This is a genomic window from Koromonas humicola (assembly GCF_059726255.1).
Window position 1 is genome coordinate 1,786,848 of record NZ_AP040873.1, and the last position, 230,686, is coordinate 2,017,533.

210 protein-coding genes, 4 tRNA genes, 1 other RNA gene and 1 riboswitch (2 of these 216 only partly in view) are annotated in these 230,686 nt (G+C 55.0%); of the genes, 142 read left to right on the forward strand and 73 right to left on the reverse strand.

Going from position 1 to position 230,686, the window contains the following annotated elements; genetic code table 11:
* From AC6IZD_RS07680 to AC6IZD_RS07690, 3 genes are all read left to right on the forward strand, one after another.
* Nucleotides 1–99 carry the end of a response regulator transcription factor gene (locus AC6IZD_RS07680; protein WP_497787103.1) on the forward strand. It extends 606 nt beyond the left edge of the window, so 99 of the gene's 705 nt are visible here — the last part of the coding sequence; its start codon lies beyond the left edge, outside the window; it ends in the stop codon at nt 97–99.
* Nucleotides 100–155: 56 nt separating this feature from the next.
* Nucleotides 156–1,514 carry a sensor histidine kinase gene (locus tag AC6IZD_RS07685; protein ID WP_497787104.1) on the forward strand — a complete coding sequence of 453 codons (1,359 nt, stop codon included), beginning with the start codon at nt 156–158 and terminating at the stop codon, nt 1,512–1,514.
* Between the two features lie 189 nt (nt 1,515–1,703).
* On the forward strand, nt 1,704–2,591 hold the full coding sequence (locus AC6IZD_RS07690) for a dimethylarginine dimethylaminohydrolase family protein (RefSeq protein ID WP_497787105.1): 888 nt from the start codon (nt 1,704–1,706) through the stop codon (nt 2,589–2,591).
* Between the two features lie 68 nt (nt 2,592–2,659).
* On the opposite strand, the gene nagZ is transcribed toward AC6IZD_RS07690, so the two are convergent.
* Nucleotides 2,660–3,763, reverse strand: a complete 1,104-nt coding sequence (gene nagZ / locus AC6IZD_RS07695) for a beta-N-acetylhexosaminidase (RefSeq protein WP_497787106.1) — start codon at nt 3,761–3,763, stop codon at nt 2,660–2,662.
* Between the two features lie 20 nt (nt 3,764–3,783).
* Between nagZ and AC6IZD_RS07700 the strand changes: the two genes are divergently transcribed.
* Together AC6IZD_RS07700 and AC6IZD_RS07705 are read left to right on the forward strand one after the other, a co-directional pair.
* Nucleotides 3,784–5,088: a magnesium transporter MgtE N-terminal domain-containing protein gene (locus tag AC6IZD_RS07700; protein ID WP_497787107.1), complete on the forward strand. Its 1,305-nt coding sequence runs from the start codon at nt 3,784–3,786 to the stop codon at nt 5,086–5,088.
* Nucleotides 5,089–5,214: 126 nt separating this feature from the next.
* Entirely contained in the window at nt 5,215–6,465 is a 1,251-nt protein-coding gene (locus AC6IZD_RS07705) for an Nramp family divalent metal transporter (protein WP_497787108.1), read from the forward strand.
* Between the two features lie 16 nt (nt 6,466–6,481).
* Here the strand turns inward: AC6IZD_RS07705 and AC6IZD_RS07710 are convergent, their stop codons facing one another.
* Genes AC6IZD_RS07710 through AC6IZD_RS07725 form a run of 4 tightly spaced genes read right to left on the reverse strand, consistent with a single transcriptional unit; the run spans nt 6,482 to nt 9,076 of the window.
* Complete coding sequence (locus tag AC6IZD_RS07710; protein ID WP_497787109.1) at nt 6,482–6,892, reverse strand: (deoxy)nucleoside triphosphate pyrophosphohydrolase; 411 nt, start codon at nt 6,890–6,892, stop codon at nt 6,482–6,484.
* Entirely contained in the window at nt 6,885–7,688 is an 804-nt protein-coding gene (locus AC6IZD_RS07715; RefSeq protein WP_497787110.1) for an ABC transporter substrate-binding protein, read from the reverse strand. Before AC6IZD_RS07715 ends, AC6IZD_RS07710 begins: the two co-directional genes overlap by 8 nt.
* A 27-nt stretch (nt 7,689–7,715) precedes the next feature.
* Complete coding sequence (locus AC6IZD_RS07720) at nt 7,716–8,426, reverse strand: HAD family hydrolase (RefSeq protein ID WP_497787111.1); 711 nt, start codon at nt 8,424–8,426, stop codon at nt 7,716–7,718.
* A 44-nt stretch (nt 8,427–8,470) separates the two neighbouring features.
* A complete protein-coding gene (locus tag AC6IZD_RS07725; RefSeq protein ID WP_497787112.1) occupies nt 8,471–9,076 on the reverse strand; it encodes a hypothetical protein in 606 nt (201 codons plus the stop codon).
* A gap of 73 nt (nt 9,077–9,149) precedes the next feature.
* Between AC6IZD_RS07725 and AC6IZD_RS07730 the strand changes: the two genes are divergently transcribed.
* The 7 genes from AC6IZD_RS07730 (at nt 9,150) to AC6IZD_RS07760 (ending at nt 14,584) form a co-directional block, all read left to right on the forward strand.
* A complete protein-coding gene (locus AC6IZD_RS07730; RefSeq protein ID WP_497787113.1) occupies nt 9,150–9,728 on the forward strand; it encodes an NADH-quinone oxidoreductase subunit B in 579 nt (192 codons plus the stop codon).
* A gap of 74 nt (nt 9,729–9,802) precedes the next feature.
* Nucleotides 9,803–10,594 (forward strand): ATP-binding cassette domain-containing protein, encoded by a 792-nt coding sequence (locus AC6IZD_RS07735; protein WP_497787114.1) that lies wholly within the window; start codon nt 9,803–9,805, stop codon nt 10,592–10,594.
* Between the two features lie 47 nt (nt 10,595–10,641).
* Nucleotides 10,642–11,232, forward strand: a complete 591-nt coding sequence (locus AC6IZD_RS07740) for an ABC transporter permease (RefSeq protein WP_497787115.1) — start codon at nt 10,642–10,644, stop codon at nt 11,230–11,232.
* A 56-nt stretch (nt 11,233–11,288) separates the two neighbouring features.
* Complete coding sequence (locus AC6IZD_RS07745) at nt 11,289–12,122, forward strand: glycine betaine ABC transporter substrate-binding protein (protein WP_497787116.1); 834 nt, start codon at nt 11,289–11,291, stop codon at nt 12,120–12,122.
* A 178-nt stretch (nt 12,123–12,300) separates the two neighbouring features.
* Nucleotides 12,301–12,876 carry an elongation factor P gene (efp, locus tag AC6IZD_RS07750; RefSeq protein WP_497787117.1) on the forward strand — a complete coding sequence of 192 codons (576 nt, stop codon included), beginning with the start codon at nt 12,301–12,303 and terminating at the stop codon, nt 12,874–12,876.
* Nucleotides 12,877–12,924: 48 nt separating this feature from the next.
* Entirely contained in the window at nt 12,925–13,905 is a 981-nt protein-coding gene (locus AC6IZD_RS07755; protein ID WP_497787118.1) for a CPBP family intramembrane glutamic endopeptidase, read from the forward strand.
* A 31-nt stretch (nt 13,906–13,936) separates the two neighbouring features.
* Nucleotides 13,937–14,584: a UdgX family uracil-DNA binding protein gene (locus AC6IZD_RS07760; RefSeq protein ID WP_497787119.1), complete on the forward strand. Its 648-nt coding sequence runs from the start codon at nt 13,937–13,939 to the stop codon at nt 14,582–14,584.
* A gap of 40 nt (nt 14,585–14,624) precedes the next feature.
* Here AC6IZD_RS07760 and AC6IZD_RS07765 read toward each other — a convergent pair whose 3' ends face one another.
* The 5 genes from AC6IZD_RS07765 to AC6IZD_RS07785 all read right to left on the reverse strand — a co-directional run bounded on the left by AC6IZD_RS07765 (nt 14,625) and on the right by AC6IZD_RS07785 (nt 21,835).
* Nucleotides 14,625–15,620 (reverse strand): SDR family oxidoreductase, encoded by a 996-nt coding sequence (locus AC6IZD_RS07765; RefSeq protein ID WP_497787120.1) that lies wholly within the window; start codon nt 15,618–15,620, stop codon nt 14,625–14,627.
* 85 nt (nt 15,621–15,705) lie between these two features.
* Nucleotides 15,706–16,473, reverse strand: coding sequence for a DUF72 domain-containing protein (locus AC6IZD_RS07770; protein ID WP_497787121.1), 768 nt, complete (start codon nt 16,471–16,473; stop codon nt 15,706–15,708).
* Nucleotides 16,474–16,611: 138 nt separating this feature from the next.
* The gene (locus tag AC6IZD_RS07775; protein ID WP_497787122.1) at nt 16,612–17,754 is read right to left on the reverse strand and encodes an aspartate--ammonia ligase; all 1,143 of its coding nucleotides are present in this window, start codon (nt 17,752–17,754) and stop codon (nt 16,612–16,614) included.
* Between the two features lie 150 nt (nt 17,755–17,904).
* Nucleotides 17,905–18,105 (reverse strand): hypothetical protein, encoded by a 201-nt coding sequence (locus AC6IZD_RS07780; RefSeq protein ID WP_497787123.1) that lies wholly within the window; start codon nt 18,103–18,105, stop codon nt 17,905–17,907.
* Nucleotides 18,106–18,187: 82 nt separating this feature from the next.
* Complete coding sequence (locus tag AC6IZD_RS07785) at nt 18,188–21,835, reverse strand: DUF3683 domain-containing protein (RefSeq protein WP_497787124.1); 3,648 nt, start codon at nt 21,833–21,835, stop codon at nt 18,188–18,190.
* Nucleotides 21,836–22,027: 192 nt separating this feature from the next.
* Between AC6IZD_RS07785 and AC6IZD_RS07790 the strand changes: the two genes are divergently transcribed.
* Nucleotides 22,028–22,999, forward strand: a complete 972-nt coding sequence (locus tag AC6IZD_RS07790) for an NmrA/HSCARG family protein (RefSeq protein WP_497787125.1) — start codon at nt 22,028–22,030, stop codon at nt 22,997–22,999.
* 48 nt (nt 23,000–23,047) lie between these two features.
* On the opposite strand, the gene AC6IZD_RS07795 is transcribed toward AC6IZD_RS07790, so the two are convergent.
* The 4 genes from AC6IZD_RS07795 to AC6IZD_RS07810 all read right to left on the reverse strand — a co-directional run bounded on the left by AC6IZD_RS07795 (nt 23,048) and on the right by AC6IZD_RS07810 (nt 26,913).
* Complete coding sequence (locus AC6IZD_RS07795; RefSeq protein ID WP_497777928.1) at nt 23,048–23,248, reverse strand: cold-shock protein; 201 nt, start codon at nt 23,246–23,248, stop codon at nt 23,048–23,050.
* Nucleotides 23,249–23,506: 258 nt separating this feature from the next.
* Nucleotides 23,507–24,256: a succinate dehydrogenase iron-sulfur subunit gene (gene sdhB / locus AC6IZD_RS07800; protein WP_497787126.1), complete on the reverse strand. Its 750-nt coding sequence runs from the start codon at nt 24,254–24,256 to the stop codon at nt 23,507–23,509.
* 53 nt (nt 24,257–24,309) lie between these two features.
* Entirely contained in the window at nt 24,310–26,094 is a 1,785-nt protein-coding gene (sdhA, locus tag AC6IZD_RS07805; RefSeq protein ID WP_497787127.1) for a succinate dehydrogenase flavoprotein subunit, read from the reverse strand.
* A gap of 21 nt (nt 26,095–26,115) precedes the next feature.
* On the reverse strand, nt 26,116–26,913 hold the full coding sequence (locus tag AC6IZD_RS07810; protein ID WP_497787128.1) for a succinate dehydrogenase/fumarate reductase transmembrane subunit: 798 nt from the start codon (nt 26,911–26,913) through the stop codon (nt 26,116–26,118).
* Nucleotides 26,914–27,231: 318 nt separating this feature from the next.
* Between AC6IZD_RS07810 and pdxS the strand changes: the two genes are divergently transcribed.
* The 10 genes from pdxS to AC6IZD_RS07860 all read left to right on the forward strand — a co-directional run bounded on the left by pdxS (nt 27,232) and on the right by AC6IZD_RS07860 (nt 38,478).
* The gene (gene pdxS / locus AC6IZD_RS07815) at nt 27,232–28,161 is read left to right on the forward strand and encodes a pyridoxal 5'-phosphate synthase lyase subunit PdxS (RefSeq protein ID WP_497787129.1); all 930 of its coding nucleotides are present in this window, start codon (nt 27,232–27,234) and stop codon (nt 28,159–28,161) included.
* 93 nt (nt 28,162–28,254) lie between these two features.
* Nucleotides 28,255–28,845: a pyridoxal 5'-phosphate synthase glutaminase subunit PdxT gene (gene pdxT / locus AC6IZD_RS07820; protein ID WP_497787130.1), complete on the forward strand. Its 591-nt coding sequence runs from the start codon at nt 28,255–28,257 to the stop codon at nt 28,843–28,845.
* 142 nt (nt 28,846–28,987) lie between these two features.
* Entirely contained in the window at nt 28,988–29,254 is a 267-nt protein-coding gene (rpsO, locus tag AC6IZD_RS07825) for a 30S ribosomal protein S15 (protein ID WP_497787131.1), read from the forward strand.
* Nucleotides 29,255–29,504: 250 nt separating this feature from the next.
* A complete protein-coding gene (gene pnp, locus AC6IZD_RS07830) occupies nt 29,505–31,865 on the forward strand; it encodes a polyribonucleotide nucleotidyltransferase (protein ID WP_497787132.1) in 2,361 nt (786 codons plus the stop codon).
* An 88-nt stretch (nt 31,866–31,953) separates the two neighbouring features.
* Entirely contained in the window at nt 31,954–32,661 is a 708-nt protein-coding gene (locus tag AC6IZD_RS07835) for an MgtC/SapB family protein (protein WP_497787133.1), read from the forward strand.
* A gap of 3 nt (nt 32,662–32,664) precedes the next feature.
* Nucleotides 32,665–33,465 carry a diaminopimelate epimerase gene (gene dapF / locus AC6IZD_RS07840; RefSeq protein ID WP_497787134.1) on the forward strand — a complete coding sequence of 267 codons (801 nt, stop codon included), beginning with the start codon at nt 32,665–32,667 and terminating at the stop codon, nt 33,463–33,465.
* Nucleotides 33,466–33,488: 23 nt separating this feature from the next.
* Nucleotides 33,489–34,451: a S66 peptidase family protein gene (locus AC6IZD_RS07845; protein ID WP_497787135.1), complete on the forward strand. Its 963-nt coding sequence runs from the start codon at nt 33,489–33,491 to the stop codon at nt 34,449–34,451.
* A gap of 18 nt (nt 34,452–34,469) precedes the next feature.
* A complete protein-coding gene (mpl, locus tag AC6IZD_RS07850) occupies nt 34,470–35,885 on the forward strand; it encodes a UDP-N-acetylmuramate:L-alanyl-gamma-D-glutamyl-meso-diaminopimelate ligase (protein ID WP_497787136.1) in 1,416 nt (471 codons plus the stop codon).
* The gene (locus AC6IZD_RS07855; protein WP_497787137.1) at nt 35,882–37,750 is read left to right on the forward strand and encodes a M61 family metallopeptidase; all 1,869 of its coding nucleotides are present in this window, start codon (nt 35,882–35,884) and stop codon (nt 37,748–37,750) included. Before mpl ends, AC6IZD_RS07855 begins: the two co-directional genes overlap by 4 nt.
* The gene (locus AC6IZD_RS07860; protein ID WP_497787138.1) at nt 37,747–38,478 is read left to right on the forward strand and encodes a lysophospholipid acyltransferase family protein; all 732 of its coding nucleotides are present in this window, start codon (nt 37,747–37,749) and stop codon (nt 38,476–38,478) included. Before AC6IZD_RS07855 ends, AC6IZD_RS07860 begins: the two co-directional genes overlap by 4 nt.
* On the opposite strand, the gene AC6IZD_RS07865 is transcribed toward AC6IZD_RS07860, so the two are convergent.
* The 4 genes from AC6IZD_RS07865 to AC6IZD_RS07880 all read right to left on the reverse strand — a co-directional run bounded on the left by AC6IZD_RS07865 (nt 38,453) and on the right by AC6IZD_RS07880 (nt 41,273).
* Nucleotides 38,453–38,818, reverse strand: a complete 366-nt coding sequence (locus AC6IZD_RS07865; protein ID WP_497787139.1) for a hypothetical protein — start codon at nt 38,816–38,818, stop codon at nt 38,453–38,455. The two genes, AC6IZD_RS07860 and AC6IZD_RS07865, sit on opposite strands and share 26 nt — an antisense overlap.
* Nucleotides 38,819–38,859: 41 nt before the next feature.
* Nucleotides 38,860–39,657: a response regulator gene (locus tag AC6IZD_RS07870; RefSeq protein ID WP_497787140.1), complete on the reverse strand. Its 798-nt coding sequence runs from the start codon at nt 39,655–39,657 to the stop codon at nt 38,860–38,862.
* 64 nt (nt 39,658–39,721) lie between these two features.
* Nucleotides 39,722–40,729 carry a UDP-3-O-(3-hydroxymyristoyl)glucosamine N-acyltransferase gene (lpxD, locus tag AC6IZD_RS07875; protein ID WP_497787141.1) on the reverse strand — a complete coding sequence of 336 codons (1,008 nt, stop codon included), beginning with the start codon at nt 40,727–40,729 and terminating at the stop codon, nt 39,722–39,724.
* A 55-nt stretch (nt 40,730–40,784) separates the two neighbouring features.
* Nucleotides 40,785–41,273, reverse strand: coding sequence for a DUF6982 domain-containing protein (locus AC6IZD_RS07880; protein WP_497787142.1), 489 nt, complete (start codon nt 41,271–41,273; stop codon nt 40,785–40,787).
* A 336-nt stretch (nt 41,274–41,609) separates the two neighbouring features.
* Between AC6IZD_RS07880 and AC6IZD_RS07885 the strand changes: the two genes are divergently transcribed.
* Entirely contained in the window at nt 41,610–43,427 is a 1,818-nt protein-coding gene (locus tag AC6IZD_RS07885) for a CCA tRNA nucleotidyltransferase (RefSeq protein WP_497787143.1), read from the forward strand.
* A gap of 65 nt (nt 43,428–43,492) precedes the next feature.
* Here the strand turns inward: AC6IZD_RS07885 and AC6IZD_RS07890 are convergent, their stop codons facing one another.
* Both AC6IZD_RS07890 and AC6IZD_RS07895 read right to left on the reverse strand, forming a co-directional pair.
* Nucleotides 43,493–43,774, reverse strand: coding sequence for an anti-sigma factor family protein (locus AC6IZD_RS07890; RefSeq protein WP_497787144.1), 282 nt, complete (start codon nt 43,772–43,774; stop codon nt 43,493–43,495).
* Nucleotides 43,771–44,397, reverse strand: coding sequence for an RNA polymerase sigma factor (locus AC6IZD_RS07895; RefSeq protein WP_497787145.1), 627 nt, complete (start codon nt 44,395–44,397; stop codon nt 43,771–43,773). The genes AC6IZD_RS07890 and AC6IZD_RS07895 overlap by 4 nt, the downstream gene beginning before the upstream one ends.
* A 233-nt stretch (nt 44,398–44,630) precedes the next feature.
* Between AC6IZD_RS07895 and AC6IZD_RS07900 the strand changes: the two genes are divergently transcribed.
* Together AC6IZD_RS07900 and AC6IZD_RS07905 are read left to right on the forward strand one after the other, a co-directional pair.
* Entirely contained in the window at nt 44,631–45,722 is a 1,092-nt protein-coding gene (locus AC6IZD_RS07900; protein WP_497787146.1) for a hypothetical protein, read from the forward strand.
* Between the two features lie 16 nt (nt 45,723–45,738).
* Nucleotides 45,739–48,126 carry a lytic transglycosylase domain-containing protein gene (locus tag AC6IZD_RS07905; RefSeq protein ID WP_497787147.1) on the forward strand — a complete coding sequence of 796 codons (2,388 nt, stop codon included), beginning with the start codon at nt 45,739–45,741 and terminating at the stop codon, nt 48,124–48,126.
* Between the two features lie 267 nt (nt 48,127–48,393).
* On the opposite strand, the gene AC6IZD_RS07910 is transcribed toward AC6IZD_RS07905, so the two are convergent.
* Genes AC6IZD_RS07910 through ileS form a run of 3 tightly spaced genes read right to left on the reverse strand, consistent with a single transcriptional unit; the run spans nt 48,394 to nt 52,671 of the window.
* Nucleotides 48,394–49,311, reverse strand: a complete 918-nt coding sequence (locus AC6IZD_RS07910) for an ROK family protein (protein ID WP_497787148.1) — start codon at nt 49,309–49,311, stop codon at nt 48,394–48,396.
* Nucleotides 49,295–49,810, reverse strand: a complete 516-nt coding sequence (gene lspA, locus AC6IZD_RS07915; protein ID WP_497787149.1) for a signal peptidase II — start codon at nt 49,808–49,810, stop codon at nt 49,295–49,297. The genes AC6IZD_RS07910 and lspA overlap by 17 nt, the downstream gene beginning before the upstream one ends.
* Nucleotides 49,810–52,671, reverse strand: a complete 2,862-nt coding sequence (gene ileS / locus AC6IZD_RS07920; protein WP_497787150.1) for an isoleucine--tRNA ligase — start codon at nt 52,669–52,671, stop codon at nt 49,810–49,812. The genes lspA and ileS overlap by 1 nt, the downstream gene beginning before the upstream one ends.
* Nucleotides 52,672–53,150: 479 nt before the next feature.
* On the opposite strand from ileS, the gene AC6IZD_RS07925 reads away from it, so the two are divergent.
* The 5 genes from AC6IZD_RS07925 (at nt 53,151) to AC6IZD_RS07945 (ending at nt 58,704) form a co-directional block, all read left to right on the forward strand.
* A complete protein-coding gene (locus AC6IZD_RS07925) occupies nt 53,151–54,140 on the forward strand; it encodes an energy transducer TonB (protein ID WP_497787151.1) in 990 nt (329 codons plus the stop codon).
* Nucleotides 54,141–54,324: 184 nt separating this feature from the next.
* Complete coding sequence (locus AC6IZD_RS07930; RefSeq protein WP_497787152.1) at nt 54,325–55,560, forward strand: tetratricopeptide repeat protein; 1,236 nt, start codon at nt 54,325–54,327, stop codon at nt 55,558–55,560.
* Nucleotides 55,557–57,353: a chloride channel protein gene (locus AC6IZD_RS07935; protein ID WP_497787153.1), complete on the forward strand. Its 1,797-nt coding sequence runs from the start codon at nt 55,557–55,559 to the stop codon at nt 57,351–57,353. Before AC6IZD_RS07930 ends, AC6IZD_RS07935 begins: the two co-directional genes overlap by 4 nt.
* A gap of 59 nt (nt 57,354–57,412) precedes the next feature.
* A complete protein-coding gene (locus AC6IZD_RS07940; RefSeq protein ID WP_497787154.1) occupies nt 57,413–58,378 on the forward strand; it encodes a GNAT family N-acetyltransferase in 966 nt (321 codons plus the stop codon).
* Nucleotides 58,379–58,389: 11 nt separating this feature from the next.
* A complete protein-coding gene (locus AC6IZD_RS07945) occupies nt 58,390–58,704 on the forward strand; it encodes a hypothetical protein (RefSeq protein WP_497787155.1) in 315 nt (104 codons plus the stop codon).
* Nucleotides 58,705–58,754: 50 nt separating this feature from the next.
* Here the strand turns inward: AC6IZD_RS07945 and AC6IZD_RS07950 are convergent, their stop codons facing one another.
* Nucleotides 58,755–59,324 (reverse strand): hypothetical protein, encoded by a 570-nt coding sequence (locus AC6IZD_RS07950; protein WP_497787156.1) that lies wholly within the window; start codon nt 59,322–59,324, stop codon nt 58,755–58,757.
* Nucleotides 59,325–59,527: 203 nt separating this feature from the next.
* Between AC6IZD_RS07950 and truB the strand changes: the two genes are divergently transcribed.
* The 3 genes from truB to AC6IZD_RS07965 all read left to right on the forward strand — a co-directional run bounded on the left by truB (nt 59,528) and on the right by AC6IZD_RS07965 (nt 61,647).
* Complete coding sequence (truB, locus tag AC6IZD_RS07955; RefSeq protein ID WP_497787157.1) at nt 59,528–60,415, forward strand: tRNA pseudouridine(55) synthase TruB; 888 nt, start codon at nt 59,528–59,530, stop codon at nt 60,413–60,415.
* Nucleotides 60,416–60,694: 279 nt separating this feature from the next.
* Nucleotides 60,695–61,414, forward strand: a complete 720-nt coding sequence (locus tag AC6IZD_RS07960; RefSeq protein ID WP_497787158.1) for a rhomboid family intramembrane serine protease — start codon at nt 60,695–60,697, stop codon at nt 61,412–61,414.
* 80 nt (nt 61,415–61,494) lie between these two features.
* Nucleotides 61,495–61,647 carry a hypothetical protein gene (locus AC6IZD_RS07965; RefSeq protein WP_497787159.1) on the forward strand — a complete coding sequence of 51 codons (153 nt, stop codon included), beginning with the start codon at nt 61,495–61,497 and terminating at the stop codon, nt 61,645–61,647.
* Nucleotides 61,648–61,729: 82 nt separating this feature from the next.
* On the opposite strand, the gene folE is transcribed toward AC6IZD_RS07965, so the two are convergent.
* From folE to AC6IZD_RS07985, 4 genes are read right to left on the reverse strand one after another with little or no spacing between them, the layout of a single operon-like run.
* Nucleotides 61,730–62,332, reverse strand: coding sequence for a GTP cyclohydrolase I FolE (gene folE / locus AC6IZD_RS07970; protein ID WP_497787160.1), 603 nt, complete (start codon nt 62,330–62,332; stop codon nt 61,730–61,732).
* 53 nt (nt 62,333–62,385) lie between these two features.
* A complete protein-coding gene (locus tag AC6IZD_RS07975; RefSeq protein ID WP_497787161.1) occupies nt 62,386–62,796 on the reverse strand; it encodes a 6-carboxytetrahydropterin synthase in 411 nt (136 codons plus the stop codon).
* A 2-nt stretch (nt 62,797–62,798) separates the two neighbouring features.
* Nucleotides 62,799–63,206, reverse strand: a complete 408-nt coding sequence (locus AC6IZD_RS07980; RefSeq protein ID WP_497787162.1) for a 6-pyruvoyl trahydropterin synthase family protein — start codon at nt 63,204–63,206, stop codon at nt 62,799–62,801.
* Between the two features lie 35 nt (nt 63,207–63,241).
* Nucleotides 63,242–64,384, reverse strand: a complete 1,143-nt coding sequence (locus AC6IZD_RS07985) for a glycosyltransferase family 2 protein (RefSeq protein WP_497787163.1) — start codon at nt 64,382–64,384, stop codon at nt 63,242–63,244.
* A gap of 128 nt (nt 64,385–64,512) precedes the next feature.
* Between AC6IZD_RS07985 and AC6IZD_RS07990 the strand changes: the two genes are divergently transcribed.
* A complete protein-coding gene (locus AC6IZD_RS07990) occupies nt 64,513–64,911 on the forward strand; it encodes a TlpA family protein disulfide reductase (RefSeq protein WP_497787164.1) in 399 nt (132 codons plus the stop codon).
* A 53-nt stretch (nt 64,912–64,964) separates the two neighbouring features.
* Here AC6IZD_RS07990 and AC6IZD_RS07995 read toward each other — a convergent pair whose 3' ends face one another.
* The 3 genes from AC6IZD_RS07995 to AC6IZD_RS08005 all read right to left on the reverse strand — a co-directional run bounded on the left by AC6IZD_RS07995 (nt 64,965) and on the right by AC6IZD_RS08005 (nt 69,514).
* The gene (locus tag AC6IZD_RS07995) at nt 64,965–65,624 is read right to left on the reverse strand and encodes a nuclear transport factor 2 family protein (RefSeq protein WP_497787165.1); all 660 of its coding nucleotides are present in this window, start codon (nt 65,622–65,624) and stop codon (nt 64,965–64,967) included.
* A gap of 15 nt (nt 65,625–65,639) precedes the next feature.
* Nucleotides 65,640–66,479 carry a TraB/GumN family protein gene (locus AC6IZD_RS08000; RefSeq protein ID WP_497787566.1) on the reverse strand — a complete coding sequence of 280 codons (840 nt, stop codon included), beginning with the start codon at nt 66,477–66,479 and terminating at the stop codon, nt 65,640–65,642.
* A 248-nt stretch (nt 66,480–66,727) separates the two neighbouring features.
* Complete coding sequence (locus tag AC6IZD_RS08005) at nt 66,728–69,514, reverse strand: heavy metal translocating P-type ATPase (RefSeq protein WP_497787166.1); 2,787 nt, start codon at nt 69,512–69,514, stop codon at nt 66,728–66,730.
* A 132-nt stretch (nt 69,515–69,646) separates the two neighbouring features.
* Between AC6IZD_RS08005 and AC6IZD_RS08010 the strand changes: the two genes are divergently transcribed.
* The 3 genes from AC6IZD_RS08010 to rdgB all read left to right on the forward strand — a co-directional run bounded on the left by AC6IZD_RS08010 (nt 69,647) and on the right by rdgB (nt 71,095).
* A complete protein-coding gene (locus AC6IZD_RS08010) occupies nt 69,647–69,865 on the forward strand; it encodes a hypothetical protein (RefSeq protein ID WP_497787167.1) in 219 nt (72 codons plus the stop codon).
* A 311-nt stretch (nt 69,866–70,176) separates the two neighbouring features.
* Nucleotides 70,177–70,253 (forward strand) — tRNA-Arg (locus tag AC6IZD_RS08015).
* 218 nt (nt 70,254–70,471) lie between these two features.
* A complete protein-coding gene (gene rdgB / locus AC6IZD_RS08020) occupies nt 70,472–71,095 on the forward strand; it encodes an RdgB/HAM1 family non-canonical purine NTP pyrophosphatase (protein ID WP_497787168.1) in 624 nt (207 codons plus the stop codon).
* Nucleotides 71,096–71,099: 4 nt separating this feature from the next.
* Here the strand turns inward: rdgB and AC6IZD_RS08025 are convergent, their stop codons facing one another.
* Entirely contained in the window at nt 71,100–71,591 is a 492-nt protein-coding gene (locus AC6IZD_RS08025; RefSeq protein WP_497787169.1) for a PaaI family thioesterase, read from the reverse strand.
* 147 nt (nt 71,592–71,738) lie between these two features.
* Between AC6IZD_RS08025 and AC6IZD_RS08030 the strand changes: the two genes are divergently transcribed.
* From AC6IZD_RS08030 to AC6IZD_RS08055, 6 genes are all read left to right on the forward strand, one after another.
* The gene (locus AC6IZD_RS08030; RefSeq protein ID WP_497787170.1) at nt 71,739–72,485 is read left to right on the forward strand and encodes a cytochrome c oxidase subunit 3; all 747 of its coding nucleotides are present in this window, start codon (nt 71,739–71,741) and stop codon (nt 72,483–72,485) included.
* 118 nt (nt 72,486–72,603) lie between these two features.
* Complete coding sequence (gene uvrA / locus AC6IZD_RS08035) at nt 72,604–75,510, forward strand: excinuclease ABC subunit UvrA (RefSeq protein ID WP_497787171.1); 2,907 nt, start codon at nt 72,604–72,606, stop codon at nt 75,508–75,510.
* Complete coding sequence (locus AC6IZD_RS08040) at nt 75,507–76,805, forward strand: tetratricopeptide repeat protein (protein WP_497787172.1); 1,299 nt, start codon at nt 75,507–75,509, stop codon at nt 76,803–76,805. The genes uvrA and AC6IZD_RS08040 overlap by 4 nt, the downstream gene beginning before the upstream one ends.
* Nucleotides 76,802–77,281 (forward strand): hypothetical protein, encoded by a 480-nt coding sequence (locus tag AC6IZD_RS08045; RefSeq protein ID WP_497787173.1) that lies wholly within the window; start codon nt 76,802–76,804, stop codon nt 77,279–77,281. Before AC6IZD_RS08040 ends, AC6IZD_RS08045 begins: the two co-directional genes overlap by 4 nt.
* Nucleotides 77,278–77,916, forward strand: a complete 639-nt coding sequence (locus AC6IZD_RS08050; protein WP_497787174.1) for a hypothetical protein — start codon at nt 77,278–77,280, stop codon at nt 77,914–77,916. The genes AC6IZD_RS08045 and AC6IZD_RS08050 overlap by 4 nt, the downstream gene beginning before the upstream one ends.
* A 32-nt stretch (nt 77,917–77,948) precedes the next feature.
* A complete protein-coding gene (locus AC6IZD_RS08055; RefSeq protein ID WP_497787175.1) occupies nt 77,949–78,635 on the forward strand; it encodes a SprT-like domain-containing protein in 687 nt (228 codons plus the stop codon).
* Nucleotides 78,636–78,638: 3 nt separating this feature from the next.
* Here AC6IZD_RS08055 and AC6IZD_RS08060 read toward each other — a convergent pair whose 3' ends face one another.
* Both AC6IZD_RS08060 and miaB read right to left on the reverse strand, forming a co-directional pair.
* Complete coding sequence (locus tag AC6IZD_RS08060) at nt 78,639–79,112, reverse strand: bifunctional nuclease family protein (RefSeq protein ID WP_497787176.1); 474 nt, start codon at nt 79,110–79,112, stop codon at nt 78,639–78,641.
* A 39-nt stretch (nt 79,113–79,151) separates the two neighbouring features.
* Nucleotides 79,152–80,525 carry a tRNA (N6-isopentenyl adenosine(37)-C2)-methylthiotransferase MiaB gene (gene miaB / locus AC6IZD_RS08065; RefSeq protein ID WP_497787177.1) on the reverse strand — a complete coding sequence of 458 codons (1,374 nt, stop codon included), beginning with the start codon at nt 80,523–80,525 and terminating at the stop codon, nt 79,152–79,154.
* Between the two features lie 187 nt (nt 80,526–80,712).
* Here miaB and AC6IZD_RS08070 point away from each other — a divergent pair.
* A tRNA-Gln gene (locus AC6IZD_RS08070) sits at nt 80,713–80,786 on the forward strand.
* 351 nt (nt 80,787–81,137) lie between these two features.
* Here AC6IZD_RS08070 and AC6IZD_RS08075 read toward each other — a convergent pair.
* A complete protein-coding gene (locus tag AC6IZD_RS08075; protein WP_497787178.1) occupies nt 81,138–82,571 on the reverse strand; it encodes a methyl-accepting chemotaxis protein in 1,434 nt (477 codons plus the stop codon).
* 508 nt (nt 82,572–83,079) lie between these two features.
* On the opposite strand from AC6IZD_RS08075, the gene AC6IZD_RS08080 reads away from it, so the two are divergent.
* From AC6IZD_RS08080 to AC6IZD_RS08110, 7 genes are all read left to right on the forward strand, one after another.
* A complete protein-coding gene (locus tag AC6IZD_RS08080) occupies nt 83,080–85,290 on the forward strand; it encodes an acyl-CoA dehydrogenase family protein (RefSeq protein ID WP_497787179.1) in 2,211 nt (736 codons plus the stop codon).
* Nucleotides 85,287–87,164 carry a hypothetical protein gene (locus AC6IZD_RS08085; protein ID WP_497787180.1) on the forward strand — a complete coding sequence of 626 codons (1,878 nt, stop codon included), beginning with the start codon at nt 85,287–85,289 and terminating at the stop codon, nt 87,162–87,164. Before AC6IZD_RS08080 ends, AC6IZD_RS08085 begins: the two co-directional genes overlap by 4 nt.
* A 152-nt stretch (nt 87,165–87,316) precedes the next feature.
* On the forward strand, nt 87,317–88,021 hold the full coding sequence (locus tag AC6IZD_RS08090) for an electron transfer flavoprotein subunit beta/FixA family protein (protein WP_497787181.1): 705 nt from the start codon (nt 87,317–87,319) through the stop codon (nt 88,019–88,021).
* A gap of 2 nt (nt 88,022–88,023) precedes the next feature.
* Nucleotides 88,024–89,049 carry an electron transfer flavoprotein subunit alpha/FixB family protein gene (locus tag AC6IZD_RS08095; RefSeq protein ID WP_497787182.1) on the forward strand — a complete coding sequence of 342 codons (1,026 nt, stop codon included), beginning with the start codon at nt 88,024–88,026 and terminating at the stop codon, nt 89,047–89,049.
* A gap of 122 nt (nt 89,050–89,171) precedes the next feature.
* The gene (locus AC6IZD_RS08100; protein WP_497787183.1) at nt 89,172–89,480 is read left to right on the forward strand and encodes an MTH1187 family thiamine-binding protein; all 309 of its coding nucleotides are present in this window, start codon (nt 89,172–89,174) and stop codon (nt 89,478–89,480) included.
* 150 nt (nt 89,481–89,630) lie between these two features.
* On the forward strand, nt 89,631–90,524 hold the full coding sequence (locus tag AC6IZD_RS08105; protein ID WP_497787184.1) for a hypothetical protein: 894 nt from the start codon (nt 89,631–89,633) through the stop codon (nt 90,522–90,524).
* Entirely contained in the window at nt 90,521–90,907 is a 387-nt protein-coding gene (locus AC6IZD_RS08110; RefSeq protein WP_497787185.1) for a c-type cytochrome, read from the forward strand. The genes AC6IZD_RS08105 and AC6IZD_RS08110 overlap by 4 nt, the downstream gene beginning before the upstream one ends.
* A gap of 149 nt (nt 90,908–91,056) precedes the next feature.
* On the opposite strand, the gene AC6IZD_RS08115 is transcribed toward AC6IZD_RS08110, so the two are convergent.
* Nucleotides 91,057–91,133: transfer RNA gene (locus AC6IZD_RS08115), tRNA-Asp, on the reverse strand.
* Between the two features lie 63 nt (nt 91,134–91,196).
* Nucleotides 91,197–91,273 (reverse strand) — tRNA-Val (locus tag AC6IZD_RS08120).
* A gap of 218 nt (nt 91,274–91,491) precedes the next feature.
* On the opposite strand from AC6IZD_RS08120, the gene AC6IZD_RS08125 reads away from it, so the two are divergent.
* From AC6IZD_RS08125 to bshA, 3 genes are all read left to right on the forward strand, one after another.
* Nucleotides 91,492–91,866, forward strand: a complete 375-nt coding sequence (locus AC6IZD_RS08125) for a response regulator (RefSeq protein ID WP_497787186.1) — start codon at nt 91,492–91,494, stop codon at nt 91,864–91,866.
* Nucleotides 91,867–91,941: 75 nt separating this feature from the next.
* The gene (locus tag AC6IZD_RS08130) at nt 91,942–92,856 is read left to right on the forward strand and encodes a ChbG/HpnK family deacetylase (protein ID WP_497787187.1); all 915 of its coding nucleotides are present in this window, start codon (nt 91,942–91,944) and stop codon (nt 92,854–92,856) included.
* 7 nt (nt 92,857–92,863) lie between these two features.
* Nucleotides 92,864–94,009, forward strand: a complete 1,146-nt coding sequence (gene bshA / locus AC6IZD_RS08135; RefSeq protein WP_497787188.1) for an N-acetyl-alpha-D-glucosaminyl L-malate synthase BshA — start codon at nt 92,864–92,866, stop codon at nt 94,007–94,009.
* Nucleotides 94,010–94,019: 10 nt separating this feature from the next.
* On the opposite strand, the gene AC6IZD_RS08140 is transcribed toward bshA, so the two are convergent.
* Genes AC6IZD_RS08140 through AC6IZD_RS08150 form a run of 3 tightly spaced genes read right to left on the reverse strand, consistent with a single transcriptional unit; the run spans nt 94,020 to nt 97,443 of the window.
* A complete protein-coding gene (locus tag AC6IZD_RS08140) occupies nt 94,020–95,375 on the reverse strand; it encodes a sensor histidine kinase (RefSeq protein WP_497787189.1) in 1,356 nt (451 codons plus the stop codon).
* A gap of 4 nt (nt 95,376–95,379) precedes the next feature.
* Nucleotides 95,380–96,666 (reverse strand): alanyl-tRNA editing protein, encoded by a 1,287-nt coding sequence (locus AC6IZD_RS08145; RefSeq protein WP_497787190.1) that lies wholly within the window; start codon nt 96,664–96,666, stop codon nt 95,380–95,382.
* Nucleotides 96,667–96,714: 48 nt separating this feature from the next.
* Nucleotides 96,715–97,443: a tetratricopeptide repeat protein gene (locus tag AC6IZD_RS08150; RefSeq protein ID WP_497787191.1), complete on the reverse strand. Its 729-nt coding sequence runs from the start codon at nt 97,441–97,443 to the stop codon at nt 96,715–96,717.
* 54 nt (nt 97,444–97,497) lie between these two features.
* Between AC6IZD_RS08150 and AC6IZD_RS08155 the strand changes: the two genes are divergently transcribed.
* From AC6IZD_RS08155 to AC6IZD_RS08200, 10 genes are all read left to right on the forward strand, one after another.
* Complete coding sequence (locus AC6IZD_RS08155) at nt 97,498–98,340, forward strand: Cof-type HAD-IIB family hydrolase (RefSeq protein WP_497787192.1); 843 nt, start codon at nt 97,498–97,500, stop codon at nt 98,338–98,340.
* Nucleotides 98,341–98,343: 3 nt separating this feature from the next.
* Entirely contained in the window at nt 98,344–99,045 is a 702-nt protein-coding gene (locus AC6IZD_RS08160; protein WP_497787193.1) for a lytic transglycosylase domain-containing protein, read from the forward strand.
* Between the two features lie 185 nt (nt 99,046–99,230).
* Nucleotides 99,231–100,343, forward strand: a complete 1,113-nt coding sequence (locus AC6IZD_RS08165; RefSeq protein ID WP_497787194.1) for a lysylphosphatidylglycerol synthase transmembrane domain-containing protein — start codon at nt 99,231–99,233, stop codon at nt 100,341–100,343.
* Nucleotides 100,344–100,439: 96 nt separating this feature from the next.
* On the forward strand, nt 100,440–100,949 hold the full coding sequence (gene nrdR, locus AC6IZD_RS08170; protein ID WP_497787195.1) for a transcriptional regulator NrdR: 510 nt from the start codon (nt 100,440–100,442) through the stop codon (nt 100,947–100,949).
* A 35-nt stretch (nt 100,950–100,984) separates the two neighbouring features.
* Nucleotides 100,985–102,031 carry an isocitrate/isopropylmalate dehydrogenase family protein gene (locus AC6IZD_RS08175; RefSeq protein WP_497787196.1) on the forward strand — a complete coding sequence of 349 codons (1,047 nt, stop codon included), beginning with the start codon at nt 100,985–100,987 and terminating at the stop codon, nt 102,029–102,031.
* Nucleotides 102,032–102,200: 169 nt separating this feature from the next.
* The gene (locus AC6IZD_RS08180; RefSeq protein ID WP_497787197.1) at nt 102,201–103,142 is read left to right on the forward strand and encodes a COX15/CtaA family protein; all 942 of its coding nucleotides are present in this window, start codon (nt 102,201–102,203) and stop codon (nt 103,140–103,142) included.
* Nucleotide 103,143: 1 nt separating this feature from the next.
* Nucleotides 103,144–104,079, forward strand: a complete 936-nt coding sequence (gene cyoE, locus AC6IZD_RS08185) for a heme o synthase (protein WP_497787198.1) — start codon at nt 103,144–103,146, stop codon at nt 104,077–104,079.
* A gap of 29 nt (nt 104,080–104,108) precedes the next feature.
* On the forward strand, nt 104,109–105,137 hold the full coding sequence (locus tag AC6IZD_RS08190; protein WP_497787199.1) for an ATP-binding cassette domain-containing protein: 1,029 nt from the start codon (nt 104,109–104,111) through the stop codon (nt 105,135–105,137).
* Nucleotides 105,138–105,232: 95 nt separating this feature from the next.
* A complete protein-coding gene (locus AC6IZD_RS08195) occupies nt 105,233–106,003 on the forward strand; it encodes an ABC transporter permease (RefSeq protein ID WP_497787200.1) in 771 nt (256 codons plus the stop codon).
* An 8-nt stretch (nt 106,004–106,011) separates the two neighbouring features.
* Complete coding sequence (locus AC6IZD_RS08200; RefSeq protein WP_497787201.1) at nt 106,012–106,443, forward strand: DUF420 domain-containing protein; 432 nt, start codon at nt 106,012–106,014, stop codon at nt 106,441–106,443.
* A 12-nt stretch (nt 106,444–106,455) separates the two neighbouring features.
* Here the strand turns inward: AC6IZD_RS08200 and AC6IZD_RS08205 are convergent, their stop codons facing one another.
* A complete protein-coding gene (locus tag AC6IZD_RS08205; protein WP_497787202.1) occupies nt 106,456–107,775 on the reverse strand; it encodes a flavin monoamine oxidase family protein in 1,320 nt (439 codons plus the stop codon).
* A gap of 36 nt (nt 107,776–107,811) precedes the next feature.
* Nucleotides 107,812–108,474 carry an HAD family hydrolase gene (locus AC6IZD_RS08210; protein ID WP_497787203.1) on the reverse strand — a complete coding sequence of 221 codons (663 nt, stop codon included), beginning with the start codon at nt 108,472–108,474 and terminating at the stop codon, nt 107,812–107,814.
* A 131-nt stretch (nt 108,475–108,605) separates the two neighbouring features.
* On the opposite strand from AC6IZD_RS08210, the gene AC6IZD_RS08215 reads away from it, so the two are divergent.
* Both AC6IZD_RS08215 and AC6IZD_RS08220 read left to right on the forward strand, forming a co-directional pair.
* Nucleotides 108,606–108,902 (forward strand): GlsB/YeaQ/YmgE family stress response membrane protein, encoded by a 297-nt coding sequence (locus AC6IZD_RS08215; RefSeq protein ID WP_497787204.1) that lies wholly within the window; start codon nt 108,606–108,608, stop codon nt 108,900–108,902.
* Nucleotides 108,899–109,426 carry a ComEA family DNA-binding protein gene (locus AC6IZD_RS08220; RefSeq protein WP_497787205.1) on the forward strand — a complete coding sequence of 176 codons (528 nt, stop codon included), beginning with the start codon at nt 108,899–108,901 and terminating at the stop codon, nt 109,424–109,426. Before AC6IZD_RS08215 ends, AC6IZD_RS08220 begins: the two co-directional genes overlap by 4 nt.
* 296 nt (nt 109,427–109,722) lie before the next feature.
* On the opposite strand, the gene AC6IZD_RS08225 is transcribed toward AC6IZD_RS08220, so the two are convergent.
* Nucleotides 109,723–110,010 carry a hypothetical protein gene (locus AC6IZD_RS08225; RefSeq protein WP_497787206.1) on the reverse strand — a complete coding sequence of 96 codons (288 nt, stop codon included), beginning with the start codon at nt 110,008–110,010 and terminating at the stop codon, nt 109,723–109,725.
* A 138-nt stretch (nt 110,011–110,148) separates the two neighbouring features.
* Entirely contained in the window at nt 110,149–110,430 is a 282-nt protein-coding gene (locus AC6IZD_RS08230) for a VOC family protein (protein WP_497787207.1), read from the reverse strand.
* A gap of 513 nt (nt 110,431–110,943) precedes the next feature.
* On the opposite strand from AC6IZD_RS08230, the gene AC6IZD_RS08235 reads away from it, so the two are divergent.
* Genes AC6IZD_RS08235 through AC6IZD_RS08250 form a run of 4 tightly spaced genes read left to right on the forward strand, consistent with a single transcriptional unit; the run spans nt 110,944 to nt 117,857 of the window.
* Nucleotides 110,944–112,587, forward strand: coding sequence for a hypothetical protein (locus AC6IZD_RS08235; RefSeq protein WP_497787208.1), 1,644 nt, complete (start codon nt 110,944–110,946; stop codon nt 112,585–112,587).
* 2 nt (nt 112,588–112,589) lie between these two features.
* The gene (locus AC6IZD_RS08240; protein WP_497787209.1) at nt 112,590–113,144 is read left to right on the forward strand and encodes a DUF2760 domain-containing protein; all 555 of its coding nucleotides are present in this window, start codon (nt 112,590–112,592) and stop codon (nt 113,142–113,144) included.
* Nucleotides 113,145–113,180: 36 nt separating this feature from the next.
* On the forward strand, nt 113,181–115,022 hold the full coding sequence (locus tag AC6IZD_RS08245; protein WP_497787210.1) for an Hsp70 family protein: 1,842 nt from the start codon (nt 113,181–113,183) through the stop codon (nt 115,020–115,022).
* A 6-nt stretch (nt 115,023–115,028) separates the two neighbouring features.
* Nucleotides 115,029–117,857, forward strand: a complete 2,829-nt coding sequence (locus AC6IZD_RS08250) for a hsp70 family protein (protein WP_497787211.1) — start codon at nt 115,029–115,031, stop codon at nt 117,855–117,857.
* 6 nt (nt 117,858–117,863) lie between these two features.
* Here AC6IZD_RS08250 and AC6IZD_RS08255 read toward each other — a convergent pair whose 3' ends face one another.
* Nucleotides 117,864–119,621, reverse strand: a complete 1,758-nt coding sequence (locus AC6IZD_RS08255) for a RecQ family ATP-dependent DNA helicase (RefSeq protein ID WP_497787212.1) — start codon at nt 119,619–119,621, stop codon at nt 117,864–117,866.
* A 55-nt stretch (nt 119,622–119,676) separates the two neighbouring features.
* Between AC6IZD_RS08255 and AC6IZD_RS08260 the strand changes: the two genes are divergently transcribed.
* Complete coding sequence (locus AC6IZD_RS08260; protein ID WP_497787213.1) at nt 119,677–120,801, forward strand: ATP-dependent DNA ligase; 1,125 nt, start codon at nt 119,677–119,679, stop codon at nt 120,799–120,801.
* Nucleotides 120,802–120,814: 13 nt separating this feature from the next.
* Here AC6IZD_RS08260 and AC6IZD_RS08265 read toward each other — a convergent pair whose 3' ends face one another.
* The gene (locus AC6IZD_RS08265) at nt 120,815–121,162 is read right to left on the reverse strand and encodes a hypothetical protein (protein ID WP_497787214.1); all 348 of its coding nucleotides are present in this window, start codon (nt 121,160–121,162) and stop codon (nt 120,815–120,817) included.
* A 200-nt stretch (nt 121,163–121,362) separates the two neighbouring features.
* On the opposite strand from AC6IZD_RS08265, the gene AC6IZD_RS08270 reads away from it, so the two are divergent.
* Nucleotides 121,363–121,596 carry a hypothetical protein gene (locus AC6IZD_RS08270; RefSeq protein ID WP_497787215.1) on the forward strand — a complete coding sequence of 78 codons (234 nt, stop codon included), beginning with the start codon at nt 121,363–121,365 and terminating at the stop codon, nt 121,594–121,596.
* Between the two features lie 35 nt (nt 121,597–121,631).
* On the opposite strand, the gene AC6IZD_RS08275 is transcribed toward AC6IZD_RS08270, so the two are convergent.
* Complete coding sequence (locus AC6IZD_RS08275) at nt 121,632–122,402, reverse strand: aldo/keto reductase (RefSeq protein ID WP_497787567.1); 771 nt, start codon at nt 122,400–122,402, stop codon at nt 121,632–121,634.
* Nucleotides 122,403–122,488: 86 nt separating this feature from the next.
* Here AC6IZD_RS08275 and bglX point away from each other — a divergent pair, with 86 nt between their 5' ends.
* From bglX to AC6IZD_RS08305, 6 genes are all read left to right on the forward strand, one after another.
* Nucleotides 122,489–124,789, forward strand: a complete 2,301-nt coding sequence (bglX, locus tag AC6IZD_RS08280; RefSeq protein ID WP_497787216.1) for a beta-glucosidase BglX — start codon at nt 122,489–122,491, stop codon at nt 124,787–124,789.
* A gap of 206 nt (nt 124,790–124,995) precedes the next feature.
* Nucleotides 124,996–125,199 (forward strand): DUF3079 domain-containing protein, encoded by a 204-nt coding sequence (locus AC6IZD_RS08285; protein ID WP_497787217.1) that lies wholly within the window; start codon nt 124,996–124,998, stop codon nt 125,197–125,199.
* A 225-nt stretch (nt 125,200–125,424) separates the two neighbouring features.
* Nucleotides 125,425–126,534: an enolase C-terminal domain-like protein gene (locus tag AC6IZD_RS08290; protein WP_497787218.1), complete on the forward strand. Its 1,110-nt coding sequence runs from the start codon at nt 125,425–125,427 to the stop codon at nt 126,532–126,534.
* A 23-nt stretch (nt 126,535–126,557) separates the two neighbouring features.
* A complete protein-coding gene (locus AC6IZD_RS08295) occupies nt 126,558–129,683 on the forward strand; it encodes an FAD-binding and (Fe-S)-binding domain-containing protein (protein ID WP_497787219.1) in 3,126 nt (1,041 codons plus the stop codon).
* 4 nt (nt 129,684–129,687) lie between these two features.
* Nucleotides 129,688–130,068, forward strand: a complete 381-nt coding sequence (locus AC6IZD_RS08300) for a sensory rhodopsin transducer (RefSeq protein WP_497787220.1) — start codon at nt 129,688–129,690, stop codon at nt 130,066–130,068.
* Between the two features lie 57 nt (nt 130,069–130,125).
* The gene (locus AC6IZD_RS08305) at nt 130,126–131,877 is read left to right on the forward strand and encodes a thiamine pyrophosphate-dependent enzyme (RefSeq protein WP_497787221.1); all 1,752 of its coding nucleotides are present in this window, start codon (nt 130,126–130,128) and stop codon (nt 131,875–131,877) included.
* A gap of 243 nt (nt 131,878–132,120) precedes the next feature.
* On the opposite strand, the gene AC6IZD_RS08310 is transcribed toward AC6IZD_RS08305, so the two are convergent.
* Both AC6IZD_RS08310 and AC6IZD_RS08315 read right to left on the reverse strand, forming a co-directional pair.
* A complete protein-coding gene (locus AC6IZD_RS08310) occupies nt 132,121–132,948 on the reverse strand; it encodes a response regulator (protein WP_497787222.1) in 828 nt (275 codons plus the stop codon).
* A 192-nt stretch (nt 132,949–133,140) separates the two neighbouring features.
* A complete protein-coding gene (locus AC6IZD_RS08315; protein WP_497787223.1) occupies nt 133,141–134,055 on the reverse strand; it encodes an NAD-dependent epimerase/dehydratase family protein in 915 nt (304 codons plus the stop codon).
* 11 nt (nt 134,056–134,066) lie between these two features.
* Between AC6IZD_RS08315 and AC6IZD_RS08320 the strand changes: the two genes are divergently transcribed.
* From AC6IZD_RS08320 to AC6IZD_RS08335, 4 genes are all read left to right on the forward strand, one after another.
* Complete coding sequence (locus tag AC6IZD_RS08320; RefSeq protein ID WP_497787224.1) at nt 134,067–135,035, forward strand: RluA family pseudouridine synthase; 969 nt, start codon at nt 134,067–134,069, stop codon at nt 135,033–135,035.
* 289 nt (nt 135,036–135,324) lie between these two features.
* Nucleotides 135,325–135,786, forward strand: coding sequence for a single-stranded DNA-binding protein (locus tag AC6IZD_RS08325; RefSeq protein ID WP_497787225.1), 462 nt, complete (start codon nt 135,325–135,327; stop codon nt 135,784–135,786).
* Between the two features lie 299 nt (nt 135,787–136,085).
* Nucleotides 136,086–138,677 (forward strand): protease pro-enzyme activation domain-containing protein, encoded by a 2,592-nt coding sequence (locus AC6IZD_RS08330; RefSeq protein ID WP_497787226.1) that lies wholly within the window; start codon nt 136,086–136,088, stop codon nt 138,675–138,677.
* A 94-nt stretch (nt 138,678–138,771) separates the two neighbouring features.
* Nucleotides 138,772–139,410 carry an HAD family hydrolase gene (locus tag AC6IZD_RS08335; RefSeq protein ID WP_497787227.1) on the forward strand — a complete coding sequence of 213 codons (639 nt, stop codon included), beginning with the start codon at nt 138,772–138,774 and terminating at the stop codon, nt 139,408–139,410.
* A gap of 3 nt (nt 139,411–139,413) precedes the next feature.
* Here the strand turns inward: AC6IZD_RS08335 and AC6IZD_RS08340 are convergent, their stop codons facing one another.
* Both AC6IZD_RS08340 and crcB read right to left on the reverse strand, forming a co-directional pair.
* The gene (locus AC6IZD_RS08340) at nt 139,414–139,731 is read right to left on the reverse strand and encodes a DUF190 domain-containing protein (protein WP_497787228.1); all 318 of its coding nucleotides are present in this window, start codon (nt 139,729–139,731) and stop codon (nt 139,414–139,416) included.
* 47 nt (nt 139,732–139,778) lie between these two features.
* Nucleotides 139,779–140,201 (reverse strand): fluoride efflux transporter CrcB, encoded by a 423-nt coding sequence (crcB, locus tag AC6IZD_RS08345; RefSeq protein WP_497787229.1) that lies wholly within the window; start codon nt 140,199–140,201, stop codon nt 139,779–139,781.
* Nucleotides 140,176–140,251: riboswitch (Fluoride riboswitch) on the reverse strand. Its footprint overlaps the gene before it by 26 nt.
* A gap of 144 nt (nt 140,252–140,395) precedes the next feature.
* On the opposite strand from crcB, the gene AC6IZD_RS08350 reads away from it, so the two are divergent.
* Nucleotides 140,396–141,520 (forward strand): hypothetical protein, encoded by a 1,125-nt coding sequence (locus tag AC6IZD_RS08350; RefSeq protein WP_497787230.1) that lies wholly within the window; start codon nt 140,396–140,398, stop codon nt 141,518–141,520.
* Nucleotides 141,521–141,558: 38 nt separating this feature from the next.
* Here AC6IZD_RS08350 and AC6IZD_RS08355 read toward each other — a convergent pair whose 3' ends face one another.
* Nucleotides 141,559–142,608, reverse strand: a complete 1,050-nt coding sequence (locus AC6IZD_RS08355; RefSeq protein ID WP_497787231.1) for a hypothetical protein — start codon at nt 142,606–142,608, stop codon at nt 141,559–141,561.
* 125 nt (nt 142,609–142,733) lie between these two features.
* Here AC6IZD_RS08355 and AC6IZD_RS08360 point away from each other — a divergent pair, with 125 nt between their 5' ends.
* The 4 genes from AC6IZD_RS08360 (at nt 142,734) to pyrF (ending at nt 146,671) form a co-directional block, all read left to right on the forward strand.
* Nucleotides 142,734–144,173, forward strand: a complete 1,440-nt coding sequence (locus tag AC6IZD_RS08360) for a tetratricopeptide repeat protein (RefSeq protein WP_497787232.1) — start codon at nt 142,734–142,736, stop codon at nt 144,171–144,173.
* Nucleotides 144,174–144,223: 50 nt separating this feature from the next.
* Complete coding sequence (thiD, locus tag AC6IZD_RS08365; RefSeq protein WP_497787233.1) at nt 144,224–145,045, forward strand: bifunctional hydroxymethylpyrimidine kinase/phosphomethylpyrimidine kinase; 822 nt, start codon at nt 144,224–144,226, stop codon at nt 145,043–145,045.
* A gap of 310 nt (nt 145,046–145,355) precedes the next feature.
* Nucleotides 145,356–145,850 carry a septal ring lytic transglycosylase RlpA family protein gene (locus AC6IZD_RS08370; RefSeq protein ID WP_497787234.1) on the forward strand — a complete coding sequence of 165 codons (495 nt, stop codon included), beginning with the start codon at nt 145,356–145,358 and terminating at the stop codon, nt 145,848–145,850.
* 107 nt (nt 145,851–145,957) lie between these two features.
* Nucleotides 145,958–146,671: an orotidine-5'-phosphate decarboxylase gene (gene pyrF / locus AC6IZD_RS08375; RefSeq protein ID WP_497787235.1), complete on the forward strand. Its 714-nt coding sequence runs from the start codon at nt 145,958–145,960 to the stop codon at nt 146,669–146,671.
* A gap of 48 nt (nt 146,672–146,719) precedes the next feature.
* Here pyrF and AC6IZD_RS08380 read toward each other — a convergent pair whose 3' ends face one another.
* On the reverse strand, nt 146,720–147,283 hold the full coding sequence (locus tag AC6IZD_RS08380; RefSeq protein WP_497787236.1) for a hypothetical protein: 564 nt from the start codon (nt 147,281–147,283) through the stop codon (nt 146,720–146,722).
* 151 nt (nt 147,284–147,434) lie between these two features.
* Here AC6IZD_RS08380 and AC6IZD_RS08385 point away from each other — a divergent pair, with 151 nt between their 5' ends.
* Together AC6IZD_RS08385 and AC6IZD_RS08390 are read left to right on the forward strand one after the other, a co-directional pair.
* On the forward strand, nt 147,435–149,063 hold the full coding sequence (locus tag AC6IZD_RS08385; RefSeq protein WP_497787237.1) for a tetratricopeptide repeat protein: 1,629 nt from the start codon (nt 147,435–147,437) through the stop codon (nt 149,061–149,063).
* A 149-nt stretch (nt 149,064–149,212) separates the two neighbouring features.
* Nucleotides 149,213–150,490 carry an NfeD family protein gene (locus tag AC6IZD_RS08390; protein ID WP_497787238.1) on the forward strand — a complete coding sequence of 426 codons (1,278 nt, stop codon included), beginning with the start codon at nt 149,213–149,215 and terminating at the stop codon, nt 150,488–150,490.
* Between the two features lie 67 nt (nt 150,491–150,557).
* Here AC6IZD_RS08390 and AC6IZD_RS08395 read toward each other — a convergent pair whose 3' ends face one another.
* The gene (locus AC6IZD_RS08395) at nt 150,558–151,892 is read right to left on the reverse strand and encodes an inositol-3-phosphate synthase (RefSeq protein WP_497787239.1); all 1,335 of its coding nucleotides are present in this window, start codon (nt 151,890–151,892) and stop codon (nt 150,558–150,560) included.
* A gap of 275 nt (nt 151,893–152,167) precedes the next feature.
* Between AC6IZD_RS08395 and AC6IZD_RS08400 the strand changes: the two genes are divergently transcribed.
* Nucleotides 152,168–153,403, forward strand: coding sequence for a M48 family metallopeptidase (locus AC6IZD_RS08400; protein WP_497787240.1), 1,236 nt, complete (start codon nt 152,168–152,170; stop codon nt 153,401–153,403).
* Between the two features lie 120 nt (nt 153,404–153,523).
* On the opposite strand, the gene AC6IZD_RS08405 is transcribed toward AC6IZD_RS08400, so the two are convergent.
* Nucleotides 153,524–154,525 (reverse strand): beta-ketoacyl-ACP synthase III, encoded by a 1,002-nt coding sequence (locus tag AC6IZD_RS08405; RefSeq protein WP_497787241.1) that lies wholly within the window; start codon nt 154,523–154,525, stop codon nt 153,524–153,526.
* 266 nt (nt 154,526–154,791) lie between these two features.
* On the opposite strand from AC6IZD_RS08405, the gene AC6IZD_RS08410 reads away from it, so the two are divergent.
* The gene (locus tag AC6IZD_RS08410) at nt 154,792–156,096 is read left to right on the forward strand and encodes an acetyl-CoA hydrolase/transferase family protein (protein ID WP_497787242.1); all 1,305 of its coding nucleotides are present in this window, start codon (nt 154,792–154,794) and stop codon (nt 156,094–156,096) included.
* 416 nt (nt 156,097–156,512) lie between these two features.
* On the opposite strand, the gene ffs is transcribed toward AC6IZD_RS08410, so the two are convergent.
* An RNA gene (ffs, locus tag AC6IZD_RS08415) (signal recognition particle sRNA small type) lies at nt 156,513–156,610 on the reverse strand.
* A 99-nt stretch (nt 156,611–156,709) separates the two neighbouring features.
* Here ffs and AC6IZD_RS08420 point away from each other — a divergent pair.
* Nucleotides 156,710–158,929, forward strand: coding sequence for a transglutaminase TgpA family protein (locus tag AC6IZD_RS08420; protein WP_497787243.1), 2,220 nt, complete (start codon nt 156,710–156,712; stop codon nt 158,927–158,929).
* Nucleotides 158,930–159,133: 204 nt separating this feature from the next.
* On the opposite strand, the gene AC6IZD_RS08425 is transcribed toward AC6IZD_RS08420, so the two are convergent.
* Both AC6IZD_RS08425 and AC6IZD_RS08430 read right to left on the reverse strand, forming a co-directional pair.
* The gene (locus AC6IZD_RS08425) at nt 159,134–159,652 is read right to left on the reverse strand and encodes a DUF421 domain-containing protein (protein ID WP_497787244.1); all 519 of its coding nucleotides are present in this window, start codon (nt 159,650–159,652) and stop codon (nt 159,134–159,136) included.
* Nucleotides 159,653–159,710: 58 nt separating this feature from the next.
* Nucleotides 159,711–160,520 carry a hypothetical protein gene (locus AC6IZD_RS08430; RefSeq protein WP_497787245.1) on the reverse strand — a complete coding sequence of 270 codons (810 nt, stop codon included), beginning with the start codon at nt 160,518–160,520 and terminating at the stop codon, nt 159,711–159,713.
* 337 nt (nt 160,521–160,857) lie between these two features.
* Here AC6IZD_RS08430 and AC6IZD_RS08435 point away from each other — a divergent pair, with 337 nt between their 5' ends.
* From AC6IZD_RS08435 to AC6IZD_RS08470, 8 genes are all read left to right on the forward strand, one after another.
* Entirely contained in the window at nt 160,858–161,487 is a 630-nt protein-coding gene (locus AC6IZD_RS08435) for a hypothetical protein (protein ID WP_497787246.1), read from the forward strand.
* Nucleotides 161,488–161,638: 151 nt separating this feature from the next.
* Complete coding sequence (locus AC6IZD_RS08440) at nt 161,639–162,319, forward strand: class D sortase (protein ID WP_497787247.1); 681 nt, start codon at nt 161,639–161,641, stop codon at nt 162,317–162,319.
* Between the two features lie 48 nt (nt 162,320–162,367).
* Entirely contained in the window at nt 162,368–163,465 is a 1,098-nt protein-coding gene (gene thiO / locus AC6IZD_RS08445) for a glycine oxidase ThiO (RefSeq protein ID WP_497787248.1), read from the forward strand.
* A 100-nt stretch (nt 163,466–163,565) separates the two neighbouring features.
* Entirely contained in the window at nt 163,566–164,939 is a 1,374-nt protein-coding gene (locus AC6IZD_RS08450) for a dipeptidase (RefSeq protein WP_497787249.1), read from the forward strand.
* Nucleotides 164,940–165,505: 566 nt separating this feature from the next.
* A complete protein-coding gene (gene smc / locus AC6IZD_RS08455) occupies nt 165,506–169,468 on the forward strand; it encodes a chromosome segregation protein SMC (protein WP_497787250.1) in 3,963 nt (1,320 codons plus the stop codon).
* 288 nt (nt 169,469–169,756) lie between these two features.
* A complete protein-coding gene (locus AC6IZD_RS08460) occupies nt 169,757–170,671 on the forward strand; it encodes a phosphoribosylaminoimidazolesuccinocarboxamide synthase (RefSeq protein ID WP_497787251.1) in 915 nt (304 codons plus the stop codon).
* Nucleotides 170,672–170,676: 5 nt separating this feature from the next.
* Entirely contained in the window at nt 170,677–171,231 is a 555-nt protein-coding gene (locus tag AC6IZD_RS08465; protein ID WP_497787252.1) for a CvpA family protein, read from the forward strand.
* Between the two features lie 86 nt (nt 171,232–171,317).
* A complete protein-coding gene (locus AC6IZD_RS08470; RefSeq protein WP_497787253.1) occupies nt 171,318–171,596 on the forward strand; it encodes a helix-turn-helix domain-containing protein in 279 nt (92 codons plus the stop codon).
* Nucleotides 171,597–171,732: 136 nt separating this feature from the next.
* Here AC6IZD_RS08470 and AC6IZD_RS08475 read toward each other — a convergent pair whose 3' ends face one another.
* Nucleotides 171,733–173,037, reverse strand: coding sequence for a tetratricopeptide repeat protein (locus tag AC6IZD_RS08475; RefSeq protein WP_497787254.1), 1,305 nt, complete (start codon nt 173,035–173,037; stop codon nt 171,733–171,735).
* 299 nt (nt 173,038–173,336) lie between these two features.
* Between AC6IZD_RS08475 and AC6IZD_RS08480 the strand changes: the two genes are divergently transcribed.
* Nucleotides 173,337–174,053 carry an SDR family oxidoreductase gene (locus AC6IZD_RS08480; protein WP_497787255.1) on the forward strand — a complete coding sequence of 239 codons (717 nt, stop codon included), beginning with the start codon at nt 173,337–173,339 and terminating at the stop codon, nt 174,051–174,053.
* A 63-nt stretch (nt 174,054–174,116) separates the two neighbouring features.
* Here AC6IZD_RS08480 and cydB read toward each other — a convergent pair whose 3' ends face one another.
* The 3 genes from cydB to AC6IZD_RS08495 are packed head-to-tail and all read right to left on the reverse strand — an operon-like array spanning nt 174,117 to nt 177,123.
* Entirely contained in the window at nt 174,117–175,163 is a 1,047-nt protein-coding gene (gene cydB, locus AC6IZD_RS08485) for a cytochrome d ubiquinol oxidase subunit II (RefSeq protein WP_497787256.1), read from the reverse strand.
* Nucleotide 175,164: 1 nt separating this feature from the next.
* On the reverse strand, nt 175,165–176,553 hold the full coding sequence (locus tag AC6IZD_RS08490; RefSeq protein ID WP_497787257.1) for a cytochrome ubiquinol oxidase subunit I: 1,389 nt from the start codon (nt 176,551–176,553) through the stop codon (nt 175,165–175,167).
* Complete coding sequence (locus AC6IZD_RS08495; RefSeq protein ID WP_497787258.1) at nt 176,554–177,123, reverse strand: RrF2 family transcriptional regulator; 570 nt, start codon at nt 177,121–177,123, stop codon at nt 176,554–176,556. It lies immediately after the preceding gene.
* Nucleotides 177,124–177,427: 304 nt separating this feature from the next.
* Here AC6IZD_RS08495 and AC6IZD_RS08500 point away from each other — a divergent pair, with 304 nt between their 5' ends.
* From AC6IZD_RS08500 to AC6IZD_RS08535, 8 genes are all read left to right on the forward strand, one after another.
* A complete protein-coding gene (locus tag AC6IZD_RS08500) occupies nt 177,428–179,212 on the forward strand; it encodes an FG-GAP repeat domain-containing protein (RefSeq protein ID WP_497787259.1) in 1,785 nt (594 codons plus the stop codon).
* Nucleotides 179,213–179,291: 79 nt separating this feature from the next.
* The gene (locus AC6IZD_RS08505) at nt 179,292–180,536 is read left to right on the forward strand and encodes a competence/damage-inducible protein A (protein WP_497787260.1); all 1,245 of its coding nucleotides are present in this window, start codon (nt 179,292–179,294) and stop codon (nt 180,534–180,536) included.
* A gap of 2 nt (nt 180,537–180,538) precedes the next feature.
* Entirely contained in the window at nt 180,539–181,111 is a 573-nt protein-coding gene (thpR, locus tag AC6IZD_RS08510) for an RNA 2',3'-cyclic phosphodiesterase (protein ID WP_497787261.1), read from the forward strand.
* Nucleotides 181,112–181,132: 21 nt separating this feature from the next.
* Nucleotides 181,133–181,765 carry a glycerol-3-phosphate 1-O-acyltransferase PlsY gene (gene plsY, locus AC6IZD_RS08515; protein WP_497787262.1) on the forward strand — a complete coding sequence of 211 codons (633 nt, stop codon included), beginning with the start codon at nt 181,133–181,135 and terminating at the stop codon, nt 181,763–181,765.
* Between the two features lie 6 nt (nt 181,766–181,771).
* On the forward strand, nt 181,772–182,803 hold the full coding sequence (locus AC6IZD_RS08520) for an NAD(P)H-dependent glycerol-3-phosphate dehydrogenase (RefSeq protein ID WP_497787263.1): 1,032 nt from the start codon (nt 181,772–181,774) through the stop codon (nt 182,801–182,803).
* A gap of 44 nt (nt 182,804–182,847) precedes the next feature.
* Entirely contained in the window at nt 182,848–183,813 is a 966-nt protein-coding gene (ftsY, locus tag AC6IZD_RS08525; protein WP_497787264.1) for a signal recognition particle-docking protein FtsY, read from the forward strand.
* A gap of 3 nt (nt 183,814–183,816) precedes the next feature.
* A complete protein-coding gene (ribD, locus tag AC6IZD_RS08530; RefSeq protein WP_497787265.1) occupies nt 183,817–185,010 on the forward strand; it encodes a bifunctional diaminohydroxyphosphoribosylaminopyrimidine deaminase/5-amino-6-(5-phosphoribosylamino)uracil reductase RibD in 1,194 nt (397 codons plus the stop codon).
* 14 nt (nt 185,011–185,024) lie between these two features.
* Nucleotides 185,025–185,666 carry a riboflavin synthase gene (locus tag AC6IZD_RS08535; protein ID WP_497787266.1) on the forward strand — a complete coding sequence of 214 codons (642 nt, stop codon included), beginning with the start codon at nt 185,025–185,027 and terminating at the stop codon, nt 185,664–185,666.
* A 1-nt stretch (nt 185,667) separates the two neighbouring features.
* On the opposite strand, the gene AC6IZD_RS08540 is transcribed toward AC6IZD_RS08535, so the two are convergent.
* Entirely contained in the window at nt 185,668–186,477 is an 810-nt protein-coding gene (locus AC6IZD_RS08540; RefSeq protein ID WP_497787267.1) for an ABC transporter ATP-binding protein, read from the reverse strand.
* Nucleotides 186,478–186,700: 223 nt separating this feature from the next.
* Here AC6IZD_RS08540 and AC6IZD_RS08545 point away from each other — a divergent pair, with 223 nt between their 5' ends.
* The 4 genes from AC6IZD_RS08545 to AC6IZD_RS08560 all read left to right on the forward strand — a co-directional run bounded on the left by AC6IZD_RS08545 (nt 186,701) and on the right by AC6IZD_RS08560 (nt 190,088).
* The gene (locus AC6IZD_RS08545; RefSeq protein WP_497787268.1) at nt 186,701–187,831 is read left to right on the forward strand and encodes a BON domain-containing protein; all 1,131 of its coding nucleotides are present in this window, start codon (nt 186,701–186,703) and stop codon (nt 187,829–187,831) included.
* An 88-nt stretch (nt 187,832–187,919) separates the two neighbouring features.
* Nucleotides 187,920–188,369: a hypothetical protein gene (locus tag AC6IZD_RS08550; protein ID WP_497787269.1), complete on the forward strand. Its 450-nt coding sequence runs from the start codon at nt 187,920–187,922 to the stop codon at nt 188,367–188,369.
* A gap of 81 nt (nt 188,370–188,450) precedes the next feature.
* Entirely contained in the window at nt 188,451–189,377 is a 927-nt protein-coding gene (locus AC6IZD_RS08555; RefSeq protein ID WP_497787270.1) for a prepilin peptidase, read from the forward strand.
* Nucleotides 189,378–189,593: 216 nt separating this feature from the next.
* Nucleotides 189,594–190,088, forward strand: a complete 495-nt coding sequence (locus AC6IZD_RS08560; protein ID WP_497787271.1) for a hypothetical protein — start codon at nt 189,594–189,596, stop codon at nt 190,086–190,088.
* On the opposite strand, the gene AC6IZD_RS08565 is transcribed toward AC6IZD_RS08560, so the two are convergent.
* Nucleotides 190,078–190,599: a DUF1569 domain-containing protein gene (locus tag AC6IZD_RS08565; RefSeq protein ID WP_497787272.1), complete on the reverse strand. Its 522-nt coding sequence runs from the start codon at nt 190,597–190,599 to the stop codon at nt 190,078–190,080. The genes AC6IZD_RS08560 and AC6IZD_RS08565 overlap by 11 nt on opposite strands.
* An 84-nt stretch (nt 190,600–190,683) precedes the next feature.
* On the opposite strand from AC6IZD_RS08565, the gene AC6IZD_RS08570 reads away from it, so the two are divergent.
* The gene (locus AC6IZD_RS08570; protein WP_497787273.1) at nt 190,684–191,307 is read left to right on the forward strand and encodes a hypothetical protein; all 624 of its coding nucleotides are present in this window, start codon (nt 190,684–190,686) and stop codon (nt 191,305–191,307) included.
* 3 nt (nt 191,308–191,310) lie between these two features.
* On the opposite strand, the gene AC6IZD_RS08575 is transcribed toward AC6IZD_RS08570, so the two are convergent.
* Both AC6IZD_RS08575 and AC6IZD_RS08580 read right to left on the reverse strand, forming a co-directional pair.
* Complete coding sequence (locus tag AC6IZD_RS08575) at nt 191,311–191,874, reverse strand: tetratricopeptide repeat protein (protein WP_497787274.1); 564 nt, start codon at nt 191,872–191,874, stop codon at nt 191,311–191,313.
* Nucleotides 191,875–191,901: 27 nt separating this feature from the next.
* Complete coding sequence (locus tag AC6IZD_RS08580) at nt 191,902–192,444, reverse strand: hypothetical protein (protein WP_497787275.1); 543 nt, start codon at nt 192,442–192,444, stop codon at nt 191,902–191,904.
* Nucleotides 192,445–192,683: 239 nt separating this feature from the next.
* Between AC6IZD_RS08580 and AC6IZD_RS08585 the strand changes: the two genes are divergently transcribed.
* From AC6IZD_RS08585 to AC6IZD_RS08645, 13 genes are all read left to right on the forward strand, one after another.
* A complete protein-coding gene (locus AC6IZD_RS08585) occupies nt 192,684–193,076 on the forward strand; it encodes an NADH-quinone oxidoreductase subunit A (protein ID WP_497787276.1) in 393 nt (130 codons plus the stop codon).
* Nucleotides 193,077–193,081: 5 nt separating this feature from the next.
* Complete coding sequence (locus AC6IZD_RS08590; RefSeq protein WP_497787277.1) at nt 193,082–193,579, forward strand: NADH-quinone oxidoreductase subunit C; 498 nt, start codon at nt 193,082–193,084, stop codon at nt 193,577–193,579.
* Nucleotides 193,579–194,799: an NADH dehydrogenase (quinone) subunit D gene (gene nuoD / locus AC6IZD_RS08595; protein WP_497787278.1), complete on the forward strand. Its 1,221-nt coding sequence runs from the start codon at nt 193,579–193,581 to the stop codon at nt 194,797–194,799. Before AC6IZD_RS08590 ends, nuoD begins: the two co-directional genes overlap by 1 nt.
* A 19-nt stretch (nt 194,800–194,818) precedes the next feature.
* The gene (locus tag AC6IZD_RS08600; protein WP_497787279.1) at nt 194,819–195,208 is read left to right on the forward strand and encodes a hypothetical protein; all 390 of its coding nucleotides are present in this window, start codon (nt 194,819–194,821) and stop codon (nt 195,206–195,208) included.
* 76 nt (nt 195,209–195,284) lie between these two features.
* Nucleotides 195,285–195,773 carry an NADH-quinone oxidoreductase subunit NuoE family protein gene (locus AC6IZD_RS08605; protein WP_497787280.1) on the forward strand — a complete coding sequence of 163 codons (489 nt, stop codon included), beginning with the start codon at nt 195,285–195,287 and terminating at the stop codon, nt 195,771–195,773.
* A 2-nt stretch (nt 195,774–195,775) separates the two neighbouring features.
* Complete coding sequence (gene nuoF, locus AC6IZD_RS08610; RefSeq protein ID WP_497787281.1) at nt 195,776–197,098, forward strand: NADH-quinone oxidoreductase subunit NuoF; 1,323 nt, start codon at nt 195,776–195,778, stop codon at nt 197,096–197,098.
* A gap of 20 nt (nt 197,099–197,118) precedes the next feature.
* A complete protein-coding gene (nuoG, locus tag AC6IZD_RS08615; RefSeq protein ID WP_497787282.1) occupies nt 197,119–199,491 on the forward strand; it encodes an NADH-quinone oxidoreductase subunit NuoG in 2,373 nt (790 codons plus the stop codon).
* Between the two features lie 95 nt (nt 199,492–199,586).
* Nucleotides 199,587–200,660: an NADH-quinone oxidoreductase subunit NuoH gene (gene nuoH / locus AC6IZD_RS08620; RefSeq protein WP_497787283.1), complete on the forward strand. Its 1,074-nt coding sequence runs from the start codon at nt 199,587–199,589 to the stop codon at nt 200,658–200,660.
* 22 nt (nt 200,661–200,682) lie between these two features.
* The gene (locus AC6IZD_RS08625) at nt 200,683–201,183 is read left to right on the forward strand and encodes an NADH-quinone oxidoreductase subunit J family protein (RefSeq protein ID WP_497787284.1); all 501 of its coding nucleotides are present in this window, start codon (nt 200,683–200,685) and stop codon (nt 201,181–201,183) included.
* Nucleotides 201,180–201,488, forward strand: coding sequence for an NADH-quinone oxidoreductase subunit NuoK (gene nuoK, locus AC6IZD_RS08630; RefSeq protein ID WP_497787285.1), 309 nt, complete (start codon nt 201,180–201,182; stop codon nt 201,486–201,488). Before AC6IZD_RS08625 ends, nuoK begins: the two co-directional genes overlap by 4 nt.
* A complete protein-coding gene (gene nuoL, locus AC6IZD_RS08635) occupies nt 201,485–203,503 on the forward strand; it encodes an NADH-quinone oxidoreductase subunit L (protein ID WP_497787286.1) in 2,019 nt (672 codons plus the stop codon). The genes nuoK and nuoL overlap by 4 nt, the downstream gene beginning before the upstream one ends.
* Nucleotides 203,500–205,056, forward strand: a complete 1,557-nt coding sequence (locus tag AC6IZD_RS08640; RefSeq protein ID WP_497787287.1) for an NADH-quinone oxidoreductase subunit M — start codon at nt 203,500–203,502, stop codon at nt 205,054–205,056. The genes nuoL and AC6IZD_RS08640 overlap by 4 nt, the downstream gene beginning before the upstream one ends.
* A gap of 2 nt (nt 205,057–205,058) precedes the next feature.
* Nucleotides 205,059–206,513: an NADH-quinone oxidoreductase subunit N gene (locus tag AC6IZD_RS08645; RefSeq protein ID WP_497787288.1), complete on the forward strand. Its 1,455-nt coding sequence runs from the start codon at nt 205,059–205,061 to the stop codon at nt 206,511–206,513.
* A gap of 57 nt (nt 206,514–206,570) precedes the next feature.
* Here the strand turns inward: AC6IZD_RS08645 and AC6IZD_RS08650 are convergent, their stop codons facing one another.
* The 5 genes from AC6IZD_RS08650 to AC6IZD_RS08670 form a co-directional block, all read right to left on the reverse strand.
* The gene (locus AC6IZD_RS08650) at nt 206,571–207,740 is read right to left on the reverse strand and encodes a hypothetical protein (RefSeq protein ID WP_497787289.1); all 1,170 of its coding nucleotides are present in this window, start codon (nt 207,738–207,740) and stop codon (nt 206,571–206,573) included.
* Between the two features lie 191 nt (nt 207,741–207,931).
* Nucleotides 207,932–208,255 (reverse strand): ATP synthase F0 subunit C, encoded by a 324-nt coding sequence (locus AC6IZD_RS08655; protein WP_497787290.1) that lies wholly within the window; start codon nt 208,253–208,255, stop codon nt 207,932–207,934.
* Between the two features lie 128 nt (nt 208,256–208,383).
* Entirely contained in the window at nt 208,384–209,112 is a 729-nt protein-coding gene (gene atpB, locus AC6IZD_RS08660) for a F0F1 ATP synthase subunit A (protein ID WP_497787291.1), read from the reverse strand.
* 24 nt (nt 209,113–209,136) lie between these two features.
* Nucleotides 209,137–209,664, reverse strand: a complete 528-nt coding sequence (locus tag AC6IZD_RS08665; RefSeq protein WP_497787292.1) for an ATP synthase subunit I — start codon at nt 209,662–209,664, stop codon at nt 209,137–209,139.
* Nucleotides 209,651–209,917 (reverse strand): AtpZ/AtpI family protein, encoded by a 267-nt coding sequence (locus tag AC6IZD_RS08670; RefSeq protein ID WP_497787293.1) that lies wholly within the window; start codon nt 209,915–209,917, stop codon nt 209,651–209,653. Before AC6IZD_RS08670 ends, AC6IZD_RS08665 begins: the two co-directional genes overlap by 14 nt.
* Nucleotides 209,918–210,006: 89 nt before the next feature.
* On the opposite strand from AC6IZD_RS08670, the gene lysS reads away from it, so the two are divergent.
* The 3 genes from lysS (at nt 210,007) to AC6IZD_RS08685 (ending at nt 214,322) form a co-directional block, all read left to right on the forward strand.
* Nucleotides 210,007–211,557: a lysine--tRNA ligase gene (gene lysS, locus AC6IZD_RS08675; protein WP_497787294.1), complete on the forward strand. Its 1,551-nt coding sequence runs from the start codon at nt 210,007–210,009 to the stop codon at nt 211,555–211,557.
* Between the two features lie 262 nt (nt 211,558–211,819).
* On the forward strand, nt 211,820–213,289 hold the full coding sequence (locus tag AC6IZD_RS08680) for a pyridoxal phosphate-dependent decarboxylase family protein (RefSeq protein ID WP_497787295.1): 1,470 nt from the start codon (nt 211,820–211,822) through the stop codon (nt 213,287–213,289).
* Between the two features lie 28 nt (nt 213,290–213,317).
* Complete coding sequence (locus tag AC6IZD_RS08685; protein ID WP_497787296.1) at nt 213,318–214,322, forward strand: glycosyltransferase family 2 protein; 1,005 nt, start codon at nt 213,318–213,320, stop codon at nt 214,320–214,322.
* Here AC6IZD_RS08685 and AC6IZD_RS08690 read toward each other — a convergent pair.
* A complete protein-coding gene (locus AC6IZD_RS08690; RefSeq protein WP_497787568.1) occupies nt 214,288–215,256 on the reverse strand; it encodes a glycosyltransferase family 2 protein in 969 nt (322 codons plus the stop codon). The two genes, AC6IZD_RS08685 and AC6IZD_RS08690, sit on opposite strands and share 35 nt — an antisense overlap.
* A gap of 165 nt (nt 215,257–215,421) precedes the next feature.
* On the opposite strand from AC6IZD_RS08690, the gene AC6IZD_RS08695 reads away from it, so the two are divergent.
* The 6 genes from AC6IZD_RS08695 to AC6IZD_RS08720 all read left to right on the forward strand — a co-directional run bounded on the left by AC6IZD_RS08695 (nt 215,422) and on the right by AC6IZD_RS08720 (nt 223,748).
* Nucleotides 215,422–216,987 carry an O-antigen translocase gene (locus AC6IZD_RS08695; RefSeq protein ID WP_497787297.1) on the forward strand — a complete coding sequence of 522 codons (1,566 nt, stop codon included), beginning with the start codon at nt 215,422–215,424 and terminating at the stop codon, nt 216,985–216,987.
* The gene (locus AC6IZD_RS08700; protein ID WP_497787298.1) at nt 216,984–217,964 is read left to right on the forward strand and encodes a glycosyltransferase family 2 protein; all 981 of its coding nucleotides are present in this window, start codon (nt 216,984–216,986) and stop codon (nt 217,962–217,964) included. Before AC6IZD_RS08695 ends, AC6IZD_RS08700 begins: the two co-directional genes overlap by 4 nt.
* A gap of 158 nt (nt 217,965–218,122) precedes the next feature.
* Complete coding sequence (locus AC6IZD_RS08705; RefSeq protein ID WP_497787299.1) at nt 218,123–218,719, forward strand: class I SAM-dependent methyltransferase; 597 nt, start codon at nt 218,123–218,125, stop codon at nt 218,717–218,719.
* On the forward strand, nt 218,716–220,482 hold the full coding sequence (locus AC6IZD_RS08710) for a glycosyltransferase (protein ID WP_497787300.1): 1,767 nt from the start codon (nt 218,716–218,718) through the stop codon (nt 220,480–220,482). The genes AC6IZD_RS08705 and AC6IZD_RS08710 overlap by 4 nt, the downstream gene beginning before the upstream one ends.
* A 76-nt stretch (nt 220,483–220,558) precedes the next feature.
* On the forward strand, nt 220,559–222,598 hold the full coding sequence (locus tag AC6IZD_RS08715) for an acyl CoA:acetate/3-ketoacid CoA transferase (protein WP_497787301.1): 2,040 nt from the start codon (nt 220,559–220,561) through the stop codon (nt 222,596–222,598).
* Between the two features lie 82 nt (nt 222,599–222,680).
* A complete protein-coding gene (locus tag AC6IZD_RS08720; protein ID WP_497787302.1) occupies nt 222,681–223,748 on the forward strand; it encodes an alpha/beta fold hydrolase in 1,068 nt (355 codons plus the stop codon).
* A gap of 65 nt (nt 223,749–223,813) precedes the next feature.
* Here the strand turns inward: AC6IZD_RS08720 and AC6IZD_RS08725 are convergent, their stop codons facing one another.
* Nucleotides 223,814–224,374: a hypothetical protein gene (locus AC6IZD_RS08725; RefSeq protein WP_497787303.1), complete on the reverse strand. Its 561-nt coding sequence runs from the start codon at nt 224,372–224,374 to the stop codon at nt 223,814–223,816.
* A 60-nt stretch (nt 224,375–224,434) separates the two neighbouring features.
* On the opposite strand from AC6IZD_RS08725, the gene AC6IZD_RS08730 reads away from it, so the two are divergent.
* From AC6IZD_RS08730 to glcF, 5 genes are all read left to right on the forward strand, one after another.
* The gene (locus AC6IZD_RS08730) at nt 224,435–225,073 is read left to right on the forward strand and encodes a polyhydroxyalkanoate synthesis regulator DNA-binding domain-containing protein (RefSeq protein WP_497787304.1); all 639 of its coding nucleotides are present in this window, start codon (nt 224,435–224,437) and stop codon (nt 225,071–225,073) included.
* Between the two features lie 224 nt (nt 225,074–225,297).
* Nucleotides 225,298–227,178 (forward strand): L-lactate permease, encoded by a 1,881-nt coding sequence (locus tag AC6IZD_RS08735; RefSeq protein ID WP_497787305.1) that lies wholly within the window; start codon nt 225,298–225,300, stop codon nt 227,176–227,178.
* Nucleotides 227,179–227,196: 18 nt separating this feature from the next.
* A complete protein-coding gene (locus AC6IZD_RS08740) occupies nt 227,197–228,642 on the forward strand; it encodes an FAD-linked oxidase C-terminal domain-containing protein (RefSeq protein ID WP_497787306.1) in 1,446 nt (481 codons plus the stop codon).
* Nucleotides 228,643–228,645: 3 nt separating this feature from the next.
* On the forward strand, nt 228,646–229,923 hold the full coding sequence (locus AC6IZD_RS08745) for an FAD-binding oxidoreductase (protein WP_497787307.1): 1,278 nt from the start codon (nt 228,646–228,648) through the stop codon (nt 229,921–229,923).
* Nucleotides 229,923–230,686: the 5' portion of a glycolate oxidase subunit GlcF gene (gene glcF / locus AC6IZD_RS08750; protein WP_497787308.1), read on the forward strand. 676 nt of this gene lie beyond the right edge of the window; 764 of the gene's 1,440 nt are visible here — the first part of the coding sequence; it begins with the start codon at nt 229,923–229,925; the stop codon falls past the right edge of the window. The genes AC6IZD_RS08745 and glcF overlap by 1 nt, the downstream gene beginning before the upstream one ends.

Below are 230,686 nucleotides of genomic sequence, written 5' to 3' on the forward strand. Positions count from 1 at the left end.
CGCAAGAAGTTGGGCTGCGTGCCCGACGGCGAAGAGCGAATTCGCCCTGTGCGCGGTATCGGGTACTTCTACGCTCTCTCGGCTAAGGTGGCGTTGTGAAAAGTCGCCTCTTCTGGAAGATATTTCTCCCTTTCTGGGTTCTCCAAACATGCATCATGCTGTTTCTTGCATATCGTGTTCATGCCAGCTTCGGTCCGGATAGGCCGTGGTGGATTCAACCGGAACGCCGTGCCGTTCCGGTGTTGGCGCGCTACGCCACATGGCGCTACGCCACGCGGGGCCAGGAAGGATTGCGAGAACTCCTGCAGGGAATCGCGCTTGAGAAACGATCGGCATATTGGCTTTATGACGAGAACCTGAACGAACTGAGCGGACTTTGGCAGCCATCAGACGCTCACGACATAATTCAACGCGCCCTGCAGAACCAAGGGATCGCACGAGGCCGCAATGGCACATTCATCGTCGAGAAGTTGAAAGATCCCAAGGGGAAGGTCTTCGTCTTTGCCGGCGAATTCTTTTTTCCACCGTTGCTCCATTCATTACCGGGCAGCGTTTTGGTGGTCATCCTTCTGACGTCTCTACTGACATCTTTGCTGTGTGCAGAGCTGGCGCAGTACATTACAAAGCCGATAGTGCGCCTGCGGGATGCCGCACATGCTATTGCTCGAGGGAACCTTGAGGCTAGAGCGGGCCTTTCGGGAAGCAGAAGACGGGACGAAATTGCCGACCTAGTCGTGGATTTTGACACGATGGCGACCGAGATCCGCAATTTGGTCGAGAGCAACCGTCGAATGCTGATGGGCGCCTCGCATGATCTCCGATCGCCAATTGCGAGGATACGTGTGGCGCTATCGCTTGCAGCCATGGCTCCAGATAACGAGCGCAAGGAGTTGCTCGATCGCATCGAGGTCGAACTACTTCGACTGAACGAAATGATTGAGCAGATTCTCACGGTGGCTCGACTCGAGAGTGGCCAACTAAAGCCTGCGGCGGATGCGGTTTCCCTGAACATGGTAATTGGGGAGGCGGTGGAGGATGCCCGTTTTGAAGCCAGCCAATCGCGCGTAGAGATTATTTACGACGACAATTGGCACGAGGTAACTGTTGTCGGAGAAGAGAACATGTTGCGCAGCGCCATCGAGAACGTCCTGCGCAATGCCATTTTCTACTCCGGGGTGGATGGACGTGTGCAGATTATCGCCACAGTGGATGGCGGACATGCTCGGATTTCGGTTTGCGACAACGGGCCGGGAGTTCCGGAAGAGGCTCTTCCCAAACTGTTCAATCCTTTTTACCGAGTTGATGACGCACGTGGAGCAAGCACCGGGGGCAGTGGACTGGGCCTCTCGATCGTGAGCGGAGCAGTGAAAGCTCATAACGGGACGGTTTGTGCCAGAAACCTGAAGCCTCACGGCTTAGAGATTCTTATTCAGCTTCCCATCGCAAACACCGCGCCGATGAATCCCAAGGACTCGAATTCGACGCGCAACAAAACTCTGTCAGACGTGCGCTAGATTAAGCGCTGGGATTACGGAACAGAACGTCTCGTTTCGCTCTGTAAAGATTTGTGAATCACACAGGCCAGTGTGACTCCGCTCACGGAGTTCAGTTTCCTAAACAGCTACTATCCTCACGCAACCGGACATGCCCATTAGTTTCACTTGTGTTGAGAGCGTGTCTTGTGTAGTGCCTAGGAGCTGCTGGTGCTGCAAAAGAGAGGGGCGTCCGAGGGCGCACGCTTCCAAGGGTTGACCATGACTCGTCAACTCGGCCAAGTGCTCATGACGCGGCCGGATTCCTTCTCGATTGTCGAAGCCAAGAATGCTTTTTCTCGGACCAATTGCACAGTAAACACCAAGGTCGCGCAGGAGCAGTGGGAGGACCTGAGAAGAGCGTTCCGCCATGCGAATCTTGAGGTTCTGTTAGTTGATTCGCAACCCGGTTTTGAGGACATGTGTTTCACCGCCACCCAGGCATTCGTTGGGCTTGATCGCGAGGATCGCTCGTTCGTGGTTCCGTCTCGTTTGTTGCACAGTTCCCGGCGCGACGAGGTCGACGTCTTCTCACGCTGGTACGCCGCGCACGGTTACCGAATCATTGATCTAGAGCTAAGTAGCGAGGAGTTCCTGGAGGGTGCTGCGGATCTCATTTGGAACACCGACTGGGAACTGATATGGGCAGGGTACGGGCATCGCTCCACGGCGGGAGCAATTGACCAGTTTGCGAAGTTGATGGATTCAATCGGCTTTGGAGTTCGCAAACTCGAACTAGTGGATCCGTACTTTTATCACCTGAATCTGTGCCTCGCGCCACTCACACCGGAATCCATCCTGATCTATCCGGGCGCATTTGCCCCTGAAACGCTGGCTAACATTCGAAGCTGTACCCAAGTTTTCGAAGTCACTCGCGATGAAGCGTTGAAGTTTGCGTGCAGCGGTGTTTCCGTGAATGGCTACTACATAACGACGTGGATCAATAATCGTCTGCAAAGGATATTGGAGAAGCTAGGACTTGAGCCGATGGTGGTACCACTTTCAGAGTTTCAAAAGGCGGGGAGTGCTGTCGCCCATCTGAAGATGCTTCTCCCGTAGGTTTTCTTAACTGCACTACTGCCTGACCGGGCGGCCGACAAAGCCGCCCGATTTTTAGCTTTCAATGCCTACACGGCGTTTGAGGTCAGGCGAATCTCTTCGCTGAATTTCCAGAGACCCTGTCGCAAACGATTAACCTTGATTTCGCTTGGGGGCGCAGCCATGCGTTTCGTTAACGCGGGCCAGCGCTTTTTGGCGGTAAGAATGCGTTTAGCGGCGGTCTCCACCTTGGCACGGAAGCGTGAACTGCGCTCCGCATTCTTAAGAATGGCTTCATACGCGCGCTGCACAAGCTCTATGTTATGGCATACCAAGTACATATCTGCGCCAGCGTCGATTGTCTCAATGGCTGCATCTTCGATGGTTGCGACGTTAAGCACTCCCCCCATCTCCAAATCGTCTGAAACCACCAACCCCGTATAGCCGATTTTCTTCCGCAATACGTCGGTGATCCATTTCTTGGAAATCGAGGCCGGGACAGCCTCGCCTGTGACTTCTGGAAACGCGCAATGAGCAACCATGACGAACGGCAACTGGCGCGCCAGCGCTCGATACGGAACAAGGTCTTCCTCCCACAGTGCCTTCCAATTCTTGTGCACCACCGGAAGTCCCTTGTGAGAGTCGAGATTGCCTTCTCCAAGGCCGGGGAAGTGCTTCCCGCAGCCGACCACGTCTGCATCCTTTAGTCCGCGCAGAAATTCACGCGCATATGTGATCGTTTGTGCCGGGTCTTTGGAGACAGTACGCGACCCCATGACCTCGAGCGACACGTCGAAGCGAAGGTCAAGCACGGGAGCAAAATCAACATTGAAACCCATTGCACTGACCTCAGCACCAATGAGTTGGCCATGTTCGCGGAAATAAGGTTTCAGCTTTGCCTGCCACACGTCCTGAACGCTAGGGGCAGGACCGACGACGTTCCTTAGGCGATCGACTGTGCCTCCCTCCATATCAACACAGCGAAACAACGGAAACTCAGATTCCTTCTGCACCGCCTTAAGAAGAGCGTGAGTCTGTCGAGGGGACTCGATGTTTCGGGCGAACAGGATGATTCCACCCGGTTGGTACGTTTTCATCGCGGTGCGGAGGGCGGGAGAGACTTCTGTTCCATCGAACCCAAAGGTCAGCAACTGTCCAGTAAGAGAGCGTAGATCCGTACGTGTGCGTGTCATACAGAAGGATTGTAGCCTGAGTGCGCAGGTTTGGGTTGGTTGTCGAAGCGATCCCGGGTTATGCTGGAGCAATGCCGGCGCTCGCACTATCGGATCTGTTAGGCCTCCCCGTCTACGACTCGGACGCGGGGCGGGTGGGACGCGTGCGCGAAGTCGCTCTTTTGCCCCAAGAGGATGCTACTCGTATCTCTGCCCTGATCGTGCATACCTCGCAGGGGGACCGCCTTCTTGGTACCGACCTACTGAGAACCGTGAACGGCGGAGTGCACACGGCTGCTCACACCGATGATCTTCCAAAGTACTCGAGCGGCGAGGGGATGTTGCTTCTCGAACGAGATTTGCTGGATCAGCAGATCATTGATGTACACGGTCGCAAGGTCGTTCGGGTTAACGATATCGAGTTGTCCATTGACCGTGAACCTTTGAATTCGCAACTTGGACTGCATCTGCGTATTGCGTTTGTGGACGCAGGCGCACGGGGCGCGATTCGACGGCTGCTGAAGGGGGTCGTCCCGCGGTATGCACTCTCCTCGTGGTTGCAGCGGATTCCTGCCCGAAACATCCCTTGGGAATTCGTCAACTTAATCGAGACCGACCCGGCTCGTCGTGTGCGATTAAAGATCTCCTCTGATCGTGTCGCGAAGCTGCATCCGGCTGATATCGCCGACATCATTGAGGAACTGTCGCCTGCAGAACGCGATGCCGTGTTCCAGACGTTGGACGAGGACGTTGCGGCGCAGGCTCTTGAGGAAATCGATCCGAAACTCCAGGTTTCCATTCTTAACTCTATGGAGTCGGAAAGGGCTGCGGACATCGTTGAGGAGATGGACCCCGACGCCGCTGCCGACCTTTTGGCCGACCTGACGGAGGAGCGCTCCGACGCCATCTTGCAGGAGATGGAACCCGAAGAGCGCCAGGACGTCGAAGAGCTTCTGGAGTTTGAAGAAGATACCGCTGCTGGGCGGATGACGACGGACTACATGGCACTGGCGCCAACCGCACGGGTTCAAGATGCCGTGGAAATGCTCAAGAATTTCGATGGTGGCCTCGAAAGTATGAGCACGATCTTCCTCGTGGGTGAAAACGAGAAGCTTCTCGGCGCTGTGTCGCTTGCAAACCTGATTGTTTCGCCGCCGGACAAGCCGCTTTCGGAGTTGACGATCGATCCTCTCATATCGTGCTCGCCGGAAGCCGATGAGCGAGAGGTTGCAGAGATCTTCGACAAATACAACCTGCTGACCTTGCCTGTTGTAGACGAAAACGGTGCGCTCACGGGTGTAATCACTGCCGACGACGTCATATCGATGCTTCGACAACAACTGTAAAGCGGGCTGCGTTGGCAATTTGTCCGTGAATTTGGAACAAATTCACCCCGTTGCCTTGAGCTTTCCTGTCCGTGCAATTTATTCTGGCAATTCCGATGTAAATTCCAATCCAAACCGGTTGCGTGAATGTCGAAGATGAAGCTGTGGAGAGTCCGCCTAATGATGTTCTTGGCCGTCGTCGGTCCAGGATTCATCACTGCAAACGTCGACAACGACGCTGGCGGCATTTGGACATATTCGCAGGCCGGTGCGGGATCGGGTTACGGACTTCTCTGGGTCATGATCCCCATGACCCTGGCCCTGATAGTCGTGCAGGAAATGACCGCCCGCATGGGCGCGGTGACCGGCAAAGGTCTCAGCGACCTCATCCGTGAAGAGTTTGGCTTCCGCATCACTTTCTTCTTGATGGTCGGCTTGATCATCACAAATTTCGGAAATGTCATGGCCGAATTTGCTGGCATTGCGAGCAGCCTCGCGCTGTTTGGCGTCCCGGTTTGGGTCAGTGTGCCGCTGTGCGCGGCGCTCGTATGGGGCATGGTGGTGATGGGTAGTTACAAGGCCATGGAGAAGGTTTTCCTGGTCGCGTCATTCATCTATCTTGCATACATTGTTGCTGGCGTTCTGGCCCATCCAGATTGGAAGGCCGCAGGTATCGCGACCCTCGTGCCGCCGTCGCCCCATGTGTTTCGGGATAAAGACTATCTGTACATGATCATCGCGGTCGTTGGAACTACGATCGCACCGTGGATGCAGTTCTACCTGCAGTCTTCTATCGTGGAGAAGGGAGTTACCGAGAAGCAGTACAGCGCCTCTCGTCTGGATGTAGTGGTGGGCTGTATTTTCACGGATGTGGTGGCTTGGTTCATCGTGGTCGCTTGTGCCGCGACGCTGTTCGTGCACGGGCATTACAAGATCAATGATGCTTCAGAAGCGGCGCAGTCATTGCGGCCGTTGGCAGGGAACTACGCATACATCCTGTTTTCGGTAGGGCTGTTCAACGCCTCATTGTTCGCAGCATCGATTCTGCCAATCTCCACGGCATATGCGGTCTGCGAAGGCTTGGGATTTGAATCGGGACTGGACAAGAAGTTCAGCGAAGCACCGTTCTTCTACTGGCTCTACACCGGCTTGATTGTGGCGGGAGCAGCCGTGATTCTTTGGCCCAACCTGCCACTGGTAAAGATCACGATCTTGTCGCAAGCCGTCAATGGCGCCGTCCTACCATTCGTGCTTGTTGCGATGTTGTTGCTTATAAATAAGCGCGAACTGATGGGGCGCTATACCAATTCGCGCTTCTTCAACGTGGTGGCGTGGGTAACGACCATCATCATGATTGTGTTGACTGCTGTGACTCTATTCAGCGGGAACAACGGTTAGGGATGAGAACGAGAGCCTACGCTAATGTGCCCGCTTTGATCTTCTCGACGATTGCCCTGTCCGCTTCGAGAAAGCTCGCTGCATGAAGCGCCATACGTTCTTCCCATCGTATGGTGCGGAAAATCACGTTCTTCATTTCGCCCGTGAAATGCTCGACCACAAAGAAGTGCAACTCTACGCCTAACCCTTCAGCGTACTGATGGCGAACGGTTGCGATTTCTGGGCCAACTACTGCATCGATCGCGAGTTCTTCGCGCAGTTCGCGGGCAAGAGCGACATGGAGTTGTTCACCCGCCTCCACTTTCCCTCCGGGAAACTCCCATTGCAACGCAAAGGGCTGATCCTCCCGGCGCTGGCAAACTAACACCTTGTCCTCTCGCACGATTACAGCTGCTACTACCTGCTTTAAGGTCAATATTTCAGGCAACTTTCACTCCATCATCCAAGCCGTGAATCCCCATCGGACGGCGATAAAGGTCGGGGTGCAACGCCCATCGGATTGCTCGCAATCCTCCGACCAGAGTGTGGGATGGCGTGTTGAACAACTCATCCGCTACGCAGTAAACGCGCCTGCGCTTGACTGCCGGAGTTCCAATCCATCCATCGCGAAGCGCCAGCTTCTGTAGAGGCACTCGATCACCAGCACCGCACCACGCTGCCAGCACGACGTCGGGGTTTTGAGCCGCCACAGCGGCCGCCGTTGTCTGCTCGCCTGGCGCTCCTATCGTGCAACCGCCTGCCGCTTCTACCAATTCGGCAACCCATCTTTGCGAGGGAATCAGTGGCTTGCCCCACTCCTCGCAAAAAACCCGCTGGATCGGACGGCCCCCAACCGTCTCGCGTGTCTGCTGAATCTCGTCTTGGAACCAGCTAACGATCTTTTCACCTGCGACGTATTGATCCACGAGCGCAGCAAGCACACGAATGTCCGCGTAGATATCCGCCAGCGATTTTGGTGCCAATGCAATGACTCGAACTCCAGCCCTCAGGATAGATGCGAGCGATTCAAGGCGATACGGGACCGAGGCAATCACGATATCCGGACGCACGGCCAAGATCTGCTCAGTATTGGCAGTCCAAGAATCTTCAATGACTTCCTGCTTACCTTTGGCTACCTCGGGGCACAGCTCTTTGCAGTAACGGGTACAGGCGACAATCTGATTGATCGCTCCTAAGCCTGCGAGTGTCACCGTAACGCTGGGTTGCAACGAAACAATGCGCATATTCAAAGCCGTCTCCGTGCGGCCAGTCTATTGCGGCATCTGTGGCCGATAAATAGTCCAGCCCAATTCCGAGGCTTTCAGTTCGAGGTCAGGATTGGGATTGATGGCGTAAGCGGCTTTTGCTTTCTCCAGCATGGCAAAGTCGTGCATCGAGTTTCCGAACACTGCGTCAACAGGACGGGCAATTACTTCCGCGATAGCCGATTGTTTTAGCTCGTCTGTAGGAACGCGGAGGATGCGGTCCGTAATCAACCCATCTTCTACAGCCAAGGTGGCGGCAAGCACGCGTTCTGGACGGATGCCGAATACCTTTGCACCTGCTTCAACTACCCAGTTATTTGTACTGGACACGGCCCAGAGTTCGCATCCTTGTGCTGCCAGTTCTCGAGTTAACTCCAGCATCTCCGGGAAAATCCGAGGCTCAACGATCTTGGCAAAGAACTCTCTCGCCCCCTGGCGGAGCTTTTCCAGCAGAACGCCTTTATTGATTTGGATCATTTCACCGCAGATTGAGAGCTCATCGACTCGTCCGGCGAGGTACTCGTTGTAGCGATGCCGAATCATGGACATGATCTCAGGTGAGATGTAACCATTCTCCATTTCCCAGTAGAAGAAATCCGCACCCGAGTCGCCGGCCCACAACGTACCGTCACAGTCGAAGACTGCGATACGCGGACGGGACTGGAGAACCTGCTGCAAGAACTGAACTGAACTGAGCGTGAGAGACGTCTGGCTCAAACAATCACTCCTGATAGATGAAATAAAGATGAAGGGCGCACAAGCTAGCTCGAAGCTTGGGGGACACCGGATGCTTCATCATTCGCGGATGCCATGTAGTAAAGGTGATCGCGATTGCCATCGAGAAGCTCCTCTACGGAACCCAAGTGCCCTGAGTGCAAAGCCATTTCGATCATGCCGCGGCCCATAAGCACTGGTGGCCCATTAAGCGCTTCGGAATTCAGTACGACTCCCCAGATGTCATTCTCAGCTGAGCAGTAGGTCTCGATCATCTGGTGTACGGTGTTGGAGGTCAGCCCGTGACAGCGACCCGAGATCACCAGCGCAGTATCACGTCCTCTGGTCAAAACATCCTGCAACACGGAGCGAAGTGCTTCGGCATAAGTTGCATTTGGCGGAAGCGGAAGAAAATAGGCCGCCTTAGCCCAGGCCAATGGCTCTAGCTGTTCAGACTGCTCCTTCGCGGCGATGATGACCAGCTCTGTTTCCGCGTTGAGTGCATCAACAAGGTCTGAGACAACGGCGAGGGGCGTTGGGTTCGGCAAACTGTCGGTCTGGGGACGCGGCACGTCGGCTAAGATGACACCGCAAATACCCGGGCTGTGCATAGCCCTAAGGTAGCAGGAGCCGCAGCTTCGGGCTAGTGCCACTTTGCGGGACCTCAGGGCAGAAGTGGCGCGTAACCCTGCACGTTGCTACAATTACCAGTACGGTGGGGGACTGATGGAGAAGAATACTACTGGAATTGAGCGTTTTCAGGCCCTGGCGGGCGACCCGCAAAGTCCTGCTCGCATTGCCCGTGTCACATACGGCGGGAGCCATGAGCAGGAAGGCCTGATCCTTACAACGCTTGACTCAGCCGTAAACTGGGTTCGCAAAAACTCGATTTGGCCGATGACCTTCGGCTTGGCTTGTTGCGCTATCGAAATGATGGCGATGGGGGCTTCGCGCTTCGATATTGCACGTTTTGGAGCCGAGGTATTCCGTCCTTCGCCGCGACAATCAGACCTGATGATCATTGCAGGCCGAGTCTCGCAGAAAATGGCGCCGGTAATTCGCCAGCTCTATATGCAAATGCCCGAACCTAAGTGGGTTATCTCCATGGGGGCATGTGCGACTTCTGGAGGCGTGTTCAACAACTATGCAATCGTGCAGGGCGTAAATCAGTGGATTCCCGTGGACGTCTATGTTCCTGGATGCCCACCACGCCCGGAGCAGCTAATCTACGCTATAACCTTGCTGCAGGAGAAGATCGCAAAGGAGCGTGGCTCCTTTAAGCGTGCACTGAACGTCGGCGAATAGTTCGGATTCTGAACCGCCGATTTGCGCCTTGTAGCATTGACTCGCATCTGAATCAGAGTTGGGCCGCAGTAAGGATGCGGCCCTTATCTATTTCAATGAGTGATCGCGCCGAACCGACGGTGGAATTCGAGAATGTGCACTACCGCCTGAATTCCGCACGCGAATTACTCACCTCTATAAACCTAAAGGTTCATTCAGGCGAGACGCTGATGTTACTTGGTCGCAGCGGCTCTGGAAAGACTACCTGTCTAAAGCTGATCAATCGCCTGCTGTTACCCTCATCAGGGCAGATACGGGTTGAAGGGACATCAACGACTCGGTGGAACGTCATCAGACTGCGACGTCACATAGGCTATGCAATCCAAGATGTCGGGCTGTTTCCTCACTACACGGTCGAGGAGAACGTGTCACTCGTGCCAAAGCTTGAGGGATGGGGTCGGGAGCGAATCGCCTCGCGGGTAGAGGAAGTCTTGCGCGTTGTGGGCTTGCCTGCGCAGGAGTTCGCGCGGCGCTACCCCAATCAGCTCTCGGGTGGACAGAAGCAAAGAGTAGGGTTGGCACGGGCGCTTGCGGCGGATCCGCCACTACTTCTGATGGATGAACCTTTCGGAGCGCTGGATCCGATCACGCGAGTGGAGATTCAGCGCGAGTTTAAGGGGCTACAAGAACGTCTCGCGAAAACGATTGTCTTCGTCACTCATGATGTTGGGGAAGCTCTGTTGCTAGGCTCGCGGATTGCTTTAATGGAAGCAGGAAGACTGCTCGGCATCTACTCCCCGCGTGAGTTTTTAGAGTCCACTGACCCCGCTGTGCGGCCGTTTGTCGAGGCATTTCGAGCCGGGCAGCAGATCCATGTGCAAAGGTAGCTCAAGTGCTTCAATTCTGGCGTGATCATAGTCGGGAAATCGCAACCTTGAGCGCAGAACACGTCAGTCTCGTTTTCATAGCGATGGTGTTGGCCACCATTGTTGGCGTTCCTCTCGGAATTCTGATCACTCGACGTCCACGACTCAAGAGCATTGTCCTTGCGGTGACAAATGTAGTTCAGACCGTTCCGAGCCTCGCTCTATTCGGTCTGCTGCTCCCAATACCGTGGCTCGGGGTGCGAGCGAATCGTCTTACCGTAACGGCTCTCGTTCTTTATGCATTGCTTCCAATTGTTCGCAATACATATGTGGGCATTACAGGCGTGGACGCACCAGTACGAGAAGCAGCAACGGCCATGGGCATGAAGTCGCTTGAACTGCTGTGGCATGTTGAATTGCCGCTCGCGACGCCTGTGATCCTGACTGGCATTCGTGTTGCAACCGTCATCACCATCGGCGTGGCGACGATCGCCGCTGCAATCGGCGCTGGAGGATTAGGAGAGTTCATATTCCGCGGGCTTGCAATGGTGGACATGCATGTGATTCTTGCAGGCGCCATTCCAGCCGCATTCATGGCACTCGCTGCGGATTTTGGAATCGGGTTGGTGCAGAGAGTGGTTCAACGCAGGATTCACTAAGAATGGATCGGCGCTCGTTTACGACTGGTTTACTCGCGCTCTCTCTGCAAGCATGCATGGCTCGTCGCTCGACGATCGCGGTAGGAACAAAGAACTTCACCGAACAGCTAATTCTGGGAGAGATTCTCGCGCAAATGCTGGAGGCCGCTTCCAGCGTTCCTGTTGAGCGCCGGTTCTATCTGGCTGGTACGTACATCTGTCAGCAGGCGATCCTGGCACGGCGTATCGATACGTACATCGAATACACAGGGACGGCCCTGGGAGCGATTCTGAAAGAACGCCCCGTCGCGAATCATGATGCGGCACTCACTCAGGTCAGGAAAGAGTACGCGAAACGGTTCGATCTGGTTGTCGGAGATCCACTAGGGTTCAACAATAGCTTTGCGGTGATCATGCGTGGGGACGATTCAAGGCGCCTTGACGTAGAGAACCTTTCGCAACTCGCGCACGTTGCGCCCCAACTGCGCCTTGGAGTCGGGTATGAGTTCATGGAACGACAGGATGGGTTCAAGGGACTTGCCAAGACTTATCGGTTGCAGTTTGCAGAGCCACCCCGTGTGATGGATTTGGGATTGCTCTACCGCGCGATTCAGGCGAAGCAAGTGGATGTTGTCGTTGGGTCCAATACGGATGGACTTATTGATGTGCTCGGCTTGAAAGTACTCGACGACGACCAACAATACTTTCCGCCTTATGACGCTGTACCAGTCGTGAACCGGAAGTCATTGCAAGAATTCCCGCAACTGGCGCAGGTGCTCTCCCGGTTGGCGGGAAAGATCACTGCAGAGCAGATGCGCAAAATGAACTATTTAGCCGATGGTGAAAAACATGACGTTCGCCAGGTTGCACTGGAATACCTTCGTGCCAATAGACTGACAACTCGCGGCTGATTGCGATTCGAAGATCAACAAGAAGGGAGGGCAAGGAGGGGAATTTGTCCAGTTTGTAACGGCACATCCCGTCGAGCGCCGCCGTGCTGGACACCCTGCTATCCTAGAATTGCTGAAATATTACAGATGGAGCTGAGGGGATGTACGCTCTCCGCCTTGGCCAGCGATTTGAGGGATTATGGCTGCATTGATTGACGCCGTTGATGTAAAGCGCAAGACATACTTCGAGTTTGAAAACGCACCGTACGTTTGTCTAGAAGCCGAAGTGAGCACACCGTCCGCTCGCGGGGCTCAGATGTTGGTTCGCCTTAAGATGCGGAACCTGATTACCCGTGCGGTTTTCGACAAAACGTTCAAGGCAAGTGACAAGTTCAAGGACCCTGATCTGGACACTGTCCAGGCGTCCTACCTTTACAGCGATGGCGATGGATCGCACTTCCTTGATCAAGAGAGCTATGAAACCATCACGCTATCCGGAGAGATGATGGGAGATGCTCTGGACTTCCTCATAGAAGGCGCAATGATCGAGTTGATGAAGTACAACGGCAACCCGATCGGGATGCAACTTCCCCCTCATGTGGAACTTGAAGTCACCTACACTGAACCCGGGTCCCGCGGCGACACCTCCAGCGGCGTGGTGACGAAGCCTGCGAAGCTCGAAACCGGTATTGAGATCCGCGTTCCGCCGTTTATCAAGACGGGGGAGAAAGTCAAAGTTTCCACCGAAACCCGAGAATTCGCCGGACGAGCGTAACAGTTCCGACATCCTACTCCGAAGCATTCTGTGCTGCCGGAGAGGAGTGTGAACACAGTCCTACCCATCTCTTTTCGACGTACGCTGATCCCCACGGCTTTTGCTTTGCTGCTTGCTGCATTCTGGCTGGAACTGCAAACTTTGCCGTGGGCGCGTTCGCTCTCGGTCGCACTTGCCCCTGCGTTTGCAGGTTTTGCTTTGCTGCTTGCGCCACTCTGGTTCTTTGCATTTGGAGCTGCGCCACGGATACGCAGAGCAATTCCGGCCGTTTGGATGCGAGTCGGCGCACCAAGCGTCTTCGCGATTCCGTACCTGCTTTATGCTCTGCCTTTGCATGAGTTTGACTCGCGCTATGTGATAGCCTTGGCTATCACGCCTGTCGGCCTCAGTGCCTTGCTCGCATTCGCTCCACGACAGCAGAAACTCCTGTGGCAAGACGTAGTAGTGTTGCTTGCGCTCGCCTTGATGCTCGAATCGAGAGTCTTCGCTGGGGCATGGGCTCATCCCGGGCTCGGTAGCCTGCCGAAGCTGTACCTCTGCGACGTCGCGCTATATGCTTTCTTAGTTGTCAGGGAACTAGAACACACCGGCTATTCGTTCATTCCGGAACCGAGTGCTCTAAAGATAGGCGTACGGGAATGGATCTTCTTTATGCCATTCGCGCTTGGCATCGGCTTTGCCTTGCACTTCATCAGTTTTCATCCGCGTGTACACTCGTTAGCGCACATCTTGGTCGCACTGCTCGTAACTTTTCTTCTGACCGCCGTACCGGAGGAAGTTTTCTTTCGCGGCGTTCTACAGAATCTCCTTGAGCCGCGCGTCGGACGCAGTGGTTCATTGATTCTAGCGAGCGTCCTGTTTGGGTTATCACACTTTAACAAGGGAGCGATCTTCAATTGGCGCTATGTCGTGCTCGCAACCATCGCTGGAGTTTTTTATGGCAGAGCGTGGCGTGAACGTCGGCAGTTGTTAGCGTCGAGCGCTACTCACACACTTGTTGATGTTGTGTGGTCTCTTTGGTTCAGATGAACCAGCGAAACACGACGTGCATCCCACAGTCATGCCACGGAAAGCACAAAGCACGGCAGAGCCTCTGATTCCGAGTAAACCCACACTGAATTCCTTACGGGACGCTGCATCCGGCTGTCGTGCCTGCGATCTATGGAAGAGCGGCACGCAAACCGTATTTGGCGAAGGCACTCGGCACGCGCATGTGATGTTTGTTGGTGAGCAACCGGGTGACAAGGAAGACTTGCAGGGCACGCCTTTCGTTGGGCCAGCCGGTGCAGTGCTGGACAGAGCATTGGAAGCGGCTGGTATCGACCGCTCTGACGTTTATGTCACGAACATGGTGAAACATTTCAAGTGGGAACCGCGTGGCAAACTGCGCATACACAAGAAGCCAAACAGCCTTGAAATCGCTGCCTGTCGTCCTTGGCTCGAGGCCGAAATGGCTGTGGTGAAGCCTCGGGTGGTCGTGCTGCTGGGCGCCACCGCCGCACAAGGTTTGCTTGGCCGTGCTTTCCGCGTTACCGAGCAACGAGGCGAATGGGTCCACTCGCCTATTGCGGCGCATACAATGGCGACGTTTCATCCTTCCGCTATCTTGCGAGCCCCTGACGAGCAGGAGCGCAGCAAGATGATGCAGATGCTCATCGCTGACTTGCAAAAGGTGTCGCAGTTGTTACACCGAGCTGAGGCTGCGTGATAAGAGGCTGGTGAACCAAACAGAACACCAGCCTATAGTTCTATGCGGCAATTGTGCCCCCGCCAAGCAATGTGATTACCTCTCCCGTGATGTAGCTCGAATCTCCTTGCGAGGCGAAGAACACATATGCAGGTGCGACTTCCTCAGGTTGAGCCGCACGCTGCATTGGAGTCTTCTGGCCATGTTCAGCGACTTTCTCCGGCGCCTTGTCGGCAACGTTCAAGGGAGTCCAGACCGGTCCAGGCGCAACGCAGTTCACCCGAATCTTCCGGTCAACAAGGAGTTGAGCAAGCGATTTTGTAAACGCATGAATTGCGCCCTTGGTGGATGCGTACGCTAGCAGTTGGCGGTTTCCCTCGAGACCCGTGATGGAACCGGTATTGATGATCGTCGCTCCCTGCTTCATATGGCGTAGTGCGGCGCGAGCCATCCGGAAATACCCATAGATATTCGTTTTGAAAGTTCTGTCCCAGACCTCGTCTGTAACTTCCTCAATCTCTTTCGCGTGTTGCTGGAAGGCCGCATTGTTTACCAGAATGTCGAGCTTTCCATATTCACTCACAACCTGCTCAACCGCACGATCGCAGAACTCCGGATCTGTGACATCTCCGGGTATAAGCAAGCAGCGGCGTCCACCAGTCTCTACTGCGTTTCTCGTCTCCTCGGCATCCGATTGTTCCTCGGGAAGATACACAATAGCTACGTCCGCTCCCTCACGGGCATAGAGCACGGCGACCGCGCGGCCGATACCTGAATCGCCACCTGTGATGAGGGCCACTCGATCTCGAAGCTTTCCCGCAGCCTTGTATGCAATGCCTTGGTATTCTGGCTTGGGTTGCATTTGGCCCTCAATCCCGGGGCGAGGTTGATGCTGCTTTGGATAAGGCGGCTGAGGCTCGTGCACTGGCTCACTGGACGTTCCGCGGCCAGGCATTTCGTGCAGGGTACTTGAGCCTTGTCGAGAGTTCTGTTGTGTACCCTCTTCAATACTGCCCGTGTTCTTCTTTGTGTTATTGCGCGCCACAGACTTTGCCATTAGGGTTCCTCATCTTTGCATGGATATTCCTCTTGAGATGAAACGGGTCGCGGGCAGGATTACCGCACCGGGGGCTCGACGAACCTCAGGCAGCGCTCGGTCTCTGCTCAAGGGCGAGCAACGCATCAACCATGCGCTTGAGTTCTAGAGCGTTGAATGGTGCATAGGCCGAATCATCGTTATCGAAATAGACGTATACAGCTTTAAGATTCTTGCTCCAATTCACAATCCGCGCGGCCCACTCGCCTAGGACATCATTCGAGTAACTTCCCTGATAGCGTCCCCCGGGGCCATGTAGGCGAATGTACACCCAGTCTGCGGTGACCTCGATTGGCGAATGATATCCGCCGAGTTCATAGACGCAATATGCTGCGTTGAATTGCCGAAGAAGACTGTAGATGTCCTCACTGTTCCAACTCGTCTCGCGAAACTCAAATGCGTAACGATGGAAGTCCGGCAGGGAAGAGAGAAACTCCTCCAGTCGTCCTGGATTGATCTGCCACTTGGGCGGAAGTTGGAACAGCACTGGCCCGAGTTTGTCTCCGAGTGCTTCAGCTCTGGGCAGAAGGTTGTTCAGAGCGTGTTCCGGATCCTTGAGCTTCTTGTTGTGAGTGATAAAGCGGCTGGCTTTCACGGCAAAGCGGAAGCTCGCCGATGTGGCTGCTTGCCATGCGCGGAAAGTCTTGAAATCCGGCAGCTTGTAGAAGCTGTTATTGATCTCAACCGTGTCGAAGTGCTGAAGATAGAAATCCAGCATTGATGCTGCCGAGCAACGCTCCGGATAGAATCGTCCTACCCAATGCTTGTAGTGCCACCCCGAAGTACCGATGCGAATCTCACATCTGCTTTTCATTTTAGGGCCGAAGTCGCTTCGATTCTGGGAGACGCCTTCACGCTATGGATGCTCAGTGGACTGCACACGAGAGAGGATGCGTGAGGGAAAAAGAAGCGGACCCAATTGGATCCGCTTCTCTGCAGGGAGGCCAGATGTCTATTCGAGCACGTAAATATTGTGGTCCTCGCAGATCTCTTTCAGAATCTTCGGCCAGACGCTTACCGTGACTTCCCCTAGGTGAGCTTTGCGAAGTAGAAGCATCATCGTGCGGCTCTGGCCAATGCCTCCTCCGATTGAGAGCGGAATCTCGTTGTTCATGATTCCCTTGTGATACGGGAAGGAAAGGAAGCTGAGCTGATTTGTAATCGTTAGTTGATGCTTCAGAGTTTCGGCATTGACTCGAATTCCCATTGACGTTAACTCGTGACGACGGTTCGTAACGGGGTTCCAGACAAGGATATCTCCATTGAGTCCGTGTGCAGGTCTGCCATCTCGCATTGTGGTGGGCGTCACCCAGTCATCGTAGTCTGCAGCGCGCATTTCATGGGGATAACCGTCCTGCAAAGGCCAGCCGATTCCGATGAGGAAAACAGCAGGGTGCTTCTGCAGGAGCAGCGTCTCACGCTGCTTGCGGGGCAGGTTCGGATACATGTCGAGCAACTCTTCCGCATGGAAGAACTCAATTTCCTCCGGCAGGTTCGGATATCCCTCTTGTACCAGCGCCGGGAAACGTTCCTGTGCGAAGCGCTGTGCGCCAACGATCACTTTCCATATAGAGCGGACTATCGCCTTGAGGAAGTCGAGATTGCGGTCCTCCGGACGGATCACCCGTTCCCAATCCCACTGATCGACATAGCAACTGTGATCGTGATCAAGGAAGTAGTCCTTTCGGACAGCGCGCATGTCGGTGCAGATGCCTTCACCAGGATGGCAGCCAAATTCTGCAAGCGCCATTCTCTTCCACTTCGTGGCAGCCTGAACGATCTGGGCGTGCACAGGATGTTCATTGTTGTCGTTCGAAACATGAAACTGGATAGGAGATCGTGAGCCATCGCGATCTAGAAAATCATTAATGCCGCTGGATGAATCGACAATGAGCGGAACGGCGCTCATGAACAGGTTAAGCTCGCGGCAGAGATTGTCCTCGATGTAGCGCTTCACTTCGAAGATGGCTTTCTGAGTGTCGCGAGGCGAGAGTAAGGGGATGTAGTCTTTGGGCAGGATGCGCTCTATGTCGGTGTAGTTTCCAATGCCGGGGCCGGCAAGGTCCGCACGCTTGTCCGCTACTAGGGTCGCCATAACCGTCTCCTTTCAGCAAATCCGCGAGACTGTGAACAACCGAGAACGGAATCGATAAAAATGCGGACAATACGAGAACACGGAGCCCGAGGGTAGGTCTGTATCAGGCATCACCAGTCACTGTGCGCTTATTTTTAGAATGCGGATTTGTTATCGAAGTGCGTTCGGAGTTACGGAAAAAGAGAAGTGCTGGTATCTATACTGCACGACAACGACCACGATCAGCACCACCAGAAATATGGCCGCCATAAGGCCGAAACGCTCCCATTTGTAAGCGTCGATCCGCGATTCGTCTTTCGTAAGGTCTACGACCTCGCTGTTGAACCCGGAATTGTTCTCGGCCTTGCCCATGCGCGCAGTTTAACAGGAACTCTGGATCTCCATAAACTCCAAAGTGGATCACTTTGGTACCCGTCCCGAGTAGTCTGTGGCCTTAGAAGGTAACCGCTGTCGCGCGCTTCGCCTGTTCAGCGAAGTGCTTCCTCCAATTTGGTCCTGAAACTATTTCCGCCAGGGCGACAGCGATGTGCAACGGTTCGACACCAACATCTCTGCTTCTCCCGAGTCCTTGCACGCAAGCAGGGCAGTTGGTCAGCACCTTGGCTTTTGTCCCTTCCGGTATCACTTCACGGAACGCTTCGCGCTTGCGGTGAAGCATTGAGTCAGTGATATCGGGCCGAGAGAGCGATAGCGTTCCGGCTTCCGAACAACAATGAGGGACAGCTTTGATATTACCAAATCCTCCAAGCGTGCCGAGGACACTGATTGCCTTCCCATCGAGCGAATCGTGGCAAGGCGAGTGATACAGATATCCAGAAGGCCCGATACCCTCGTTCACCCTCAGACCGCGCTCAGACAAATAGCCCGAAACGTCTAGCACTCGCCCGAACAGGCTTTCTATGTCTGTATTCCCGAGACCTTCTCGACACGTGCCACAGGTAACCACACATGCGTCAAAATCCAAGTAGGCGAACATATCTCGCATCTGGCTGAAGAGAATTGTGTTCCGCAACACGGTGCCGGAATGGAGATTCGACTTCGCATTCACCTGGGCTGGAAACCCACAGCAGAGAAATGGCGGCGGGAGCACAACGCGAGTGCCCGTCACCAGCAGAAGATGAATAGCCGCCATTGAGATGTCTGAATGCAGACGCTCTGAGCCGCAACCGGGGAAGTAGAAAACCGTCTTCTGGTCATCCGCATTGGGCTGAACTATCGGCTCGAATACAAGTGCTTGGTCCGCCTCACACGAGGGGAGAACATCTCGCAGAGTATGCGAAGGCACTCGAGCGACTGATGAGGTTAACAATCGCAAAGGATAGAACTGCGATGGACCTTCGGCGGGTTGGAGACGGCGGGTCAGTTTGCTACCCACTCGTTGCGCTGCACCACCGAGTTGTACGACTCCGGTCCGAAACAGCTTGTTGAACGTTGGCGAGTTGCTGTCCAGATACTTGAGTGTTAGCTGTGTAGCAATTGGCGTGTGCTTGTAGCCCCAACTCGTAAGTATTTGGCGCTCGAGCACTGAAACCTCGCCCGTGTCTATATCGACCGGGCAGGGCGCAAAACATTTGTGACAAATAGTGCAGTGGTCAGCTACTTCCTCCAGCCAGCGCAGCAGTTCGAAGTGAGTCGAGCGCTCACGCTGTGCGTCATAGAGAAGTGCTTCAATCAGCGAGCCTATCGCCAGATTCTTATTGCGCGGATGATAGAACATGCCGCGCGCTGGATGGTAGACACAGCAGTCTGCTTTGCATTTGCCGCAACGTACACAGTGTGCAATCTTGCGAGATAGCTCTTCTAACTGACCATGTTGAAGAATGCGGGCTTCTAGTTCCAATAGATTGAATGACGGCGTAAAGATGTGACCCAGAACGTCGTAGTCCTCGAGCTTGCCCGGGTTCATCAGGCCATCGGGGTCGACCACACGACGGTAGGCGGCAAGCTCCGCCACACGCTTCGGCTCGAGATATTTAAGCTTGGTGAGTCCAATCCCATGTTCGCCTGAAACAACACCGCCCAGCGATATGACCTTTTCCATAACGCGGTCGATCACTTCATCTACGCGCTCGAGCATAGGACGGTCATTGGAGAGCACCGGTACATTCACGTGTACGTTTCCATCGCCAGCATGCATGTGTGTTGCAATCACGATGCGCCGATCACGAACTTCCTGGAATGCGCAGTTCAACGCATCAAGCAACTTTGGAAAGCCCCGAGCAAGCTTGCTGAGACCATGCTGGAAATCTTGTAGTCGGCCAAGGCTACGCAGAGGCCGCGAATCAAGATGCTGCACTTCCTTGGAGAACTCGGCGCAAAGCGCGACGGCCGCGGGAGTTTTCGCCGCGATCTGGCTACCGTCATCGCTGGAATGGAATCCGGTGAAGATTTCGATAGCTCGTTGCGCGAACCGAACTTGCGTGAAGCGCTCTTCTTCGACGTTGAGGTCGTTTATGAATCGCGCAAACTCCGCAAGGGTATTCAGCGGGAGCACGACGTCCTCGTTCATCTTGAACGCATTCGTGCGGCGAGCGATGGCCCCAAGCTTCTTGCGATCAGACCAGAACCGTTTTGATTCCTGCGCATCTGCGGCCAGAAACATGAGCGTGTTGGGATGACGCTCCAGTAGCATGCGTATACGCTCGACACCTTGAGATGCCTGCTCCGGGGTATGTCCAGCGATATCGATCAGGAGTGCGGCCTTCGGAGTTTCCGCACGGGGCGCCTTTACCTTGTAGTTGATCGCGCGGATGTATTCGTCATCGAAATGCTCGAGCGCAAGCAAGGCCTCGCTTTCCTTAGTCGGAAGAGGAAACGCGCGTGAAAGCTCAAGAATGACGCGGCTGGCTTCATCAAAATCCGGCCCGAAGAACTCGAGGCAGAGTGTCTTCTTCACCGGATACTGCGGGTAGAGAATGAAAACGGCTGAAGTGATGATGCCGTCCGTTCCTTCCTTTTGTAGACCCGGGAGGCCACCTAGCGCTTTGTTAGTGATGTCCTTCCAAAGACCGTTCTTGCGAATTTCACTACCTAGAAGGGATATGCGCTTCATAGGTGTGCCGTCTGCCTTCAGAACGTCAAAGATCACCATGTCTTCAGGGAGGATTTTGCGCAACTGATGATTCGCGCGCCGGATGGTCCAACTATCTCCTGAAGGCATGGCCATGCGCCACTCGATCAGGTTGTCGATACAGGTGCCCCACCGAACTGCGAGGTTTCCTCCTGCATTTTCGGCAATATTGCCGCCGATCGTGCACGCCCATGAACTGGTAGGGTCTGTGGCGAAAACGAGGCCTTTTTCAGCAGCGTGTTCCATTGCCTTTTCGGTGATGACTCCAGCTTCAAGCTCCATTACTGAAGCCGCGGCAACGGTGCCATCTTCAAGCTGGAACTCACGCTGCGTGACGGAACGAATATGGTTGAGCTTCTCAGTGTTAACTATCACGCATCCAGGACGTAGAGGCACAGCTCCGCCTGTTAGTCCGGTTCCGGCACCGCGGGGAATCACTTTGAGCTCTAGACGAGCCAAGGCCTGCAGAAGCGGTGCGATCGTTGCCTCGTCCTCGGGCGTGATGACAGCCACTGGCAGGTGCAGTCGCCAATCTGTAGCATCGGTCGCGTGCGAGACTATCGTGAACGGATCAAACAGAACGTTCTGAGCTCCGACGATAGGAGCGAGTTCGCGCCGGATACGGTGGCGAAGCGCGGGCGTCTCGTGAAGATCAGCACGGAATGAGTCCACGAGGGAATAGCACTTTGATAGAACCGCATAAACGCGGGCATCCCCGTCAGCCTTCGACGCGATGGTGTCCAGATCTTTCGCCGCATTCTTAAAGAAGCGCTTGCGGCGTGGAGGTGATGTCAGTAACTCCTCGAAAAGATAAGGATTGCGTTTGTGAATCAGGATCTCGCCCAATAATCGCATGAGGATGCGAGCCGACCGCCCAGTGACGCGGGCGCTCCGAAGATCGTCGAGAGTGCGGACAATCTCTTCTCCGAGGAGAAACGAGACCGCTTGGCGATCGTCAGCAGAGGTGTAGTTGAAAGGAATTTCTCGCGGCCGGGGGACGGTCGGTGCCACTGTGCTCGGGGTGAACGCCATGGTTCAGAGTAGCAAAAATGACCAGAACCAGTGAAGAGCAATGCCAGAGCGAGGCGCGCAGGTCGTGTTCCTAATGCAAAAACCATGATGCCTTAAAGCGCGCACATGAGACAGCCGCTCAGAAGCATCCAGCATCTCTTAAGCTCCGTCTTCTCACACTTGGAGGTTTGGATGTCAGAAAAAGTGATTGCAGTTGTTGGGGCCACAGGCTCACAGGGCGGAGGCCTAGCTCGCGCAATCCTTAAGTCGCGAGATAAAGGTTACGCCGTGCGTGCCGTCACCAGGAATGTTTACTCAGAACAAGCGAACCAGTTGGCCGAACTCGGAGCTGAAGTTGTACTTGCCGATCTCGATAAAGAAGAGAGTCTGAAGCGCGCCTTTGACGGTGTCGACGGTGCGTTCTGTGTCACAAACTTCTGGGAACACTTTTCTCCGGAGAAAGAAATCTCACAGGCGGGAAATTTGGCACGCGCAGCGAAGAGCGCGGGAGTGCATCACGTAATCTGGTCAACCCTGGAAGACACCCGCAAATGGGTACCGCTCGATGATGATCGAATGCCGACCCTGATGGGGAAGTACAAAGTCCCTCATCTGGACACAAAAGGAGAATCAGATCACTTCTTCACGGATTCTGGTGTGCCAACAACGTTTCTGCTGACCTCCTTCTATTGGGACAACTTCATCAATCTCGGCATGGGGCCGAAACTTGGGGCAACAGGCAATCTGGAAATCACATTGCCGATAGGGAACAAGAAACTACCGGGAATAGCCGCGGAAGATATCGGCAGGTGTGCGTTCGGAATTTTCCAGCGTGGAGATGAGTTCATCGGAAAGCGCGTAGGGATTGCGGGCGAACACTTGACCGGCGAAGAGATGGCAGAAAGGTTCACGCGCGTACTGGGCGTTCCAGTTCGCTACAACGACGTCTCACCAGACGTTTACCGGAGCATGGGCTTCCCCGGAGCAGATGACCTTGGAAACATGTTCCAATTCAAACGCGACTTCAACGAAGACTACTGTCGCGTTAGGAATATCGAAGCGGCACGGGTGCTGAACCCAAAACTTCAGACATTTGAAGGATGGCTCACGGCCAACAAACGTCGAATTCCTTTGGAGACAACGCAGAGCAGGGCAGTCGCTTAAAAAGCAAAAAGCCCGGGTAGGTACCCGGGCTTTTCACGAAATTGTCCCTTACAGAACGGTTACGTTCTCAGCCTGGAAACCCTTGGGTCCCTTGACAACGTTGAACTGAACCGCCTGACCTTCCTGAAGGCTGCGGAAGCCGTTGGACTGAATAGCCGAGAAGTGAACGAAAACGTCCTCTCCGTTCTGGCGGCTGATGAAACCAAATCCCTTTGCGTCGTTAAACCACTTCACTGTGCCTTGTTCCACTTTTTGTACCTTGTACCTTTTCTATTTGATTGAAACCTGCTGAGAAGATCGGATGCTACTGAGTGGAACGCGGAAGGGTTGTTCGGCGGTACCAGCTCAAAATCGCGTCGTTCAAACTTAGCCGAGATTTCGATTGGCTTGAGTATATCCGAATCCAAGCGAAACGCAAGTCTAAAGTTTTGTCCTGAGATAATGAAGATGCGCGCGTATTATTTTTCGCGCGCATCCGGGAATGTTCGGTCTTGTGTAACTCTCGAATTACAGTCGGAAGAAGTCGAGAATTGCCTTCTTCATAACGTCCCCACCGACATCGCTGATTGATTTGGTCAAGGGGATCGCCTTTGGACAGACTTCGACACAGTTTTGCGCGTAGCCGCACTCCTGAATGCCGCCGTCTCCCATAAGCGCGTCGAGGCGCTCATCCTTGAGCACCTTCCCAGTCGGATGCATATTGAACAGGCGCGCCTGCGCGATGGTAGCGGCTCCAACGAAGTTTGTATTCTCGTTGAATTGCGGGCACGCCTCCATGCAGCAGCAGCAACTAATGCATTGAGAGAGCTGGTATGCCTGCTCCTGGACCTGCGGCATGACGCGCGGACCTTCGCCGAGTGCGTAAGTGCCATCGATCGGAACCCAAGCTTTCACCGCTTTCAGATTCTCAAACAGTACCGAGCGATCGACGACCAAGTCGCGCACCACGGGGAATTTCGAAAAAGGCTCGATCGTAATCGGCTGTTCGAGGTTATCGACAAGCGCGGAGCATGCCATGCGTGCGCGGCCGTTTATCAACATCGAACAGGAACCACAGACTTCCTCAAGGCAGTTCGAGTCGTAGTTGATTGGAGTCGTCGTTTTACCGTCGCGAGTAACGGGATTGATCGCGACGTCCATGAAGAGCGAAATCACGTTCAAGCCAGGTCGCCAGGCTGCTTCGAACTCTTCCCAATAGGGCTCGCTTGTAGAATTCATCTGGCGCTTGATCTTGAAAAGTATGTTCTTGTTCGCCATGAGTTTTGTAAACCCTCTGGCTCTCGGCAACGCGAGAGCCGTTGATCTCGTTGCTACTTGGTGTCGTAACGGCGTGGGCGCGGTTGAATAAGCGATACATCGACGGGTTCCCACTCAAAACGTGGCTCGTCAGCATCGGGGGCGAAGAACGCCTTTGTGGTCTTCAGGAAATTCGCATCATCACGCTCAGGAAAGTCCGGCTTGTAGTGCGAACCTCGAGACTCATTGCGCAAGAATGCCCCCTGCGTGATCACACGAGCCAACTGCAGCATGTTGTACAGTTGCCGCGTAAACATGAAGGACTGATTGGACCACATCGACTTGTCGCTCAGATTGACCTTGCGATAGCGTTCGAGCAACTCAACTAGGTTCGCATCAGTCGCCTGCAACTTATCGTTGTAGCGCGTCACCGTAACATTACGCGACATGACATCGCCAAGTTCACGCCAGAGCTTAAACGGGTTTTCCGTTCCTTCATTGTTGAGGAGCATGTTATTTGCCTCAACTTGCCGTTTGCGCTCGTTCTCGAAGGCCGCGACTCCATCACCAGAAGCAGCACCATTACTGGCGTACTTAACTGCGTTTGGCCCGGCGATAAATCCGGCGTAGATACAGCTCAGTAGGGAATTGGCGCCGAGGCGATTGGCGCCGTGTATCGAATAGTCGCACTCTCCAACCGCGAAAAGGCCCGGGATGTTGGTCATCTGATTGAAGTCCACCCAGAGGCCACCCATCGTGTAGTGCATGCCCGGGAAAATTTTCATCGGAATTTTGCGTGGATCATCGCCGACGAACTTTTCGTAGATTTCGAGAATGCCACCAAGCTTGCGGTCAAGAGTAGCGGCGTCTATGTGCGTGAGATCGAGATAAACCATCGGTTGGCCGTTGATGCCCAAATGGTGCTCGTGCACGACCTTGTGGATAGCGCGTGTGGCGACATCGCGAGGAACGAGGTTTCCGTACTTGGGATACCAGTCCTCAAGGAAGTACCAGCGATCGGCTTCTGGGACGTCTTGTCCGGCGCGGGTCTCATTGGGATTCTTCGGGACCCATACGCGTCCGCCCTCTCCACGCGCAGATTCGGACATAAGGCGAAGCTTGTCCTCACCGGGAATGGAAGTGGGGTGCACCTGGATCATCTCTCCGTTTGCGTAGGCTGCACCTTGCTGGTAGAGAGCTCCTTGCGCCGATCCTGTACACACAACAGAATTGGTGGACTTTCCGAAGATAGCGCCAATGCCACCCGTCGCCATGATCACGGCGTCTGCCGGAAACGTGGCTACGTCCATCGAGCGTAAGTCCATTGCGCAAATGCCTCTACATACGCCCTGACTGTCGATGACTCCAGACAGGAATTCCCAATACTCGTACTTTCTGACCTTGCCTTCGGACTCGGCGCGGCGGACCTGCTCATCGAGAGCATAGAGAAGCTGCTGTCCTGTGGTGGCTCCAGCAAAGGCCGTGCGATGGAAGAGGGTGCCGCCGAAACGGCGAAAATCGAGCAGACCTTCCGGAGTGCGGTTGAAGGGCACGCCCATGCGATCCAGCAGATCGATAATCCCCGGGCCCATCTCGCACATCGCTTTCACTGGACCTTGATTGGCAAGGAAGTCCCCGCCATACACGGTGTCGTCGAAGTGCGACCATGTTGAGTCGCCCTCACCCTTAAGATTTTTTGCGGCGTTGATACCACCCTGAGCACAGACGGAGTGCGAGCGTTTTACCGGGACCAGCGAAAATAGGTCGACGTGACCGCCCGCTTCAACAACCTTGATTGCGGCGGAAAGACCCGCTAATCCGCCACCAACGATGATGATCCTCGGAGTCGTTATTGCCATAGATTCTCTCTTCCGCCTCGCCTAACTTGCCTCTCTGCTGCTATGAACGAGTATGTTCTTCGGGAGCACGAGGCTCTGCTCCTGAGTGTTTTCGGCTGGCTGATCCCATACGGGATTACGCTGCTGAGTCGGGAATTTGGCTACGAAAGCATAGATTGTGTATAGCCCAATAACGATCAACAGCACCGAAACTCCCACTCCTGCCATCTGCGCTCGTTTTTGAGCCCGGCTTCCTGTCACTATGCCCCACTTGGCCGCGAACAGAAAGAGCCCGTAGCCAAAGTGCCAGGACGCGGCAATAACGCCCACTACATACACCGCAAGCAACAATGGATGCGATAGCTCGTTCTGCACCTTCCAGAACGAAGCATCGTAGTGATCGACCAGGTGAACTCCGGTAAAGCGCATGTACCAGATGTGGTAAGTCACATACAGGAAGACAAGAATGCCGGAATAGCGCTGAAGCGTGTACATCCAGTTTCCGGTCCACGGATAGTCAATGACGTTGTTCTCGCCGCGCCACCAGATGTAAATCCCGTATAGGGCGTGAAATGCGAGCGGAACAAAGATTCCGAAGATCTCAAGCCACAACCGGAACGGAAGGCCGGTCAGGAACTTTACCTGTGAGTTGTAGGCAGCGACACCATTGGTCGCCTCGGCGTTTGAGATGAAGTGTTCTAGCAGAAACAGTCCAACAGGTACGATCCCCGTTAGTGATTGAAGACGACGCCACAGGAAGGAGCGCCCGACGCCAGCCCTCAAAGGCTGCACGCCTCGGCGCAAGGTAGTGCTGGAAGTACTGGGAGCAGTAGAAGCCACATTATCTCCTTAGACCCCGGTAGGCAACAAGAACTAGAAACTATAGTTTCGTGCTGAAATTGAGTCAACAACGCCTCAGGTGATTGGGCACTCTGGGGCATAAAGTTTTCCGCTCACGAATCATCGTTGCGCTATCGTGAGTCCAAGCAAATACCTTTATGAAACGCTATAACTTGGGATCCAGAGAACGTGGGCAGGGTTTCTCAGAACGCGATAGAATAGCTTATTGACGTATAGGGTCTGCGTAACGCAATGCGAGCGCACCCTGTTAGTCCTGGGATCAAGATCGACAAACTACGTAATTTGCGGGAGAAACACATGGACACGAATGGCAACGGGCTGCGGTTGAAGGTCGGCCTCGCGGAAATGCTCAAGGGTGGCGTGATTATGGACGTCATGAGCGCGGAACAGGCGGAGATCGCCGAGAAAGCCGGAGCCGCCGCGGTGATGGCGCTCGAACGTGTCCCTGCCATGATTCGAGCCGAGGGCGGAGTGGCTCGCATGGCCTCGCCCAAGGTCATCAAGGAAGTGATGAATACGGTGAATATCCCCGTCATGGCTAAAGCGCGAATCGGACACTTTGCAGAAGCGCAGATACTTCAGGAGCTCGGAGTTGACTACATCGACGAGTCTGAAGTGTTAACTCCGGCCGATGAAGAGAACCATATCGACAAGCACGCGTTTAAGACTCCGTTCGTCTGCGGAGCACGCAATTTGGGCGAAGCGCTTCGCCGCATTGCCGAAGGCGCTGCAATGATTCGCACCAAGGGCGAGGCTGGTACGGGTGACGTAGTGCACGCGGTGAAGCACATGCGGCAGATCGTAAAGGAAATGAAGCAACTCACCGTGATGGACGAGCAGGAGCTTTATCTCGCAGCAAAAACGCACCAGGCTCCGTATGAGTTGGTTCGGATGGTCGCTAAGGCGGGCAAGCTGCCGGTACCGAATTTCAGCGCGGGAGGAATCGCCACCCCGGCCGACGCCTCTCTGGTTATGCAACTCGGAGCTGAAGCTGTGTTCGTTGGAAGTGGCATTTTCATGAAGCAGGGCGCGACACCGCTCGATTTGAACGATCCCAAGGAACGTGCTGAAGCCGAATCGCGAGCAAAGGCTATTGTGATCGCTACTACACATTACAAGGATCCGAAGGTACTCGCGGAAGTTAGCGAACAGATGACGGGATCCATGAAAGGCTTAGCAATTGCCGGAATTCCGGAAGCCGAGATGCTTCAGACTCGAGGCTGGTAGGTTAAGTCCACGAACTGACAAGACCTTCGATAAGCGCAGCTTCAGGGCTGCGCTTATTCTTTTCGCCTTGTGACCTGCTAGAGTAAACGAACGATGCTGAAAATAGGAATACTTGCCCTGCAGGGGGATTTTGACGCGCACAGCCGGCGTATTGCTGAATTGGGAGCCGAGCCGGTTCTGGTACGCAAGCCTGAACAACTCGACGACATCGATGGGTTGATCATCCCGGGAGGCGAATCGTCTGTGTTTCTGAATTTGCTTGGTGAGCAGGGCTTTCAGAAGCTGACGGACTTTGTCTTGAACAAGCCTGCCTTCGGCACCTGTGCAGGATGCATTCTGCTGGCAAAAGATGTTCAGAATCCGCCGCAGAAGGGAATCGGTGCACTCGACATTACAGTGCGACGTAATGCGTATGGGCGGCAGATCGACTCCACCATCATGGAAGGCCCCAGCAAACTTGAAGGCGGACCGCTTGAGCAGGTATACATCCGCGCACCTAGAATTGAGAGTATTGGAAAAGCAGTGGAAGTGCTCGCGGAACGGGATGGGTACCCAGTACTGATTAAGCAGGGGAAGCTCGTTGCTGCGACCTTTCATCCCGAACTGAGTGACGATCAACGCGTGCATGCGGAGTTCCTTAAGTTAGTTGAGCAGAACAAGAAAGGTGTTCTTGAGTGCAGGTGAGTTGTAGCAGATATTGCCGCCAGAGGGCTCTAAGGCCTAGTGGAGCGTTGAATACTGCGCTTTTTTGCACTCGCTTGGTAAACATGGTATTTTGATGTAGTTACAACAATGAATAAGTAGAAGCAGGAGCGCGTCAGTTCCAGTGTTAGCACGAGAGCAGAAAACCAACATCATCGAGAAGTACAAGACCCACAATACAGACACCGGCAGCCCCGAAGTTCAGATTGCCCTTCTCAGCGAGCGCATCGGTCAGTTGAACGATCACTTCCGTACGCACAAGAAGGACCACGCATCGCGTCGCGGCCTCCTGATGATGGTCAGCAAGCGTCGCAGCTTGCTTGATTATCTGAAGAAGTACGATACCGAGCGCTACAAGGCTGTGATTCAGAAGGTGGGTATCCGCAAGTAAACTTTCGCCTGAGACCGGCTTCAATGGCCGGTCTTTGCGTGTATTCCGCTGTGCGCTCTCCGCGCGGGCGCGCACAGCGCACTCCCAGTTTGTGGCAAAAGACGTCGCCAATTGTGCTTGGGAGTGATGGCGAATCGTTACGGCTGGAACTGTTCCTCTTCGCATTCTTACTGCGACTTGTCGCGTACTGCTCGCGCTTGTTGCGGTGGAGTGCTCCTATCGTGGACGCGCCCCTTGGCGAAAGGATTCAATGAAGCAAGAAACAAGCATCACCCTCTCCGGCAACAAAACCATTTCATTTGAGACAGGTCACTGGGCCAAGCAGGCTCACGGATCGTGCGTTGTCCGGATCGGCGAAACAGTGGTTCTCGCGACGGCCTGCGCTAATACCGAGCCTCGCGCGGGAATCGACTTCTTCCCCCTCACGGTGGACTACCGCGAATACACATATGCTGGCGGCCGCATCCCTGGCGGATTCATCAAGCGCGAAGGACGTCCAAGCGAGCGCGAAATCCTGACTAGCCGCCAAATCGACCGTCCTATCCGTCCATTGTTCCCCGAGGGCTTCCGCTGCGAGACACAGGTCATCGCTTTTGTACTTTCTGCCGATACGGAGAACGATCCGGATGTTGCGGCTATCAACGGCGCATCCGTCGCGCTAACGATTTCAGACATTCCATTTGCCGGTCCGGTCGGTGCCGTGCGCGTGGGCCTGGTCAACGATCAGTTGGTGATCAATCCCACCTACAACGAACAGCGCGAAAGCAAGCTGAATATCATGGTCGTTGGCACGTCCGAAGGCATCGTGATGATTGAAGCCGGGGCCAACGAAGTGGACGAAGATCGTGTAGTAGATGCGATCGAATTTGCGCATGCTGAGATCAAGAAAATTTGCGCAGCAATTAGCGAGTTTGCACAAAAAGTCGGCAAGCCGAAGCGGGCATTTGAGCCTCCGGTGATCGACCAGGATTACCTGAACGCAATCCGTAACAAGGTTGGCGAGGCACTGGCTGACGCGGTGAATACCGAGAAGTATCCAAAGCTTGAGAGCTACGCCAAGATTAAGGCTTTGAAGGATGGTCTCAAGGCGGAGATTCCGGAAGACCAATCCGAAGAGCGGACGAAGGCCGGCAAGTATTTCGACCTCCTGCGCGAGATGGTGTTCCGCGAGCAGGTCACAAAAGACCGCCGCCGTCCAGATGGACGAGCATTCGATCAGATCCGCCCGATCTGGACCGAAGTGGGCGTGCTATCGCGCACCCACGGCTCGGCAGTCTTTACCCGCGGCGAGACGCAGGCTCTGGTTACCACCACGCTTGGCACGAGCGATGACATGCAGAGGTTGGAACGTTTCGAAGGCGAAACTAAGAAGCGCTTCATGCTGCACTACAACTTCCCGCCCTTCTCGGTTGGTGAAGTGGGCTTTTTGCGAGGAGCTGGACGTCGCGAAATTGGTCACGGTGCCCTCGCTGAGCGCGCTTTGAATGCCGTTCTGCCGAGTGAAGATGATTTCCCATACGCAATGCGCGTGGTGAGTGACATCCTCGAATCGAACGGGTCCTCGTCCATGGCAACCGTTTGCGGAGGTTCGCTCAGTTTGATGGATGCTGGTGTGCCGCTACGGGCTCCAGTTGCAGGTGTTGCGATGGGCTTGGTGAAGGAAGGTGACGATTACGCCGTCCTGACCGACATCGCTGGCGCTGAAGATCATTACGGCGACATGGACTTTAAGGTCGCCGGCACGCGCGAGGGTATTACCGCCCTGCAGATGGATATCAAGATCATGGGTATCACCCCGCAGATCATGCGTGAAGCCCTGCAGCAAGCGAAACGAGGCCGCCTGTTCATTCTGGACAAGATGGCCGAATCGATTGCCCAAGGTCGTGAAACCGTCAGCACTCACGCTCCCCGGTTCTACACCCTGCAGATTCCCACGGACAAGATTCGCGACTTGATTGGACCAGGCGGAAAGGTTATTCGTGGCATCGTAGAGGCGACCGGAGTAAAGATCGACGTAGAAGACAGCGGACAGGTTCGTGTTGCTTCCAGCGACGCTGTGGCGGCCGAAAAGGCATTGCAGATGATCAATGACATCACGGCCGTTCCGGAAGTCGGTCGCACGTATCTGGGCACAGTCACGAGACTGGCGGAGTTCGGCGCGTTTGTCGAGATCATTCCGGGAACCGATGGGTTGCTACACATCAGTGAAGTGGCCGAGCATCGGATCAAGGACGTCAAAGACGAACTGAAAGAGGGCGACCAGGTACTTGTTAAGGTCTTGGCTGTCGAAGGTAATCGCATCAAGCTATCTCGCAAGGCCGTTCTGAAAGAGCAGCGTGCAAAGTTGGAGGCGCAGGGTGGCGGAGCTGCCGCACCCGACGCCGCAGTTGCACCTACGTCTACGCCCGTTCCGGAACGTTCGCTTGAGGGCTCAGCAGCAACCTTCGAGGGTGGTTTTGATGAGGGAGAAGAGGAAGATGATAACTTCAATCGGGAAGATACTCCGAATGAAGCCCCAGCCCAAGCAGTAACCGCCAGTGGAAGACCGCCAGCGGGCGATGCACGTCGCCGCCGTCGTCGTCCGCGCGGCCCACGTACTCCTCGTCAGTAGTTCGAATAGTGTGTTCAAAGGCCACGGTTTTATTGCCGTGGCCTTTTTACGGTGTACAATCCTGCGGACTTCTTGCTGCGAGGCATGAATGTACGATTCGATTCCACTTTTGGAGAGAACTCTCGAAGCCACACCGGCCAGCACGGTGGGGATGGTTTTGCTTCGGCTCTCTGTTGCCGCGGCTTTGGGTGGCGCTATCGGTCTCGAGCGAGAGGTAAAGCATCGTCCTGCGGGATTGCGCACGAACATGTTTATGTGCTTCGGTTCCGCGATGTTCACTATGCTCTCGTCTCTCTTAGCTGGAAGCGGGCAGGATAAAACACGAATTGCCGCCCAGATCATCGCAGGAATCGGATTTATCGGGGCAGGTTCAATCTTGCATCATCGAGCGGGTGTGCAGGGGGTTACAACCGCTGCAACCATCTTTGTGGTGGCTGCCATTGGCATGTGTGCCGGTGCCGGATTGATGTTTCCTGCCGCGATGGCAACGCTGCTCGTCATCTTTGGACTGCTGATCCTCGGCATTCTGGAAAAACGGGTGTTCGTACGACCCTATCCGACTGCATACGAGGCGGAAGCGACAGAAAATGACGAGCTGTTTGAATTGCTCGACGAGGGGGCAGGAGAGAAGGGCCGCCGTCTCGTGGACCTGAGAATGTCAAAGGGGCACGCAACGGCAAAGGTTGAGTTCACGTTGGAAGCTAATCCGCAGACCCATCATCGACTGCAGAAACAGCTGCGCGATCAGTTTGAGAAACACAAAATCATTTCATTCAGTTCGAGTGAACAGGAGTAGACATTGCAAAACGGGTCCCGGATTCCATTCGTTAAGGCAAGCGCTTATGGAAACGACTTCCTGATCGTGCATGAGGGATTTCAGGGCGACGATCCATCTGTTCTGACGCGCGCACTTTGTGATCGCCACAATGGCGTTGGCGCTGATGGAGTTGAGTGGCTCAGCGCTGAATTGGGACATGATGCGCGCATTCACCTGATCAATGCTGATGGATCTTACGCAGAGCTTTCGGGCAACGGTACCCGATGCGTGGCAGCCCACTTGGTTGCGAATGGCGGTGCGAAAGACCTCCTTATCGCGACTGATGCCGGATCAAAGCGATGCCAGCTTACCAACCAGAGCGGAAACCGATATGACTTTCTGACCGACATGGGATCTCCTGTAGTGGATAAGGGTTTCGAAGTCGATCTAGGAAACGTGCGTTATGCGGGCGTCCCGGTCTCGATGGGAAATCCACACTTTGTGATCTTTGTAAATGAGTTTCCCGCAAATTGGCAAGAGGACTCCCAAAGAATCCAATCCCGAAGCGACCTCTTTCCGCAAGGAATCAACGTTGAGTGGGTACAGATCAAGTCCGCCGAGGAGATCGCAATCCGCATCTATGAGCGCGGAGCCGGGGAAACACAGTCTTCGGGTACTGGAACGTCTGCGTCCGCTTCGGCTGCGATCGCCATGCATGGTGCGGCAGAGTATCTCACCGTCGTGGCAGTGGGCGGAACACAGAAAGTCCGATGGGTGCCAGGAGGTTCGCTCATGCTGGAGGGGGCGGCAGTGCTTGTCTGCAGGGGAGAATACTTCCTCTAACGTTTTCGTTTAACATCATGGAGATGGAATCGGAGCCTCAATCTGGCGAGCGTTTTGCCGCGCGTCGGATACTAAGAAAGATCGGGATTGTCAGTGCCGCGAGTTGCGTGGATCGCGAAGCGTTGATGAATGGTGCCGCTGCACTCGGTGCGGCCCTCGACTGTGCAGTTGAAGTCTCTCCTCTCGCGCTTGAACACGATGGAGACTTCGCCGGGGCTCCCGGAATTCGAGCAGCAGCACTGATGGACATGTGGCTTCGTGAAGACATTGACGCCATCGTGTGCTCTCGTGGGGGCTATGGCTCGAATTATCTTTTGCCACTCCTCGACTTCGAATGCCTGAAAAGGAATCCAAAGCCGTTCGCCGGCTATAGCGATAACACGTCCTTGCTCCTGGCACTGGATCGAATGGGCATCGTTTGTTTCCACGGACCGATGGTGGCAAGTGACTTCGCGTGTGGACGTGCAGATGTGGATTCTTTTTCCAAGGCACTCCGCGGCGAAATAATGGAGCTGCCTTTTCCCGCAGGCTCGGCTGTAAGTTCCATAGCGCACGGCAAGGCTGAAGGAAAGATCGTCGGTGGATGCCTGTCACTTGTTGTGGCCTCGCTAGGAACACCTTGGGAGATCGAAACAAAGGACAAGATCCTGTTTCTCGAGGATGTAAGCGAGAAGCCTTTCCGCGTAGATCGAATGCTGATGCAGCTTCTCCTCGCGGGGAAGTTTCACGATGTGCGCGGGTTCATTTTCGGCAAGATGCTGAACTGCTCAATTCCCTGTGCGGAAGATGAATCGGTACGCGCAGTGATACAGCGGATCGTTGGCAGTCTCGGAGTTCCCGTAGCGTTTGGGATTTCGTCAGGACATGTGGAGGCCGGGAATTTAACGATCCCGTTTGGCGTCCCAGCATCGCTCGAGACTTCAGACCTCGGCGTACGCTTGCTGGTGGAAGCGTCATCGTCGGCGGAAGCCACAGTTTCAAACTGATAAGGATTATTCCTGTTCATGAAAGCTCGTAGTATTCACCTGATTGGGATTTGCGGCACCGCAATGGCCTCACTCGCAGGCATGCTAAAGGATCGCGGGTTGGATGTGCGCGGATCAGATGCGGCGGCCTATCCACCAATGTCCACTTTTCTCGAATCGCTCGGGATTCCTGTGATGCAGCCATTTTCCGAGAAGAATCTGAATCCTCCTCCAGACGTCATCGTTGTCGGCAATGCAATCTCGCGAGGTAATCCGGAACTTGAATACGTGCTGGATCACAGGCTCCCGTTTGTCTCCATGCCCGAGTTGATCCATCAAGAATTCATCCGCGAGCACAATTCTCTGGTGATCGCGGGAACGCATGGAAAGACTACAACGACGAGCATGACGGCGTGGATTTTCGAATATGCAGGCCGTAATCCATCATTTCTCGTTGGAGGAATAGCAGAGAATTTCGGTTCGAGCTTTGCGGTGACGGATGGGAAAGAATTCATCATCGAGGGAGACGAGTACGACACAGCGTTCTTCGATAAGGGGCCGAAATTCCTGCACTATTTTCCCGACTCAGTCATTCTGACCTCGGTAGAGTTCGATCACGCCGACATTTATCGCGATCTAGATGCGGTGAAGTTTGCGTTCAAGAGATTGGTGAACTTGGTGCCGAGGCGAGGAAAAGTTATCGCCTGGGATGGTAGCCAGAATGTTTCAGAGTGCGTTGAGCGCGCCTTTTGTCCAGTGGAACGCTACGGATTTGGCGCTGACTCGTACTGGCGAATCAGTGGTGTGCGGTATGAGCCGACCAAAACTTGCTGGCACGTAGATCGAGGCGGCGAGCACTTTGCGGATTTTGAGTTTGTGCTAGCGGGCGAATACAACGTGCTGAATGCGACTGCCGCGACCGCATTGGCACATTCATACGGAATTCCCGCCGAGACAATTGCTGGCGCCCTGCGTGAGTTCAGGAGCGTGAAGCGACGCTTGGAAGTTCGTGCCGAGATCGATGGGATTACCGTCATTGATGACTTTGCTCACCATCCGACCGCTATTGCCTCAACGCTGAAAGCATTGCGGGAGCGTTATGCAGGCCGAAGACTATGGGCTGTTCTCGAGCCGCGTTCGAACACGCTACGGCGCAATGTTTTCCAGCATGAACTGGTTGACAGCCTTACCTTGGCTGACCAAGTCGTAGTCGCAAGCGTGTTCTTCAAAACCACAGATGTGCTCAAACCCGACGAGCGGCTTAACGTGAACACAGTGGTTGCGGATCTTGCCAAGCGTGGAGTTGCTGCTCGGCAATTGCCGGACGTGGACAGTATCGTTCGAGAGGTTGCGCCAGAGTTGAAGTCCGGAGATGTCGTCGCCATCCTATCCAATGGCGGCTTTGGCGGAATCTACGAGAAGTTGCCAGCAGCGCTACAGGTGCAGTCAAAGTGAGAGGACAAGTACGCCCTGCATTGCTGATAGCTGTTCTGATGTTGCTGGTCGCTTCTTTGCCAGCCCAGAATCCCCCTTATTGGTGTCCGGCTGAAGGCGTGGCTTATGGCGTGTCGCTCAAGCGCGCGCCAGAGCACATTGTTCACGTCGACGCAGTAGCGCATCAACCCGCCCACGAGTTCCAACTGCCTGTCTGGAACGCGCTATATCAGGTACGAGACTTCGCAGTGAACGTGAACCATGTAAAGGCTTATGAGGGCGTGCCAGAGTGGATGTGCGACCGCTGTGACACAAGGGACGCAAAGGCCGACAAACTGGATAAGACCACGTGGAAATTGATCACCACGGGCGAGTATCCGTGTGTCACGTTCAGCTACGATGTTCTGACAAATGATGATGGAGCATTTGGCGCGGCTCTGGATTCGCAGCATGGATTGTTCAACTGGGCACAGGTGCTGGTCTATCGTCCCGAAGACCGCAATGCACCAGTTTCGATTCGATTGCTGGATGTTCCGAATGGATGGAAACTGCATGACGGAGGCGTGATCGGCTCACGCGGCGCAGACGAACTCGCCTCTGAATCGGCCACAGCAGCAGAATATGACCGTCTGGTAGATTCGCCATTAATGGTCGGCAAATTGTACGAGAGCACATTCCAGCAGGATGGCGCGAAGTATGACGTGGTAGTCGATTCGCCGAAGGTGGACATGGCTGCGCTGCAAGCCATGTTGCGGAGAATCACCGCTGCGGGCGTGGACTGGATGCACGATCGTCCTTATGAGCAGTACACGTTTCTATACCAAGTCGCGCATGGATCGGGGAGCGGCGGCATGGAGCACGCGTATTCGGCCGCAATTGACGTAGCGGGCGAACGCATCACCCAGGACGTGACCACGGCGGCTGGAGTTTCGGCCCACGAGTTCTTTCACCTATGGAACGTGAAACGTATCAGGCCACAATCACTCGAACCGATTGATTACACTCACGAACAATACACGCGGGCTCTTTGGTTCAGTGAAGGCCTTACCAGTACCGTTGCGGACATTTTGCAGTTCCGGGCAGGCTTGCAGGATGAGAAGCGTTCTCTCGCGCATTTAGCTGCGGTAATCGGTGGCCTGCAGGCTCGCAGCGCACGGCTTTCCCAATCAGTCGAGGAGTCGAGCCTTGATACTTGGTTTGATGTCTATCCCAGCTATCATCGTCCAGATCGCAGCATCTCCTACTATTCCAAGGGCGAAGTTCTAGGCTTCCTAATCGATCTTGAGATGCGCAGGCTGACCAATGGCAGGCGTTGTTTGCGCGACCTATTCCAGTACATGAATGAGCGATATGCAAAACAGGGCACCTACTTCGATGATTCCGAAGGTGTCCGGCTCGCACTGGAGGTCTTGACCGGAAGCGATTTCAAGGACTTCTTTGCCCGATTCATTTCTGGCACAGATGAGCTTCCTTACCAGCAGGAATTTGCTTATATCGGACTGAATCTCGTTCATCGGCAGTCGGAGCAGGCCTATGCAGGATTCTCTACCTCACGTGGACTTGGACGGCCAACAACTGTCACGCGCGTGGACGACAATTCCTCCGCTGCACGTATGCACCTGGCTGTCGGCGATGTGATTTTAGAGGCGGATGGGAAGGAAGTTCTTGGCGACTTCAGCCAGGTACTGCAGAAGCGCGAACCGAACAAAGCCGTTCATCTCAAAGTCCGCTCGACTTCAGGAGAGGTGAGGGAACTAGAGCTGCCCGTTGGGACTCGAAAACTTGATGAATACCAGTTCGAGGACCTGCCAAATCTCACTCAAGTAATGCGAAATCGTCGGGCAGCCTTCTTGCGTGGCGAAGCAGAGGTGGGAGCCACGCAGTGATTCGATTGTTCTTCTGTGTGCTGTGTTGGACAGTACTGGCCATCCCCGCTGCTCTGATCGGGTTCCCGGCTCTGTACCTAACGGGGCGGATCGATCCGCTCTGGAACCTCGCATTATGGGCAGCCTCTACCGGCTATCGATTGGCTGGTATCCGCGTGCGCACTGAGGGATTGGAGCAATTGGACAACCGAGCGTACCTATTCATGTCCAATCACGTGTCCAATCTTGATCCACCGATCATTACTAGAGCTCTGAATCGGAGAATCTCGATCATTGCTAAGCAAGAGCTCTTCCATATCCCGCTGTTTGGACGTGGAATGCGCGCTGCAAAGTTTGTCTCAGTGGACCGTGCAAGCAGGAAATCAGCCGTTGAAGGCGTTCGCGGTGCGGCGCACATTCTTCATTCGGGTATGTCGATGCTGGTTTTTCCTGAGGGAACGCGCTCCAGCGATGGTCGGTTATTGCCATTCAAGAAGGGGGCTTTCCACTTGGCGATGGAGGCCGGTGTTCCCGTTGTGCCAATAACGATTGTTGGCGCCTATGAGGCATGGCCCAAAGGCAAAATGGTGCTACGAAAGGGCAATGTTCTGGTTAAAGTTCACAAGCCAATCGACCCGCACCAGTGTTCAAGCAAAGATGAATTGCTCGCGTCGGTTCGCGCAGCTATACACAGTGGGCTGCCGGAAGAGTATCGCGACTCGACTAAGGCCGAACCCGCCTCTCGGTGACGCCCATGCCAAGGCCAACTTCGAAAGCAACTTCAGCGGGACACTTGGCCCCGAGATCGTATGCCGTCGAAAACTTGTGCCCCGTTTCATCTTCAAAGGCGACGTTAAACTTGCAAGGCGTTCCCAGCACGAGCATATGCCGATGCGTCTGCTCATTGCGAAGCTCTGGAAGCCCGAAAATCCCACTCGGGTGCTTCACTTCCAGATTTCGCATTGGATGTCCCGAGTGATTTGAGATATCGACGTACATCACCGGCTTGGCGTAGTTGCATCCTGTCGTCAATATCAGGAAGAATGAAGTCAGGATGAAAACCAGACGAGCAGCTTTCATGGCTGACATTCTACGCTGGAAAACCGCAATTGTGTTTCAGACAGGCAGTTTTACTTTCGCTCGATGAGCCTCGCGCTGAGCACCACCCCATCGCGTCCATCGTGCAGTTTGATAGGGAACACTAGAATGTTCCATTGCCAGTGCTGCGACTCTGCCGGGAGATGTGGCATCGCACGATTGTTGCGGCGATCGATATAAGTCTCGCGAGTATCGGCTACGGTGCGAATGATTTCGCCCCATTCGTCCCGCATCTCGGGGTAGTGATCGAATATATTGCGCCCGACATACCACCCGCGCCGCTGATGCGTAAGTGCCGCGAAGTAGTCATTCACGTATTGCCAGTTGCCATTGCGATCCAGGATTTCGATCACCATGTCGTCGCCCATCGCTAGAATGATCCGCGAGTAATAGAAGTCTCGTGAGTCCACCACCACCGGACGGCCCCGTCGCTTCGCCTCGAAGCTGCGGAGAGCTTGCACAAGTTCCTCGACGGAACTGTTACCTTTCAGCAAGTGCATGTCCGCAATCCCGCCGAACTTTCGCTCGAGCGTAGCGGACAGGATGATGATTGGCACCTCTGGGCGCTTGCCGCGCAGGGAATTGGCAACTTCGGTGCCAAACTTCCCCGCGCCGAGATGATAGTCAAGAACGGCGATGTCGATGTCGTTGAGCTTGCTCTCCGCTTCTTCTATCGAGATAGCGGTAACCACCTGGTAGCCCTTTTGGCGCAGAATGGTTGAACGCAAAAGGAGGTTCTCTTCGCGATCATCGAGCAGCAACACGCAAATCGGCTTCTGATCTTCGAACTTCCCACCTTCTACCAACTCGAACTGCTTCGACTCGTCCATCCTCTGTCTCCGCTGTTTCCGACCTGTTGATGGGATGCAAACTTAAACTGTGGCGCACAAACTGCTATTCGCTACCCCGGCTAAGCTTGCGAATAGCTTTCGCAAGTTCCGGTAGCTTGTTGAACACAGCAACTGCGCGCAGCCACTGTCGATTCTCAATCGCGGGGTAGCCGCTGACCATGATTCCCGGCGCCACATCGTTCGGAATCCCCGTTTGGGCTGTAGCAATCGCACCATCGCCAATCGTGAGATGTCCCGCGACGCCGACCTGTCCGGCAAGAATCACATTGCTTCCAACATGGGACGATCCACCAAGTCCTACCTGCGAGCAGAGCATCGTATGTTCGCCAACTTTGCAGCCGTGCCCAATCTGAACGAGATTATCGACCTTGGTGTCCACTCCAACGCTGGTCACGCCTATACTTGCTCGATCCACACAGGAGTTTGCCTGAACCTCAACCCGATCTCCGAGCCGAGTAATTCCAGATTGCACAATCTTATGCCAGCCTTTTGCCCCATCGCGGGCAAACCCGAACCCGTCTGCTCCGACCACCACTCCATTTTGTAAAGTGACATCATCGCCCAGTTCACAGTATTCACGAACCTGGGAGTGCGCATGCGCAAAGAACCGACTGCCTATCCTAACGCCGCGGTAAATGACGACATGGGCCAGCAGCACGGCATTGTCGCCGATCACTACATCGCGGTCAATCACGACGTAAGGTCCAATGTGAGCCCCAGTGCCAATCTTGGCGGTGGGGTCGATGACGGCTGTGGGATGGACTCCCGATTCGTATGTGGGTGGTTGGTAGAAAAACTCTAACGCCCGTGCAAAGGCCAGGTAAGGATTCTCAATCCGCAGCACCGGATGGCCCGTGGCAGGGAAGTCGGGAGGCACCAGGATGGCGGCTGCTTTGGTCGTGCTGGCCATCGGAGTGTACTTCGGGTTCGAGATAAAGGTGATCTGTTGGGGGCCGGCTTCTTCAATGCCAGCAACTCCGGTGATCTCGAGGTCGGGCGATGCATTCTGTAGGGTTGCGCCCAGACGCTGGGCAATATCTGAGAGTTTCATCTTGAGCCTTAGCCTACAGGAGTAGCGGTCTGGAAGTCAGCAGAAACGAAAAGGGCTATTCGGATGGAGTTTCGCTGAATAACAGCGGCACCTGATCTGCGTCGGGTTGACGGCGTCTTCTTGCAGCAGAACCGATCACCGCAAGCACCGTGAGTTCCGACAGCGCAGAGCGAGGCACGAAAATGCGTTGGACATTGCCGCGAGTGTCTGGCGGGTTCAGAAAGTAGCCTTCCGCCCGGATCTGGGTCAAATCGTTGGGCATCAGGCCTTCCAAGGATTCAGAATCGCGGAACCGAAGGCGAATCCAAAGCCCCTCGACGCGAGGTCGGGTTGTGAACGTCTTCCTCTGCAGTGAGTTTGAGTCTGCAAAGTCCCGGACAAAGTACACGCCTTTGATGTCCTTCAAATCGATCAGGACAACGTTTCCGGCAGTATTCAACAGCTCGACTTTCTCACCCGCGAAGAAGTCCTCAGCAGCAACGTACCCCTGTACGCTGTCCCGATCCACTTTCCGGACGATCACTTTCTTGTGAGTCGATGCCATGGTAACTGTTCGCGTAATCGAACGCCCACTGATTGTCGCACTCCCATCGTTCTGGAGAAAACAAAATTGGTGGCTGGTGATTCATAAGTTACCGTTAATACCTTAGTCCGGGCGTTAATAGAAAGATCAACCGCCGCGCGAGGGTTTCAGAGTAGCCAAGTATATCTCGCTTGTGATATCGTCTGGAGTTTGTAGCGGGAATGTTGCACTTCGCTGTAAGTAGCTAGCTGTAAATGAGTTAATGCAGGAGTTGTTGAGCCTCAACAGTTGCTGATGTGCTTGAAGTTAATTCTATCTTTACACATCTAAGCGATTGATTGCAGAGCCTTAAACACCATGGCCGATTACATTTACACTATGGAAAGCCGGCTGACCCCCGACCAGCTTCGGACGGTCAATTCGGTTCAGCAGATAGCCCGGTCGCACGGAATGAACCTGTACCTGACCGGAGGGGCGATCCGCGACATTCTCACCGGGTTTACGATCCGCGACTTGGATCTGACGGTTCAGGGAAACCCACTAGAGTTTAAAAACGATCTGCAACAAGCTGGTGCGATCGTCGATATGGTTGACCAGACCTTCTGCGTTCTTCACGCGGTATTGGACGGGATACCCATCGAGATCGGCATGGCTCGTGCGGAGGTGTTCCACAAGCCCGGCAACCCACCTGCGGTCACCCCCGCCACGATCAACGAGGACCTGAAGCGCCGCGATTTTACTTTCAACGCCATGGCGCTATCCTTGAACGACGGATCAAAGGGGCTGCTGCTCGATCCGTTCAATGGCGCTGCCGACATCGAAGCGCGCCTGATTCGAATCCTTCATAGCTACGCTTTTCTGGAGGATCCCTCGCGATTGATCCGCGCCACGCGCTTTGCTACCCGCTTCGGGTGGGAACTGGAAGAGCGGACACAGGCCCGTTACGAATCAGCGAAGGAAGGCGAGTACATCCAATACATTCGCCCACACGCTATCGGCTACGAAATCGAGCAGATTGCGCATGAAGAGAACCCGGTCGCTGTAATGTATGCACTTGAGCGCGAGGGCTGGCTACACGTTCTATGCCCAAAGTGGACGGCAGCCAAGGCCGATGATCCGGAATTGGCCAAGCTACTCAAAACGCGTTCGACAATGACGGACTTCAATATTAGCGTGGATGCGTCTCCTGCCGTTATGCATTTCCTGACGCAAAAGATGTCTCACGATGAAGTCGCGGCCATCCAGAAACTGATTCCACATCGCGAGTTCGTCGAATCCTGGAATCAGCTCGACAGCGATGCTAAAGAGCTTTCGAAGAAATTGCTGTCAAAGGAAGCTGCGCTGAACTCTGGCGCATGGAAGATCCTATCTGAGGCGAAACCAGAGGCTCTGCTGTATCTGGACGTGACCGGACGTAACAAGACCGTTGACGAGAAGATCAAGAACTTCTTCGGAAAATGGCGTCAACTGCAAGAGAAGATTCCTGTTTCAGAGATGGCGTCTTTGCGGATTACTCCGCAATTGCCCGAATATCAGCAGATCTGCCAAGAGGCGTTCCTCCTGATTCTGGATGGCAAGCTTCGGAGCGAGCCCGAGATCATGAAATTCCTGGCTCCTTATGAACCGCCGCCACCACCACCGCCTCCGACACCTGTACGTAGAGGACGTGCTGCCGCAAAGAAGGCTGCTGCAGCCGTCGCCGCAAAGGCCCCAGTACAGCAACCGGCGGTCGTCGTGGCAGAGGTCCAGGCACAGCCAGCGGAGCCACCACAAGAGAAGCCTGCTCCAGAGAAGAAGGTTGCAGTCGCAGCCGCAGCCACCGGCGGAAGCAAGCATTCGACTCCGAAGAAAGTGGTTATCGAGGAAAAGAAAACAGCTAAGGACGTCCAAGCTAAGCCATCATTGAAGAAGGCAGCGCCTGCACCGCACAAGAAGAGTATGAACAGTGCGAAGGCGGTAGTTAAGCATCCAGCCAAGAAGGTGGCAAAAACAAAGAGCGCTCCTGTCAGCAAGAAGGCAGTAAAGTCTGTGGTTAAACACACGAAGGCAAAGCCTGTGATTAAGTCGACCAAACCCGCAACTAAAGTCGCTTCCAAACGGAGCGCAGTTAAAACAAAAGCAAGAGCTGCGGGAAAGGTAGCCAAAACCGCTGCAAAGAAAGCAAAGCGGCGCTAGCCGTTCTTTCAGAATGAGAAAAGCCCCTCAGCGGAGGGGCTTTTCTCATTCTGAAAGGGAATACGCTACTTGGATTTGTCTTCCGAAGTTGTCCCCGCGGTTTCCGCATCGGACTGATGGCATTTGCACTTCGTCATAATGGCTGAGTGAAGACGGGTACGAAGTTCGTCTGGAAGTTCGTACAGCTTAGAGTCCCTGTAGATCTCGATGGTGCTCTTGGTGGTGTTGCAAACGACGTAACAGTTGTGACACCACTGTAAATGTTCCTCGAGCTCCGCCTTGGTTTGGTTATCCATGGTGTTGTCGAGATAGTCAGTCAGCTCTCTAAGAAACTCAGAGCATTTCACGGTCGGGTGTCTCCATCGCGTCGTTTGAAGTACTTGTTGAGACGCTCTCGCAATTGCAAACGCGCGCGAAGCAATCTCGACTTTACAGCCGGGACACTCAAGTCGAGAGCTGATGCGGTCTCCTCGGTTGAGAGCCCTTCTACGTCGCGCAGGACGAACACGGTCCGGAAACTTGGTGGCAAGCCTTGAATCGTTTTGCCTAAGATGTCCTTCAGTTCTGCCTGCGTGTACTGCTGCTCCGGATTCGGAGACCAATCCGCGATTTCGCGCGGCATGGAGTCTTCTTCCGTTTTTACATCCTCGTCGATCGAAACCATGCGCTCCGGACGCCTGCGCCTGAGCCGCATGAGGGCTTCGTTGACGGCGATCCTGACCAACCAGGTATAGAACTTCGATTGCCCCTGGAACTGGCCAAGGTTCTGATACGCCTTCAGGAACGCGTCCTGAACCACATCCTCAGCATCCTCACGATTCTGAGTGATGTGCTGAGCGATGCGGAAGACGTTTCGGTCGTACCGCCTCACGAGCGATTCAAAAGCACCGATGTCGCCGGAGCGAGCCGCTTCAACAAGGGTGGTTTCTTCGCTCGGTGGTTCTCCTACTTTGTTTTCGATGGCTTCCATTCGTCCGTCGATTCAGAAATTCCGTCAAATGATTATTGCGCAGCCCATTGTATAAGCTGGCGAAGCAGAAGACAAAGGCTGAGAAGCAAGCCTAAAACATAGGGCTTATGCCTCGGAAACATCCATTCCTTTGCTCAATTGCGGGCGTTTGCGTTGACAGAGCGCAGGTGCGCCACCATAATCCCAGCAGAGCTGATCAAATACTTAGCGAGAGAGAAGCGCCGTACGACGCCATGGGAAACGAAGATCTGATCCGGGAGATAGCGACTAAAGCCTGCCGTGAGGCGTTGCAGGATTACCTTGAGGAATTGGCCGAAGACGTCGCACGACGCATGAGGTCGTCGCTGGAACGCGGATTGGCATTACCCACCCGGGATTGCACCAAGCAACTGCGGGACGGCACTATGCTGATCACTGCTGCCCACACCCAGACAGAAGTTCTGGAAGCGTTGCTTGCTGCTGGCTCGACCATCGCTGTAGGGTGCGGTCTGCTAATTTTACGGGGAGCACAGGCCGTAGGTTGGAGCAGTCGCGGTCTCGCTAATCCCGAAGACTTCCGTCAGGCAATCCTTGATCCCAGTCATGGCCCCGCAGCTAACGTCATGAACTCGGGGGCGGGCATCACGGCTAAGGCTTCAGAGTTCGATCCCGCATTCGTGCAGAGATTGGGGCTTCAGCCCAGTGCGCAACTACTGCTGCTACCTGTGTCTCTGCGCGATCGCGTCGCCGCCTTCCTTGTCGCGCTCTCAGAGAACGATACTGATCTGGCCAGTCTGGAAGTGCTTACCCAGGTAACGCAGTTGACGTTGGACCTGCAGGGGTATCGGAAAACTTCTCCACAGCCAACGACAACGGCACAGCACATCGAATCGCACCATGGACCGGTACCGGAGTCACACGTGGCAACGGCGGTTGGGCATCACGCTTCCTATGTAGCGGGAGACACGAATTCCTGCACTACAGGCGGCCCACACTTAGTCGCTGCCACTGGTACCACGCACATGCAAGCCTCTGGGATCCCGGACGCCGGTCGGATGGCGACCGCTGCAGCAGCACCCGCTTTGGACGAAGCGCACGAAAAGGCAAGACGGTTTGCCAAGTTGCTGGTAGAGGAGATTAAGCTCTACAACCAAGCGAAGGTTGTAGAGGGGCGTGAGCGTGGCGATCTCTACAGCCGACTTCACGAGGACATAGAGAAGAGCCGTTCCGCATATCAGAAGCGCTACGGTGAATTCGTGAGAGACGTGGATTTCTTCACTCAAGAACTCATAAGAATCCTCGCGGATAACAACCGCGCGGTGATGGGACCTGGGTTCCCGGGGTAAACTGAAGACAGCGGTCATGCTTACAAAGTTTGGTTTTGTTGCCATCCTGTTTTTGTCGCTTACAACCCTTGCTGCAGCTCGTCCTGCGGCAACTACGACCAAAGCTTCGGCGCATAAAGCGCACCAACAGACGAAGAGTGCTTCAAAGAAGAGCACCTCGAAGAGTTCCGGCGCCGCGAAGGCGGCAACCAAGACTTCTCCGAAGAAGAAAACTGGAAAGCGGGTTTCGGCCGCTTCAAAGTCAAAGAAGGTTGCGCCTGCAAAGGTGCGCCGTATGGCGCGCGCATTCGTTGCGTCGTCTGATTTAAAGCCGATGGCCCGCCAGCTCGTCGAGAATCGTACTCCTGCCGCTTACAATGCAGTTGAGTCATACGCACGGCGCCATGCTGCATCCGATGCAGGAGCTTTGGCTTGGCTGGCAGTTGGCTATGCGCACGTGCTCGATCAGCAATACCCGCAAGCGATTGCCGCGTTGGATAAAGCGAAGCCCCATATTGGCGAGTTGCATGACTATGTTCGCTATCTAGAGGCGATCTCCTATGGCGGCCAGGCAAATAGCGCCAAGGTTGTCGAGGTCCTTCGAAACTTCGATGACGAAGCGCCAGAATCTATCTTCCTGAAAGATGTAGTGGACGTGTATGCGAGTTCGCTACTCGCACAGGGCAAGACTCCAGAGGCGATTACATACCTCGAAGCCCATCGTCAGCCGACACGCGCATCCGTAGAACTTGCTCTTGGTAAGGCTTATCTGCACACCGAACATCCCGAGAAGGGAATGCAGATCCTCAAGCATCTGTACTTCACGATGCCTTCCAGTTCTGAAGCTACACAGGCCGCAGCGCAACTGACGTTGGCAGGTTCATCCCTCGAGGGGACATACGCTGAAGAGAGGACACGCGCCGACTTGCTCGCAAAGGCTGGTCGCTGGGCAGATGCAGCGCGTGAATACAGACAACTGGAAGAGAAGGCTCCGCTGAATGAGATTAGCAGCGTTCAGGTGGCGCTAGCCGCAACCTTGCGGCACATCGACATCAAGGAGGGGCAGTCGCTGCTGGAGCAGTTGCACGCGACTGGCGAGGCCAACGCGCAACGGCTCTACTTGATGGGTGAGATTGCACGTAGCCAGAACAATGAGAGCGGCGTTTTACAGAACCTCCAACTCATGCGGCAGGAGGCGACCTCAAGCCCGTGGCTGGAGCAGGCTCTGCTGTCTGCAGGAAATATGTATCTTCTGCAGAAGAATTACGACCGAGCTATTGATCTGTTTCGGGAAATGCAGCAGCGCTTTCCATCTAGCTCGCGTGCCAGCTATGCACATTGGAAGGCTTCTTGGCTGACCTATCGTCAAGGCCGAACTGAGACCGCGAAGAAGGATTTCGAAGACCAGGTAGCGACATATCCAGATCGCTCCGAGGTTCCGGCCGCCTTGTATTGGCGAGCGAGGATTGCTGAGGATGAGCACGACTACGCCATGGCTCGTGCATGGTATACGAAGCTCGGCGATCGTTATCACAATTACTATTACGGGTATCTGGGCAGAGAGCGACTCCTGAATCTTCCGGCGTCGTTAACGACAGCGGCCTTGTCTGAGGACGCACGTCTGTCACGGATTCCGGACGTAAAATTGCTAAGCCCCGAGGCTCTGGAAATCGAGCCTCCCCCGAACCAATTGAGGGCAGAGAAGAGCAAGCTGCTGTTGAATGCTGGATTGAACGAGTTTGCGATTCGCGAACTACAGGCCGAACAGGGCGGCCAAGGAGCACGCTGGGCCACGCTGCAAATTGCACGCATTTACCAGGATGAAGGACAGAGCCATCGCGCTTTGCAGTTCCTGAAAAGAGCGTTGCCGGGCTACTACTCGGTCGACCTATCTGCACTGCCTCGGCCCTATTGGGAAATTCTGTTTCCGCGTCCGTACTGGACGGATTTGCAAAAGCAGTCGTTGGCGAACTCACTCGATCCTTACCTCGTAGCATCGTTGATCAGACAAGAGAGTGAATTCAATCCAGGAGCAGTCTCGAACGCGAAGGCCTATGGCCTGATGCAACTCCTTGCTCCCGTGGGAAAGGGAGAAGCGAAGGCCGCACACATCAAGCACTTCTCCACCGCGTCTCTGCTCGTGCCAACGGTCAACATTCAGCTTGGAACGCACTACTTCAAGGAAATGGTGACTCAATATCACGGGCAGGTGGAGTACGCTCTTGCGGCATACAATGCGGGCTCCAATCGTGTAGATGACTGGCTCCAGATCGGCCATTATCGCGATGTTCCTGAGTTTGTGGAATCTATTCCTTTCACCGAGACTCGTGAGTATGTGCAGGCAATTGTGCGAAATGCGAAGGTGTACCAGCGGCTATATCCGCAGAAAGCGGCACAAGCGGGTCCGACTCAGGAATCGAATTGATGTTGCTTGTCTCTCCCCAAAGGATTTGAGCAGGTAATTATCCGACGGCGGCGAAACTTCGGATGCCGGAGGTCGCCGCCTCTTGTCCATTTCACGACCCCCTTCACATTGACGCTCGGGCCTGCCCCAGATGCACTCTTCCATGCGCTCTGTCAGCGCATGTTCTGAACGTCCGGCAGGTGGAGAACGTGAATACGAAATAAACGATCGGGAGATGTTATCGATGACTGCCCGTAGATGCGGGGATGGAACATCGGGCAGGGAACGCTAGTTCGAACTGGCTGGCCAGAGCCAAGCAGCGCCTCGAACGCCGCTTGAGTCGCCGTGGATGGCCCGAACGACAGGAGTCCCGAGGTCTGCTGAGAACGTGTACCTACTAAGGAGATCCGGAACCGCGGTGTACAGACTGGAGATGTTCGAGAGCCCGCCTGCGAGCACGATGACATCGGGGTCAAGCACATTGACCACGGACGCCAAACTTCGCGCGAGTCGCTCGTGGTATTTGGCGAGGCACGCCTGCGCAAGAGCCTCTCCGTCTTCAGCAGCTTGGGCGATCTCACTCGCAGCTCTCTCGGCCCCGCCACGCCAGACGTATTCGCGCGAAAGCCCAGGGCCCGAAAGGAACGTTTCGATGCACCCGTGCTTTCCGCAATAGCATTTCGGCCCCGGCAACTCCGTTTCGTCGGGTCCTGGAAGCGGATTATGTCCCCACTCGCCTGCGACACGGTTGCGGCCGACGTGGACTTGCTGATGAATCGCCAGCCCTCCACCTACCCCTGTGCCCAGAATCACGCCGAACACCACATCCGCCCCTGCAGCTGCGCCATCGACGGCCTCCGAGAGAGCCATGCAGTTAGCATCGTTTTGCATTCGAATCGGACGTTTCAGGCGAGCCTCAAGGTCGCGGTCGAGAGGCATTCCATTCAGGACAATGCTATTGGAGTTCTTCAATAGACCGGTTGCTGGAGAAATAGCCCCGGGGGTGGCAATTCCGACCGTGCCTGTCTTGCCTGTCGTCCGCTCGGCAAGTTCCACAAGCCCTGCAATTGCTTCTATGGTGCCCTTGTAATCTCCTACGGGAGTTGGAACACGATGTCGCAGCAGGGTCGCTGCCTTTCCTGTCACGGCGTCATCGAGTGAGATTACTTCTATTTTGGTACCACCAAGGTCAATGCCGATTCGCATGTGTCTGGCTCGCGGTTTTCGGTGCGAATAACAGGTCCACAAAGAGTAGGGCCGCACCACAGACGATCGCACTGTCAGCCAGATTGAAATCAGGCCACGAGTGCGTCCCGATATAGAAGTGCAGGAAGTCTGTTACTCGTCCAAAGAGAATTCGATCATACAGGTTCCCGATCGCGCCGCCGAGAATCAACGCCAGCGCGAGTCCCGAAGCCGTGAACTTGGCTACCGACTTCCAAAGGAGATAGCAGACAACGATCATCGCTGCCGAAGAAAAGCCAATAAGTAATGGAATTCTGACCCGCGGTGACCAGTCAGCGAAGAGGCTGAACGCAGCTCCCGTATTTTCGACGTGCGTGATCGAAAAGAAGTTCGGCACTACCTGCACGCTACCGAAATTCAACTCAATGCGCCGGGAAATTATGACTTTGGTGAGGCGGTCGATCAAAATCACGACCGCCGCCACCGTTAAGTACAACGTTCGGAGGCTTGCACGCGACATTATGCGTTGGTGCTCCCTGACGCACTGCCCTCGGTCTGTTCACTTTCGATAATCGCCACGTTGGCACTGCAACGCTCGCACACAGTGGGGTACTTCTTATCCTCACCAACGTGAACCGAATAGTTCCAGCAACGCTCGCACTTCTCGCCCTGCGCCTTGCTCACCTCGAATGCAATCTCCGATTTCGGCGCGCCAGACTTAAGCTCTACCTGCGAGACGACAAACAACGCGGGTAGCTTGTCAGCATATTGTGCAAGCCGTTTGTAGTCATCTCCGGAAGCGGTGATGATGACGCGCGCTTCGAGATTCGCTTTGATCGTCTTGTTGTTTCGAAGCTCTTCGAGTTCACGCAACGCACGTTCACGCACAGAGAACAGGAACGTCCAGTCAGTCCGAACTTGCTCTGCTTGCTCGCGATCCCGGATCTGGCCGGTGATATCGGACGCATTCGGGAACAGCCCGAGGTGAACGCTTTCGGGACGGGACAGCATCTTGGGCATGAATCCCCAAGCTTCATCAGCGGTGAAGCTCAGTATTGGAGCGATCAACCGAAGCAGTGCCTCGCCGATGCGCCACAGAGCTGTCTGTGCGGACTTGCGTTCACGAGAGCTGCGCGGGAACGTGTAGAGGCGGTCCTTCAGAATGTCGAAGTACTGTGCGCTCAGATCGACTGCAAAGAACTCGTTCAGCCGCTGGTAAATGCGATGGAACAGCATTTGGTCATACCAGCCCCGAACCTCGGAAGCGACATCCACCGTACGCAGCAACATGTACTGATCAAGCGGTTCCAACTGCTCAAACGCGATGACGTCCTGTGTAGGCGAGAAGCCATGTAGATTGCCAAGAATGTACCGGAATGTGTTGCGGATCTTGCGGTAGTTCTCCGCGACACGATTCATCAGGTTTTCGCTGGCACGCACATCTTCGCGGAAGTCGACCGAAGCAACCCAGAACCGAACAATGTCGCCGCCCATTCGTTTGGCAATATCCACGGGGTCCACGGTGTTGCCGAGGGACTTCGACATGGCTCGACCGTTTTCATCGAGCGTCCAACCATTCGTGGCGACCGCTTTGTACGGCGACTCGCCATTCAGTCCGATCGAGCAGAGAAGGGAAGAGTGGAACCAGCCGCGATACTGATCGCCGCCTTCTAGATACAGATCGGCAGGCTTCCAGGAACCAAAAATTCTCGGCAAAACGGACGCTTGCGACGAACCGGATTCAAACCAGACGTCGATGATGTCCATTTCCTTGCGGAATTCAGTGCCGCCGCAAGATGCGCACTTCGTTCCAGCCGGAACGATCTCGGAGGCAGGGTGCGCATACCATGAATCGGCGCCCTCGCGCTCGAATAGCTCAACTACGGCGCGGTTTGTGGCGGGGTCTTCGTGCAACTTGCCGCAAGACTCGCAGAAGAATACCGCGATGGGTACTCCCCAGATTCGCTGGCGAGAGATGCACCAGTCTGGGCGTGTCGCAACCATATTCGCGATGCGTTCTTCGCCCCATGCGGGATCCCAGTTCACTCCTGCAATGTCCTTTAAAGCTTCGGTTCGCAAGGTGCCATCGCCAACCTTGCCTTCCATGGAGATGAACCACTGCTCGGTCGCGCGGAAAATGACTGGCTTGTGGCAACGCCAGCAATGCGGATAAGAGTGCTCAATGTCCTCGCGTCCGAGGAGCACGCCTCGAGCCTTCAGAAGCTCGATAATCGGCTCGTTCGCGGCAAAGACCTTCAGGCCGTCATATTCGGGAAGCCCATCACAGAGATGTCCTCCGGCGTCGACATGTGTGGTCGCATCCAAACCGTACTTCACGCCTGTATAGAAGTCATCCGCACCATGAGAAGGAGCGGTATGCACAGCGCCCGTGCCGGTATCCATCGTGACGTAATCTGCTAATACGCCGAGGATGTCGCGATCCAGGAATGGATGAGCGAATACAGCGCGCTCAAGCTTCTCGCCGGGGAAGCGCGCGACAATCTTCATTCCGTTCGTATCAATTCCCAGCTTGGGCAGCACTGTAGGAACAAGCTCTGTGGCGAGAATGTACACCTGCCCCGTCGCATTGTCTTGTAATGCCTGGTACTCGGCGCGAGGGTGAAACGCGACTGCCAGCGAGGCAGGCAGAGTCCACGGAGTCGTAGTCCAGATAACCGTGGCGACTTTGCCCGCGTACGCAGCAAGTTCGGGCGCGATCTTCGCGGGATCGCTCTTCAGCGCGTATTTCACGTATACGCTCGGGCTAACGTGGTTCGCATACTCGACTTCAGCTTCCGCCAGTGCGGTGCGATCGTTGATGCACCAATAGACGGGCTTCAGTCCCTTGTAAACCAACCCCTTCTCGAAGAACGCATAGAAATTCTCGATGACCCGTGCTTCATACTCCTTGGTCATTGTGGAGTATGGATCGGCAAAATCACCAAACACGCCAATGCGCTGGAATTGATCACTCTGTGTTTTGACCCACTTCTCGGCGTACTTGCGGCAGGCATTTCGAACCGCGAGGGGATCCATTTCGAGCTTTTTGCGGCCCAGGGCTTCATCCACTTTGATCTCGATCGGCAGCCCGTGACAGTCCCATCCGGGAATGTAAGGGGAATCGAGCCCAGACATCGTGCGCGACTTCACAATGAAGTCCTTCAGACACTTATTCAGCGCATGCCCAAGGTGGATGGCACCATTGGCGTAAGGCGGACCATCGTGCAGGACGTACGTAGGAGCACCATGCCGCGCCTTTCTGATCAGGTCGTAAATACGAATCTTCTGCCAATGGTCGAGCATCTTAGGCTCATTCTGTGGCAGGTTCGCCTTCATGGGGAATTCAGTGCTGGGCAGATTTACGGTTGCCTTAAGTTCCACTCGGGTCTATGTCTCCGATCAGCAAATACGCGGCAGGTTGCTCCGCTTCTACAAAGTTCTTGAATTTCTCATTATAAGCCGAGAGGGGAACTGTCGTGGAGGCAGGGCGAAGCCGAATGATGAACATGACGCTTATTCGATTGTGAATACTTTGAGAAGACGTGAAAGCTGGACATTCTCAGGAGGGCATAAAAGCATCTCAATACGTGAATGTGTGGGTGCTGAATTAAGCCGGGGCGGATCGTGGGGGTCTGATTCCGGGAACTTAAAGTCTCTGAGCTGCACAATACAACTTGTCGAACGTAAGCGCGTATCAGAAGTAGTACTGAAATCGGCTCACGTCAAGTGAGAGCCGTGGCGCAACAGAAAAAGCATGGGTCCCGTGGGGGGAAGCTCAGAGCTATCTATTGCGTGTACGGATGGAAGCTAAAGTAGAGAGCCACTAGCCCGTGGGTGAGGGGCGAGCAATGCAGAAGCAGATGAATTTTGACCCAATAGTGAAGAAAGAAGAGCCAGAGCTGAACCTCCTCATGCGGGAGGACCTCAATCCGCCGCTATGGAAATCTCTGGTTGAGAGCGTTCGGGAACGTCTGTTTCCGACAAAGCTTCCACCCTTGCAATTGACGTCTCGTCCGGTAAAGGTCAATGACATCTGGGGCGAGTACAACTACAGGAAGAAGAGCGCAACCGTTTCACTCGTTGTTCACGGAGCTATTCTTGCGACCGTGATCGTGCTCTCTATCAAGGGTGCGAAAGTGGTGATGCAACCGAAAGAGCAGGTGACATTGGTTGCGCCCGACGTCAGCGAATACATGCCGCTTTCGAAGAAGCCCAATGACCAGATCGGTGGCGGTGGCGGTGGCGGCGATCACGACAAGCTAGTTGCACCCAAAGGTAAGCCGCCAAAGTTCTCAATGCAGCAGATAACACCGCCGGCAATGGTAATCCGCAACGACAATCCAAAGCTTGCTGTGGAACCGACTGTTGTGGTTCCGCCTCAGATCAAGATGGCGTCTGCTGCGGCACTGCCCATCGGGGATCCGAAATCTGTGCTGCCGTCTGGACCAGCATCGAATGGCACCGGAATGGGCGGCGGAATAGGTTCAGGAAGCGGCGGAGGAATCGGTAGCGGCACCGGGCCAGGGCTTGGGCCGGGTCGTGGTGGTGGCCTCGGCGGAGGAATCTTCCGAGTCGGGGGAGGCGTGAGCGCCCCACGCGTGCTCGATAAGCCCGATCCCGAATACAGCGAGGAAGCACGCAAAAACAAGTATCAGGGCACAGTGGTTCTGTGGTTGATCGTCGATGCCAACGGCAAGCCTCGTGATGTGAAGGTCGCTCGGAGTTTAGGCATGGGACTCGATCAGAAAGCGATGGAGGCTGTGCGGCAGTGGAAGTTCCAGCCTGCGATGAAGGATGGGACCCCGGTTGCAGTTCAGATCAACGTGGAAGTCAATTTCCGCCTTTACTAACTTGCTGGGTCAAAGCCCAGTCCAAAAGTTCATCAAAGGAATCGAGAGAGGAACCTTCCTCTCTCTTTTTCTTTTTGTGGACGTTTTTGCATGCCAGTCGCGTGATATCAAGTAAGTAGCGGAATTGTAGTAGAGAGCTTGGAGTGATAGTCGAACGGTGTCCAGCCAAATGCAGGACGTGCGAATGAGCGAAGAAGCGGCCACTTGTTCTGTTTGCAAACAGCCCTTGGCGGCTGATGGCCGTTGTCCGCATTGCGATGAAGATACCCACGTTTGGACGATCCGAGACTGGCGTCCGCTGTTCACACTTGCACTCGTAACCGTGCTCGGCTTCTCCTTTACGAGCCTCGTTGTTACTACCTTCAAAGAGAAGCAGAAGTCCCTTGCTTCTGATTATTACGCTGCGGGCATTCGTGCCATGAATGCGAAACAAACAACCGAGGCTGTCGACGATTTCGAGACGGCGTTGGTCTATTCGCACGACAATTTCGAATACCGACTAAAACTCACCGATGCGCTCGTTGCAGCTGGCCAAAGCGGCGAGGCGCTAGGGCAGTTACATACCTTCTGGGAGCAGAGACCCGGAGATGCGCAGATCAATTTGCAATTAGCTCGATTAGAAGCCAGAAGGAATCACAGCGAGGACGCGTCGCGTTACTACGAGAACGCGATCGAAGGCGCTTGGCCAGCCGGAACAGACCCCGTTCCGCAACGGACTGCGGTCAGATTCGAATTCGCGGAGTTTCTCGAAAAGCAGGGAAGGCGTGAACAGGCGAATGCGGCTTTGCTTGCGCTCGCATCAGTGCTACCCGCGGGATCGCCCGAACACGACAGGCTAGCACAGCTGTTCATGGAAAATGGAGACGCGGCACACGCCTTGAACATCTATCAGCTCCAGTTGAGCCACAACAAGCATGATCCGGCTGCTATTTTCGGCGCCGCGAAGGCGAGTTATGAGATGGGCAATTACTCTTTGGCGCGTCGGTATCTTGAAGAGATCAGGCCGGAAACATCCGATTCGCAAACTTTACTGCGCCAGTTGGATCGGATGGAGGCAATCGATCCCTTTACGGAAAAGATCAGCCCTAGAGTTCGAACAGAACGGACAATGGCTGCGTTCCGAATTGCTATAGACCGACTTGCAGGCTGTGGGGTGCCTTTTGCGCAAGCAATGAGCAGTGGTTCTGCCTCGCAAAACGCACAAGACCCGACTCAGTGGGGCGGATTCGCGAGGTGGGCACAACAAATTCAACCGTGGATGTCTGAAAAGAAACTCCGCGGACGAGATGACGTGATTGAAAGCACGATGCGATTCGCATTCCAGGCAGAACTTGCTGCCCAAAAGGCCTGCGGCACGCCAACCCTCGACGATGAAGCATTGCTCTTGCTCGCTCGTGAGCGAATGGGGCTGAGCCAATGAAGCCGCGCAGTGATCGAATCCGCGAAGCCCTGCTGGAGAAAATGGCGACTCCGGTACGCCGCAAGTATTTTGAGACGTTACGCCGGATGCTGGGCTCCTCCGGACTTATATCGATACGCGAAGAACAATTCTTCCTTGTTCTGGCCATCGCGATTGGCGTTCTCGCAGGATTCTGCGTCGTAATCTTCCGAGTCGCGATTGCAACTGCACGTTTATGGCTGCTTGGCAGCTCAATGCATCCAAGTGCACCCCGAGTGATTCTAGTTCCAGCCATAACCGGAATTGTCATCGCTGCCGTAGCCATTCATTTCTTCCCTCGAGTCCGCGGAAGCGGCGTAAATCAGACAAAAGGCGCCCTGTACATCTACGACGGCTATATCGGAGCCGACACGGTAATAGGGAAGTTTGTTCTGAGCGCGCTGGCAATCGGAAGCGGTCAGTCCTTGGGCCCCGAAGACCCATCTTTGCAGATCGGAGCGGGATTAGCATCCGGCCTCGGTCGCTGGCTCAAGCTTTCCAAAGAACGTCTGCGACTCGTTGCTCCGGTCGGCGCCGCGGCCGGAATTGCCGCAGCATTCAATGCTCCGATAACGGCCGTACTGTTCGTCATCGAAGAGGTCATCGGAAGGTGGAGCGCTGGCATCCTCGGCGCCGTGGTGCTTTCGGCCATTTCTAGCGTGGTGGTGGAACGCTGGTTCATGGGAGATGAGCCGCTGTTCCGCGTCCCGCAATACCACCTCGACCATCCAGGCGAGTTGCTGGCCTACGCGGCTCTGGGCATTATTGGCGGTGTGGCTTCGCTCGCGTTCGTGAAGGTCATCAAGAATCTGCGCCCCAGATTACGCCGCCTTCCCAACTGGTCACAATACTTACAGCCAGGAATCGCCGGCTTGCTGATCGGCTTCATCGCAGTCTGGTTCCCGCAGGTTATGGGTGCCGGATACGAGTGGATCGATCTCGCGATGCACAACCGCTTCTCGTGGGAAGTGCTAGCCATAATCGCCGGACTGAAACTGATTTCGACTGCTCTGAGCTTCGTAACCGGGACGCCAGGTGGGCTCTTCGCCCCTGTACTGTTTCTCGGAGCTATGCTCGGCGGATCCGTTGCGATGCTTGAGCAGCAACTATTCCCAGCTCTATCGGTGCCGGTGGGAGCCTATGCACTGGTAGGAATGGGAGCGCTCTTTGCTGGCATTCTCCGCGCCCCAATGACTTCGGTTTTCATGATCCTCGAGGTGAGCGGAAACTATTCCATCATCCTTCCGGTGATCATATCCAACACCATTTCCTATCTAATTTCGCGCACTTTTCAGGAAATACCGCTGTTCGATCTACTATCTCGGCAGGATGGTCTCGACCTGCCATCACTCGAAGAAGAGCGCGAGCAGTCCATTCTCAGGATCGAAGACGCCATGCATCCCATGGTTGGCCGTGCGCTTCTGGGAGATGAGGCAATTGCATCGGCTCGAAGCCTCGCAGTTAGTGCGCAGGACTCTCATTTCCTGGTGTCTTTGGGCGAAGGCAGATGGAGCGTAGTCAGCCGTGAGCAGTTGCTGGACGCAGCTTCGGATGAGGGAGCACCCGTCAGGATGCTGGTTCGAGCTCGAGTTCCGCGTCTTTATCAGGATCAATCACTGGATGTGGCATTGCGATTCATGAAGGACCGCCCCATGCTCCCCGTAGTACATCGAGGCAATACGGACCTGCTGGTCGGGGTTGTCGGAGTGGAAGACATACTGCGGGCCTATCGCAAGGCAGGAGTGGCAGAGCCCGAAACAGCAGAGGTGTCCTAGCGAACCCTTTATCCAGCGTTGGCTTCCAATGGTTCAGAGTTGCACGACAGGGGAAGACTTTGCTGAAACTGGAGACGCTGCGCACAATTCACGAACTCGACAACCTTCGGTCGCGCTGGACACACATCACTGATCAACAGGATCTGACGATCTTCCAAGGATACGAACTAAACCGCCGCGCCGCCCAGTGGTTTGCGCAGCGGGAGAGCCCGAATGTTGTCGTGGCCGAGTCTGATTCCGGAGTGGCGATCATCCCTGCGGTACGAAGAGAAAGGGAATTGGGCTTTATTGGCGAGACCCTGTTCGACTATCGCGACGTTCTGACCATCGGTGATCCTGCCGTACTGGAAGCGGCTTGGAGGGAATTGGCGTCGCTCAAACTTCCACTCGAAGTAACGGCCTTGAGAGGTGATTCCGTACGGGGGCGTTGGGAAGGACTTCCGACCTTTGACTTCTGTAATGCGCCCATCACGCGTAGAGCAGACATTGACCCCGACGCGTTTGTGTCCTCGCATAAGAAGGCGGCGAAAGCGAGTCGTCGGATTCTGAAGGAAGGATTGCGCCTGGTTCGTCGTGAGTCTGAATTGCGCCGCCCCGCTGAGTGGATCTATCGTCGTAAGGCAGAATGGAGTGGCAACACGAAGAATCTTTTCCTCGATCGCCAGCGACAGAACTTCATGTTGAGCATCGTCTCTGAAGGTGTACCTCGTACAACTATATGGACTTACGAGTCCGACGCAGGAGAGATTGCGGCTGCATTGGTGACCTTCAGACACAACCAAACACGCCACCTTTATACGATTCACCACGACGTTCGCTGGGAACGGTTCTCGCCTGGGCAGGTAACGATATTTGAGGCTGCGCTTGAGTCATTGAAGGAGGGATTGGACACAGACTTCATGACCGGCGAATATCCGTACAAGAACCGACTCGCAACCTCCTTCGTGCCACTGTACCGCGTGATGGCGACTTCGGACCAGATGCGTGCTTGGAAGAGTTCACCCACAACCCTTCGTGCAGCGTGACTGGAGGACTCGTGCCTGATCCCGCCGAACAGTTACAAGCAATCTATCTTGCCGGCTTTGAACTTGAGACATTCGAACGCTTCCCAAACGCCGTAGGCATAAGAAAGGGAAGTTGCATGGCATTGGTTCAGCCATTGCCTGATGGGCTGAGAATCATCGGGCACCCTGGATGGCGGATGGGCGAAGCGCTCGGGGTGTTAGTGGAAAAAGGCGGAAAGAAGGTCTTTCAAGCAAAATCCGAGTTTGTAGAAGCTACCCCTGAACGTCTAGAACAACTCGATCATTTTCGGCAGGAACTTGAGAGCCTAATGTCGCCACACGCGTGAGACAAAGGTGCGCGGCGATGTCCCGTCGCGCACCGAGTTCTCAGTCAGTCTTAGGGCTGAGGCTGGGCGGCACCGTAGCCGTCCTGATATCCCTGCGTGTAGGCTTGGCGATAGAGCTGACGGTAGTGGTCTTTGTCGCCGAAGTCAGACGACCATCCGCGATCGCCATCCTTATACATGGAACTGTCGGTAGGCCTGAAAGCATGCCCGCCATCACGATCCTTGCGTCCAGCCGCTAATCCGTCATCATATCCAAATCGCGCTGGACCCGGCACGGAGCTATCCGCAGGCCGTGCCATTGCCGCACCAGTACTGGACGCAGCCGCCGCTGCGGAATGTCCGACAGGGACGCTTGAATACCCAGCGTTGTAACCCTCCCGATACGCACGGCGAGCGTCTTCTGTGGTCCATTTATCTCCTGGTTGATCGCTGCGTGGGACGCCACTTCCAGCATCAGCCTGTCCATGGTTAAACCCGTTTTGATAGGCATCGCCGAGTTGCTGACCAGCCAGCACCGGAGTGCCCACCTGAGACTGCGGGCTTGAATATGCCGGGAGCGCCAGAGCAAGCAACAACGCTGCGCTGAATGAGACAATGAACCGGCCACTTGAAGTTTTCATACGCATCTCCCCAAATGCCAGCCAAAGCGATTCCATTGCGAAATAATTCGCTGTTCCAGTAATCACGCACGGCTGACCGTTGATTTACTCTTGGGATGCCAATCGTTTGTCACGTGTAACCTGATGCCGCGAAGAACCGGCGGCACCCCACATTTACAGGCAGAGTTGACCACATTAGGGCTGCCGGATGAGCATGTTTATAGATGGAACGAAACGGACTGATAGTTATAGACAAACCGGCAGGTTGGACCTCTCATGATGTCGTGGGACGCCTGCGCCGTATTCTCGGCGAAAAGAGCATCGGACACCTCGGCACGCTCGACCCAATGGCTACCGGGTTGCTGCCCTTGGTCTTAGGTCGCTGGACGCGTCTCGCACAGTTCTTTGGAGGAGCGGGAAAGACCTACACTGGTCGTATTCGATTCGGGTACGCCACAAACACCTACGACGCAGATGGAGAGCCCTCCGGTGAATCCAGTGACGTATCTGGTCTGAAACTCGAACAGGTTCAGGAAGCATCCAGTCGGTTCGTCGGACATATATGGCAGACGCCTCCACCTTTCTCGGCGAAGAAGGTTGGCGGCACCCCCGCCTATAAGCTCGCTCGCAAGCAGCAAGCCGTAGACCTGAGCCCGGTGGAGATCACCGTACATAGATTGGAGCTCAGTGACTGGGACGGTGAAAGTGTCGCATTCTGTGTCGAAGTCTCGTCGGGAACGTACATCCGATGCATCGCGCACGAACTCGGAGCCGCACTCGGTGTTGGCGCTCATTTGTCGTGCCTTCGGCGAACCCACTTTGGAGAATTTACAGAGCAGGATGCAAAGACCCTAGAGGAGTTCGAGGCGGCGGGCCCGGAAACACAGGAGTTGTTCATCCATCCCAGACGGGTGCTGCCGGCGTACCCATCCGTCACAGCAACGGCTGACGTGATCAGCTTCCTGAGAAACGGCAGAGCGGTGAATCTTCCTGACTTCTCAAATGCGGCACTGGTTAAGGTCTTTGCGGACCAAACTCAACTCGTCGCAATTTGTCAGCGCGTTGCAGGAACTCTCTTTAAGCCCAAAGTCGTGCTCTCGGGTAACAACTAGGCCGAGAGTGGCAAAAGCCAGAACTGAACGTGAGGGAAACGCTGTCTTGGATACAAACAGCCGAAGATCGCAGCTGAGTGCGAGCACTTCTTTCTAATTTGCGTAGTGGACAGAATATCCATTATCGGACATTGTGATCATGCTGAGTTCGCTACACTCGTTCGTCCCGGTGCGTGTTTATGCTCCTGTTCTCTCATGTATGATGTGGGGTCGGCAGATGCCCTATGGACGCACTGCTGCAGATCCACTTTGCACGCGCATCCCGTACACTGATCATCAATGATTCCTCTGAAAGACGACACTCCGAGGCTCTCGACTCCGCTGATCAACTTCTTTTTGATCGCGGCGTGCGTGGTGGTGTTTCTGTTTCAGATTTCGCTCGACCCGCGGTCCCAAGTAGAGTTCATTCGAACCTTCGCTCTCGTTCCGTCGCGACTCATGGCAACCCTCCAAGGCGTGCCGGTTCACGGCCACACACAGACCTATGCAGTTTCTCCTTGGTATGGATTCGTACCCGTCCTGACCAGCATGTTTATGCACGGCGGATGGCTACACCTAATCTTTAATATGTGGTTTTTGTGGATCTTCGGACGAAATCTTGAAGATGCACTTGGACATTTCCCGTATCTGATCTTCTACCTTGCTTCTGGATTTGTGGCCGCTTTAGCGCAAACGGTCCTGAATTTCTATTCTTCGGTTCCTATGCTGGGTGCCAGTGGCGCCATCGCGGGCGTCATGGGCGGGTACTTGATTCTGTACCCGCGAGCCCGTGTTCTCATGCTTGTTCCGTTCTTCTTCGTGTTCTTTCTGTGGCTGCCTGCCTGGCTGGTTTTGAGCTACTGGTTCGTCTTGCAGTTCCTGAGCGGAGTTGGAAGCGTGCTGGTAGGGCCTACGGGCGGAGGTGTCGCATTCTGGGCCCACGTAGGTGGATTCGTCGCTGGAATTGTCTTGGTGAAACTCTTCCCTGTCCGGACGCGACGTTATCGTTACGATTGGTAACAAGTATTGTGCTTGTCAGGCATCGCGTCCCTGTCCACGGAAAATCAAACTCAGCAACCAAATTCCCCGAGGTGTCCACAATGACTGAACCCAGAGATCTCTACGATCGCCCAAACGTGTACGCCCGAGCAGAACCGGACGACGAGTACGATTCCCCATCTGATCCGTCCCTGATAGACGAAGACGAAGCCGACCTCTACGAAGAGGAAGAACTGGACGAGGACGAGATATAGAATGCCCGCCCTCTGACGAAACGGCCCCACACCTGAAGCGGTTGTGGGGCTTTTGTGTATTTGACGGGACTCACTAAGGCATTCAGAGTCCATTCTGCTTTTGCCGCAGCAGCGACAAGAACTCGTTCCTCGTTTCCTGCTGCCGGAATACACCAAGCATGGCGGATGTCACGGCCGATGAATGCTGTTTTTCTACGCCGCGCATCATCATGCAAAGATGTCGGGCCTCAATCACAACACCCACGCCTTGGGGCTGAATGATCTCCTGTATGGCCTCTGCTAACTGCGTTGTCAAGCGCTCCTGAACCTGTAGTCGACGCGCAAACACCTCGACAAGCCTCGGCAATTTGCTGAGACCGATCACCTTCCCTTGAGGGATATACGCGATATGCACTTTTCCGAAAAATGGCAGCATGTGATGCTCGCACATGCTGAACATCTCAATGTCCTTCACGATCACCATTTCGTCGTAGTCAACCGTGAATAGCGCCCCATTGAGGATGTCGGCGGGCTGTTTGCAATACCCGCTGGTCAAGAACTGCATGGACTTGGAGACGCGGGCGGGGGTCGCGAGCAGACCTTCCCGTGACGGGTCGTCTCCAATCCGGGCAATCATTTCGCGAACGAGGTCCTCGAAGCTGGCTTGTTGGAGCGATGTGAGTTCGTGTTGTTCTATTTGGCTCATTCGAATCTATCTAATTATCTCTCTTTACCTTGCCCGTAGTCTTTATGTCCTTCTTAGTGCGGCTCCGAGCACTCGAAAGAGTTGTTCGAGGTCTCTTCAACGCGCACACGTTCAAGCTGGGCTGGCAATGCGGTCTGGCTCAGGATTTGTTGAATACGAACCGTAAGGTTCTCCGTAGTAGGAACGACGGAACTGAATTCCCGTATCTCGTTCAAGTTCTGATGGTCGAAGCGAGCCAGAACCTCTCGCTGTATGGTCGAATCGAGGACAGAAAGGTCGCAAAGCATACCTGTCTGCGAAGAGACCCGACCGCTCACTGTAACCTCAAGAAAATAGTTGTGCCCGTGTCCGTGCGGATTGTTGCATTTTCCATAGAGTTCGCGGTTTGCCGCTTCCGTGAGGTCTGAGTTGTGCAGGCGGTGAGACGCGGAGAATTGGTACCGACGCGTAAGATAGACCTTCATTCCTACTCTCCGAAATAGTCGACGTAGAGGTCGGGCGCCTCATACACGCGTACGCGATGAAGCTTCACGGGATCGAGTTTCTTCTCAAGCCGCTTCCAAATAGCTATTGCGATATTCTCGGTTGTCGGTACAGCGTGCAAGAACTCCGGGACCTCTTTGTTGAGGTGCCGATGATCCAAATCGTCAAGAACCTCACGTCCGAGGATGTCCTTCAACAGTTTCAGGTCGATCACGAATCCTGTTACCGCGTCGATCTCGCCGGCGACAGTAACCTCAAGCGTGTAATTGTGACCGTGCCCGTTGAGATTGGCGCATTTGCCGAACACTCGCGCGTTTTCCTCGGGCGACCACTCCGGATTGTGATAGTAGTGGGCAGCGGAGAACTCGGCTTTGCGGGTGAGATAGATCATTGCGTTCCCTGACTTCGGGCAAAATCATTGTACGGCTACTTTGAATTTGATGCCGTCGACCGCCGAGAGACTCTTGATGTGCTGTAGGTCCGCCCTCTCCAAGTCACAGTCCCCTTTTCATGCGCCTCGGCTGAATCTTGCAATAGGCGCGAAAACAATGGCAGCCCCAGAATGGAAATTAGCGTACTCCACAACGGAAAGTTTGCCCTTGCCACTCGCCCCGCGAACGCTGCAATGTTGACGATAGCGAAGAACCAGAAAAGAGCAATCATGACCGGCCAGAACCAATCGCCGGCAAGGTCGTTCCGCAGAAACCGAATAGAAGTCCAGAAAATGGCGAACACAACAGACAAACTCAAACGTACGAACTCTACCCGCCTCTTCTTGGCCATTTCGCGAGCATTGGGAAAGAGTATCGCCAGGTTCTTCGTCCATCCAGTCCGCAGTTCATCCCATGAGTTGTACATTCGCGTGCGCACGAATTCACCGGCGTACCGGAAGCGGATTTTCAGGCCTCGCTGTTTGTACAGACGCGCGAGCGCAACGTCGTCGAGTAGTTCGGTAGCAACCGCAGCGTATCCACCTATCTTCGTATGCGCTGCGCGACGAACAAGCAGGTACTGACCATTTGCGGCGGCGTCTGGGAGTGCGGGATCGCTGACTCGACGCGGGCTATAGCACAGCGCCAATTCACTGAAAATCAGCGGCATTACGAGTTGCTGCCGCACGCCTGTCAAAACCTGTTTAGGCGAGTACGAAACCAGATCGGCCCCATGTTCCTCTGCTTCGGCGATCGCTGCTGCCAGTGAACCTTCCTGATGTTCTGTGTCGGCGTCCGTGAACAGGAACCATTTGCCCTTGGCTATCTTTTCACCAGCCACTAACGCGTTCGTCTTCCCCGTCCATCCTTTCTGGAGCGGTTCCGGGGCATCGATAACGTGAACGTCGATCAAGCACTTGTTCAGCGCCATATATGGGCACTGGCTAACTCTGGTGAAGGTTTCGGCAACGTTCCTGGTGCGGTCGGTTGAGCCGTCATTGACTACAATAATTTCGAATGAAACCCCTCTTTGTGCCACCAAGGAACGGAGGCAGCGCTCCAGATTCGCCTCTTCGTTGCGCGCCGGAATGATAACGGAGACCTTCGGATCAGAATTAGGCGAATTGGTGGGGGCCATAAGCTGTACTTACGGTTATTATAAGTGACGTGAACTTCAGCAAACGAATTGCGACTTTGGTCCTGTTAACGGGGCTGGTGCTTGCTGGCGTATCGTGCCGCAACTCGGAACCCTCCAAGATAGGCTCCATGGCTCCCGACTTCACGGTGAGCGATGGGCAAAAAACCGTCAAGCTCAGTCAGTTCCGCGGCAAACCGGTCCTGCTGAACTTCTGGGCAACATGGTGCCCCCCGTGTGTGCAGGAGGTACCTGGTCTGGTTGCCCTGCAACAGCAGATGGGGGACAAGGTGACCGTCTTGGCTGTGAGCATGGACGTCGATGAAGAAGCGTACAAGAACTTCACTTCCAAGCGTATGCCCGGAGTTTTGACCGTACGCGACCCCGACCACAAGTCGAGCGCAATGTACGGAACATTTGCATATCCAGAGAGTTTCCTGATTGGTCGTGACGGCAAAATTCAGAGAAAGTTTATCGGCGCCGTTGAGTGGAACTCCCCTGAGATGATCGAATACTTCAACAAGCTCTAATTCAATTCACAAAGCTGGAAATGAAGGCGCGGCTTCCGAGTCGCGCCTTCGCTTTAGTTCTGCAAGGCGAAAACTCTCACCGCACCTTGCGCAATCTTCTGTGCCTTCTTCAGCAATAACTTTGCGATCTGGACATGGGTAGATGGGTGCAGCAGGTCGGCCGTGGTTGGGTCACGCTCATCCCATTGAAACTGCACCTGACGGAATTGCCACTTGTTCCCGCGCTTTAGTAGAACGGCGGAGAAGCGAACAGGCCTTGAGGATGAGACTCCCACCACTTCGCCGACGCTCGTCACCCAAGCGACATCGCCTGCGGATGAGATAATCGCGTCATCTACCTGGAGCTTGAACTGCCCCCAGTAGAGCCAGTCGTTTCGAATGAAATCAGCTACGGCCGGATAGCCCCGCACCCACTCGCCCGAGTCGGTTCCAAGCAGAAGCGCGTCGGCATCCCTTGCAAATAGGTGGGTCATGAACGCATCGATCTGCTGGGGATCCCGTTTGGAGTACCCCTCCTGAAATGCCTTTAGCGCAACGAGTACGCCGGAGCGTACCGAAGGCGGTGCGTCCCCTGCCCGACGTAGATATTCGCGACGGATATCAGCACTAGTACTGCGTTTGAGATGGAGACAAGCGTAGAAGCCAAGTATAAAGTTGCACAGCACAAGGACAGCTATTCCCAGCACGGCAAACAACCTCTTGCACCATGTCATTTTGCCTCCGAGCAGCTAATTCGTAGTTTCTTCGTGCGCGACCTCACCCTGGGTTGGTCCATCCACTACAGCCTGCTCCACGCGATAACCACGAGCCTTGAGCTGATTGACAATTCCTTCGCGGCCGATCACATGCGCTGCGCCGACAACCATGAAACATGACTCCGCGGATTGGAGGCACTTCTCCAGCCGATCAGTCATATGAGGATTTCGATCTTCACGCAGCCGCCGGGAAAGCCTCTTCTGTCCCTCCGCCTCGCGGCTCAAAAGCTCATCGAGCTTATCAGCCGAACCCTCACTCCAAACGGTCGATATTCTGGCGGCTGTCCCGCTCGAATTTTCAGCTTCTTTGATGCACGAGAGCAGAAAAGAGTCAGCTTCGCTGTCCGAGACAGCCGAAGCGAGCAGTTTCAACTGCCACGACGCGTCCTCCAATTCCTCCACATGCTTACCCGACGCCTTCTGCAGAAAGTACATGTCCACACCGGATTTTGGATCGAGGCCAGAGCGCAGCATCGGCATCATCGAAACCATCACTCCGACAGCCCAGGGACGAAAGCGGCCGAGCACTTCAGATATCGTGCCGTAGGGTGCGAGGAATGCTGTGAGCTTTTGCTTGGTCTCGGGGGTCACATGTCTGAAGAGGTCATCGCCTTCCGGATAGACGGCGGTCGCCGCCATTAGTTGCTGCATCTGCTGTGGATCGACCTTGGTCATATCAACCTCCACAATCAGCACCGATGCGGCTTTGAATGCATTCTCGACCGCGCCCGGCAGCGGATACATAGATTTATCGCCGACATGAACCGAGCCCAACACGTAGGCACTATTCGTCCTCGACGACACTTTCCACATCAAAAACGGCGCTCCCGGCTTATATGGACTCGTTTGCCCGAGCAGTGCGACTGGAATGAGTGTGCAGGTGATGAACATCAATGTCGAACGCAGACCAATAGGGCGCTTCTTGACACTCCTTCTTTGAATTGTGAGTCTAGCATTCGTGAGTTGGATGTATGAGGAATCTGAATCGAAGGAGTGAACTGTAGTAACGAAAAAGCCATCCAGGCGATGAATGGATGGCTTATAGAGGCAAAGACGTAGAGCTACAGCCTGATTTGGCGTAAGCGCAGTGCGTTCGTGATAACCGAGACCGAACTAAAACTCATGGCTGCTGCCGCAAAGACCGGGTGTAACATCCACCCTGTCAGTGGATACAACACGCCCGCCGCCAGTGGAACCCCAAGGACGTTGTAGATAAAGGCGAAAAATAAGTTTTGGCGGATGTTTCTCATGGTCGCCTGACTCAATCTTCGAGCACGCAAGATCCCGCGCAGATCGCCGCGCAGCAGGGTGATTCCCGACGTATGCATGGCAATGTCCGTTCCTGTGCTCATGGCAATTCCGACCTGAGCTTGCGCCAGTGCTGGAGCATCATTGATCCCATCTCCAGCCATCGCGACCACTCTTCCCTGCCTTTGCAACCTCTGGATCACTTCGGATTTGCGCTCTGGAAGGACTTCCGCTTCAAACTCCCGGATGCCCAACTTGCGCGCAATTGCCTCGGCAGTGGTCTGACTATCGCCGGTAAGCATCACCACATGCAGACCTTCGTGCGTAAGGTCCTCCAGCGCAATCGCCGATGTAGGCTTGAGTGGATCCGTAACGCCGAAAAGTCCAACCAGAACTCGGTCAGAGGATAGATACAAAACTGTCTGACCGTCCTTGCGCATTGTTTCAGCCCTCTGTGCTGCCTCCGGACAAATACTTACTCCCATCTCCTGCATTAGCGTCGTGTTTCCGATAGCGAGGTAGCGTGCATCCACATCTCCGAGCACCCCGCGTCCGGGGCGCGATTCGAATCGTTCCACGCGATGTGGGCGAAGCTGCGCTGCTTCAGCGGCGTGAACTATGGCGGAACCAAGCGGGTGCTCACTCATGCTTTCAAGACTCGCAGCCCACTGCACCAAGTCCTCTTCATTATTGTGGCGAGTGAGAGCGATGACGGACTCAAGTGTAGGACGGCCCTGCGTCAGCGTACCCGTCTTATCTACAACAACCGTGTCGACGCGCTCCATCGCTTCAAGGGCTTCTGCATTCTTCACCAGCACACCAGCACGAGCACCGCGTCCAGTGCCAACCATGATCGCCATCGGCGTCGCGAGTCCCAAAGCGCACGGGCAAGCAATGATGAGCACGGCTACGGCATTGACCAGCGCGTATGGCAAAGCTGGCGACGGCCCAAAGGCTAGCCACGCGATAAACGTGATCAGCGAAACTGCGACCACCGCAGGAACGAATACCGCCGACACCTTGTCCGCAAGCCTTTGGATTGGCGCGCGACTACGTTGAGCTTCGCTCACCAGCTTCACTATTTGCGCCAGCACCGTCTCGCTTCCAACGTGCTCTGCACGCATCAGGATCGAACCGTTGCCATTCACGCTTGCGCCAATCACGCGATCGCCCGAATTCTTTTCGACCGGAAGCGACTCACCAGTGACAAGCGACTCGTCTACGACCGTGCGTCCCTCCAGCACGATGCCATCGACAGGAATCTTCTCCCCTGGACGCACGCGCAATGCTTGGCCGACCGAAACCTGTTCGAGCGGGATATCTCGCTCACGCCCATCCGCTTCTACGACGCGCGCCATTTTCGGCGAAAGGTCGAGCAATGCGCGGATCGCACTCGAGGTTCGTCCACGCGCTCGAAGCTCCATCACCTGACCTACTAACACGAGGATGACGATAGCTGCGGCTGATTCGAAGTAAATCTCAGGCTGGGAATGATGAGAGGTGTGCGGGAAAAGCCCAGGCCAGAAAGTCGCAATGACGCTGTAGCCGTAGCTCGCCCCCACGCCCATTCCGATCAGGGTAAACATGTTGGGGCTACGGAATTTCATCGAAGCAATCGCGCGTTGGAAAAACGGCAATCCTCCCCATAGCACCACTGGCGAAGCAAGCAAAAGCTGTATCCACGCGACCTTGTGCTCACTGATTGCATGCTGTAGAGGTGTGACCATGTGCAGCATCGCGAGCACAAGTAGCGGAACGCCAAACGCGAGACTAAGCCGCAATCGGCGAGTCATATCTTCTAGTTCAGGATTGGGCGCCTCTGATGCCGTGACTGTCTCCGGCTCAAGATCCATGCCGCACTTTGGACACTGCCCCGGGTGGTCTTGCCGCACCTCTGGATGCATCGGGCACACATAGATTGTTTTCGACGTGGGCTGCACCGTCTCAGGCTCGAGTGCCATGCCGCAGGAAGGACAAAGGGCCGGAACCGGTGAATGCACTTCCGGACACATAGGACACACATAGGAATTGGCTGCCTGAGTCCGCGGAGATGGAGCTGGAGCAATCGTTGCAGTCGCCGAGGCGCGTGTCGCATTCTCAACCGCTGGACGCACTCCGCCAAGCATGATATCCGGTGCGCTCCCTGTTCCCTTCACCGGTCCGAGATTGATCTGAGAGAGGTTGAAAGATGACTGACCGAGATATTTCTCCGGATCTGAACGGAATCGCTCGTTGCAGTTCGAACTGCAGAAGAAGTATTCCGTTCCGCTGAAAACGTAAGAGCCGCCGCGAGGTGAAGTTTTATCAACCACCATCCCGCATACCGGATCCTTCACTTTTGTTCCTTCTTGCGATGCAGTAGCTCTCATGGGTCCGAGTTCAGCGGCTCCAACAGCACCTTTCGTCACGCCAAGGTTGATGCGTGCGAGATTGAAAGCAGGCTGCGCAAGATACTTCTCTGGATTGGAGCGGAACCGCTCGTTGCATTTGGGATTGCAGAAGAAGTACTCGGTGCCTTTATAGACGTAAGAGCCACCGCGAGGAGAGGTCACATCGACCGTCATCCCGCAGACCGGGTCTTTTGCTTTTGTCTCGGGCAAGGATGAATCCCTTTCAGTGCGCGTGTAAGGACCGGAATTGGCGCCAATACACGGCGCTACTCAACTGAATGTATAGTAGATCGTGAGCACACCGGATGATTATCATCTGGTAAAGATGACAGAGGAATCAGGATGACTAACGTCGAAATCAGCTATACCTATGGGATGTCGCCCGATGAGGCGGTGATGCGGGGTATCGACACCATCCGTGAGGTCTACGGGATCCGTCGTCTGAGGTTTAACGAGGAGGCGCGAACAGTATGTGTGGAGTACGACGCGACTCGTTTGAACGGCGCAACGATAGCAAACCTACTGCGTCGGTCGGGGCTGGATCTGAAGGATGCCTTGTAAACATTAGAAAGGGCCCTGCCTGAAACGTTGGCAAGGGCCCTCTCATGCGCCACTTCGTCTTGTCCTACCTAATTGCACGCCCCGTGCCAAATCCTCCCTTACAGCAAATGAACGACTTACAGATGCTGGGTTATCCTGTCGCTCGGAAAACTTTGCCGAGTCGCGTAGATTCGACATACTGCATGAACATACGTGGGCAACTCTCGTCGGTTATCCACAGAGCGAACCAACCCCGGGTTGCAGAAGCAGCTAAGGTATGTGTTATATTGGGTTTGGTCGTTGAGAACAACAACGATTCAAGCAATCAGGATGCGCCCTTAGCTCAGCTGGATAGAGCGACTGACTACGAATCAGTAGGCCGGGAGTTCGAATCTCTCAGGGCGCACCATTTGATTCTTCTACCCGATCAAGGCCCGCATGGGCCTTTTCTGTTTGGTACTAACCTTCTACCAATCCAGCTCTAGCTGCTCGATCGCTGTCCTCTTTCGTTACCCTACACCGCTAAGCAACATTTCCCAACTGGCCATCGCCAACTCTGATGCTGACAATTTGCCGCAAATGTTCGCTTATGAAACAGTAAGAGACATTCCAGTTTCGAGTGAGCAGATGAAAGTTCTCATAGCTACATCAAACAAAGGCAAGCTGCGTGACTTCGCTGGAGCAGCAGCAGTACATGGAATCGTCGTTGAAGCCGTAGCCAATCTCGACAGCATCCCCGAACCGGTCGAAGACGGCATCACATTCGAGGAGAATGCCCAGAAGAAAGCCGAGTACTACAGCAGATTCGCCCCAGGTGAACTGGTGCTTGCTGATGATTCGGGGCTAGAGGTCGATGTGCTCAAGGGTGCACCCGGCGTGTACTCTGCCCGCTATGCCTCAATGGGCTCGAACACTGTGCAGTTGGATCCAAATCTCAGCAAAGATGCCGCAAACAATGTTCGCCTTCTGCGCGAACTGTCGGCAGTAAACAACGACAAGCGCTCGGGACGCTTCGTCTGCGTCATATCCGCCGCGCGTGATGGCCAGCAGGTGGAAAAATTCCGAGGTGAAGCCGAGGGTATGATCCTTCACGAACCAAAGGGGAACCTGGGATTCGGCTACGATCCCCTGTTCTATTTTCCGTCTATAGGCAAGACTTTCGCTGAGCTCTCGGCTGACGAGAAGTCGCTTTACAGCCACCGCGGCGCTGCACTACGAAGATTTCTGGAATGGGCGAGGCACGTTGGTTAATGCCCTAGGTCGGGCGCACCTGATTACGTTCTCTCTCCAACTCATGGGCAAACATTCTGTTTGCATCGATTGAGATGAAGGTCCCGCGGCTGCGAGCTAGGATAGCTCCCTTCGCATCGCGAATCTCTCCTGTGTTGTGCAGTTCGCGCCCTTCTTCTCGAACATTGCGGCCCTCCACGATGAGTGGCACGTCCAGCGGCACAGGACGAAAGTACTCGACCTCCATTCGTCGCGTAAGCGCGACCTTGCTCTTCAGCTTATTGGCTTTGCCCATCGCTTCATCCAGAATCGTCGCTATGATCCCGCCGTGTGCATGTCCCGGCGGTCCAACGAAGGTGCTCCCGAGCTGGAACTCACACACGTAACTCTGCCCATCGGGACCAAGCGCAAATTTCAGTTGCAATCCATTTGGGTTGCCGGGACCGCATCCAAAACAAGCATCTCTCTGCCAACTCGTACTGGGTGCGTCGTGACCTTTCGCGTCCATCTCTTTCATATCGCTCCGGCATCGGATTTACACGTTTCGATTCAGCATAGCCCGATTTGGATTCTCGTCCGCGACGGTCAGAGATAAATCTCTGTGATCGTGAATTTATTTCCAGCAGGAAAAGCCCTTTCAGCATCTAGGAAGGAGATGGCTGGCATGGTTTCGCGCTCTTCTAATAAGCCCGTTCCCGGTGGCGGCAATCGGGGTCCTTTTCCTCCTGAACCTTCTGGTGGTGGAGGTGGTGGTGGCGGTCGTGGCGACGGAGACGGCGTCCACGGATTTCGTCAGCAACTTAAGCGATATAGGTTGGGCCTGCTATTCACAATTGCATCGATCGTGATGCTGTTCATCTCATTCACGACGTTGTTTGTGGCGCGTCGTGGAGCCGGAAAGTTCGATCCGATTACGGGCGGGTTCCAGAGCGACTGGATCCCGGTATCGCTCCCCATAGACATTCTGCTGCTGAACACCGCCATACTGTTGCTGAGTAGCGTAGCCGTAGAGATCGCGAGGAGAGCCGCAAGGATCGAGTCGATTCTTGTTCCAATGAGTACGATCCCGGGCGTTCGTCCTATCCGGCAAACGTCGTTCATGTGGGTTTGGGGAACAACAGTCGCCGGATTCCTATTCCTCGCCGGACAGTACCTTGCTTGGCATTCCCTGCATCTGCACGGTGCGTTTCTCGACAGCGGCCCAGCGAGCACCTTCTTCTTCCTGCTTACTGGCACTCACGCACTCCATTTGACCGCAGGACTCATCGTTCTGCTCTATGCCTGCCTTGCTTCCGGTCCGCGACATTCCCTTGAGCGACGCTGCATCACCCTCGACATAACCGCGTGGTACTGGCACTTCATGACGGCCATGTGGATCTATGTATTGCTTGTCCTGAAGTTGATGGATTGATGCCGAAGTGAAATTTGGAGCCGCTGCAAGCCGCGAACTATAATAGTGAGATTCGGTATCCGGCGGATTGCGACTAGGGGACGTTGAGTCGCATTTGGCGCGGCCGACCGTTCCCACTATGTCCAAGGAAGCAATCGTTGTCCGCGGTGCGCGGGTCCACAACCTAAAGAACATCGACTTCGAGATTCCTCACAACAGTCTCACTGTTGTCACTGGAGTATCTGGAAGCGGTAAGTCGTCACTCGCGTTTGACACCATCTATGCCGAGGGACAGCGACGCTATGTAGAATCTCTCTCTGCCTATGCCAGGCAATTCCTCGAACGCATCGAGAAGCCGGAAGCTGATCTCATCGACGGCATCGCTCCTGCAGTAGCCATTCGGCAGAAGAATCAGACTCGCAACCCGCGTTCGACGGTCGCAACAGCAACCGAAATCTACGACTACCTGCGCCTGCTATATGCTCGCATTGGAAGGACGTTCTGCCCGCAGTGCGGTCAGGAAGTAACTAACGATACCGTCGATGAGGTGGCGGATCGCATTTTGGGTCTCGGCGACGGCACACGAATTCAGGCGATGTTCCCCCTTCTACCGCTCTCGTCCACAAAGTCCAGTGAAAGCACAAAGAAGGTACGAGGTAAGAAGAAGCAGGCTGAACCTGACCCGAAAGACGCCTTGAAAGAACGCCTGTTCGAATTGCGAAAGCGCGGCTTCAATCGCCTCTTCCAAAACGGCGAAGTCTACGAGTTCTCTACTCCCGAGTCTCTGCTGGATGTCGACTTCAGCCAGCCAGTCCACATTCTGCTCGACAGGATTGTGGTCGATGGGGAGTCTCGCTCGCGCATCGTTGATGCCATCGAGAGCGGCTACCGCGAAGGCGGCGAAGTGGTTTTTGAAACCGCTCCCAGCGACGCAGAACCGCAGAGAATGCGCTTTTCTCAGCGTTTCGAGTGTAAGAACTGTCATTTGAGGTTTGAGCATCCAGAACCGAGACTGTTTTCATTCAACAATCCCTTTGGAGCCTGCCCACGTTGCCAGGGATTTGGAAACACGATTGACTTCGACATGAACCTCGTCATTCCAGACAAGTCAAAGTCTCTGGCCGAGGGTGCTGTCGAGCCTTGGACGAAGCCGAAGTACAAGCCTCTTGGTACCGATTTGCGCCGCGCAGCGCGAACTGCAGGCATTCCTCTGGATGTGCCTTGGTCCAACCTGCGCAAGGATCAGCAGAAGTTCATTCTGGAAGGTGATGGCAATTGGTACGGCGTGAGAGGCTTCTTCGAGATGTTGGAGAAGAAAAAGTACAAGCTGCACGTCCGAGTTTTCCTAAGCCGCTATCGTGGATACTCGCTCTGCGGAGAATGCGGTGGCGCGAGGCTTCGAAAGGATGCACGACTGGTCAAGATTGCGGGACTCGACATCTGCCAAGTGTCTTCTAAGACCGTGGAAGAGGCCGCACAGTTCTTTCAAGAGCTGAAACTTACTCGGGAAGAATCCGAGATCGGGGACAAGCTTCTGGAAGAGATTCGCGACCGGCTGCGTTTTCTGAACGAAGTTGGATTGGAATATCTCACCCTTGACCGCTTGTCTTCGACTCTCAGCGGAGGCGAAGCGCAGAGAATTCAGTTAGCGACCTCACTCGGCTCCCGACTCGTCGGCACGTTGTATGTTCTCGATGAACCTTCGATTGGGCTGCACAGCCGCGACACTGCCCGGCTAGTTCATATCCTGAAAAGTCTGCGCGAGCTTGGCAATACGATTCTGGTTGTCGAACACGATCCCGAGGTCATGACCGCCGCGGATGAGATTCTTGATCTCGGTCCTGGAGCTGGAGAGCACGGCGGTAAATTGGTGGCAAGCGGGACCTACGACGAGATCCTCTCGAATCACAAATCTCTCACCGGCAGGTATCTAAGCGGAGATATTCAGATTCAGGTTCCGCAACAACGCCGCTCGCCCGGAAAGCAAGCATTACATCTTCGCGACGCCCGAGGTCATAATCTGAAAGGTGTCGACGTGACGATACCGCTGAACATGCTGGTAGCGATTACCGGTGTCTCCGGATCGGGCAAGAGCACGCTGGTACACGACATTCTTTATCAGCGGCTTGCGGAGCTAAAGCGCCAACCCTCCGGTACGCCGAGCGAAGGAACGGTTACGGAACTCGATGGCGAACAATGGATCGACAATGTGCAGCTCGTGGATCAATCGCCGATCGGGCGCACGCCACGTTCGAATCCCGTTACTTACATTAAGGCGTTCGATCCGATACGCGAGCTCTTCGCTTCCCTTCCCGAATCGGTGAAGCACGGCTATACCGCCGGACACTTTTCGTTCAATATTCCGGGTGGCCGCTGCGAAACTTGTTCCGGTGACGGAACCGTCACGGTAGAGATGCAGTTTCTGGCTGATGTTGAACTCATTTGCGAAGACTGCAAAGGCACACGCTATAAGCCAGAGATTCTCGCTGTTAAGTACCGAGGAAAGAACATCCACGAAGTGCTAAACCTGACCGTGAAAGAGGCCCTGAGCTTCTTTAATGGTGTTCCGAAACTGATGGATAAGCTCCGCGTCCTCGAAGAGGTTGGGCTCGGATACCTCAGGCTTGGGCAGTCCGCCACGACGCTCAGCGGTGGCGAAGCGCAGCGCATGAAGTTGGCGGCTCACCTACAGCCACAGGGGCGCGACACCCTGCACAAGAACACAGATGGCACCACTGCGAAACGCAAGTCGCACAGCCTCTACATCTTCGACGAGCCCACTACAGGTCTGCACTTCGACGATGTGAGCAAATTGCTTGCTGCTTTCAAAAAACTTATCGACGCTGGCGGCTCGATAATCGTGATAGAGCACAATCTTGACGTCATCAAGGTCGCGGATTGGGTGATCGACCTTGGCCCCGAGGGCGGAGATCGAGGCGGAGAGATTGTCGCTACCGGCACTCCGGAAGAGATCGCGGCCAATCCCCTCTCCTATACCGGACAGTGGCTACGCAAGCTCCTTCCAGCTCAGGCGGTGGTCTCGTGAGAAGCGCCTTTGCCGTGGTCGCTGGAATGCTCGCTCTCGCGGCTTCCCTTTCTGCTCAAAAAGCCGCGCACACCACTTCAGCGAAAGAGCCTACTCCCGTGGTCCGAGCCGAAGCAGCTATGGATCAGCAGCGATGGCCCGAAGCTGAGAGCCTGTTACGTAAACTGATCGCAGCAAATCCCAAAGACGCCCGTGCGTGGTTTGACCTCGGGTACGTGATGCACGCCCAGCAGAACTATCCGGAGGCCATCCAGGCCTATCGTGGGGCAGTCGCTGCTCAACCAGACAGTTTCGAGTGCAATCTGAATCTTGGGTTGATGCTTGCGCATGAGAAGCAGCCAGATGCATCTAAGTACCTGGAGGCTGCTACGCAACTGAAACCGACCGGCGAGCACGCGCAACAATCGGCCGCACGCGCTTGGGCAGCGTTGGCTCAAGTGCAGGAGGATCAGTCTCCGAAGGCGGCGTTAGATTCCTGGTCTCACTCGGTTGCGCTTGCGCCGCAGAACATGGACACGCATCTTGAGTATGGCAGCGCACTAGAGAGAACTTCCGACCTCGCCGGCGCGGAGCGAGAATATCGCAAGGCGAACGAAATCGCACCAGACTCCACACGGCCACTGGCAGCTCTTTCTAACTTGTTCATGCGCACGCAGCGCCTATCCGATGCAGAAGAGACCTTGAGAAAACTCGTGGCCCGCGCACCTCAGGATCAGACCGCGCACCTCCAACTCGGGCGAGTGCTTAGCGCTAGTAAGAAAGATTCTGACGCAATCGCGGAGTTGCAGAAGGCTCTGGAACTGCGTGCCGACGATTGGGATGCTATGCGCGAACTGGCATTCGTCGAAGAGCGCGGCACGCAGTGGGCACCCGCTGAGAGCCACTACCGAACACTCCTCAAGCATTTTCCTGATGATCCCGAGATTCACAATGGCCTCGGCTCAGCGCTTCTGCATCAGTTGAAATATGCCGAGGCTGAGAACGAATTTCTGATTTGTATTCGTCTCAAGCCAAACTGGGGCGAACCGTACGGACAACTCGCGTTAGCTGCATCGGGGAACAAGAATTACCCTCTTGCGATCATGGCTCTCGACCAGCGCAGAAAGTACTTGGCGGAACTCCCCAGTAGCTATTTCCTGCGTGCAACCTGCTACGACCACTTGGGGCAATATGCCGAAGCCGTGGAGAATTACAAGGCGTTTCTCGCGATCTCCAACGGTCAATTTCCGGATGATGAATGGAAAGCAAGGCATCGTCTGATCGCGATTGAGCCACAAGCGAAAAAGAAGAAATGAAAGTGCTGCATCGTGTAACAATCCGCCTGCTGCTGACCATGAGCGTGGCAGTGATGCCCACGATGCTCTACGCGCAAGGTCCCACCACGGCTGAATTGCAAAAACGGGCAGATGCTGCACACGGTCAAGATTGTGCGCGCCTGAGCATTGCAGCAGCCCGCCGCCTCTTGGAGGAGGCAAATCACCAATTCGAGTCGGGCGACCTGAAGTCAGCTCACGCAAACATCGATGCCTCGGTAAGGTATGCAAGTCGAGCGGTACAGTGCTCTGTGGAAGCACACAAGGCGGAGAAGACCACTGAGATCGAACTCCGCAAATTGATTCGCCGAATGAAAGACATACTGCAGACCTTGGACTCCGAAGACCGGCCTCATGTATCTCAGGCCATCACTGAGCTTGAGAATCAGCGCGACAAAGAATTGCGTGGAATTTTCGGTGCCGCCGCGCCTAGTGGTGCGACAGAGAGAAAGCCATGAAGATTGTCATTGCCATCCTCCTCATATTCATCTGCGTTGGAGCACAAGCGCAGGTCCGTCGTCGAGATCCGCTGACTACCAGAGAGGTCGAGCAAATGCGCGATTCGGCACAGGATCCGAAGAAACGAATTGAGTTGCTCCTTTCGTTTGCCCGCGAACGGATGTTAGCTGTCGAACGGCTGCGAGGTACTACGAAGCCCGGGGTTGATGATCCAAATCGCATTGCAGATCTCCTTGGGGACCTGGCGATCTTAATCGACGAACTCGACGACAATCTCTCTATGTACAACGGCCACAGCGAAGACCTCCGCCGCCCGTTGCGCCACGTTCTCGTTACCGAGGAAGACTTCCAGAGGAAACTGCAGGCTATCTCCGACACTGCTTCCCCGCTGCAGAAGCGACGTTTTGCTGCTGCACTCGAGGATGCCGCCGATTCTCTGAAATCGAGTACCGAAAGCGCAAAGTCAATGCTGGCCGATCAGATTGAAAAGAAGGGTGAAGAAAAGAACAAGGAGAAGCTCGATCGAGAAGACGCCAAGCAGCAGCCATCCGTTCCCCCTAATAGCGCCGAGCATCAGTTACCTCCGGACTACACCGGTATGGGCGGTGCGGGTAGAACGCAAGGGCCTCGATAACCACGAGAGGTTTCTGGTAATCTGGACTTGCTTTGAAGGATTCGCTGCTGCCTCTGCTTCATGATACGTATCGGGAACTCCGGCCACGGGCTCCTCTCCCTGAATTTGATCTTCAGTTCTATCCTTTTGCGAACATCAACAACACGATTCGCCTGACAGATGGACGCCTGAAGGTTCGCCTTTCCGATCTGCTGGAAGGTGCGCCCGAACCAGTGCTGAAGGCCATCGTTCACATCCTCTTCGCTAAGATCTATCGCAAACCAATCGACGCGGGCCACACCTCGCGATATCGGCGCTACATCAGTTCGCACAGCATGATGGAAAAGGCACAGCAGGTACGGCAGTTACGTGGTCGTAAGCGCTTGGAATCGGCGAAAGGGCGATACTACGACCTGGATGAAGTCTTTGATTCCTTGAACATGCGGTTCTTCCACGGCCTCCTTGGTCGGCCACAGATGAGTTGGAGCGCGGAGAAAGCTCGCCATTTATTGGGACACTACGACCCGGCGCACAACGCCATCATCATCAGCAAGGTTTTCGATCAAGCCCGCGTGCCGCGTTTGGCAGTGGAGTACATCGTGTATCACGAAATGCTCCACCTGAAGCATCCGGTACGAATGAGAGGCAGTCGTCGCTGCGTTCATGGGAAAGAGTTCCGCGACGACGAGAACGCTTTCCCCTACATCGAAGAGGCTAAGCTTTTCCTTAGAACGCTGTAAGCCCTACGTTCGGTAGCGCCCTAGGTCGTCGTCGCTCAAACCTTCCAGCCACCGTCGCAGATCGTCGCCAGTAATCCGACCGGTCGAACCTGTTGCCATGCGAGAACTTTGAAGCACTTCCTCGTCCACGTATATCGGACAGTCGGTACGCATCGCGAGTGCGATCGCATCCGAGGGACGAGAGTCAATCATGATGGGCTCACCGTTCCTCGTCGCCCAGATCACGGCATAAAACGTATCGTTGCGAAGTTCCGTGACTACGACGCGCTCGATCTTCGCTCCAAGTCCTGTGATCGCGTTTTTGAGCAGATCATGCGTCATTGGACGTGGCGGAGAGACCTTCTCGATCTCAAGCGCAATCGCATTTGCCTCGAAAACCCCAACCCAGATCGGCAGAACGGAATCACTGTTTACGTCCTTGAGAACGATGATGGGCATGTTAGTTGTTGGATCCAACATGAGTCCCCGAATTCTCATTTCGACTTCCACACGATCCTCCCTCTGCCCTCACTGAGCTCAGACAATCTTGAACAGCGGCTCTGAAACCGGCACCTCGACCGCTGACACCATCTCGCCCACCAAACTGTTAGGATGCGAACGAACGACTCGCACGTCAGCATAGCCCCCCACCTTTGGAGAAGCCATCCCTTCGGGAACGGTAAAATTCAGTGTCTTGTTCTGCGAAGTGCGTCCGGTGACTTGATTTCGCGTGGGCTGAAAACCCTCAACCATTACTTCAAGCACCTCTCCGACGTGTGCTGCGTAGTTCTTCCGCTGTATTTCGCGTTGCCGCTCATTGAGAATAGCAAGCCGTTGAGTCTTCTCCTCTTCCGAGATTGCGTTCTCCATTGTGAGCGCGGGAGTGTTGGGCCGCGGCGAATACTTGAAGCTGAAGATCCCGTCATACTGCACTTCGTCCAGCAACGTGACCGTTTGTTCGAAGTCAGAAGCCGTTTCACCCGGAAATCCCACGATGATGTCCGTGGTAATCGAGATCTTCCTGTTCCTTGCTGCCTTGATCCACGATATGCGTTCGAGGTACTGCTCACGTGTGTATTCGCGGGCCATCGCAGCCAGCACACTACTGGATCCGCTCTGCACGGGCAGATGTACGTGGTCACAGAGCGTCGGTACAGAATCAATTGCCTCTACGATCTCGCGTGTGAAGTGACGCGGGTGCGAGGTGGTGAACCTCACACGCCGGATTCCCGGAACTTGCCCCACGGCAGTCAACAATTCAGCGAAATTGCGGCGCCCGAGAGGATCGGAATAAGAATTCACGTTTTGCCCGAGCATCTGAATCTCTGTCAGTCCGGAGTCTGCAATCCGGCGCGCCTCTTCCAGTACTGAATCCGAGGTGCGACTGCGCTCCCGACCACGCGTGTACGGCACAACGCAATAGGCACAGAACTTGTCGCAGCCCTCAATGATTGTTATGTACCCGCGATGAGGGTTAGTTCGTGCTGTGAAGTCTGTCTCAAACGTCTCCTCTGTCTCGCGATCATCGAGCCCCGTCGCGCGCTCCCCGCGTTCAATCTGAACCAGCATCTCTGGCAAGTTCCGGTAGCTCGCCGACCCCGCCACAAGAGACACATGCGGAGCTCTCTCAAAGATGCGTTCCCCTTCCTGCTGCGCAACGCACCCAATCACCGCAAACTTCTTCCCTGCCTTTTGCAGTCGCTTGAAGTCTGCCAGACGGTGAAAAACCTTCTGCTCAGCTTTGTCCCGGATCGAGCAAGTGTTGTAGAAGATCAAGTCCGCGTCTTCGACGGACTGCACCTGCCGATACCCTTGAGACACAAGAGATCCTGCGACTTTCTCCGAGTCGTGAAAATTCATCTGACAGCCGAAGGTCTCAATGAAAAATGTCTTTTGCTGATTGGAACTCACGCCAAATCCTTAAACTTCGCTGCGCGAACCGCCAAATGTCCTCGCACGTTTTCGGCTAATTATCGCAGATTCAACTAGACCTTCGAAGGGCTTCTCAATTCCGCATAATCCTGTGCATAACCCAAGTTGACGAAAGCTCTTCCAGTCTCTATCATCAGATCATTGCTTCAACGCAGAAGCTTGAAGTTGCCCCCTCGTTCAATGGTAGGACATCTGCCTCTGGAGCAGGTTATCGGGGTTCGAATCCCTGGGGGGCAGCCAAGACTCCGACGCGGTACACCCCGGCACTAAACTAATCCAGCCTTTCTCTATTAACACCCTAAAAAGGAATCCGGCACATTTAAGCCATCACAGCGTTTGCTAACGATTGGCGATTCCCTGCTCGGTCCTGCTTTCTGAGGACGCGACAAGGACTGCCTATGACGAACACGCAATCAGGATGTCTCGGGCACGATCACGCTAAACTTATTTTGCGGGGTTCAAAGCGCCATGGAGCCGCCAGCGAGCGTTCTCTTTCTTTCAGTGCGACTCTGCTCTCTGCGAGAAGTGTCGTGCTCTGAACGACAAATCTGGCGTTCACTCATTGCTCGAGCCCAGGTACAAGTCGCGAACCTAGTAACGAACGGCTCCCCCATCTACCAGTGCTGACATGCCTACTGCGATCACCCGGAGAGATTGCGCCTGGGCATTCAGCTGTTCACCGGCGGCTGCGCTTTCCTCGGCCGTTGCAGCATTCTTTTGAGTCACCGCTTCCATCTGAGACATTGCGGAAGAAATCTGGGACAACCCGCGTTGCTGTTCTGTGCTGCTCGATTTCACAGCCTCAATAATCGATCCGATATGCCCCGCCTCTTCGACAACAACATGAATCGCAGCCTCCATTGCAGATGCCTTTGCGCTGCCATTCATCACGCTCTCTACTGAAGATTCAATCAGCTGAGAGGTCTCCTTCGCCGCTTGCGCGCATCTCTGGGCCAAAGTACGTACCTCATCCGCCACAACGGCGAACCCAGCTCCTGCGGCACCCGCCCGTGCAGCTTCAACCGCTGCATTCAGGGCTAAGATGTTGGTTTGAAAAGCGATCTCGTCAATCACCTTGAGTATCTTCTCGACTTGTGAACTCGATTTGGAGATTTCCTGCATGGAAACCACCAGCTCTTTCAACCGAAGACTCGCTGCTTCGATGTTCTCTCGCGATGACTCGACTGCGGTGGCTGCATCTACTGCATTGACCGCATTCTGCTGAGTAATGGCATCTACCTCGTGAGTAGATGAAGATGTTTCTTGAATCGAAGCGGCCTGCTCAGATGCGCCTTGTGCAAGAGCCTGTGAACTCGCCGAGACTTGTCCGGCCGCGCTCGACACCTGCTCGGCAGTCTGCGTCAACTGATCCGCCTGTCGTGCAAACGTCACAATTACGTTCGATACACCAAACCAGACTCCTAGCACGGATGCGACGGAGAGTGTCACCACAAATCCATTCACGAGCAGAGACTGGCTGCTTAGATCCGCAGCTCTCTCGTGCGCTTCCGCCGCAAGCTTTTCTTGGTGCTTCAAGATTTTCTCTGCAGAGGAACTCAATTCTTTGCCAATCGCGACTGAGTTGTCTGCCCCTTTGACCGCCTGTTCTGCCTTATCTTGTCGGCACAGTTCGTCCGAAGCTCGATGGCTCGACACGTACTCACTGGTCTTTTGCCGCATATTCGATAACAGCCCTCGCATCTCGGGGCTCATAAGCAAAGGTTCCAGTTCGTCGTAGTGCGCTCCTATGTCCTTGACTACCTGATCGAATTCCCGCCGGCTCATATCTGCCTTCTGCTGATCGTGCGCTAGCGAGAACTCGAGCAATCCACGATGGTGCAGTCGCATCAATGCAAGTTCAGTCTTGATTTCCGCGCCGATTCTGAGCTTTTGGACGATGGGCCCCGTAGCCGTATCCAGTTTCGAATCGTATTCGGAACGCATGTAAAACGACCACAGCGACAAGAGCAACACGCATGCGAAGATCGATCCAATTGCTACGAGCGCTTTTTGCTTGAGCGACATTTCTTAGAGACCTCTGAGTAGTGGCAATACCGTCCGGGTACTATCGGCAGTGTGTTTACAGTTCATTAGTTGGAATCCGGGAACGGAACCGCACATCCGGAAGCTGCAATTTCTTCTGTCTCGATTTCGCGAGCAGATCGAGACCATGCGACTCTCCAACCATTAACTACGTACTCAACGCCGCATACTTGCCAACTTGCTCAGTCGGTTTATCGTTTGGCAATTCACTCTTTCGAGCCCATCCCCGGGGTCGACTGTCCTCTACGTGCACTCGGCGAACATCGTTCTCCTTTTCCGGAGGGCGCGTCCCTCATTGATCTGGGCTTTTCTGCTTGACTCCCCAGAGACCGTTTCCCGGCACTGCATTCACCCTCAAGGACTTCGCGTAGAGGGAATCTCGTATTTTCAAGAGTTCTCAACTGCCAATATCACCGTCGCGACTGACCCACGTCACAGCCTCAATGTTTGTGCGTAAAAGAGAATGTTTTATCCGCGAAAGGACTCATAAATGGGTACAACTACTGTTCCTCAGGTGGGCGCCATGCTCACTCTCCCCGGAGATGCCGTTCGCCAGATTCTGTGGCGATTTGCAGACCGATTCGATCTACAAATGCTGGTACAGTCGGCTCGAGCCGTCGCGCGCGGTCCGGTTGCGCACATGGTTGCCTCTGGAGAGCGCAACACCCACGAATGGACCCCGGCTAAGAACGACATGATGGTGGCCTTTGACAACGCTGGTATCACGGCAGCGTTCATGGAGCCGGAAGAAGGCGGATTTATCAGTGGTCCAAAGAATCTGGCTCTCTCCCTGGCAGCCTTCGAACTTGCCTGGGTTGATGGCGGAGCCGCTACGGCAAGTCTCGCGGGGTTCCTCGCTCTAGCCCCCATTCACGAGCGCGGTACAGCCGATCAGAAATCGCACTACATGGCATTGGCAGCTCCTCCGCAACCTGGCGAGAACCGCAAAACCAGACGCGGAGCTTTCGCCCTCACCGAACCCATTCCTTACGTTGGCGTAGATACCGGCTTGCTCAGCGGACGTATGACGATTGCGGAATGGAAGCCCGGTGAAGAACCGATGCTTCAGGTGGAGAAACGTGGACGCTTCATCACCAACATCGCATGCGCGGACTTTGCCACCGCAGCGGTTGAGTCTGGCGACGAACGCATCAAGGGGAGTTGCGTCATTATTCTTGAGGACGGTGACGAGGGAACCTTTGATCGCGGAACGGCTACCAAGAAGCTGGTTCACCAGCTTTCGTCCACCGGTGATCCGATCTTTAGTCTCAAGGTTCCTGCCAGCCGCATTGTCGGCGGATACACGATCAAAGACGGACAGATCGTGCCGAACTACAGCCACAGCGAAGTCATTGAGGCTGTATTCCGTCGCACGCGCGTGACCGTTGGCCTTATGACCTCTGCAAAACTCCTTTCCGCAGTCGAACCTGTCATCCGTTACCAGCGCACGCGTTTTCGCGGCGCCGAGACGATCAAGGAAGGAAGCCTGCGCTACGAACTCGGGATTCAGCAGCGTGAGGACGCGCTGCAGCGACTCGTGGATGTGTGGGCCTCTGGCGAGGCAAGCGCTTCACTTGGCTTCGCTGCCGCCCGGCTGTTCGACGAGCTCGATCCGTTGGAGAAGCAGAAGACACAGATGTTGCTCGAGCGCGGAGTTCAGGGCGGTCGCGCCGAAATGAAGGCTCTGCGTGAGACCGAAGCCCGAGCCATTGAGTTGATGAGCAATCACCTCACACCCGAGCGTCGCGCCGAACTGGAATCTGATCCTCTCGTTCAGTATGCCCTGGTTGATGCCGCAGCTAACGTGCTCTGCCCTGCCACTAAGCTCTGGAATACCGGCCAGGGAGCAAACATGATGCGCGAGGCTGTGAGCCTGATGGGCGGCTATGGGATCACGGAGGACTGCCCCGGATTCCTCGCCAACAAATGGATGGACGCGCAGCTTGAAGCGACCTACGAGGGCCCCGAAGCTGTGCAGCGCCGCCAACTGACGGTCACGATGACCAGCGAGGTGTTCCTGGCTCAGTTCCGCCGCTGGATCAAAGAAATGCGCGGCATCGCCTCAGAGCGTCCCGGCACTGGCGCTTGCACTCTTGCGACCGCAATGACGATGTGGCTCTGGACACTGAACTACACACTCCACGCTAAGGATGCGAATGGCGACAAACTCTACCATGGACAGCGTCAGGGAGTGACGTTTGCGTTGGCGGATGCACTTTGCTGGTTGCTTGCATCGCGCTGCCAGATCCTCGACGTGCAGGAATTGGAGGCACGCGGCAGCAACGATCCCTCCGTTTCCGAAGGATTGCCCGCCACGCTCCAGTTCCTTGGCGACTTGTGCCACGTTCAGGCAGCCCGCGCCGCTGGGGAGGTCTCGCGAATCTGCTCCGAACTGGTCTATGGCTACAATCGTCACCCAGCATGGGACGCCGAAGGTCACAAAGCCTGTTTCCAAGTTGAGGAATTGGATGAGCTGGAAGGGTTCATCCCCGGGCTCGCTGCGTGCGCGACGGACGTGATCTCTGATGGAGTGCACCCGGTGAAGGCTGGACCGTGCGCAGGATGCTCGGGCTCGGTCGATTTCCTGCGCCTTCAAAACAAGCTGGCGACATGCCTGACGGGCTCGCGCCTTGCGAAGGACCGCGCCGCAGAAACCGTGTCGAAGGTCATGATTCCTGAAGCATTGGACTACCCCGCATGAGCGACGTAAACATGCAAACGGATGCTAGTCAGGAGACGGTAGAACGCCCGCAAATGGAAGTTGATATTGCATGCGTGGGATTCGGTCCGGCGATGGGTGGCTTTCTCACTACGCTAACTCGGGAAATCGCTGCCAACCCGGCCGATCCAGCGCTTGAAAGCAAGGCGGCTCCGGGAATGCCTCTGCAGGTGCTGTGCTATGAGCGAGCGGACGATATTGCCGCAGGCGTTAGCGGTGTTGTGACACAGGGCGCGGCAATCCGTCAGAGCTTCCCCGAACTGAACCCTTCGGAAGTTCCGATGATGGTCCCAGTCAAGCAGGAGAAAGTGCTATACCTGCTCGATCCCATCGGAGCAAGCCGACGTTCATGGGCATTGCGCGCTGGCGATGCTGCTATACGAGCATTGAGCGGTGTACTTCCGGTTGAGCATTACGCCCTCGACCTTCCCTATACTCCAGCGTTCCTCCAGAAACACGAGGGGCTGGTAATGTCCATAGGACAGTTCAACCAGTGGGTTGGTGGCCAACTCATGAGCAGTGGTGTCGCACAGATATGGCCGGGAACTCCTGTAGGCACTGCCCTTTTCGACCGCAAAGCAGTCATTGGCGTTCGCCTCGCCGACCAGGGTGTAGATCGTCACGGAACCCCGGAAGGTGGGTTCATGCCGGGCATGGACGTGCACGCTGCACTGACGGTTGTGGGTGATGGCCCTGTCGGTCCAGTGGGTCGCAGCATCGACCATACCCTCGGGATGCCCAATGGACATCATCAGCGCGAGTGGGCCGTCGGCATGAAGATGGTGGTGGAGTTACCGCAAGGTAGCCCTCTACGACCAGGCACGGTCTTCCATACATTCGGCTTCCCAGAACCGGAGATTTTCGGATTCTTCTATGTTCATCCGGACAATCTTGCCTCGGTTGGAATCTTCGTCCCGTCGTGGTTGGCCAATCCGACGCGTAGCTCCTATCGATACTTGCAGCACTTCATGCAACATCCGTACCTCTGGCGCTATCTCGAAGGTGGCACTATGCGCTCCTGGGGTGCGAAGTCTCTGCAAGAGTCAGGTGCAAACGGAGAACCTTTCCTGGCTGGCGATGGGTATGCACGGATCGGTGAAGGTTCGGGTAGCACCAATATGCTGACCGGATCCGGCGTAGATGAAGCGTGGGCGACCGGAGTGCAACTCGCAGAAGCGGTTGCAGAACTGTTACGTGCTGGCAAGCCTTTCACGCAAGAGAATCTGGAAACCACTTATGTGAGGCGCCGTCGTTGCAGCTTCGTCGAGAAAGGTGCGCGGGCCGCAAAGGATGCTAGAAACGGGTTCCACCAAGGAGTGGTGCGCGGGCTCATCGGTATGGCGCTCGCTGGTCTTACAAATGGGAAATTGTCAGTAGGCGCAAATATTCGTCCGTCGCACAAGCAGATCGATTCACTGCGTCGCTTCTATTCACATCGATTACACGATGACCGACTGCAAGCGGCAATGGAGAGCGCAAAATCTGGAACTCGCTTGTTGAGCGACGCCATTATGGAAGCCTGCGGATGGCCGGAAATCCAATGCGACGGCAAGCTCTTGGTCTCACATCAAGACGCACTGCTGATGGGAGGCAAGGTGCAAGCCGCACCGGGGTTTGCTGACCACGTAATCTTCCGCGATCCCAGCCTTTGCGAACATTGCCAAGAGAAGACATGTGTATCGATGTGCTCAGGTCAGGCAATCACACGTGCTGACGGTGCTGTGCCTGCGTTTGATCGCGAGAAATGTGTGCACTGTGGTGCATGTCTTTGGAACTGCACTCAGTCTCCGGATGGCGAATGCTCGAACATCGATTTCAGCGCGGGTGCTGGGGGATTTCATTCCGCAGAGAACTAATCGCGTTACATTGAAGTATCAACTCAGAATGTAGGAATCAGAAACTCATGGGAAACGGTTTTCACATTGTGGTCTGCGCAAGCATAGTTCCAGACCCACTGCAAACATTGGAACCTTTAGCTGGTCCGAACGGCCCCGCACTGAAGAACGAAATGATGCTGCCTGCAGTGCTCGATCCTTGGGCTGCATCCGCGCTGTATGAAGCTGCAAATCTTGCAGCAAAGAATCCAGGAAGCAAGGTGTGGCTGGTAAGTCTCGGACCCAAAGCAAAGCTGCAACAAGTGATGATGACGGTAGCGCAGAAAGTTCCATTTGAGCTGGTCGCCGTAGATGGACCACTTGGAGGATTCACGGATGCGCACGCGACTGCCGCTGCTCTCTCGGACGCGATCACAGCAATTCCAGGACTCGACCGCGAACACTTGCTCATTTTTGGCGGTTGGGAATCTGCTACTCGCGGTGCCTCCGTCACACTTCAGGTGATCGGTGAACGCCTATCAATCTTCGACCAGTTCCAAGGCGTTGACCAAATCACTGTGAAGGAAGACGGCTCCTTTGAAGTTCTCGAGCGTGTGGAGGGAGGCAAACACCAGGTATCGGTATGCGCAGGTGCTCCCGCAGTGCTTGGATGGGCTACTGGCACGCTTGCCGAGCCGAGAAACAACCCTCAGGTCGGCATGGCTAACATGCGAGGCATCATGCCCGCACTACAAAAGGCCAAGGGCGTGAAATTAGACGCGAATGGCCTCACTTACGATTCAGTGAGCCTGCCGAAACAGCGCCGCGAGACTCGCGTTGTGAAGGACATGCCGGAAGACGAAATCGCTCGCGAAATCGTGGAATGGATTGCGGAGTAGCCATGGAAAACATTCTTGTATTGACACATGTCGATGAGTCGGGATCGGCTTTGACCAAAGCATCGCTTGAGTGCGTCTCCGCAGGAGTCGAGTTGGCGACCGCACTTTCAGCGAAGCTCAGCATTGGAATTCTGGGAGCTGATACAAGCTCGGCAGCACAGGCAGTGGCGGGGGCCGCGAGCCGTGTGTTGTCGGTTTCGGGTGAGGCCTTTGCCAAGGCGCGTTACGCAACTGACGCCGCCGGATGTGAGGCCATCTGCCGTTCGACTGAGGCTACGCTGATCCTTGCTCCAGAAAGCTCACGTTTTGCTCGCGTAATGCCCGGTGTGGCTTATCGCCTTGGCGGCTTCGCAGACACGCACATTACAGCAGTAAACAAGGGGAACGCGCTGGAGGCGACACGCTGGTACTATCGCCAACGCATTGAAGCCGTGCTGCATCGCGAGCGACGCCCATGGGTTCTTCTGCTCGAGAGCGGTACGCAGGATGCGTGGGTAGCGAAGTCCGAGCCGGTTGAAATCGAAGAAGTCGCCGTAACGTTGCCATCTGTGAAAACGACTGTCACCGGGGTCCAGGCTCCAGCGCAAGATGAGCAGACGATTCGGCCCGGGGCGAAGGTGCTTTTTGTTGCAGGCGCCGGATGGACGAAGAAACAAGCTGATGGCCAAGTCCATGCAGACGAAGCCGAAAAGCTCATTCTTGGATTCCTGCATTCAACCGACGCATCGCTGGGCAGCAGTAAGTCACTAGCAGACCAAACAGGCGAGAACCAGCAAGTGCTGAAATTCATGACCCACATGAACCAGATTGGGCAGACTGGTTCGACTCCGCGCCACCCCAAAGGATTGGCAACATGCTGCCACGGCGAGGAACCACACGTGGTGGGATGGCGGTTCATCAATGAGCGTCGTGCAATTAGTCTTGATCCCAATTGTGGCTGGGCTCGTGGTAAGGCAGACGTCCTGTACGTTGCAGATGCATTCAAGGTCATGCCGAAGGTAAATGCCCTTCTGGCTGAAAAGAAGTAAGCAGTCGAGTAGTTTTGAATCCTACGCCGCGTCCATACGCGGCGTTTTCATTTGCTGCGAGAGAAAAACAGGCAGCCTAGGCTCGGGGGTAAGATACGGGGTTGATTACAAGGAGGATTGGAATGCTAGCAAGTTTCTCAGTTGTTCCGATGGGGACGGACGAAGGAGTTAAGGAGATTGTGGCCGAAGCCCTGGCTATTGTTGACGGTTCGGGGCTTCCGTACAAAGCAGGAGCCATGCAGACTACTATCGAAGGCGACGAATCGGCTGTTATAGAGGTGATTCTGAAATGCCATCGCCGCGTCCGAGAGCTTGCGCCGCGGGTCTTGACGCACATCACGCTTGACGATCGCCAAGGGGCCACAGGAAGACTCGAAGGAAAGGTGAAAGACGTCGAACAGGTTCTCGGGAAGCGACTGTCTCGCGAATAAGGCGATCACAGTGCGTCTGAGTTTCTCCGACAGAAGTTTTACATAAAGGAGAGCCGTGCATTGTTTCCGCTTTGGTAATATCCAACTTGGATCGTATTGAACCTGCTTTTCATTTTCAGTATCCCCCGGGTGGGGACGGAGGACGTCTTTGTGAGCATTCTCGCAGTTGGAGATAGGGCCTGGATTTCCCGTGTAATCGTGTTCTTAGCAATTGCGGTCTTCTCAACAGCAAGTTCAACCGCGCAGGAGAGACCGTACTTCATTACCTATACCCACGAGATGGAAGAGCCGGGCAATCTTGAGATCGAGTTCAAAGGTGTCACCGGCAAGCCAGATGCTGCGAATCGTTTCGCGGCCGGGAACATGGAATTTGAATACGGAGTCACAGGTTGGTGGACGAGCGAATTCTATCTCGATGGCCAATCAACGATGCACGACAGCACGATCTTCACTGGGTTCAGGTTCGAGAATCGGTTTCGTCCCCTGATGGGCGAACACAAGATCAATCCAGTCCTCTATGTGGAATTCGAAAACATCAGTGCAGATAAAACTCTGCGTGAAGTGGTTGGCCATGATGGGCAAGCCGACTTCGCCGACCGGAACAGCGAGGCCCGCGCAGAAAAAGAACGAGAAATTGAGCTGAAATTAATTCTGTCGAGCAATTTCAAAGGCTGGAACGTCAGCGAGAACATCATTGCCGAAAAGAACTTGTCGAACGAACCTTGGGAGTTTGGCTATGCCCTGGCGGCAAGTCGTCCATTGCGACTGAAGGCAAGCTCTTACAAGTGCACGTTTTGTCTAGAAAAGTTCTCCGCGGGCGTTGAAATGTATGGGGGACTTGGTGACCGATATTCATTTGGAACGCGACAGACGTCGCAGTATCTCGGCCCCTCGATCAACTGGACTACGCCGAATGGAACCACGTTCACGTTCTCGCCAAACTTCGGGCTGAACGATTTTAGCGTGCCGCGTCTATATCGATTTGGCGTGTCTTACGAAATACCCCAGCTTCTGAGCGCATTGCCCAAAGGTGGTGCGCGATGAACAAACTTGGGGTTCGGCCCTTCGCCTTTTTCCTGCTCACAATAGCCGCGCCGACACTCCTTTGGGCTACCACGGTTTGGATTGAGAAAGTTCCCGCACGAGAACACTCCCGACAGAACCCTCTTGCCGAAAGCGCGGACGCCAGATCCGCCGGCCAGCTGCTGTATGAGGATCACTGCGCAAAATGTCACGGCGAGGACGCAAACGGCAAAGGAAAGCGCCCATCTCTGTTGAGCGACCGTGTGCAGACCGAGGCCACGCCGGGGGACCTGCACTGGTTGCTCGTCAATGGGAGTCTTCGAAAAGGAATGCCGTCATGGTCGAGATTGCCCGATGATCAACTTTGGCAAATTATTTCGTATGTGAAGTCACTGAAGCGCTGAAGGAACAGAGCTCAACGCCTGCGTAGAACACACTCTGGGGCGAGTGAGATGTGTTGCCGTCTGAAGAAATCAGGCTTCTCTTGCTTTCACCACAAATAGAAAACCCCCATGTCTGGGGGTATCTAAGCCATCGAACTTCTTCAGTTTAATGGCGGGGTCGACGGGACTCGAACCCGCGGCCTCTGCCGTGACAGGGCAGCGTTCTAACCAACTGAACTACGACCCCGCGTTGTACGCGGATAATGCCCGACCTACTTGGTCGGCGAACTCATCCCGAAAAGGCCAGGATTGGTGGGCAGTGAGGGACTCGAACCCCCGACTTCCTGCTTGTAAGGCAGGCGCTCTAACCAGCTGAGCTAACCGCCCTTACTTGGCTCCCAACCCGTTGTCACCCGGCTTGGGGGCGGCCCTCTTCGGAACCAACTCGCAAATTGAGTATATGAAACGTAACGCATTAGGTCAAACTGTACTGTGGAAAACAGCTGGGTACCTGAGGCATCCTACATAGGAGCGTTGGAATCAAATCGTGACGAGTTTGGATGTACTAAACTGCGCGTTTTCAGGGGATTCCATACGGGTGACATATGAAGGCCATTTTATTCGTAGATGATCACGAAGTGCTGGCGAGGCTAAGCTGCGAAATCCTGCAAATGCAGGGTTACCGAGCGGAGTATGCCTATAACGCTCACGACGCATTAGCCAAGTTCGACCGCGAGAAATTTGACATGCTTGTTACGGACTACCGGATGGAAGGAATGAACGGTCTGGAACTCGCAAGATTGGTTAGGCAAAAGTCGCCGGACACGCCCGTAATCATTGTGACCGGCTATCCTCCCGTTGAGAGCAGCGGCGAAGTTGATGCGTGGCTTGAGAAGCAAGATCTATTCCCTGCCCTACTCGAAAAGATCAAGCTCTTCCTTGGTGAAAACGATACAGAAGAGTCGCTGAAGAGCGCTTAACGAGAGTTGAGCGCTGTCCCCTTGAAGGCACTCCTGAATTAGAATTCCCTTCCCCCGCCTGCTACACTTTGTGAAATGAAACGGCTGATTGTGAATGCCGATGATTTCGGCCTGACGCGTGGAGTAAACCGCGCTATTGCCGAATGTCACGAAAAAGGCATTGTATCTTCAACGACATTGATGGCCACTTCTCGGCAATTTGATGAGGCCGTTGCAATGGCTGCGCGGATGCCGCAACTTAGTGTCGGTTGCCATGTCGTACTCGTTGATGGCGAACCACTGTCACCGCCAAGCCAAGTCCGATCGCTTCTCGCTCCAGGAACCAATCGCTTCTACCACTCAATTACTGAAATCCTTGTTGCAGTGGCACGCGGGCGCTTTCGACCTGAAGAGATATATGCCGAGGCCGCGGCTCAGTTTGACCGCATCCAGAATGCTGGAGTGAGCATTTCGCATTTCGATTCGCACAAGCACACGCACATGTTCCCGTCTTTACTGCGGCCGATGTTGCGCGCCGCGGCGGAGCACGGCGTTCGAACAGTGCGAAACCCGTTCGAATGTCCCGGGGCGGTCAGCATGCAGCAAGCCCTTGCGAGCAAGACGCTTTTGATGCGAAAAGCGGAAACCAGCCTGCTCCGAATGGCGTTGCGCCGACGTTGGAGTCAGATGGTGCGCGAAGCAGGATTCGCAACTACAGATGGGTCGCTTGGCGTGGCTACGACCGGTACTCTGGATGAAAAGAGCTTGCGCGCACTTTTGTCGCGGATGCCGCAAGGCACCTGCGAACTGGTCTGCCATCCTGGTTACAACGACAGCGAACTTGATGCGATTCGTACGAAATTACGCGCGTCCCGCGATGCGGAGAAGAACGCACTGCTCGCGCTGACGGCGAGTAACTTGGACGAGAATTACGGAACTGAGCTGATTTCGTTCAACACGATTACGCCGAATTGTGCGATGAAGACCGAAGTTCTAGGCCAGAGAGGATGAGTTCCGAATGCGAATCGGAATAACCTGTTATCCCACTTACGGCGGCAGTGGTGTGGTCGCGACCGAGCTTGGAATCGAACTCGCAAATCGCGGGCACGATATCCATTTCATCTCGTATTCACAGCCAATCAGGCTTACGGAGCCGCATCCTCACATCCATTACCACGAAGTGGAGGTTTCGCAATACCCGCTGTTTGAATATCCGCCTTACGATTTAGCTCTGGCAACGCGCATGGCAGAGGTTGCCGAGATTTACGATCTGGATCTGCTGCACGTGCATTATGCGATTCCGCACTCAGTGTCGGCGATGCTTGCACGTCAGATGCTCTGCTGTGATCACGTTCGCAAAGCGCGCCGACTGCCCTACGTGACAACACTCCACGGTACGGACATAACGCTTGTCGGGCTCGACCGTTCCTACCTGCCGATTACACGATTCTCGATTGAGCAGAGTGATGCGGTCACGGCGATTTCCAATGATCTAAAGAAGTCGACACTAGAGAAGTTCTCGATCACGAAGCCGATACATGTGATCCACAATTTCGTGAACTGCAACCTGTACCGCAGAACCGAACGTTCGGCAGATCGGCGACTGGAATACGCCGAACCAAACGAACGCTTGCTAGTACATTTGTCGAACTTCCGCCCGGTCAAACGCGTTACTGATGTGGTGGAGATTTTTGATCGTGTACAGAAGAAGATTCCTGCGCGGTTGATGATGATGGGCGATGGGCCCGATCGACGCGCGGCGGAGCGACTGGCCTGCGAAAAAGGAATCCACAGTCGAATCCATTTCCTGGGAAAGCAGGACCTGATTCACGAGAAGCTAGCGGTTGCAGACGTGATGTTGCTGCCTAGCGAGATGGAATCCTTCGGACTCGCTGCACTCGAAGCTATGGCGTGCGAGGTGGTTCCAGTAGCTTCAGAAGTGGGTGGCCTTCCTGAGGTGATTACGCACGGCGAGGACGGGTTTATGGCGCAGGTGGGCGATGTCAACACGATGGCGGAATGCGCATTCCAGGTGCTGCAGGATGATGCCATGCTCGAGCGTATGCGCAAGGCTGCGCGCGCAAAGGCGCAAGCGAACTTCTGCACCACGAAGATTATTCCTCAGTACGAATCGCTCTATCGAGAACTGCTGGATAAGAAATAAGGTCTGTTAGCTATTGCGGAGCATTGATGCGTAGGTCGTAATTGATTCCATCCATCTCACCTGTTCGAGGGATGGGCAGCAGTATTCGTACGATGGTTCCGGCACCTGTTCGACTTTCCATTTCAACACGGGCAGCATCGCTGAAAAGTACATTTAGTCGTTCGCGGACGTTCGCCATTCCAATACCGGTTCCGTGTTGAGGCGCATTCCATTCACTCTCCCCTGAACCGGGTTCCACGATCCCAACGCCATCATCCTCAACTTCAATAACCAATCCGGCATCCAGAATTCGGCTGCGCAGGTAGATTGTGCCGCCAGTGATCTTCGGCGACAACCCGTGCTTTATGGAGTTCTCGACGATAGGCTGAAGCAACATGCTGGGGACTACGATGTCGAGACTGCGCGGCTCTAGTTCCTTCACGACTTTGAGTTTGTCGCGCCCAAAGCGAATGACTTCGATATCTAAGTAGTCGTCGATGAACTCTAGTTCCTCGCGCAACTCAACAAACGAATCGCCTTTTCTCAGAAGCCGACGCAGAATTTTAGAAAGCTTCAGAATCATCTCGCGCGCGGTGTCCGGATCGAATCGAACAAGAGACGCAACGGAATTGAGGGTATTGAACAGGAAATGAGGATTGATCTGGCTCTGCAAGGCCTGCATGCGCGCCTGTAGCAACAACCGCTCCTGCTCTTCCAGCTTCATCTCGATTCGCGTGTTGTTCAGCACCTTCAACGCGATCGCGACGGTCATGACTGTAGTGATGTAGATTGCGGCACGAACGAGCCAGTTCGGAGAAGCCAGGGCCCAAGTGTTATTTGGGAACAATTCCTTCGTTTCGAATCGAAGGAACTGCAGGGCGAGAATCATGAAGAAGAACGATGTCTGCCAATCGATGAATGCCTTCGCCACGCTTCGACGAATCCAGCGATAGATGCTGAGATCGAACAGCGGACTGAATGACCAGATAGCTTCCCGATCCTTTGCAAGATCGCGCAAGAATCCGGCGCTTAGTCCTGCGATCGCGTTCAGAGGCAAGTTCAAATACTGGTGCATTAGCAGGTAGGGCAAAGAAACGAGGATGCCTCCGCAAATGCCAGCAGTTCTTCCTGCAATCACCCCGAGGAGAATGGCAGCCTCGAACGACACGTCGGCAGCAAGGAAATTCTTAACGGTTCCGCGTACAAGTACGCCGAGCATGAAGGGGCCGCCAATGAACAGCACCATTTCCAGCTTTTCCCAAATGTCTCGGTCCTCATGAAAGAGCAGGACGCGAAAACGCCGGGAGCGTGCCAGCACGCTGCTCACGGCCGCCGAGACGCCGAGCTGTATGAGCAGCGTAATCAAAATAATGGGCTGTTCGATCATTGCTCTAACCTTTGACCGTCCCTGACTGTACCGGTTCTAGCTCGTTGGCGGCGCTTTTCGCACGCAAAAGAAGTTCCTGAATCATATCAGCGTTGGGGATTCCACCTTGGCCAAGGTCACGAGTGCCGCCGCCTCTCCCACCGACTGCTGTCACCATTGTCTTAAGCTGTGCTCCGGCGTCGAAAGCGCCTCCTGGAGATTGGGCAAAGACAACAGTCGGTGCGCCCTGTCCGGCAGCAATCAGAGCAATCACATTCGGCTCTGTGGCGACCAGCTTCTGTGCATAGAGCTTCGCGAAAGCTAAGTCGCGCTCGGGCAGGAATTCGGAGACAATCTTGCGGCCGTTTTCGACGGGCACGCGGGCAAGAGTTTGCTGCGCACTGAGTGTGGCAATCTCCGCCAGCAAAGCTTGCTGCTGCTTCTGTGCCGCCTTTGCGGATTCCAGCAGTTTCGTCGTCTGAGCCGGAACGTCCCATATATGACAGGAGGAGAGAGCGGCCGCTTCAGTAAGGACTTCGAAGTCTTTGCGCGCTGCCTGCAAAGCTCGGGTGCCGCAGACGAACTCGACACGAATTCCCTGCTTTACCTTCTCTGTCTTGCGAATCTGAATGTTGCCGATCTGCCCGGTTGTAATTACGTGCGTACCTCCGCAGGCACAGAGGTCGATGCCGCGCACTTCGATAAGTCGCAGGGTGTCTCGTGCGGCTTCTGGAATCTTGCGCACTCCGGCTTTCAGAGCCTGTTCGGGCGTAGCTTCGTGCATGAGCACCTGGCGATCTTCCCATGCAGCTTGGTTGGCCTGGCGCTCGGCCTGCTGCAGCTGGGCTGCACTGAGGCTCTTTACATCGAGATCGATCGTGCTCGTATCCGATCCCATGTGAAACCCTACTGTGGGTGCATTGAAGAGCTTGAGGAAGATGGCCGAGAGCACATGCTGGCCAGAATGCTGCTGCATGTGATCCTGACGGCGTTCCACGTCGATGAACCCGCGGACGTTGGCCGGAAGCTCTGGAATAACGTCGAGCCCTTCCACGATGTGCAGGATCTTGCTGTCAGACTCGTCTTCGACGACATCAAGCACGCGAACCTTGGGAAGGGACGGGTTTGCGGCTCCATCCGCGGACACGAAATCGATCCACCCGGTGTCGAAAGGCTGCCCGCCACTAGTTGCGTAAAAAGCGGTTCGGTCGAGTACAAATGCGCGGCGCCCGTCTGAAAGATCGCGGACTTCCAGCAATGCTGCGCTGAAGTCGTATAGAAACGAGTTCTGATAGTGAAGGCGTTCAGTCATGTCCGTAAGTTGGAATGATAACGCCAATGCTATGTGGAGATGAACAGGCTATAACCTTCGTAGTAAGGCACTGTTGCGGCGGAACAACTTGCGTTCGCGACGGCGCTGAAATCCGGGCATATGTGGCCGCTTGTCCTTGATTCGCAATGCCTGCGCTTTTGCTTCTTCTTTGCGGTTGAGGTCGGCTAAAAATTCAGCGTAATGGAGTTGAGTTTCGGTGAGCGTCGAGGTGCGCAAGACCTGCTCGAAAAGTTGCTGGGCGCGGGTGACATCCCCTGTTTTCCAGAGGGCATACGCAAGTAATCCGGCGGCGCGCTGAAAGTCATAGCCCGGCTCGGCGGCGACTACTCGCTCAAGATCGGCACGAGCAGCAGCGAAGTCCTCGAGTTCAATCTCGGTTAGGCCACGTCGATAGAACGGATCAATGGAATCAGTGCGTTGCGCCAGAGCCTTGTCGAAACAGGCGCGGGCACGGGCCCAGTCGTGCTTGTCAATGAGGAGGTTTCCGAGTTCTTCGTAGTTCCCGGCAGAGGGATTATGTTGAACTTCAGTTTCAACCTCTCGAATGCGGCGGCCGCGCTCAAGAAAGCGCAAGGCCCCTGGGTCGAAAAGTTCAGGGAGTGCCTCGACGGCCAGGTAGACTACAGCTCCGAGCGGCCCGAGAAAAATGATCAAATAAAGCCAATAGAAGCTTGGCTGCCGGCGCGCGAAATGGATCAGGGCCATAACCATCAGCACGATGCCAGACAGGCCCCAGGAAAAGTATCGAGATAGCATTGCCAAAATCCTAGCATTCAGAGTATCCAGAATAGAAGTTGTAAAATCCTGATAATGCCCGTTCGCCTGATCGCAATCGATATTGATGGCACCCTGCTCGACTCCAACTTCCAGGTGAGCGCGCGGAACCTCGCCATACTGAACAAGGCCCACTCGCTGGGGATAGAGATTCTGCTGGCGACGGGGCGACGACACGCTTTCGCTTTGCCTGTGGCCAAGGCGCTGGGCTTTGAGACATCCCTAATTAGTTCTAATGGCGCAGTTACGAAGACAAGTGACGGGTCTCTATTCCATCGCGATCCCCTTTCGTTGGCGGCCACGCGCGAACTCGTGGCTCATATGTCAGAGTTCAGGCGCAATCTGGTAGTCACCTTCGATGGAGATGGCGATGGGACGTTACTTCTGGAAACGCTGGATGAATTGAATGCGTCCATCCAGAAGTGGATCGAAAAGAACCGTCCATTCATACGTGTGGTGCATCCAATCGAGAGCGGGATCAATACCGACCCAATACAGGCGATGTTTTGCGGAACGGTAGACCGCATGGCTCGAGCGCAGGCTCATCTGAAGCGAAATCCAGCTTTACTCTCCCGAATCACCGCCCTGAAGACTCAATATGACGAGCGCAACCTGTGCATCGTCGACATTCTGAACAAAGGCTGTACGAAGGGTGCGGCACTCAAACGGTGGGCAGCATTTAGAGGCTATAAGCCCGACGAAGTAATGGCGATTGGGGATAATTACAACGACATAGAAATGCTTGAATTTGCGGGGTACGCCTATATCATGGGAAACGCGAGCGAGGAGTTGCGCGACCGCGGTTGGCAGACGACGCTGAGCAACAACGAGCATGGAGTCGCAAACGCTGTGGAAGCAGTATTGAAAGGTACAAGTTAAAGGATGCGAGCACTACGCCTGAGCGCGATATTTCTGCTGCTGACAAGTAGTTTGTTTGCGGTGGAAGTAGCTGAATTGAGAAACGGATTCACAATCCGCCACCGCACTCGGGAAGCGCACGAGGGCTTTGTTCGCCTCTATGTTGACGACGAAAAGACGAGCTATGTAGACGTCCCATCTCAAGAGGTTGCGTCGTATACGACGGAACCTGACCAAGAGTTGAAGCTCCCTCCGCAGGACCCGCCCAAAAACACTCACGAAATCGTGAGAGAAGCATCGCAGAAGCACGGCGTTGATTCCGATTTCATTGACAGTGTTATTAAGCAAGAGAGTGCAGGAAACGCTAAAGCGGTTTCCCGGTGCGGCGCTCGCGGATTAATGCAGTTAATGCCGGGAACGGCATTAAAGTTGGGGGTGAAGGACAGCTTCAGTCCCGAGCAGAACGTACATGGCGGAGCACAGTATCTTCGGGAGTTGCTCGAGCGCTATAACGGTGACGCTGTGAAGGCATTGGCTGCATACAACGCCGGTCCCGCAGTTGTGGACCGCTACAAAGGCGTTCCTCCCTATCGCGAGACTCAGCAGTATGTTCAGCGAGTGGTTCACGACTACAACAACAGCAAGCGAAAATCCAAGACACGAGCCGTTGTAGCTGAAAAGAGCGATGCGGCTTCGCCGACACGCGAACATCGAAAAGTGAACTGAATCCCCTAACTGCAAGTTTCTGGTGCAAAAAGGTTTAGCCCGCCTGTGCCGCTCTTGTACAATGGAATGGGCTTCGCCGATCAGTCTGTCGCTTGTGAAGTTCTGCATTTCCCGCTGCCTTCGCAACGGTTTGACCATCTACGCTTGAAAGGCTCCCGTAAATAGTTCCGGCAAGCTCTTCCTTTATGAAGAAAAAACAGCTTCTTTCATTGATTGTTATTACAGCTATCCTTGCGGTTCTGGTGTACTTCCAGTTTCGCTCCTGGCGCACATTCGACTGGGCAAAGTTTCGGCAATATACCGGAGGCGTGAGCCTGTGGCATATCGGCGCAGGAGTCGCGCTGATCTATCTGGCCTATGTTCTCCGAGCGATCCGCTGGGCCATTTTTCTGAAACCAACAGCTCCGACCAGTTTCCGACGGCTTGTAGCTCCACAGATTATTGGGTTCGCCGCCTTGGGACTGTTCGGCAGAGCTGGAGAGTTCGCCCGCCCGTACTTGATCGCCCGCAAGGAGAAGCTCACTTTTACCTCCCAACTCGCCGTCTGGACTGTGGAACGCTTCTTTGATTTGGGAGCTGTAGCAGTACTAATGGTCGGGTTTCTAGCCCTAAAGGGCGGCAAGCTGGGACAGGTTCTTCTGGAGTCTTTGCGAAACGGCCTGCACGTGGCCGCCAGGAACGCGAGTCATAAGATTCCGCTGCTTGTGGTTGGCGTTCTTGTGCTTGTTATTCTGCTTGCACTGCTCAGGAGAGCCTCGGGGAAAGCTGCTACGGCACTTCGGGCACGTCTGCAATCGTTCAAAGAAGGGTTCAACACGATTCATGACAGGAAGTCCTTCGTTTACCTGGTCGTGGTTTCCCTTTGCATGTGGCTGATGATAGCTGGGGCTTACATTGAGGTCCTGCATGCCTACCCTCAGATACCTGTGCTGGTATCAGGAGACCCGGAAGGCGTCCAGCGCGTCGCACGCATGAATACGATGAGGCTGGAGGATGTGCTACTGGTCATGGGATCGAGCATGCTCGGATCGGTCGTCCAATTGCCGGGCGGCGTTGGAGGCTCCCAGTTGGCCGTCATCGGCGTGTTGCAATCCAGCCTGTTTAGCAGTGAACCGTACAATGTCACGCGAGAACTGGCGGTTAGCTGCGGCATTATGCTGTGGCTGGTCACTTTTATGTCGGTAATTCCAGCAGGACTTCTGCTGGCCCGTTTCGAAAAGATTTCATTCGTTAAGCTCTCGGAGGAAAGTACGCACGAGGAGGAAGAAGCCGAGGCTAGCACAACGAAAGCACCCTGATAGCCCTGCTGCTGATACAATCCCGCTGTCACATGTTTTCGTGCATGTTTGCTCGTTAGAAAGGCTGCGCAGCCAACGGTTTGCGGCGATAGCACCATGAAGTGTCCCTTTTGCGGATTTGATCAAGACAAGGTCGTTGACTCTCGAGAAAGCAAGGAAGGCGAATCGATTCGCCGCCGCCGTGAGTGTCTGCGTTGTGAAAAGCGCTTTACCACCTATGAACGGATTGACGAGATTCCGTACATGGTGGTGAAGAAAGATGGGCGGCGCGAGAAATTTGAGCGCCAAAAGATACTGAGCGGACTTCTTCGGGCATGCGAAAAACGCCCAGTTCCAATAAGCAAGCTGGAACAAATTGTGAACGACGCCGAAAGCTTTGTGATTGACTCGCCAGAGCGTGAGCGCCGAACGGGCGAACTGGGCGAATTGATCATGAATCGGCTGCGGACCCTCGACAAAGTCGCATACGTACGGTTTGCCAGCGTTTACCTCGATTTCAAAGATGTGCACGAATTCATGTCGGAGTTACAGGATTTGCTTCGCTCGAAGGATGTGCGCGAGGCAAAAGCAGCGTTGATGGCGGCCGATCAGGCCAAAGATAGATAGCGGCAAAATTTCAGAATTCGTTCAGGTGAAAGTGAATGGCGCATAAGGTCACTTTGATTCCGGGCGACGGAATCGGTCCCGAAGTTACAGCTGCTGCCGTCCGAATACTTGAGGCCACTGGAATCAAGTTTGAATGGGAAAGCTTCTCGGCAGGAAAAGACGCTTATGAGAAGTACCACGAGTACATTCCCAAGGAACTTACCGAATCCATCGAGCGCACCTGCATAGCATTGAAGGGCCCAGTCACCACGCCGGTTGGGGGCGGATTCAGCAGCATCAACGTGCAGTTGCGGAAGCAGTTCGAGCTATTCTGCAACTTCCGCCCGATTCGCAATCTCCCAGGCGTCAACACGCGATATCCCGGCGTTGATTTGATCATCATCCGCGAGAACACTGAAGGGCTCTACTCTGGGATTGAACATGAAGTGGTTCCTGGCGTGGTCGAAAGCTTGAAGATCATCACAGAGAAAGCTTCCACTCGCATCGCTCGTTGGGCATTCGAGTATGCTCACAAGTTTGGGCGAAAGAAGATCCACGCAATCCACAAAGCGAACATCATGAAGATGTCGGATGGATTATTCATTCGCTGTTCCCGCAATGTCTCGAAGGATTACCCGGAAGTCTCGTATGGTGAGCACATCGTAGATAACACCTGCATGCAGCTCGTCACCAATCCATACCAGTACGACATGCTCCTGCTGGAGAACCTCTACGGCGATATCGTGAGCGACCTCTGTGCAGCGTTCGTGGGCGGGCTCGGCCTAGTTCCAGGGGCAAACATTGGTCAGGAGTGCGCGATTTTCGAGGCAGTCCACGGCTCAGCTCCCGACATCGCTGGCAAAGGCATAGCCAACCCTACGGCGATCACGCGATCGGGCATCCTGATGTTGCGTCATCTCGGGGAACAGGATGCAGCCAACCGAGTGAAGTACGCGGTGCATGCCGTGTATCGCGAGGGAAAGGCCATCACGCGTGACATGGGCGGGACGGCGAGTACATCGGAGTTCGCCGATGCCGTCATAGCGGCCATGGAAAGCGACGCATGGCGCGAGCAAGCCGCCAAGGAAACTAACCCAGTCTAGTTCCGGAATAAAACGGCAAAAGAGGAAATTTGCGGTTCAGGTACATGACTCCTGCATCGTTAACCGTCTATTTATCATCTTCTTTCTTGTGCAGTTAGAATGGAACGCCTGAGTTTCGGGGCCCAGAAGTTGTACGCGCCGTCCTCTGCAATCCATGACTCTAGACCTCATGGCACAAAGTACCCCATATAATCGCGCGCACCATCGATTCACCGTCTTTGCCGCAGGCTGCGTCTTTCTGCTGATTGTTGCGGGAGCGTTAGTCACGAGCAACGATGCAGGACTTTCTGTGCCCGACTGGCCCACTTCGTTCGGGTCTCTCTACCGCATTCCCCCTCTCGTAGGCGGAGTAAAGTTTGAGCACGGTCATCGCATGCTGGCAGAGTTCATTGGCTTGCTCACGATCGTGACGGCGTTTTGGACGCAGAAGGTGGACCAGCGACGATGGATGCGGATCCTCGGCTGGAGTGCCTTGGGCACCGTCATAGCGCAGGGAATCCTGGGTGGGCTTACAGTGTTGTTCTATCTTCCGCCAGCGGTCTCAACCGCGCACGCAACGCTTGGGCAGACCTTCTTCTGCATCATGGTCAGCATAGCGCTTTTCACCAGCAAAGACTGGGTCACTTCGCCAGAAAAGCACGCCGATTCGCCCAGTGGTATCCCGCTCTCGAAGCTCTCAATCGTTACTGTCGCTGCGGTGTGGCTGCAGTTGATCATGGGGGCTGCATTCAGACACTCAGGCATTCGCCTTCTTCCTCATCTCATCGGCGCTTGTTTGGTATTCGTACTCGTGGGATGGACTAGCTCCTCGACTCTGAGGCGACATCGAAGCAACGGGCAACTGAGGAAGCCAGCAACAGTTCTGATAATTCTGCTCATGATTCAGATCGGTCTAGGGCTGGCCAGCTACGCCGCTCGGGTGCTTTGGAGCCAGAACGCGGCTGCACCATTGGCCAGCGTTGTTGGATTCACCGTTGCACACGTGGCCTGCGGAGCATTGCTATTGGTGACCACAGTGACTCTCGCCATACAGATTCATAGACATCTCGATCCGCGGAGCAATCAACTCGATAATGTCGTGGAGCTAAGCTCTGCAGGCAGAACGGCATAGTATGACGACAGCACCGGTTCAGACCCTCACGTTCCCTAAACGCGGCTTTGCAGATGTAATGCGTGACTATGCAGAGCTCACCAAAGTTCGCGTAACCACACTGGTCGTAATCACGGCATGGTGCGGATTCTACTTTGGGCAACACAAGACCGGCATGCCGGTAATCAGCATCAAGCTGATCTGGGCGTTGGCAGGCATTGGTATGTTGTCGGCCGGCACCGCCTGCATGAACGAGATTATTGAGCGCAAGAGTGATGCGCTCATGCGTCGCACTGCCCTTCGCCCATTGGTCAAGCAGTCGATGAGCGTTAATCACGCTCTCGCTATATGGGCACTTTTGACGATCTCCGGTGCAACGGTGCTTGCGGTGATGCTAAATCCGCTAACGGCCCTGTTAACGCTGCTGACGGCGGCCTCTTACCTGCTGCTATACACCCCGCTGAAGAAGATCAGTCCCTTGTGCACGTTCGTAGGAGCCTTCCCTGGAGCAATGCCCGGTGTACTGGGATGGACAGCGGCGCGTGGGCAACTTGAGATCGAAGCGCTGGTCTTGTTCGCCATCGTTTTCTTCTGGCAGTTCCCTCACTTCCATTCCATTGCCCTGCTTTATCGTGACGACTACGCGCGAGCGGGAATTCGCATGCTGCCCGTTGTAGAAACAGATGGGCGATCAACTGCCCGGCAAATCCTGATGTATGGCGCGGCTCTGCTTCCAACAACCTTTGCCCCGACGATGCTTGGAATGGCGGGATTACCGTACTTTGTCGGCTCTGCGGTTCTGGGACTCGGCCTTTTTTACTTTTGTGCGCGAATCTGGAGAGAGTGCCTGCCTCCCTCAACCCCGCGTTCCAAGGTTCTGGCCCGCTCCTTGCTGAAGGCAAGTGTTACGTATCTGCCGTTGTTGTTTGCACTAATGATGCTGAACAGCGCCAGCTAACTTTCGACTGCTTAGCACGAGGTAATGCTTTGACCAGCAAGACACAAATACAGGAGTTTGCCTCTACATCGGCCACCGAAAGAGACACAGTCATTCGGATTGAAGGGCTGCGTCACCAATACGGCGATCGAGCCGCGTTGAACGGAGTGTCTTTCCAAGTCAATCGGGCAGAGATCTTCGGCTTGCTGGGGCCGAATGGAAGCGGTAAGACCACGATGTTTCGTATTCTCTCGACGCTGATGCTGCCCAGCGCGGGCCGCGCGTTGATCCTGGGGCACGATGTTGCGGCAGACCCGAGCGGTGTGAGGCGGCAAATCGGAGTTGTGTTTCAGTCCCGCAGCATCGATGTAAAGCTTTCTGCCGAAGAGAACCTGATTCATGTGGGACACCTGTATGGCATCACCGGCCGTGCGCTGAAACAGCGCGTGTCTGAAATGCTGGCCCGCGTTTCACTCTCGGACAGGGCTAAAGATCGGGCTGAGTCGTTTTCGGGTGGAATGCAACGGCGCCTAGAGTTGGCAAAGGGACTTATCCACCATCCGCAAGTCCTGCTGCTGGACGAACCCAGCACGGGCCTGGACCCGGGTGCTAGACGCGACCTGTGGCAATACCTTCAGATATTGCGTGACCAGGAGGGAGTCAGCATTCTGGTCACAACGCATTTGATGGAGGAGGCTGAAAAGTGTGATCGTTTGGCCATCCTCAGCCATGGCAATCTGGTTGCTCTCGGCACGCCTGGTGAACTGAAGAATGAGATCGGTGGAGACATCATTCTGCTGGAGACGCGTGATCCGCAGCGACTTTCTGCCTCCATTGCCGAACGTTTCGGAGTGGACGCCGCGGTCCTGGATGACGGACGCGTACGCATCGAACGCCATACGGGACATCGCTTCGTTACGGAGATAGTGGAGTGCTTCCCGGGCGAGATCGCTGCTGTCAGCGTCAGTAAGCCAACGTTAGAAGACGTTTTCATCCGCCGTACAGGGCATCGTTTCTGGAATGAGGACGCTCAGGGACTGGAAGTGCGTGCAGCAAAATCTTCCAAGAAGAAACAGTGAGGACGGATAACTCCTTGGCCACCCAACTCACCTCTAGTTCCGTATCCAGACCCCCTGTACCCACTGCGCCTGTTGCCTCAAATACGTTTAGCGTAATGCCTGCCCTCTCGTTATGGCGACGCGAAGTTGTGCGTTTCTATCGCAATCTGAGCCGGGTGGTGGGCGTAATCGCGTCCCCTTTGCTCTTCTGGATCGTGATTGGCGCTGGATTCGGAAACTCATTTAGAAATCCCTCTACGGGCTCAAGTCAGAATTATCTGCATTTCTTCTTTCCCGGCGCACTGATGATGATCGTGCTCTTTACATCGATTTTCGCAATGATGTCGCTGATAGAAGACCGGAATGAAGGCTTTTTGCTGTCTGTGCTCGTTGCTCCCGTTCACCGGTCCGTCATCGTTCTAGGAAAAGTGCTCGGTGGAACAACTCTGGCGACCTTGCAAGGCCTTATGTTCCTGTTACTGGCGCCCGTGCTCGGAATTCATTTCACGATCGGTCAGTTTGTGTTAGTCATGCTCGATATCTTCCTTGTCTCGTTCTCGCTGACGGCACTCGGATTCATTATCGCTTGGCCCATGGACTCCACTTCGGGATTTCACGCCATCATCAATTTGTTTCTGATTCCGTTGTGGCTCCTCTCTGGTTCACTATTTCCAGTAAGTAGCGCCTCGCCGTGGATGGCGTTTCTGATGAGGATCAATCCACTGACCTACGGAACCGAAGCACTACGAAACCTACTCTTCCCTGCGTCAGCATCCCCAGAGTTTCCGCTGCGCGAGTGTCTTCCGGTTCTAATCGCTTTTACGCTTGTAATGTTTGCGTTAGCATTTCTTGTTGCGAACCGACGTACCACAAGGCCGGCCGCATAAGGATTCACATGCAAACCTCAGCACTGTCATACTTCCCTGCTATTAACGCTACGCTGAATGGAACGGCTGCGGTCTTGCTAGTCACGGCAAGGCGCTTCATAACCTATCGTAGAGTGCTTGCACACAAGCGCACGATGCTGGCGGCTTTCTTTACTTCCGTCGTATTCCTGATCTGCTATCTCTACTACCACGCACATGCTGGGGTCCTGCATTTTGCGGGACAAGGATGGCGTCGGCCTGTTTATTTCACATTGCTCACGAGTCACACCATTCTCGCGGTTGTGATCGTGCCGCTCATATTTCTGAGCCTATCTCGCGGGCTTCGGGGACAGTATGCGAAGCATGTGAAGATTGCGCCTGTGACGTATTGGCTTTGGTTGTACGTGTCGATAACAGGCGTAGTGATTTACTGGCTCTTGTACCACCTTTGGCGAGTCTGACACACGGTTGGGTTAAGTCACATGGATCAAGATCTCACGCGCCGCTCGCCTTCCGGTCGCAATGGCGCCGTGTACAGTTGCATGGTGCCCATCAGTGTTTGTAGCTTCTCCGGCAAAGAACAAGGTATCCATGAGCGACTGCGCTAGCTCCGACTGCGCGTCCTCGCCGCCGACCCCAACATAGCTGTATGAACCGCGTGAATAAGGATCAGACTGCCAGTCGTGCACGTGCGAGCTACGCAGATGTCCGCGCAATGCGTCCTCCGACGTTCCAAAGAGCGATGACAGTGAGGAGAGAGCTTTAGCGCAAACGAACGAGTCCGACCTGTTACTCAGGCGCTCTCCTCGGCGCGAAGCAGCCCACCCTGTGAGCAATGGGGCTGAAGCAGAACGCGTCCACCACGTTGGAAACCATTCCTGGTGCGAGAATATGTACGCCATGTCTTGAAGCTCACCCCCACGAAACGACAATTCCTCCCACCACCGAGTATCAAAGACAAGCGAGATGCGAATTGCTTGCCCCATATACAAGAGACTCAACGCCGAGGACTTTTCTTCGAGTGCTGGGTCGAATTGTACGGCTCCGGGAGTTTCGCGCGGCGCCTGAAGCACGCCGAGTGGAAGCGTGATGATTGCGTATGGTGCGGAGTACTTTACAGCGCTACCTCCTCGCAGAGCGGAGACTGTGACTTGGTGTTTTCTCCACTCAACATACGTTACTGTCGTCGATAGTTCGACCTTTACACTCTCTGCTGGCAAAGTGTCCGCAATCACTCGCAGCAAAGCTCTGTATCCATCCTTGATTCGGTAGGTTTGCTCACCATGCACAGCATGCTCGGCTCGCATTCCGCGAACAAGAGAATGTGTACTGATGCGTTCGGCTAATGCCCCGTGGAAGCCCTCTACATAGTTCAGAGCCCAAAGCTTCGCGTCGTCACTGTCACTCTCGTTCCCGCCTAGAACGTTCGCAAAGGAGCGGTCAGGACCATGATCCTCAATTCTGTTTAGAACGCTCTGCGTGTGATCAAGCAATTCGTCGCATCGCTGCAATCCACTACTCGTCTGCACCCATGACGTACCGTCGAACTCAACAACATTAAGATTCGCTGCTGCAGCCACTTCGAATATCTCCCGTGGACGTCCATGGATGAACTCAGCCCCGAGTTCGACAGGAGTTCCGTGTGACGGTTCTATGGTCCATATACGACCGCCGATGCGGTGCCGAGCCTCGAGAATCGTGACCCGAACGCCCGATTCCGCGAGAAGATGCGCTGCGCTCAACCCTGCTATGCCAGCGCCAATGATCAGGACGTCCGGAGATTCGGTGGGCATAGTGATGTTCAGCCTTTCACGTTCGCCGTTGCAGAGTCACCTAACGAGGTATGAGTTATCGAAGTGCTGTAGTAGGTCCGATGGATCCCGATATACTTCTACGCACCCGGCCTCCATCAAGTCGTTACGCTTCCAGCCACCACATGTGAGGCCAATGATTGGAATTCCGAGCTTTCCTGCCGCTGCGGCATCGTATGGCGTGTCACCTAAAGCTACGGCGAGCTTCGCGCTCACACCTGCTTTTTCAAGCGCAGCAGCGAAGATGTCTGGCTCTGGCTTCGAATGTTGCGCATCACCCTTTGAAGATTGCTCCTGAACCAAATCGTGCATTCCAACGATGTCCTTGTAAGTCTTGAGATCTTCCTCGTCCGAGGAAGTAGCAAGGGCGAGCTTCATTCCTTGCTCACGGACTCGTTTAAGCAACTCGCATGATCTTGCAAATGGCACGATTCGAGGCATGTAGTCGTCGTGGAAGATCTTCTTTCGCAGTTCCTCGAGTGGCTTTTGAATGCGTGATCTATCCGCTTCACCAACAAACACCGGAATAAGTTGATCTCCACCTTTTCCGATTTGGCGCAAAATTTCATCCATTCCGACCTGAATATCAAATTCTTCGAACGCCCGTCTCCATGCCTCTGCATGTAGCGCATTGCTGTCGACGAGAGTGCCATCTATATCGCTTAGCAGTATTTCAGCCACTGACTTCACCAGCCTTCCGGGTTTCTGTTCAAGAGCACGTCTCCGAAGAATGAACAGAGCTTAGGTTCAGATGGCAACGGGAAGCATCCAGTTTCATCGAGTCGCATCCTACAACGTAAAGGGGGAAAACTATGGGAGTTCTGTCGTGGATTATCGTCGGCTTGATCGCGGGATGGGCAACCGGCAAGCTGATGCAGGGTTCCGGATACGGCGTGATCATGGATATCGTCGTAGGAATCGTCGGAGCACTCGTTGGTGGCTTTATCATGAGGAGCTTGGGCTTCGCTGGCCAAGGTGGAATACTGTACACGACTCTCGTGGCCATCGTAGGCGCCGTGATTCTGACGTGGCTCATTCGCATGATCACTGGAAGGCGCAGTACAAAGCTCTCGAGCGATAAAGACTCAAACATCCGCCGCGCAGCATGACACGCAATAGCACGAGAGGGCCATCTTTAAGAAGCAGCGACGATCGTGCATTCCAGGGATGGCTCTCTTTTACGACCCTTCCCCACTCCATAACACACATCTTCGTGTTCCTCGCCTGCATCGTTCCCGCACTCTCTCTAATCGCATGCACGACCAAAAGCGACAACCCTGCGGCTGTGCGAGAGAAGGCTGCCGTTGCAACCGCAGAAATCAAACGCGACACAAAGGCTATTGCTCAGGGCGTTCGCGAAGGCTGGACGAGAGACAAAACTCTGGATCTAAACACCGCCGGCAAAGAACAGCTTGTCTCTATTCCGGGTATGACGGAGACCACCGCCGACAAGATCATCTCCCATCGCCCTTATACCCGAGTTTCTGAACTGCTGGAGCGCCATGTGGTAAGTAAAGCGGTATACGACAAGATCGAGTATCGCCTCAAAACGCTGAGGAAGCTTGTCAACTGCATCAACTCGCAAGACGTCTATCCCTATCCGGAACATCTCGGGTACACTCGTCGCCGTTGAGATTGTCACCGCACCTGTAGGATGGGTGGATTGCGCCGTCGTCCTTGCACGTCCAAAAGATAACTGCAAACGTTATCTGCCCCCCAACGACGACTAAAGCGGCGATTATCCATATCGTCATAATAGTGGTCAGACGTCTTGCGCATTCGGTTTCGGCGTGCAGAGTTCAAAGCACAATAGACGTGTTTTGCGGACGTACGGCTACAACAATTTTCGCGTGTCAACTCGGGCCGTCTGCGCGCTGGTTCCTGCACATCAGCAGTGTCAGAACACGGATGCCGATATCCGAACGTGGTCTATTGCCAGCTCTGTTTGTGACGCTCCAGCCACCAGCAAGGTGGGTTCAGGGCTGAACCTGCATATTGAGGAAGGGCGGTGAGCGAGCAGCTCTGATCTTTGGTCCCGAGATAGTCGTATTCAACCTTGTTGCCCTTTAATTCAGTCCTGAGATACTGCTCAACCTCAACGCTGGACATGCCTGTACCTCGAGATAAGCGGACCTCGAAAACGATCCAATCTGCGAAATAAAACAGCACCAAGCCGATAACGAAGTATGCGGCCATTCTTACAAGCTGGCGCAACATTTAAGTTTTCCTGTCTATTCTATTTGGCTGGGGATTGTGCCGCAGCGCGCTCTAACTCCGCGAGGTCTAGTTTCTTCATCTTCAGCATCGCTTCCATCGCTTTGGGGTTCTATATGAGGTCAGGCAGATGCGTTGGCACTATTGCCAGAACAGGCCGAACTTATCCTTAAGCCATCCACATTGCACCTCGCTTCCGCCTGCCGACAGCTTCGTCCAGTATTCGTCCACTTCCGCCTGAGAGTCACGGCGCACGACAAAGGAGACAGCTTCATTGAACTTAAACATCGAGCCGCCATTGATTGCAGTAAACTTCTGCCCATCAAGTGCGAATGCGATGGTGAGAGTTGTTCCCGGTTCGCTTCCGGTCTCTGCAGTACTTCTTACCTCTTCCAGGCGCCGCGAGTTTTTGAAGATGCTCAAATAGAATTCGACAGCCTCTTCGGCGCGGGAGTCGAACCAAAGGAATAGGGATATTCGTGAAAATTCATCGAGTGCGCTCAGCGGATTCACAGCGTCTTACGCCATCCAGTATAGCCCTGCGTCATGACGGGGCAGCATACAACGCACAGAGTACTCTGAACACCTAAGTGATTAGGCTATCTTGCAGCGATCCCCTGCTTAGCCAAAATCACAGTGCTGGCCCAAAAGAAAAAGCCGAAGTTCCATGCATCCCCGTTCATCCTGTGTCTTTGCAGCGTACTAGCATTCGCTGCTCCTGTGACAGGTGCATCACCAGTCCATAAGGTCAGCGTTCTTACGCAGCGATACGACAATGCACGAACAGGCGCCAATCTATCTGAGACTGTTCTGAATGCCTCGAATGTACATTCGAAGAGCTTTGGAAAACTCTTTTCGATAGCGGTGGACGGCAATGTGTTTGCCCAACCCTTGGTGGTGTCAAATCTCGAACTCAAGTCCGGAGTAGTTCGAGATATGCTTTACGTCGCCACCGAGAAGAATAACGTTTATGGACTCGACGCAAACACTGGCGAACAAGTCTGGGCGCGAAATCTCGGCCATTCTGTAACAGCGCTCGACATTACGTTGTTTGGACGCGGTCCACTTCAAATGGGCAATAGCTGGAATTACAAGGATCTCTATCCAGACATTGGAATAACCTCCACACCTGCGATTGATATCGCAACCGAGACGATTTTTGTGGTTGCGAAAACAAAGCAGGAGTCATCTTCAGTTCCGACCTACCGTTATCGTCTGCACGCTCTTCATCTCAAAACTGGAGCTGATGTGCAAGCTCCGGTCGAGATAGAAGGCCGAGTTCACGGCACCGCATCAGATGCGCGTAACGGGTACGTCACTTTCAATGCCTTTCTGCAACTTAACCGGCCCGGACTGCTGCTTTCGCACGGCTATTTATATGTCGCGTTCGGATCACACGGGGATGCTGGCCCGTTCCACGGTTGGATATTTCGCTACGATGAAAGCTCGATCAGTGATTCGCCTGTTATCTTTTGCTCCACCCCTGATCGTGATGATGAATTGGCGACAGAATTTGCGGACCGCGAAACGTATGAATGGAATAGGGGCGGCATATGGCAGTCTGGCGCAGGATTGGCCGCTGACGAAACTGGCGCCATTTACCTCGCGACCGGTGATGGAGCATGGAATGGCAAGCGCAACTTCAGCGACAGTTTCCTTAAGCTAAACAGAAACCTCGAAGTCCTGGATTGGTTTACGCCGTGGAACCACAAGGATCTCGACACTCAGGATCTGGACATCGGCTCAACCGGAGTTGTCTTGCTCCCTTCGCGATTATTAGTCGGAGGCGGCAAAGAAGGTAAGCTCTACGTGCTCGCTGCCAATCATCTCGGAACACTGAGCGCGACAGTGCAAGCCGAAAAGGATCAGGTGGTGCAGGAACTGCAGGTTACTACATTGCCTCTGAATGCACCGAAGGCTTGCAGCAACTGTTATCACCACCTGCATGCGGCTCCGGTAATCTGGCCTGCGCAGGACGGTTTAAGGATGTACATCTGGCCAGAGATGGAGACGCTGAAGTCGTTCAGGTTGGCGAACGGCAGATTCTCGCGAGAGGGCGAGAGTCGCACGTCTGCTCCGCTCCCCCTGCCTGGAATGGAAACATCAATGCCCGGGGGAATCCTCGCCCTGTCATCGGACGCAACGAAGGTTGGCTCTGCCATCATTTGGGCGTCTATGCCGCTGAAAGAGAATGCAAACAGGCAGAATGTTCCTGGCATTTTGCGTGCCTTCGACGCGACCAATCTGAACCGCGAACTTTGGAACAGCGAAATGGATGTGGCCGACAGACTGGGATACTTCGCTAAGTACTGCCCGCCAACTGTCGCCAACGGGAAGGTCTATATGGCAACGTTCGCGCCAGAAACGGGCTATCCAGCCGCAATGCAAACAGGACCCGCACAGATCGTAGTTTACGGGCTATCCGGAAAGAATGGACAAAAGCGCGCAACTGAGGTGCAGACCTCAGTGAAGACGCACGGCTTCCTATCCACGCAGTTGATCGGGACTACGACGAGCGCGTATTATCTCGGAACTCGGCGCCGGTATATAGTGGCGCCATTCTTCTTGAATGTGGAGTAGCTATGAAAGGCTGGGAGCGAGTAAGTTTCGCGTTTCGCTGCTTCTTTTCCATACTATTTGATGGTGAAATTCCAGCGGACATTGCAGATCAGGTTTGTGGAGCGAGCGCTTCAAAACCGAAAGAACAGGACTCGCCCATTCCGACTGCCGCGCCACCTAGAGAATCGAATGCTCCGGATTACGATCGAGCAGTTCAGATGCTCGCCCTTTTGCAGCGCGAGGGGCGGCTCATCGATTTTCTCTCCGAAAACATTTCGCCGTACCCCGATGCCCAGCTCGGTGCCGCTGTTCGCAGTATCCATGACACATGCCGGCAGGTGATCGAGCAATACGTCAAGCTTGAGCCAGTTCTGAATTCTGAAGAAGGCAAGCCTGTCGCAGTAGACTCCAGTTTCGACGCGGCTGCCATCAAAGTTGTTGGGAACGTCGCTGCCAGGCCTCCAATTCACGGGATACTGCGACACAAAGGCTGGCGAGTCAAAGAACTAAATCTGCCTCAACTGCCGCAGGGCTCTGGACGGATGATTGTCGCGCCTGCAGAGATTGAGCTCCCGTGATTCTGTTTTGGGTTTGGAAGGAAAGGACAATCTAAAGTGGCTGCCAAGTTCACCGTTGGCATCGACCTGGGCACTACAAATTCGGCATTGGCGTATTGCGATACAAGCACACCAGATGAGAACGGCACAATTGCAGTTCACGCGATTCCGCAGCTTGTAAATCCCAATGAAGTTACCAATCGCACGTTGCTTCCATCTTTCTTGTACATCCCCGGAGAACTCGACTTCCCGAAAGGTAGCATTGCACTCCCATGGCAAGCGGAACCGCCGTTCCTCATCGGGGAGTTAGCACGCAAGCGTGGTGCTGAAAGCCCGAACAGGCTTGTTGCTTCGGCAAAGTCTTGGCTTTCGTACGCCGGAGTGGATCGCAGTGCGCCGATCCTTCCGTGGCAAGCGCCGGATGAAGTGCCTAAGATTTCTCCGCTAGATGCCTCGTCGCAATATCTTCAATACCTGCATACAGTGTGGCTTCAAGGAGCTGTATCCAACGGTGAACCACTTTCTGGGCACGATGTACTGCTCACGGTCCCTGCATCCTTCGATGAGGAAGCGCGAGAACTGACGAGGCGTGCAGCCGAGCAGGCAGGCTTCGCCCAAGTAACCTTGCTTGAAGAGCCTCAAGCCGCGTTCTATGCCTGGCTTGAAAGTCAGGGCGAGAATTGGCGCGACCGAATCAAGCCGGGCGATTTGGTTCTAGTTTGCGACATTGGCGGTGGCACGACGGACTTCAGTCTGATTCTTGTATCGGAGGACCAAGGCGAACTTGTGCTGAAACGTGTTGCGGTGGGTGATCACATTTTGCTCGGCGGCGACAACATGGATTTGATGTTGGCACGCATGCTGCAACAAAGGCTCACCGAGTCCGGATACCATATTGACACTTGGCAATTGCACGGTCTGTGGCACCAAAGCCGCATCGCGAAGGAGAACCTCTTCGAGTCTCCGGAGCTTGATACCTTCCCGATCACGCTACTAGGTAAAGGGTCGAAGCTCATAGGCGGAACGATAAAGACGGAGCTTGCACGTACTGATCTTGATACAGTTTTGATTGAAGGCTTCTTCCCGAGAGTTTCAAGCGATGAGATGCCGATGCGACAACGCCGTGTCGGATTCCAGGAACTAGGTCTACCCTACGCAGCCGATGCTGCCATTACGAAACATCTAGCCAGATTCTTGTCCGAGCAAGCGCGCATGAGCCCTGAAGCTCAAGACATTCGCCGCGGGCGAAATGGAATGGCCTGTCCTACCCACCTGCTATTTAATGGCGGGGTAATGAAGGCGTCCATTCTGAGGAATCGCATAGTTGATGTACTCAATCGCTGGTTAGATGCCGAGGGATTCGAAGTTCTGCAACCGGAGAACATCCTCCAAGGACCAGATCTGGAGCATGCGGTTGCGCGCGGTGCTGCGTATTACGGCAGAGCTCGTCGGGGCCACGGAGTTCGCATTCGCAGTGGAGCCTCGAGAACCTACTACATCGGAATTGAAAGCGCGATGCCAGCAATACCTGGCATGGAAGCGCCAATAAAGGCCCTCTGCGTAGTTCCCTTTGGAATGGAAGAGGGCACTGAAGCCATGATTCCAAATCGCGAGTTTGGACTTGTTGTAGGTGAACCTGCCGAGTTTCGCTTCTTAAGCTCAACTATCAGGAAGCTGGACCAAGTCGGAACCCTACTGGAAGACTGGGGAAGCGACATCGAAGAACTCAGTCCCATGGAGGTCACTCTGCGAATGGACGGGCAGCAAGGTACGGTAGTACCAGTGCGCCTTGAGACTCGCATCAACGAACTCGGTACGCTGGAGATCTGGTGCGTCTCCCGAGATGGCTCGCAGCGTTGGAAACTAGAGCTGAACATTCGAGAAAAGACCCCAAGGTAAACCCGAATGGCCTCCCGATACGTCATCGGAATTGATCTTGGGACTACAAACTCTGTACTTGCGTACATCGATACGCACGAGGACACAGGACGTTCTGCAGCCATTCACGTCTTCCCTATTCCTCAATTGGTGGCACAAGGCGAGGTCCGAGCGCTAGCGTCTCTACCCTCATTTCTGTACTTTCCGACCGAAGCTGAAACATCAACTGGGGCGGTGAGTGCCACCTGGGATGAAGATCCCCCGATGGTGACGGGCCTGCTCGCGCGCGAACACGGGGCGTTAGTTCCAAGCCGCCAAGTCTCCTCAGCAAAATCATGGTTGTCGAATGCCGCCGTTAGTCGTCGCGCAAAAATCCTTCCGTCCCAAGCTGAACCCCCACAGCCGATGATCTCTCCCGTCGAAGCATCCACACGCTATCTCATGCACATGCGCGACGCGTGGAATGGTGCGATGAATCGCGATGCGACAGGCCGCTTTGAGAAGCAGGAAATAGTCCTCACCGTCCCCGCATCTTTCGATGAAGAAGCACGTGAACTGACAGTAGAGGCTGCGCACGCCACGGGGATCATCCATCTCACGCTTCTAGAAGAACCTATTGCCGCCTTCTACTCCTGGATCGAAGCGCAGGCTGGCACGTCGAAGCAAATCAAAGATGGCGACCTGGTGCTCATCTGCGATATCGGTGGTGGCACATCCGACTTCAGTCTTGTTCGTGCGTATGACCTGAATGGAGAAATCCGATTCGAAAGAACTGCTATAGGTGAGCACCTATTGCTTGGCGGAGACAATCTTGACCTGGCACTAGCGCGACATGTCGAGCACAAGTTCGAAGGCCTTCGACTCACCATGCGACAGCGTTATGCTCTTCGATCACTATGTTCCGCCGCAAAAGAACGATTGCTTGGAGATGATTCTCTACAGCGCCTACCGATAACACTCCTAGGCAGTGGCAGCTCGGTCGTAGGGCAAGCTCAGAGTGTCGAGCTAGCTAAGAACGAACTTCTTGAGATTCTGCTCAATGGTTTTTTGCCTTTAACAGATCCGAATGACATGCCAGTTCAGACTCGCTTGATCGGCCTGCGAGAGCTGGCTCTGCCGTATGCTGCGGACCCTGCTATCACAAAACATCTCGCTGCCTTTCTGCGGCAATCAGTTGCCGCGACAGCCTCCGGCGCGGAGCAACGTCTTATTCGTCCGAATGCTGTGCTCTTTAATGGCGGGTTCTGCATACCTGAAGTTGTACGTAGCCGGATTGTGCAGGCAGTTACACGCTGGTTTCACGACACCTCTACTGAGTCGCGTCTAATAGTTCTCGACAACCCGCAAGCGGAAAGCGCTGTGGCTCGGGGCGCAGCCTACTATGGAAGCGTTCGCCGCGGCGCTGGCCAACGCATTCGAGTTGGGAGTGCAAGGAGCTACTACATTGGTGAAGAGAACGCTTCGGGACTAAAGGCAACTTGCATTCTTCCTGCGGAAGTTGAAGCTGGCACAACACTTCCACCACTGAATCGAGAGTTCTCTGTCCTCGCCAACCGCCCAGTCTCGTTTAGGCTCTACAGCTCTCTTACGCAGCACGGCACACTTGGGCAGGAGGTGTGGCTTGACCCACGCTCGACACATCGCCACGCTCCGCTCGTGGCCGTACTGCGGTACGGAAAGAAGTTGCGGGAACTCCAATTAGCCATTCGCCTTCGGGCCAGCCTTACTGAAGTCGGAACGCTCGAACTCTGGTGCGAGTCGCGCGATTCCTCGCACCGCTGGCGTTTGCAGTTTGAACTCCGTGGGGACAACGCCGAAACAACACCGACCAAGCGGACCAGCACGAATGCAGACCTCGCGACGATCTCTGAGTCAGCAATTGATCCCGCTATTGCACTCATTCGAAGCACATTTGCCCCGCCCTCAAAAGGTGACCCGACGTACGTGGTAGCGGAACTGGAAACAGTGCTCGAACAAAAGAGAGAGGGGTGGGATGTTTCAATACTTCGCAGGCTGACTGACACTTTGCTGGAGAACATGGAACACCGGAGCATGTCGCACAAGCACGAGGTGCGCTGGCTAAGTTTGACGGGCTTTTGTCTCCGACCTGGATTCGGAGCCCCCGGTGATTCCTCGCGGATTCGCAGACTGCAAGACATAGCTGCAAATCCGCCGATCTTTCGAAACGAGCTGCAGCGCCAGATTGAACGACTGGTGATGTTACGCAGAGTCGCAGGTGGGCTGAGCTCGAGCACGCAACAAGCTCTCTACCGTCAACTAGCAACCGAAGCTGATACCAAACCTACTCGACGAAACCGGCAACTCGAATATGAGCATTGGAGACTGCTGGCTAGCCTAGAGCATCTTCCTGGGCGGACTCGCGCTGCACTTGCTAAGACGGTTCTTGCAAAGCTTGTCGCAGACCCACACGATGCCATCTGGATTTGGTGCCTCGGCCGACTTGGGGCCCGCATTCCTCTCTATGGACCAATGCATTCTGTCGTTCCAGCCGAAACGACTACCCAATGGATAAACACTCTTCTCAAGATGAACAACCAGCTCCCAGCAAACGCATATCTCAATGCGGCGGTTGCACTCGCCCGCGTGTGCGACGACGCATCACGCGATCTCGATCTTGACGTTCGTACGCGAATGAGCGAACAACTGAAGCGAATGGGAGGATCAGACGAGCAGCTCCTTCCTCTCGCAACGTACGTGCCTCCGGACCGCTCTGATGCCACGAATAGCTTTGGTGAGCCACTCCCGATCGGCCTAGAGCTGGTTAGCTCATCACGCTGCCTCCTGTCACTCCCCGCCCTTCAGGATTGGGGTCCTGACACTTCGAAGTTCGCTTAGCCAATGTCAAGCAGCTCTTTCAAGGAACTCACCGCGCACCTGCTTCACGCCAGGGGGGAACCGAACGGTGACGTTTCTGCCATTGATTTCGACGACTTCCCCACTGCCAAACTTCTTATGTTTGACATGTTCTCCAATGTTGAATGAATTGAGTGCAGCTGCTCTTAGGGATGTCGGAGCCTTTCCAATCGGCGAGGTTGAGTCGAAGGCTACGGCGCAGAACTCGCCTGGATGCGGAGCAATATGAGAATCGGGTTTCGAGGCTTCACTCGTCGATGCAGCAGATTTGCAGTTGTCACAATGCCCACAGTGCTCGGTTGGCAACTCCTCAGTGTCATTGAAGTAGTTTCGTAGAAAAGCAGTTCGACACCTTGCAGTCTCTGCATAATCCATCATTGCACGCAGACGGTCCCGATCAGAGTTAGCCAGTTGCTCGTGCTCGCATAGAAACAGGTCTAGCTCGTCGCTGTCGGCAAAGTCACGCCTCTTTGTGATCAGCCGATTCTTTCGCGCAATGATGCCAGTGGCTTCGAGTTGTGCAACGATGACCTTCACCTTTCGCTCCGGCAAGTCCGATGCGGTTACCAAATCGGCCAGTTTCACTTCGCCGCCATTCTGCTGCGACATTGCCTGAAGTGTCTGATAGACCTTGAGTGAGTGCTCCCTGCGAGGATACTTGCCGCCGAGAAAGTAACCCTGTATGCGCCGATCTTCCAGACGATACAGGAGCGCACATTGCGCTTGCTCTCCATCGCGTCCTGCCCTTCCAGCCTCTTGGTAATAACTCTCCAGCGAGTCAGGGAAATTGTAGTGTGCGACGAATCGAATATTGCTCTTGTCGATTCCTAATCCAAACGCCTTGGTAGCAACGATCACCTTCAACTCATCGTTCATGAAGCGTTGCTGTGTCTGCTCCCGATCTCTAATCTTGCACTTGCCGTGGTATATCCCCACGTTCACACCTTCTTGTTTAAGCCACTTGCAGAGTTCATTCGCGAGTCGCACGGTCGCGGTATAGACGATACCTACGCCATCGCTCTCCTCCACGAGTTTGCGCACTCTGGCCCGCTTAGCTTCGCCATTGACGGTTCGGAATACCTCGAAGAATAGATTCGGGCGTTCGAGCCCGGTGTTGATGATGACTGGCCGCGTCATCCCAAGTTGTTTAACTATGTCTTCAGCTATTTGCGGTGGCGCGGTGGCTGTAAGCGCAAGAACTGGAGGATGCCCCAAGGCTTCTATGGCATCGCGCAGAGCCAGATATGCTGGACGGAAGTCGTGTCCCCATTGCGAAATGCAATGTGCCTCATCAACAACAAAGAGTGAAACGCCTGTTCTTCTCAGCAGGTCGAGATAGTCCGGGTTTTCCAGTCGCTCAGGCGTGACATAAACAAGATCGTGCTCGTTGGCAAGTATCTCCCCGATTGCCTCGTTTGTCTCAGTCTTGGTCAAAGTCGAATTGAGGGTCGCGGCTCCGATCTCTGCAGCTTCGGCCTTCTCTTGTTGATCTTGCATTAGTGCAATGAGCGGAGATACAACAACCGTTGTCTTTGGCGTAAACAATGCCGGAAGCTGATAGGTGAGTGACTTTCCGGCTCCCGTCGGCATAATCAGGAATGTGTCATATCCATTCAGAACTGCCTCGATCGCCTCGCGCTGACCTGGACGAAAGCTCTCGACTCCGAATCGGTCCGCGGCCTCGCGATGAAGTCGCGACCAGCTGACGCTTACTTCTCTTCTTTTGGAATTCGATTTCTGTGGCATGAGTGAACTTCGTTAGATGCGTGGTATTTGAACTTTAGCCAGCATCCAACTCCTCATGCCTAGATCGCGCAAGCAAGCGACAGACACAATTGCGGACGGTGCCGTGCCTGCAACCAGTCTCGATGCGGAATTCCCTACCCTCGACCTTCCTATTCAGCCACCGTTCCCGCCCATGGAAGCCAAGAACGTCAGCGACATTCCTCCTGGATCAGAATGGCAGTACGAGCCTAAGTGGGACGGCTTTCGTTGTCTTGCTTTCCGCGATGGACAGCAGGTGGTGCTTCAATCAAAATCGGGCCAACCACTCACGCGATACTTTCCTGAGTTGGTAAATGCGTTGCTTCAACTCGAGGCCACACGCTTCGTCGTAGATGGAGAGATTGTCGTCTTCCGCGATGGTCGCCTCTCATTTCAGGACCTTCTGACGCGAATTCACCCGGCCAACAGTCGCATCGAGAAGCTTTCGAAGGAAACACCCTGCTCATATTTGCTGTTTGATATCCTTGTCGACCACCAAGGAACGCCAATGCTCGACCTTGCTCTTAAAGAGCGACGCGAGCACCTCTTACAGTTCGTTAGCCGATTTGCCGATTCGTCACTTCTGAAGCTCTCGGCTGCTACGACGGAGCTTTCGACTGCTCGCCGCTGGTTTGCCGAGCTTGCGGTATCTGGCTGTGACGGTGTGGTCGCAAAGCGTCTTCTGGACAGCTACAAGTCGGGTGAGCGCGCAATGCTGAAGGTGAAACGCATTCGCTCCGTCGATTGTGTTGTCGGCGGATTTCGATTCGCAAGCAAAGGCGAGGTCGTTGGCTCACTGTTGCTCGGACTGTATGACCAGAGCGGCCTACTTCATCACGTTGGCTTCACATCGAGCTTCAACGGTGCTCAACGCGCACAGCTTATGGACTTACTGAAGCCGTATCTGGGCGGATCGGGATTCACAGGAAATGCGCCGGGTGGGCCTAGTCGATGGAGCACAGAGCGTAGCGGTCAATGGGAGCGGCTCGCACCTACTTTAGTCGCAGAAGTAAGCTTCGATCACTTTTCAGGCGGGAGATTTCGCCACGGTACCAAGTTTCTTCGCTGGCGTCCGGAAAAGCGTCCTGAGGAATGCACGCTTGAACAGGTTCAGACGCCAGCGACGAGCAGAGGTTCAGTTGATGACCTGTTGGTGGCCTAAGATAAGCTCCGGCTCACGCCGCTAGAGGATCTTCCTCGCTCTGTTGATTCCTCTTCTGGCGATCACCCGGGTCCTGGTCTTGCATGTCGGCTTCAGCGTCCGCATCACTATCGCGGTCGCGTTTGTACTCTCCAGTGTCCTTGAGAAGTTCGTTTTCCCCTTGTCTCTCCATACTGTACTCCGGTGTTTGTCCAGCCTCGGCCATTCCTGCGTCAAATGACTTGTTCATGGGATCCTGAAAACGGTGGTCGAGCTGCGCATCCATTTTCGCCATATTGGTTTCAGCTACATCTTCGGGCCTGTCTACTTCCACGGCCCCTTTCCCCGAATCAGCGTCTTCAGGTTGTCTAAAAGTCATCATGCTAAAGATGGTGCTCCGCGCTGGCACGTTGCCACGCGTAAATGGATGATAGGCAAGCCTCTGTCACGTCTCGATTCACTCGCATCCAATCAACAGGCAGCTTTGAACCGGCGTACTAGAAGCCGTTCTCAGCGATTCAGGGACAAATAGCGCTCAATAAGCACTATTCGCCCACGTGACAGTCGAGATTGGAATTCGAGATGAAGCTACACGTATCGTGCTACGAAGGATGGAAAGCGGAAGAGTACCCAACACGCTTTAGTCTGGATCAACACGAGTACCAGGTCGAAGAGGTTGTTGATCAGTGGTATGGCCCGGACAAATCCTTCTACAAAGTGCGAGCCAATGACGGCAACGTCTACATACTTTCGAAGCAACACTGCGTGCCCGAAGGCGTATGGGAGCTTGTTTCTTATCGACAATCCACGAAGTGACACTCAGTGGAAATCAAGGTCTTGCTCCGACATAGTCACCCGAGCCACTGTGGATTCTGATACGTGCCATCGAAGTGGTGCGAAGTCTTATACAGCTCATACTGACCTGATTGCGCCACCTTGGCGGTTTTCGAGAGCAGTTCTGCAACTTCCTTCTCAGACATAGGGTTGAAGCCTCTTGCCGCATCTAGCGCTTGCTGTAGAATTTGCATCGAGTCGCAACCCGTAATCACGACGCTCGTAGGCAAGTTCATGGCGTAGTGAAGACACTCAACCGGGGTTACAGTCTTACTCTGCAGAATGATGCTGTCGCCCATCGACTTCATTGCCAGCACACCGATGTTCTTCTGCCGCAATGCTGGGAGCACCTTGCCCTCAAAGCTGCTGAAGTGATGGTCCATTACATTCAGCGGCATTTGGACGGCATCGAACACAAACCTATGTTTGTCCGCAACGGACAGCATTTTCAGATGAACTTCAGGGCTCTTGTGCCCCGTAAAGCCTATGTACCGGACCTTCCCCGCTTTCTTGGCCTCAAGTACCGCCTCCATTCCTCCACCGGGGGCGAAGATCCGATCGGGATCGTTGTCCCGAATCACTTCGTGAAACTGTAGAAGGTCGATGTGATCTGTTTGCAAACGCTTCAGAGATTCTTCGAGTTGGTTCGAAGCGGACGTCTTATTCCGCCCGTCGATCTTTGTCATCACGAACGCTTTCTTTCTATAACCAGATTCATGAAGCGCCCGTCCGAGTCTGATCTCGCTTTCGCCTCCGTTGTAGTCCCAGCAATTGTCAAAGAAGTTGATCCCTTGTGCAGCTCTCGATGTGTTTTAATTCAGGGGACATTCATCATCAGCGCCACGTTAGTGGCAATTATCTGCTTGGAGCAGCGATGGCATACGTTCGTTCCTTTTGCTTTCGTCGTACGGTAATCCTCTATTTGACCCTGCTGTGCGCATCAGTTTGTATGTTCGCGCAGACCACGCACGGAACCACCATCAACGATAAAGAAGTGAACGCCCGGGTCGAGGCGCTCCTCACACAAATGACGCTGCGCGAGAAGATCGGGCAACTTACGCAACTTGGCGCTGGAGATGGCGGCGAATTTGGCAAGCCCGAGGACCACATACGTGCAGGCGAAGCTGGCTCGGTCCTTTGGACAGTGGATCCCGTATTCATCAATAAACTTCAGAAAATTGCAGTCGAGGAGAGCCGCCTCAAGATTCCACTTCTGTTTGGTTACGACGTCATTCACGGGTACAACAACACATTTCCCAATCCGCTAGGTATGGCCGCATCGTGGGATCCCGCGCTAGTGGAGAGGTCCCAGGGAATCGCCGCAAAAGAAGCCGCTGCAGCCGGAGTCAACTGGAGTTTTGGCCCAATGGTCGACATTGCTCGCGACGCACGGTGGGGGCGCATGATCGAGGGTGCCGGTGAAGATCCATATCTCGGAGCCGCTATGGCCCGTGCGCAGGTGCTCGGTTTTCAAGGCCCACAATTGGGAACTCCCAATCATGTACTGGCGAGCGTTAAGCATTTTGCCGGATACGGCGCGGCTGAAGGCGGGCGTGACTACGACGGCGTGTACATCCCCGAGATGCAGTTCCGCAATGTGTACCTTCCCCCCTTTCAGGCTGCAGTAGATGCTGGAGTCGGCACTGTCATGAGCGCCTACATGGATTTTAATGATGTACCAGCGAGCGGAAATCGCTGGCTCTTGCACGACGTCCTTCGTCAGGATATGCGATTCAAGGGATTCGTAATCAGCGACGCATTTGCTGTCTTTAGCCTTGTCGCGCATGGTTACGCGCGCGACGTTGAGGATGCTGCCTACCGGGGACTCAACGCCGGTGTAGACATGGATATGGGCTCGCAGACCTACCTCAGGAATTTCGAAAAGCTCGTTCAGAACGGCAAGATTCCGATGTCCGTGATCGACGACTCGGTACGTAATGTCCTCGCCGTCAAAGTGCGAATGGGGTTATTCGAACATCCGTATGGCGACCTCGCGAATATGAAGGCAATCCAGAACGATCCCGAGCATCGCAAAGCTACCCGCGAGGCTGCTCAACGTTCAATGGTTCTGCTGCGCAATGCGGACAACATGCTCCCGCTGAAGAACGACATCAAATCCATCGCAGTTGTGGGGCCAATGGCGGACGCAGCGCGTGACATGCTCGGATCCTGGACAGTGAACGGATGCGCCCCGGGAGTCACCGTGCTTCAAGGTATCAAGGCTAAGCTTCCAAACGCCCGCGTCGAGTACGCCAAGGGCGGCGACATGCAACGCAAGTATCAACAGATATTTGAATTGTTCGAGGGTAAGCCAGAAGAGCCGCGTCTAAATCAGGCCGAGATCAAGAAGATGCAAGACGAAGCCGTTGAGACAGTCCAGAAGGCTGATCTGGCGGTTGTAGTTCTTGGAGAAAAGCCCAACATGAGCGGTGAGGCCGCTTCACGTGCGAGCCTCACGCTTCCAGGCAATCAGCAGCAACTGCTCGAAGCCGTGGTCGCCACAGGCAAACCCATGATTCTCGTCATCATGGCCGGACGTCCGCTGGATATTACTTGGGCGTCCGAACATGTTCCCGCAATCTTGAATGCATGGTTCCCCGGAACTGAGGGCGGAAATGCGGTTGCCGATGTACTCTTTGGCGACGTGAATCCCGGTGGCAAGCTGCCGGTATCTTGGCCGCGCACCGTCGGACAACTCCCAATGCACTACTCCAAGAATCTCACTCAGCTACCCGAAACAGCGCCGCAGTATCGCTCGTTCTATTGGGATGAATCCACTGCGCCACTGTACCCGTTTGGTTTTGGTCTAAGCTACACCAGCTTCGAAACTTCTGGGCTAACTCTCAGTAAGCCGTCGATCAAACCTGAAGAGCCATTGCAGGTTTCGGTTGATGTTAAGAATAGGGGCAAGCTGGCTGGAGACGACGTAGTGCAACTCTACATTCACCAACGTGCCGGCTCCGCTTCTCGGCCTGTTCGTCAACTCAAGGGCTTCCAGCGCGTGTCGCTTGCACCCGGCGAGAAGAAGACACTTACATTCACGCTCGGAAAAGAAGAGCTGAAGTTCTGGAGCCCAGAGACAAAGGACTGGGTGGTCGAAACCGAGAAGTTTGATGTCTGGATAGGAGACGACTCCAGGGCCAGCCTTCATTCTGAATTCCAAGTTGTCAAATAGGTTCAATAACGAAGGGCGAAAGAGGGCCCAGGTTCATCCTGGGCCCTTCTCATTTACGTGCTTCTTTCAACATGCAACATGCGTGACATTAGTCATAGGCACTGCCTAAAGATCTTATGTAACTTGATACCAGGCATTCCAAATGGGGGACACTCGCGCACGCTAAGCGAAGCGCGTCCCCAATGCGCACAGAGAGGTGTACTGCCATGGCCAAGATCCCACTTCATCCGCAACATCCGGAACGCGTCTGTTGGGGTTGTGAGAAATATTGCCCAGCCGACAATCTCTGTTGCGGGAACGGCACCGTCCGTACGCAGCATCCCGCCGAACTCTTTGGCGAAGACTGGCTTGAGTGGGCAGAGGAACGCGACCAAGCGAGTTCTAATACACAGCTTCCCGTCCTGAAGTAAGCTCCCGTCCCAAAACTCGACTGCACATGGATTAGCCTGACGGCTCCATCGAGGTGAAGTCATTGTACGGCGCCGGGACGTGGCGTTGCAGCTCGAGCTCTTCGGAGAGATAGGCACTGCTCTCACGGAACAACTCGCTGCAGATACACGAACAACTTGTGGACATCGAACCATCCCCGCTTCACATCCTAGCCGTTATAAATCCCTGGACCAAGTACGGCTGAGATGATTTCTATCGTTGCAGAAAGTTTCATTCCCGTCGAACGGATTGAAGTTTCGGTGTTCACCATACCGACCGATCAACCCGAGTCCGATGGAACCGCTGAGTGGGACAGCACTACTCTCGTTCTGGTTGAGGCCAGCGCGGGATCTGAAACGGGACTTGGATATGCGTACGCCGACCACGCCACCGCCCAACTTATCCGAGACACCCTGACCGGAGTTATAAGCGGAATGAACGCCATGTCGCCCACCGCCTGCTACATGGCAATGTGGCGACGCATACGGAACATTGGGCGCCCGGGAATCTGCTCGATGGGGATCTCAGCGGTTGATTGTGCACTCTGGGATCTAAAGGCACGGTTGCTGCAGATTCCTCTGGTCACGTTGCTGGGCCAGGTGCGGGCAAGTGCCCAAGTTTATGGCAGCGGCGGATTCACTTCCTATACTGACAAGCAACTTGCGGATCAGCTGTCCGGCTGGGTTGGGCAAGGCATCTCGCGAGTGAAGATGAAGATTGGCCGCGACCCGAAACGCGATGTTGAACGTGTGCGAACTGCTCGCACAGCAATCGGTGATGAAGCGGAACTCTACGTGGACGCCAATGGCGCGTATAGCCGCAAGCAAGCCTTAGCGCAAGCCGAAGCATTCGCAGACATCGACGTTCGGTGGTTTGAGGAACCGGTGTCTTCGGACGATCTTGAGGGCTTGCGGCTTATTCGCGATCGTGCGCCTGCACAGATGGAAATCGCCGCGGGCGAGTATGGGTACGAGATTTCCTACTTTCAGAGAATGCTTGCTGCCGGGGCGGTCGACGTGCAGCAGGCCGATATCACGCGTTGCGGAGGCGTCACGGGCTTTTTGCATGTCGCAACCCTTTGCCAAGCGCATCACGTGCCGCTCTCGGCACACACTGCTCCAGCCCTGCATACACACGTAGCTTGCGCAGCGGTGCCGCTCAGAAACATTGAGTACTTCCATGATCACGTTCGAATCGAGCGCATGCTGTTCGACGGTTTGCCGGAGCTCGTTAATGGTGAGCTTCGTCCGGACCTTTCGAGCTTTGGCATGGGATTGACGCTGAAACGCGCTGATGCAGCCAGATTCGCAGCTTGAAGTGTCAGATAGGAGCAGAACAAATGCCCGCCAGCAGATTACCCGTTCTTACCGTCGAACCACACCAATCTGTTCCTTACGTTCTCCCGGCTAAGGCTCCGGATTTTGCCGAGCTGAAATCTGAATTGGAGAGAGTGATAGATGGTGAGGTCCGGTTCGACGCTGGATCGAAGGCCATGTATGCGGTTGATGGCTCCAACTACCGTCAAGTGCCTATCGGGGTCGTGATTCCAAAATCCAGAGAGGATGTTGTTCGCACAGTCGCCGCTTGTCGCCGATTCGGCGCGCCCGTGCTGTCTCGCGGCGGCGGTACAAGCCTTGCCGGACAGACCTGCAATGTTGCAGTCGTTATCGACTGGTCGAAATACATGCACGGAGTGCTGGAGGTGAATCTTTCCGAGCGCTGGGCACGTGTGCTGCCGGGCACAGTCTGCGATGAACTGCGTGATCGCGCAATGAGCGATAGCAACAACATGCTGACTTGGGGCCCCGATCCTGCGACACACAATCATTGCTGTCTTGGAGGGATGATTGGAAACAACTCATGTGGCGCCCACGCACAGATGTCGGGCAAATGCGACAACAACATCGAAGAGCTCGAAATTCTGCTCTACGACGGTACGCGCATGAGCGTCGGCTGGATGACGGACAGCGACCTCGATCAACGAATCAGCCAAGGGGGCCGAACTGGAAGTATCTATCAAAAGCTCAAGTCGCTGCGCGATCGATATGGCGACCTGATCCGGCAAAGATATCCTGCGATCCCGCGTCGCGTTTCCGGCTATAACCTCGATCAGTTGATCCCCGGAGAAGATGGTCGCTTCAACGTGGCGAGAGCGCTTGTAGGCAGCGAAGGTACTCTGGTCACGGTGCTTGAAGCGAAGTGTCGTCTGATCGATGCGAAGGCACAGCGAGTGATCCTGATGCTCGGCTACCCGGACGTATATGAGGCCGCCGACCACGTAAAAGACATTGATCCATTTCAGCCAACTGCCCTGGAAGGAATCGACCACCGTCTCTACGAGAACATCATGAAGAAGAGTGCTCGGAATGAGAGATTCCTGGGGATGCTGCCGGAGGGCAAAGGGTGGCTAATGGCCGAGTTCGGAGCAGACAAGAAAGAAGATGCTCTGGAATTAGCAAATCGCGTCATGGACACACTCAAATCAAAACCCAACGCTCCAAACATAAGATTATTTACCGACCAGGAGGACATGGAGCATCTCTGGAAGGTGCGCGAATCCGGATTAGGGGCAACAGCCTTCGTGCCCGGTGAACGCGACACATGGCCCGGCTGGGAGGACTCTGCCGTAGCACCAGATAGGCTTGGCGAATATCTCCGCGAACTGCGGGCGCTCTACAACAAGTACGAATACAATCCGGCGCTTTATGGACACTTCGGCCAAGGGTGTGTGCATTGCCGAGTTGATTTCGATGTGACCAGTACCGCGGGGATCAAGAAGTGGCGCTCGTTTATGGAAGAAGCCACAGATCTCTGCGTGAAGCATGGCGGCAGCTTGAGCGGAGAGCATGGGGACGGCCAGGCGCGTGCCGAGTTTCTCGACAAGATGTTCGGCGCCGAATTGATCCAAGCTTTCCGTGAATTCAAATCTATATGGGACCCCGATTGGAAGATGAACCCGGGCAAAGTGGTAGATCCCAATCGGATGGATCAAGATCTCCGACTTGGAGCGAGTTACCATCCGCGCGAAGTACAGACGTACTTCAAGTATCCCGATGACGGTGGCAGCTTCGCGCACGCCGCTCTTCGCTGCGTCGGCATCGGCAAGTGTAGAAGGAAGGATTCCACGAACCCGCAAGACGACACCATGTGCCCAAGTTTCATGGTCACACATGAAGAGCGACACACAACGCGAGGGCGCGCCCATCATCTTTGGGAGATGCTAAACGGCGATGTCATCGCGAACGGCTGGCGCGACGAAAGCGTCAAAGAGGCGCTCGATTTGTGCCTCTCCTGCAAAGGTTGCAAGGGCGACTGTCCGGTTAACGTGGACATGGCCACTTACAAGTCCGAGTTTCTCGCCCACTACTGGGAAGGACGAGTCCGCCCCCGCCATGCATATGCATTTGGTTTCATCGATCAATGGTCGCGTGTTGCTTCGCTTGTTTCAGGGTTCGTGAACCTTCTCACACAAACGCCAGTCTTAAGTGCCATCGCAAAGAAGGCTGCAGGCATGCCGCTCGAGCGCCGAATCCCAGCATTCGCGCCGGAGACCTTTAAGACATGGTTTGTAAAACGCGGCATTCAAAACGAAGGAGCGTCTGAGGTCATTCTCTGGCCCGACACATTCAACAACTTCTTCTTCCCCGAGACTGCAGAAGCTGCCGTCGAAGTGTTAGAGCAGCTTGGATATCGAGTACGCGTTCCCATGCAGCATGTCTGCTGCGGACGGCCGCTGTATGATTTCGGTTTCCTCAGGTCAGCCAAGCGGTACCTGGACAGAGCGCTTGATGCGCTCGCGCCTGATCTTGTGAAAGGGACACCGATCGTCGTACTGGAACCGAGTTGTGGCTCGGTGTTTCGCGACGAGTTGTACTCCCTAATGCCCACTTCGAAGTGCGCTGGCCAACTGAGACAAAACACGTTCTTGTTTTCGGAATTCCTGGAGAAAAAGATCCAAGAATTTCCGGTATCACCACTGAACAGAAGTGCCATCGTTCAGGGGCACTGCCACCACAAGGCCATCATGAGCATGGACGCGGAAACAGCCGTCCTGAAGAAGATTGGGCTTGATGCGCAGGTATTGGCATCTGGCTGTTGCGGGATGGCTGGCTCGTTCGGATTCGAAAAGGACAAGTATCCCGTCTCGGTAGCCATCAGCGAACGCGCTCTCGTCCCTGCCGTGCGAAAGGCCGGACTCTCCACTTTGATCATGGCCGACGGGTTCAGTTGTCGCGAGCAGATTGAGCAGCAGACCGGACGTCACGCGTTGCATCTTGCGGAGGTCGTGCGTGCAGCTCAAGATCGCGGAAACGGCCTTGCGTTCATGTACCCCGAGACAGGAATCGTCAATCGCCGAGAAGCCTCACTACTCCGCTCTAAGCGGCGCACGCTGGGAATGGTAGCTGGCCTGGTGGTTGGAGGCGCAATTGTTTCCGTATTGATGAGAAGAAAATCAAGGAGGTAAAAACATGGTCAACGCAATCGGCAGAAGAGAGTGGGTCATCGCGGAAGGCTATATTCCTCCGGAGAGTCACGGTCCCGAGCCTCAGATGACGAGCCACGAAACTGTGTGCATGCTTAATGCTTCTGATCGAGAAGCACACGTGGAAATCGAAATCTATTACGCTGATCGTGATCCGGTAGGGCCCTACCGAGTGACTGTGCCAGCGCGGCGTACACGACACGTGCGGTTCAATGACCTGCGCGATCCCGAGCCGATTCCTCGTGCCACAAACTACTCTAGCGTGATCCGCTCCGACGTGCCCATCGTTGCTCAACATACGCGACTGGATTCACGCCAAGCGGACAATGCTCTTATCACTACCATTGCGTTTCCGGGCGCCGCCTGAGGGCAGCCTGTCAGCGACGTAAGCATCTAGTGATGTATCAGCAAAAGGGAGATCAGCATGACTGCGGCCGACGTTTTGATTGAAACCTTAATCGACTGGGGTGTGGAGCGAATCTTTGGGCTTCCTGGCGATGGTATCAACGGCATCATGGAGGCACTACGAACGCATAAGGACAAGATTGATTTCATTCAGGTGCGTCATGAGGAAGCCGCCGCATTTATGGCGTGCGGGCATGCAAAGGTGACGGGAAAGTTGGGGGTGTGCCTCGCAACCTCCGGTCCCGGGGGTATCCATCTGCTGAATGGTCTCTATGATGCCAAGCTCGATGGCCAACCTGTGCTCGCGATCACAGGTATGGCATTCCACGACTTGATTGGCACACACACGCAACAGGATGTTGAGACCGACAAATTGTTTATGGATGTCACGGTGTTCAACCAGCGTGTCATGGGGCCGACTCACGTTGAGAACGTAGCCCATCTCGCCTGCCGCACAGCATTGGCGTATCGAGGTGTTGCCCACATTGCATTCCCGACCGATATACAAGAGAAGCCAGTCGAGAAGCGTCAGCGCTCAAATCGAAACATACCGGGCCACGCCGAAACAGACATTCACACCCACTCGGCGCACATTCCAGAAGAAGCTGACCTCAGGCGTGCAGTCGAGATACTCGACACAGGAAAGCGCGTCGCTATTCTCGCAGGCCAGGGTGCACTCCACGCCACCGATGAACTCCAACTCATCGCGGAAAAGTTAGGCGCGCCAATTATCAAAGCATTACTGGGAAAGGCCGCGGTGCCGGACGACAGCCCATACACCACTGGGTCGATTGGGCTGCTGGGCACCCGACCTTCGCAAGAAGCACTGGAAGAATGCGACACACTGCTGATCGTTGGGTCCTCGTTCCCGTACATCGAGTTCTATCCCAAGCCGGGCGATGCGCGCAGCGTTCAAATCGATCTAAACCCGTCGCGCCTTGGACTGCGCTATCCCGTCGAGGTCGGACTCGTGGGGGACAGCCGACGTGTATTGCAGGCATTATTGTCAAAATGCGCCGGTCATCGTGACAAGAGTTTTCTGCACAAAGCACAAGAAGGCATGAAGGACTGGTGGAAAACCATCGAGTCACGCGGCACCAGTCGTGATGAGCCGATGAAACCACAGGTGGTCGCATGGGAACTGAACAAACTCCTGCGAAACGACGCCATTGTCACATGCGATAGCGGGACGATTGCGACATGGTGGGCACGCGAGATCATCGCAAGACGCGGCCAGATATTCACGCTGTCTGGCAATCTCGCAACAATGGCGCCGGGACTGCCCTATGCCATTGCAGCGCAGTTTGCTTATCCGCAGCGCCAGGTAGTGGCCTTTGTCGGTGACGGCGGATTCACCATGCTAATGGGCGAGTTTGCCACGGCAGTTAAGTACCAGCTACCGATCAAGATCGTCATCGTGAAGAACAATACGCTCGGCCAGATCAAATGGGAGCAGATGGTCTTCCTAGGAAATCCTGAGTATGGATGTGAATTGCATCCGATCGACTTCGCCGCTTTCGCGCGCGCTTGTGGCGGAACAGGCTTTAGCATCGACAAACCTGCGAATTGTGGAAACGTGATGCGGGAATTTCTGCAAACTCCGGGCCCCGCCTTGCTCGAAGCCGTTGTCGATCCCCTTACGCCTCCGCTACCTGCAAAGATCAAATCGGAACAGGCAATCCGCTTTGCAGAGTCGCTTGCTCGTGGAGAACCGAATCGTGGCCAGATCGCACTCACGGCAATCTCCGATAAGGTCCGCGAGTTGGGGTGAATATCACTTTAGGTGTGAAGCGCACACGAGTGGCCACCTTGCGGCCAGCGCTCAAGGGCCGTTCGCTCCAAACGATGCTCACCTAAGGTGTGCTGCTTCAACCTGGTGCCTGGTCTAGTTGACGACCGAAATTAGAGGCTTGTCTGTTTGCGCATTCATGAGAACGAACCGAAGCACGGACATCATCTTCGTTCTAGAGCTAGTTGGCGAGGGCTGCCAGACATCTCTGAACAGGCGGCACTGTCAGGCACTGATTCTCAAAAGAGCCGTAGGGTCGGTTATCTCGAAACAGACCTCGGCAGTACAGTAATCGCATTCTACTCGGTGCGTACCTGCTTTGAGTTCTGCGGTCCTCATCGCCGGGAATGTACGAAGACAATCGGGGCACGTAACTACAACGTACTGGCCGGTCGAGGGGTTCGGTATCCAGACAGGCGTTTTGCAGCGTTTACCCTCACGTGGCCGGGGTGGAAGAACGTCCAACAGCGAGTCCATTTTGGCTAGTAGGTCCGCAATCGAATAGCTTCCCTTCTCGAAATAAGCATCTGCCAAGACGCTCTCCGGAACGTCAAGCCCTACGAACTCGCCACTCACGGCGATGACAGGGAGTCGCGGGAAACGATAACGAACTACTGACAGGAACTCGAAGCCGTTCATGTTCGGCATGCGAAGGTCTGAGATGATTATGTCCGGCAAAGCTTCTTTGAGGGTTGCCAACCCGGAGAATCCATCCTCCGCACAGAGAACTTCGAACCCGCGCGATTCCAGGATGGCTTTGGTCGTCTGTCGAAACCCCGGATCATCGTCTACGAGGAGCACGCGAAACCGAAAAGTCTTCCCCGACACGTTCATTTCAGGGTCAACCTTCTGCGTACTACGAGTAGCGAAATCCGAAGTCATCCACTGGTCGATCTCAGACCGGAGCGCAATCACAACGCTTCGGTTGTGCGCGTTCGGGCGGCGGACAGGTAGGCCAAGTTCAGCTTCCCAGCGCTGAACCGTGCGAACTCCTTTGCCCAAGTAGTTCGCAATCTCTTTCCAAGAACTGAACATATCGGAAGAAGAAGACAAGGCCAGTCCTCCTTCAATGTAATCGTTTGATGCCGCATCCAGAGTCTAGAACCATAGCTTCTAGCTCGGTCGTTCACGGCCAATTGATGCAGACGCACGCGCTCATGGAGTCCATCCATACGCTATACTCACCGCGAACTCACCCAAGGTATGCAGCAAATTTTGGAACTCCAAACTCAGCCTCCGCCTCGGTCACCTAACCTGCAGCCACTCTAATGGCCGAGGTCTCCACCCGAGAACCCGCTTCGCCTTCCCATTCGAGACGCCAGTCAGCCTCGTAGCGTAATAAACCGCATCGTCCCCGGCTGTTACCTTCGCTTCCTCCTCGCTGATGTGCGGGGGCATCGGGGCGCCGAGATACTTCGCAAAAGCTGGAAGCCACACACATTGCGGCGAAGGATCGTCGTCCACCAAATTGTAAACACCCGCTTCTGCAGTCAGTGCCATCACGGTTGCAATTGCGGCATCGTTGATGTGCACAAATGACGACACGCCTTGTCCCTTGCCCACAACCGGATTCTGCTGGTGCATCACCATGTCCGCCGCGGACCCGCCGGGGTGGTACCACGTCTTCGGCCCATAAAAGAACCCATATCGTAGCGCCACACCCTCAATAGCATTGGAACTGAACAGTCGCGCTTCAAGTTCCTTATAAGTTCGCGCACTCGCGGCCACGCCTGGACTCGCGTTCACATCAAGTGGAGACGATTCGTCTGCCAGAGCCCCTTCGGTCGCCTTCAGAAAGAAGCCGCTCGACTGCTGTAGATACCGCCGCACGCCCGTCGCAATCGCCGCGCGAAACAGATTGCCTCCGCCCTGGAGTCTTAGCTTTGCGTCCCCCGCAGCGTATTTGCGCATCTCGCTTTGGTCTTTCGGCAACGACGTCAACTCATCGATGACGATTTCTGCCCTTGATCGCCTCAGGGCCTCCTCCACCGCCGCGGCATCAAATGCATCCACGATCGCTGCTGAGGCACCCTGATTCTCCAGGAACTTGGCCCGCGTCTCGCTCGTTGTCATCCCTACGACACTGTGCCCCTGCCTTAACAACTCCGCAATCAAAGGTTCACCAATAGCACCGCTCGCCCCTGCCACAAATACACGCATTTTCACCCCTCTTGACTGCATTGCATCACGACGAATCGCAGCAACTCCCCGCAGGGGATGCCGATAGCTTACACTCGAACTACATGCTCAACCGAGGCTACGCCTACACCACCATCATAAGCAGCAAATACCATGGACAAATCCTGCTCTCCCACTTGGCAAGCCTTTACCCCCACTCAAGCCCAGAGGTCTGGCAACGAAATCTGAACAACGGCGAAGTCACCATCAACGGAGTCACCGCCACAGGAAGCGAACCGCTCAATTCAGGCCAAACGCTTGTCTGGAACCGGCCACCCTGGATCGAACCAGACTGCCCTCAGCACTTCGAGGTTCTGTTTGATGACCCTCATCTGTTGGCGGTCAACAAACCCAGCGGCCTGCCCACCCTTCCCGGCGGCGGATTCATCGAAAACACCCTTCTGCGCTTGGTGCAAAAGCACACCCCCGACGCAAACCCTGTGCACCGTTTGGGCCGAGGCACCTCCGGCATCGTCCTCTTCGCTAAAACTCCGCAAGCCGCTTCTAATCTAGAGGCGAACTGGAACACACCCAAAGTTCAAAAAATCTACAGAGCACTGGGTCAAAACATTGCTGAGCATGACACCTACGAAATCCTCACACCCATTGGCCTCGTACCGCACCCGCGCATCGGTTCCGTGTGGGCGGCCAACCCAAATGGCAAGCCGTCCAAATCAACGGCAAAGGTGATCTCACGCGCCACAAGCACCACAACATTTGAGGTACGTTTACATTCGGGCCGCCCTCATCAAATCAGAATTCATCTGGCGTCGATCGGCCATCCTCTGCTTGGCGACTCTCTGTATGGCTTAACAGGCCAGCCTCTTGAAAATCTGCCCGGCCTCCCCGGCGATGGAGGCTATTTCCTACACGCCCAATTTCTAAAATTCCAGCACCCGATGACCGGAGAACAAATCAATCTCGAGGCAGCTTTGCCGTCCGGTTTCTCATTGCATAGGTAGCTCACGTCCGAAAACAGGGTGGCCGTTGAAACCTGCGCGATCCCACCATCAATCGATAGCCAATAAAACAGCTCTGTCCGCACGCTCATTGTCGTAGCTAGATGCTTGACGCAGATCCGTTTATACTCGCTAAACTGCACTGAAATGCGAAGAAAGGACCCGCAGCGGAGGTGCTTGTCTGGGCGGACGGCCTAAATTACGGCGGTCGCCACGCGAATTGCTAATGCGTGACAGCCTGAATTAACATGACAAGCCGAATTACCTGCGGAAGAGAGAGTGTGAGGCACTAATGGCAAAGAGCGTGAACAAGGTTATTCTCGTCGGGAATCTGGGTAAAGATCCTGAAGTCAAACACACGAGCAGCGGCACGGCAGTGGCCAGCATGACTGTCGCTACCAATGAGCGCTACAAGGACAAGTCTGGCGAATGGCAGGATAAGACTGAGTGGCACAATGTAGTGCTCTGGCAACGTCTGGCCGAAATCGCTGGCGAGTATCTCAAGAAAGGCCGAACGGTTTATATAGAGGGTCGGCTCCAGACGCGCTCCTGGGAAGACAAACAGGGACAAAAACGCTACACCACTGAGATTGTAGCCAGTGATCTGGTTCTTCTTGGCGGAGGTCGAGGAGACGACTACGGCTCAGGCGCTAGAAGCTCTCGCTCGAACGACTTCGACCAGAGTGGCCCCGGCGAATTTGACTCCGCCCCCACGCGCGGCACCGAAATCACCGACGACGATATTCCGTTCTAGGATTCACCTACCTCCTATACGTAAACATCTATGTATATGGAGTAGCAGTCGTAGCTGTGGAAAAGTGGAAAACGCGAGGCGTTTTCCTGCGAGGTGGAAAACTCAGCAAATGAGTTTTTCACCTCTTGTTTTCGTTAGCTCATCCTTTTTACTCCCAGCAGTTCCCTCTCCGAACCCGCCCCCCAGGGAAGCAATGTCACCGAGAGGCGACGCGAACGTTCCTCTCTCGATCAAAAAACTTCTGAAGTTAGCACCGCACATTGCCGATAGCACTCTCGAATACCCATTAGGCGTTGAGCATGAAGAGAGTTCTAGTTCTCGCCATCGCCATGATGGCCACAAGCGTATTGTTCTCGCAAAGTACTGCTGCCCAACCGCACGGCCGCAGCGCCCCAGTTTCTGCACTTGCAAGAAAGTATGCAGCGAACGACATCGGCGCGGAATCTCCGGATCGCGTCATCCGCAACTTGAAGCTCATTCTGCGTCCGACAGCCAGAGTTCAGTCGGACTTGGACCAACTGCTCAGGCAACAAGCGGATCCCAACAGCCCTAATTATCAAAAGTGGATCACGCCGGACGAGTTCGCGAGACGATTTGGCGCGCCAGATGATGCCGTTCAAAAAGCGGCATCCTGGCTTCGGTCAAACGGAATTAGCCAAATCAGAGTCTCGCGAAACAGACGCTCCCTCACTTTCTCCGGGCCCGTATCAAGGATTGATTCAGCGTTTCACACTTCTATACATAAGTTCCTTGTGAATGGCAGGGCCCACTTCGCAAACACAGTTGAGCCTGTTGTGCCCCGCGCGATAACCAGTATTGCCGCTGGAGTGATCGGTCTTGATGATCTATCCGACCGAGCTTCGCCAAAAACTCCCCTCCCACAGTTTGCAAGCGCAGCAAACGGGAATCTGTTGGCCCCGGATGACCTCGCCACGATCTACGGGATTCAACCACTGTTCAAGATGGGCATTGACGGCACCGGAATCACCATTGCCGTCCCCGGTATCGCGAGCGTTTTCATCGATGATTATCGTTCCTTCCGCACAAGGTTCGGACTACCCCCGAACGACTATTCTGCGGTGATGGTTCCTGATGCCCCAAGCACATTGGGGCCAAGCATTTATTCACTCGAGGCGACGCTCGACCTCGAACTCGTAAGCGCAATCGCGCGCAACTCGCGCATTCTGTATGTTCAGTCATCCGACGTACTGGCCAGCGTGCAGTATGTAGTCGAAAACAACTTGGCGCAGATCGTTGCATACTCTTACGCCGAATGCGAACAGGACGGCGGAGGTTCCCTCGCTTCGTACTATTACGCACTCGCGCAGCAAGCCAGTGCGCAAGGAATAACATGGGTGACCGCCACTGGAGATAATGGAGCGGCAGGCTGCGATTCTAGCGGCGGCTCATCAAGAGGACTGGCTGTGACTTTGCCCGCCAGCGTCCCAGAGGTCACAGCCGTCGGTGGCACAGATTTCAACGATGCAGGCGGCGAATATTGGGCAGAAAAGAACAATGCAATGTCCGGCAATGCACTCTCGTACATCCCAGAGATTGCCTGGAGCACTGCAGAGAAAACCGGGGTCGGCACGACCGGAGGAGGCGGCGGAGCAAGTGGATATTTTCCACGCCCTTCATTTCAGAACGGGGTCGGTGATCCGTCCATCAACGGCAGGATGGTGCCAGACGTCTCTCTTGCAGCGGCTCTCGGCTATTCAATCGTATATGCAGGAAATCAACAAATCGTAGCCGGGACCTCTGTTGCAACCCCTGTGTTCGCGGGAATGCTTGCTCTTGTACAACACTACTTGATGAATCAAGGCGCAATCGCGAAACCGGGTCTCGGAAACGTGAACCCAGCTCTGTACTCGATTTTCGCAAACAACCCATCAGTCTTCCACGACGTAACAGCAGGGTCGAACAAAGTTGCATGCGCCAGTGGAATACCCGACTGCACAAACGGACTCCTCGGCTGGGACGCATCGGCAGGATACGACATGGCAACAGGGCTCGGCAGCGTTGATGCTTATGCGCTGGCCTCCACCTGGTCCAGCATTTCACTGCCTATGCAAACGAGCGTCTCCACCACGACGCGACTCTCAGCCGTTGTGAATCCCGTCTTTCTCGGCGGAATTACATCTTGGACCGCCTCGATCCAATCATCATCCCCACAAGCTATGTCCGGCACTGTGATGTTCAAGGTCGGAGACAAACTGCTCGGCGCAGCACCGGTGTCGAACGGAAGAGCGGTCCTCACAAACGTCGCAGTGAATTCTGATAACGGCTTCAGCATTGGCTCGGCACAAGTGACAGCGGAATACAGCGGAGACTCCGTATTCGCACCCTCAACTGCGGCGTCAGTACTAAGTGTCAGTGCTCCGACATACACCATTTCCGCCAGCCAGACCACTGTTGCGAGTGGGGCTAGCGTCAGCCTAGCGCTCACGTCTTCGGGGTATAGCGGCACCATCAGCTTCTCAACCGCGATCTCTTCCCCGGACGGCACACCAGCCAACTTGACGGCAAGCGCAGCACCTGTGAACCTAACTGTCGGCGGTACGGCTGCCTCTGTGGTTTTGATTACGAGTCGCAGCAGGTCGGCCTCCCTATATCGCTCCACTCCGCTGCTTGGGTTCGGTCCTAGCGCCATTGGAGTTCTGGTGCTCGTCGCACCGTCTGTAAACTGCAGAAAACGCAAACTCGCGCTCTTTCTCGCCGTTATCGCCGTCGCGTGCTGCGGAGTCCTCGCAGCGTGTGGCACTGGCCAATCGGGCGTCACGAAACGTACCACGACACAGTCTCCGCACACCTACATCGTTACGATCACAGCTTCCGGATCTGGAATCGTATCGAACCCCACTCCCATCAGTATCACTGTGACAACTGACTGATCGGCAGACTTGCCCGCATCCACTGGCGCAAATTCAGAGACGACGCACAGTGCATAGGCGACATCTGCATCAGAGTGACATTTGGGAGGGCTTAGTGCCAATCACAACTTTGTTCCTCGACCTGGGCGGGGTTCTGCTGACGAACGGGTGGGATCGGAATTCGAGAGAGCTTGCGGCAAAAACTTTTGGTCTTGATCGCAAAGAAATGGATGAGCGCCACCATCTCACCTTCGATACCTACGAAGTCGGGAAGCTCACTTTAGACGAGTACCTGCATCGTGTGGTTTTCTACGAGCAGCGAAGCTTCACCGAGCAGGAATTCCGCACGTTCATGTTCTCGCAGTCAAAAGCGTTCCCCGAAATGGTGGATCTCGTGCGGACGCTTAAGGCTCAATACAGATTAAAGATTGCAGTGGTGAACAATGAAGGCCGCGAACTGAATCAGGCGCGCATCCAGCATTTCAAGCTGAACACATTCGTAGACTTCTTCATCTCATCCTGCTTCGTCCACGTGCGAAAACCAGATCCAGACATCTATCGCATCGCTCTTGATATTGCACAGGTTCCACCTGAACGAGTTGCATATCTGGATGACCGCCTGATGTTCGTGCAAGTAGCGGAGACCCTTGGTATCCACGGAGTCCATCACACTGACTACGAGTCGACCTGCAAAAAGCTCTCTGCGCTTGGTCTCAACCTTGAGGAGCGGCGCGCAATGCGCGAGCTAGCCTGAACCTCAGTCCAACGTTCCCTGCTCCAATACGACGTTTTCCCGAACAATCAACCGGTGTGCTGCCATTTCTTTCAGTTTTGGCAGCACGCGTTGCACGTGTTCATCCGTGTCGACAAATGTCACCACAACCGGAAGCTTTCCTCCGGCCTCTACCAGCGTCGCAGTCTTCACGCGCATACGCCCCAAGAAGCCAGCTACGGCGTGATACGCGACCGCGCTGAACACGTTCTGTTCCCGGAGATACTTGAGAACTTCCAGATGCAACGCCCGCCTGTGCCATTCATCGCTCTCAAGCAGGTACATCGTCACCTGAACAGCCATTTTTCTTTCTCCCTGGGTCACTTGCCCAGATTCCACGTTCATAGGACTCATATGCTGCGAGCAATCATAGCTCCGGCCAGAACGCCAGCCAGGCAAAGTAAGTTGTTCGCCAACACATTCGATGCAAATAGCACATAGTGCCCCTGCTCGAACAGCGAAAAACTCTCGAAAGCGTAACTTGAAAAGGTCGTGTACGAGCCACAAAAACCCACCGCGATAAGCAAACGCCACCGAGGATCGGGCAATGCGCGCTCCGTACTCCACACAAGGAACATCCCGAGGAGCAGGCTACCGGTTGCGTTAATCAACAATGTGCCATACGGGAATGAAGCAGTAGCTAGCTTAGCTACAAAACGACTGACAAAATACCGTGCGCTGGCGCCCACAATTGCGCCGAGGGATACCCACAAATATGCGAGCACTTGACGAGAATCTCCTGGACTTCGACTGGTAGGAGTTATCAGCCGCACTCGTCCAGCAAGCGCAACGGTTAGAAGCGAACTCCATCGCTTGTCTGTATTTTACCAACTCACGACAGAGAACCGCCAGATACTATTCGTGCTCTGCTTTCGGTCTCCCGAGCGTTCATAATCTTTGCCCGCCACGTATTCTCTGCTGCGGAGTTTTGTACTACACTCTCCCCTTCAAAAATCGGAGGTCTATTGTGCACCGTCGAATTGCGTGTTTGGTTGTGTTGTTTCTCGCCTTTCCCACGGGAGTGTTTGCTGACTTCCATTACACCGAATCGTCCCGTATAAGCGGCGGGTCCATCGTAGGCATGATGCGCCTTGCGGGAACGTTCAGTAAACAAGCGCGTCAGATCAACGACCCGGTGGTGTCCAAGGTCTATGTTCAGGGCGACCGGATGGCACGCATCCAGACCGACAGTTCAGAGATCATCGATCTCGATAAAGAAACGGTCACCCACATCGACCACCAGAAGAAGACGTATTACACAATCACCTTCCAGCAGATGAAGGAGCAGTTCGAGCAGGCGCAGCGTGAAGCCACGCAACGCTCCGAAGCCCGCCAAAAGCCGGAGCCAGCAGACGCCGCGAACATGAAGTTTGATGTAGCGGTCCGAAACACTGGGGCTACGAAACAATTCAGCGGCCTCGACACAAAAGAATCGATTCTCACGCTCACTATGCAAGCGACAGACCAGGAAACAGGACAGACCGGGAATGTCGCAATGACGAATGACCTTTGGATGGCTGCCGAGATTCCGGGTTATCAGGAGGTCCGCGACTTCAATCTGCGCTATGCGAAGAAGCTCGGTGAAGTGTATGGCAGCGTGACGGCCCCTATGCTCGCATCCATGCGATCTCAGATGGCTGCTGGCTCGACGCAAGGAATGGGCGAGATGGCAAAAGAAATATCGAAGCTGAAGGGCATTCCGCTATACACGGTGATGCGGATGGGAAGCACACCGGACGGCAAACCACTCCCTGCGGCGTCTGAAGCACCACTTCCGCCTGAGAGCCAGGAAGCGAACATGCCTAGCAAAGGCGAGATGGCAAAGGAAGGCGCGAATAGTGCCGCAACCTCAGCTATTGCAAGCAAACTTGGCGGTCTGGGCGGCATGATGGGCGGATTTGGCCGCAAAAAGAAGCAGCAGGACCCCCCAACTCCTCCGCCCAGCGAATCGAGTCAGCAAGCAAGTATGGTTCTGATGGAGATGACAACTGAGATGGGTGGTTTTTCAAGCGATCGCTTGGATGGATCACAATTCCGTCCACCCGCAGGATACGTTCAGGTTCCGATTCCCGACCATTCTAAAGCTAGATAGGACCAAGGCGCTGGTGCTTCCCTGCCCAGCGCCTTGTCTTATTTCTCGCTTGTATCACCTGCGCTCTGCGTAGCGCTGATCGAAGTAGCTTGGTAACGCTTGCCGTCGAAATGCGCAATCACCGAAACTGGTGTTCCAACCTGCAGGCTTGCCGCGCTCTTCTCACTCGCCGGGTCGAAATAGAGTTCGTAGTTATTCCCGTCGGCCTTGTTATCCAGCGCTAGCACGCCGTCCCGAACATCGAGATGCGTTAATATCCCGGCAAAGACGTACGATTGTCCCGGCGAAGCAAAGACGGTGATGCTCTGAGCGTCCGAATGCTTAGCCGCTGCCGTAAAGATCACATCAACCAACGATCCGGGTTGAATATCGGATACCGTCATTGGACGCCCGTCGCGAGCACCAATCTTGGTCTGATCGGAGATTGCCAGTCGTACGGTCTCTCCGCTCAGTCGATCCTGTAACCGGACTTGCCCGCCGAGGTTCTCGATCACCTGCCCGCTCGCGTGCGCAGGTCCAGCCGTACCACGCACTTGTATTGTCTTAGCGAACACCTGCGCCCCGAGGGCCTGGGTGTCAACATAAACGCGATTGCCGGGATGAACCGCCAGAATCGTCGTCTCTCGCCCATTGTTCAAAATGCGAGTTCGCTCGTCAAAGTAAACAACGAGTCTGTTTCCGCCCCCAAAGGGCTCCACTGTCACGCGGTTGTGAACTATATCCACCTTGCGAGCGATTCCCCCAATTAGGGACAAGTCAGACTTGGGCAGCGGCTTCGGTTCCAGCAGTGGGTCTCGAGCATCAGGAGAGCCCGCAGCATCCAACATTTCGGTATGAGGTTCCCCCGTCGCGGCAGGCTCTATCGGAGCCGGAACTGGCTTATCTTGCTTGGGGGATTTCTCGTTCGACGATTGCTGCCCGTCCGTGCCGTTACTCTCGGCTTTGGCTGCAGTTCCTTTGTCAGGATTCTCTTTTTGCACCGCAGTCTCAGAAGTTGTGCCGGAAGTCTGCAGCGAGCTTGAATTCTGAGCGAATCCAAGACTCCCAAATACCAGCAAAACTAGGGCGGCAAGGCTTAATTGCTTCATGTTCTCCCCACAAACAGAGTCTCGAGTCGTTAGATGCAGAATGGGGCATCAGCACGCGACTGAACTGCTCCTACAACGGATTCCGAGTCGCTCCCATCTAACCTGCGCATGTGGGGTGTTGCTGCATGAGATCCGCAGTCAGTCCTTTTCGCGTAGAAAACCTGAAACGTCCGAACTTCGCCTCTGCTGCTCGCTACGCAGCTGCGATACTCATTCTTCTTGTTTTCACTCTCGCTACAGTTCCAGGAATTGCCGCCGACATAAAGCTCAAAATACCGAAGCGGACCAAGCCCACTCCAGTGCAACAACTGAATCAGGAGGGCGTTCGTGCGCTCTCAAAGAACGACATCGCTCGTGCAAAGCGGGCGTTCTATAAGGCATACCTGATCGATCCCGATGATCCCTTCACGCTCAACAATCTGGGATACGTAGCTGAACTCGATGGCGAAATTGAGCGAGCACAGAAATATTACGACCTCGCCGCCGCCAGTAATTCCAACGCTTCAGTGGTCTACACGAGCAATCCTGAGCTGAAAGGAAAGGAAGTTTCCAAAGTCGCGGGTAACGCCGTGAGTGCCCCCATGCAGGTCAATCGGCTGAATGTCGCGGCTATGGGTCTTATGCTCAAGGATCGTGCTCCTGAAGCCGAGCTCGCGCTTCGTAAAGCGCTGGCTCTCGATCCGAAGAACCCGTTCACACTCAATAATTTGGGCTACGCTCTCGAAAAGGAGGGTGAACTGGAACAGGCGATCCGGTGCTACAGCCTGGCCTCGGGCACAATGTCCAATGAGAAGATCGTAGTCGCCCTGAATCGCAGTTGGCGTGGACGCAGCATCAGCGAAGTTGCAGGCATGAATGCTCAAGCCGCCCGCCGCGAACTGAGCAATGAAGGCTCAACAGAGGCAAAGGTGGCGCGCCTCAACCTCCGGGGCGTCTCCGCTCTTAACCGCAATCAGCACGCACAGGCTCGTCAGTATTTTCAGGAAGCTTACCGACTCGACTCCGGAAATGCATTTTCATTGAATAACATGGGATACGTCTCCGAGGTGATGGGCGATCGTGAGAGCGCAGACTTCTACTACGCAAAAGCACGCGAAGCCTATCGCAATGGAGCTCGTGTAGCCCTCGCCACCCGCAAAGACCTTCAGGGAATGAGGCTTTCCGCGGTTGCTGACCAGAACCAGCAAGTCGTCGCTCAGGCACAGGAACGGCAACTTGCGGCCTTGCGTGCCCAAGGTGCGCGCCCACTTCCCTTACGCACACGCAACAACGCAGTTGTGCAGGAGCCAGCAACTCCTCCGACGCCCGAACCTGAAACACCAGTTCGTATCCTTGCGGAGGAGAATGCCCCTCCTGAACGTCCCGCGGTCATGGCCAACAATACTCAGCGCCCGCAACAGCAACGCCCGTCTGCTGCTGCGAGCCAAGCTCCAACCGGACAACAGACTTCAGCTGCAGCGCCTACACACTCCCAACCTGCAGCACCCGTTCCAACCACTCAGCCAAATCCGGAGGACGATAAGCCGCTGCTGCCTGTCATCCCAGACGAGACCCCGTCTCGGTAAGCCTTCACGTAACGTGCAAACCCCTCGGTCGACTGTGCTACCTTGCTCAGATGAGCAAGCCACCGGTTGTCTGGACCATTGCCGGCTTCGATCCGACCTCTGGCGCAGGGGTTACGGCCGACCTGAAGACTATTGCCAGCCACAATTGCTATGGTGCCTCTTGCATCACTGCCCTGACCGTTCAAAACACTCTCGGGGTGCGGCGCGTGGAAGCAGTTTCCGCGGCCACTGTCAGCGAGACGCTTTCTGCATTGCTTGAGGATCTTCCACCGGCCGCCATCAAGATAGGCATGCTCGCAACAGCCGAAGTCGCCTGCGTTATCGCCGATTTTCTCAAGGGCTGTACCGATTCCTGCCCGATCGTTCTCGATCCCGTGTTGCGATCCTCCTCAGGAGCCGAGTTGCTTTCATCTACTGGCATCCAGGTTGTCTTGGAACGCCTGCTCCCGCTTATCACGGTCGTGACCCCAAATTGCTCAGAGGCGGCGCTACTTACCGGACTCCCGAACGATGATGCCGAGGCGCTGGCAACCGCTCTTCGCAAATTAGGGCCCAAGGCTGTGGTAGTGACCGGAGGCGATCGTCTGGAATCGGAACGAACTCTGCCTGCATATTCCGAGGACACTCTCGCTTACGAGTTAAGCGGAATGGCACTCACCGAAACCCTGTCTGCTGCCCGACTGGAATCCACCTCTACACACGGTACCGGATGCGCATTCTCAACCGCCATCGCCTGCTCCCTAGCCAAGGGGAACAGCATTCCCTCCGCCGTGACCGCAGCCAAAGCATTCGTAACGCGCGCCATTGAACTTGCACCCGGACTGGGCAAGGGACACGGCCCCATGGGGATCGAATACGTCGGCAGGAGCTAGCGAAACTTCTATCTGGGGCCAACCTGTCGTTGGCCACGACGGTCTAAAAATTCAGTACTTTCGATTAACTAAACAGGCTTGGGATGGCCCCTTGCACCCAAGCTCTACCGGGCTTCGAGTGAAGTATGGTGAAAGTAGATGCAGGTCATTCCACCTATCACGAACACTTGTGCATTGGCAAGGGTTTTGCAACTTTATTTTGCTCAGGGTTGACCTCCCTTATGCCCGGTTCATACAATCGAAAGGTCGCTTTTAGGTCCTAGACCTTAGGCGTGAAGTGCAGGGGGAAATTCTTTATCGAGGTGTTTGATTGCGACGAGTACTGACCCATTCTGTGTACGCACTGCTTCTGCTAGGCGGCACCATGGGAGCGGCACCCGGCCATACAACATCGGCTTCCCCGAGCGCGCCAGCCTTTCTGCCCCTACCGGAGCAGAAACCGAGGGAGTTCGTGCCTGCTGCCAAGCCGTATCAGGTGGGCAAAGCTTCTTGGTATGGCGGTTTCTTCCAGGGTAAAGCCACGGCGAGTGGTGAAGATTACGATATGTTCGACTTCACTGCCGCTCATCGCGAACTGCCACTGGGTACGTTCGTGAAGGTAACAAATCTGAAGAACCTGAAGTCTGTTATTGTCCGCGTAAATGATCGTGGCCCGGTGACTCCAGGAAGAATCATTGATTTATCGTATAGCGCTGCCCGCAGCCTTGGTATGAGCAAGAAGGGCCTTCAGAAGGTCCGGGTCGATATTGTCGATCCCCAGACCGCGGAAATGGCAATGGCAAACCAGCCCGCCGCAAAGCGCTAATTACTCTTCACACGACATTAAACCCGGCCCCACAGCATACCCCCGCTGTGGGGTCTTTGCTTTTTCGCAGCACCCCAAAGCCGATCCGCCTAAGGTATTCTTCTTCTATGCAAGACCCGCGAGAAAAACTGATCGTTGCTCTAGATGTCCCTGATGCCGAGAAGGCTCGTTCGCTAGTACAAGGATTGGGTGAAGCCGTTAGCTTCTACAAGGTCGGCAAGGAACTATTCACAGCCGAGGGCCCAAGCATTGTTCGCCACCTGGTTTCAAGCGGCAAGCGGGTCTTCCTGGATCTCAAGTTTCACGACATACCGAATACTGTCGCTGGAGCGGTCCGCAGCGCAGCCGCACTCGGTGTCTCGATGCTGACCGTGCACGCTTCGGGCGGTTCAAAAATGCTCAGAGCCGCGGCCGAGGCTGCTTCACAAGGCTCAGTGAAACCTACCGTGCTAGCCGTCACGGTTCTCACTTCGATGTCGCAGGAAGATCTGCTCGACGTCGGTGTGCAAGGCGGAGTGGAATCTCAAGTGCTGCGGTTGGGCGCGCTGGCGATCAACGCGGGATGCGGCGGGCTTGTTGCTTCCGCGCAGGAAGCTGCTAGATTGCGACAGACACTCGGGTCAGGTTTCGCCTTGGTCACCCCGGGGATCCGACCGGCGGGAGCGGTTGCAGCCGATCAGGCTCGTGTAGTGACCCCCGCTGATGCGATTCGTGCGGGCGCCAGCCACCTGGTTGTGGGGCGACCGATTACCTCCTCCGACGATCCAGTCAGTTCGGCGAGAGCGATCGCTCACCAAATTCAGGACGCCTGCAAGGAATGACACAAAAAAGCTCCCGACCGCAGCCGGGAGCTTTCCGTAAATACCAACTTATTTATTTGGGCTCTGCGTTCCCGTGTCAGTCGAGTTCTGGGCGGGCTTGGATTCCGTAGCCGAATCCGAAGACGTGATGGGCTTTGCATACTCCGGCGTGCTAGTAGAGTCCGGGTTGCTGCTCATGCTCCTCGGTGCTGAAGTGCTGTCAGTTCCATTCGTCGCAGGAACAGAGGGATTTGATCCAGGGCGCGTGTCGTTGTCCTGCGATTGCCCTTTCTTTTCCGTCTGTACACCCGTCGCCGGAGTCTCGCCCCGCGGGGTTACGCCTTCGTTCGGAGTCGCAGGAGTGCCCATAGCGCCCGGACGTTCGGCTTGATTGGACTGCGTGGCCGTTCCGCTCTGAGTCTCGCCTTGCTTCACTGCAGGCAGATCGCCTCGCGCATCCGTATGCGACCCACCGGTTTGCGGTGCTGACGATGTTGAGCTACCGGTCTGCGAATCCATCGTAGTCTGAGCGCTGGTGCTCTGTGAGGTAGTCTGAGAGCTCGTGCTCTGCGCGAAAGCCATCGTGCTGGCCATCAGCGCAACAGTACCTACATAGATCAGTTTGTTTTTCATCTTGAATGCTCTCCCCATTTCTCGGTTGCGTAGACGAAGGGCACAACGCGTAGGTTCGAGTATCTGTCGAACTAGAGGCTTAGAACCATTCTTGCCGTAGGAGGTTGGGCCGTTCCAAAGCCTTGATTCCATTTTCAGAGACACAGAATCATTGCCGGAACGCGTCACCCGCTATAATGGTGGAGCTTTGATTCCGAATAGCCAAAAGTTACTTTTTGCCCTGATTCTGCTGCTCTCATTCCTCACCGTATCGGCCATGGGGCAGGCTGCACCTGGCACTCAGTCGGTGCTGGTACTCCCGTTCGACAACTCCACTCATCAGCCCGGCTTGGAGTGGATTAGTGAGGCTTTTCCAGAAATCCTGGGACAAAGGCTCGGCACGCAGTCGCTCTTCCTTATCAGCCGCGACGATCGCCAGTATGCTTTTGACCGTCTTGGGATCCCTGTGAATCTGCATGCATCGCGCGCAACTCTGTACCGCATTGCGTCGCAACTCGATGCCGATTACATCGTCCTCGGCAGCTATTCGTACGACGGGCAAACGTTTACGTCCCGCGCGCAGGTCCTCGATATGAAGGCATTGCGCCTCTCACAAGATCTGGTTGAGAGCGGCCCGCTCACCGAACTCCTCAGCATTCAGACGGCTTTGGCGTGGGACGTACTTCGCCAGATACGACCTTCTTTCTCTGAACCTCGGCAGACCTTCGTCCAACGCGCGCCGGCGATTCGCTTAAATGCATTTGAGAACTTTATCCGCGGCGTAGTCGCGACCGGCACTTCGGACAGGATTCGGTATCTCAAAGCTGCCATCAGCATCAATCCCCAGTACGCGCAGGCAATCATGCTGCTTGCAAAGACGTACTACGGAACGCGTGACTACGATCAGGCCGCAAATTGGTTTGCGAAGATTCCTTCGGACGATGCCTCCACCAATGAGGCCCATTTCCTGCTCGGGATGTCGGCTTTCCATCTTGGACAGTTTGAAAAGGCTGCCACTGCCTTCAAAGCTACTGCGGAGCACGTGCCGCTAACCGAAGTTCTTAATAACATCGGTGTTGCTGAGAACCGCCGGGGACGGCATGACGCTGCTGACTACTTCCAGAAGGCGGTTCAGGCCGATGCGTCGGATGCCGATTACCATTTCAACCTTGCGATCGCCCTTTACCGCAAGGGAGACCTCGCGGGAGCTCAGAGACAGCTAAAGGAGACTCTCAGCCGTCGCCCTAATGACACCGAAGCGCGCCAGTTTCAGGATGCTCTGAACGCGACTTATGCTAGCGCGATCCGCACCGCCCCCCTCTCCGTGCCGCTTACCCGAATCAAGCGCAATTATGACGAGAGTTCGTATCGCCAACTCGCGGTCGAGCTCCAGAAGGCGATCGATGAATCGGTAGGCAAGGCTAAACCCACGGAGCGCCCCACGATGCACATTGAACGCGCCCGGGAATTCCTAAAAGATGGCGCGGCTCCAGAGGCGGAGAAACAGTTCCGAGAAGCGCTGAACCTCGACCCCGGAAACGCGGAAGCTCTCGCAGGACTCGCTCATGCGCTGGTGATTCAAAACAAGTTACCTCAGGCGCGCAGTGAGGCGCAGAATGCGTTAGCCGTTCAACCTAACGCCGAAGCCTACCTTGTTCTGGCGCGGGCGGACCTCCATGACCATAAGAGCGGACCAGCCGAGCAGAATCTGCAGAAGGCCTTGGCCTTGGACCCGTCGAATGAGGACGCAAAAGCTGTGCGGCAGGAGATTCAAAACCAGCGAGCGGATCTAGCACAGTAGGACGCCGACCACACTGGGCGATTGCACGAATCACGTGGCAGCGTTAGATTTGTGCCGGCGCGCAAGTCTGCCCAAGTGAAAACAATGCAGATTTGCCCGTATGGTGCCCGCATTCTGATATCTTGTCGACGTGCACCGGAGGTTTCATCATGAAACGCTTCCATCTGCTCATCTTTGCGTTTCTCATTTTGGGGTGCACTCTTCAAGTTCGCGCCGAAGTTCTGCGCGTTCGCATCAATGGCACCATTCAGCCAATAGCCGCCGAACAGATCTCGCGCGGCATTGCAGCCGCACAAGCACGCCACGCGTCTGCCTTATTGATCGAGATCAACACCCCTGGCGGCCTTCTAGAATCAACTCGGGACATAATTGCGAAAATTGAATCCTCCCCCGTCCCTGTAGTCATCTTCGTCGGGCCGAGCGGGGCGCGTGCCGCCTCTGCCGGATTCTTCATCCTCGAATCGGCTGATGTGGCGGCCATGGCGCATGGCACCAACACTGGCGCTGCGCATCCGGTAACGATTGGAGGCGGCAAAATGGACGACGTCATGAAGGCCAAGCTCGAAAATGATACGGCGGCCTTTCTGCGCTCCTACGTTTCCCGTCGAGGACGCAACGCGACTGAAGCGGAGAAAGCGGTCCGCCAATCAATTTCCTGGACTGAAAAGGAAGCGCTCGAACTACACCTGATCGACCTCACGGCCCGCGACGAAGCCGACCTCCTGACGCAGATTGAGGGACGCACCATAAAGCGGTTCGACGGTTCGACTGCCGTACTTCACGTTGCAAACCAGCCTGTCGAGGATCTTCCTATGACGGTCCGGCAGCGGGTTCTAAGCTGGTTGATGGATCCCAACATCGCCTTCCTTGTCCTGGCAATCGGCGGACTTGCGCTTTATGCGGAATTCAACCACCCGGGGGCTATCATTCCCGGCGTCGTTGGCGTGATCTTTGTTTTGCTCACCCTTTTCGCTCTCAACTTGCTACCCACGCGCTATGCCTCATTTGCCCTTATTCTTCTGGCTTTTGTGCTCTTTGCACTGGAGGCAAAGTTCGTCTCCCACGGCGTCCTCACGCTGGGAGGCATCGTCGCGCTCACCCTGGGAGGCGTCTTGCTTGTCGATGGCCCCATCCCAGAAATGCGAGTCCGGCTCCTGACCGCCCTGGGTGTGAGCCTTCCCTTCGGGCTGATTACAGCTTTCCTGATGTCAATCGCATGGAGAGCCCGCCGCAACAAAATCACCACCGGCCCACAGGGAATCATCGGGGAGTTGGGCGTAGCTCGCAGTAACTTGGCTCCTACCGGAAAAGTGTTTGTTCACGGCGAATTATGGAACGCACATTCTTCGCAACCACTTGTTTCCGGTTCTCAGGTCCGCGTAGTGGCCATTCATGAATTGGAGTTGGAAGTCGAGCCGTTCAAGTAGGACTCCGATCCCAAAAACAAAGGGCAGAAGCCTCGGCTCCTGCCCATTTCGCTAGTCTTGCCAACAATTAATCGTAGTATTCCAGACCCAAGTGAGTGATCAGCTCTTCACCCTTGATGTGACGCAGGGTGTTCTTCATCTTCATGAGCTGGATGAACAGGTCGTGCTCAGGATAGAGTCCCGGCGCAGTCATCGGAGACTTGAAGTAGAAGCTCATCCACTCCTGGATGCCGATTCCCTTCAGCGAGCTGGTGCGCGCTGCGAGATCGAGGAACAGAACGATATCCAGAGCCAGCGGTGCAGCAAGGATCGAGTCGCGGCAGAGGAAATCGACCTTGATCTGCATCGGGTATCCGAGCCAGCCAAAGATGTCGATGTTGTCCCAGCCTTCCTTGTTGTCGCCACGCGGCGGGTAGTAGTTGATGCGGACTTTGTGGAAGATATTGCCGTAAAGGTCCGGATAGAGATTCGGCTGTAGAATGTGCTCCAGCACGCTCAGCTTCGATTCTTCCTTAGTCTTGAACGAACCCGGATCTTCCAGCACTTCACCGTCACGGTTTCCAAGAATGTTCGTCGAGAACCATCCGCTCATTCCCAGCAGGCGGGCTTTGAATCCCGGCGCCAGAATGGTCTTCATCAGAGTTTGGCCGGTCTTGAAATCCTTACCAGCGATCGGTGCATTGTTCTTCTTCGAAAGCTCCTGCATGCAGGGAAGGTCGACGCTCAAGTTTGGCGCGCCGTTTGCGTACGGAACGCTTTCCGACAAAGCCGCGAATGCATACATTTCAGACGGCGAGATATTCGGATCGCTTGCTTCCAAACCCTTTTCGAACGCGGCAACCGATTCGTGAACTTCACTTGCCTTCTGGAAGCTCTCTGTGGAGCCGCACCAGATCACGAGCAGGCGGTCACAGTTATTTTCTTTCTTGAAGTTGCGGATATCAGCGCGAAGCTGATCCACGAGGTCCTTCTTGCTCTTGCCCTTCTTCACGTTCGGGCCGTCGATCAGCTTGACATAGTTGTGATCGAACACGGCTGGCATCGGCTTAACGGTCTGGAGGTAAGGCTTCAACTGCTCGATAAGCTCTTTCTCCAGCACTTTGGCCTTCGATGCCGCTTCATATGCGTTGTCGGGGAAAATGTCCCACGCGCCGAAGACGATGTCGTTCAGTTCGGCGAGAGGCACGAAGTCCTTAATCATCGGCGAACGTCCATCAGTTCGCTTTCCAAGTCGAATGGTTCCCATCTGCGTCAACGAACCGATGGGGGCGGCAATGCCCTTGCGAACGGCTTCGACGCCGGCTATGAACGTCGTAGCCACTGCGCCTAATCCGACGACCAATACGCCAAGCTTTCCTTGGGCTGCTGCGATTTCAGTAGTGTTTTTTTGCCCTGTCGCCATCTATGAATCACTTCCTTGAAGAGTCAACCTCAATACTACAAACAATTTATGCTCTCTCGTGCAGTGCTGCTTTGGCAAACATGTTTTACTATGTGGGGCAACCCGAATGTCGAATGGTGTGCATTGCGGGTTGTGATGCGTTTTCATTCAGGGAATGGAACCCTATTCGCATTGAGTACAATCACTAGCCAATTCGCGCACGCATCGCGAGATGCGAAAATGTTCCGCGATGAGAAATCGACAGTAGCCGTCGAGAAGCAATTGAACGAGACCGAATGCCGACAAATCAAAGCACTGCAATCAAGCTTACTCCCGGAGAAGCCGTCGCTCAACGCACCATCACGTCCTACACACTGACTCCCGATCAATTGCACAAGTCCGAAGGCCTGCACCGTACGAGCGTCGTCCTATCGCTAACTTCGACGATCCTTGGCTTCGCGATTCTGCTCGTACTAATTGCCGTTCGCTTCGGACCACGTCTTCGTCAGGCAGCCGAAGCTATATCACGCAAGCGATTTGTCCAAGCCGCGATTTTCGTCCCCGCACTCCTTATCACCCTCTCCGTTATTGAACTGCCCCTGAGTATCTATGGGCATCACATATCGCTCAGTTACCACTTGAGTGTTCAGGGGTGGGGCTCATGGTTAGCCGATTGGGCGAAAGGCGAGGTGCTTACGGTCATCTTTGCCACGCTCGTGCTGTGGGGCCTATATACCGTAATTGATAACGCGCCCAAGCGCTGGTGGTTCTATAGTTGGCTGGCCGCTCTGCCCATTATGGCCGCGATGGTATTTGCTGCCCCTGTCATCATCGATCCGCTGTTCAATCGCTTCGAACCGCTGGCAAACACAAATCCGGCACTGACGCGCGAACTGCGTGCGCTGGCTCATTCCGCAGGCCTCGACATACCGGAGGCGCGCATTTTCCTCATGCACGCCAGCGACAAGGTCACCACCTACAACGCCTATGTGACTGGGTTTGGTGCGACCAAGCGCATAGTGGTTTGGGATACAACCGCTCGCGACCTCACTTTGCAGCAAACTCTATTTATCTTCGGCCACGAAATGGGGCACTACGTACTCCATCACATATATCTCGGCATGGCCTACACTGCCCTGCTCATGTTGATTGGGTTCTGGCTGCTACACCGTGTCGCAACCTCAGTCGTGCAAAGATTCGGCCCGCGTATGCACACCCCCTCACTTGCCGACTGGTCTTCCTTGCCTTTGCTGATGCTGATTGCTTCCGTCCTGTCCTTTGTGGGCGAGCCTCTGGGCAGCACGTTCAGCCGATGGGAAGAACACAAAGCAGATGTCTATGGCCTGGCAATTACGCAACCAGTGACGCCAAACGTTGGACAGGTGGCAGCACAGTCATTCCAACTGCTCGGCGAAAAGTCATATTCATATCCGAAACCCTCAAGACTTCTCGTCTTCTGGAGCTATTCCCACCCGCCAATTTCCGACCGGATTCGTTTTGCGCTTTCATATCCAGGCCATAGCCAGAAATGACTCTTCCCTAGACAACGCCTGGGAGTCGGCAAATAATGTCCTATCGAAGTTCGCTTTCTGCGCCGCATCACCTTCCCCCACAGCCCCCCGAAGAGGGCTTAAGGCTTCTTATTCAGAGCGCTAGAACGCCCACTTCATAACCGAAGCTCCGCTCGTAAATCCAGCTCCAACCGATGCGATCAGTAGGTTGTTCCCCTTCTTGAGACGACCGCTATCTACCGCCGTCTTCATCGCCAAAGGAATAGTGCCTGCGGTTGTGTTGCCGTAATCCTCAATGTTGATGATCACTTTCTCGCGAGGCATTTTCAGACGGTCAGCCGTTGCAGTAATGATTCTCTTGTTCGCCTGATGTGAGATGAAGCAGTCCACATCGGCACCGGTCATGCCGCACTTCGAGAGGACTCGCTCTGTGCATTCCGCCATCTTCTTAACGGCGTACTTGAACACCTGCTGCCCATCTTGATGAACGTAATGCATCTTCTCATCAACCGTCTTATGCGAAGAGGGATTCAGACTGCCGCCGCCAGGCATGTACAAGTAATCGCCGCCAAAACCTTCGATCTGGTGGACAAAGTCAATGAATCCGGCATCTTCGCCTTCCTCTGCCGGTTCCAGCAGCACGGCGCCAGCACCATCGCCAAACAAAATGCACGTTGACCGATCCGTATAGTCGATCATCGACGAGTTCACGTCAGCACCAATCACCAGGACCTTCTTGTGTGCGCCACTTTCCACTAGTTTGGTGCCCACCGTCAGCGAATACACAAACCCGGAGCATCCGGCCGACAGATCAAATCCCCATACCTGTGGCAGATTTAACTTTTTCTGCACCAGGCACGCAGTCGACGGATACATCATGTCGGGAGTGACCGTTCCCACAATGATCGCCTCGACCGTGCTCAGGTCCACGTTATGCCGCTCCGCCAAATCTTTCGCTGCGCCAACGGCCAGATCGCTAGCCGCTGTACCAGGATCTACGATGTGGCGCTCGCGGATTCCTGTACGCTCCAATATCCACTCGTTCGTGGTATCTACCATCTTTTCAAGCTCGGCATTTGCGAGCACGCGCGGAGGCAAATATGCACCTAAAGCCGTGATTTTGGCCCGTCTCTTATTATTCAACTCCCAATTTCTCCGGTATTAGTAATGCGTCAATTGTCGCCCACTGTGAAAGGAATGTAAACCACTCACCTCTGATGGACTCTCCTGTTGCAACCTCAACAATTGCGCCTCGTTACCGTTTTACGCACTCACATGCGGCCGTGATCGCCATCACATCTGAAGTCATAATTCATAAAGTATCGTTGCGCCGACGTTCCGCATTACAGGCGACGTTCAGTTTCAATCGCCACCGCGGTATTCATAATCCCGGCACTTAAGAGGACAACTTGAAGAACTGGCGCACTACATACAGCGACAAACTAGTCTCCGCCGAGCACGCGCTTCGCGTGGTCCAATCTGGAAACCGAGTCGTACTCGGGCATGCATGCAGCGAGCCTCCACTGCTGGTTGAAACCTTGATCTCCCGCGCGCCCGAACTTCGCAACGTAGAGATCTTTCACATGGTCGCGGTCGGCCCCGGAGCCTTCAACCACCCAGACATGGAACCTAGCTTCCACTTCAATGGCCCATTTCTCGGCGCTCCAAATCGCAAAGCGGTTCAGGAAGGACGCGCCACCTTCACACCTTGTTTCTTCTCTGAAGTCCCTCGGCTTTTCAAGCACCAGATCCTTCCTGTAGATGTTGCGCTCATTCAGGTAACCCCTCCAGATGAGCAAGGTTATTGCAGCTATGGACTCTCGGGTGACTACACCCAGGCTGCCGCGGAGTCTGCCAAGGTCGTGATTGCGGAGATGAACTCTCGGCTGCCCCATACCGAAGGCGCAAAAATCCATCTTGACTGCATCAATTACATTGTCGAGAGCGATTCGGATATCAAGGAAGTTCCCGCACCGAAGTTTGGAGAAGTCGAGCGCCTCATCGGCCAACACGTGGCGTCACTCGTTCCGGACGGCGCTACGCTTCAGCTAGGAATCGGCGCCATCCCCGAGGCTTGCCTGCTCTCTCTCATGGACAAGAAAGATCTCGGCATCCACTCCGAAATGTTTTCCGACGGAGTAGTCACCCTTGCCGAAGCGGGCGTAATAACGAACAACCGCAAGACTCTCAACCCAGGCAAGTTCATCGTCACATTCCTTGTCGGCACAAAGAAGCTTTACGACTTCGTGCACAACAACCCCGCAGTCGAAGTCCACCCGGTCGACTACACCAATGATCCCCACATCATCGGCCAGCACGACAACATGATTTCCATTAATTCCGCGCTACAGGTCGATCTCACCGGACAGGTCAACGCCGAGATGATCGGTGACGTTCAATACAGCGGCATAGGAGGTCAGGTTGATTTTGTTCGTGGAGCCGGCCGGTCCAAAGGCGGCAAGTCGATCATTGCCCTGCCTTCAACTGCTGCCAACGGTACTATCTCACGGATATGCTGCGAACTCGATCGCGGCGCTGCGGTCTCGACCTCGCGAAATGACGTGCATTACGTTGTAACGGAATACGGCGTTGCCGACCTGCGCGGGAAGACATTGCAGCAAAGAACTGAAGCTCTCGTTGCTATTGCGCACCCTGCTTTCCGTGATGCGCTTAGGGGAGCAGGGAAAGCTGCGAGCATGGCATCAGGAAAATAGACACAGATCAGTTCAACGACCAACATTCGCCAACCGTCTGGACGAATGGTAGGTGACCCGGGATGGCTCGCAGTAATGCCCGACATCCCGGTATTTTTGCAACTGTGGGATGAACGCAGGGCTCTTTAGCTGAACAATTTCCAGATCACGACTGCGACTGCCACCCAAGCCATCAATGAAAACGGAATGGCCACAATTAACCCGCGGATAGCGGAACGCGGCACATTTGTTTCCTGCTTACACACGCCGACTTGCATTGCCCCAAGCTCCATAAAAACATCTTCTCCCGAAACAAGCTTCTCGCGTTGGAATAAAGTTTTCGGAGATAAAACGTAGGGTCAATGCACTAGCGGGTAACCGAATGGGAACTGGTTCAAAGCGGGACTAGATGAGGTTTCGTACCAAAAAAATAAAGCCGGACACCGGCGACTCACTGCGCACGAAACGACCCGTTACCGTTGCTTCCTTCCGGACCTGGCGGGGTTGGCGGGGTTTCATCGCGTAAGACCGATGTCCGACCAGATTCGATACTACCACGTCCGTTTTATCGGTTCATCCCTGTCCTGAGGAAAACTCGCCAGTGCACGTCAGGCCGCATCTATACTGAGGTCGGATGTCCACGGTTGCCCCATCCCGTCCTGTGCCCCCGGAGATCGAGCGCCTGTTTCAGACCTCCATATTTCTTCTGGTCGTCACGGGATTCGCCGCCTTAGCCTCGACTGGGAAATTGGACCTTTTCGGCGTCGTCTTTGTCTCTGGCGCGCTTCTGGTTCGCGCGGCCCTGCTCGTCCTCAACCGCCGCATCGTCATTCCGCGCCAGATAACTTCCTGGCTGGCGGTGATCTACTTCCTCGTTTACCTAATCGATTTCCTGCTGATCTCGCACGATTTCCTAGCGCCCTCGGTCCACTTAGTGTTGTTTGGTATGTGCGTCAAGCTCTTTGCTGTTGAGCGCGACCGAGACTATGTGTATCTGGCGATACTTTCCTTCCTGATGGTGCTATCGGCGGCGATCCTGACGGTGGACTCGGCCTTCCTCCCTTCCTTTGCGCTCTTCATTGTTTTGGCCGTGTTTTCCTTCATGGTGATGGAAATGCGACGGTCTGCATTAGCGGCTTCCAACTCGGAGGCACTCGTCTTCCCGGGCCTTCGCAAGCGCAATCGTAAGATTTCGCCCATCCGCCTCCTCTCAACGTCCTTGGCGCGCACGACTGCCGTCGTCGTTCTGTCAATCCTTGGAGTGTCCACTGTTCTCTTCTTCGCCATGCCACGCATGAGCGGAGGCTACTTATCTCGCTATGCGCAAAATGACGGGGTATCGACGGGCTTTTCCGATTCCGTGAACCTCGGCGAGATCGGGCATATTCAGCAATCTTCTTCGATCGTCGCCCATCTTCGAATCGAGGGTGAGGCCGCACGTTCAGGTTCGTATCACGATGTACGGCTACGCGGAACCGTTCTTACTAATTTCGACGGGAAACGCTGGACGAACCCTCACGGCGGCCCGGACATCGTTTCGCCAGGAATGCAGCTTCTGCCGCACACAGCACAGGCAGCGCGCCGCGATGAAATGCGCATTGCGCGAGGCCCGCATCCTGAGATGATCCGCTACCGCGTCCTGATGGAACCGATCGGCACCAATGTCATCTTCACTATCCCAGTTGCGCAGGCGCTCTTTGGTACTTTCCATCAGATCATTGTTGATGACGACCAGTCATTTCGGAGCTTCGACAACGAACGCACGGCAGGAGTCTACGAGGGTGTCTCTGACGTTTCACAGCCCACCACAGCGACCCTCGATCACCCTCTTGCTCCTGTGCCTCAACTTTCGGGCCGCTATTATCAGCTTCCGCCTCGGCTCGATCCGAGAATCGTCCAGCTTGCCCACAGGTTGACGGACTCCGAGGTTTCGCCTTACCGTCGTGCACGTGCGATTGAAACCTATCTGACGACGCAGTTCGGCTATACGCTCCAGTTGCCGTCCTCGCCTCCTGCCGATCCTCTAGCTGACTTCTTGTTCCGCCGCCGCAGGGGGCACTGCGAGTACTTCGCATCCTCCATGGCGGTGATGCTCCGGACTATCGGCATCCCTTCACGCGTTATTACCGGCTTTCGAGGCGCGCAGTTCAACGAGGTGAACTCAACGTACATCGTGCGTGCGAGTGATGCTCACTCCTGGGTCGAAGCCTACATTCCGGGCGCCGGATGGATAACGTTCGACCCGACCCCGGGCGGAGCTACTCCGCCCGTAATGACCGTCTGGTCTCGAATCCAGCTCTACTTCGATGCGGCAGGAGAGTTCTGGCGCGAATGGGTCGTGAACTACGACGCGGCTCACCAGCAGACTTTGTCTACCTCTAGCGTGCACCAGGCTCAGCGGGTAATGGACAGGATGCGACATTGGTACGCCCACCAATATCAGCACATGCTCGAAGCAGCTCGCCGACTGCACGAGACCGCAACCGACAATCCACGACGGCTCCTTCGCCCAGGGCTGATTCTTCTCGGTCTTGTTCTGCTCGTACCGTTCCTGTTCGCTTTGCGCGCGCTGTATCGGTATGTACGTCGTGCCACAGCGTATCAGTCTTCCAGTGCCGCAACATCACTGCTCTACATCCGTATGAGCAACCGCCTTGCTCGCCGAGGCTACAGGCGCTCTCCTGCGCAGACTCCCTATGAGTTCGCTGACTCGATACCTGATTCCGGTCTGCGGGATTCTGTGCTGCGCTTCACCATTGCGTATGAGCACGCTCGCTACGGCGAATCCCAATCCGCCGCAGCCAACCTCCCTGCACTTTACGACCAAGTTACGAAAGCACTGACGCGTCGCTAACGAATCCACCCTCTCCCGTTTTGAAGTGCTCCTGGGTCACTGCCAGAATTCCCGACGAAAGGTTCCTTCCGGCCTCCGCTTAGGGCTAAATTCTCCCGACAGGAGGAACGATTAACCACATTGTCATACTTCCGGTCTGAAGGTATTTACCTGCACGCTAATGTTCCTTTTTACCTGGCCAGTGTAGATTCCGCCGAGATTTCCTCAGTCTCGCTTCAGGAATCGCATTCGATGCCGGGCTCTGACTCCTTCAGGCACCTCATCCATCTTGAGAAAACTAAGGGAACCATCTACTTCGAGGACGCCAATCGCCACTTCTCCAATGCTCCCGATCCCATGCTCGCGCAGCGACCGCATGACCTCGTCAACGGTTACGTGTTCTCTTTTCAAGTGCTCAGGGATGAGCTTCCCGTCGTGGATCAGTAGAGATGGCGATCCCTGCACCATTCGACGGAATCGCCGATTCATGCCGCTCAGTTCTGCAACGACATAGTTCATTCCCAGCAAAACACCCGCGGCCACCGCGCCTCCCGCGAGCGAGGTGTCCGGACCGGTCATCGCATTTTGCACGGAATTACTCAGTAGCAACAGCAACGTAAGGTCAAACGGTGTCATCTGTCCGACCTCCCGTTTGCCCGTCAAGCGCACTCCAACCAACACAAGGATGTACACAGCGCCGGTGCGCGCAATAATCTGCAAAGCCGTCATCCACGTCGTCAGCATAGTTCTCCCATATAGCAAAAAGCCCGGCTGTGCCGGGCTCCCGCGCCAAACGAATCTACTATTTCGGTGTAGCCAGGTAGCCTGAAATCTGGTCCTTGCTCACGTTGAAGATAACTACCTCATAGAGCTGTCTCTCTCGTCCGGTATAGAACTGCAGCGGCTCGCCCAGCGTGCGATCCTTCTTCTCAATCGTATGATCATCGGCGTAAACATTGAGCGTGAAGCGAGATTTCTTCGCGTCTGCTTTCTTCAGTTCGAGGCTTACGGTCGAGATTGGAACACGTTGTTTCTTTCGCAGTGAGAATTCGAAGTAGTTGCGATCACCCTTATGTTTCAGGTACTCAAGCTCGTCATGGTTCTTCGCGATCAATCCGCTGTGGACGTTCAAGTCGCCAATTGCGGTTTCAAGTTTTGCCTTAGTCGCAGCCAAGTCCGAGCGTGTGGCCGCAATGTCATTCTTTGCGCCACCCAGGTCGCTCTTCACTCCTGATACTGCAGAGTTCACGTTATCTACTTGCTTGTTAGTGGCCTGCTGCGCCGCGCTCAATTTCGCGGCCGAGCGCTCTTGCTGTGCCTTCAACTCAGCCGCCCGCGTCGCGAGTTCTTCCTGGGTCATGCCCACTTTCGAGCCGAGAGCTTCCATGCCAGCTTCAATGTTCTTACTGGTCAGGTGCAGCTTATCTTCGATCACTTTCGTCTCAGCACTTTGGCGTTCTGCGTTGGCTTCGAGTGCCTTCACGCGGCCGCGAAGATCAAAGATCAGATAGAGAGCAACCGCAAAAAGAATGACCACCACTACGCCGCCAGCTATCAGCGGGACCGCGCTTGTTTGTTTCTCCACGTTCTTGATCTCGACCACTTCAGGCATATGAGTGCTCCTGGGATTTGACTGCATTGATTGTTCCAGTGCACCTGCCCAGTGTCAACGGAGAAACCTTAGCACCTGGAGGTTTGAACTAAGGCAAAAAACAGTTCAGAGCAGCTGGCCTGAACTGAACAGTTTGGCGTCCGCCTTGCATCAACATGGAACAGAAGAATTGTAGTTTGAGTGAATTTGCTCCAAGTCGCAGGGCGCCTCAGGGCGAGTGAACAGAAAACAGGTCTCGGGAAGCTTGAGTCCTTACAGCAGAAAAGGCAGCGGCGCACCTTTTTTGTGGAGTTGAATGCTGTATCTGACGCGTCGCGTACATACTCGGGGAGAGTACATGAGAAAGTTTGAAATCCTACTGTTGTTGGCGCTGGTGGCCACGGCTCTCGGGATAGCTCAGGATCGGTCATCCAAGCCAGCTCCGACTCCAAGTCAGACAGCTACGCCGGAGATTGTGAACGCACAGCCTCAATCTTCTTCTATCCGGATATTGACACCCGTTGCAGGCCAGACGCTTGGGGCCAACTTCGTTGACCTACGCTTTGAACTGCTTCGCCCCGCGCTGAATGGCGAACCAAATTTCTTGATTCAACTGGACGCATTGGATCCGGTGAACACTGGCTCTCTGAGCTACACCTTTGCGGATCTACAGCCCGGCGTTCACAGCATCCGCGTAACGTTGGTGGACGCGAACAACTCTCCCGTACAGGGAGGGACTGCGACCGTGCAGTTCAAAGTACCGGCTAATAACGCGCCTGCTCCGACCAATGGTCCACGTGGAGCAAAGCAGCACGGCTTGGATACGCTTGCCGCTAGTGCTCCTGCTGCGCCGATTCCTCCCGAATTGCGCCGCGACGGAGATATGAACCTTCCGCTAGCTGGCAGCCCACTTCCTCTACTGTCAATCATCGGGTTTGGATTGCTGATCGGCGGCGCAGCGCACACCATGCGTTCGCGATCGCGATAGAGCTCTCGATTCGACCATACAATCCAATTCGGGCCAGTGTTTCTGCGATGATTCACCGCATCTATCTTGATTAGGAGTCGGCACCACGACCGACCCGCGTGGATCATTCAACTTGCGTCTGAATCCTAAGCCAACGCGCCTGGTCACTAGAGTGTCTTCGTTACGAACTCACCTAGCGCCGTTGCTGTTGTTCTCTGGGGTCGCAATTCTGGGATTTGTGGGTGCGCAGTACGGAATCATGGCTCTGGAACAACACCACTTACAGACGGTCTGGAAGCAGCAGCAACTAGATGCCGAGACGGGAATCATCCATCGAGCCTCATTGAGTGTGCGCCATGGCACTCTTTCTCGCCTGACAATTCCTGCCATCGGTTTCTCCGCCGTTGTTGTTGAAGGAACAGGTCCGATCTCGCTAATGCTTGGTCCAGGGCACCTGACGGGGACAGCTTTGCCCGGCGATCCGGGGAATGTTGTCATCAGCGCTCATCGCGAGATGTTCTTCCGGCGAATCACAGAGCTTAAGCCAGCGGACCGCATCATTCTTGAACGCGATGGTCGGACTTTCACCTATGTAGTAGATCAACTACGAATTGTGAAGCCTTCTAACATATCGGTGGCCGCCCCTACCAAGGACGACAGGCTCACTCTCATTACTTGCGATCCCGCATTCTATGCTGGCCTGGCGCCTAAGCGCTTGGTGATTGTAAGCAGATTGCTTGGTGTCACGCCCTCCTTGCCGCGAACACCCGTTGAGTTCGCGAGGCCCAATGCTCCTCGTTCTCGAATTCACCAAGCTTCAGTGAAACGGTCACGCAGCCACGAATCCGACTAACGAAGCGGCGAGGTCGCGCCGAGAGCTTGTTCTGATTACAATGTAGCCGTGTTGAAATCGTACGATACCATCGTGATCGGCGCAGGGATCATTGGTCTGTCCCTCGCTTGGGAACTGTCTCGCAAGTCTCTCAATGTGCTAGTTCTTGAACGCCTGGAACCCGGGCAAGAGGCGTCGCATGCCGGCGGAGGCATGATTGCGGATCTGGACCCGGTCCTTCCCGCTGAATTGCTCCAACTGGCTCATCGTAGTGCAAAGCTGTATCGGACTTTCGTCACTCAGCTGAGCTCCGAATCCGGGCACGCGATTGACCTTCGTGACAACGGAGTCATTGCTTTCGAAGAACATCCGATTCCTGAGAACGAGGGTATTCGCAAGATCACTTCCGAGCAGGCTCTTACCTTGGAGCCAAAACTTACGATTCCTCCCGATTCTCCCTACACGATGGACGAACGTGCGGTAGATCCGAGGGACGTGGTCTCTGCCCTTCGCTGTGCAGTCCAGAAGCGTGGCGTTGAACTAATTACTAACGAAACCGTGCAGAAGATTGAAGTACAGAACGGCAAAGCAGTAGGCGTCCGCACAAACGAAGCTGTATACCATGCACATGCCGTTGTGAATTGCGCGGGCGCTTGGGCTTCGCAGATCGCGGGATCGGGCGTAAGGCTGCCTACGTCGCCGGTTAAGGGACATATGGTGGCTCTCGCATTTCCGGAAGAGCTTCAGATGAGTGTACCGGAGCGCGAGCAACGGCGAGTCCTTCGACATGTCCTCCGCTCGCGATGGTGCTACATCATTCCGCGCACAAACGGACGCTATGTTGTGGGCAGCACTGTTGAACCGGCTGGATTTGATAAGTCGCTGAATAGTTATCGTGTGAAACGCCTACAAGCAGCCGCTGCGAGACTCATTCCCGAGTTTGCGGAAGCTAAGATTGCTGAGGCATGGACAGGGCTTCGCCCGGGAACTCCCGACAACCTTCCATTACTTGGTGCGACAGCTCTGCCCGGCTACTTCGCAGCGACGGGCCATTATCGCGATGGAATCCTCTTGGCGCCGGTAACAGCAGAAGTGATTGCCTCAGTGATACTGACCGGTTCATCACCAGTTTCGCTGGAACGATTCTCACCGCAGCGCTTTTCGTGATTCAATGCGCGGCCCGCTTCGCTTGCCAGTGAGGCAAACACGATGAGCGGCGATGCTATACTCTCCAGTTCGATTCACGTTGAGAAAGGACTTCCCTATCATGGCATCGCCTGCGATCTCATTCGCCAAGGAAAACGAAAAGCGCTTCCTTGAAGAGTTGAAGGAACTACTCCGCATCCCAAGCATCAGCACTCTTCCAGAACATCGAAGCGACATCGACAAGGCCGCCGCATTCATCGGGACGGAGCTGAAACGTATTGGAATAGAGAACGTGGAGCTCATCGAGACCGCAGGACATCCGCTCGTTTATGGCGACTGGCTTCACGCAAAAGGAAAGCCTACCGTTCTGATCTATGCGCACTACGACGTACAACCAACAGAACCTTTGGACGAGTGGGTCTCTCCTCCGTTTGAGCCGACTGAACGTAATCAGAACCTGTATGCGCGTGGCGCAGTGGATGACAAAGGCCAACTCTGGATGCAGATCAAGGCTCTGGAGTCTTTATTTGCAGCAGACGGCAAGCTGCCAGTAAATGTGAGAGTGCTGTTTGAGGGCGAAGAAGAAGTCGGTGGCGAAGCAATCGAGAAATTCGTCCACGAGCACAGCGATCATTTGAAATCAGACGTGGCGCTCATTTGCGATACGGAATTGTTCGCTCCCGACCTGCCTACCTTATGCGTAGGCCTGCGCGGCATGCTCTACACGGAAATTGAAGCGCGAGGCGCTGCTACTGATTTGCACTCGGGGGTGTATGGTGGCGCGGCTCCGAATCCTCTTTTTGCGCTCTGCGAGATCATCACGAAGTTGAAGGATGAGAGTGGACGTGTCCTGATTCCCGGCTTCTACGACGACGTCCAAGCTCCGACGAATGATGAATTGAAAGCATGGGAATCGCTCCCGTTTGATGAAGAGCACTACCGCAAAACAGAGGTGGGCTCGACGGAACTGACGGGTGAGAAGGACTATTCCGTACTCTATCGGACATGGGCGCGGCCGACACTTGAAGTGCACGGCATGCCGGGAGGTTTCACGGGAGCAGGTGCTAAGACGGTGATTCCGGCAAAGGCCTCGGCAAAGATCTCCATGCGAATGGTTCCCAACCAGAACCCAGATGACATCTTGCAGAAGCTCACGAGCTACGTGAACTCGATCAAGCCGATCGGCATTCAGCTCAACATCAAGGTGCATTCCAAGGGCAAGGCTGTGGTCGTCAGTACCGACAACGATTACATCAGAGCCGCGAATGAAGCGCTACATGAAGTCTTTCGGAAGGACACGGTGTACACACGTTCCGGTGGATCAATCCCGATCGTGGGACAGTTCCGAAACGATCTGAAGATTCCTTCGGTGATGATGGGGCTCGGCCTTCCTGATGACAACATCCATGCGCCAAATGAGAAGTTCCATATTCCGAACTTCTACAGGGGAATCGAGTCGGTTGTCCGGTTCCTGTCGATCCTAGGCGAGAAGTAGAGATCTGGTTCCGCAACAGGCCCGGTGAAAGCCGGGCTTTTCCTTTCGTGCCACCACAATTCAGCTTCTTGCGTTTTACTCGCAAGTCCACATAGTCTGAAAAGGCTCTGTAGTTCTCCTTCGACCTCTTCCCCACACATTTTGATTGTGACAGATGACGTGCGCCAATACGCTTCTGCACGGCTATAGGTGCAGACGATCGTTTGTTGCTGCACATCAGGTGCATATATGGGGCTTTTACACAGGTAACCACAACAAATGGGGTTTTGTCTCTTGACTCCCCTACTGGGCGCTCGATAGAGTGGCATCAACTTGCGAGGCGGACCTCCCCGCTCAAAAGGCCTGGGAGGGCTCGGATCTTCCGAGTTACCAGCCACCACTCGCGCAGTGCCCAAAGCGGATCGGGATACGAAACTATCTCGCATGGCAAGGGCACACAGGGCAGCTTCCAGCCGAGGCGGCCCTCATTACCAGCAGACCGCCGATTTGCGGAGGCAGCAGTCAGGCCCGGCGGCGAGCGCGAGAACAAGGCCCGAATTTGAGAACCGGGCGCAAGGAGTACACAGTTGCTGAAACTGAAAAAGCTTCAGATCCTGGGCTTTAAGTCCTTTTGCGATCGCACCGAGTTGAGGTTCCCCGGTGACGGCATCGCGGCCATCGTTGGTCCCAACGGTTGCGGTAAATCGAACATTTCGGACGCGATTAGCTGGGTTCTCGGCGAACAGAGCGCCAAGAGCCTGCGCGGCGCGCACATGACGGACGTCATTTTCGCCGGTACGCGTGAGCGCAAGCCTACGGGCATGGCCGAAGTGACTCTGCATCTGGTCGATCCGCACGTGTACGAAGGCAAAATTGATGCGCCAGTAATCGACATTCAGGACGACATGCCTGAAGACTGGGACGAGGCCACGCTCCGCGCACAGCGCGAGCGCGATGTTGAGGAATACACCGAAGAGGTGCGCCCCGGCCAAACCGACGAAATCGAGATCCCGGCAGCAACTGCGTCTGGCAACGATCTTTCCGCCGCCACCCCTGGCACTGCACTCGCAGACGTCCAGGGGGTTTCTCCGTCACCTTCCGCAGGCGATGGAGCTTCCTCTGTGTCTCCGGAGGCTTCGGCTTCCGGGGACCAAGGTGGTGAGACTTCGGCGGGCGGCACGCAAGTGGTGCTGAAGATTCGGCGTCGTAAGTTCAAGACCACGTTCAAAAAGGGCGAGATCGCTGTAACGCGCCGCCTGTTCCGCAGCGGAGAAAGCGAATACCTGCTGAATGGGAAACTCTGCCGCTTGCGCGATATTCAGGATATCTTTATGGGCACCGGCCTTGGTCCCGAGTCATACGCCTTGATTGAGCAGGGACGCATTGGGCAGATTCTGAGTTCGAAGCCAACTGACCGTAGAAACATCATCGAAGAAGCCGCAGGCATTACGAAATTCAAGACGCGAAAGCGCCTTGCAGAAGCACGTTTGGCAGATGCGAAGCAGAACCTCGCGCGTATCAATGACATCTTCGACGAAGTTACGCGGCAGATGAATTCGCTGAAGCGGCAAGCTGCGAAAGCGGAACGCTATGCCAAGCTGCGCGACGAAATGCGCGTCCAACTGCGGATTGTGCTTGCGAGCCGTTTCACGGAGCTTGAGTCTCAGGCCAAGAAGCTTGACGAAGAACTGAACCAGCTCACGGAAGAATTGCATACCCGCAGCGAAGCTGTTCAGGCGATGGATGCCGAGTTTGCGGAACGTACACAACACGGCTACGCGATCGATTCCGAAGCAAAGAAAACTCGCGAGCGACTGAATCAAGTCGGCTTGGAGATGGAGCGAGCCACCGCTCGCCGTCGCAATAACGAAGAACGCTGTGCCGAACTTACTGCGCGTGCCGCTGCTGCCGAAGCTGAGGCAAGCAGTTCGAGCGCGCAGTTGAAGCGTCTTGAGGACGAACTCGCGGCCAATCAGCAGGTGCTCGAAAGTGCTGCTGCAGACGTGGCCAACGCGCAGCAGGAACGTAATCAGCGCCAGACGGAGTCACAACAGGCTGCGCAACGCTTGATGGAAGTAGAGCGCAATCAAGAGCAGCAACGCCGTCAGATGCTCGACGCCATCAACGCCGCATCCGCCGTTCGTAACCGCATCACTCAGGCCGAGGAGCGCATCGCTGCACTGGAGCGCGAGACCGAGCGACTGCAACAGGAATTGAGTTCCGCCAATCAGCAGGTGGAGTCCTTCGGCGGACAGCGCGGACAGATCAGCCTGGAGTTTGAATCGGCGACGGAGCGCTCGAAAGCGATCACAGCACGGCTCACCGAGACGAGGGCGCAGATCTCGCAGAAGCGAACTGAAGAGGTCGAGGCTAAAAGACAGATGGACTCGATGCGGTCGGAATCGGCCAAACTGCAGGGCCGTCGCGCATCGCTCGAAGCCGTCATCAAGGAGCATGGCTTCTCGACGGAATCGGTTCGTAAGCTTCTCCGCTCAGGCCAACTAAACGGAGATAACACTCCAGTAGGAGTACTCGCCGACTTCATCGAAGTTGAAGACAAGTACGAAGGAGTTGTGGACGAGTTCTTGCGCGACGAGTTGAACTTCATCGTCGTGAAGTCCTGGAATGCAGCGAATGAAGGATTGAACCTCCTGCGCAGTGACGTCGAAGGACGAGCCACGTTCCTTGTTCACCCTGACGATTCGCAAGCGAAATTCAGTTTCGTGTTCGACGAGAGCATGCGGCGACACCTCCGCGAAGATCGCGTTATTCCGCTAAAGGATTGCATTCGAGTGCCCGAGAACTTCGGCAGTTCCCTCGAAGTGATCCTGCCGAAGCTCGGCAATGGATACATCGTGCCGGATGCTGAAACTGGCCGCGCGTTGGCGCTTGAAAATCCCGATGCGTTCTATCTGTCGCTGACGGGCGAATGCTTCCACAACGTGACCGTTACCGGAGGCAAGAAACTCGCTGAAGGTCCGCTGCAGATGAAGCGCGAACTGCGCGAAGTGCAGCATCAGATTGAGGCTCTCGGACGTTCTCTCTCGGCACAAGAGAACAAGGTTGCTGTGCTCGGAAGCGAAATCCAAGCGCTTACTTCCCTGCTGGACCAGTTGGAAGCCGAACGCAGAGATTCTGAGCAGAAGGTGATGACTAGCGGTCACAGCCTGCGTCAACTGGAAAGCGAGATGGCACGGGTGCGCGATCGCATGTCGGGCTACGAGCGCGAACTGCAGCGCTTGTCGGGTGAGCGCCAGAGCCGCGAAGCTTTCATCGACGAACGCCAAGCGGAACTCGAGCAGCAGGAGAACAAGCGTCTGCAACTCGAAGCTCAAATGAGCGCGGCGCAGGCAAACGTAGCAGAATTGCGCCAGGCACGCGACGCCGCCGCCCAGTCTGCGAGCGAAGTCATGGCCCGCGTGGCTGGACTAGAGGAACGCCGCCGCGCCGCCGCAGCATCGCTGGCGAGAATCCAGTCGATGGTCGCGGAAGTAAATCAGCGAGTAAATTCCCTACAGTCGCAGATGGAAGGCGCAGCCGCAGAGAAAGCTCAGCGCGAGCAAGAGAACGAGTTGCTTGCATCGAAGCTGGTTGAATGGCAAAGCGAGCGCGAACAGGCAGAAGCACGTGAAAAGGCATTGGCTCTTGAGAGCGAAGAGGTTCGGGCGCGACTTGCAGCGATTGAACTTGAATTGAAATCCGCTCGTGAAGTGCTCGATCAAGTACGCGATCGTCGCGGAGAGTTGAGCGCGCAGGCAGCTAAGACAGGCAGTGACATTGAGCACCTGGTAGAGACTTGCGTGCAGGAGTTGAGCCAGACTCGTGACGAGTTGTTAGCTGACGAATCGCTCGTCTATCAGACAGGCGAAGAGTTGGTGGCGACAGATGCGAAGTATCGCGAGATGCGCGCGAGGCTGGAGGGAATGGGGCCGGTGAACATGATGGCTCTCGAGGAATACACCGAGACCGCTCAGCGTCACGAGTTCCTTGAGACCCAGCGCAAAGACTTGCTTGAGTCCATCGAGAATACACACAACACAATCAAGGAAATCGAGGAGATTTCGCGCGGCAAGTTTAACGAAGCCTTCGCAATCATCAACGAGAACTTCACGCGGACCTTCAAAAAGCTATTTGGAGGCGGTGAGGCTTGGATGAAGTTGACGGATGAGGAGAACACGGCCGAGAGCGGAATCGATATCGTGGCCTCGCCTCCGGGTAAGAAACTGCAGAACGTGTTGCTGCTTTCTGGCGGAGAGAAGGCGCTTACCGCTCTATCCCTGCTCGTCGGAATCTTCCAGTTTGCGCCTGCGCCATTCTGCATCCTGGACGAAGTCGATGCACCTCTCGATGAAGCTAACGTAACGCGCTTCGGAGAACTGGTGCGCGAGATGAGCCTCGAAACACAGTTCATCGTCATTACGCACCACAAGAAGACGATGAGCATGGCCCCAGTGATGTATGGCGTAACGATGCAGGAACCGGGCGTATCACGCATCGTAAGCGTGCGCTTCGGAGCCGAGCAAGAGCAACCACAAGCCGCCACTGCTTAGAAATGCGAACTGGCGCTCAGCTTTGAGCGCCAGTTTCTCCCTCCTCACGCGGCCCGTTACCATCAATCGGTTGCGTCAAAGCCGTGAAATGTGATTCAGGAGTTTCCGCGTTCGCAAGTTTTATCTCCCAATCGTGATGCGCGCTGAAGCCCGCGTGTTTACTGGCTTTGAGAACTTTAATTTGGAGCGCGCCGTCTCCTAACTCCTTCACAAATCGACGACTGAAAAGCTGCATTGACAAAATCGGCTCACTGTTTAGAATCGTTTCTCGAATCGTTCGAAACCACCGTGACTACCAAACCTAGCGACAATATTCTTCTTCGGACCGACTTCCCTGACCTTGAACTTCATGCCAGCGGAAAGGTTCGCGACGTGTATCGTGTCGACAACGAGCACTTGCTCTTCGTTGCCACGGACCGGATCTCTGCATTTGATTACGTCCTTGCTTCGGGCATTCCCGAGAAAGGACGAGTACTGACACAGCTCTCGTTGTTCTGGTTTGATTTCCTGAAGGACGTTGTACCCAACCACCTGGTGACGGCCAATGTTGATCAGTATCCGGAACCGCTGAAGAAGTACGAGCGCGAGTTGCGGGGCCGATCAATGCTAGTTGTACGCGCGGATATGTATCCGGTGGAGTGTGTCGTTCGCGGATACTTGGTCGGCTCAGGTTGGAAAGAATATCAGCAGACTGGTGCTGTGTGCGGCATTCAGCTCCCCAGGGGTTTGCGCGAGAGCGATAAGCTTCCAGAGCCGATCTTTACGCCAGCGACTAAAGCCGCAAGCGGGCACGACGAAAACATCTCGTTCGACGAAATGGTGAAGCATGTCGGCTCTGCTGATAGCGAGTCGTTGCGCACCCTGAGTCTCGCGATTTACAAGAAGGCCGCGGACTACGCCGCAACGAAAGGCATCATCATCGCTGACACGAAGTTTGAGTTTGGCCAGACCTCAAGCGGAATCATTTTAGCGGATGAGGTCCTGACTCCTGATTCTTCGCGGTTCTGGCCCGCGGATAGTTACGCGCCCGGCAAGGCGCAGTTCAGCTACGACAAGCAATACGTGCGCGACTACCTAGAACAGATTCGCTGGGAGAAAAAGCCGCCAGCTCCGGCCCTACCGGAAGAAGTGCAAAAGAACACAAGCGCGAAATACGTGGAAGCCTATCGGCGACTTACGGGGAAAGAACTTCCCCGAGGCTGAACGTCATGAACGGCTTGGACTGGCTGATTGCTGGGATCCTGGTGCTATCGGCAGTCCATGCCGCAGCGCAGGGATTTGTATTTGAACTGTTTTCGCTGGTCGGCACAGTGTTCGGTTACATTGTGGCAGCTTGGGAATATCCAGTTGCGGCGAAGTACATTGCCCCATACGTCAAGAGCGACGTAGTCGCAAGCGGCGCGGGGTTCTTGTTGATCTTTATTGCAATTATCATCCTCGCCGGAGTCGCTGGACGGATTGCGCGATGGGCCACAAAGAGTGTGGGACTTCGCTGGTTTGACCGCCTGCTCGGTGCAGCCTTCGGATTCCTCCGGGGGGCTCTGGTAGTGATGGTGCTGGTAATGGTGATGGCGAGTTTCTTACCGACTTCTACCGCCTTGGCCAAATCCAGCTTCGCGCAATATTTTCTGGTCGCAGGGCGGGCGGCGATCTATGCCGGTCCTGGGGACTTCAAAACTAGATTTCGTGATGGCCTGAAAACGCTGGATCAAAAACACGATAGCTCCGGTGCGACAGGACATCAAAAGGTCGATGTGCTTTAACGACCACAGATTTATAAGACGTAGTCAGGCTTGGGTTAGCCCGAGCAATTCATACTTTATTAGATTTTAGGAAAGAGAGGCCCTCGGTGAAGGACCAACTTGAGGCTCTTATATCGCAGATGTACCAGAGCGGCATCCTCTACTCAGAGGCTGTGCGTGAGTTCAGAAAGCGGTTCATCCTTACAGTGCTGGAGCAGAACAATGGCAACCAATGTAAGGCGGCTAAACAGCTAGGCATGCATCGCAATACATTGAGTCGCACCATCGCAGAGCTGGAATTGGATGTGCGCGCTGTACGCGCGGGCGCACGGCGTCCTCCGAAGAGCGAACGCCCCCTCGCAATGGAAAAGAAAGTCGCACGCTAGCAAACATCACCAACCCAGCAACGCACCGATAAGGGCCGCCCTCGAGCGGCCCGATGCTTTTGCAAGCAATTTGCTTTGGGCGGACAAAAAAGGGACGACGAGTAAATCGCCGTCCCTTACTGAGACAAAAATCCGCTTATCGCGTTTTCCGTGCACCTGCAGCTGGCTTCTTTGTCGTAGTGCCAGCTTCAGGCAAGCCCTTCAGAACCTCTCCGTTCGTGAAGGTGAGGTTGAAAGCGTCGCCTTGAGCGGTGTATTCGCTTGGAACGCCCTGCACAACGACCTGAGTGCCCGGCTTCGGCACACGTGCTGCTGGCAATGGTTCTTTCAAGGTGAGAGTTATGTCAGCTTTCTTGGCCTCGATGTCATCCGCACTCCCGGCCAGTCTCAACGAGTCACGTCCGCCCTCAACGACAGCCGCAACGAGTTGCACCGGCTTACCCTTGATTGCCGTCCAAACCTGCTGGCTGGCTTGCTGATTGCCGCTGGTCAAAATGAACTGCCACTCGGCAAAGGACAGCTTCTCGGGGGTGCTCTTCTTCAGCATGTCGGCTGCTTGATCGGCAGGAGACGGCGCGGGAGCCACTGTGAACCCCGAGGGGATCGTAGTGTCGTTCTTCGCGGTGCTCAGCAATTCGTCAAAACCAGCGTCTCCACCGTGATAACGAGCATACTGACTCTTCGCGTAGGCGAGCAGCTGCTGGTTTCCGGAGACGGCCGCAGCTCTGGCGATCCAGAACAGGCCATCGACCACAGGCGGCTTCGGCGTGAGATAGGAGAGCGCGAGCAGGTAGATGCTGTTTACATCATTTGGCTGCGCGGCTACGACTTCCTTCAAGTTCTGCTGAGCGGTCGGGTAATCCTTCGCCTGAAGAGCGGCATGTCCGACCGAACCGAGATAGATCACGCGGAACGAATTCTTCATCTGGTTCCACTGATCATCGTTGTAACCTTCAGGCTTTTTTGCAGTTTCCAGAGCCTGCAAACCACGTTTGCCAAGTTCTCCGGCTTCCTGCAAAGCGGTGGCCGCATCCGGTCCGCCTGCCTGAGCCTGTGCGCGATCCAAGTAGCTGAGCAGCGCAAGGGCTGTCAGGTTATTAGGATTCACCTGTAGCAGGCGCTGCGCGGTCGCCTTGATCTGCGGAGCATTATTGAGTTGCTGATAGGTTTTGAGGAGAAGTTCCAGGCCATCTTCCTTCATCACTGAATTTGGATAGGTCTGGAGATAGCTCTCCATCATCTGAGCTTTCTGTGTCGGGTCAGTAGCGTTGACCGCAGCAACATAAGCGTTGTACTCGTTCGGGTCCTGAATGACTTTCTTCTGCTGCTCTCCTGGGGCGGGCGCTCCCGGCGCAGGTTGCTGCTGTCCCGCAGGGGCGGCCTGCGCTTGCACTGCCACGCTGGCGGCAGCAAGCAACAACACAATAAGGGACTTCTTCATTCTCTTGCTCCTTAAGAACTATGCGGAATCTGCGACATAACCACGACAGCCGCTCCGTAAGATGTACAAACGGACGCTGCCGGATACAACAGAAGGCGGTATTCGAATCAGCGAACTAGCGCATTGCGCTGAGAACGCGATTATAGGGACGCACAGGCAGTTAAGGCAAGTATCCTAGCAGCATATAGTTCCCGAACAAGAACAGCCTGGATGCAGGTGCCAGAATTTCTGAATGCGTCATCGCAAATGCCACCTAGAATCCTAGTTTCTGATAACAGAATTCTTCAAGAGGGAGATACATGAAACACTTAGATTCCTCACCAGTTGCCGTCATAACCGGAGGCAGCCGAGGCATCGGGGCATCCATCGCAGCAAAGCTTGCAGAATTGGGCTTCGCGACCATTATCCTCGGTCGAGATCGCGAGCGGCTCAAGGCTGTGTCGAAAGCGATCTCGGATAAGGGCGGCGTCTGCACAGCAAAGGTCTGTGATCTTGAAAACGAAATAGAGGTAGCGCAGGTCGCAAACGAGATCGAGACCCAGAGCGGGTCAGCAGAGGTTCTGGTCAACTGTGCGGGAATTGGCCTTACCGGCAGAAAGCTGCTCGACTGCACGGCAGAAGACTGGAACCGGATTATGAATACCAACCTGCGAGGAGTGTTCTTTGCAGTGAAGGCCTTCGCTCCCGGGATGATAAAACTCGGACGCGGGCACATTATCAACATCTCGTCGATCGCAGGGAGGAATCCTCTGCCGAATGCGGCGATTTATGCGGCGAGCAAATGGGGTTTGAACGGGTTGACCTATTCCCTGGCTGAGGAACTGCGGGCCAGCAACATCCGGGTGAGCGTGGTGTCTCCCGGATCGGTGAATACCGAGTTCTCGGAGCACACGGGACGAGACGTTGAGAGAATGCTTACTCCAGCCGATGTCGCCCATGCTGTCGCCACGATCGTGACCCAGCGGCCCCAATCATTCATCAGCGAAATTGTCCTTCGTCCGACGCAGAAACCGTAGAACACAAGAGAAAGGCCGCCCCGAAAGGCGGCCTCTATTGCGACTGCTGCGACTGCAAACTGTTTATTCACCGTATCCAGTATGAGATTCCACTACGACCTTGCCGCGGAACATGCGATACAGGAACACGAAATACCCGAGCGCGATCACAATGCCGACGAGCCACCAACGTAGCCCGACCTGCAGCGCGTAGGTAGCAGTGATCGAGTTCTGGACTGTCAGGTTGTACTGCGGATCCACGCCGGGCAGGATAACCGGGTAGAGCGAGTACACGGCCCCGACCAGCATGAAGGCCAGATATAGCGCACCCGAGACAAAGGCAGCGACTTCCTTGCCCTGCTTCTGGAAGACGATCACCCCTACCAAGCTGGCGAAAACCAGCACTGGAATGGCGTATCCGATCGGCAATGCGTTGTAATTCGCGAGCAGGTTGGGATGAATTGAAAGCGTCGCGACCAAGCTCAGAAGCGTAAGCACGATCAGAACCGGAGTTAGCAGGAGAGAAGTCTTGCGTGCTCGCTGGTTCAGGGCGCCATCGGTCTTTACGACCAGGTAGTTGGCACCATGCATCGCAAGCGCAACCAGCGCTACTACGCCAGAAAGCACCGTGTACCAATCTAGAACTCCAGGGTTCGCACCTACGCGCCAGTTGGTCCACAATGGCAGGAAGAAGTAGTGATCCGGCCCAAGAGGCAAACCGCGCACTACATTTCCCAACGCTGCTCCGTAGAAAATGGCGAGCAGCAGACTGCCAATCGAAAACACTGCGTCGAAAAAGCTGGCCCAAATGCTGTCTTCGATATGCGTGCGGAACTCAAGTCCGATAGCGCGCATCATCAGCAACCAAAGCACCATCATCAGAGGCAGATAGAAGCCGCTGAAACTCGATGCATAAAGTTGCGGGAAGACAAAGTAAAGCACGCCGCCCGTTGCCAGCAACCAAACCTCATTGCCATCCCACACAGGACCGATGGAACGCATAATTTTCCTGCGCTCTTCGTCAGTACGTCCGAGAATTAGGTGAAGCGCACCAGCCCCGATGTCAAAGCCGTCCAGGATGACGTAGCAGGTGAGCATTACGGAGATAATCGCAAACCAGAGAAATCCCATATTAGTTCCTCCCCGCAAGAGCGGCTTTTCCGCTCACAACGCGAGCGGGTTCAACAGCCTCCACATGCTCCGGCCCGTGCGCGAGTTCCCTTTGCACCAGAAATAGGAACAAAATCGCCAGCAGGGTGTACATGCCCAGGAATCCGAGCAAGGTGAACCAAACGTTGGAGGCCGACACAGTCTTCGAGAAGCCGTCGATCGTGCGCATCAGTCCGTAGACGAGGTATGGCTGGCGGCCAATCTCCGCCGTCATCCAACCAGCGGTGTTGGCGATGAAAGGCAGCGGGAAACTAAGCATGACCACCCACAGCAACCATTTCGTCTCGTGCAATTTCTTGCGCCACAACTGAATACCGGAGATCGCCATGATGGCCATGAAAATCGTGCCCAGGCCGACCATGATGTGGTACGCGTAATACAGCAACGGGATGCTGGTTGGCCATTCCGATTCGGGGAATGCGCTCAGACCGCTAACCTTCGCGTTCCAATCGCGGCTCACGAGGAAGCTGAGCGCCTTGGGAACGACTAGCGGATTATCGATTGTCTTCTTGTCAACGTTTGGTTGGCCAAGAATGACGAGGTCCGCAGTCTTCGTGTCGAAGTGAGCTTCCATCGCGGCAAGCGAAGCAGGCTGATACGCGGCCAAGTTGCGTCCTTGACCGTCGCCCGTGGGACCGATCACGAGCAGAGAGGAAACGATTCCCGAGATCACGCCGACCTTCAGAAATATCTTGCCCTGCTCAACGTATTTCGAGCTGAGCACGTAATAGGCACCCACGGCGGCCATTACGAATGCGCCAGTGACGGCAGCTCCCGCCATGTTGTGCGCATATTGCCAGATAGCCCAGGGGTTCAGAACAAGTCCCCAGAAGCTGGTCAGCGTCACAGCCCCATCAGCGGTCGTGCGATAAGCCACTGGATGCTGCATCCAAGCATCGGTGGCAACGATGAAGTAACCCGAGAGCCACGAACCTAGAAACACCGCTACGCCCGTCCACCAGTGAGCCATCTTGCTCAGGCGCTTTTCTCCGAACAGGAAAAGACCAAGGAAGGCAGACTCAAGAAAGAAAGCAAAAGTGCCTTCCATCGCGAGCGTCTGTCCAATAACGCCACCAGCGTATTTCGAGAAATGGGACCAATTGGTGCCGAATTGGAATTCCATCGGGATGCCAGTGACGACACCGAACACGAAACTGATTCCAAAGATCTTGGCCCAGAAGCGCGCTGCCTTGTTAAACCGCTCATCGTCCTTCCAAACGCCGATGGTCTTAAGCGCCACAACCAAGGGAGCCAAGCCCATCGTTAACTGCGGAAAGAGATAATGAAACGTAACCGTAAACGCAAAATGTAATCGATGTATCAATACGGCGGAGTCCATAGTCCACCCCATCTAGATTTCGGAATTTGAGTTCTGTGTTAACGCGTACGACGCCACCTCGCAAGATGACCGCGTGCGCGTGTTGCATTTCGGTTTCGGCGAGAGGTCATCAACACACGTCATAGTAGTGCTTGCGCAGTCGATGACTCGTGACAGTTCTGCCCCGGACTCACAAAGTGTCCGAGCGGAACTCATTTCAGAGATTTTTGCTTCTTGTAGAACAGCAAGCATTGCCGCTTGGGCACGAACCCAAACGTTGTGCGCTGCACACTTGCTCTGACGTCGGCATGACGTTCCAGAGGTGACGCAAACATTCAGCGCAATAGGTCCATCGATGCACTCAACTACATCGAGCATCGAAGCTTGAATTCCACGAGGCAAAAGCGAGAATCCACCTTCCACCCCACGCCTGGTCTGAATCATTCCTGCACGAGCAAGTGATTGAAGGATTTTGGAGAGGAAGCTCTCGGGAGCATCGGCAGCTTGCGCGAGAAGCTTCTTAGAAACAATGGCACCCTCTGGCTGAGAGGCCAGGTGAATCATCACGCGAACTGCATAATCGGCGGCACGGGTTAGTTGCATAGGTTATGACGACAAACTGGACCCATTCAGTCCGGTTTGAACAATAGGGGTTGTGAACTGCTTTTTCGGTGACTCACCTCTCATGTCACTGTGACTTCTGTCACATCCGGGGTTCACTGGTACGGCACGCTCCCCAGTTCTGACTGAAAACTCTGGCCTTACACACGCAACAACGACGTATGAATCCTGTTGAGGTGCAGTTCCCTTTCGGGTGGGAGAGGCTCAGGTAGTGATGTACAACCTGTCTTTATTCCCTCGAATCTCTGCTTGAGCGAGGTCCTGTCTTGCTTCGCTGAGGTATTTCGTGACGCGGCGTGTTTTAGTGTTCTGCTGTTTCCTTGCCATTCTCTTCCCGGTGGCGGCATTCGCCGTTTCTTTTGCCCAAACTCAACTGGCGACGGGTCGCGGCCCCATGAGATTGGTGCGCGCCGATTTCAACAATGACGGCGTGGCAGACCTGGCAACTGCCAACAGCGACGGCTCTGTTACGGTCCTATTGGGCAACGGGGATGGGACATTCCGTCGAATTGACACAAATGCTGGGACTCACCTCACTGATCTAGCGGTGGCTGACTTCAATCGTGACGGAAAGCCAGACCTCGTTGTGCTGAATCACCCGACCAACAACACTTCGCAGGTCATACTTCTGCTCGGAAACGGCGATGGTACGTTCCGTGTTCAACCAGCGCTCTCCGGCGCTGGTACAAACCCCACTGCTATCGCGACCGGTGACATGGATCGCGACGGGAATCCTGACATTGTGACCCTCTGGGCTACAACGGAAACGAATAGTGGAGGAAATACAGTTGCAAACAATCACCTCACGTTGCTTTACGGCAATGGAGCCGGAGGGTTTGTTCGCGCACAGACACTCAATCATATCGGGCACGTGCCGGAATCCTATGAAGCGGGCTATTTCGTGACCAGCATTGCGGTAGGGGACCTGAATGGCGATAACCGCGCGGATATCGCGTTTACTGAGTGTTGTGGCGGAAGCGACGTGGAACTCGGAGCATACGGGTACGTCCGAAACAATGGTGGAGGCTCGTTTCAGAATGTCGATCTAGGAATCTTCACCATTGCCAACCAGTTGACTCTGGCCGATGTGAACCAGGATGGGTATCTGGACTACCTGCTGCCGTTCTCGGGATGCCACACTCCCTGCTACGGCACGAACGTCATCTACAACCCCGGGCACGGGACACCGCGCAGCATAGGTCTGCCGGATGCCTACCCTCAGCCAGCTGATTACTCCGTACCGTTTTCCGCAGCCGCGGCAGACTTCAACAACGACGGGCTGAAGGATGTAGTGGTGAGCGCCACAGCGTCTCCCTTCGCTGCTCCGTATGACTGGTATGGAGTCTCGATTACAACCCAGAACGCGAATGGCACATTCAACACGCCAACTGCGGTGATGTCTACACCCGGTTCACTGTTTTCGCTGGTCACGGGCGATTTCAACAAAGATGGCCGGATGGATTTCGCTGCCGTCGATCACCTCGGGTACGTGTATCTGTTTCTGAACACAACTTCGGGAATCCCTACGTGTTCCCTGCCGTCGAGTTCTATAGTTCACGTCTGTGCACCCACGGCTGGAAGTACAGTTACGAACCCAGTGAGGATTCTCGCGACACCACGGTCAACAACGGCAATCAGTGGCATGAAGGTGTACGTGGATTCAAGTTCGGCGTTTACAACCGGAGACGACCGAATCAGCACGCTGCTCACCTTGCCATTAGGCACTCATAAGCTGACGACCAAGGCATGGAACCAATCTGGCCCATTCAGTAGCAGTTTCACTATCACTGTTGCCGCCCCGACGTGCACAGCCACGGTGAATCGGACAGTCCACATTTGCTCGCCTACGAATGGCAACACGGTGAGCAATCCGGTGACAGTATCAGCGGCCGCCCTTTCCACGAGCCTGAAAGCGTTGCAGGTGTACATCGACGGCGTGCTGCGAACAAGCGTGAGCACTTCGAAGATCTACAAGCAGTACACGCTGGCGACCGGTATCCATAAGATCGTTGTGAAGGGCTGGGACAACAATGGCGCGTTCAGCAGTTCAGTGAGCATTACAGTGCGCTGAAGTGGGTGGTTGTTTGGCGAACGGGACATGCTGCCTGATAACTGCTTTGGCATAGGAGTGTTCGGTTTACACTGTTAATGTGAATGCTGAGATCGTAGCTGTTGGCTCCGAGATGTTGACGCCATTTCGTCAGGACACAAATTCCCTGTTTCTGACGAGACGCCTCAATGAGCTTGGAGTGGAAGTCACTTTCAAGACGATTGTTGGCGATCGTCCAGAACATCTGCTGAACGCCTGCCGTATTGCTCTGTCGAGAGCTCAGATTGTGCTTTTTTCCGGTGGCCTTGGGCCTACCGAGGATGACCTCACGCGCGAGTGCGTCGCAGAGGCTTTGGGCCGCGAACTGCGACGCGATCACGAGATGGTAGCGGCGCTTTATGCCCGTGCTGCCAGCTTGCGAATGAGGATCGCTGAGAACAACGTCAAGCAGGCCGACTACATTCAGGGAGCGGAACTTCTAAAGAATCCACGCGGGAGTGCTCCCGGTCAGTGGATCGATACTAGCTACGAGGGGCAGCGTCGCATCGTGATCCTGCTTCCCGGTCCGCCGTTTGAGCTCGAAGGTATGTTCAACGATCACTGCTTCGAGCGCCTGAAGCTTGTGCTGCCTGAGGAGCACCTTGCGACCTGTGAGTTGAAACTCGCTATGGTGGCGGAATCCACCGCCGATCAACGCGCGGCGAAAATCTACAAGCAATTTCCGGACATTCAAACGACGATTCTGGCTAAGGCTGGCGAGGTGCAGTTCCATTTGAAGGCACGGGCTACAAGCCAAGAGGAGGCGGAAGCAAAGGTTGAGAAACTCGCTTCGCTGCTCGAAGACGAGTTTGCCGATGAAGTCTTCTCATCCGGCGGCGAATCGCTCGAACAAATTGTGGGATATTTTCTGCAAATGCGGGGAGCGACCGTGTCGGTGGCCGAGAGTTGTACTGGCGGACTGCTCGGAGAACGGCTCACACGCGTGAGCGGATCATCACGCTATTTTCTTGGCGGAGCTCTCGTTTATGCTGATCAGTTAAAGCGCGAGTTCTGTAATGTTCCGCCACTCCTTCTGGCGAGTGATGGAGCCGTCAGCCGTTCTGTGGCAGCCGCGCTTGCCGAGGGTATTCGTCACCGCTGCAACACCACACTTGGTATCGGCATAACGGGGATTGCTGGGCCCACGGGCGGCACACCGGAAAAACCTGTTGGCCTTGTGTTCATTGCTTTAGCTGATGGCAAACACACCGATGTGGTCGAGCGCAGATTCCCCGGCGACCGCGAGCGGATTCGCTGGTACGCCACCCAATTGTCACTCGACATGCTGCGCCGTAAGCTCAGGTAACTATGCGCCTCTTTGTTGCATTGGACATCGATGAGGACATTCAGCAAAGGCTGGATGATTACGTGCGCACGCTACAACCCCGCCTGCCAGCAGTTCGCTTTGTGAAGAGCAGCAATTATCACATCACGCTGAAGTTCTTGGGCGAGGTCCCATCGGCGGGTCCTATCGTGGAGCGCTTACATACTGTGCAGGCTCGTCAGTTCCAGGTACGACTTGCCGAGGTAGGTTTCTTTCCGAACTCGCGAGCACCGCGCATTTTCTGGGCCGGTATTCATTCGCCCGAAATCGCAGGACTGGCGCGTTCGGTAAATGAATCATTGGAAGCGGTTGGATTCACTCCGGAGCGAGAGTTTTCTCCGCATCTGACGCTGGCGCGCACCGGGTCGGGCCGGCCACGCCCAATACATGGAGAGCGCCCTTCGGAAGTATTTGCACAGCTCTCCAAAATTGTGTCATCGAGTCCCACGCCAGAGTTCGGTACAATGACGGCGCGCGAATTCTTTTTATATGAAAGCAAGTTGTCGCCTGCCGGCGCGAGCTATCGCAAGCTTGAACGCTTCCCGCTGGCCGGGTAAGCGACTTGTGGTGGATGTGAGATGAACACTTCAACTCTGATCGCCGTGGCTGTCTGCTCGTATCTCCTCGGCTCTATTCCCTTCGGCTACATTCTTGTGCGCGTGTTTCAGGGCATTGATGTGCGGTCGATCGGCAGCGGCAACATCGGCGCGACCAACGTAGCCAGAACAGGCGGTAAAGGACTGGCGATCGCGACACTTGTTCTCGATGCCTTCAAGGGCTGGCTGCCAGTCTTCCTGGTGCAAGTTCTGCCGCTCAACACCTCTGGCCCTGCACAACTTCACACGCTCGCGGCCTTTGCGGCGTTGATGGCGGTGATCGGACACATGTTCACCGTTTGGCTCAGCTTCAAAGGTGGAAAGGGTGTAGCTACCGGTCTTGGCGTGTTCCTAGCTGTTGCGCCGAAGGCTGTTCTAATCTCATTGATCCTGTTCCTCGTAATCGTCGCCTTCACCCGCTACGTTTCTCTGGGTTCTATTCTGGCGGCAGCAACTTTTCCTGTTGCATTGTGGTGGCTCCAGCGAGACGAGTTCCCGGGACCGGCATTGGCCATGTGTGCAGCGGTCGCATTACTGGTTATAGTTCGTCACCACCAAAACATCGGACGACTTCTGGCAGGCACTGAAAGTCGCTTCGGAGCAAGAAAGGCATAGTCTTCAATGGCAAGAATTGCAGTAATTGGTGCGGGTGCGTGGGGCACAGCGCTTTCAATTGCACTCGCGCGTGGTGGCGTTCATCGGGTAAAGCTTTGGGCATATGAAAAGGATGTTGTCGAGTCTATCTGCACAAAGCATGTAAACGAGCCGTTTCTAAGCGGCTGTCCGATGCCGGAGACGATCGAGCCGACCCAAATCCTGGCCGAAGCGCTCGCTGGCGCGGACATCGTCCTGAGCGTGATGCCATCTCATCATGTTCGCCGGGTTTGGCAGCAGATGAAGCCGCTGCTACGCCCAGAGATACTGCTGGTCTCGGCCACAAAGGGAATAGAGAACGATTCCCTGTTGCGCATGACAGAGGTGATCACCAACGTGCTGAGCGAAGGTGAAAACAGCTTTCATCCGCGCCTGTGCGCGTTAAGCGGACCGACCTTTGCCCGGGAAGTCGCGTCGGGCGATCCAACGACACTAACAGTCGCATCTTCTGACGGCGAACTGACAGCACTCATACAAGAGGCCTTCAGCGATTCGCAATTCCGCCTCTATCGGCATGATGATGTTGTAGGGCTTGAGTTGGGCGGAGCGGTGAAGAACGTTATTGCTCTCGCGGCGGGCGTTGTGGACGGAGTCGGTTACGGGCATAACACGCTGGCGGGCCTCATCACTCGTGGACTGGCCGAAATGACCAGACTGGCAGTTGCCTGCGGTGGACGCGCCGAAACCATGGCTGGATTGTCCGGGTTGGGCGACCTTGTGCTCACGTGCACCGGGGGCCTTTCCCGTAATCGAAGCGTTGGCTTTGAGTTAGGCCAGGGGCGCAAACTGGACGAAATCATAGCTGGCATGCACGGGATGGTCGCGGAAGGTGTCATCACCACGCGGGCCGCCATGGGACTAGCATCGTCGGTGGGTGTGGAAATGCCAATTATCGAGCAGATGAATGAGATTCTGGAGAATGGCAAGGCCCCGAGCGACGCTATACGCGACCTTATGAGTCGGCCGCTTACACAGGAAAGCGCTCTGAGCACGGTTTAACCTGAGACAATCGTTTAGCACCGCCCGCTATAATTGAGAACGTAATGATCCAGACGCTATTTGGAAGCCTACAAGAGCAGCCCGAGGAAAAGAAAACATCGTTCTTTGAACGAATGAAGCAGGCTGTGTCTCGCACCAGAGAGAACCTCTCGGATCGTATCGAGGAGGTTGTCAGTTTTGGTAAGGAAATCGACGCCGCCACTCTCGATGACCTCGAGGCGACGCTGATTTCGGCGGACCTGGGATCTGCAACCACGACAGAAGTTCTGGCAGCGATGCGTGAAAAGGTCAATCGCAAGCAGATTGGTGACGTCGCTGAACTAAAGCGGGTTTTGAAAGAGGAACTGCTTTCAATTCTCAATAGCGCTGCCGAGAGCAAGCCAAAAGTCGTCGCCGACCCCCCGGAAGTCATTCTCGTGGTCGGAGTGAATGGGGTTGGGAAAACGACCACCATTGGCAAATTGGCCAACGCACTGCGGGCACAAGGCAAGACCGTATTGCTTGCGGCAGCCGACACATTCCGCGCCGCGGCTATCGAGCAATTGGAAATTTGGGGTGACCGCACGGGCACTGAGGTGATCAAGACAAAGCCAGGCGGAGACCCCTCTGCGGTACTGTTTGACGCACTGCAAGCCGCAAAGGCACGCAAGACCGACTACGTCATAGTGGATACCGCTGGCCGCCTGCATAACAAGCTGAACCTGATGGCCGAACTCGAAAAGATGTACCGCACAGCGCAGCGGGTTATTCCGGGTGCGCCTCACGAAACTCTGCTGGTTATGGACGCCACGACCGGACAGAACGGACTGCAGCAAGCAAAAGTGTTCACCGAGGCGGCAGGCGTCACTGGAATTGTTCTGACGAAGCTGGATGGCACGGCCAAGGGTGGCGTGGTAGTCGCCATTTCACGCGAGATGAATTTGCCAGTGCGCTACGTCGGAGTTGGCGAAAAACAATCGGATCTGATTCCTTTCAACGCAGTCGACTTCGTCGATTCCCTATTCTCCTAAACGATGGCGATCTCGGCGGACGAGTTATTCCTAAAACAAGCGCTCGAACTCGCTAAACGCGGGCTCGGGCTGGCTTCTCCAAACCCGATGGTGGGCGCGATCATTGTTGACGAACGTGGTCGCATCGTGGGCAGCGGCACTCACATCTTTGCAGATCGTAAGCATGCAGAAGTGCTTGCGATTGAGCAGGCCGGTCCGCTCGCTCGCGGTAATACACTCTATCTGAACCTTGAGCCATGTTCACACGTCGGGCGTACCGGCCCTTGCGCGGACGCGGTGATCGAAGCTGGTATTGCCCGCGTGGTCTGCTGCATGGAAGATCCCAATCCCGTCGTTGCGGGTAGGGGCTTTGCCAAGCTGCGCGCCGCTGGGATTGAGGTCGAGGTTGGATTGCTCGAGGCTGAAGCGAAGCGTCTGAACGAGAGCTTCACGCAGTTCATTCGTACGGGTCTTCCTTTTGTCACGCTCAAAGCCGCGATGTCGCTCGACGGAAAAATCGCAGGCCAAAGCGAATCTGGGATGCATGTCGTCGGAGCTCCGCACAATCCGAGCTACATCACCGGCGAATCCGCACGCCGTCGCGTGCACGAAATGCGCCATACATCGGACGCCATCCTCGTGGGTGTAGGAACAGTGATCGCGGATGACCCGCTGTTGACCGATCGAAGTGGACTGCCACGGCGACGTCCGTTGCTACGTGTGATTCTCGACTCACGCTTGCGCCTTCCTTTGAGTTCACGCCTGGTTGAGACCGCGCAGGATGATGTCGTCGTGTTCTGCTCTTTTGCAGAAGAGAATAAACGACGCGCGCTCGAATCCCGCGGGGTAAGAGTCCAGCAGGTAGAAATTGAGCCTCCGGATTCGGCGAATGAGCAGTCGCCGCATGAAGGACGTCCCGATCTCCATCGCGTATTTGCGATGCTCGGGACCGAGCAGATTACAAGCATCCTGGTCGAGGGCGGCGCTGTGGTGAACTGGGCATGCCTTCGAGCAAGAGTCGTCGATAAGCTCATGTTGTTCTTCACTCCGAGAATCTTCGGCCCAGTTGGCGCCGTACCCTGGCTGGTCGGACAGAACGGGCTGCCAGAGGGGTGCGATCTGCGCTCGTCCAAGGTTAAGATTGAGCGCTTCGGAGAAGATTTCGCCATTGAGGCTTATTTACGTGATCCATATCAACCACTCCGGCCCCAGGGCTGACAGGAGCTGAATTCATGTTTACAGGGATTATCGAAGAAGTGGGACGTATCTCCCGCATTGATCAGCACGGGGAGAATCGTCGAATCGTGATTGAGGCAGCGAATGTCACCAAGGAGCTTCGCACCGGGGACAGTTGCGCCGTGAGCGGTGTCTGCCTGACAGCTCTCGACATCACGCCTACTTCCTTTGCGGCTGACCTTGCTCCCGAGACTTGGGTGCGCACTTCGTTTTCAAGAATTCACCCCGGTGCCTCGGTCAACCTGGAACTGCCACTCGCCGCAAATGCAAGGCTGGGCGGCCATATCGTTCAGGGACACGTGGACGGTGTCGGACGCTTGGAAGCACTTGAACGCATCGCCAACTCTGACGGTTATTGGCTGCACGTGCAGGTTACTGCTGACCTGGAGAAGTACCTGGTGTTCAAGGGCTCAATCGCGATTGAAGGCATCAGCCTGACGGTGGCCAAACTGGAGGGTCTGCGGTGTACGGTAGCTATCATTCCGCACACGGTGGAATGCACAAATTTAGGCACGCTGAAGCCCGGCGATCCGGTGAACATCGAAACCGACATTGTCGCGAAATATCTTGAGAAGTGGACTGCGCGGGATCGGAAATCAGAGCTCCACGCAGGAACACTGGTAGCGAAAGGCTTTTAAGCTAATAGGCTGGGGGCGGGGCCGCTGGACCATTCGGCCCTCGCCAGTAGTCCAGATCCAGCGTGTCCAATTCCAGAAACTCACGAACGATTTCGAGCTTGGATTGCGCCATCTCAGTTGGCGTGCCGAAGAAGATCACCCTGCCTTCGTGGAGGAACACGATGCGCTCGGCTATCTTGTTTGCAAGAGCCATATCGTGAGTCACCACAATACTCGTGAGCTTCAACTGGAACTTCAGCTTTTTGATCAAACTCCCTAATAAATGGGCCGTGAGCGGGTCAACCATTGTGGTCGGCTCATCGTAAAGGATCGCTTCTGGTTGCGCGGCCAGTGCGCGTGCAATCGCCACGGAGCGCTTCATCCCCGTGGACAAACCTGATGGCAACTGGTCTCGATACTCGCCTACGTTTACCATCTCAAGAAGCCCATCGACAATCTGGTAGATCTGAGACTCGTTGAGGTCACCGCGCTCTCGCAATGGGAAGGCGACATTTTCACCAACGGTGAGCGAGTCGAATAAGGCACCATTCTGGAAAACCATGGTCACCTTTTTGCGAATGCGCTCTAACTCCTTCTCGGGGTAGTCGGTGATGTCCTCATTGGCCACCCACACCCGTCCGCTATCCGGCTTTAAAAATCCCATTATGTGGTGCAAGGACACAGACTTGCCGACGCCGCTGCGCCCTAGAATGCAAACGGTTTCTCCGGCCTTCACGTCGAAACTTACATCGCGCAAAACCACTTTTTCACCGAACGCCTTGCTAACGTTGTCGAAAAGAATGTAGGGTCGGCTGTAGTCGATCTCAGTCATATCGTTGGCCTGAGTGTATCGCGGAAATGTGTTCTTTTCACCGGGTTCCTGAGCCTTGTTCCTGTTTGCGAAGTTTAGTGCAGGGCAAGAACTCAGATCATCGTGCGCGACTTCTAACGAGATCGGTGTTTATATAATCTGTAATCGTTCGGATGCAGGAGGGGCGATCTGTCCGCCGCATCGAACTGTTCAGGTAAGCCTCGCAAGACAGGAGGACTCGACAATGAGGACGAATCCGATTCGAACTTTATTTGTACCAACAGTTTTGGCCGTAGGGCTACTATTCACCGCCTGCAATAAAGCCCAGACTCGCACAGATACCCAAGTGGCGAGCGATATTCAAGGCAAGATCAACGCCGACCAGGCAATCCGGAACAAGCAGATTTCCGTCCAGGCGGCTAACGGTGTTGTCACGCTGTCAGGCTCGGTTACTAGCGAAGCGGAGCGCGGTGCTGCGGCAAACGATGCTGCGAACGTAAATGGCGTCCGCACAGTGGTGAACAATCTCACCGTACAGGCGGCGGACAACGCCGCTCCGCAGCAGCAGGGACCACTCGCGGATTCCAATCCACAGCCTACGCCCAGCCAGCCGCCCGCAGCGCAACCGGCAACCACGACGCGTGGTGTGAATGCTCGTAAGCCCAGCGCTGGGCAGCGCAACAACACCCAAAGCGCTCAGAACGGGTATGGCTCCCAGTCCGAGATGATGCGACAGCAGCCTCAGACGTCCAACTCGACGCAGTACTCGCAAAACGTTCCGCCTCCGCAGCAATCCGCACCTGTGCCCCCTCCGGCACCGGCGAGGGTTACAGTTCCTGACGGAACAGCGCTGGCGATCCGTATGCTCGACACACTCGACTCTGAGACATCCAATCCCGGCGACGCGTTCCATGCCACTTTGAACTCTCCTGTGCAGGTGGACGGTCAGACCGTGATTCCGGCCGATGCTGACGTTTTCGGACGAGTTGTTGATGTGCACGCAGCAGGACGCTTCAGAGGCTCGGGTCTGCTGACGATCGAACTGACGAAGATTACCTATAACGGACATTCGTACCAAATTCACTCAAACCAATGGTCAAAGCAGACTGAGGCGCGCGGTAAAGGCACCGCTGAGAAAGTAGGAGGCGGAGCTGCGCTGGGTGCCATCATCGGCGCAATCGCCGGCGGTGGTAAGGGTGCTGGCATCGGAGCTGCCGTCGGCGCTGGAGCCGGTGGCGTAACACAGGCCGCGATCAAGGCCGCTCAAATTAAGCTCGGGCCCGAGTCGCTGCTCACCTTCCATTTGGCACAGCCTATTACTGTGCAGCCATCGAGTAGGAACGACAGGAACGCTGGCAGACCCCGAGTCGAGTAGTTCGCAATACCCTGCCCCACTCTGCCTAGAGTGGGGCTTTTCTCGTTTGAGGACAACTGTGTCTCAAGCTTGACCTTCTCATACGGCAATGCCGAAATTCACCATATTCATTCCCGCCCTCGAAACGGAAGGCTTGGCAGCTACTCTACGGGCAGCGACCATAGCTCCCGACATTCTGGTTGTGCACAATGGCGAACCGGGTGCGCAACGCCTGTGCCTTCGGTACCGCGCTCGCGGCAAGACTCAGATTCCTGGAGTCACACTTGGTGCATACGCGATGGACGCTTTCCACAATTGGCTTCTTCTGCTGCTCCCCGGAGAGGAACTCAGTCCAGAAGCAGTGACAGCCCTGAGCGATTGGAGAAAGAGGAAAAGGGATGATTGCGCAGGGTACCTGATACGCGACGACGGACGACCGCAACTTCGGCTTGTGAATCGCTCAAAGCTGAACTGGATTGGGGAATTCCCACCCGTGCCAACCAACGCAGGAATCTTCCCCGGGAGCATCACACGCCAAACCATGCTTCGTGCAGCTTAGCGCCCCGAGCCTCTTTCGTAACTCCCGGATTCAGGTCTCCTCCCCTATAATCGGACTCAGCCCTGATAAGCGAGATTGCGAGTGAATCCTGATTGGATTTTGGGAGCCGGATTCCTACTGTTCGGCCTGATATTCGGCAGTTTTTTGAATGTATGCATCTACAGATTGCCGCTCGGGTTGTCGGTTGTCTCTCCGAGGTCTGCCTGCCCCAATTGCGCCACTCCGATCGCGGCTTATGACAACGTCCCGGTATTGAGCTGGCTTATACTTCGAGGTCGCTGTCGGCACTGCCACGCGCGTATCACGCCCCGGTACGCAATCGTAGAACTAATCTGTGGACTGTTGTTCCTGCTCTCATACCTACAGGCTGGCCCCACGATCTTGGCAATCAAGGGATGCGTGCTCTGCTTCCTTTTTCTTGGCTTGACGTTCACAGATGCTGAAACACATCTCCTGCCAGATGCAATGACGTTACCCGGCCTCGGAATCGCCATCCTGCTCAGCTTCTTCGTCCAAGTACCTGGCCCCGCCTTTTACCTTTTACCTCTTCACAGTGTCACGGCAGTCATTTTCCAAATCGGGATTCGATCCCTGTTAAACGCTCTGGTCGGGGCGGCGCTCGGAGCCGGGATTCTCTACCTAGTCGGCTGGGTGTATGTAAAGTTGCGCAAGGTTGAAGGGATCGGGTTCGGCGATGTGAAGCTAATGGCAATGGCCGGGGCGTTCTTGGGTCCGATGCTGACCCTTTTCGTGCTTTGTGTCGCATCGTTGCTAGGCGGATTCTACGGGGTGTTCGTATTACTGACCGTATTCCGTAAGCGCGTCTCTCGGTATCGCGTTTTTCTGGAAACCCGTGCGACATCGCGCGCCTGGGAAGCTGCGCAGACCGCAATGCGATGTGTCGAAATCCCATTTGGGGTATTCCTGTGTAGCATGTCGATCGTCGCTTGGTTCTATGGAGCGCAGTTAATTCGAGCCTACCTGGACCTGTTTTCGATAGTCAGGTAACTTCGTGTGAACTTCCGTAATTACCAACTCATCTAAGGCTCTGCCCTAACTTTCCTCTCAGCGCTAAAATACAGAGCACGATATCAAAGGTGGACTTCTATGAGCCTTCGTTGGCTGTGTCTTTGTGCTTTGCTGAGTCTTGGTTTCTCAACCGCGTTCGCGCAATCTCTTGGTGAAGTAGCAAGAAGCTGTCGTGCTGAACGCCAACGCAGCGGCATGCATCCACGCGTAATCACAAACGACGATCTCGCGCCAAGCCCCTCTGAACCCGTGCTAAACGCGACGGGCAATCAGGCGGACGAGAAAGATGCAGTCGAACCCGCGGACGGAACCGCCAAGGCACCCTCCGGTGAACCGAAAGCGAAGGCGAAAGGCGACTCTAGGTCCGAGCGAGACAAAGAGGAAGCTGACCGCCAAAAGCGCAGCGAGGAGATCAACAAGCAGTACAAGAACAGGCTCGCAGAGCTGCGCAAGCAACTTGATCAGGCCCGAGCTCAACTTTCAAAGCTCAAGAACCAGCAGCTTGAACACTCGTTCCTGTACCAGCGGACATCGGGAGGATCGGAGAACTCCGCAAGATACGATCAGGATCAACGCGCGTTTAGCGATCAGATTGAAGAGCAGAACAACCTGATCACAAAGCTCACTGCGGCTCTGGAGGACACAGCGGAAGCCGCTCGCCATGCGGGAGTTCCGCACGTTACTGATTAAGAGCAACTCGGCTGGTTTCCGTGGGCGCTGAACGCGCCCGGACCTGCTTCATGTGATGAACTCCGTGCAGGTAGTGGAATCTCCTCCACTGTTTTGCCGTAAGCGGTCCGAGCATAGGGTGCATTGCAATGGGATCATCGCTTCCCCATCGCTTCTCAGCCGATGCGATCGCCACATCCATCCTTTCCAGACTGCCCAGCGCTCTCTGCAACGCCACCGGGCCAGACTCGCCGATGGGTCGCACGATCGCAGGGGCATTCACTCCTGACGGGAAGACCCCAAATTGCACGACAATCAGCCGGCCAATTCGCTCCCCGATACTAGCAGCGCGAATTTGAGGCCGGCCGTTCGCTGCCACTGAGAGTTCGAGCATTTTCGCTGTTGTCCCGTAACTGCGACCTAAATGCTCAAGAATCTGCGCGCTGTTCCAACGCCCCTCCGGGGCACGAGTCCAATCGAGATCGCTCAGAGCTGCGGTTGCGTCTTGGATTTCCTTTCGAAGACTTGCCAACCATGCATCCATTTCACAATCCCCCGGTGTCGAATTGAGTAGGTGCTCAGTTTTCCTAAATACGCGATGGGACTTCAAAACTCGATGGACAGAAAGCTTACCCTCATTTGCGGTATTTTGCTCGCCGCCACCCTCAATCTAGTCTCGTGCAATAGCGCTCCGCCCAAGCCAGCGAAGACCGAAGCCCAGCCTGAATTCCTCACCGGAAGAGCGGCTTTCCAGAAGCTTTATGTATCAGCGCATGCTGTAGCAGGCGACGTGAAACCCTATCGCATGGAGTCTCGTTACACGAAGGGATCCCCTGCTAACGAAGGAAGAAGCGGAATCTGGCGGGCTGACTTCGCTTCACCTTCGAAGCGACTGAGCAAAACATTCACATGGAGCGGACTCGTGGGTCCTGACACGCCCGAGCGGGGAGTTTCGCATGGCTCGGATGACACCTACAATCCCTCGAACACGACGAGTCACATCTTCGACACTCAATTCTTGAAGATTGATTCCGACGAAGCTTTCAAGGTCGCGCAGAAGCACGGGGGAGAGAAGCTGACGGCGGCTGATCCGAATCAACCGGTCTTTTACACCTTGGATTTCGATGCTCAGAAGAACGAGCTGCTCTGGCATGTCATCTATGGCACCAGCGTCTACGAGGCAAAGCTGAACGTAGTGGTGGACGCCACCAGCGGCATGTTCGTCCACGCCGAGAAGTGACGTTTAGGGCTGCTTGTTGAGTCGCTCCAGTGCCTTCTTGGCTTCTCCGGCGCTGGGGCCATCCTTGAGAATAGCCAAGTACTCCCTGTAGCGAACGCGTGCTTCGTCGTACTCCTTTACCTTCTCAAGAGTCTGGGCAAGCTTGAAAGTGGCGACCGCATCGTGGGGCTTATACAAAAGGGCCTCACGATAGCGGCTCAGTGCAGCCTTATAATTCGCAGCTTTATAGTAATAATCGCCAACCTCGACATCTTTCATTGCACGCAGCGGATTCCACTCGTGAAATTCCATTACATCGTTGGCTACTTGGCCGCTATCCGGATGCGCGCGGGAGTCTTCCTTCGGCGGTGAAAGATCTACACGTGTTTGCTCGCTGCTGCTCTCGTCATCGCTGCGTGGGGCGGGTTGGTTTTGCGCAGGCTTTTGCGCTTGAGACTTTTGTTTGTACCTCGGATTCTCCGTCATTGGACCATCGAGCTGTCCCGGTGCACCCTGCTGTGACAAAGCAGGCGTTGCGCATAGGATCGCTCCAACCAATGCGAGCACCAGCGTGGTTCCAGTTCTCATACTCTGTGATTGTACGGCGGTGTAAGTTTAGGATCTTGCTGATTTCACTAGAAAGCGGCGAACTGTTTCCCTGTTCTCAAGTCGAGCCCGGACTTCCAGCTCAGCAACGGTGTCGGACAGAGTCAATGTCATCTCAGCGACCCCAGCCTCATCCGTCAAGCTGGCACTGAGATCTCCGGAGCCGGACGCCATCTTCCAGTGTGCCGCCACCTGCGCAGAAGCCGCTACAAAGCCACCGGATAGAACCCGAAAGCGAAGTAATACATCATCGCCAGTAAGTCGCTTAGAGCCAAGAAACTGGACGACCAAGTCCTCCGAAGTTTCGTGGGCGAGAACGTCGTCAAGGAAGCCTTCGCGGACGGCATCAACGATCCACCGATGCTGCGCCCGAGCCATATCCTGAATAGCACCTTCATCTCTATCGGGATGCAGAGGTGCAGAGCGCTTCCCAATGCAGCGGCCACTCACGAATATCTGCGACTCCAACCGGTGCTCTTGTTCGCGCACTTCGGTCTGCACGTGGTACACCGTGTCGATGACCTTTATGTCGGTATTGAAACCAAAAATCATGCTGTGCCGGACTTTTCGCTCTTCTCTGCCGCGAGGTAACTAAAGGACACGTCCCGTGCTGTGGCTGTGCAGATTGTCTAGTACCGCCACACAAGTCCACAACATTACTTTGGTTTCAAGTGCCCTGTTTATTAACCCCTTGCAGGACCTTCCATCCGGACAGGCTGCTGCTTGACACTATCAAAACCCAATCACTATACTTGCCCGTTCGCCATATGTGGGTGGTGAACGCTAACAGAATGACAGATAACTATTTCGCTAGGTATCTCCCTCTGCTGATTCACTTCACTTTTGCATGCGTTCTGGCTGCCGCAATCGTAACGCTGTCGTACCTGATTGGTCAGCACAAGGCGAATAAGAGCAAAATGTCGCCTTACGAGTGTGGCATGGAACCCGTAGGCGACGTGCGTCAGCGGTTCAGCGTGAAGTTTTACTTGGTTGCCATGCTCTTCATCCTGTTCGATGTGGAAGCCGTGTTTCTGTACCCTTGGGCAATCTTGTTGAAGGTGCTCAAGATGTTCGGCTTCTGGGAAATGATGACCTACATTCTGATCGTTTTGGTCGGGTTCTTTTACGTGTGGAAGAAGGGCGTTCTTGACTGGAATAAGCCCACTCGCGACGAGGCTCTCTAAACAAAATGACCCTGCAACCTGCCATCACCGATATGCAGCAACTAAAGGACCGTCCAGCGGTAGCTTGCTTGGTCGACTCGCTCCCTGGCGCACTCCAAGGGGCGAAGTTCGACCGTGATGAGTTGACGATCTGGGTCGAGTCGTTCCACATCATCAACGCTTTGAAGCTGCTGCGCAGCTCACGTTCTACGCAGTTCAATGTACTGGCAGATGTAACCGCCCTTGACTGGTTCCCCTCCGAGCCTCGCTTCGAGGTGGTTTACTCGCTTCTCTCGCACGCCCGGCGTGAGCGCATCCGTGTGAAGGTGAAAGTGAATGGCGCTGATCCTTATGTGGAATCGGTTACTGGCCTGTGGGCTGGCGCAGCGCCGTTCGAACGAGAAGTTTTCGACCTGTTTGGCATTCGTTTCCAGGGACACCCGGATCTGCGCAGAATCATGATGCCGGACGATTGGGAGGGGCACCCGCTGCGCAAGGATTATCCCGTCGAGGGCTATAGATAATGTCCACAATTGACCAGTTCCGTTCCGAGCCCATTGTTGAGACGACTCAAACCGGCGACCGGACGATGGTCCTCAACATGGGGCCCCAGCATCCTTCTACTCACGGCGTGCTCCGCTTATTGCTTGAGATCGATGGTGAGACGATAGTCCGGATCAAGCCGGACATTGGATATCTGCATACAGGGATCGAAAAGACCTGCGAGGCGAAGTTCTATCAGCAGGTTATCCCGATGACTGACCGCATCGATTACCTCTGCCCGATGACCAACAACTTGGCCTACGTGTTGGCAGTGGAGAAGCTTCTCGGGTTGGAGATTCCGCCCCGTGCGATGTGGATTCGGTTGATGCTGAATGAGCTGACCCGCATCAACTCGCACTTGGTTTGGCTCGGCACGCACGCCATGGATATTGGCGCGATGACGGTGTTCCTCTACTGCTTCCGCGAGCGTGAGGAAATTCTAAAGATGTTCGAGATGGTGTCGGGGCAACGCATGATGACCTCCTACTTCCGAGTGGGCGGGTTGTCGATGGATCTGCCGCTCGGCTTCCTCGACTACATCAAGAATTTCGCTTCGTACTTCCCAGATCGCATCGAGCAATATTCCGATCTGCTGACCAACAATCCAATCTGGATTGGGCGCACAAAGGGAGTTGCTCTGATCACAAAGCAGGATGCTACCGACCTGATGCTCACAGGACCTACAGCACGTGGCAGCGGCATCGACTGGGATCTTCGTCGCGACATGCCTTATGCAGGTTATGGCCAGCTCGACTTCAATGTGCCCGTAGAGACGGCCGGAGATGTGTACGCCCGTTATCAGGTCCGCATGGGCGAACTCCGCGAATCCATCAGCATGGTGAAGCAGGCAATCGCCAATCTGCCCGACGGTCCCGTAAAGTCCGATGCGCCAAAAGTCGTCCTGCCGGATCGCGAGAAGATGAAGACCCAGATGGAATCTTTGATCCATCATTTCAAGATTGTTACTGAAGGTTTTGTTGTACCCGAGGGCGAGGTTTACCAGGGGGTGGAGTCGCCCCGTGGAGAGATGGGCTACTACGTAGTGAGCGATGGAACTGCAAAGCCCTATCGCGTCCACATGCGCAGCCCTTCGTTTGCGAACCTGAACGCAATCGGAGTTATGTGCGAGCACAATTTGCTCGCTGATGTCGTTGCAGCAATTGGAAGCATAGATATTGTGCTCGGCGACGTTGACCGCTGAGTTTGGAACGGAGAAAGACTTGGATCATTGGGGAACCCAGTTCGCACGCGAAATTCGCCACCGGGGCGAAGGCCAGAGCGAGTATGCTCTCGACCTGATTGATCTGCTTCAGCAAAAAGCGGAAGAGTTCAACAAAGAGACCGCAAGGGACTATCGCTTTACAATCACCGTGACTCCCAAGGGTGAGGACGTCGAGGTCACAAACCGCTACAAGACTGCGTCCGCAATCTCGTCGGCACTTCCCGGAGCGATCTTCGTCCACGTCGCGAAGGTGACCGGTTCGATTCCATTCGAGGCGACCCTGATGAATACGCTCGATGGTGGATTCCAACCGGATGGCCTTCCCTCGGAGTGCGCCGATCCCGCAGGACTCGCCGAATGGATGATCCACGAAATCTTCGAACCCTAATCACTGGAGCTTTGAGCAGCACTCCTCATCGGAAATGGTCGACAGTTTTCATTAGCAACTCTGGTTCGAGAGGCACATGAGATTCAGCGAACAACTCGAAGCGCGCTACGCCGATATGCTCACGCACTATCCAGTCAAGCGCTCACTACTGGTTCCGTTCCTGCTCTATATACAAGACGAACTGGGCTATCTCACTGACGAGGCGATTGAAGAAATCGCAAGCAGACTTGAGATCACGCCGCTCGAAGTTCGCAATGTCATCAGCTACTACTCGATGCTGCGGACCAAGCCCGGCGGCAAATACAACGTGCAGGTCTGCACCAACATATGCTGCCTGCTTCGCGGCGGAGAAGAAATGCTGGAGCACGTTCGCGAAAAGCTCGGCGTGCAGGTCAACAAAGGCATGACACCTGACGGAGTGTTTTCGGTCGAGGAAGTGGAATGCATTGGAGCTTGTTCCTGGGCTCCGGCGATGCAGGTCAACTACGAGTTTCACGAGAATCTCACTCCAGCCAAAATCGACCAGATTCTTGATGAGTACCGGCAGAAAGCGGCCCAACAGTAACTATGGCAACTCTGGTCTCCCATCCCGACGAAGTCAAAATTGTGAGCCGCCGCTTCGGCCAAGGTGCGGCGAACATTGACCGCTATCTCGAACTCGACGGCTACAAGGCTGTGCAGAAGGCGCTGGAACTCGGCGCCGACGGCATAATCAACGAAATGAAGGCAAGCAACCTGCGCGGTCGCGGTGGAGCCGGCTTCCCCACAGGCATGAAGTGGTCCTTCGTTCCCAAGGAGAGCGCCAAGCCGAAGTACGTGCTTTGTAACGGCGATGAGAGCGAACCTGGGACCTGCAAAGATCGGCTGATCTTCGAGCACGATCCTCACTCCGTTATAGAAGGCGCGATGATTGCCGCCATTGCAGTTGGCGCACACGATGCCTACATCTACATTCGTGGTGAGTATAGGTATCTGCTCGAGATCATGCAGAAGGCCATTGCCGACGCATACGCACGGGGCTTCTGCGGCAAGAACATTTTCGGATCCGGCTACGACCTGAACGTATATTGGCACGGTGGTGCCGGAGCCTATGAAGTTGGCGAAGAATCTGCGCTGATGGAATCGCTCGAGGGAAAGCGCGGCGTTCCTCGCATTCGTCCTCCGTTCCCTGCTGTCGTGGGACTCTGGGGCGGACCGACGGTCATCAATAACGCCGAAACACTTGCCAGCGTTCCACACATCATTCTGATGGGAGGCAAGCAGTATGCCGAAGTCGGTGTGGAGCGAAATGGCGGAACGCGACTGTTCTGCCTAAGCGGACACGTCGAGCGCCCGGGTGTTTATGAACTGCCTCTTGGTTACAACCTCCGCAAGGCAATCTATGAAGTGGGTGGTGGCATAGCCAATGGCCACGAACTGAAAGCAGTGGTACCCGGAGGCTCATCAGTTCCCTGCCTAACGGCCACTGAGATCGATGTCAATCTCGATTTCGACTCGATGATGAAGGCTGGAACGTTCCTTGGCTCGGGCGGCATCGTTGTGATCGACAACCATACGTGCATCGTGAAGTTTGCCCTGCGTACCATCCAGTTTTATCGTCACGAGAGCTGCGGGTGGTGCATTCCATGCCGAGAAGGGACGGACTGGCTTTCCAAGAGCCTCAAGCGTTTCCATGCGGGCGCGGGCATGGAAAAAGACATCGACAACATGCGGTATCTTGCCGAGAACATGCTTGGGCGTACTTTCTGCCCGCTCGGCGACGCTGCTGCCATGCCCATCATTGGATTCGTAAAGAAGTTCCGCGAAGAATTCGAAGCGCATCTGGACGGCCGTCCTTGCCCCTACGGGCAGCACGACGTCCAAAGCGCATTACCTGTTCTTAGTCACTAGGGATCACGCGAAGAGAATTCATGGCCGACGGTACACAAAACGCGACGCAAACCGTAACGCTCACCGTGAACGGCAAGACCATCACGGCCCCGAAAGGCACTCTGCTCATAGAGGCCGTCAAACCCTATGGGATCGAAATTCCAGCCTTCTGCTACTATCCCGGCCTCTCGCTTCAAGGCGCTTGCCGCATGTGCCTGGTCGAGATTGAGAAAATGCCCAAGATGCAGACGGCCTGTACGACTCCGATTGCCGAAGGCATGGTGGTGCAGACGGAATCGGAAAAGGTCGTTCAGGCACGCAAATCCATGCTCGAACTGCTGCTTGCCAATCATCCTCTCGACTGCCCGGTATGCGACGCGGGCGGTGAGTGCGAGTTGCAGGACATGACGTTCAAGTACGGCGCTGGGGAATCCAAGTTCATCGACATCAAGAGCCATCGTGATGAGCAGCAATGGTCGCCTGTGGTTTACTACGACCGGCCGCGCTGCATCATGTGCTACCGCTGTGTTCGTGTATGCGGCGAAGGCATGGACGTCTGGGCGCTCGGCATTCAGAACCGCGGTCAAGGGTCGGTGATCGCACCGAACGAAGGTGACTCGCTCAACTGCGAAGAGTGCGGCATGTGTATCGATATATGCCCGGTTGGGGCACTCACTAGCGGAGCTTATCGATACAAAACGCGTCCCTGGGAAATGACGCACGTTGGTACGGTCTGTAATCACTGTGGCGACGGTTGTCTTACGACAGTGGGTGTCCGCCGCTCTGAAAGCGGCTCAGAGATTGTGCGTTGCGACAATCGCGATCGCAGCGGAATGAACGACGATTTCCTGTGCATCAAGGGACGTTACGCTTACGACTTCGCGCAGAACCCTGATCGCGTCACGACTCCGCTCATCAAGCGTGATGGACGTTTTGTGGCCGCCACATGGAGCGAAGCCGTCGAGGTGATTGCCAAACGATTCCAGGAAACGCTACTCGCTACCGGACCGCAATCAATTGGTGTAATCGGCTCAAACCGCACCACGAACGAAGAGAACTACCTGGTGCAGAAGTTCGCTCGAACGGTGCTCCGCACCAACAACATCGACCATCACCGCACAGCCGACTTCCCGTCCTTCGCCCGCGCGATCTCCGCCAACCACGCCAAGACTGCTTCGATGAAAGACGTGGGGACGGCCACCTCCATTCTTCTCATCGGCAGTGATCCCACAGAGCAGCATCCGCTTCTGGCATGGCAGATCCGCAGTGCCGTGCGCCTGCGCAACTCACGGCTTTATGTCGTGAATTCGAACCAGATCAAACTGACACGTCAGGCCGCGCAGTTCGCGCACATCGCCCCGGGATCTGAAGACTATTTCGTTTCTTATCTCACCGGCAATGACTCAGCCGCCGAAAACGTCGGCCTCGCCGCAGAGGCGCTAGGAAGCATGCGCGAGGCGCTGAATGGCGCGAGCGATCTTGTCATCGCCTTCGGACCCGAATTGCGTGGGGAAGCGATCAATGCACTTGTCTCTTACGGCGCACCGAAAGGTGCAAAGTTCATCTGCCTTGGAGACTACGCAAATTCCAGGGGCGCAGCCGACATGGGACTGTACCCGGACTTGCTGCCCGGATATCACTCCGTCGCCGGTACCTCTCGCGCAGCACTGGGATGGGCCGCCGATGTTCCATCTACGCCTGGGCTGGCGCTTCCTCAAATGCTCGACGCTGCCGCTGCCGGAGATATTCGAGCATTGTGGGTCGTCGGATCGAATCCGGCGGCACGTTACGGCAATACCGAATCCTTCTCGCGACCCTTTCTGGTAGTGCAGGATATGTTCCTGACCGAAACCGCCCAGCATGCGGATGTGTTCTTGCCTGCGGCTTTCGCGTACGAGAAAGCAGGTACATTCACCAACACATGCGGCGATCTGCAACGGTTAAAGAAAGCTGCTGACGTTCACGGGGTGAAAGCTGACTTCGAGATCATCGTGCGAATCGCCGAGAAAATGGGAGCTGATGTTGAGAAACTCGTGCCCTTCCGCGGCTACACCTTGGCCGATGCCGGGCAGAGTCGCGGAGCTCAATCCGGCGAGGCCGATCGCAATGCCGTGTTCACGGAATCTCGTGGGCTCGCATCACGCACATCGCCGCTCGATCCTACGATCACGCTAGACGAAATAGCTCAACTGTTCCCGGGCTACTGCATATCTCGGCTTGAGCTTCTCGCCGGAATTCCGCAGAAGACCGAACTAGTTCAAATTGAACCGGCTGCCATACCAAATCATCCAGAACTGATCGTGCCATCAGGAGACACGCTCTTCACCTCCGGGACGATGGGACGTTATTCGCATACGCTCAACTCGGTCGTCGAGAATCATCGAAAGACGATTGAAACCATCGGGGCTGACTGATCCTTTTTCCTCCTGCCCGCGGGCTGGAGCCTTGTAAGTTTCTGCCGGGTAGAAGCACGAGTTGCTCTGCTCTAAGGCTGGGGATTGATTCTTCCATGAGCGCTTTGACTTTCTTGATTGTCGCGATTATCAAAATCGCCATCACACTCGGCGTTCTACTCACCGTGGTCGCCTACACGGTGTGGCTGGAGCGCAAAGTTGTGGGGCACATGCAGAATCGCTGGGGACCTCAACGCGTAGGACCCTTCGGACTACTGCAACCGCTGGCGGATGGTATCAAATTTCTGCTCAAGGAAGACCTGACTCCGCCCTACGTCGAGAAGAACATTTATCTCCTCGCGCCGGGGCTCGCGTTGATCATGGCTCTTACCTCGATTGCGATTGTGCCGATTGGACCAGTAATTCACCTTTTCGGCATCAGCACACCAGTGCAGATCACCGGCGTAGTTGATCCTTCAGGACAGCCCAGCGATATCAATGTCGGACTGCTGGTAATTCTTGGAATCACCTCACTTGGCGTTTACGGAATCGCGCTGGCAGGCTGGTCTTCAAACAGCAAATATTCCCTGCTCGGCTCTCTCCGCGCTTCGGCTCAGATGGTGAGCTATGAAGTGTCGCTTGGCCTTTCGCTCGTAGGCGTGCTTCTGATGTCGAGCACACTAAGTCTGAACGGCATTGTTCACGCGCAACTAGGAACTTGGTTCGGATTCATTCCGCAATGGTTCATCTTCAAGGGGCAGATCGTTGCGTTCTTCGTGTACATCATGGCAGCCTTCGCGGAGACGAACCGCATACCGTTTGATTTGCCCGAAGCGGAAACCGAACTGGTTGCGGGATATCACACCGAATACAGCGCCATGAAGTTCGCCATGTTCTTCATGGCCGAATACGCGAACATGGTAACGGTCGCGTGCATCGCCTCTGTGATGTTTCTGGGAGGATGGAGCGGACCACTGCTGCCATTTCTGCCGGGATTCATTCAGGCGTTTTTGCCGCTGATCTGGTTCTCGCTCAAAATTTTCTTTTTCCTGTTCCTATACATCTGGATTCGTGGCACGTTGCCGCGTTTCCGCTATGACCAGTTGATGGCCTTTGGCTGGAAGTTCCTGTTCCCGCTAGCCCTGGCTAACGTGGTTGTCACCGCATTCATAGTGGCGATGCGGGCATGATGGCCGGAATGGAAATTGCGTAATGCATCTATTTCTCTTCATATTGTTCGCTGCGTTTTGCGCCGGCGGCGCAGTCAATCTTCTGATCCAGCGAAAGACCATCAACAGCGCGCTGTCACTAATCGTTGTGATGGGATCGCTGGCGCTAATCTATCTGCTGCTCGGTGCCGAGTTCGTGGCTGTCGTGCAGGTGATCATCTACGCGGGCGCGATCATGGTGCTGTACATCTTCGTCATCATGCTGCTGAACGCCGGCGCCGAAGAGACCTCAAAGGGTAGCAACGTTGCTAAGCTTTTCGGTATCCCCGGTCTGTTCGCAGGCGGGATCATCGGCATCTGGGTTTTGCTGAAGCATCGTCCACAGGAGAACTCTGTCGTATCTATCGGCGCCCTTTACGGACCTGCCGATAAAGTCGGAATGATGCTCTTCACCAAGTATCTGCTCGCGTTTGAAGTCACAAGCGTCCTCGTTCTCATCGCCATCATGGGCGCAGTCGTTCTCGCCCGCAGGAGTAACTCATGAACGAGATCCCTATCTCCTGGTACCTGTTGCTCAGCGCATTTCTGTTTGCATGTGGTGTGACCGGGTTTCTCATTAAGCGCAATATCATCACTCTCTTTATGTCTATTGAGTTGATGCTCAATGGCGTGAACCTATCGTTTATCGCCTTTGCAACGCGCCTGGGAACACTCGACGGACACATATTCGTTTTCTTTGTGATGGTCGTTGCCGCTGCCGAGGCTGCGGTGGGTTTGGCTATCATCATCTCTGTCTATCGCACGCGTGAGACTCTCAACGTTGACCGGGTGAATCTGCTGAAATTATGACCTCACTGAATCTGCCCTTCTGGCAACCTTGGCTCATCCCGTTCCTGCCGTTGGCGGGCGCGCTCATCAATGGACTTTTCGGCAAACGCTTTACCCGGTCCATGGTCGCCACCATCGCACTGCTCTTTACCGGAGCCTCATTCCTCGTGGCTTGCGCGCACGCCTATGCACTGTTGCACTCCGGAGCCGAGGCACTGGAGAGCACGTTTGGTACATGGATTCGTGCGGGCAATTTCGCAGTCGACTACGGCATCTACATCGACCATCTGTCGATAGTCATGATGCTCGTCGTCACTGGCGTTGGTTTCCTGATTCACGTTTACTCGGTCGCGTACATGGAACATGAGGGAGGCTACTACAGGTTCTTCTGCTATCTGAACCTCTTTATGTTCTTCATGCTCACCCTGGTTCTCGCCAACAACTATTTGTTGATGTTCGTTGGATGGGAAGGCGTGGGCTTGGCGTCCTATTTGTTAATTGGGTTCTTTTTCCTTCGCGACTCGGCGGCGAATGCTGGTAAGAAGGCATTCATCACGAATCGTGTAGGCGACTTCGGCTTCCTGATCGCCCTGTTCTTGCTCATTCAGCACTTCGGGACTCTGCGCTATGCCAGCATATTCGAGACGGTGTCGCACATCCCGTCCGAAGCCAAAGCCGGAATCCTGACAGCAATTGGCTTGCTGATGCTGGTAGGTGCGTGCGGCAAGAGCGCGCAGATTCCTCTTTATGTCTGGCTACCGGATGCCATGGAAGGCCCGACGCCGGTATCCGCTCTCATCCACGCCGCCACAATGGTTACGGCTGGCGTGTACATGGTTTGCCGCTCGAACGCTATCTTCAGTCGCGCCCCCATTGCGTTGCTCGCGGTGGCCATTATCGGGACACTTACGAGTTTCTTCGCCGCGACCATCGGAATCACGCAGACCGACATCAAACGTGTGCTCGCCTACTCAACGGTCTCGCAGCTTGGCTACATGTTCATGGCTGCCGGAGTCGCCGCGTATTCTGCCGCTACTTTCCATCTGATGACGCACGCCTTCTTTAAGGCATTGCTCTTCCTCGCCGCAGGATCCGTGATCCACGGCATTGGTGGTGAGCAAGACATGCGCAAAATGGGCGGCTTGCGGAAGTACATGCCATGGACCTTCTGGACGATGCTGATCGCGACGGTGGCTATTGCCGGAATACCTCCCTTCGCCGGATTCTTCTCCAAAGACGAGATCCTCTGGCAAGCGTTCAGCAGTCCGCATGGCAGCAAGGTGTTCTGGGCCATCGGAATCATCACAGCGTTCATGACGAGTTTCTACATGTTCCGCCTCGTGTTTATGACTTTCACTGGCGATTATCGCGGGGGGCACGCGGAAGCCCATGCTGCCCACGGCTCAGCGCATAATGATCACCATCATGCCCCGCATGAGTCACCTTGGATGATGCTTGGTCCGCTCGTGATTCTCGCCGTGCTCTCGGTTGTTGGCGGATGGGTTGGGATTGGCAATCGTTTTGAGCATTTCCTCAGTCCAGTCATTCAGAAAGTGGAGTCCACGCAAGCAGTCGCGCAAAATGAAGAGCCTGTTTCAACGCCAGTGAGCGAAGGTGAAGGCGCGGCCAGCGAAAGCAAGACACTTGAGAATGCACTTATGGCCGTGTCGGTCCTGGTTGGGTTGGCGGGCCTCGGTCTGGCTTGGTTGTTGTATGTCAGGCGCCCAGAGCTTCCCGCAAGAATCGCAGCAAGCTTGGGCGGACTATACAGGCTTGTGCTCAACAAGTACTGGATCGATGAGCTCTATGGCGCCGTGATCATCGGCCCTCTCGTCGCGCTCTCGAAATTCGTGCTCTGGCAATCGCTCGATCAGAAGGTGATTGATGGCTCGGTAAACGAGACGGCCGTTGCCGCGAGAGACGTCTCGCAGGTCGTTCGTCAGCAACAGTCCGGCCTCATCCGCAGTTATGCGGGATGGGTCGCGGCTGGAGCAGCAGCCGTAGTTGCCTATATGGTCTGGATGGGAACCCGATGAACTTATCGACATTCAATCCCTGGATTCTCACACTGACAACGTTCCTGCCCGCGATGGGAGCGCTGCTGATGGCCTTCCTGCCACGTCGGGATCGCGACATCCGCTGGTTCGCGCTTGCCATTTCAATCCTCACGCTGGTGGTTTCGCTACATCTGCCTGCGCATTATCGCGAGGTTGCTCCTGCCAATTCGGGCAGTTTTGCCTATGAGCTGAACCTAAACTGGATCACGAACCCAAATATTCACTACCACGTCGGAATTGACGGTGTGTCGCTCTGGCTTGTCGTACTAACGACTTTCCTCGTGCCGTTCTGTGTACTCGCATCATGGAAATCCATTCACGAGCGCGTGAAGGAATTTTTCATCCTTCTTCTCTTGCTGGAAACAGCGATGATCGGCGTTTTCATCGCGCTTGATCTGTTCCTGTTCTACTTCTTCTGGGAAGCCACACTCATACCGATGGCACTCATAATCGGTATTTGGGGCCACGGACGCAGAGTCTACGCGGCAGTGAAGTTCTTTCTGTACACGATGATCGCGTCCGTGTTTATGCTGGCGGCGATTATCTGGCTCTATGCGCAGTCAGGAACTTTTGACTTCGGCGAACTTCAGCATTTGCTCGCAACAGGAGTGATTTCACTGCCCGGTCACACGGGGCTCTGGCTCTTCCTTGGTTTCTTCGTCGCGTTCGCCGTTAAAGTGCCGCTGTTCCCGCTGCATACTTGGCTTCCGGATGCTCACGTCGAAGCTCCCACTGCAGGTTCGGTGCTCCTCGCCGGTGTGCTCTTGAAGATGGGAACCTATGGCCTTCTGCGATTCAACATTGGCCTGTTCCCTGCCGAAGCTCACCGAAACGCGCCTTGGATTATCACACTGGCGATTATCGGCATTGTGTATGGGGCGTTGGTTGCACTTGTTCAGCCCAACATGAAGAAGTTGGTTGCTTATTCTTCTGTGAGCCATCTCGGCTTCGTCGTACTCGGCATATACAGCTTCACCCAAGCAGGCATGGACGGTGCGGTATACCAGATGCTGAACCACGGCATCTCGACCGGCGCACTCTTTCTCCTGCTCGGAATGGTGTATGACCGTCGCCACACCTACGAGATCAAGGAATACGGCGGACTTGCGACTCCAATGCCGGTGTACGCCACGCTGTTCCTGCTAATTACCTTGTCCTCGATCGGACTGCCACTAATGAACGGGTTCATTGGAGAGTTCCTGATCCTGAGCGGAGCGTTCCAAGCCAAAGCAATCTACGGAATCATCGCAGCAACAGGCGTGATCTGGAGTGCGTTCTACATGCTCTGGCTTTATCAGCGCACCTTCTACGGCGCCATAACGGTTCCGGTGAATGGGACACTTCCTGACGTCAACACGCGCGAGCGAACGATTTTGTGGCCGCTTGCGGTGCTTGCTCTTGTCATGGGGGTATTTCCGAACTTCTGGATGAACTCAATCGATCGCTCCGTAGCTGGAATTCTAGCCACGCAAAAGCAGGAGGGTCCAGCCACTGTGCAAACAGTAACGACGTCCTATACGGTGCTCAAATAGCCATGCCAACAGCTACTGACTACATCCGAATTCTTCCAGAGATCGTCCTCTCCATCTGGGGGATGATCGTCATGTTCCTCGAGGCGCTGCTGGCTCCTGGACGCAGCCGAAAAGGGCTGGGTGTTTTTGCTGGCTTGGGCGTGATCGTCGCGATCGCAGCGACCTTCTACCAGGCGCAGCCGCAATTCGCAGGCTACGGATTCAACCAGATGCTCCGGGTCGATCACTTCAGCATCTTCTTCCATTTGATAGTTCTGCTAGTCGCGCTCGCGACGATTCTGATGTCGCTTGATTACCTCCCTTTCCAGAAGATTGATCACGGCGAATACTACGCACTGATTCTCCTCGGAGCCGTCGGTATGTGTCTGATGTCTTCCGCGGTGGAATTGGTGCTCATCTTCATCGCCCTGGAGATCTCGTCAATATCGAGCTACATCTTGGCTGGGTTCCGACGACATGCGGCTGAAAGCGCCGAAAGCTCCCTGAAGTACTTTCTCCTTGGATCGTTCGCAACCGCATTCTTCCTATACGGTGTAGCGCTCCTTTACGGAGCCACAGGATCGACTAATGTTTTCGATATTGCGCGGACGCTGAGCGGGGCTGTGCGCGTCGAACCGCTCGCGTATGTCGCTGTAGCACTCATCTTCACTGGCCTCGGCTTCAAAGTAGCATGCGCCCCGTTCCATGTTTGGACTCCTGACGTTTACGAGGGGGCCCCGTCCCCGGTCGTCGCCTTCATGTCCACTGCACCGAAGGCGGCAGCATTTGCGGTGCTGATTCGCCTTGTAATCGACACGGCGTCACCGCACTGGTTCTGGGTCATTTGGATCGCGGCAGTGCTCTCGATGTGCGTTGGGAATCTCGGCGCTATCCTGCAGAGCAACGTAAAGCGCATGTTGGCCTACTCGTCCATCGCACATGCCGGATACTTGATGGTCGCCTTCGCTTCAGCCAGCAATCGTGAACTCGGAATTTCGGCAGCAATGTTCTATTCCGCCGCGTATGCAGCAATGAACGTGGGTGCCTTCGCCGTGATCACTCAAATGGCCGGAAGCGGTGAGCGATTCTCGCTTATCGACGACTACGCCGGACTTGGCAAGCGCTCTCCACTACTGGCAGCGGCGCTCACATTCTTCCTACTGTCGCTGATTGGGATTCCTATTACAGGCGGGTTCTTTGCGAAGTTTTACGTTTTCAGCGCGGCGCTTCGAACACACCTCATTTGGTTGACTATCATAGGCGTTGCGAACAGCGGCATGGGATCTTACTATTATCTGCGTCTGATTGTCCGCATGTACATGTATGAGCCATCAACGAACGCACAAGTTCCAAAAGTGAGGCTTGGAGTAGGCTTAGCGATTGCCATTAGCCTTGTTGCAACTCTATGGTTGGGCGTGCTTCCCAATGTGGTTCTGCATTATACCCAAGGGACTCCAACGATCCTTGCCGCACACTGAACGATTCACTGCAACACAAGAGCCTCGGATACGTTCCGAGGCTTTCACTTGCCGAGCCTACGGCACGCCGAGCGCGAGCTTCAGGTTCTCAGGAGCTTTTCCCAGCTCGTAAACAGACACATTCTCATCGCTCAGGACCGCGAGCTTGGAACCATCCGGCGAGAGTGCAAAATCAAAGAAGCGGCTTGGCAAAGGTGAAACTGCTAGAGTTAGCGTACGTTTCTTCTCAACGAGATCGTATACAAGCACAGAGAGCTTTGAAAGCTGATCTCCGAGTTGAGACTCGCCCAACCTTAACTTCTGTACTGAGAGCGCCACGAATCTTCCCTGCGCTACGGAATACTTCGCCCTGACCACCTGCTCCCCGCCCCCAAAGTGATCGCGCACAAGGACGTGGCCCCCCGAGACGAACGAAAAATCTTTGCATGCATAAATGAAGGCGTCATCTGTGAGCATCCCAAATACACTTTCTGTGTAGCAGCTTTCTCCTGGATGCTGCCATACAAGCTTCCACGTCCTGCTTCCTAAGCTGGATACATACACACGATCATGGTTGTGATCCGGTTTCACGTATGCGAGCGTGCCGTCTGAAAACGAATATCGAACATTGCGCAGCGAAGGCTCGTCGTTCCACGCATCTCTCAAACGGAAGCGTGACGCTTCGATCACACTGTACTGCCCTAGATTCAGGTTCTCGTCGTAATTCAAGTGATAGTTGTTGAACAACAAGGACCGACCACTCGCCGACACTTGAATGTCCCAAGCGTGCTGCTCACGTTCTTCATCGCGGATTTGCGGAGTTGGCAGCGGCAGTCTCCGGACTTCATCGAGACGGCTACTGAGCAAGCGTATAGACTCGCCAGTACGCACGATCACCCCGCCTTCGTGCACCAGGACATCGGTGCCCTCAGCTCTCGTACCCCACTCTTGGCTTGTGAGCACAGCTCCGTCTGCTAAATCGAGAAGCATCACTCGGAGCCGGAAAGGGCTTGAGATGTCGGGTGAGATTCGAGACGAGAGCTGGCGGCTATCGACGTCAACATGGTGCACAAGCAGATGTCCGTCATCTACAAATGCAATTCCCGCCTGCTGCCGATCTTCCCAGAAATGCTGTATCACCCTAGCTTTTGCGATCGGGACGAGATCTCGGCTCCAGAGCTTCACTGGAACTGCGCTCTGTGAGAACCCAGTTCCCCGCAGCACAATGGCGATGAGCAGGAGCAACATCAATCTGCTCTGCTCTCCATGATGCGTCCAGCAACCGTGATCTGGCGAGGATACGGGAGGTGCCACAAATTTCATTGCGAAACGGATGCCTTGAACGCTTGTAGTTGTTGCACTGTTTCGCAAGGAGGAAAATGACATATCACGCAAAAGCCCCCGCCGCAGCGGGGGCCATACCGAAACGTTAGAAGCTGTTAGCGAACGACCTTCGCGAACACCACGACTAGGGTGAACAGCACGAGGGATTCGACGAACGCGAGGCCGAGAATCATCGCGAGCTGGATACCAGCGCGAGCAGCTGGATTGCGGGCCATGCCTTCGCAGGCAGCGGCAGCAATGCGGCCTTGGCCGAGAGCGGCCAGACCGGCGGCGATCGCCATCGCAAAGCCAGAGGTGAGTGCCACCCAATTGACGCCAGCGGCGCCGGTGGCGGCTGCGGGTTCGCCCTGTGCGAAGACCGGGGTGGCCAGCATCAGGACAGCCATAACAGAGAACAGTACAAACAGCTTCTTGCTCATTGTGTTTTGCTCCTTCAGATTCGCCGCCAGTGGGTGGTTGACGTTCCGCGCAATGGGAGGCCCTCACGCTTACGGCGTACAACAAAAACTCTTCATTTCTGCGACTGGGACTACTACTGCAAATCCGCTTAGTGCTCGTGCGCCGTGGCTTCGCCCAGATAAACCATCGCAAGCAGCACAAAGATGAATGTCTGGATCAGCGACACGCCAAAGTGCAACCCGAGGAAGATCACTGGCAGACCAATCGGCACGAGAGAGAAGAATACGAGCGTCACCATGTCTCCGGCGAACATATTGGCGAAGAGACGGATGGTGAGCGACATCATACGAGCCAGATGGCTGCAAACTTCGATCACAAACATCAGCGGAGCCAGCCACCACACGGGCCCAATGAAGTGCTTGATATAGCCCGGACCATTGGCGCGGAGTCCGTGCATCTGGTAGAACACCCAGGTCACGATCGCGCATCCGAGCGGCACTACGGGCACGCCCGTCGGGGTCTCAAAGAACGGAATCAACCCGATCAGGTTGCAAAGAAGGATGAACAAACCCAGCGTGATCAGGTACGACAGATAGCGCTTGTTATCGTGCCCGATGATTTCCTCACTCTGCGCGTCCATGAAGTTGTACACAGACTCCATGACATGCTGCAGAGTGTTCGGCTTCTCAACCGAAAGACTCGCACGAATCATCAGAAACAGAACGAGCAGGACCAGAAACACCAGAACCTGCATCGCAACATGATCTGGGATTGGGGCAGAGGGGTGAGCGGGGTGGATTCCTAGCGCGTTCAGCAGCGCATCGACGGGACCAGCAAACACATGGTTCAGTAGTGCAGTAAATGGCAGTTGGTGCATTGGAATGTCTTGTTTTGACCCCAATCAGGATAGTCGCCGAGAATTGGCGACGATTTCATACGCGGCCTCGCACATCATCGCTAAAACAGGCATTGCAAGCCCTGCTAGAAACCCCACCAGGCCACGAACGGAACACGTAAAGATAACATAAGCAAAAACTCCTATCAAGAAGATACGTCCTACACCTCGGGCCACGATGCCCGCGCCTCGCTCCTTGCTCTGTACCTTCACAATACGTTCGCCGATTGCGTTTACCGAAGACGCCAGCCATCTGAAGTTGATCGAACCCAATGCCGCGCCTACAAAGAAGCCTGCGGCAACCGCCAATCCGAATTGCCACCAAACCGCAACGCCGATTACCGCGCCGCACACCAAAATCAGCTTCTCGATCCGACGTACAGTGCGTTCATAGGACGCCATTTCGATTGCGGAATCATCGGTCCAGCCCAATTCCTTGGATTGGGGCCACTCTTCGGGACGTAGTTCGGAGGGATCAACTCCAGCGTCCGACTCTGCCTTCTGCATCGGATCGGGCACATCACCGTTTATCACTTGGCCCATCCTTCGGCTGATCGTCTTCCTCGCCTGCGCGCAGTGCTCTTCGAATCATCGACATGAATCCCGCAATCGCACCCACGATAATTCCCACCAGATAGATCCAGTGCGTATGAAGGAAATGGTCCGCGACCAACCCAAGCAGGTATCCCACGATCACCGAGGCCGGAATCAGGAATCCAATCTCCGAATACCGTGCCATCAGCACCCATGGGCTCTCCTGTCGTTTTCCCGGTTTCTGCTCTTTCATCTCGGCACTCTCAGCCCTTCTGCAATTGACGCCCAGCGCACGTGCGTCAATTCACAGCTTCTGGTCCTCTGCTGTTATACAATTTTCTTGTGGCCCTAGACGAAAACATTTACCAGCTACGTAAGCAAAAGCTGCAGCAGATCGAAGCCCTCGGTCAGCCTGCCTACCCCCATAAGTTCTCATTCACCCACGTGGTGCCTGAAGTTCTGGCCGGATACTCGACCAGCACCGGCGAGCAACTTGAAGTCGAGCGCGTCAATGTTGCGGTTGCCGGACGCCTCATTGCTATTCGCATGATGGGCAAGGCGAGCTTCTCTCACATCCAGCAGGGTGGAGAAAAGCTTCAAATCTACGTAAAGAAAGACGCGGTCGGAGACAAGCTCTGGGATCTTTACAAACTGCTGGATATTGGCGACCACGTTGGCGTAAAGGGCTATCTGTTCCGTACCCGCACCGGCGAACTCAGCATCCACGTTGAGGACATCACGTTCCTTTCGAAGGACCTGCTGCCCCTGCCCGAAAAGTTCCATGGGCTTACGGACGTCGAGTTGCGCTATCGCATGCGCTACGTCGATCTTATCGATCCCGAAGTGCGCCAGGTCTTTGCCAAGCGCGCACGGATTGTCCAATCAATTCGCCGCTTCCTCGACTCCCGCGGGTATATCGAAGTCGAAACACCGATGATGCAACCAATCGCCGGCGGTGCAGCGGCACGCCCGTTTGTCACACACCACAATACGCTGGACATCGACCTATTCCTGCGTATCGCGCCTGAACTTTATCTAAAGCGCCTGGTGGTTGGCGGACTTGATCGCGTCTACGAAATCAACCGCAATTTCCGCAACGAAGGTGTTTCGACTCGTCATAATCCCGAGTTCACCATGCTTGAGTTCTATCAAGCCTACTCGGACTACCACGATCTGATGGATCTGACAGAGGATCTACTGAAGCAGGTTGTGACGGACGTGAACGGAACGCTGGTCAACAAGTTTGGGGACCGCGAAATCGACTGGAGTAATTTCCAGCGACTCTCGATGCGTGAGGCCATCATCAAGTACTGGCCAGAAGTTGCCGGTGAAGCTCCCACAATGGATCACTTCAAGAGCGGGGAGCAAATCGAGCAGCTGGTCCGGCGCTTGCAGAAAGCCAAGGTCCAGATTCCGTATGATCCGAACGAGCCTGCCGGAAGAGCAATCTCAGACATGTTCGAGGCCGTCGCCGAGGAACGCCTGTGGCACCCGACGATTATCTACGACTTTCCTGTCGCCATCTCGCCGCTATCGAAGAACAAACGGGACGAACCCGATTTCGTCGAGCGTTTTGAGATCTACGTCGCGGGGATGGAGTTGGGCAACGCCTTCAGCGAACTCAATGATCCTGAGGAGCAACGTCGGCGGTTCGAGCAGCAACTCGCTGAGCGCGAGCGGGGCGACGATGAGGCACATCAGATGGATGAGGACTACATTCGTGCCCTCTCCTACGGTATGCCGCCAGCAGCGGGCGAAGGCATCGGCATCGACCGCCTTACGATGATGCTCACGGGCTCGACGTCAATCCGCGATGTCATTCTCTTCCCGTTGCTTCGCCCAGAACAAAAGGACGAAGAGCGGGCCGAAGCTGCCGGATCAGAGCAGGCGTAAGACTTTTGGCGGCGCTGCAGATATCTACCTACAGCGCCGCTCTACATCTCCTCCCTGTTTAGTTAAATCATTTTGACTGCACTCATAACACAGTTCATCCAAAGTTCCTCCCCTGAGTCTGGCTGGAAGAGGCCACACTGCAATAATTTGCGCCGATTCGACTCCCGTCGTGATCTACAATTAAGTCGTAGCCAGCCACCTAGACGGGGTTGAGCCAAGTAAGTAGCGCATTCGTCCGGATAGATGAAGAAGCGAGTACCCTATGGGATTTGACTTCAGCAGTGAAGAGCGCCGAGAGATCGGCTATCGGCTTATAGACCGAATCGATCAGTATTTCTCTTCCCTAAACAATCGAGCTGTCCAACCTCCAGCCTCAGAGCGTGCCGTCACGCATGTTCCGCGTCCGTTGCCCGAATTTGGTTCCGACGCATCGCGAGTCCTCGAAGATCTCTGCAAGGAGATGATCGACAAGGGATTCCATATCCCTGCCGCGAACTATTTCGGTCTCATGAACCCAACGCCCACGTACATGGCAGTGCTGGCCGAAGCATTGGTTTCTGCGCTGAATCCTCAGCTTGCGTCGCTTGCCCGATCGCAGTTTGCGAGCACACTTGAGGCCGAAACCGTTGGCTGGATTGCTTCATGTTTCGGATGGCACAAAACGGTCGCAGACGAACCCGCTCCACAAGATTCGGTTCTGTGTGACGGCACGTTCACGAGCGGCGGTAATGAGGCCAATTTCACCGCACTTGCACTCGCCATCTCTCAGCATTTCCCTGAAGCCATCGAAGATGGAATCGCGACTATCGGCGCGCGTCCGGTCCTGTATGCCTCGGCCGAGTCACATCATTCCCTCGAAAAGTCAGCCGGACTCCTCGGCCTTGGACGCAAGGCGCTCCGTCGCGTTCCGGTTACCGAGAATCTGCGGCTCGACACGGCCCGGCTAATCTTGCAGATCGAGGCTGATTACGCCTGCGGCTTCGTTCCTTTCTGCATAGTAGCCACCGCTGGCACAACTAGTTCCGGAGCCATCGATGATCTGAATGCGCTCGCATCCATTGCAGAGCGATACCGCCTCTGGCTGCATGTGGATGGTGCATACGGTGCTGCGGTCGCCTTTAGCAATCGCTATCGTCACCTGGTGAACGGGATTGACCGCGCAGACTCAATCACAATCGATCCGCACAAGTGGCTCTCAATGCCGTTTGCCGCCGGGTTGATCCTGACCCGTCATCCGGTGCTGCTGGAAAAGACGTTCTCGATTGCTTCTCCTTACATGCCCCGCGTGGAACGGTCCAGCATGATCGACAATTTCAAGGTGAGCGCGCAGTGGTCTCGGCGCATGAATTCCCTGAAGCTCTGGCTTACGTTGCGCGTCCACGGCCGCCAAGCGTACGAGGAGATGATCGAGCGCCAGATGCGCCTCGCCGAACAAATGCGCACGTGGTTCGACAGTTCGGAACTGTTCGAGATGGCGGCGCCTCAGACTCTCCCAATTTTGAACTTCCGGCTGCGGGGCGTGAGCCAGGCAGATGCAGAAGCAGCACATCAGCACTTCATCGAGGAGTTCAATCGAGACGGACACTACTGGATAAGTCGCACCCACGTACGCGGCCAGAGTGTGCTCCGTATGATGATCATCAGCTACCTGAGCACCGGCGAGCATGTGACGGGCCTGCAGAAAGCCCTGGTCGCAGCGGCGCAGCGCGTGGCATTGCATCTAGTCAGCTAAGACTAGTATTGCTGCTGATGTAGAATCGATGGGACTCACAAACAAGCTTCTTCAGAGCACCCTCGAATTCATGTTGAGCCAGGTTCGATCCAACTCGGAACTGAGTGCCACCGTTGCTGTGTGCACACGTAATCGCCCGATCGAACTTGAGTCGTGCTTGCGGTCCATTGCACAGTTGCGCTATGCCCATTATGAAGTTCTAGTGGTTGAGAACGGTCCTCCGGACGGTTACACGAGCGAGATAGCCAGAAACTACGGGACGCGGTACATTAACAGCCCCGTCGTGGGATTGAGCCGAGCGCGTAACGACGCCGTCTTGAACTGCGATTCCGACCTAATTGCCTACCTTGATGACGATGCACGCCCATATCAGGATTGGCTCACGAATCTTGCGTTAGAGTTCCGCGATCCGGACATCATGGCAGTCGGCGGTGAGACACTTCTTTTGGTGGATCCGGGACCCGAGGCACCAGCACGCCTGAACCGCCAGCAGTCCTCGTCGGTCGGGCGCGACACAGAAGATTGGTTCTCCATAACAAACTTCGGCGGTATTGGCGACGGCTGCAACATGTGCTTTCGTCGAAAAGCGTTCGAACTGTTCCCCGGATTCGATGAGCGACTCGGGCGCGGCTCCATCCTTAACTCCGCCGAGGAACATTTTTGCTTTTTCCAGCTTGCTCGTCTGGGATATCGATGCGTTCACACTCCGCACGCGCTCGTCCACCATCCCACCCCGTCAACACAGGATGAACTCTATCTCTTTCACCGCAGCAATCTTGTGAACGCTGTCGCCTATGCGCTTTTGCTTTGGAATGAGTTTCCGAGCGTGCGCACCTTGCTGCTCAAGCACTTGTTCGGGCGAGTGACCGGGATGCGTTCAGAGAGAGCTCAGAGAGCCTACAAAGCGCCCCCACTCTGTCTGACAGAACAGGTGAAAGTAATCAGTGAAGGTCGACGCCTGTTTCAACAACTTCCGCCTGCGAGTAGGAGAGCTCCTCTCATTGTCGATACTCGAGCAGCGGCTCTCGTTTGATGTCCCCAGCTTTTCGCAGGTGACTCGTGCGCTTGTACCAATGTAGGCCACACTGAATTTGCAGTGCTCGCACCCCGACTCTTCGAGCCAGACCAAAGTCGGAAAACCGCTCCCCCAATGCGCGTACGCCTCCCAAGCACACGTCCGCCGTCCCCAGATGTGACACAAGGTAGTCACGCACTCGCCTCTTCCATCTTGGCTCATGCTTGAGTCGCTGAAGAAATCTCTGGGGAGCAACGCCTGGATGCTTCTGTGCAAACTGCAAGTCTGCTTCGGCAAACAATTCCGAGTCGCGTATTAGATCATCGGCAGTCTTGATTAGGGTTTGATAAGCAATAGCATCTGGCACAAATCCGGCAGGGATATTACGTTTCTCAAGACGTGCTCCCAATTCGGCGTCCTCGCGCATTCGAAAGTGCTCGTCGAATCCGCCCACGCCCATGAAACATTCACTGGAGATCGACGCATTGGCGAAACTCCAAATTCCGCTGGGCACGTTCCGGTTCTTGCTGTTCAGATGTGCTCCTAACTCCCTGTCGAAATATTCGGCAACGAGCCTTGAGTCACTCGGCTTTATGACGTGAATTGCGCCAATTCCGACCGCATTGCTGTGGTTTGCATGGAACTCCAGGTGAGCTTCTGCCAACTCCGAGTTGCATTCCATATCGTCGTCGACAAAGACCAGGATCTTCCCCTGTGCAGCCCTTGCTCCTTCATTTCGCGCCGCGGCAGGACCGCTGTTTGCCTGCTCCAACACACGCAAGTTCTGGACGCCAAGTCTGCTCGCCGCGGCCGCCGTTTGGTCCGTGGAACCGTCCACCACCAGAATGATTTCGTACAGACTGCGGGAAACGCTCTGTTTCGCCAGAGTGGCGATTGCTCGCATTGCCAGGTCGCAACGGTTATACGTCGGAATGATGATTGATGCCTGCATCACGTTATTGGTATCGAGCGTACATGTACCATTGGTATACTAACGTAAGTCTCTGAAACTGAGTGCACGTGCAAAAAGCCCAGTGTGGCTGAGCGAACGCTGGGGTAGCTTCGTCTGTTTGCGAGCATGCGTGCCTATTCTTGGGCAGAGCTAGGTTCCCACTTTATGTCCGATGGCGCCCTCCTAACCGAATCGCCCCGAAGCACAGGGAGCACGTACGACCACATTCTTGCGTCTACGGCGTGGATCGGTGGGTCATCGGTCCTGAATATCCTCATCGGAACAATTCGAACCAAGCTGATGGCAATCATGCTTGGACCTGCCGGATTTGGACTCTTCGGTATTTACGGATCAATCGCCAATCTTGCTCAATGTCTCGCCGGGATGGGCATTTACAGCAGCGGCGTTCGGCAGATTGCACATGCCTCAAATTCCGAAGATGCACAGCAGATCGCGGGCACAGTTACAGCACTAAGACATACTTGCTACTTCCTCGGCGTCGTTGGTACAGCGTTGCTGGCCATTTTCTCGCTGCGCGTCTCGGTTCTAACCTTTGGCACAGATAAGCACGCGGTAGCAGTCGTATTGCTGTCCGTGGCCGTGCTCTTGCATCTGCTCTCGGACGGCCAGACTGCACTGATCCAAGGCCTGCATCAGGTTCAGAATCTAGCGAAGCTGACGGTTTCGAGTGCTCTCCTTGGAACGCTCATCAGTCTTCCGCTCGTGTACCTGTTTCGCGAAAGAGGTGTGGTGCCCTCTCTCGTGGGAGTCGCATTCGCTACGCTGATCGCATCTTGGTGGTTTGGCCGCAAGATTTGTATTCCCTCGGCAAAGATGAGCATGCCTCAATTCCTGAGAGAGACATCAGCGCTGTTAAAGCTTGGGTGCGCTTTCATGGCTAGCGGCTTGGCAAGTCTGGGATCCGCCTATGCTGTCCGCATGATTCTTCTGCGGCACTCCGGATCAGCAGCGACCGGATACTATCAGTCTGCCTGGACTCTTGGCGTGCTGTACGTTGGATTCATCCTCGAAGCTATGGGCGCTGATTTCTACCCACGCCTCACAGCGCACGCCAAGGACAACGCCTCTTGTAATCGCCTCGTGAATGAGCAAATGCAGGTTGGCCTTCTACTGGCTGGGCCTGGAGTGCTGGCTACGCTGACTGTCGCACCGCTGGTCATCTTTCTGTTCTACAGTGCGAAGTTCAGCCTCGCTGTAGGTATTCTCCGTTGGATCGCGCTCGGAGCAACGATTCAGGTTGTAACGTGGCCTATGAGTTACATGATCGTCGCAAAGGGTCGCACCATTACTTACCTTGTCAGCGAACTCTCCTGGGGATTCTTCAGCATCCCATTAGCGCTGGTATGCATTCGCCACTTTGGGTTGAATGGTGCTGGTATGGCATTCTTCGGAGCGAACCTTCTCTACGGCGTTCTGCTACTGCCAATCGTTCGCGCGCTTAGTGGATTCAGATGGTCTGAATCCAACCACAGACAGGCTTGGTTCTATTTCTTGCTTATCGGTTTAGCATTCTGCGGTTTCTACATCCTGCCGTTCGCATGGGCAACATTCTTAGGCTGCGGAATCACCATTTTCGGTACCATCCATTCCATCCGCCGAATAGTGAAGCTGATTTCATGGGACACCATACCGTTTCCGGCACGGCGCGTCCTTACGGTCTTACGCTTCGCGCCAACTGACGTATTTCCAAAGTTGGAAGGTGCACAGTGACTGCGTGCTCACGCGACACCACCCCAAAGGTCTCGGTCATCATTGCCACCTACAACCGTGCATCGCTTGTGTGTCGTGCAGTCGATAGCGTGTTAGCCCAAACCTACAATGACTATGAATTGATCGTGGTTGATGATGGGTCAACCGATGCCACGGATCGTGCTCTCCGTGCATATGGCAACCGCATTCATTACATTTGCCAACCCAATCGTGGCGTGAGTGCCGCTCGCAATGCAGGGCTCAGGATCGCACAGGGGGAGTGGATAGGCTTCTTAGATTCAGATGACGTCTGGCACCCAGAAAAGCTACAGCGGCAAGTCGAGGCACTGGACATCCTTGGCGCAAGTTTTGGTGCCTGTTTTACCGATTGGCGCGACACCTCCTCCGCATTGACAGGCTTCGAACAGGCCGGGATCGCACCGGCTCAATCTCCAGCACCCATTGCGAGTCCCCACTATTACATTCTGCCGAGTAGTTATGCACTGTGCATTCCGACACTGCTGGTCTCTCGCTCCATTCTTGCGAAGCTAGGTGGCTTTGACGAAAGCCTTCCCATTGCAGAGGATCGTGAGATGGTCTTTCGTCTTGGATTCACTACGCGCATTTGCTATCTCTCTTCTTCTCTTGTGGCTATTGATCGAACTGCAATCCCCAGGCTTACGGACCGATGTTCGAGCCGCGACGATGAGGTTTATGTCTGCGGAGAGCGTCTTCTCAAGCACATGCTAACCCACCCGGATTTGCGCGATGACGACTTGCGGTGGCTGTTGCAAGATGAACTCATAGATCTCTACTACGACTGGGCGTGCGCCAGAGCACTCGAACTCAATCTATTGAGTATCTGCAAAGTCGCGTGCAGATTACGCAGGCTCGGACAGACCCATTCCGTCATCGCAAAAACGCTGCTGACACGCGCCTTTGCAAAACTTTCGCGCAAGTTCCAGTTTCGTCCCGCGCACGAGGTAAGCAGAACTTGATTAGGCCCACGCTAAAGAGTCTTGGTAAACGCATCCTTCCGGCACCGTTCCGTCGATGGCTGCGAATGATGCAAGTGAGGTACTCCGAAAAGCCGCCATACGGGTGCGTTGATTTCGGAAGCTTTCGCCGGCCAACGCCGATCCACGCAGGCTTCGGCATGGGACGTGGCACCTATATCGACCGCTACTATATCGAGAATTTCTTGCAGGAACATGCAGCCGACATTCACGGGCGAGTGCTTGAACTCTCCGATAACGAGTACACCGTGCGCTTCGGGAAAGAGAAGGTAACCAAATCCGATATTCTCGACGTCCGTCCTGATCATGAACCTGTCACAATCGTCGCTGACCTAGCTTCTTGCGATTGCATTCCTTCGGACACCTTCGACTGCATCATCCTCACGCAAACACTGAATTTCATCTATGACACCAAATCGGCTATTCGCAACGTACACCGAATTCTGAAGCCAGGTGGCTGCGTTCTCGTCACTGTCTCGGGTATTGCACAGATAGCCGAGCATGAGATGGAGTACTGCGGAGATTACTGGAGGTTCACACGTCTCTCACTGAAGCGTTTGTTCGAGGAAGTGTTCCGTCCCGATTACATCAGTGTGAAGTCCAAAGGGAATGTACTTGCATCTGTCGCTTTTCTTCATGGTCTCGCCGTGGAAGAACTGCACCAGAATGAGTTGGACTACCACGATCCAAACTACGAGGTGTCCGTGCTCCTGAGAGCGGTGAAGGAACAGTCGTGAAGAGCTGTCCTTCAAACCAATCTCTGAAGTTTTCTGTCATTGTAACCACCTACAATCGAAAGTCTTTATTGCGACGCTGTCTTGACAGCCTTGCCCCTCAGACTTTCCCAGCCGACCAATACGAAATCGTAGTTGTCGCCGATGGATGCACAGATGGCACACAGGAAGTTCTCCAGCAATTCTCACCGAACTGCCGGTACAAGTGGCATCAGCAAGAGAACCAAGGACAGGCTACATCCCAAAACACCGGCGTCTCAATTGCGCGCGGTGAATACGTCCTCTTCATGGACGACGATTGCATCTGCGATCCCGGATTGATTGCTGCGCATTACGAAGCTCACAGACGGGCCAGCAACCTAGTAGTGATTGGCGCCATGTTGCCGCATCCCGATTCTCCGCAAAGCATTCCCGCTGACCTGCAGCGCGAATGTGAACAATCTGAATTCCTCCGGCTTTCAAAGTACGGAGCCAATTGTAAGGACCTGATGCTTTGCGCGAACTCTTCGATCTCGCGGCGAGCAGCACTCGATTTCCCCTTTGATGCAGCCTACAAACGAATTCACGACGTCGAAGCCGGTGTACGTCTCTGGACTGCTGGGTATAGGCCCTACTTCGCTGCCCAGGCAGTTGCATATGAGGTCTTCACAAAGAGTGCTGAGGCCATGCTGCGCGACGCACGACATCTCGGCACGTACGAAGTAGTACTCTCATCTACTCATCCCCAATTCAAGTCCTTTTCGTGCCTCGCGAACTTTCGGAACGGCAGATTAATCAAGCGCACACTTCGGAAACACCTTGCGGTACATCACAACGCGAGTGAAGGCCTGTTGCGAATTGCTTATTCCTTCGCCGCCTCTCTGAGTTTCATTCCTTGGTTTTCGTCGCTCGCAAAACGTGTGCTCAAGGCCCGCTCTGTAATTGCTCACGCCTGCGGAGCCCTAGAGCAGGCGGGCTCCTGGGAGGAGTTCGAGGCCCGCTTCGGCAGACAGGTTCCGGTAGTCATGTATCACAACGTAGGCGACCCGAAGCCCGGAGAGTACCCTGGCCTGACAACGCCTACAGCCCAGTTTGAAGCTCAGATCCAATTCTTCTCAAAGTTGGGGTATCAAGGGATATGCCCTTCGGACTGGCTAAAGTGGCGTAACTCTGGCGGTAGGCTTCCAGAGCGCCCAATCATGCTCGTCTTTGACGACGGGTATGCCGACTCGTGTCGCAACGCATTCCCCATTCTCGAACAATATGGGTTTTCGGCTGCATGCATGGTTGTCACGCAGTGCATTGGAAAGACAAATCTCTGGGACGAAGAAGCCGGCCGCCCCGTGTTCGAGCTGATGAATCGAGAACAGATTCGGGAGTGGTCAAGGCGCGGGATTGAATTCGGGGGCCACACTGCAACACATGCAGAGCTGCCGCTGATAAAGGGCGAGCGCGTATCCGAAGAGGTTGCAGCTTGTCGCAGCGAGTTGAGTTCAGTTCTTGGCCATGTTCCTGACTCGTTCGCGTATCCTTTCGGCGGCGTCGATTCCACTGCTCATCGCGCGGCTAAGGAAAGTTTCGAAATTGCATTCACAACTTGGCCCGGGTTGCTTAACCTCGGGACTGATCCCCATCTCGCGCCTCGCGTCACATTCCTTCCGAGCGAGACACGCGTCGGCATATGGTGCCGATTGCGCTTTGGAAAGAACCCATACGAACTATTGCGCAATCGCCTCCGCCTGCTGTTCAGCAACAAACGGAATGAGCAGCCCTCAATCTTGCAATAGCCCCTTCTCCGCGCAGTCGTAAATTTAGGTTATGATTGCTGCCCGCCGGTCGCGATTGTGGGGAGAGAGCAAAAGAATGTCGAACAGCCCGCTTGTTGACTCCATGCAGAATCATCCCATGGTGAGCGCCAACCGCCCGCCTCAACGTGAGAAGGTCGTCGCCGCGCCCGATGCTGTTCGTTTGATCCGTGATGGCGACACAATTGCCACGGGAGGATTTGTCGGAATCGGTTTTGCTGAAAACATCGCTGTGGCGCTTGAGGAGCTCTACCTCGCTCCAGAAACTCTCGGTCCGCCACTCGGCAAACCTCGGAACCTCACTCTGCTCTACGCCGCTGGACAAGGCGACGGCAAAGAGAGAGGTCTTAATCATCTTGGACACCCGGGTTTGGTGAAGCGCGTCATCGGCGGACACTGGGGACTCGTTCCCAAACTCCAGCGCCTCGCCATCGGCAACGAGATTGAAGCTTACAATTTGCCGCAGGGCGTCATCTCTCATTTGTTTCGTGATATCGCTGCCCATCGTCCCGGCCACATCACTCGCGTCGGTCTTGGCACATTTGTCGATCCTCGCAACGGCGGAGGAAAGATCAACTCTCGAACAACGGAAGATCTCGTGGAGGTTATCAACATTGCGGGAAACGAGTATCTCTTCTATCACGCAATCCCCGTCAATGTTGGCATCATTCGCGGCACCACCGCCGACCCAGAAGGAAACATAACTATGGAGCGCGAGGCTCTCACGCTTGAGGTCCTCGCCATTGCGATGGCGGCACATAACTCCGGTGGCCTCGTTATCGCGCAAGTCGAACGAATTGCCGAGAGTGGGACTTTGAACCCTCGCCAAGTTAAGGTTCCTGGCGTGCTCGTTGATTGCGTGGTGGTGGCCGAAAAGCCCGAGTACCACTGGCAGACGTTCGGCACACAATACGACCCTTCGTTCAGTGGCGAGATTCGCACGAAGATGGGCGCTATCCCTCCGATCCCGATGTCAGCTCGCAAAGTCATTGCACGTCGAGCCGCTCTCGAACTCCGTCCCAATAGCGTCGTCAATCTTGGCATTGGCATGCCAGAGGGCATTGCGAACGTAGCCAATGAAGAAAAGATAATTGACCTGATCACGCTTACCGCCGAGCCTGGGGTTATAGGTGGAATGCCTGCTGGCGGGCTGAACTTCGGCGCTGCCGTCAACGCGCAGGCCATCATCGACCAGCCATACCAGTTTGATTTCTATGACGGAGGCGGACTTCACATGGCGTGCCTCGGACTGGCCGAAGCAGATCGTGAGGGCAATCTGAATGTCAGCCGCTTCGGGCCACGGCTCGCGGGAGCTGGTGGATTCATCAACATTAGCCAGAATGCTCAGCGGCTCATATTTTGTGGCACATTCACAGCAGGCAAGCTTGAGGTCGACGTCAAGGATGGCAAGCTGTGTATCCTACGCGAAGGCCAATCACACAAGTTCGTTCATGAAGTTGAGCATCGAACGTTCAGCGGCAAGTACGCTCTACACCGTGGCCAACCAGTTCTCTATGTTACAGAGCGTTGCGTATTCAAGTTAGTCGAGGAAGGACTTGAGCTCGTCGAGATAGCACCCGGAATTGACGTCGAAAGAGACATTCTGGCGCACATGGATTTCGCACCTATAGTCCGCAACCCTCAGATGATGAATGCACGAATCTTCCGGCCCGAACTCATGGACCTACGAACCCTGTTCCAGGAAGTGCCTCTCGAGCACCGCTTTGTTTACGATTCCGAGCAAAACCTCTTCTTTGTGAATTTCGAGGGCCTCTCAGTGCGTACTTTAGAGCAGGTCAACCGGATTGACCAGATTGTGCGCGAGAAGCTGCACGGAGCTCCAGGGAAGGTATACGCCATCGTGAATTATGACAACTTCTCAATCCTTCCCGAGCTCATGGACGCCTACAGCAAAATGGTGAAAGGGCTCATGGAGGAAATGTATTCCGGAGTGACTCGGTACACCACAAGTGCATTCCTCCGAATACAGCTTGGAGCAGTTCTCGGCGACGCAGAGACTTCGGCCAACATCTATGAAACTGTGGAGGAAGCGCGAGAGCGGTTGCGAGTGCTTGAAGATAAGCATTCTGCCGAGTAGTTTGCCTTAGAGCTTCGCTCGCAGAAACCGAGTCTGTGCATCCAACTCATGCGATAGAGTTCAACAACAGGGAGCAGGTAAAATGTCGGCCAACACGCTGGAAACGAATCAATTCGTTGCCATGCAGAAGAATCTCGAAACGCTAACCAAGGCGATGACCACATCAGCGCCCATCGCACAAACCCCCAAAGAGGTTGTGTGGACGCTGAACAAGGCGAAACTCTACCATTACATCCCGCAAGTGCCCAAAGAGCAGCGCTATCCCGTCCCATTGCTGCTTGTGTTTGCTCTCATGAATCGCCCATACATCCTCGACCTCCGGCCGGGTGCAAGCTTTGTGGAATTCATGGTGAAGCAGGGCTACGACGTTTACTTGCTCGACTGGGGCTCTCCCGGCATCGAGGACAAGAAACTGAAGTTTGACGATTACACGCTCGAATACATGCCTCGAGCCATTCGCAAGATGAAGGCTCTCTCGGGATCTGAAGAGTTCAGCCTTCTAGGGTGGTGTATTGGAGCAATCCTAACTTCGATCTACGCAGCATTGCGTCCAGATGACGGATTGCGCAACCTGCTTCTACTCACCGCCCCACTCGATTTCTCACAGAAGGACCAGCTCACATTTGCTCGATGGACTGATGAGCGCTATCTCGATATTGATAAGCTTCTCGCAACATTCGGCAACATGCCGGCCGAAATGATCGAATACGGAGCAAAGGCCCTAAAGCCTGTCGAGAACTACGTCGGCAACTACCTTCGACTGTGGGATAACCTCGACAATCCCAAGATCGTCGAGAGTTGGCACGCGATGAACACTTGGGTGACAGACAACATCCCAATCGCCGGAGCAGCATTCCGGCAGCTCATTGTTGACCTATATCGCAATGACCGTCTCATGAAAGGCGAACTTGTAATCCGAGGTGAGCGCGTCGATCTCGCAAATATCAGGGCAAACCTGCTGGCAATCATAGCGGACAGTGATCACATCACTCCGTCCTGCCAAACCGAACCTGCCATCGCAAAGATGGGGAGCCCGGATAAAGAAGTGTTCAAAGTTGCAGGAGGCCACATTGGGGTCATGGCGGGAAGCGGCGCCTCCAAGCGTACCTGGCCGCATATCAATGATTGGCTTTCACAACGATCCAAATAAGCAAAGCCCGGAGGAGCCAGACATCTGGGGGCCTCACTCCGGGCTGCTGCCGCCAAAAGCCTGCGTTACGCGGCCTTCGTGGCTGACTTCAATTGGTTGGCGGCAAGATCAACCGACTGCTTCTGAGCTTCGATCAATGCGTCCATCCCGCGCTCAACAGCATCTGCGGTTTCAAGCAGCGGGGTGCCCGCAATTCCCTCCTGCTGCTTCAATGCTGCCACAACCTGCTTGTTCTGTTTTGCAGCGAAATCCAGCACCGCTTTGTGAGCGGCCGCCGTGCGCTCCACCGATTCGTGGAACTGAGCTTGTGCGTTGGCAGTCATTTCTGCAGCAGCCTTGTTGCCTTCGCGAATCGCGCCGGAAACCGCTGTCCCGTGCTCTCCCACAATGTTGAGTATGTTTTTCTGAAGTTCGGCGTAATTTTCAAAAGCTCTCCCGGCAACATCGAACAGCGACAGTCCCGGAGTGTTCGCAGGTAGATTCAGGGCCTTACGAGTCGCCCCTAGAACTTCATTGTTGTATTTCACCGCAAAGTCCAGTGAAGTCTTGCTGGCTTCCAGAACTTGTTCGAATCCCTTCTGCAGCAGGTCCGCGAAAGTATTGTTTGACTCAAAGGCGGTCGTCATGTTTTTCTCCTAGGGGACCTATAAGTCCACACTTCATTGGATGCCGCACGGCATGCTGCGATGCAGCATTTTTCGCAATATGGCCGAAATGCTGATCCTGAGTACGCCAGAGACAAAGACGACAAGATGGAACGTAAGAAGATCGTCATCAAAAAATACGAGAATCGTAGGCTTTACGACACTACTCACAGCAGGTATGTCAACTTGGACGAGATCGCCAGGGCCATTCAGGACGGGCATGACGTCCAGGTACTTGACGCTGCTACGGGTGAAGACATCACGCGCCTGATACTCACCTTGATCATTGTTGAACAAGCCAAGGCTCCCAATTCCGTGTTTCCGCTTGATGTGCTCCGGGAGATGGTCGTTGCTTCGGGCAAAGCAACTCAGGAAAGCGCAATGAACTACATGTCCGCGCTCACGAACATGTATCGCTCCATGATCCCTCACATGCCTCAGCAGGCAATGGCTCCCTTCGAGTTTCTGCAAAACATGATGCAGCAAGCCACGCAGCGCGGCCAGGCTCAAGCGCCGCCTCCCACGCCTGAACACACCGATGCGTCACCGGCTTCTAATTCGAACGGCACTGATGTTTCCGATCTAAAACAGCGGATCGACGAGCTTGAGCACCTGGTAACCCGTATGGCAACTGCGAAGCCTGCGCGGAAATCATCCAAGCGACATCCCAAGAAGAAGTAGAACGAGACCCACGTATCACGTATAAGGAAGCCGCGATGCTCAACATCGCGGCGTACTCTTTACCCGCAACCTGCGAAAGACAAAGCCCCGAGCGCGTAAGCTCCAGACATCCGAACGGGTTCTCTTTACATCACACATCCCCGAATCGAGGGACTGTGGTTGGATAGAGCGCTCCGCATTTGCTCTCCAGCTCTCTCCTCGCTCACTGACGCGAAGGAGTTCGAATGCCCTGGACACAAGTGTACGATCCCTTTGGCCACTGGTGGCTGTCCACCGCGGTAGCAGCACTTCCGATTGTCGTCCTGTTCACATTGCTCGCAGGATTGAGGGTGCGCCCCCATCTGTCGGCATTGGCTGGAGCGCTGACGGCGTTGGGAGTCGCTATTTTCTGCTTCCACATGCCCGCGACTCTTGCGTCCGTCAGCCTGCTCTACGGTGTTGCGTTTGGAATTCTCAAGATTGCCTGGATCGTCCTCGCTGCTGTGTATCTCTACGACATCTCGGTCGAGACCGGACAATTCGAAATCATGAAGCAATCTGTCGCGGCTATAACTCCGGACCGTCGCTTGCAGTTGCTGCTTGTTGCGTTTTGCTTCGGAGCTCTAATTGAGGGCGCTGCTGGATTCGGCGCTCCGGTGGCGATTGCTGGTGCATTCATGATCGGCCTTGGCTTCAAGCCGTTTCAGGCCGCTGCACTGAATCTGATTGCAAACACCGCTCCAGTCGCTTGGGGCGCAATCGGCACCCCTGTACACACACTCGCGTTAGTCACTGCATTGCCCGAATCCGATCTCAACGCAATGATCGGTCGCATTCTGCCCTTCGCCTCCGTGATCGTTCCCTTCTGGCTTGTTCGCGCCATGGTCGGGTGGACAGAAACGTTCGAGGTTCTTCCCGCCATTCTCGTCGTTGGCTGTTCGTTCGCTGCTACACAGTATCTCTGGTCCAATCACATCGACAGCAACCTCGTTGACATCGCTTCCGGAGCGGTCTCGATGCTCTGTACGCTCATCTTTCTTCGCTTCTGGCAGCCCAAGCGCATCTGGCGATTTGAAGACGAGCGGGTACAAGACATGCGAGTCATTGCAGGGCAGGCTGGTCATGCTACGGCGTTACGACAGACCGGAACCGGCGGACCTGCCGTTTCTTATCCTTCAGCTTCCAGTGCCGCAACTATGCCCTACATCGTTCCGAGCGGAAAAGCATCCGTAACGGGCGGCTCTGGGCAACGTCACGGGCACGAAGAAATCGACCAAATGGGCGCGCAGTGGGATGTCGGACCGGAGCGTCATCTCGAACCTCAGCATTACACCACGCGTCAGATACTGAAAGCCTGGATGCCCTTCGCAATTCTGTCTGTCTTCGTTCTGCTCTGGGGGCTTCCCAGCGTGAAGAAGACGATCAATACACATACGACGCCTGCCTTCGAAAAGGGAGGTTGGGACGTTCCTTATCTGCACAAGAAAGTGACTCGTGCGTATCCGGTCGTGGCGAAGCCTACTCCTGAATCCGCGAAGTATGACTTCAACTGGGTCTCCGCAACTGGCACTGGATGTTTCCTCGCAGCTATTCTTGCGGGCTTACTCCTCGGCATGTCGCCCGGCGGTCTGGCTCGAGTCTTTGGGCACACACTCTACCGAATGCGGTTCGCCATGCTTGCAATCTGTTGTATGCTCGGGCTCGGTTTCGTCACACGGTACTCAGGTATGGATGCGGTGCTCGGCCTGGCGTTCACGCGCACCGGCGCTGCTTTCCCCTTCTTCGGAACCATGCTTGGATGGCTTGGTGTAGCGCTCACCGGCAGTGATACATCCTCCAACGCGCTCTTCGGCGGACTACAACGTATCACCGCACAGCAGACACGACTAGACCCAATTCTGATGTGCGCGGCAAACAGCGCTGGAGGCGTCATGGGCAAGATGATTGACGCGCAGTCAATCATCATTGCCACTGCCGCGACTAACCAGCTAGGCAATGAAGGACGCATCTTCAAGTACGTCTTTTGGCATTCAGTGGCGTTGGTCACGGTCGTGGGACTCATCGTTCTCGCGTACGCCTATGTGTTCCCGGGCGGCGTTCCTCATGGTCTCAACTTCGTGAGATAGCGCTCAGAGAGGTACAGAATGAATGCAGCATTCATCGAAGCCCTCCGCGCCGAAGTTGGTGACGGTCTCATTACCGCTCGCGAGGAGATGAGAACCTACGAGTGCGATGGGCTGACGAATTTCCGGGTAATTCCAGCCGCGGTTGTTTTGCCCAGGACGGCGCAGCAGGTGCAGGCAATCGTTCGTCTGTGCGCACGAGAGCGTGTTGCATTCGTAGCTCGTGGCTCCGGCACAGGGCTCAGCGGTGGTGCTCTGCCCGTCGAGGGCGGAATCGTCATCAGTCTTGCGCGGCTCGATCGCATCCTTGAACTCGACATTCCAAATGCGCGAGTCGTGGTCGAACCTGGCGTCATCAACTCCGCCGTCACACAACATGTCTCGCCCTATGGATATTTCTACGCGCCCGATCCTTCCTCTCAGTCTGTTTGCACAATTGGAGGCAATGTCGCCGAAAACTCTGGCGGCGCACACTGCCTTAAATACGGCTTTACCACTACGCACGTGCTCGCACTCGAAGTAGTTCTCCCTGACGGGTCGCTCGTGCAGCTTGGATCAGCAACGCTCGATCCGATCGGCTACGATCTCCCGGGTGTGTTCGTCGGCTCCGAAGGCACTCTTGGCGTTGTCACCAAAATCACGCTACGCATCGTGAAGCGTCCCGAGGTCGTCCAGACTCTCCTCTCGGCGTTTGATTCCACCAATGCCGCCGGAGCTGCTGTCAGCGACATCATCGCCTCGGGCATCCTTCCAGCCGCGATCGAGATGATGGACAATCTCGCGATCCAGGCTGCCGAAGCCGCGGTTCATGCGGGTTATCCGGATTGCGGAGGTCTGTTGCTAGTCGAGCTTGATGGGCCCGAAGCTGAAGTTCAAGCACTCATGGACCGCGTTCGTGAGCGTTGCCTGAATCATGGCGCGTCCGAGATCCGCGTTGCTCAGACGGAGACCGAACGCATGCTCATCTGGAAGGGGCGAAAGGCCGCTTTCGCCGCAATGGGCCGAATCTCGCCAAACTACATCGTGCAGGATGGAGTGATTCCTCGCACAGCTCTGCCTCAGGTCATGGATGAGATCGCACGGCTTTCAACTACCGTCGGTCTGCGTGTCGCCAATGTGTTTCACGCTGGTGACGGAAACCTGCATCCGCTTGTGCTCTACGATCGTCGCATCGAAGGACAGGAGCATGACGCCGAACAGCTATCAGGCGACATTCTGAAACTGTGCGTACGTGTGGGTGGATCCATAACGGGTGAGCACGGAGTTGGTGAAGAAAAGAAGCTGTTCATGTCCGAGATGTTTGCTGAGCCCGACCTTGCAACGATGCAACTCGTCCGTTGCGCTTTCGACCCAAGCTTTATTTCTAATCCGGGGAAGGTTTTCCCGCGCACACCTTTGTGCGCCGAGAAGCAGGGACCATACGTTCCTCACCCACTCGAAATCGCAGGAAAGGCGCAATTCTTCTGAGCCATGACCGGACTAGCAAAGACAACTCCCGTGCAAACACACGATGCGCTGCGAGACATCATCGTCGAGGGTACGATGCGCAGGGCGATACAAGCTGATTGCGTCTGTGGTGTGCAGCCTGAGTTTTATGTCGAACCCGCAAACGAGAATGAGTTGGCAGCACTCCTGAGATTCGCCAACGACAATCGTCTGCAGATAGCGCCGCGCGGTTCCGGCACGAAATCAGATTGGGGAACCGTACCGGAGTCCATCGACATCGTTGTTTCCACTTCCCAATTCTCGCGTATTCTCGAACACGCCCCAGGGGACATGACTGTCACTGTCGAGTCGGGTGTCAACATTGCCCAGCTTCAGCAAGAATTACGAAAACATGGCCAGATGCTCGCACTTGATCCGCTGTTTATCGACCGCGCCACCGTCGGAGGCGTGATCGCAACTAACGACAGCGGGTTCCTTCGACTTCGATACGGAAGCATTCGCGACCTCATCATAGGGATCACTATTGTTCTGCCCGACGGTACCCGCGCCGTAAGTGGAGGCAAGGTCGTGAAGAACGTCGCCGGATACGACCTGCCGAAACTCATGACTGGAGCGCTAGGCACTTTGGGATTCATCTCGCGCGCAGTCTTCCGCCTTCACCCCGTGCCAGAGGCATCCACCACTCTGACGTTCTCCTTTGTGGATCGCGAGCGCGCAAATGATTTTGTACTTCGCATGGCAGATTCTGCCGTGGTCCCCACAGGATTACAGGTACGTACCTCGTCGGCGGGCAATACCGAAGTCGACATCCGCCTTGAAGGAATTCCTGCGGGAATTGAAGCTCAAACGCTGACAGTACTCACACTTGCGAGTGACGGAATACCTCTGCAATCGACTACCGATCCGTGGCAAGCCCGCGAGCGACTCTGGCATAACAGCGAGGCAAGTGTCATATGCAAGCTAAGCGTGCTTCCCACGCAGATTGCATCGACGGCCGAGTTTATTCGCGAATCGCTCAGCCAGAACACTGATTGGACGCTTGTGATGCAGTCGACAGGAGTTGGATACCTCAGGTGCGACACGGCAGATTGCGCTCCGCTCGCTGACTTCATTACAACATTGCGCAAATCGTTCGCGCGATGCGGTGGTCCCGCCGTGGTCCTCAAAGCGCCCTCGGAGCTGCGCAAAGAGATCGACGTTTGGGGCGATCCCGGAACGGCGTTCCCGTTGATGGAACGCATCAAGCAACAGTTTGATCCGAACCATATTCTGAATAACTCTCGATTTGTGGGAGGAATTTGATGAAGAGCACCGCTCCACTGAAATCTGAAACGATTCGCAGTGAGCAACTCGCTTTGCGCGTCTTCGACTCACATCACCCTCCTGCTATGGAACTCGTAGACACGTGCGTACATTGCGGGTTCTGCCTGCCCACGTGCCCTACTTACATTCTCTGGCATGAGGAGATGGATTCCCCGCGAGGGCGTATCTACCTCATGAAGATGGGCCTCGAAGGTGGCGTAGCAAAGATCGACGAGAAATACGTTAGCCACTTCGACCAGTGCCTCGGATGTATGGCATGTCTCACCGCCTGCCCATCCGGTGTGCAATATGACAAGCTTATTGAGGCCACGCGAGCCCAAATCGAGCGAAATTACAAACGCCCTCTGCAGGATCGACTGTTCCGGCGCATGATCTTTTCGCTCTTCCCTTACCCGAAGCGCTTGCGCTTGATCATGCTGCCGATGTGGTTGTATCAGCGTTCCGGACTCCGCTGGCTCGTGCGGAAGCTCGGCCTTACGAAGCTTCTTCCTAGCCGACTCAGGTCGATGGAGTCCTTGCTCCCGGACCTTCACCTTGCGCAGCTATTTGCGGCTTCGCCGCGCAGCATCAAACCTCCTTCAGCTCCACGCATGCGCGTGGGCGTTCTGCTCGGATGCGTTCAGCGAGTTCTCTTCGGTAACGTGAACCATGCAACCGTACGCGTGCTAGCATTCCTCGGATGTGAGGTCATCGTCCCGCAACAGCAGCAGTGCTGTGGCGCGCTCATGGCACATGCAGGACG

Excerpts from the sequence above, each read along its gene's own strand:
- AC6IZD_RS07965 (WP_497787159.1), top strand. The coding sequence starts at position 61,495 with ATGACTGAACCCAGAGATCTCTACGATCGCCCAAACGTGTACGCCCGA.
- sdhA (WP_497787127.1), bottom strand. The coding sequence starts at position 26,094 with ATGGCAATAACGACTCCGAGGATCATCATCGTTGGTGGCGGATTAGCG.
- AC6IZD_RS08590 (WP_497787277.1), top strand. The coding sequence starts at position 193,082 with ATGACCCTGCAACCTGCCATCACCGATATGCAGCAACTAAAGGACCGT.
- AC6IZD_RS07735 (WP_497787114.1), top strand. The coding sequence starts at position 9,803 with ATGCGGCCCTTATCTATTTCAATGAGTGATCGCGCCGAACCGACGGTG.
- AC6IZD_RS07900 (WP_497787146.1), top strand. The coding sequence starts at position 44,631 with ATGGGAAACGAAGATCTGATCCGGGAGATAGCGACTAAAGCCTGCCGT.
- AC6IZD_RS07930 (WP_497787152.1), top strand. The coding sequence starts at position 54,325 with ATGAGCGAAGAAGCGGCCACTTGTTCTGTTTGCAAACAGCCCTTGGCG.
- AC6IZD_RS08285 (WP_497787217.1), top strand. The coding sequence starts at position 124,996 with ATGGCCAAGATCCCACTTCATCCGCAACATCCGGAACGCGTCTGTTGG.
- AC6IZD_RS08745 (WP_497787307.1), top strand. The coding sequence starts at position 228,646 with ATGACCGGACTAGCAAAGACAACTCCCGTGCAAACACACGATGCGCTG.
- AC6IZD_RS08085 (WP_497787180.1), top strand. The coding sequence starts at position 85,287 with ATGAGCGACGTAAACATGCAAACGGATGCTAGTCAGGAGACGGTAGAA.
- AC6IZD_RS07880 (WP_497787142.1), bottom strand. The coding sequence starts at position 41,273 with ATGGCATCGACTCACAAGAAAGTGATCGTCCGGAAAGTGGATCGGGAC.
- AC6IZD_RS07895 (WP_497787145.1), bottom strand. The coding sequence starts at position 44,397 with ATGGAAGCCATCGAAAACAAAGTAGGAGAACCACCGAGCGAAGAAACC.
- AC6IZD_RS08240 (WP_497787209.1), top strand. The coding sequence starts at position 112,590 with ATGAAAGGCTGGGAGCGAGTAAGTTTCGCGTTTCGCTGCTTCTTTTCC.
- AC6IZD_RS08735 (WP_497787305.1), top strand. The coding sequence starts at position 225,298 with ATGCCCTGGACACAAGTGTACGATCCCTTTGGCCACTGGTGGCTGTCC.
- AC6IZD_RS08540 (WP_497787267.1), bottom strand. The coding sequence starts at position 186,477 with ATGACTGAGATCGACTACAGCCGACCCTACATTCTTTTCGACAACGTT.
- AC6IZD_RS07765 (WP_497787120.1), bottom strand. The coding sequence starts at position 15,620 with ATGGCAAAGTCTGTGGCGCGCAATAACACAAAGAAGAACACGGGCAGT.
- AC6IZD_RS08155 (WP_497787192.1), top strand. The coding sequence starts at position 97,498 with ATGCCCGTTCGCCTGATCGCAATCGATATTGATGGCACCCTGCTCGAC.
- AC6IZD_RS08205 (WP_497787202.1), bottom strand. The coding sequence starts at position 107,775 with ATGCCCACCGAATCTCCGGACGTCCTGATCATTGGCGCTGGCATAGCA.
- AC6IZD_RS08650 (WP_497787289.1), bottom strand. The coding sequence starts at position 207,740 with ATGTTGCTCCTGCTCATCGCCATTGTGCTGCGGGGAACTGGGTTCTCA.
- AC6IZD_RS07780 (WP_497787123.1), bottom strand. The coding sequence starts at position 18,105 with ATGGGCAAGGCCGAGAACAATTCCGGGTTCAACAGCGAGGTCGTAGAC.
- AC6IZD_RS08090 (WP_497787181.1), top strand. The coding sequence starts at position 87,317 with ATGATGCTGCCTGCAGTGCTCGATCCTTGGGCTGCATCCGCGCTGTAT.
- mpl (WP_497787136.1), top strand. The coding sequence starts at position 34,470 with ATGAAAGCTCGTAGTATTCACCTGATTGGGATTTGCGGCACCGCAATG.
- AC6IZD_RS08645 (WP_497787288.1), top strand. The coding sequence starts at position 205,059 with ATGCCAACAGCTACTGACTACATCCGAATTCTTCCAGAGATCGTCCTC.
- AC6IZD_RS08690 (WP_497787568.1), bottom strand. The coding sequence starts at position 215,256 with ATGCAGGCATCAATCATCATTCCGACGTATAACCGTTGCGACCTGGCA.
- nuoL (WP_497787286.1), top strand. The coding sequence starts at position 201,485 with ATGACCTCACTGAATCTGCCCTTCTGGCAACCTTGGCTCATCCCGTTC.
- AC6IZD_RS08340 (WP_497787228.1), bottom strand. The coding sequence starts at position 139,731 with ATGGCTGTTCAGGTGACGATGTACCTGCTTGAGAGCGATGAATGGCAC.
- AC6IZD_RS08130 (WP_497787187.1), top strand. The coding sequence starts at position 91,942 with ATGAAACGGCTGATTGTGAATGCCGATGATTTCGGCCTGACGCGTGGA.
- AC6IZD_RS07705 (WP_497787108.1), top strand. The coding sequence starts at position 5,215 with ATGTCGAAGATGAAGCTGTGGAGAGTCCGCCTAATGATGTTCTTGGCC.
- truB (WP_497787157.1), top strand. The coding sequence starts at position 59,528 with ATGGAACGAAACGGACTGATAGTTATAGACAAACCGGCAGGTTGGACC.
- AC6IZD_RS07975 (WP_497787161.1), bottom strand. The coding sequence starts at position 62,796 with ATGAAGGTCTATCTTACGCGTCGGTACCAATTCTCCGCGTCTCACCGC.
- bshA (WP_497787188.1), top strand. The coding sequence starts at position 92,864 with ATGCGAATCGGAATAACCTGTTATCCCACTTACGGCGGCAGTGGTGTG.
- AC6IZD_RS08030 (WP_497787170.1), top strand. The coding sequence starts at position 71,739 with ATGGTTTCGCGCTCTTCTAATAAGCCCGTTCCCGGTGGCGGCAATCGG.
- AC6IZD_RS08250 (WP_497787211.1), top strand. The coding sequence starts at position 115,029 with ATGGCCTCCCGATACGTCATCGGAATTGATCTTGGGACTACAAACTCT.
- thpR (WP_497787261.1), top strand. The coding sequence starts at position 180,539 with ATGCGCCTCTTTGTTGCATTGGACATCGATGAGGACATTCAGCAAAGG.
- AC6IZD_RS08325 (WP_497787225.1), top strand. The coding sequence starts at position 135,325 with ATGGCAAAGAGCGTGAACAAGGTTATTCTCGTCGGGAATCTGGGTAAA.
- AC6IZD_RS08670 (WP_497787293.1), bottom strand. The coding sequence starts at position 209,917 with ATGAAAGAGCAGAAACCGGGAAAACGACAGGAGAGCCCATGGGTGCTG.
- AC6IZD_RS08575 (WP_497787274.1), bottom strand. The coding sequence starts at position 191,874 with ATGAGAACTGGAACCACGCTGGTGCTCGCATTGGTTGGAGCGATCCTA.
- AC6IZD_RS07845 (WP_497787135.1), top strand. The coding sequence starts at position 33,489 with ATGGAATCGGAGCCTCAATCTGGCGAGCGTTTTGCCGCGCGTCGGATA.
- AC6IZD_RS08025 (WP_497787169.1), bottom strand. The coding sequence starts at position 71,591 with ATGAAAGAGATGGACGCGAAAGGTCACGACGCACCCAGTACGAGTTGG.
- AC6IZD_RS07835 (WP_497787133.1), top strand. The coding sequence starts at position 31,954 with ATGTACGATTCGATTCCACTTTTGGAGAGAACTCTCGAAGCCACACCG.
- AC6IZD_RS08305 (WP_497787221.1), top strand. The coding sequence starts at position 130,126 with ATGACTGCGGCCGACGTTTTGATTGAAACCTTAATCGACTGGGGTGTG.
- AC6IZD_RS08270 (WP_497787215.1), top strand. The coding sequence starts at position 121,363 with ATGAAGCTACACGTATCGTGCTACGAAGGATGGAAAGCGGAAGAGTAC.
- AC6IZD_RS08585 (WP_497787276.1), top strand. The coding sequence starts at position 192,684 with ATGACAGATAACTATTTCGCTAGGTATCTCCCTCTGCTGATTCACTTC.
- AC6IZD_RS08000 (WP_497787566.1), bottom strand. The coding sequence starts at position 66,479 with ATGTGGAAAGTGTCGTCGAGGACGAATAGTGCCTACGTGTTGGGCTCG.
- AC6IZD_RS08535 (WP_497787266.1), top strand. The coding sequence starts at position 185,025 with ATGTTTACAGGGATTATCGAAGAAGTGGGACGTATCTCCCGCATTGAT.
- AC6IZD_RS08695 (WP_497787297.1), top strand. The coding sequence starts at position 215,422 with ATGTCCGATGGCGCCCTCCTAACCGAATCGCCCCGAAGCACAGGGAGC.
- AC6IZD_RS08520 (WP_497787263.1), top strand. The coding sequence starts at position 181,772 with ATGGCAAGAATTGCAGTAATTGGTGCGGGTGCGTGGGGCACAGCGCTT.
- AC6IZD_RS08145 (WP_497787190.1), bottom strand. The coding sequence starts at position 96,666 with ATGACTGAACGCCTTCACTATCAGAACTCGTTTCTATACGACTTCAGC.
- bglX (WP_497787216.1), top strand. The coding sequence starts at position 122,489 with ATGGCATACGTTCGTTCCTTTTGCTTTCGTCGTACGGTAATCCTCTAT.
- AC6IZD_RS08060 (WP_497787176.1), bottom strand. The coding sequence starts at position 79,112 with ATGAGAATTCGGGGACTCATGTTGGATCCAACAACTAACATGCCCATC.
- AC6IZD_RS08080 (WP_497787179.1), top strand. The coding sequence starts at position 83,080 with ATGGGTACAACTACTGTTCCTCAGGTGGGCGCCATGCTCACTCTCCCC.
- AC6IZD_RS08355 (WP_497787231.1), bottom strand. The coding sequence starts at position 142,608 with ATGAAGCAATTAAGCCTTGCCGCCCTAGTTTTGCTGGTATTTGGGAGT.
- AC6IZD_RS08095 (WP_497787182.1), top strand. The coding sequence starts at position 88,024 with ATGGAAAACATTCTTGTATTGACACATGTCGATGAGTCGGGATCGGCT.
- AC6IZD_RS08180 (WP_497787197.1), top strand. The coding sequence starts at position 102,201 with ATGGCACAAAGTACCCCATATAATCGCGCGCACCATCGATTCACCGTC.
- AC6IZD_RS08150 (WP_497787191.1), bottom strand. The coding sequence starts at position 97,443 with ATGCTATCTCGATACTTTTCCTGGGGCCTGTCTGGCATCGTGCTGATG.
- plsY (WP_497787262.1), top strand. The coding sequence starts at position 181,133 with ATGAACACTTCAACTCTGATCGCCGTGGCTGTCTGCTCGTATCTCCTC.
- AC6IZD_RS08425 (WP_497787244.1), bottom strand. The coding sequence starts at position 159,652 with ATGCTGACGACGTGGATGACGGCTTTGCAGATTATTGCGCGCACCGGC.
- AC6IZD_RS08740 (WP_497787306.1), top strand. The coding sequence starts at position 227,197 with ATGAATGCAGCATTCATCGAAGCCCTCCGCGCCGAAGTTGGTGACGGT.
- AC6IZD_RS08360 (WP_497787232.1), top strand. The coding sequence starts at position 142,734 with ATGAGATCCGCAGTCAGTCCTTTTCGCGTAGAAAACCTGAAACGTCCG.
- folE (WP_497787160.1), bottom strand. The coding sequence starts at position 62,332 with ATGAGCCAAATAGAACAACACGAACTCACATCGCTCCAACAAGCCAGC.
- AC6IZD_RS08165 (WP_497787194.1), top strand. The coding sequence starts at position 99,231 with ATGAAGAAAAAACAGCTTCTTTCATTGATTGTTATTACAGCTATCCTT.
- pyrF (WP_497787235.1), top strand. The coding sequence starts at position 145,958 with ATGCAAGACCCGCGAGAAAAACTGATCGTTGCTCTAGATGTCCCTGAT.
- AC6IZD_RS07980 (WP_497787162.1), bottom strand. The coding sequence starts at position 63,206 with ATGATCTATCTCACCCGCAAAGCCGAGTTCTCCGCTGCCCACTACTAT.
- nrdR (WP_497787195.1), top strand. The coding sequence starts at position 100,440 with ATGAAGTGTCCCTTTTGCGGATTTGATCAAGACAAGGTCGTTGACTCT.
- AC6IZD_RS08480 (WP_497787255.1), top strand. The coding sequence starts at position 173,337 with ATGAAACACTTAGATTCCTCACCAGTTGCCGTCATAACCGGAGGCAGC.
- AC6IZD_RS08580 (WP_497787275.1), bottom strand. The coding sequence starts at position 192,444 with ATGATTTTTGGTTTCAATACCGACATAAAGGTCATCGACACGGTGTAC.
- AC6IZD_RS08200 (WP_497787201.1), top strand. The coding sequence starts at position 106,012 with ATGCAAACCTCAGCACTGTCATACTTCCCTGCTATTAACGCTACGCTG.
- AC6IZD_RS08495 (WP_497787258.1), bottom strand. The coding sequence starts at position 177,123 with ATGCAACTAACCCGTGCCGCCGATTATGCAGTTCGCGTGATGATTCAC.
- AC6IZD_RS08560 (WP_497787271.1), top strand. The coding sequence starts at position 189,594 with ATGCATCCACGCGTAATCACAAACGACGATCTCGCGCCAAGCCCCTCT.
- nuoG (WP_497787282.1), top strand. The coding sequence starts at position 197,119 with ATGGCCGACGGTACACAAAACGCGACGCAAACCGTAACGCTCACCGTG.
- AC6IZD_RS08390 (WP_497787238.1), top strand. The coding sequence starts at position 149,213 with ATGAAACGCTTCCATCTGCTCATCTTTGCGTTTCTCATTTTGGGGTGC.
- ribD (WP_497787265.1), top strand. The coding sequence starts at position 183,817 with ATGGCGATCTCGGCGGACGAGTTATTCCTAAAACAAGCGCTCGAACTC.
- AC6IZD_RS08730 (WP_497787304.1), top strand. The coding sequence starts at position 224,435 with ATGCAGCATTTTTCGCAATATGGCCGAAATGCTGATCCTGAGTACGCC.
- AC6IZD_RS07910 (WP_497787148.1), bottom strand. The coding sequence starts at position 49,311 with ATGCGAATCGGCATTGACCTTGGTGGTACCAAAATAGAAGTAATCTCA.
- AC6IZD_RS08175 (WP_497787196.1), top strand. The coding sequence starts at position 100,985 with ATGGCGCATAAGGTCACTTTGATTCCGGGCGACGGAATCGGTCCCGAA.
- cyoE (WP_497787198.1), top strand. The coding sequence starts at position 103,144 with ATGACGACAGCACCGGTTCAGACCCTCACGTTCCCTAAACGCGGCTTT.
- cydB (WP_497787256.1), bottom strand. The coding sequence starts at position 175,163 with ATGGGATTTCTCTGGTTTGCGATTATCTCCGTAATGCTCACCTGCTAC.
- AC6IZD_RS07770 (WP_497787121.1), bottom strand. The coding sequence starts at position 16,473 with ATGAAAAGCAGATGTGAGATTCGCATCGGTACTTCGGGGTGGCACTAC.
- AC6IZD_RS07885 (WP_497787143.1), top strand. The coding sequence starts at position 41,610 with ATGGCCGATTACATTTACACTATGGAAAGCCGGCTGACCCCCGACCAG.
- AC6IZD_RS08225 (WP_497787206.1), bottom strand. The coding sequence starts at position 110,010 with ATGTTGCGCCAGCTTGTAAGAATGGCCGCATACTTCGTTATCGGCTTG.
- AC6IZD_RS07960 (WP_497787158.1), top strand. The coding sequence starts at position 60,695 with ATGATTCCTCTGAAAGACGACACTCCGAGGCTCTCGACTCCGCTGATC.
- AC6IZD_RS07745 (WP_497787116.1), top strand. The coding sequence starts at position 11,289 with ATGGCTCGTCGCTCGACGATCGCGGTAGGAACAAAGAACTTCACCGAA.
- AC6IZD_RS07990 (WP_497787164.1), top strand. The coding sequence starts at position 64,513 with ATGGCTCCCGACTTCACGGTGAGCGATGGGCAAAAAACCGTCAAGCTC.
- AC6IZD_RS08655 (WP_497787290.1), bottom strand. The coding sequence starts at position 208,255 with ATGAGCAAGAAGCTGTTTGTACTGTTCTCTGTTATGGCTGTCCTGATG.
- AC6IZD_RS08195 (WP_497787200.1), top strand. The coding sequence starts at position 105,233 with ATGCCTGCCCTCTCGTTATGGCGACGCGAAGTTGTGCGTTTCTATCGC.
- sdhB (WP_497787126.1), bottom strand. The coding sequence starts at position 24,256 with ATGGCGAACAAGAACATACTTTTCAAGATCAAGCGCCAGATGAATTCT.
- nuoF (WP_497787281.1), top strand. The coding sequence starts at position 195,776 with ATGGCAACTCTGGTCTCCCATCCCGACGAAGTCAAAATTGTGAGCCGC.
- AC6IZD_RS08300 (WP_497787220.1), top strand. The coding sequence starts at position 129,688 with ATGGTCAACGCAATCGGCAGAAGAGAGTGGGTCATCGCGGAAGGCTAT.
- AC6IZD_RS08545 (WP_497787268.1), top strand. The coding sequence starts at position 186,701 with ATGAGGACGAATCCGATTCGAACTTTATTTGTACCAACAGTTTTGGCC.
- pdxS (WP_497787129.1), top strand. The coding sequence starts at position 27,232 with ATGGACACGAATGGCAACGGGCTGCGGTTGAAGGTCGGCCTCGCGGAA.
- ftsY (WP_497787264.1), top strand. The coding sequence starts at position 182,848 with ATGATCCAGACGCTATTTGGAAGCCTACAAGAGCAGCCCGAGGAAAAG.
- AC6IZD_RS08220 (WP_497787205.1), top strand. The coding sequence starts at position 108,899 with ATGACACGCAATAGCACGAGAGGGCCATCTTTAAGAAGCAGCGACGAT.
- AC6IZD_RS08290 (WP_497787218.1), top strand. The coding sequence starts at position 125,425 with ATGATTTCTATCGTTGCAGAAAGTTTCATTCCCGTCGAACGGATTGAA.
- AC6IZD_RS08235 (WP_497787208.1), top strand. The coding sequence starts at position 110,944 with ATGCTTTACGTCGCCACCGAGAAGAATAACGTTTATGGACTCGACGCA.
- AC6IZD_RS08315 (WP_497787223.1), bottom strand. The coding sequence starts at position 134,055 with ATGCGTGTATTTGTGGCAGGGGCGAGCGGTGCTATTGGTGAACCTTTG.
- atpB (WP_497787291.1), bottom strand. The coding sequence starts at position 209,112 with ATGCACCAACTGCCATTTACTGCACTACTGAACCATGTGTTTGCTGGT.
- AC6IZD_RS08380 (WP_497787236.1), bottom strand. The coding sequence starts at position 147,283 with ATGAAAAACAAACTGATCTATGTAGGTACTGTTGCGCTGATGGCCAGC.
- AC6IZD_RS08680 (WP_497787295.1), top strand. The coding sequence starts at position 211,820 with ATGGGATTTGACTTCAGCAGTGAAGAGCGCCGAGAGATCGGCTATCGG.
- AC6IZD_RS08605 (WP_497787280.1), top strand. The coding sequence starts at position 195,285 with ATGAGATTCAGCGAACAACTCGAAGCGCGCTACGCCGATATGCTCACG.
- thiD (WP_497787233.1), top strand. The coding sequence starts at position 144,224 with ATGAGCAAGCCACCGGTTGTCTGGACCATTGCCGGCTTCGATCCGACC.
- pdxT (WP_497787130.1), top strand. The coding sequence starts at position 28,255 with ATGCTGAAAATAGGAATACTTGCCCTGCAGGGGGATTTTGACGCGCAC.
- AC6IZD_RS08720 (WP_497787302.1), top strand. The coding sequence starts at position 222,681 with ATGTCGGCCAACACGCTGGAAACGAATCAATTCGTTGCCATGCAGAAG.
- AC6IZD_RS07865 (WP_497787139.1), bottom strand. The coding sequence starts at position 38,818 with ATGTCAGCCATGAAAGCTGCTCGTCTGGTTTTCATCCTGACTTCATTC.
- AC6IZD_RS08330 (WP_497787226.1), top strand. The coding sequence starts at position 136,086 with ATGAAGAGAGTTCTAGTTCTCGCCATCGCCATGATGGCCACAAGCGTA.
- AC6IZD_RS07925 (WP_497787151.1), top strand. The coding sequence starts at position 53,151 with ATGAATTTTGACCCAATAGTGAAGAAAGAAGAGCCAGAGCTGAACCTC.
- AC6IZD_RS08640 (WP_497787287.1), top strand. The coding sequence starts at position 203,500 with ATGAACTTATCGACATTCAATCCCTGGATTCTCACACTGACAACGTTC.
- AC6IZD_RS07775 (WP_497787122.1), bottom strand. The coding sequence starts at position 17,754 with ATGGCGACCCTAGTAGCGGACAAGCGTGCGGACCTTGCCGGCCCCGGC.
- AC6IZD_RS08140 (WP_497787189.1), bottom strand. The coding sequence starts at position 95,375 with ATGATCGAACAGCCCATTATTTTGATTACGCTGCTCATACAGCTCGGC.
- AC6IZD_RS08420 (WP_497787243.1), top strand. The coding sequence starts at position 156,710 with ATGTCCACGGTTGCCCCATCCCGTCCTGTGCCCCCGGAGATCGAGCGC.
- AC6IZD_RS08295 (WP_497787219.1), top strand. The coding sequence starts at position 126,558 with ATGCCCGCCAGCAGATTACCCGTTCTTACCGTCGAACCACACCAATCT.
- AC6IZD_RS08550 (WP_497787269.1), top strand. The coding sequence starts at position 187,920 with ATGCCGAAATTCACCATATTCATTCCCGCCCTCGAAACGGAAGGCTTG.
- AC6IZD_RS08050 (WP_497787174.1), top strand. The coding sequence starts at position 77,278 with ATGAAGATTGTCATTGCCATCCTCCTCATATTCATCTGCGTTGGAGCA.
- AC6IZD_RS07985 (WP_497787163.1), bottom strand. The coding sequence starts at position 64,384 with ATGGCCCCCACCAATTCGCCTAATTCTGATCCGAAGGTCTCCGTTATC.
- AC6IZD_RS08255 (WP_497787212.1), bottom strand. The coding sequence starts at position 119,621 with ATGCCACAGAAATCGAATTCCAAAAGAAGAGAAGTAAGCGTCAGCTGG.
- AC6IZD_RS07715 (WP_497787110.1), bottom strand. The coding sequence starts at position 7,688 with ATGCGCATTGTTTCGTTGCAACCCAGCGTTACGGTGACACTCGCAGGC.
- AC6IZD_RS08430 (WP_497787245.1), bottom strand. The coding sequence starts at position 160,520 with ATGCCTGAAGTGGTCGAGATCAAGAACGTGGAGAAACAAACAAGCGCG.
- AC6IZD_RS07760 (WP_497787119.1), top strand. The coding sequence starts at position 13,937 with ATGCCACGGAAAGCACAAAGCACGGCAGAGCCTCTGATTCCGAGTAAA.
- AC6IZD_RS07935 (WP_497787153.1), top strand. The coding sequence starts at position 55,557 with ATGAAGCCGCGCAGTGATCGAATCCGCGAAGCCCTGCTGGAGAAAATG.
- AC6IZD_RS08570 (WP_497787273.1), top strand. The coding sequence starts at position 190,684 with ATGGACAGAAAGCTTACCCTCATTTGCGGTATTTTGCTCGCCGCCACC.
- AC6IZD_RS08265 (WP_497787214.1), bottom strand. The coding sequence starts at position 121,162 with ATGATGACTTTTAGACAACCTGAAGACGCTGATTCGGGGAAAGGGGCC.
- AC6IZD_RS08705 (WP_497787299.1), top strand. The coding sequence starts at position 218,123 with ATGGGACGTGGCACCTATATCGACCGCTACTATATCGAGAATTTCTTG.
- AC6IZD_RS07995 (WP_497787165.1), bottom strand. The coding sequence starts at position 65,624 with ATGACATGGTGCAAGAGGTTGTTTGCCGTGCTGGGAATAGCTGTCCTT.
- pnp (WP_497787132.1), top strand. The coding sequence starts at position 29,505 with ATGAAGCAAGAAACAAGCATCACCCTCTCCGGCAACAAAACCATTTCA.
- AC6IZD_RS08110 (WP_497787185.1), top strand. The coding sequence starts at position 90,521 with ATGAACAAACTTGGGGTTCGGCCCTTCGCCTTTTTCCTGCTCACAATA.
- efp (WP_497787117.1), top strand. The coding sequence starts at position 12,301 with ATGGCTGCATTGATTGACGCCGTTGATGTAAAGCGCAAGACATACTTC.
- AC6IZD_RS08395 (WP_497787239.1), bottom strand. The coding sequence starts at position 151,892 with ATGGCGACAGGGCAAAAAAACACTACTGAAATCGCAGCAGCCCAAGGA.
- AC6IZD_RS08625 (WP_497787284.1), top strand. The coding sequence starts at position 200,683 with ATGCATCTATTTCTCTTCATATTGTTCGCTGCGTTTTGCGCCGGCGGC.
- AC6IZD_RS08465 (WP_497787252.1), top strand. The coding sequence starts at position 170,677 with ATGAACGGCTTGGACTGGCTGATTGCTGGGATCCTGGTGCTATCGGCA.
- AC6IZD_RS07870 (WP_497787140.1), bottom strand. The coding sequence starts at position 39,657 with ATGGACGAGTCGAAGCAGTTCGAGTTGGTAGAAGGTGGGAAGTTCGAA.
- AC6IZD_RS08160 (WP_497787193.1), top strand. The coding sequence starts at position 98,344 with ATGCGAGCACTACGCCTGAGCGCGATATTTCTGCTGCTGACAAGTAGT.
- AC6IZD_RS08490 (WP_497787257.1), bottom strand. The coding sequence starts at position 176,553 with ATGGGGTGGACTATGGACTCCGCCGTATTGATACATCGATTACATTTT.
- nuoK (WP_497787285.1), top strand. The coding sequence starts at position 201,180 with ATGAACGAGATCCCTATCTCCTGGTACCTGTTGCTCAGCGCATTTCTG.
- uvrA (WP_497787171.1), top strand. The coding sequence starts at position 72,604 with ATGTCCAAGGAAGCAATCGTTGTCCGCGGTGCGCGGGTCCACAACCTA.
- AC6IZD_RS07790 (WP_497787125.1), top strand. The coding sequence starts at position 22,028 with ATGTCAGAAAAAGTGATTGCAGTTGTTGGGGCCACAGGCTCACAGGGC.
- AC6IZD_RS07685 (WP_497787104.1), top strand. The coding sequence starts at position 156 with ATGCTGTTTCTTGCATATCGTGTTCATGCCAGCTTCGGTCCGGATAGG.
- AC6IZD_RS08725 (WP_497787303.1), bottom strand. The coding sequence starts at position 224,374 with ATGACGACCGCCTTTGAGTCAAACAATACTTTCGCGGACCTGCTGCAG.
- nuoD (WP_497787278.1), top strand. The coding sequence starts at position 193,579 with ATGTCCACAATTGACCAGTTCCGTTCCGAGCCCATTGTTGAGACGACT.
- AC6IZD_RS08125 (WP_497787186.1), top strand. The coding sequence starts at position 91,492 with ATGAAGGCCATTTTATTCGTAGATGATCACGAAGTGCTGGCGAGGCTA.
- AC6IZD_RS08715 (WP_497787301.1), top strand. The coding sequence starts at position 220,559 with ATGTCGAACAGCCCGCTTGTTGACTCCATGCAGAATCATCCCATGGTG.
- lspA (WP_497787149.1), bottom strand. The coding sequence starts at position 49,810 with ATGTCGCGTGCAAGCCTCCGAACGTTGTACTTAACGGTGGCGGCGGTC.
- rdgB (WP_497787168.1), top strand. The coding sequence starts at position 70,472 with ATGAAAGTTCTCATAGCTACATCAAACAAAGGCAAGCTGCGTGACTTC.
- AC6IZD_RS08260 (WP_497787213.1), top strand. The coding sequence starts at position 119,677 with ATGCCTAGATCGCGCAAGCAAGCGACAGACACAATTGCGGACGGTGCC.
- nuoH (WP_497787283.1), top strand. The coding sequence starts at position 199,587 with ATGAGCGCTTTGACTTTCTTGATTGTCGCGATTATCAAAATCGCCATC.
- AC6IZD_RS07905 (WP_497787147.1), top strand. The coding sequence starts at position 45,739 with ATGCTTACAAAGTTTGGTTTTGTTGCCATCCTGTTTTTGTCGCTTACA.
- nagZ (WP_497787106.1), bottom strand. The coding sequence starts at position 3,763 with ATGACACGCACACGTACGGATCTACGCTCTCTTACTGGACAGTTGCTG.
- AC6IZD_RS08075 (WP_497787178.1), bottom strand. The coding sequence starts at position 82,571 with ATGTCGCTCAAGCAAAAAGCGCTCGTAGCAATTGGATCGATCTTCGCA.
- AC6IZD_RS07950 (WP_497787156.1), bottom strand. The coding sequence starts at position 59,324 with ATGAAAACTTCAAGTGGCCGGTTCATTGTCTCATTCAGCGCAGCGTTG.
- AC6IZD_RS08045 (WP_497787173.1), top strand. The coding sequence starts at position 76,802 with ATGAAAGTGCTGCATCGTGTAACAATCCGCCTGCTGCTGACCATGAGC.
- lpxD (WP_497787141.1), bottom strand. The coding sequence starts at position 40,729 with ATGAAACTCTCAGATATTGCCCAGCGTCTGGGCGCAACCCTACAGAAT.
- AC6IZD_RS08475 (WP_497787254.1), bottom strand. The coding sequence starts at position 173,037 with ATGAAGAAGTCCCTTATTGTGTTGTTGCTTGCTGCCGCCAGCGTGGCA.
- AC6IZD_RS08215 (WP_497787204.1), top strand. The coding sequence starts at position 108,606 with ATGGGAGTTCTGTCGTGGATTATCGTCGGCTTGATCGCGGGATGGGCA.
- AC6IZD_RS08010 (WP_497787167.1), top strand. The coding sequence starts at position 69,647 with ATGACTAACGTCGAAATCAGCTATACCTATGGGATGTCGCCCGATGAG.
- AC6IZD_RS08400 (WP_497787240.1), top strand. The coding sequence starts at position 152,168 with ATGCCGACAAATCAAAGCACTGCAATCAAGCTTACTCCCGGAGAAGCC.
- AC6IZD_RS08100 (WP_497787183.1), top strand. The coding sequence starts at position 89,172 with ATGCTAGCAAGTTTCTCAGTTGTTCCGATGGGGACGGACGAAGGAGTT.
- AC6IZD_RS08435 (WP_497787246.1), top strand. The coding sequence starts at position 160,858 with ATGAGAAAGTTTGAAATCCTACTGTTGTTGGCGCTGGTGGCCACGGCT.
- AC6IZD_RS08685 (WP_497787296.1), top strand. The coding sequence starts at position 213,318 with ATGGGACTCACAAACAAGCTTCTTCAGAGCACCCTCGAATTCATGTTG.
- AC6IZD_RS08450 (WP_497787249.1), top strand. The coding sequence starts at position 163,566 with ATGGCATCGCCTGCGATCTCATTCGCCAAGGAAAACGAAAAGCGCTTC.
- AC6IZD_RS07730 (WP_497787113.1), top strand. The coding sequence starts at position 9,150 with ATGGAGAAGAATACTACTGGAATTGAGCGTTTTCAGGCCCTGGCGGGC.